The organism is Maribellus sediminis, assembly GCF_011799805.1.
GTDB lineage: Bacteria > Bacteroidota > Bacteroidia > Bacteroidales > Prolixibacteraceae > Draconibacterium > Draconibacterium sediminis_A.
This window is the reverse complement of record NZ_WXUB01000003.1, coordinates 288358-519043: the sequence shown is the minus strand read 5'-3', so window position 1 is coordinate 519043 and position 230686 is coordinate 288358. Positions and strand designations below refer to the sequence as shown.

185 protein-coding genes and 1 tRNA gene (2 of these 186 running past the window's edge) are annotated in these 230686 nt (G+C 42.5%); 106 read left to right on the top strand and 80 right to left on the bottom strand.

Annotated elements, in window-relative coordinates:
• The 4 genes from HFD85_RS14055 to HFD85_RS14040 all read right to left on the bottom strand — a co-directional run.
• Positions 1-1123, bottom strand: the 5' end (the start) of a protein-coding gene (locus HFD85_RS14055) for an alpha-amylase family glycosyl hydrolase (protein WP_167610980.1). Its footprint begins 1613 nt before the window's first position; the window shows 1123 of its 2736 coding nt (coding positions 1-1123); the start codon lies at positions 1121-1123; its stop codon lies off the left edge, out of view.
• Between the two features lie 73 nt (positions 1124-1196).
• On the bottom strand, positions 1197-2318 hold the full coding sequence (locus HFD85_RS14050; RefSeq protein ID WP_167610975.1) for a SusE domain-containing protein: 1122 nt from the start codon (positions 2316-2318) through the stop codon (positions 1197-1199).
• A 22-nt stretch (positions 2319-2340) separates the two neighbouring features.
• On the bottom strand, positions 2341-4557 hold the full coding sequence (locus tag HFD85_RS14045; protein WP_167610972.1) for a RagB/SusD family nutrient uptake outer membrane protein: 2217 nt from the start codon (positions 4555-4557) through the stop codon (positions 2341-2343).
• A 19-nt stretch (positions 4558-4576) separates the two neighbouring features.
• Positions 4577-7552, bottom strand: coding sequence for a SusC/RagA family TonB-linked outer membrane protein (locus HFD85_RS14040; protein WP_167610969.1), 2976 nt, complete (start codon positions 7550-7552; stop codon positions 4577-4579).
• A 350-nt stretch (positions 7553-7902) separates the two neighbouring features.
• Between HFD85_RS14040 and HFD85_RS14035 the strand changes: the two genes are divergently transcribed.
• The 8 genes from HFD85_RS14035 (at position 7903) to HFD85_RS14000 (ending at position 19843) form a co-directional block, all read left to right on the top strand.
• Entirely contained in the window at positions 7903-8916 is a 1014-nt protein-coding gene (locus tag HFD85_RS14035; protein ID WP_167610967.1) for a LacI family DNA-binding transcriptional regulator, read from the top strand.
• Between the two features lie 247 nt (positions 8917-9163).
• Positions 9164-10675, top strand: a complete 1512-nt coding sequence (locus HFD85_RS14030; RefSeq protein ID WP_167610964.1) for an MFS transporter — start codon at positions 9164-9166, stop codon at positions 10673-10675.
• A gap of 18 nt (positions 10676-10693) precedes the next feature.
• A complete protein-coding gene (locus HFD85_RS14025) occupies positions 10694-13021 on the top strand; it encodes a family 65 glycosyl hydrolase domain-containing protein (RefSeq protein WP_167610961.1) in 2328 nt (775 codons plus the stop codon).
• Between the two features lies 1 nt (position 13022).
• A complete protein-coding gene (locus HFD85_RS14020; protein ID WP_167610958.1) occupies positions 13023-14861 on the top strand; it encodes a glycoside hydrolase family 13 protein in 1839 nt (612 codons plus the stop codon).
• Positions 14862-14872: 11 nt separating this feature from the next.
• Entirely contained in the window at positions 14873-16234 is a 1362-nt protein-coding gene (locus HFD85_RS14015; protein ID WP_167610955.1) for an alpha-amylase family glycosyl hydrolase, read from the top strand.
• Positions 16235-16547: 313 nt separating this feature from the next.
• On the top strand, positions 16548-17885 hold the full coding sequence (locus tag HFD85_RS14010; RefSeq protein ID WP_167610952.1) for a Gfo/Idh/MocA family protein: 1338 nt from the start codon (positions 16548-16550) through the stop codon (positions 17883-17885).
• A 7-nt stretch (positions 17886-17892) separates the two neighbouring features.
• Complete coding sequence (locus HFD85_RS14005; RefSeq protein WP_167610949.1) at positions 17893-18954, top strand: DUF6807 domain-containing protein; 1062 nt, start codon at positions 17893-17895, stop codon at positions 18952-18954.
• Between the two features lie 16 nt (positions 18955-18970).
• On the top strand, positions 18971-19843 hold the full coding sequence (locus HFD85_RS14000; RefSeq protein WP_167610945.1) for a sugar phosphate isomerase/epimerase family protein: 873 nt from the start codon (positions 18971-18973) through the stop codon (positions 19841-19843).
• 15 nt (positions 19844-19858) lie between these two features.
• On the opposite strand, the gene HFD85_RS13995 is transcribed toward HFD85_RS14000, so the two are convergent.
• A complete protein-coding gene (locus HFD85_RS13995) occupies positions 19859-20428 on the bottom strand; it encodes a YdeI/OmpD-associated family protein (protein WP_167610942.1) in 570 nt (189 codons plus the stop codon).
• A gap of 304 nt (positions 20429-20732) precedes the next feature.
• On the opposite strand from HFD85_RS13995, the gene HFD85_RS13990 reads away from it, so the two are divergent.
• On the top strand, positions 20733-21188 hold the full coding sequence (locus tag HFD85_RS13990) for a hypothetical protein (protein WP_167610938.1): 456 nt from the start codon (positions 20733-20735) through the stop codon (positions 21186-21188).
• Positions 21189-21261: 73 nt separating this feature from the next.
• Here the strand turns inward: HFD85_RS13990 and HFD85_RS13985 are convergent, their stop codons facing one another.
• The 6 genes from HFD85_RS13985 to HFD85_RS13960 form a co-directional block, all read right to left on the bottom strand.
• Positions 21262-22920: a M56 family metallopeptidase gene (locus HFD85_RS13985; RefSeq protein WP_167610935.1), complete on the bottom strand. Its 1659-nt coding sequence runs from the start codon at positions 22918-22920 to the stop codon at positions 21262-21264.
• Positions 22905-23300 (bottom strand): BlaI/MecI/CopY family transcriptional regulator, encoded by a 396-nt coding sequence (locus HFD85_RS13980; protein WP_167610932.1) that lies wholly within the window; start codon positions 23298-23300, stop codon positions 22905-22907. Before HFD85_RS13980 ends, HFD85_RS13985 begins: the two co-directional genes overlap by 16 nt.
• A 183-nt stretch (positions 23301-23483) precedes the next feature.
• Positions 23484-24170, bottom strand: coding sequence for a hypothetical protein (locus tag HFD85_RS13975; RefSeq protein ID WP_167610929.1), 687 nt, complete (start codon positions 24168-24170; stop codon positions 23484-23486).
• Between the two features lie 222 nt (positions 24171-24392).
• Complete coding sequence (gene mfd, locus HFD85_RS13970; protein WP_167610926.1) at positions 24393-27734, bottom strand: transcription-repair coupling factor; 3342 nt, start codon at positions 27732-27734, stop codon at positions 24393-24395.
• Positions 27735-27850: 116 nt separating this feature from the next.
• On the bottom strand, positions 27851-28237 hold the full coding sequence (locus tag HFD85_RS13965; RefSeq protein ID WP_167610923.1) for a hypothetical protein: 387 nt from the start codon (positions 28235-28237) through the stop codon (positions 27851-27853).
• Between the two features lie 37 nt (positions 28238-28274).
• On the bottom strand, positions 28275-28835 hold the full coding sequence (locus HFD85_RS13960) for a peroxiredoxin (RefSeq protein ID WP_167610919.1): 561 nt from the start codon (positions 28833-28835) through the stop codon (positions 28275-28277).
• A gap of 145 nt (positions 28836-28980) precedes the next feature.
• Between HFD85_RS13960 and HFD85_RS13955 the strand changes: the two genes are divergently transcribed.
• Positions 28981-29397: a hypothetical protein gene (locus HFD85_RS13955; RefSeq protein ID WP_167610916.1), complete on the top strand. Its 417-nt coding sequence runs from the start codon at positions 28981-28983 to the stop codon at positions 29395-29397.
• Here HFD85_RS13955 and HFD85_RS13950 read toward each other — a convergent pair.
• The 8 genes from HFD85_RS13950 to HFD85_RS13915 form a co-directional block, all read right to left on the bottom strand.
• On the bottom strand, positions 29394-30131 hold the full coding sequence (locus HFD85_RS13950; RefSeq protein WP_167610913.1) for a hypothetical protein: 738 nt from the start codon (positions 30129-30131) through the stop codon (positions 29394-29396). The genes HFD85_RS13955 and HFD85_RS13950 overlap by 4 nt on opposite strands.
• Before the next feature lie 84 nt (positions 30132-30215).
• A complete protein-coding gene (locus tag HFD85_RS13945; RefSeq protein WP_167610910.1) occupies positions 30216-30941 on the bottom strand; it encodes a hypothetical protein in 726 nt (241 codons plus the stop codon).
• A 1-nt stretch (position 30942) separates the two neighbouring features.
• The gene (locus HFD85_RS13940) at positions 30943-31392 is read right to left on the bottom strand and encodes a GNAT family N-acetyltransferase (RefSeq protein WP_167610906.1); all 450 of its coding nucleotides are present in this window, start codon (positions 31390-31392) and stop codon (positions 30943-30945) included.
• Between the two features lie 147 nt (positions 31393-31539).
• The gene (locus tag HFD85_RS13935; protein ID WP_167610903.1) at positions 31540-31905 is read right to left on the bottom strand and encodes an endonuclease domain-containing protein; all 366 of its coding nucleotides are present in this window, start codon (positions 31903-31905) and stop codon (positions 31540-31542) included.
• Positions 31906-31988: 83 nt separating this feature from the next.
• Positions 31989-33347: a GntP family permease gene (locus tag HFD85_RS13930; RefSeq protein WP_167610900.1), complete on the bottom strand. Its 1359-nt coding sequence runs from the start codon at positions 33345-33347 to the stop codon at positions 31989-31991.
• Between the two features lie 31 nt (positions 33348-33378).
• A complete protein-coding gene (locus HFD85_RS13925; RefSeq protein WP_206081973.1) occupies positions 33379-34506 on the bottom strand; it encodes a Gfo/Idh/MocA family protein in 1128 nt (375 codons plus the stop codon).
• A gap of 58 nt (positions 34507-34564) precedes the next feature.
• The gene (locus HFD85_RS13920) at positions 34565-35596 is read right to left on the bottom strand and encodes a galactitol-1-phosphate 5-dehydrogenase (protein ID WP_167610897.1); all 1032 of its coding nucleotides are present in this window, start codon (positions 35594-35596) and stop codon (positions 34565-34567) included.
• An 84-nt stretch (positions 35597-35680) separates the two neighbouring features.
• Positions 35681-36565, bottom strand: a complete 885-nt coding sequence (locus HFD85_RS13915) for an AraC family transcriptional regulator (protein WP_167610894.1) — start codon at positions 36563-36565, stop codon at positions 35681-35683.
• A gap of 133 nt (positions 36566-36698) precedes the next feature.
• Here HFD85_RS13915 and HFD85_RS13910 point away from each other — a divergent pair, with 133 nt between their 5' ends.
• The 9 genes from HFD85_RS13910 to HFD85_RS13870 all read left to right on the top strand — a co-directional run bounded on the left by HFD85_RS13910 (position 36699) and on the right by HFD85_RS13870 (position 47355).
• Entirely contained in the window at positions 36699-37367 is a 669-nt protein-coding gene (locus HFD85_RS13910) for a cobalamin B12-binding domain-containing protein (RefSeq protein ID WP_167610891.1), read from the top strand.
• Between the two features lie 187 nt (positions 37368-37554).
• Positions 37555-39174 carry a uroporphyrinogen decarboxylase family protein gene (locus HFD85_RS13905; protein WP_167610888.1) on the top strand — a complete coding sequence of 540 codons (1620 nt, stop codon included), beginning with the start codon at positions 37555-37557 and terminating at the stop codon, positions 39172-39174.
• A 111-nt stretch (positions 39175-39285) separates the two neighbouring features.
• Positions 39286-40176 carry a homocysteine S-methyltransferase family protein gene (locus HFD85_RS13900; protein WP_167610885.1) on the top strand — a complete coding sequence of 297 codons (891 nt, stop codon included), beginning with the start codon at positions 39286-39288 and terminating at the stop codon, positions 40174-40176.
• A 129-nt stretch (positions 40177-40305) separates the two neighbouring features.
• The gene (locus HFD85_RS13895) at positions 40306-41706 is read left to right on the top strand and encodes a TlpA disulfide reductase family protein (RefSeq protein WP_167610882.1); all 1401 of its coding nucleotides are present in this window, start codon (positions 40306-40308) and stop codon (positions 41704-41706) included.
• An 82-nt stretch (positions 41707-41788) separates the two neighbouring features.
• Complete coding sequence (locus HFD85_RS13890; RefSeq protein WP_167610879.1) at positions 41789-42685, top strand: CobW family GTP-binding protein; 897 nt, start codon at positions 41789-41791, stop codon at positions 42683-42685.
• A gap of 249 nt (positions 42686-42934) precedes the next feature.
• Positions 42935-43603, top strand: coding sequence for a succinate dehydrogenase cytochrome b subunit (locus tag HFD85_RS13885; RefSeq protein WP_167610876.1), 669 nt, complete (start codon positions 42935-42937; stop codon positions 43601-43603).
• A 12-nt stretch (positions 43604-43615) separates the two neighbouring features.
• Entirely contained in the window at positions 43616-45556 is a 1941-nt protein-coding gene (locus HFD85_RS13880) for a fumarate reductase/succinate dehydrogenase flavoprotein subunit (RefSeq protein WP_167610873.1), read from the top strand.
• 42 nt (positions 45557-45598) lie between these two features.
• Positions 45599-46360: a succinate dehydrogenase/fumarate reductase iron-sulfur subunit gene (locus tag HFD85_RS13875; RefSeq protein ID WP_167610870.1), complete on the top strand. Its 762-nt coding sequence runs from the start codon at positions 45599-45601 to the stop codon at positions 46358-46360.
• Between the two features lie 152 nt (positions 46361-46512).
• Positions 46513-47355 (top strand): hypothetical protein, encoded by an 843-nt coding sequence (locus HFD85_RS13870; protein WP_167610867.1) that lies wholly within the window; start codon positions 46513-46515, stop codon positions 47353-47355.
• A 21-nt stretch (positions 47356-47376) separates the two neighbouring features.
• Here HFD85_RS13870 and HFD85_RS13865 read toward each other — a convergent pair whose 3' ends face one another.
• On the bottom strand, positions 47377-48327 hold the full coding sequence (locus HFD85_RS13865; protein ID WP_167610864.1) for a CPBP family intramembrane glutamic endopeptidase: 951 nt from the start codon (positions 48325-48327) through the stop codon (positions 47377-47379).
• A gap of 127 nt (positions 48328-48454) precedes the next feature.
• Entirely contained in the window at positions 48455-49171 is a 717-nt protein-coding gene (locus HFD85_RS13860; RefSeq protein ID WP_167610861.1) for a 3-keto-disaccharide hydrolase, read from the bottom strand.
• A 176-nt stretch (positions 49172-49347) separates the two neighbouring features.
• Here HFD85_RS13860 and HFD85_RS13855 point away from each other — a divergent pair, with 176 nt between their 5' ends.
• Together HFD85_RS13855 and HFD85_RS13850 are read left to right on the top strand one after the other, a co-directional pair.
• The gene (locus HFD85_RS13855; protein ID WP_167610857.1) at positions 49348-50151 is read left to right on the top strand and encodes a BtpA family protein; all 804 of its coding nucleotides are present in this window, start codon (positions 49348-49350) and stop codon (positions 50149-50151) included.
• 103 nt (positions 50152-50254) lie between these two features.
• Entirely contained in the window at positions 50255-51379 is a 1125-nt protein-coding gene (locus tag HFD85_RS13850; protein WP_167610854.1) for an aldose epimerase family protein, read from the top strand.
• Positions 51380-51739: 360 nt separating this feature from the next.
• Here HFD85_RS13850 and HFD85_RS13845 read toward each other — a convergent pair whose 3' ends face one another.
• The 3 genes from HFD85_RS13845 to HFD85_RS13835 form a co-directional block, all read right to left on the bottom strand.
• Entirely contained in the window at positions 51740-53278 is a 1539-nt protein-coding gene (locus tag HFD85_RS13845; RefSeq protein WP_167610851.1) for a T9SS type A sorting domain-containing protein, read from the bottom strand.
• A gap of 33 nt (positions 53279-53311) precedes the next feature.
• Entirely contained in the window at positions 53312-54499 is a 1188-nt protein-coding gene (locus HFD85_RS13840) for a FecR family protein (RefSeq protein ID WP_167610848.1), read from the bottom strand.
• 70 nt (positions 54500-54569) lie between these two features.
• Positions 54570-55124 carry an RNA polymerase sigma-70 factor gene (locus HFD85_RS13835; RefSeq protein WP_167610845.1) on the bottom strand — a complete coding sequence of 185 codons (555 nt, stop codon included), beginning with the start codon at positions 55122-55124 and terminating at the stop codon, positions 54570-54572.
• Between the two features lie 883 nt (positions 55125-56007).
• On the opposite strand from HFD85_RS13835, the gene HFD85_RS13830 reads away from it, so the two are divergent.
• The 6 genes from HFD85_RS13830 to HFD85_RS13805 all read left to right on the top strand — a co-directional run bounded on the left by HFD85_RS13830 (position 56008) and on the right by HFD85_RS13805 (position 65945).
• Positions 56008-59382 carry a SusC/RagA family TonB-linked outer membrane protein gene (locus HFD85_RS13830; protein ID WP_167610842.1) on the top strand — a complete coding sequence of 1125 codons (3375 nt, stop codon included), beginning with the start codon at positions 56008-56010 and terminating at the stop codon, positions 59380-59382.
• 18 nt (positions 59383-59400) lie between these two features.
• Entirely contained in the window at positions 59401-60789 is a 1389-nt protein-coding gene (locus HFD85_RS13825) for a RagB/SusD family nutrient uptake outer membrane protein (protein ID WP_167610839.1), read from the top strand.
• An 8-nt stretch (positions 60790-60797) separates the two neighbouring features.
• Entirely contained in the window at positions 60798-61625 is an 828-nt protein-coding gene (locus HFD85_RS13820) for a DUF4843 domain-containing protein (protein ID WP_167610836.1), read from the top strand.
• A 30-nt stretch (positions 61626-61655) separates the two neighbouring features.
• Positions 61656-63179, top strand: a complete 1524-nt coding sequence (locus tag HFD85_RS13815) for a PKD-like family lipoprotein (protein WP_167610833.1) — start codon at positions 61656-61658, stop codon at positions 63177-63179.
• 65 nt (positions 63180-63244) lie between these two features.
• Entirely contained in the window at positions 63245-64636 is a 1392-nt protein-coding gene (locus HFD85_RS13810) for a TlpA family protein disulfide reductase (RefSeq protein WP_167610830.1), read from the top strand.
• A gap of 55 nt (positions 64637-64691) precedes the next feature.
• Positions 64692-65945, top strand: a complete 1254-nt coding sequence (locus HFD85_RS13805; RefSeq protein WP_167610827.1) for a retropepsin-like aspartic protease — start codon at positions 64692-64694, stop codon at positions 65943-65945.
• Between the two features lie 65 nt (positions 65946-66010).
• On the opposite strand, the gene HFD85_RS13800 is transcribed toward HFD85_RS13805, so the two are convergent.
• The 3 genes from HFD85_RS13800 to HFD85_RS13790 all read right to left on the bottom strand — a co-directional run bounded on the left by HFD85_RS13800 (position 66011) and on the right by HFD85_RS13790 (position 69344).
• A complete protein-coding gene (locus HFD85_RS13800) occupies positions 66011-66517 on the bottom strand; it encodes a glycosyl-4,4'-diaponeurosporenoate acyltransferase CrtO family protein (protein ID WP_167610824.1) in 507 nt (168 codons plus the stop codon).
• Between the two features lie 274 nt (positions 66518-66791).
• Positions 66792-68015, bottom strand: coding sequence for a glycoside hydrolase family protein (locus tag HFD85_RS13795; RefSeq protein WP_167610821.1), 1224 nt, complete (start codon positions 68013-68015; stop codon positions 66792-66794).
• Between the two features lie 12 nt (positions 68016-68027).
• A complete protein-coding gene (locus HFD85_RS13790; RefSeq protein ID WP_167610818.1) occupies positions 68028-69344 on the bottom strand; it encodes a BNR-4 repeat-containing protein in 1317 nt (438 codons plus the stop codon).
• Between the two features lie 488 nt (positions 69345-69832).
• On the opposite strand from HFD85_RS13790, the gene ileS reads away from it, so the two are divergent.
• The 8 genes from ileS to folK all read left to right on the top strand — a co-directional run bounded on the left by ileS (position 69833) and on the right by folK (position 78345).
• A complete protein-coding gene (gene ileS / locus HFD85_RS13785) occupies positions 69833-73267 on the top strand; it encodes an isoleucine--tRNA ligase (RefSeq protein ID WP_167610815.1) in 3435 nt (1144 codons plus the stop codon).
• An 89-nt stretch (positions 73268-73356) separates the two neighbouring features.
• Positions 73357-73734, top strand: coding sequence for a TraR/DksA family transcriptional regulator (locus HFD85_RS13780; RefSeq protein ID WP_167610812.1), 378 nt, complete (start codon positions 73357-73359; stop codon positions 73732-73734).
• A gap of 82 nt (positions 73735-73816) precedes the next feature.
• Positions 73817-74488 (top strand): lipoprotein signal peptidase, encoded by a 672-nt coding sequence (locus tag HFD85_RS13775; RefSeq protein ID WP_167610809.1) that lies wholly within the window; start codon positions 73817-73819, stop codon positions 74486-74488.
• Between the two features lie 81 nt (positions 74489-74569).
• Positions 74570-76045, top strand: a complete 1476-nt coding sequence (cysS, locus tag HFD85_RS13770; RefSeq protein ID WP_167610806.1) for a cysteine--tRNA ligase — start codon at positions 74570-74572, stop codon at positions 76043-76045.
• Between the two features lie 116 nt (positions 76046-76161).
• On the top strand, positions 76162-76770 hold the full coding sequence (locus tag HFD85_RS13765) for a riboflavin synthase (protein ID WP_167610803.1): 609 nt from the start codon (positions 76162-76164) through the stop codon (positions 76768-76770).
• A gap of 106 nt (positions 76771-76876) precedes the next feature.
• Positions 76877-77605: an SDR family NAD(P)-dependent oxidoreductase gene (locus tag HFD85_RS13760; RefSeq protein WP_167610800.1), complete on the top strand. Its 729-nt coding sequence runs from the start codon at positions 76877-76879 to the stop codon at positions 77603-77605.
• A gap of 3 nt (positions 77606-77608) precedes the next feature.
• Complete coding sequence (locus tag HFD85_RS13755) at positions 77609-77962, top strand: dihydroneopterin aldolase (RefSeq protein WP_167610797.1); 354 nt, start codon at positions 77609-77611, stop codon at positions 77960-77962.
• Positions 77959-78345 carry a 2-amino-4-hydroxy-6-hydroxymethyldihydropteridine diphosphokinase gene (gene folK, locus HFD85_RS13750; RefSeq protein ID WP_167610794.1) on the top strand — a complete coding sequence of 129 codons (387 nt, stop codon included), beginning with the start codon at positions 77959-77961 and terminating at the stop codon, positions 78343-78345. The genes HFD85_RS13755 and folK overlap by 4 nt, the downstream gene beginning before the upstream one ends.
• On the opposite strand, the gene HFD85_RS13745 is transcribed toward folK, so the two are convergent.
• Together HFD85_RS13745 and HFD85_RS13740 are read right to left on the bottom strand one after the other, a co-directional pair.
• On the bottom strand, positions 78346-79116 hold the full coding sequence (locus HFD85_RS13745) for a beta-phosphoglucomutase family hydrolase (protein WP_167610792.1): 771 nt from the start codon (positions 79114-79116) through the stop codon (positions 78346-78348).
• A gap of 88 nt (positions 79117-79204) precedes the next feature.
• Positions 79205-81721, bottom strand: coding sequence for a LamG-like jellyroll fold domain-containing protein (locus HFD85_RS13740; protein WP_167610788.1), 2517 nt, complete (start codon positions 81719-81721; stop codon positions 79205-79207).
• A gap of 242 nt (positions 81722-81963) precedes the next feature.
• On the opposite strand from HFD85_RS13740, the gene HFD85_RS13735 reads away from it, so the two are divergent.
• From HFD85_RS13735 to HFD85_RS13715, 5 genes are read left to right on the top strand one after another with little or no spacing between them, the layout of a single operon-like run.
• On the top strand, positions 81964-83493 hold the full coding sequence (locus HFD85_RS13735) for an SUMF1/EgtB/PvdO family nonheme iron enzyme (RefSeq protein WP_167610785.1): 1530 nt from the start codon (positions 81964-81966) through the stop codon (positions 83491-83493).
• A 5-nt stretch (positions 83494-83498) separates the two neighbouring features.
• Entirely contained in the window at positions 83499-84839 is a 1341-nt protein-coding gene (locus tag HFD85_RS13730) for a Gfo/Idh/MocA family protein (RefSeq protein ID WP_167610782.1), read from the top strand.
• Between the two features lie 8 nt (positions 84840-84847).
• On the top strand, positions 84848-85795 hold the full coding sequence (locus HFD85_RS13725) for a glycosyltransferase family 2 protein (protein ID WP_167610779.1): 948 nt from the start codon (positions 84848-84850) through the stop codon (positions 85793-85795).
• On the top strand, positions 85792-87735 hold the full coding sequence (locus HFD85_RS13720; protein ID WP_167610776.1) for a tetratricopeptide repeat protein: 1944 nt from the start codon (positions 85792-85794) through the stop codon (positions 87733-87735). The genes HFD85_RS13725 and HFD85_RS13720 overlap by 4 nt, the downstream gene beginning before the upstream one ends.
• 19 nt (positions 87736-87754) lie before the next feature.
• Positions 87755-87994, top strand: coding sequence for an LPXTG cell wall anchor domain-containing protein (locus HFD85_RS13715; RefSeq protein WP_167610772.1), 240 nt, complete (start codon positions 87755-87757; stop codon positions 87992-87994).
• A 73-nt stretch (positions 87995-88067) separates the two neighbouring features.
• Here the strand turns inward: HFD85_RS13715 and gltX are convergent, their stop codons facing one another.
• A complete protein-coding gene (gene gltX / locus HFD85_RS13710) occupies positions 88068-89597 on the bottom strand; it encodes a glutamate--tRNA ligase (RefSeq protein WP_240925050.1) in 1530 nt (509 codons plus the stop codon).
• Between the two features lie 181 nt (positions 89598-89778).
• Here gltX and HFD85_RS13705 point away from each other — a divergent pair, with 181 nt between their 5' ends.
• The 3 genes from HFD85_RS13705 (at position 89779) to HFD85_RS13695 (ending at position 92233) form a co-directional block, all read left to right on the top strand.
• Positions 89779-90153: a four helix bundle protein gene (locus tag HFD85_RS13705; RefSeq protein WP_167610769.1), complete on the top strand. Its 375-nt coding sequence runs from the start codon at positions 89779-89781 to the stop codon at positions 90151-90153.
• 73 nt (positions 90154-90226) lie between these two features.
• A complete protein-coding gene (locus HFD85_RS13700; protein WP_167610766.1) occupies positions 90227-91414 on the top strand; it encodes a glycine C-acetyltransferase in 1188 nt (395 codons plus the stop codon).
• Between the two features lie 375 nt (positions 91415-91789).
• Positions 91790-92233: a hypothetical protein gene (locus HFD85_RS13695; protein ID WP_167610763.1), complete on the top strand. Its 444-nt coding sequence runs from the start codon at positions 91790-91792 to the stop codon at positions 92231-92233.
• On the opposite strand, the gene HFD85_RS13690 is transcribed toward HFD85_RS13695, so the two are convergent.
• Positions 92230-93147: a hydroxypyruvate isomerase family protein gene (locus HFD85_RS13690; protein ID WP_167610760.1), complete on the bottom strand. Its 918-nt coding sequence runs from the start codon at positions 93145-93147 to the stop codon at positions 92230-92232. The two genes, HFD85_RS13695 and HFD85_RS13690, sit on opposite strands and share 4 nt — an antisense overlap.
• A gap of 207 nt (positions 93148-93354) precedes the next feature.
• Here HFD85_RS13690 and HFD85_RS13685 point away from each other — a divergent pair, with 207 nt between their 5' ends.
• On the top strand, positions 93355-97227 hold the full coding sequence (locus HFD85_RS13685; RefSeq protein WP_167610757.1) for a cache domain-containing protein: 3873 nt from the start codon (positions 93355-93357) through the stop codon (positions 97225-97227).
• Between the two features lie 14 nt (positions 97228-97241).
• Here the strand turns inward: HFD85_RS13685 and HFD85_RS13680 are convergent, their stop codons facing one another.
• From HFD85_RS13680 to galB, 3 genes are read right to left on the bottom strand one after another with little or no spacing between them, the layout of a single operon-like run.
• Positions 97242-98825 (bottom strand): sulfatase, encoded by a 1584-nt coding sequence (locus HFD85_RS13680; RefSeq protein WP_167610754.1) that lies wholly within the window; start codon positions 98823-98825, stop codon positions 97242-97244.
• 26 nt (positions 98826-98851) lie between these two features.
• Positions 98852-100294: an arylsulfatase gene (locus HFD85_RS13675; protein WP_167610751.1), complete on the bottom strand. Its 1443-nt coding sequence runs from the start codon at positions 100292-100294 to the stop codon at positions 98852-98854.
• Between the two features lie 27 nt (positions 100295-100321).
• On the bottom strand, positions 100322-102754 hold the full coding sequence (gene galB / locus HFD85_RS13670; protein WP_167610748.1) for a beta-galactosidase GalB: 2433 nt from the start codon (positions 102752-102754) through the stop codon (positions 100322-100324).
• A gap of 275 nt (positions 102755-103029) precedes the next feature.
• Between galB and HFD85_RS13665 the strand changes: the two genes are divergently transcribed.
• Both HFD85_RS13665 and HFD85_RS13660 read left to right on the top strand, forming a co-directional pair.
• Positions 103030-104511, top strand: a complete 1482-nt coding sequence (locus HFD85_RS13665) for an MltF family protein (protein ID WP_167610745.1) — start codon at positions 103030-103032, stop codon at positions 104509-104511.
• Between the two features lie 36 nt (positions 104512-104547).
• Positions 104548-104967: a DUF1801 domain-containing protein gene (locus HFD85_RS13660; protein ID WP_167610742.1), complete on the top strand. Its 420-nt coding sequence runs from the start codon at positions 104548-104550 to the stop codon at positions 104965-104967.
• 82 nt (positions 104968-105049) lie between these two features.
• On the opposite strand, the gene fbaA is transcribed toward HFD85_RS13660, so the two are convergent.
• Entirely contained in the window at positions 105050-106129 is a 1080-nt protein-coding gene (fbaA, locus tag HFD85_RS13655; protein ID WP_167610739.1) for a class II fructose-bisphosphate aldolase, read from the bottom strand.
• 265 nt (positions 106130-106394) lie between these two features.
• On the opposite strand from fbaA, the gene HFD85_RS13650 reads away from it, so the two are divergent.
• Complete coding sequence (locus HFD85_RS13650; protein ID WP_167610736.1) at positions 106395-106763, top strand: BlaI/MecI/CopY family transcriptional regulator; 369 nt, start codon at positions 106395-106397, stop codon at positions 106761-106763.
• A 9-nt stretch (positions 106764-106772) separates the two neighbouring features.
• Positions 106773-108158, top strand: a complete 1386-nt coding sequence (locus HFD85_RS13645) for a M56 family metallopeptidase (protein ID WP_167610733.1) — start codon at positions 106773-106775, stop codon at positions 108156-108158.
• Between the two features lie 68 nt (positions 108159-108226).
• Here the strand turns inward: HFD85_RS13645 and hcp are convergent, their stop codons facing one another.
• A complete protein-coding gene (gene hcp / locus HFD85_RS13640; protein WP_167610730.1) occupies positions 108227-109894 on the bottom strand; it encodes a hydroxylamine reductase in 1668 nt (555 codons plus the stop codon).
• A 133-nt stretch (positions 109895-110027) separates the two neighbouring features.
• On the bottom strand, positions 110028-110909 hold the full coding sequence (locus HFD85_RS13635; protein ID WP_167610727.1) for an ATP-binding protein: 882 nt from the start codon (positions 110907-110909) through the stop codon (positions 110028-110030).
• Between the two features lie 85 nt (positions 110910-110994).
• Here HFD85_RS13635 and HFD85_RS13630 point away from each other — a divergent pair, with 85 nt between their 5' ends.
• From HFD85_RS13630 to HFD85_RS13580, 11 genes are all read left to right on the top strand, one after another.
• Complete coding sequence (locus HFD85_RS13630; protein WP_167610725.1) at positions 110995-111672, top strand: Crp/Fnr family transcriptional regulator; 678 nt, start codon at positions 110995-110997, stop codon at positions 111670-111672.
• On the top strand, positions 111665-112414 hold the full coding sequence (pgeF, locus tag HFD85_RS13625; protein WP_167610722.1) for a peptidoglycan editing factor PgeF: 750 nt from the start codon (positions 111665-111667) through the stop codon (positions 112412-112414). Before HFD85_RS13630 ends, pgeF begins: the two co-directional genes overlap by 8 nt.
• Positions 112415-112520: 106 nt before the next feature.
• The gene (locus HFD85_RS13620; RefSeq protein ID WP_167610719.1) at positions 112521-115607 is read left to right on the top strand and encodes a glycosyltransferase family 117 protein; all 3087 of its coding nucleotides are present in this window, start codon (positions 112521-112523) and stop codon (positions 115605-115607) included.
• A 24-nt stretch (positions 115608-115631) separates the two neighbouring features.
• Positions 115632-116900 (top strand): phosphoribosylamine--glycine ligase, encoded by a 1269-nt coding sequence (gene purD, locus HFD85_RS13615; protein WP_167610715.1) that lies wholly within the window; start codon positions 115632-115634, stop codon positions 116898-116900.
• A 3-nt stretch (positions 116901-116903) separates the two neighbouring features.
• Positions 116904-117890, top strand: a complete 987-nt coding sequence (locus HFD85_RS13610) for a DUF6427 family protein (RefSeq protein ID WP_167610712.1) — start codon at positions 116904-116906, stop codon at positions 117888-117890.
• Positions 117890-119539 carry a carbamoyltransferase C-terminal domain-containing protein gene (locus HFD85_RS13605; protein WP_167610710.1) on the top strand — a complete coding sequence of 550 codons (1650 nt, stop codon included), beginning with the start codon at positions 117890-117892 and terminating at the stop codon, positions 119537-119539. The genes HFD85_RS13610 and HFD85_RS13605 overlap by 1 nt, the downstream gene beginning before the upstream one ends.
• 32 nt (positions 119540-119571) lie before the next feature.
• A complete protein-coding gene (gene tsaB, locus HFD85_RS13600) occupies positions 119572-120282 on the top strand; it encodes a tRNA (adenosine(37)-N6)-threonylcarbamoyltransferase complex dimerization subunit type 1 TsaB (RefSeq protein ID WP_167610707.1) in 711 nt (236 codons plus the stop codon).
• Positions 120282-121016, top strand: coding sequence for a DUF3108 domain-containing protein (locus tag HFD85_RS13595; RefSeq protein WP_167610704.1), 735 nt, complete (start codon positions 120282-120284; stop codon positions 121014-121016). Before tsaB ends, HFD85_RS13595 begins: the two co-directional genes overlap by 1 nt.
• A 101-nt stretch (positions 121017-121117) precedes the next feature.
• Positions 121118-121687 (top strand): elongation factor P, encoded by a 570-nt coding sequence (gene efp, locus HFD85_RS13590; RefSeq protein WP_167610701.1) that lies wholly within the window; start codon positions 121118-121120, stop codon positions 121685-121687.
• 163 nt (positions 121688-121850) lie between these two features.
• Positions 121851-122474 carry a hypothetical protein gene (locus HFD85_RS13585; protein ID WP_167610698.1) on the top strand — a complete coding sequence of 208 codons (624 nt, stop codon included), beginning with the start codon at positions 121851-121853 and terminating at the stop codon, positions 122472-122474.
• A 19-nt stretch (positions 122475-122493) separates the two neighbouring features.
• A complete protein-coding gene (locus HFD85_RS13580) occupies positions 122494-123132 on the top strand; it encodes a hypothetical protein (RefSeq protein ID WP_167610695.1) in 639 nt (212 codons plus the stop codon).
• A 33-nt stretch (positions 123133-123165) separates the two neighbouring features.
• On the opposite strand, the gene HFD85_RS13575 is transcribed toward HFD85_RS13580, so the two are convergent.
• The 6 genes from HFD85_RS13575 to HFD85_RS13550 all read right to left on the bottom strand — a co-directional run bounded on the left by HFD85_RS13575 (position 123166) and on the right by HFD85_RS13550 (position 129709).
• Positions 123166-123873, bottom strand: a complete 708-nt coding sequence (locus HFD85_RS13575) for a porin family protein (RefSeq protein ID WP_167610692.1) — start codon at positions 123871-123873, stop codon at positions 123166-123168.
• Between the two features lie 92 nt (positions 123874-123965).
• Positions 123966-124586: a porin family protein gene (locus HFD85_RS13570; protein ID WP_167610689.1), complete on the bottom strand. Its 621-nt coding sequence runs from the start codon at positions 124584-124586 to the stop codon at positions 123966-123968.
• 75 nt (positions 124587-124661) lie between these two features.
• Positions 124662-125666, bottom strand: a complete 1005-nt coding sequence (locus tag HFD85_RS13565) for a glucosaminidase domain-containing protein (RefSeq protein WP_167610686.1) — start codon at positions 125664-125666, stop codon at positions 124662-124664.
• A 19-nt stretch (positions 125667-125685) separates the two neighbouring features.
• The gene (locus HFD85_RS13560; protein ID WP_167610683.1) at positions 125686-126333 is read right to left on the bottom strand and encodes a hypothetical protein; all 648 of its coding nucleotides are present in this window, start codon (positions 126331-126333) and stop codon (positions 125686-125688) included.
• A gap of 40 nt (positions 126334-126373) precedes the next feature.
• Positions 126374-126949, bottom strand: a complete 576-nt coding sequence (locus HFD85_RS13555; protein WP_167610680.1) for a porin family protein — start codon at positions 126947-126949, stop codon at positions 126374-126376.
• Positions 126950-127306: 357 nt separating this feature from the next.
• The gene (locus HFD85_RS13550; RefSeq protein ID WP_167610677.1) at positions 127307-129709 is read right to left on the bottom strand and encodes a sulfatase family protein; all 2403 of its coding nucleotides are present in this window, start codon (positions 129707-129709) and stop codon (positions 127307-127309) included.
• A gap of 356 nt (positions 129710-130065) precedes the next feature.
• On the opposite strand from HFD85_RS13550, the gene HFD85_RS13545 reads away from it, so the two are divergent.
• Complete coding sequence (locus HFD85_RS13545; RefSeq protein WP_167610674.1) at positions 130066-131661, top strand: hypothetical protein; 1596 nt, start codon at positions 130066-130068, stop codon at positions 131659-131661.
• A 5-nt stretch (positions 131662-131666) separates the two neighbouring features.
• On the top strand, positions 131667-132410 hold the full coding sequence (locus HFD85_RS13540; protein ID WP_167610671.1) for a porin family protein: 744 nt from the start codon (positions 131667-131669) through the stop codon (positions 132408-132410).
• A 91-nt stretch (positions 132411-132501) separates the two neighbouring features.
• Here the strand turns inward: HFD85_RS13540 and HFD85_RS13535 are convergent, their stop codons facing one another.
• The 5 genes from HFD85_RS13535 to HFD85_RS13515 all read right to left on the bottom strand — a co-directional run bounded on the left by HFD85_RS13535 (position 132502) and on the right by HFD85_RS13515 (position 137626).
• Positions 132502-135174: a WD40/YVTN/BNR-like repeat-containing protein gene (locus tag HFD85_RS13535; RefSeq protein ID WP_167610668.1), complete on the bottom strand. Its 2673-nt coding sequence runs from the start codon at positions 135172-135174 to the stop codon at positions 132502-132504.
• A gap of 95 nt (positions 135175-135269) precedes the next feature.
• A complete protein-coding gene (locus tag HFD85_RS13530; RefSeq protein WP_167610665.1) occupies positions 135270-135878 on the bottom strand; it encodes a hypothetical protein in 609 nt (202 codons plus the stop codon).
• A 93-nt stretch (positions 135879-135971) separates the two neighbouring features.
• Entirely contained in the window at positions 135972-136205 is a 234-nt protein-coding gene (locus HFD85_RS13525) for a GDCCVxC domain-containing (seleno)protein (protein WP_167610662.1), read from the bottom strand.
• A 117-nt stretch (positions 136206-136322) separates the two neighbouring features.
• Positions 136323-136395, bottom strand: a tRNA-Met gene (locus HFD85_RS13520).
• A gap of 121 nt (positions 136396-136516) precedes the next feature.
• Positions 136517-137626: a universal stress protein gene (locus HFD85_RS13515; protein ID WP_167610659.1), complete on the bottom strand. Its 1110-nt coding sequence runs from the start codon at positions 137624-137626 to the stop codon at positions 136517-136519.
• Between the two features lie 398 nt (positions 137627-138024).
• Here HFD85_RS13515 and HFD85_RS13510 point away from each other — a divergent pair, with 398 nt between their 5' ends.
• Complete coding sequence (locus HFD85_RS13510; protein WP_167610656.1) at positions 138025-138336, top strand: hypothetical protein; 312 nt, start codon at positions 138025-138027, stop codon at positions 138334-138336.
• Positions 138337-138351: 15 nt separating this feature from the next.
• On the opposite strand, the gene metK is transcribed toward HFD85_RS13510, so the two are convergent.
• The gene (gene metK / locus HFD85_RS13505; protein ID WP_167610653.1) at positions 138352-139605 is read right to left on the bottom strand and encodes a methionine adenosyltransferase; all 1254 of its coding nucleotides are present in this window, start codon (positions 139603-139605) and stop codon (positions 138352-138354) included.
• 359 nt (positions 139606-139964) lie between these two features.
• Here metK and HFD85_RS13500 point away from each other — a divergent pair, with 359 nt between their 5' ends.
• The gene (locus HFD85_RS13500; RefSeq protein ID WP_167610650.1) at positions 139965-140813 is read left to right on the top strand and encodes a hypothetical protein; all 849 of its coding nucleotides are present in this window, start codon (positions 139965-139967) and stop codon (positions 140811-140813) included.
• A 200-nt stretch (positions 140814-141013) separates the two neighbouring features.
• Here HFD85_RS13500 and HFD85_RS13495 read toward each other — a convergent pair whose 3' ends face one another.
• The 3 genes from HFD85_RS13495 to gldA all read right to left on the bottom strand — a co-directional run bounded on the left by HFD85_RS13495 (position 141014) and on the right by gldA (position 144652).
• Positions 141014-141784, bottom strand: coding sequence for a LytR/AlgR family response regulator transcription factor (locus HFD85_RS13495; protein WP_167610646.1), 771 nt, complete (start codon positions 141782-141784; stop codon positions 141014-141016).
• The gene (locus HFD85_RS13490) at positions 141784-143595 is read right to left on the bottom strand and encodes a sensor histidine kinase (protein ID WP_167610643.1); all 1812 of its coding nucleotides are present in this window, start codon (positions 143593-143595) and stop codon (positions 141784-141786) included. Before HFD85_RS13490 ends, HFD85_RS13495 begins: the two co-directional genes overlap by 1 nt.
• 142 nt (positions 143596-143737) lie before the next feature.
• Positions 143738-144652, bottom strand: a complete 915-nt coding sequence (gene gldA, locus HFD85_RS13485; RefSeq protein WP_167610640.1) for a gliding motility-associated ABC transporter ATP-binding subunit GldA — start codon at positions 144650-144652, stop codon at positions 143738-143740.
• A gap of 91 nt (positions 144653-144743) precedes the next feature.
• Between gldA and ispG the strand changes: the two genes are divergently transcribed.
• The 5 genes from ispG (at position 144744) to HFD85_RS13460 (ending at position 150846) form a co-directional block, all read left to right on the top strand.
• The gene (gene ispG, locus HFD85_RS13480) at positions 144744-146603 is read left to right on the top strand and encodes a (E)-4-hydroxy-3-methylbut-2-enyl-diphosphate synthase (RefSeq protein WP_167610637.1); all 1860 of its coding nucleotides are present in this window, start codon (positions 144744-144746) and stop codon (positions 146601-146603) included.
• 121 nt (positions 146604-146724) lie between these two features.
• Positions 146725-147303: a flavin reductase family protein gene (locus HFD85_RS13475; RefSeq protein ID WP_167610634.1), complete on the top strand. Its 579-nt coding sequence runs from the start codon at positions 146725-146727 to the stop codon at positions 147301-147303.
• Positions 147304-147425: 122 nt separating this feature from the next.
• The gene (locus HFD85_RS13470) at positions 147426-149468 is read left to right on the top strand and encodes a M3 family metallopeptidase (RefSeq protein ID WP_167610631.1); all 2043 of its coding nucleotides are present in this window, start codon (positions 147426-147428) and stop codon (positions 149466-149468) included.
• Between the two features lie 140 nt (positions 149469-149608).
• On the top strand, positions 149609-150301 hold the full coding sequence (locus tag HFD85_RS13465) for an aspartate/glutamate racemase family protein (RefSeq protein WP_167610628.1): 693 nt from the start codon (positions 149609-149611) through the stop codon (positions 150299-150301).
• Between the two features lie 26 nt (positions 150302-150327).
• The gene (locus HFD85_RS13460) at positions 150328-150846 is read left to right on the top strand and encodes a nitroreductase family protein (protein ID WP_167610625.1); all 519 of its coding nucleotides are present in this window, start codon (positions 150328-150330) and stop codon (positions 150844-150846) included.
• Positions 150847-150934: 88 nt separating this feature from the next.
• Here HFD85_RS13460 and HFD85_RS13455 read toward each other — a convergent pair whose 3' ends face one another.
• Positions 150935-153310, bottom strand: a complete 2376-nt coding sequence (locus tag HFD85_RS13455; protein WP_167610622.1) for a transglycosylase domain-containing protein — start codon at positions 153308-153310, stop codon at positions 150935-150937.
• 214 nt (positions 153311-153524) lie between these two features.
• Between HFD85_RS13455 and topA the strand changes: the two genes are divergently transcribed.
• The 8 genes from topA to porK (HFD85_RS13415) all read left to right on the top strand — a co-directional run bounded on the left by topA (position 153525) and on the right by porK (HFD85_RS13415) (position 164474).
• Positions 153525-155861, top strand: coding sequence for a type I DNA topoisomerase (topA, locus tag HFD85_RS13450; protein WP_167610619.1), 2337 nt, complete (start codon positions 153525-153527; stop codon positions 155859-155861).
• 51 nt (positions 155862-155912) lie between these two features.
• Complete coding sequence (locus HFD85_RS13445; protein WP_167610616.1) at positions 155913-157064, top strand: arginase family protein; 1152 nt, start codon at positions 155913-155915, stop codon at positions 157062-157064.
• 115 nt (positions 157065-157179) lie between these two features.
• On the top strand, positions 157180-158139 hold the full coding sequence (locus HFD85_RS13440; protein WP_277345456.1) for a PorP/SprF family type IX secretion system membrane protein: 960 nt from the start codon (positions 157180-157182) through the stop codon (positions 158137-158139).
• Between the two features lie 106 nt (positions 158140-158245).
• Positions 158246-159592, top strand: coding sequence for a T9SS ring complex lipoprotein PorK/GldK (porK, locus tag HFD85_RS13435; protein WP_167610610.1), 1347 nt, complete (start codon positions 158246-158248; stop codon positions 159590-159592).
• Between the two features lie 78 nt (positions 159593-159670).
• Positions 159671-160525: a type IX secretion system motor protein PorL/GldL gene (gene porL / locus HFD85_RS13430; RefSeq protein WP_167610605.1), complete on the top strand. Its 855-nt coding sequence runs from the start codon at positions 159671-159673 to the stop codon at positions 160523-160525.
• A gap of 19 nt (positions 160526-160544) precedes the next feature.
• Positions 160545-162155 (top strand): type IX secretion system motor protein PorM/GldM, encoded by a 1611-nt coding sequence (gene porM, locus HFD85_RS13425; RefSeq protein WP_277345455.1) that lies wholly within the window; start codon positions 160545-160547, stop codon positions 162153-162155.
• Positions 162156-162161: 6 nt separating this feature from the next.
• On the top strand, positions 162162-163010 hold the full coding sequence (porN, locus tag HFD85_RS13420) for a type IX secretion system ring subunit PorN/GldN (protein WP_167610600.1): 849 nt from the start codon (positions 162162-162164) through the stop codon (positions 163008-163010).
• A 108-nt stretch (positions 163011-163118) separates the two neighbouring features.
• Positions 163119-164474: a T9SS ring complex lipoprotein PorK/GldK gene (porK, locus tag HFD85_RS13415; protein WP_167610597.1), complete on the top strand. Its 1356-nt coding sequence runs from the start codon at positions 163119-163121 to the stop codon at positions 164472-164474.
• Positions 164475-164483: 9 nt separating this feature from the next.
• Here porK (HFD85_RS13415) and HFD85_RS13410 read toward each other — a convergent pair whose 3' ends face one another.
• Both HFD85_RS13410 and nikR read right to left on the bottom strand, forming a co-directional pair.
• Positions 164484-166331, bottom strand: coding sequence for a TonB-dependent receptor plug domain-containing protein (locus HFD85_RS13410; RefSeq protein ID WP_167610594.1), 1848 nt, complete (start codon positions 166329-166331; stop codon positions 164484-164486).
• Positions 166332-166384: 53 nt separating this feature from the next.
• Positions 166385-166786, bottom strand: a complete 402-nt coding sequence (gene nikR / locus HFD85_RS13405; RefSeq protein WP_167610591.1) for a nickel-responsive transcriptional regulator NikR — start codon at positions 166784-166786, stop codon at positions 166385-166387.
• A 161-nt stretch (positions 166787-166947) separates the two neighbouring features.
• On the opposite strand from nikR, the gene HFD85_RS13400 reads away from it, so the two are divergent.
• On the top strand, positions 166948-167352 hold the full coding sequence (locus HFD85_RS13400; RefSeq protein WP_167610588.1) for an OsmC family protein: 405 nt from the start codon (positions 166948-166950) through the stop codon (positions 167350-167352).
• Between the two features lies 1 nt (position 167353).
• On the opposite strand, the gene HFD85_RS13395 is transcribed toward HFD85_RS13400, so the two are convergent.
• The 3 genes from HFD85_RS13395 to HFD85_RS13385 form a co-directional block, all read right to left on the bottom strand.
• On the bottom strand, positions 167354-167773 hold the full coding sequence (locus tag HFD85_RS13395) for a T9SS type A sorting domain-containing protein (RefSeq protein WP_167610585.1): 420 nt from the start codon (positions 167771-167773) through the stop codon (positions 167354-167356).
• A gap of 50 nt (positions 167774-167823) precedes the next feature.
• On the bottom strand, positions 167824-169281 hold the full coding sequence (locus HFD85_RS13390) for a M1 family metallopeptidase (protein ID WP_167610582.1): 1458 nt from the start codon (positions 169279-169281) through the stop codon (positions 167824-167826).
• A 96-nt stretch (positions 169282-169377) separates the two neighbouring features.
• Positions 169378-170355 (bottom strand): ROK family protein, encoded by a 978-nt coding sequence (locus tag HFD85_RS13385; protein WP_167610579.1) that lies wholly within the window; start codon positions 170353-170355, stop codon positions 169378-169380.
• A gap of 206 nt (positions 170356-170561) precedes the next feature.
• On the opposite strand from HFD85_RS13385, the gene yidD reads away from it, so the two are divergent.
• From yidD to HFD85_RS13360, 5 genes are all read left to right on the top strand, one after another.
• On the top strand, positions 170562-170831 hold the full coding sequence (yidD, locus tag HFD85_RS13380; RefSeq protein ID WP_167610576.1) for a membrane protein insertion efficiency factor YidD: 270 nt from the start codon (positions 170562-170564) through the stop codon (positions 170829-170831).
• A gap of 81 nt (positions 170832-170912) precedes the next feature.
• Positions 170913-171788: a metal ABC transporter solute-binding protein, Zn/Mn family gene (locus tag HFD85_RS13375; RefSeq protein WP_167610573.1), complete on the top strand. Its 876-nt coding sequence runs from the start codon at positions 170913-170915 to the stop codon at positions 171786-171788.
• The gene (locus tag HFD85_RS13370) at positions 171788-172531 is read left to right on the top strand and encodes a metal ABC transporter ATP-binding protein (RefSeq protein ID WP_167610570.1); all 744 of its coding nucleotides are present in this window, start codon (positions 171788-171790) and stop codon (positions 172529-172531) included. Before HFD85_RS13375 ends, HFD85_RS13370 begins: the two co-directional genes overlap by 1 nt.
• A gap of 1 nt (position 172532) precedes the next feature.
• Positions 172533-173342 carry a metal ABC transporter permease gene (locus HFD85_RS13365; protein WP_167610567.1) on the top strand — a complete coding sequence of 270 codons (810 nt, stop codon included), beginning with the start codon at positions 172533-172535 and terminating at the stop codon, positions 173340-173342.
• Between the two features lie 8 nt (positions 173343-173350).
• Positions 173351-173539: a hypothetical protein gene (locus HFD85_RS13360; RefSeq protein ID WP_167610565.1), complete on the top strand. Its 189-nt coding sequence runs from the start codon at positions 173351-173353 to the stop codon at positions 173537-173539.
• A 186-nt stretch (positions 173540-173725) separates the two neighbouring features.
• Here HFD85_RS13360 and nagB read toward each other — a convergent pair whose 3' ends face one another.
• The 3 genes from nagB to HFD85_RS13345 all read right to left on the bottom strand — a co-directional run bounded on the left by nagB (position 173726) and on the right by HFD85_RS13345 (position 178129).
• The gene (nagB, locus tag HFD85_RS13355; RefSeq protein WP_167610562.1) at positions 173726-174505 is read right to left on the bottom strand and encodes a glucosamine-6-phosphate deaminase; all 780 of its coding nucleotides are present in this window, start codon (positions 174503-174505) and stop codon (positions 173726-173728) included.
• Positions 174506-174525: 20 nt separating this feature from the next.
• The gene (locus tag HFD85_RS13350) at positions 174526-176826 is read right to left on the bottom strand and encodes a glucosamine-6-phosphate isomerase (protein WP_240925049.1); all 2301 of its coding nucleotides are present in this window, start codon (positions 176824-176826) and stop codon (positions 174526-174528) included.
• A 79-nt stretch (positions 176827-176905) separates the two neighbouring features.
• A complete protein-coding gene (locus tag HFD85_RS13345; protein WP_167610559.1) occupies positions 176906-178129 on the bottom strand; it encodes an ROK family transcriptional regulator in 1224 nt (407 codons plus the stop codon).
• Positions 178130-178323: 194 nt separating this feature from the next.
• Here HFD85_RS13345 and HFD85_RS13340 point away from each other — a divergent pair, with 194 nt between their 5' ends.
• The 10 genes from HFD85_RS13340 (at position 178324) to HFD85_RS13295 (ending at position 191345) form a co-directional block, all read left to right on the top strand.
• Complete coding sequence (locus HFD85_RS13340) at positions 178324-179427, top strand: Sb-PDE family phosphodiesterase (RefSeq protein WP_167610556.1); 1104 nt, start codon at positions 178324-178326, stop codon at positions 179425-179427.
• Between the two features lie 52 nt (positions 179428-179479).
• Positions 179480-180148, top strand: a complete 669-nt coding sequence (locus HFD85_RS13335) for a ferredoxin--NADP reductase (protein WP_167610553.1) — start codon at positions 179480-179482, stop codon at positions 180146-180148.
• Positions 180149-180222: 74 nt separating this feature from the next.
• Positions 180223-180933 (top strand): LolA family protein, encoded by a 711-nt coding sequence (locus tag HFD85_RS13330; RefSeq protein ID WP_167610550.1) that lies wholly within the window; start codon positions 180223-180225, stop codon positions 180931-180933.
• Positions 180934-181373: 440 nt separating this feature from the next.
• Complete coding sequence (locus HFD85_RS13325) at positions 181374-184364, top strand: sensor histidine kinase (RefSeq protein WP_167610547.1); 2991 nt, start codon at positions 181374-181376, stop codon at positions 184362-184364.
• A gap of 171 nt (positions 184365-184535) precedes the next feature.
• Positions 184536-187586 carry a sensor histidine kinase gene (locus tag HFD85_RS13320; RefSeq protein ID WP_167610544.1) on the top strand — a complete coding sequence of 1017 codons (3051 nt, stop codon included), beginning with the start codon at positions 184536-184538 and terminating at the stop codon, positions 187584-187586.
• Positions 187587-187673: 87 nt separating this feature from the next.
• The gene (locus HFD85_RS13315; RefSeq protein ID WP_167610541.1) at positions 187674-188045 is read left to right on the top strand and encodes a BlaI/MecI/CopY family transcriptional regulator; all 372 of its coding nucleotides are present in this window, start codon (positions 187674-187676) and stop codon (positions 188043-188045) included.
• Positions 188042-189460 (top strand): M56 family metallopeptidase, encoded by a 1419-nt coding sequence (locus HFD85_RS13310; protein ID WP_167610538.1) that lies wholly within the window; start codon positions 188042-188044, stop codon positions 189458-189460. The genes HFD85_RS13315 and HFD85_RS13310 overlap by 4 nt, the downstream gene beginning before the upstream one ends.
• Positions 189461-189547: 87 nt before the next feature.
• A complete protein-coding gene (locus HFD85_RS13305) occupies positions 189548-190300 on the top strand; it encodes a LytR/AlgR family response regulator transcription factor (protein WP_167610535.1) in 753 nt (250 codons plus the stop codon).
• Between the two features lie 42 nt (positions 190301-190342).
• Positions 190343-190723, top strand: a complete 381-nt coding sequence (locus HFD85_RS13300) for a hypothetical protein (RefSeq protein ID WP_167610532.1) — start codon at positions 190343-190345, stop codon at positions 190721-190723.
• A 112-nt stretch (positions 190724-190835) separates the two neighbouring features.
• On the top strand, positions 190836-191345 hold the full coding sequence (locus HFD85_RS13295; protein ID WP_167610529.1) for an OmpH/Skp family outer membrane protein: 510 nt from the start codon (positions 190836-190838) through the stop codon (positions 191343-191345).
• A 393-nt stretch (positions 191346-191738) separates the two neighbouring features.
• Here the strand turns inward: HFD85_RS13295 and HFD85_RS13290 are convergent, their stop codons facing one another.
• Positions 191739-192179: a DUF4395 domain-containing protein gene (locus HFD85_RS13290; protein ID WP_167610527.1), complete on the bottom strand. Its 441-nt coding sequence runs from the start codon at positions 192177-192179 to the stop codon at positions 191739-191741.
• Positions 192180-192360: 181 nt separating this feature from the next.
• On the opposite strand from HFD85_RS13290, the gene HFD85_RS13285 reads away from it, so the two are divergent.
• From HFD85_RS13285 to pulA, 5 genes are all read left to right on the top strand, one after another.
• Entirely contained in the window at positions 192361-194205 is a 1845-nt protein-coding gene (locus tag HFD85_RS13285) for a Xaa-Pro dipeptidyl-peptidase (RefSeq protein WP_167610526.1), read from the top strand.
• 199 nt (positions 194206-194404) lie between these two features.
• A complete protein-coding gene (locus HFD85_RS13280; protein ID WP_167610524.1) occupies positions 194405-195076 on the top strand; it encodes a DUF4136 domain-containing protein in 672 nt (223 codons plus the stop codon).
• A gap of 18 nt (positions 195077-195094) precedes the next feature.
• Positions 195095-195679, top strand: a complete 585-nt coding sequence (locus tag HFD85_RS13275) for a hypothetical protein (protein ID WP_167610522.1) — start codon at positions 195095-195097, stop codon at positions 195677-195679.
• 197 nt (positions 195680-195876) lie between these two features.
• A complete protein-coding gene (locus HFD85_RS13270; RefSeq protein WP_167610520.1) occupies positions 195877-196434 on the top strand; it encodes a hypothetical protein in 558 nt (185 codons plus the stop codon).
• Positions 196434-198374, top strand: a complete 1941-nt coding sequence (pulA, locus tag HFD85_RS13265; protein ID WP_167610518.1) for a type I pullulanase — start codon at positions 196434-196436, stop codon at positions 198372-198374. The genes HFD85_RS13270 and pulA overlap by 1 nt, the downstream gene beginning before the upstream one ends.
• A 9-nt stretch (positions 198375-198383) precedes the next feature.
• On the opposite strand, the gene HFD85_RS13260 is transcribed toward pulA, so the two are convergent.
• From HFD85_RS13260 to tsaE, 4 genes are all read right to left on the bottom strand, one after another.
• Positions 198384-199865, bottom strand: a complete 1482-nt coding sequence (locus HFD85_RS13260; RefSeq protein ID WP_167610515.1) for a B12-binding domain-containing radical SAM protein — start codon at positions 199863-199865, stop codon at positions 198384-198386.
• Between the two features lie 221 nt (positions 199866-200086).
• Complete coding sequence (locus HFD85_RS13255; RefSeq protein WP_167610513.1) at positions 200087-200932, bottom strand: LytR/AlgR family response regulator transcription factor; 846 nt, start codon at positions 200930-200932, stop codon at positions 200087-200089.
• A gap of 21 nt (positions 200933-200953) precedes the next feature.
• A complete protein-coding gene (locus tag HFD85_RS13250) occupies positions 200954-202165 on the bottom strand; it encodes an alanine dehydrogenase (protein WP_167610510.1) in 1212 nt (403 codons plus the stop codon).
• A 132-nt stretch (positions 202166-202297) separates the two neighbouring features.
• Positions 202298-202723 (bottom strand): tRNA (adenosine(37)-N6)-threonylcarbamoyltransferase complex ATPase subunit type 1 TsaE, encoded by a 426-nt coding sequence (gene tsaE / locus HFD85_RS13245; RefSeq protein WP_167610507.1) that lies wholly within the window; start codon positions 202721-202723, stop codon positions 202298-202300.
• 239 nt (positions 202724-202962) lie between these two features.
• Between tsaE and gcvH the strand changes: the two genes are divergently transcribed.
• Complete coding sequence (gcvH, locus tag HFD85_RS13240; protein ID WP_167610494.1) at positions 202963-203343, top strand: glycine cleavage system protein GcvH; 381 nt, start codon at positions 202963-202965, stop codon at positions 203341-203343.
• 199 nt (positions 203344-203542) lie between these two features.
• Positions 203543-204079: a LytR/AlgR family response regulator transcription factor gene (locus tag HFD85_RS13235; protein WP_167610491.1), complete on the top strand. Its 537-nt coding sequence runs from the start codon at positions 203543-203545 to the stop codon at positions 204077-204079.
• Positions 204080-204212: 133 nt separating this feature from the next.
• On the opposite strand, the gene HFD85_RS13230 is transcribed toward HFD85_RS13235, so the two are convergent.
• The 3 genes from HFD85_RS13230 to HFD85_RS13220 form a co-directional block, all read right to left on the bottom strand.
• On the bottom strand, positions 204213-206765 hold the full coding sequence (locus tag HFD85_RS13230) for an adenosylcobalamin-dependent ribonucleoside-diphosphate reductase (protein ID WP_167610488.1): 2553 nt from the start codon (positions 206763-206765) through the stop codon (positions 204213-204215).
• A gap of 322 nt (positions 206766-207087) precedes the next feature.
• Positions 207088-208323 carry a 3-deoxy-D-manno-octulosonic acid transferase gene (locus HFD85_RS13225; RefSeq protein ID WP_167610485.1) on the bottom strand — a complete coding sequence of 412 codons (1236 nt, stop codon included), beginning with the start codon at positions 208321-208323 and terminating at the stop codon, positions 207088-207090.
• A gap of 10 nt (positions 208324-208333) precedes the next feature.
• Positions 208334-209023: a lycopene cyclase domain-containing protein gene (locus tag HFD85_RS13220; RefSeq protein ID WP_167610482.1), complete on the bottom strand. Its 690-nt coding sequence runs from the start codon at positions 209021-209023 to the stop codon at positions 208334-208336.
• Positions 209024-209154: 131 nt separating this feature from the next.
• On the opposite strand from HFD85_RS13220, the gene HFD85_RS13215 reads away from it, so the two are divergent.
• A complete protein-coding gene (locus tag HFD85_RS13215) occupies positions 209155-210501 on the top strand; it encodes a glycosyl hydrolase (RefSeq protein ID WP_167610479.1) in 1347 nt (448 codons plus the stop codon).
• A gap of 307 nt (positions 210502-210808) precedes the next feature.
• Positions 210809-212446: a T9SS type A sorting domain-containing protein gene (locus HFD85_RS13210; RefSeq protein WP_167610476.1), complete on the top strand. Its 1638-nt coding sequence runs from the start codon at positions 210809-210811 to the stop codon at positions 212444-212446.
• Positions 212447-212496: 50 nt separating this feature from the next.
• Here the strand turns inward: HFD85_RS13210 and HFD85_RS13205 are convergent, their stop codons facing one another.
• Positions 212497-213789 carry a cysteate synthase gene (locus HFD85_RS13205; RefSeq protein ID WP_206081971.1) on the bottom strand — a complete coding sequence of 431 codons (1293 nt, stop codon included), beginning with the start codon at positions 213787-213789 and terminating at the stop codon, positions 212497-212499.
• Positions 213790-214041: 252 nt separating this feature from the next.
• Here HFD85_RS13205 and HFD85_RS13200 point away from each other — a divergent pair, with 252 nt between their 5' ends.
• The gene (locus HFD85_RS13200; RefSeq protein WP_167610473.1) at positions 214042-215544 is read left to right on the top strand and encodes a DoxX family protein; all 1503 of its coding nucleotides are present in this window, start codon (positions 214042-214044) and stop codon (positions 215542-215544) included.
• On the opposite strand, the gene HFD85_RS13195 is transcribed toward HFD85_RS13200, so the two are convergent.
• The 7 genes from HFD85_RS13195 to HFD85_RS13165 all read right to left on the bottom strand — a co-directional run bounded on the left by HFD85_RS13195 (position 215541) and on the right by HFD85_RS13165 (position 222959).
• Positions 215541-217463, bottom strand: a complete 1923-nt coding sequence (locus HFD85_RS13195; protein ID WP_167610470.1) for a peptide-N-glycosidase F-related protein — start codon at positions 217461-217463, stop codon at positions 215541-215543. The two genes, HFD85_RS13200 and HFD85_RS13195, sit on opposite strands and share 4 nt — an antisense overlap.
• A 16-nt stretch (positions 217464-217479) precedes the next feature.
• Positions 217480-218763, bottom strand: a complete 1284-nt coding sequence (locus HFD85_RS13190; RefSeq protein ID WP_167610467.1) for a transglutaminase-like domain-containing protein — start codon at positions 218761-218763, stop codon at positions 217480-217482.
• A 106-nt stretch (positions 218764-218869) separates the two neighbouring features.
• Entirely contained in the window at positions 218870-219928 is a 1059-nt protein-coding gene (locus HFD85_RS13185; RefSeq protein WP_167610464.1) for an NAD-dependent epimerase/dehydratase family protein, read from the bottom strand.
• A 24-nt stretch (positions 219929-219952) separates the two neighbouring features.
• Positions 219953-220606, bottom strand: a complete 654-nt coding sequence (locus tag HFD85_RS13180) for a CPBP family intramembrane glutamic endopeptidase (RefSeq protein ID WP_167610461.1) — start codon at positions 220604-220606, stop codon at positions 219953-219955.
• Complete coding sequence (locus tag HFD85_RS13175; RefSeq protein ID WP_167610458.1) at positions 220603-221274, bottom strand: NAD-dependent epimerase/dehydratase family protein; 672 nt, start codon at positions 221272-221274, stop codon at positions 220603-220605. The genes HFD85_RS13180 and HFD85_RS13175 overlap by 4 nt, the downstream gene beginning before the upstream one ends.
• Entirely contained in the window at positions 221271-222383 is a 1113-nt protein-coding gene (locus tag HFD85_RS13170) for a metallophosphoesterase (protein ID WP_167610456.1), read from the bottom strand. Before HFD85_RS13170 ends, HFD85_RS13175 begins: the two co-directional genes overlap by 4 nt.
• Positions 222384-222437: 54 nt before the next feature.
• Positions 222438-222959, bottom strand: coding sequence for a TetR/AcrR family transcriptional regulator (locus HFD85_RS13165; RefSeq protein WP_167610453.1), 522 nt, complete (start codon positions 222957-222959; stop codon positions 222438-222440).
• 157 nt (positions 222960-223116) lie between these two features.
• Between HFD85_RS13165 and HFD85_RS13160 the strand changes: the two genes are divergently transcribed.
• Positions 223117-224529 (top strand): PQQ-dependent sugar dehydrogenase, encoded by a 1413-nt coding sequence (locus HFD85_RS13160; protein WP_167610449.1) that lies wholly within the window; start codon positions 223117-223119, stop codon positions 224527-224529.
• Here HFD85_RS13160 and HFD85_RS13155 read toward each other — a convergent pair.
• Complete coding sequence (locus tag HFD85_RS13155; protein WP_167610446.1) at positions 224512-225285, bottom strand: SOS response-associated peptidase; 774 nt, start codon at positions 225283-225285, stop codon at positions 224512-224514. The genes HFD85_RS13160 and HFD85_RS13155 overlap by 18 nt on opposite strands.
• Positions 225286-225464: 179 nt before the next feature.
• Between HFD85_RS13155 and HFD85_RS13150 the strand changes: the two genes are divergently transcribed.
• The 3 genes from HFD85_RS13150 to mtnP are packed head-to-tail and all read left to right on the top strand — an operon-like array spanning position 225465 to position 229702.
• Entirely contained in the window at positions 225465-227852 is a 2388-nt protein-coding gene (locus HFD85_RS13150; protein WP_167610443.1) for a glycoside hydrolase family 95 protein, read from the top strand.
• Complete coding sequence (gene mtnA / locus HFD85_RS13145) at positions 227853-228956, top strand: S-methyl-5-thioribose-1-phosphate isomerase (RefSeq protein WP_167610440.1); 1104 nt, start codon at positions 227853-227855, stop codon at positions 228954-228956.
• Entirely contained in the window at positions 228953-229702 is a 750-nt protein-coding gene (gene mtnP, locus HFD85_RS13140) for an S-methyl-5'-thioadenosine phosphorylase (RefSeq protein WP_167610437.1), read from the top strand. Before mtnA ends, mtnP begins: the two co-directional genes overlap by 4 nt.
• 212 nt (positions 229703-229914) lie before the next feature.
• Here mtnP and HFD85_RS13135 read toward each other — a convergent pair whose 3' ends face one another.
• Positions 229915-230124 carry a dodecin family protein gene (locus tag HFD85_RS13135; protein WP_167610434.1) on the bottom strand — a complete coding sequence of 70 codons (210 nt, stop codon included), beginning with the start codon at positions 230122-230124 and terminating at the stop codon, positions 229915-229917.
• 247 nt (positions 230125-230371) lie between these two features.
• Positions 230372-230686 carry the 3' portion of a DoxX family protein gene (locus tag HFD85_RS13130; RefSeq protein ID WP_167610431.1) on the bottom strand. It continues 51 nt past the right edge of the window, so the window shows 315 of its 366 coding nt (coding positions 52-366); the start codon falls outside the window, past its right edge — the gene reads right to left on this strand; its stop codon occupies positions 230372-230374.

Sequence of the window (230686 nt, the reverse complement as noted above, 5' to 3'; positions counted from 1 at the left end):
CCAGTAATTCGTAGATTATCAGTTTGTTTCTGTCGGGTGTTTCAAAATCGGTAACCTGCCAGTTGTAAGTTTCCTGTCCGGTTTGAAGAACAGCGGCAATGCCTTCGGTTTTTCCCGTTGGATAGGCAAGCAGTTCGGGATAAATTTCTTCTGAAATGAAGGGATCGTTCCAGGGATCGACAATCTTTTCGGTGTAAGGATCGGCAATTTTGATCTCCCCGTCAATTAAATACTGAAAAATGTATTCTTTTCCTTTTTCAAGATTTGGGATTTCGAGCCAGAAATAATCGCCATCCTTTTTCATTTGGAATTCATTCTGAACCTCCCAGTTGTTGAAATCGCCAATTACAAAAACATGTTCTTTTAAGGGGGCAAATAAAACCAGTGCAACCGTGTTATCGTCGAGGTAATTGATACCCTTTTTGTAAACAGACGGTTTTGGTTCGCTGGTAACTTCGTTACGAACAAATATTTCCATCGAATCAAAAACAGTCTTGCCATCAGCACTTGCTTCGGCTATTAACCAATAGTTACCGCCTTCAGAAAAAGTATAATTGATAGTGATTTCGTTGCCGGTAGTTTCGGCTAAAACGGTTTCATTTAAACTGAGTTTTAATGCGGCTTCAACCGACGAACGAGCAGAAAAGGTGAGTTCCTGGTTCTTTTCTAATATTGAAGAACCCGAGGGTGAAGTTATATCAACTACCAAACCTTCGTCGTAAATGGTAACAAACAAATCCTTGGTTTGCTTGCTGGCGTCGGCAGAGCGGATAACAAAACACAACTCGGTGATTTTGTCGCCAGCATCAACACTGTAAAACGAATAGACATTGGGCGAGATCAGCAATTCATAAATACCGCCTCCTTTGTTGGTGAGTTTGGGTTGAGTGCTGTTGTTTCCCCACGATTCAATCACATACTGCCAGCGGCCTTCGCCTTCGATGGTAACGCCGGTATGGGCATAGAGATCGCCTGTATAATAACCAAGCTGGCTCTCGGCCGAATTAAAAGTTAGTGTAACCGGGCCTGATGCTACCGGGATTTCCGGGCTGGTGGTAATTTGGGCAAAGCTACTTTGTAAAAGCCCCAGAATAAAAACGAAAGGTAGGAGTTGTTTGAACATCGTATTGTAAGTTGAAAGAATAAACAGGTAGCATCACTTTTGCAATGCTACCTGTCAACTAAAATATTGTCAATTATTGCTTGGTGATTTTATACGTGTATTCGCTAAAATCAACTTCAATTTTGTAAGTACCTGCAGAACTTGGCTCAGGAATTTCTGCCGGATCAGGATCGGCATCGCCGGCGCGATACGACAGTTTGCCAAGCAAGCTGTTTCCGTTACCATCAGAACCCCATTGTGGAGCCCAGGCACCACTGTTACCAGCCATAATTTTCATACCGCCGTTTCCGGTTGAAAGCGTGGTAACCAATGAGTATTTACCAACTCCGTCTTTTGTGAAAGCCAGTCCGTTGGCGGGATCCCAACCAATGGTTGTGGCTCCACCTACCAGGTAGATTACATCGGGTAATTTATATACCGAATAAGTAAGGTTGGTAATGTCCACATCAATGCGGTAATCTCCTTCAACTGATGGTGACGGGATGGAAGCAGGGTCAGTATCGTCTTCAGTAGGCCGGTAAGTAAGTTTACCACTGAAAGCATCACCTGTTCCGTCGGAGCCCCACATCGGAGCCCACTGTCCCTGTGTTTTAATGAATTTCAGCCATGCATTGGGTTTCAAATGTGCGGCAATACCGTATTTTCCGCTCGACATGTACGGAGCTTCCAAAGTTGTATTGTTGTCCCAGCCGGCATCGGTTGCATCGCCCAGTAAATAAATAGGAGGCAGTTTCACCGAGTACGTGATTACATTAAAACCAAAGGTTTCAGAATAAAGAGCATTGGCATATTCGCTTACCGAAGCTTTTACCCGAATCTCGAGCGGAGTTTCAGTTCCGGTTGGATATTCAAGCGAAGTAAGCAGCGAGTTCAATTCTCCGACGGTTATGTTATAACTAAAACCGGAAGATGATGCAATTTCGGAAGCACCGGCAAAGCTGTTTCCGGCGTCATCGATTTCAAGAGCATAAGTTATTGCTGCCGGGAAACCAAAGTCTGCTTGTGTCCAGCTAAACGAAAAGAGTTCATTATCCGCCTCTTCTTCAGTGAGAAGGAATGTCTCTCCACCGGCTTCTGAGCTGGTGAGAATCGGGCCGTCGCCATATTTTATTACCGGATCGTATGTTTCCTCTTCGCAGGAAACAGCCACCAGTAAAATGGCGAAAATGCTTAATAATGATTTTATTTTATTCATGTTCTTAAATTTTTACTAGTGGTTAGTATCCAGGATTTTGGGTGAGATTTTGATTGACGGTCAGATCTGTTTCCGGAATTGGATAAAGCCGGTACTTGTCGTCAACCGATTTACCTTCTTTAACAGCACCTTTCCAGGCCCACAAATAGCTCGATCCTGTAAATTTTCCAAAACGGATGAGGTCGGTTCTACGTTGACCTTCCCAGTACAATTCGCGGGCGCGCTCGTCCAAAATAAAATCGAGTGTGAGATCAGATGCGGTAATGTTTCCAAAGTCGTCGCCGTAAGCTCTTTCCCGAACCATATTTACGTAATCGACAGCAGTACTCATACTTCCACCTGAACCACCTCTTACAACGGCCTCGGCATACATTAGGTAAGCATCAGCTAAACGGAACATTGGGAAGTCGGTGTCAGGATGCGTTAAGTCTGATCCTGTTTCACCGGTTGATGTAACGTTTTTCCATTTGGTAATGGCATAACCATCAGTAAATTCGAAAAGATTTTCGATTTCGAGGTTCTGTCCGTCGGTGTAGAACAAGCCACGGCCATCAGAACTGTATTTCTCAACGGTATATGTGTAATCAGGATTCTCGAGCTTCATGGTGATTTTGTAACTACCACCTTCAGCAATTGCAATGTTTGCAGCACCTGCTTCAAGAACACCGTCAGCGCCGTCATCGCCATAGTTGATTCCCCAATCGTCGTTGGCGCGGAATTTAATTTCGCCTGCTGCAAGATCAATTTCGGCTACCCACGTTTTGCTTGCTGCGTCGAATTCCATGTTTTGGTCCGAATCCCAGCCACCAGCAGTTGCCGAACCAATAATTCCCCAATCAGTTTTAGTGATGGTATAAGTAAGGTCGGCAATATTTACGTTCATTTTGTAATAACCAGCTTCGGTAACCGAAAGGTTTGCACCACCAGGATCCAGGATGCCATCTCCACCATTATCGCCCCAGTTCACATCCCAGTTAGGGCCTGCAGTAAACTTGAATTCGGCAGCATCGGCAAAGTAAACATAACCTTCGTAGTTGTCGTCGGAATTTACAGCTCCCAGCATTGGCGCTACATCCGGCGACCAGTCACCGCCATAACCTGAAGCAGACTGGTATCCGCCTGGTACGTAAATCACCGGGTAATCGGCAGTGGCTTTGGCGCTTTTAATTTTTGGTGTAAGTGTTTCAAGATCGAGGAATTTACCCACGAATTCTTTGGTTACTCTCAAACCACTCCAACCGCCATCGATACCGAAATCTTCAGGTACCATTGATCCGCCAACAGGAGCATGTACCAGGAAAGTAGTTCCACCCCAGTTACGAATATTTACACCGTCCTGAATAACCGGGAAGATGATCTCGTTTGATTTATGGTTATCAGCCATAAATAAGTGGGTGTATTCAGGTTCGAGCGTATAGCCGGCATTAATTATTTTGTTGGTGTACGTTAAAGATTCAGTATATTTATCCTGTCCGATGTACACTTCAGCGTTCAGGTACAATTTGGCAAGAACCATCCACACTGATGCCTGATCGGCTCTTCCGTATTCAATGCTTCTTGGCGCAGCCAGTTCCGACTCGATGGCCAGCAATTCGCTTTCAACATAGTCGAAAAGGTCGGCACGCGAGATCTGTTCGGGAAAGAAGGAACCTACATTGTCTTCTTCAGTTACAAAAGGAACATTGCCAAACAGGTCGATGGCGTGCGAATAACTCAGTGCACGCAGGAAACGTGCTTCTGCACGGTACATGGCAATATCGGTACGAACAGCTCCTTCGATACCTCTGCTATTGAGTTTCTCTTCGGTTGTTTCGCGGATAAACTCATTACACAGCGAAACCTGGTAGAAAATACGCGAGTACAGGTTTCGAATGAAATTATCGTCGGCCGACCAGTCGATATCGTGAAAGTCGCGGATAGTAGCATCGTTCCATCCAATTACTGCTTCATCAGTTGGTAATTCTTCGGCATACCACAATGCACGCAGGTATTGTCCGAAACCTTCATCCAAACCGCTAAGGTCGTTGTTGCCACTTGGGCCTTCCTGACCGCTTACTGCCAGTCCGGCGTAAAGTTTAGCCAGAACGTGTATGTAATTTTCCGGCTTTTCGTATACTGTTTCAGAGGTAATTACATCTTTATCGATTGGCACGGTGTCCAGATCGTTTACACACGATGTAACCACAAGCAAGATCGCAAGTACTGCAATGCTTAAATATTTGAATTTCATTATATTCATGATCAAATGTTTTATCAGATTAATAATCAATGCTTAAGCCCATCATGAATATTCTTGGGCGTGGGTAGATGTTGTTGTCGATACCCCCACTAACTTCAGGATCGAGACCTTCGTAATCGGTAATGACAAACACGTTCTGAACAGTTCCGTACAAGCGGAGACTCATTTTGTCGGCATTCAGATTTTTGAATGTATGTCCCAAAGAAATGTTATCTAAACGCAGGAAAGAACCATTTTTAACGTAGTAGTCGCTCCAGTATTCAGGGTTCTGGAAGTTGGTTACAACTGCATTTTTGTTCACGTTTAGCAGGTAATTCGACGACCAGTAAAGGTTGTTCAACGAGCCATTTGATGACCACACGTTGTTGTAAACATAGTTGCCAAGGCTGATTCTTCCGGCAAAACCAAAGTCCCAGTTTTTCCAGTATAATCTTGAATTGAATCCCATAAACCAGTCGGCATCCGGAGTTTTGTAGTGGTATTTGTCTTCTCCTGTAATTTGGCCGTCACCATTCCGGTCGACGTAAACACCTTGTATAGGCGAGCCGTTTTCGTCGTACACCTGTTCGTATACATAGAATGAGCTTTTAGGATAACCTACGGTATGAATTTGGATGTTGTTTCCAACAGCACCCGAAATACCGCCGGTTTCCACACCCGGAGAGGTGTCCAGTTCCGGATCTACAGTATTCAGTTTTGTGATTTTATTTTCGTTGTAGGTAGCATTAAAGCCAACTTCCCACGAGAGGTTTTCTTTTGAAATAATCCGACCCAAAACGGAGAATTCGAAACCTTGTACTTCGAGGTTACCAACGTTGGTTAAAATTCGGTTGGTAAGGTTGGTACCTGCCGGCACATCAATATGGTTCAGCAGATCGTTGGTTTCGCGTTTGTAAACATCCAAAGTACCACTAAGTCTGTCGTCAAAAAAGCCATAGTCAAAACCGATATTGTAAGTAGTTGTTTCTTCCCACTTAATGTTTGCGTCATAACCCTCAGGACGGATAGTGGTATAATAAGTGTCACCGAACTGATATTGCGCATTCGTCCTACTCCAGGTATAGCGAGGAATGTAAGGATAGTCGCCGCTTCCAATGTTTTGCTGTCCGGTAATACCCCATCCCAGGCGAAGTTTCAAATCGGATAGTACGGTTGAATTTTGCAGAAATCCTTCTTCACTGATTCTCCAGGCAAAGGCTGCCGATGGGAAAGTACCCCAGCGTGTGTCGGGCGAAAAGCGCGATGTTCCGTCCTGGCGAACAGTAAATGTTAAAAGGTAACGGTTGGCCAGTGTGTAATTTAAACGTCCGAAAAACGATACCAGGTAATACTCGGTAGGATCTTCGTTGTATGGATTAAGAACTTCTCCTTTGCCGTCTTCTCCGGCCGCTGCAAAGTTGGTGTTTTCTCTCCAGAAATGTTGCCACGAGTAACCACCCATAACACTCAGATTACTGTTGATTGATTCCAGATCCTTATCGTAGGTCAGGTACAGATCGAGCAGATTATTTTTCTTTTTCTGAGTGTATTTGCTGTAATATCCACCACCATTACTAAAGGTCCAGGCGGCATCGTTATCATCGATAATAGTTCCTTCCGAATCGGAATATTCCATACCTAAATTTAAAGTGGCTTTTAATTCAGGCAGAAAATGAAATTTATAATCAATCTGGGCATTACCAATCAGTCGGTTTGCATCCGAAATATCTTCGTGTTGCATGATCAATGCCATAGGGTTATTGGGTGCCAGCGTGTTTGGGTCGCCGTTTTGTTGCGACCAGGTAAAGAATCCTCCATATGGGCTGCCTGAATCATAAATTGGCTTTGTGGGGTCGAAACTGGCTGCTGTACCAATTGCTCCCTGGTTCGAGAAGTTGTTGTTGATCAACATCCCTTTCATATTCAGGTTCATGGTAAGATGGTCTTCAAAAAAGCTAGGATTGAAACCTACTGTTCCGGTCCAGCGCTCCATCGAAGAGTTCATCAGAATACCGTTATTGTCGGAGTATCCAACCGATGCCCTGAACGGCATTTCCTTGATGTTTCCGGTAAGGCTCACATTGTGGTCGTGGCTTACTGATGAACGGAATATTGCATCCTGCCAATCGGTATTGGAGTTGCCCAGCAAGCTTGCGGCTGTTGAGTTTGCTCCTTTTTGATCGACAATTAACTGCCGGTATTCATCAGGTGAGAAAACGTCAACAAATTGAGTTGGAGTGCTATACGATGCAAAACCATTGTATGATAATTTCAGGCCTGCACCTTTTCTTCCTTTTTTGGTTGTAATAAGAATTACACCGTTTGATGCGCGCGATCCGTAAATGGCGGTTGCAGAGGCATCTTTAAGAACGGTGAACGTTTCTATATCGCTGGGGTGAATAGTGTTCAGCGGGTTACTCATACCCGAAACACCTTCGCTGTCCATTGGTACACCATCGATAACGATGAGTGGGTCGTTACTTGCAGAAAGCGACGAACCTCCGCGAATGCGGATAGTTGATCCTGCTCCCGGAGCACCGCCACTATTGGTAATTTGCACACCGGCAATTTTACCGCTTACCAGTTCCTGTGGCGAAGTAATTGCACCCTGGTTAAAATCATCAGAAGTTACCGCCGATACCGAACCGGTTGCATCTTCCTTTTTTACGGTACCATAACCAATTACAACAATTTCTTCCAGATTTTCAATGGATTGCTCAAGCTGCAGATTTAAAACATTGTTGGTCCCAACCAAGACTTCCTGCGGAGTGTATCCGATAAAGGAGAATGCCAGCGTTTGTCCCTCTTCTACATTGATTGTGAATTCACCATCGAAATTAGTAATAGTTCCATTTGTAGTTCCTTTTACCACAATGGTAACACCAGGTAAAGGCTCGCCGTTTTCGGCGTCTGTTATTTTACCTGTAACCGTTTTTACCTGCGCATAACTTAAGCTGTAACTTAGTATGGCAACTAAAAACAAGACTACTTTAAGGTTTTTACGAATAATCCTCATGTTAAATGTTATTAGTTTGTGATCTTTGAATTTTAGTTAAATAATCTTCAACTCATAAATGGCATCGAATCAAGGTTTTAAAGTCGTTTCATATTCAGCAAAATCAAATTCTCGAGGCGAATGTATAATAAATGTTAAGAAAAAATTACGCTTTTTAGCACTGCAACTTCCGCAAACGATTGCGGTGTCGTTTGCGCTCAATATGTTATAAAACAGGTAGTTACTGGTTGGATATAAATATGGATTAATAAGTCGTTGAAATTTGGCCGAAATGTGTATTTTTATTCCGATAAGAAACCAATGATCAGAATGATTTGAAAGGACGATCAAATTTGGACTAATCGATTGATATGAAAAGCGGACTCGTAACCATAAAGGACCTGGCTCGTGAGCTAAAAATATCAGCATCAACGGTTTCGCGTGCGCTGAAAAATCACCCTGACATTAGTGAGGCAACAAAAAAGGCCGTTCACGAACTGGCTGAAAAACTCAATTACCAGCCCAACGCTGTTGCACTTAGCCTGAAACAACGCAGAAGCAACACTATTGGTGTTATTATTCCCGAGATTGTTCACTACTTTTTTTCGTCGGTAATCAGCGGTATTGAAGACGTAGCCTACGATGCCGGTTACAACGTTATTATTTGCCAGTCGAACGAACGTTACGAGCGTGAAGTGGCCAACTCAAAAACACTTCTTGCCAGCCGTGTCGACGGAGTGCTGGTGTCCATTTCAAAAGAAACAGAAGATTTTTCCCACCTTTTTAACCTTCGGAATAACAATGTTCCAATGGTTTTTTACGACCGTATTGTGCCGGGTCTGGAGGCCGATCAGGTTATTATCGACGACTTTGATGCTGCCTACCGTGTTACCAAACATTTGGTAGATAGTGGCCGAAAACGCATAGCTCATTTTGCCGGCCCGCAAAAATTGCTGATTGGAAAACATCGAAAAGACGGGTACATTAAAGCAATACGGGAAGCCGGGCTGGAAGTAGATGAAAAGCTGATTATTGAAGCCGATTCGTTTGAAAAAGCCAGGTTGGCCGTGATGCGCCTGCTCAATGAAAAGCGGGATTTCGATGCGATTTTCGCGGTGAACGACCTCACTGCCATCGGTGCCATGCAAACCGTTCAGAAACGTGGCATAAAAATACCTGATGAAATAGCTATTGTTGGATTCTCCGACGGTCGCTTCTCGGGAATCACCGATCCTACCTTAACTTCGGTGGATCAGCACGGCTACGAAATGGGTTCAATTGCCACCCAAATGTTGTTGAAACGAATTTCGGCTGAAGACGACACATATCCTTTTGAAACTAGAGTGTTAAATGCCGACCTGATCGTTCGCGGATCTTCCATTTAGAGAACTATTTCTAAAATATGTTGTAGAATATGTTTTGATTTCTGCAAACGTTTGAAATGGGGTCTAATTTTCAAAACCTTAATATTTACAGGCGCTTAGATCAACTTTAAGTTTGGAATTCTGCCACATTCTGTTTTATATTTGTCACGGCACAATCAAGGTTTTCTTCCAATTTCATATCAACAGCAAGATTCATTGCTGTAATTTCTATTGTACATAATTGCAGCCAAACTTTAAAGCACCTGTCATGAGTAAAAAACCAAGGCTTAGCTTTTGGCAAATATGGAACATGAGTTTTGGATTTTTGGGTATCCAGTTTGGATTCGCCCTTCAAAATGCAAACGTGAGCCGTATTTTCGAAACGCTGGGAGCGAATGTTGAAGACATTCCGATTTTATGGATCGCTGCACCGGTAACGGGATTGATCGTTCAACCTATTATTGGTCACATGAGTGATAAAACCTGGAACCGCCTCGGACGCCGGCGTCCTTATTTTTTGTTCGGCGCTATTTTTGCTTCGGCGGCGCTGCTTTTTATGCCCAACTCACCGGCGCTGTGGATAGCTGCCGGAATGCTTTGGATAATGGATGCATCCATCAACATTTCGATGGAACCTTTCCGCGCTTTTGTTGGCGACATGCTTCCGAACGAGCAACGCACCCAGGGTTTTGCCATGCAGAGCTTTTTTATTGGTACCGGTGCTGTTGTGGGGTCCGTGCTGCCATATGTAATGACCAACTGGCTGAACATTTCAAATACAGCACCCGAGGGGATTATTCCGCCTTCGGTAAAATGGTCGTTCTACATTGGCGGATTCGTGTTTTTCCTGGCTATTCTCTGGACGATCTTTTCAACAAAAGAATATCCGCCGGAGAAATTAAAGGAATTCGAAGAAGCGGAACGGCAAGCAACGAACAAGCAGGAACAGATCAATGAAGAGGAAGTGCTTAGTGGCCGGTTTGTCCGTGTTGGCGGACTATTTGGTTTGATCGGTTTACTCATCGTTGTAGTTACATGGGCAATGCACCTCGAAAAGGAATTGTACATCATGGGCGGTATTCTTTTATTGTTTTTCCTGTTGATGATAATGGCTTCGGCCCTGAAATCGCAGAATAAAGATGAGAATGCGCTGGTGGAGATTTTTAGCGATTTGCTTCGAATGCCGCTAACGATGAAACAACTGGCACTGGTGCAGTTTTTTACCTGGGTAGGTTTGTTCTCGATGTGGATCTATACCACAGCCGGTGTTACCAGTCATATTTACGGGGCAACCGATCCTACCACAAAACTCTACAACGACGGAGCCGACTGGGTAAATGTACTTTTTGCGGTTTATAACGGCGTTGCCGCACTGGTGGCTTTTGCGTTGCCGGTTCTGGCTAAGTATACCAACCGGAAAATCACACACTTTATCAGTTTGGTGATCGGCGGTATTGGACTGGCTTCCATTTATCTTTTCAAAGACCCAACCTGGCTGATTCTGCCAATGGTGGGAGTTGGTGTTGCCTGGGCAAGCATTCTTTCCATGCCTTATGCCATTCTTACCGGCTCACTGCCGTCGAACAAAATGGGGATTTACATGGGCATCTTCAATTTCTTTATTGTGATTCCGCAAATTCTGGCGGCTACCATTCTTGGTTTTATGGTAAAAGACCTGTTTGATGGTGAGGCCATTTATGCGTTGTTATTTGGAGGAATTTCGATGGTAATAGCAGCTGTTTTGGTGTTGTTTGTAAAAGATGTTTCAGCAGAAAATTAAAAATTTAAAAGCATTAAGATGAAGGATTATATAATTCATCACAACTGGAAAATAATCGAAGAAGGATTTAACCCGGAGTACATGCGGATTTCCGAAAGCATTTTCAGTATCGGAAACGGAAAAATGGGACAACGGGCTAATTTCGAAGAAAAATATTCCGGCGATTCACTTAACGGTACTTATGTGGCCGGCATTTACTACCCCGATAAAACCCGGGTGGGCTGGTGGAAAAACGGGTACCCCGAGTATTTCGCCAAGATCATCAATTCAACCAACTGGATTGGTATTCGGGTGAAGATCAACGGACAGGAACTTGATCTGGCAAAAGTAAAAGTGCTGTCGTTCACCCGGGAATTGGATATGCAACACGGTTTGCTTTCGCGCCGTTTTGTAGCCGAACTTAAGAACGGCAACCAGGTTGAGGTGAGTTCGCATCGCTTTGTAAGCGTCACCGCTACCGAGATCGGTGCCATTCGCTACACGGTAAAAGCCATAAACTTTTCAGGCGAAATTCAGGTCACTCCTTATCTCGATGGCGATGTTGAGAACGAAGATTCGAACTACGATGAAAAATTTTGGGTTGAAGTTTCGCGCGCAGTTGGTGGTAACGAAGGTTATCTTACCGTTGAAACGCTAAAAACACAGTTTCAACTGTGCACTGGAATGTGGTTTCACGTGCTGAAAAACGGCGAAAAAGTAGATTCGAAGATCACCAACCGGAACAAGGAAAAATATGTGGAAGCTTCACAAATAGTTACGGTTGCCGAAGGCGACGAAATAACGGTAGAGAAATTCTCATCAACGGTTTCCTCCTTGTATTATAATAACGATGAATTGGTTGAGAAAGCGAAGGAAGCCATCGATCTGGCTGTGGAAGCAGGTTTCGACATACTTTTCGAAAGCCACAAAAACAAATGGCTCGATAAATGGGAAACCAGCGATATTAAAATTGAAGGTGATGTTGCAGCACAACAGGGCATTCGCTTTAATATTTTTCAGCTCAACCAGACTTATTCAGGCGAAGATGAACGCCTAAATATCGGGCCAAAAGGATTTACCGGCGAAAAGTACGGCGGTGTAACTTATTGGGATACTGAAGCCTACTGTTTGCCTTTTTACCTGAGTACAGCTCCGCAAAATGTCTCGCGTAACTTGCTGATATACCGTCATAAGCACCTTCAGAAAGCGATTGAAAATGCTGAAAAACTCGGTTTTACCAATGGTGCCGCACTGTATCCGATGGTGACCATAAACGGCGAAGAATGCCACAACGAGTGGGAGATCACGTTTGAAGAAGTTCACCGAAACGGAGCCATTGCTTATGCCATTTACGATTACATCAACTACACCGGCGATAAGGAGTATTTGGCGCCATATGGTTTCGAAGTTTTGCTGGGAATCAGCCGGTTCTGGTCTCAGCGTGTAAACTGGTCGGGCGATAAACAGAAATACGTGATGCTGGGCGTAACCGGACCAAACGAATACGAAAACAATGTCAATAATAATTTCCATACCAGCTACATGGCGGTGTGGACTTTGAAATACACGCTTGAAGCCATTGCGTACCTGAAAGCCGAATTTCCGTTTTTATATGAAGAACTGATTACCAAATGGAAGTTCAACGAAATTCAGGAGACGGAAAAGTGGCAGGACATCATTCAAAACATGTACTTCCCGCGCGACGAAAAACGCGGCATCTACCTGCAACAGGATGGCTTTCTGGATAAGGACCTGACTCCGGTTGCAGAATTGCCTGAATCGGATCGACCGATCAACCAAAAGTGGTCGTGGGACCGGATTTTGAGAGCTCCATATATCAAGCAGGCTGATACTTTGCAAAGTGTTTACCTGTTTCAGGAGAATTTCACAAAAGAAGAAATTAAAGCGCATTTCGATTTTTACGAACCTTTGACCGTTCACGAATCGTCGTTGTCGCCTTGCGTGCATTCCATTCTGGCTGCCAAAATTGGCTACCAGAAAAAATCGTACGAAATGTACCTGCGAACCGCAAGACTCGATCTCGACGATTACAACAACGACACCGAAGACGGACTGCACATTACCAGTATGGGGGGAACGTGGATGTCGTTTGTGATGGGACTTGGCGGAATGCGTGTGGTAAATGGCGAACTGACTTTTAATCCTTTCCTCCCTGATAAGTGGAAGTCGTATTCGTTCCGCATCGACTTTGGAGGAGCACACCTGAAAGTAACCAAAGAAGGCGACTTTTTTGTGCTTGAGAATCATTCAGCAAAAGAAGTAAAAGCGCTTGTTTGGGGAGAAAAAGTGACTATTAAAGGAAACGATACCCTTCGTTTAAGAAAGGTAGCTAAACATATTCTGTAAAATGAGAAAATTATTCGCATTAGTTATATTACTGATCACGCTTCAAGTTGGGGCACAAACTGTCGACAGGGTAGAGCCGCCCAACTGGTGGGCCGGAATGAAATCAACCGAGCTGCAGTTGATGGTACATGGAACTGATATTTCAAACCTTGATGTAAGTTTTGATTATCCCGGCGTAGAATTGGAGTCGGTGAGTAAAGTAGAAAATCCGAACTACCTTTTTATCGATTTGAAGCTGGCTAAGGATGTGAAACCTGGCGCCTTCGATATTCATTTTAAAACCAGAAAAAAGGAAGTGTTCAGCTATTCTTATGAACTCAGGGAACGAAAGCCAAACTCGGCAGAACGCGAAGGTTTTAATCCTTCGGATGTGATATGCCTGATAACGCCTGACCGCTTTGTAAACGGCGATCCTTCGAACGATGAGGTGGAAGGCATGAAAGAAGGACTCAACCGGGCCGATAAATGGGGGCGTCACGGTGGCGATATACAGGGAATTATTAACTCCCTGGATTATTTGCAAAAGCTGGGTTACACGGCAGTCTGGCTGAATCCTGTACTCGAAAACGACATGCCAGGTTCGTCGTATCACGGTTACGCCACTACCGATTTTTACAAAGTAGATGCGCGTTACGGAGGTAACGAAGCGTATCTGAGGTTAAAAGAGGAACTGGATAAACGCGGTATGAAACTGATCATGGATATGATTTTTAATCATTGCGGATCGGAACACTGGTGGATGCACGACATGCCCATGAAAGACTGGTTGAATAATTATCCGGAAATTAAAATTACCAATCATCGGAGAACAGTCAATCAGGATCCTTATGCTTCGGACGTTGATATCAGCGGGATGGTTGATGGTTGGTTTGTTACGGCAATGCCCGATATGAACCAGCAAAATCCGTTCCTCGCAAAATACCTGATCCAGAACAGTATTTGGTGGATTGAGTACGAAGGTTTGGAAGGAATTCGTCAGGATACCTGGCCGTACCCCGACAAAAATATGATGAGCGACTGGACGAAAGCGGTGCTGGAAGAGTATCCGAATTTTAACATTGTTGGAGAAGAGTGGAGCCTGAATCCGGCCATTGTTTCATACTGGCAGGAAGGGCAAAACAACCGCGACGGCTACAAAAACTATGCGCCAAGCATGATGGATTTTCCACTGCAAAGTGCCGTTTCCGAAGGGCTTAAAAACGAAGAGACCTGGGGGACAGGCTTGATTCAAATCTATGAAATGCTGGCCAACGACTTTTTGTATCCCGATCCTGAAATGCTTACCATTTTTCCGGATAACCACGATATGTCGCGCTTTTATGTGCAGGTTGGTGAAGATGTTGACCTGCTGAAGATGGGAGTGGCATTTTTCCTGACTACCCGCGGCATTCCTCAGATTTACTACGGAACCGAAATACTGATGCGACACGACGGAAGTGAACACGGCGATATTCGTGCCGATTTCCCGGGTGGCTGGGAAGGCGATAAGGTAAATGCCTTTACCGGAGAAGGACTTAGTGCAGAAGCCAAAGACATGCAAAAGTATGTTTCCACTATTCAGAACTGGCGGAAAACTGCCAGTGTGATTCACCGTGGAAAACTAAAACACTTTGCACCCGAAGAGGGCACATACGTGTATTTTCGATATACTGAAGATGCCGCTGTGATGGTCGTTCTGAATAAAAACCGGGAAGCCAAAACGTTAAAAACCGATCGTTTTAATGAGGTGATTTCAGCTTACACTTCCGGGAAAGAAATCATTTCAGGAAGCACTATTAGCGATATTTCATCCGTGACTGTTCCTGCCCGATCGGCTGTAATCATTGAACTCAAAAAGTAAAATCATAAGAAATGAAACAATATTATTCCATCTTAATTGTACTGGCTTTTGTAGTGGGAGCCTGTTCAAATTCAACCCAAAAAACAACGGCACCCGTTGTCGATGAAAATCCACTGGCCTGGAGCGACGATGCCGTAATGTACGAGGTTAACGTGCGGCAATTCACCCCCGAAGGAACGTTTAATGCATTCGCCACGCATCTTCCACGCCTGCAAGAACTGGGGGTTGAAATTCTTTGGTTTATGCCTATTCATCCTATTGGAAAAGAGAATCGTAAAGGAACGCTGGGTTCGTATTATTCCATTCAGGATTATAAAGCAGTGAATCCCGAATTCGGGACATTTGAAGATTTTAAATCGTTGGTAAAACAGGCGCACGAGATGGGATATAAAGTGCTGATCGATTGTGTGGCCAACCATACTTCGTGGGACAATGTTTGGATGAGCGAACACAAAGACTGGTACACCCTGGATTCGCTGGGCAATGTACTACCTCCAAATCCCGATTGGAGTGATGTGGCCGATTTGAATTACGACAATGAGGAAATGCGGGCTGCCATGATCGATGCCATGGAATATTGGGTAGCCGAAGCCGACATTGATGGTTACCGCTGCGACTATGCCGGTGGTGTTCCAACAGATTTCTGGGAAGAAGCACGTGCTTCACTCGACGAAATAAAACCGGTTTTTATGCAGGCCGAAGATCAGGATCACCTCGATTTGCTGAACATGGCTTTTGATTGCAACTACGGTTGGACCATGCACCACTATATGAACGAAATTTACAGTGGTGAAAAATCGGTGGATGATATTAAAACTTACTTTGCACAGGTTGATTCCACTTATCCGTTCGGAACGTATCCGCTGCAGTTTACCTCCAATCACGACGAAAACAGCTGGAACGGAACGGCCTACGAACGTTTGGGCGATGCTGTAAAAACTTTTGCGGTACTTTCGTTTACCATTCCCGGAATGCCGTTGGTTTACAGTGGTCAGGAAGCCGGTCTGGATAAAAGGCTTGAATTTTTTGAAAAAGACGAAATCGATTGGAACCGCGATCCTTCGATGACCGAACTTTATAAGCAACTCATCGATCTGAAGCAGGAAAATCCTGCACTCTGGAATGGTGAAGCCGGTGGCGAAATCGAATTCCTTGAAACTTCTGCTCCTGAAAAACTGCTTGCATTCACACGCGAAAAAGAAGGAAATTCGGTACTTGTTGTTATGAACCTTTCAGCAGAGCCATTAGCTGGTACAGTTGAAAGCGAAGCAGGTGTCTATTCCTCGTATTTTGCTGGTGGTGAAATTACGCTGGATGCCAATGCCAACTTCACTTTGGATCCATGGGATTACAAAATTCTGATAAAAAACTAAAATTTTTATAATCGGTCTAAACCTTTTTTAAAGAACATTTGTTTTACTATCACGAGAATACAATCTCGCCATCATAAGATGGTTTGGTTTTTGGTTTAGTTTAGGTTTAGGTTGATTTGAGAAAAGGTTGGTAGCTTTACCGACCTTTCTTTTTTTCTGAAAGTCAATAGAAATTCAACAGTAAATTACGGTCAAATTTTGCATCCCCAAATGCTTAATGACATATCCATTTCCAACAGAAATAAAGTAAATCTCATTATTTTTAGTTGTTCGTTAGCGTTAACGGCGTATTTATAACTTAAGCCAACTAAAAATGAAAGAATCAAGGAGATCATTTATTAAAAAAACCACTGTTGCAGGTTCGGCAGCTATTGTAGCTCCTACCTTAATTTCGGCCAATGTTTTTGGAGCAAACGACCGAATTAATGCGGCTGTACTTGGCCTTAACGGTCGCGGGAAAGCCCATGTTTCAGGACTGATGAATCAGGAAAATGTGCAGGTAACAACTTTGTGCGATCCTGACATGAATGTTCTGCAAGAGCGTCAAAAAGCTTTTAAAGAGAAATACAACAAAGATGTTAGTCTTGTACAGGATTTGCGTCGGGTTTTCGATGATAAAGATATAGATGTGGTAAGCATTGCCACACCAAATCACTGGCATGCTCTATCAGTTATTTGGGCTTGCCAGGCAGGTAAGGATTGTTATGTGGAAAAACCGGGTTCGCATAATATTTGGGAGGGCCGGAAAATGGTTGAGGCGGTGCATAAATACGACCGCATTGTGCAGCATGGTGTTCAGCTTAGAAGTTCGCCGGCTGTTAATCAGGCTATACAGTTATTGCGCGAAGGATATATTGGGAGGGTGTATATGTCACGCGGGCTGGTATTTCGCTGGAGGCCGGATATAGGCGACCAGGGATTTTCGCCCGTTCCTGATGGTTTGGATTACAACCTTTGGACCGGTCCGGCGCCAATGCGGCCGTTTACCAGAAATTTGGTACACTATAACTGGCATTGGCATTGGGACTATGGAAACGGTGATGTGGGCAACCAGGGAATTCACGAAACCGACCTTTGTATGTGGGGACTGGATGTTGGCCTGCCTACAAAGATCACATCGATGGGCGGTAAATTTTTATGGGACGATTGCAAAGAGGTACCTGAAGTTTTAACATCGGTTTATCATTATCCCGAAGAAAATAAAATTATTCAATTTGAAGTACGTCCGTGGTGTACGAATTCCGAAGAAGGTGCTGAAGTTGGAAACATTTTCTATGGCGATAAAGGTATATTGGTGGTTGATGGATACGATAAATTTAAAACCTATCTTGGTCAAAATCGCGAACCCGGTATTTCGGGAGACGATGGTGGTATAGCAGCCTCAGGAATTGACAGGGGAGCAGGTGGTACCGATGGCCACTTTGCAAACTTTATTCAAGCAGTAAGAGAACATGATGCCAGTATTTTAAATGCCCCTGTTGAAACCGCACATTTGTCATCAGGACTGGCACATCTTGGAAATATTGCCTATCGGATGGGTAAGGTGTTAACCTTTAATCCGCAGGCAGAGCATTTTGTTAACGATCCGGAAGCTGACGAAATGCTTAGCCGTAATTATCGTGAAGGATTCGAAGTTCCAAACATAGTATAGATAAATAATGAAGACTTACTTTAGAATAAAAATCCGACAAATACTGTTTTTGTTCGGAACAGCAGTTTTGTTCTTCCTTATAAGTAGTTGCAATAGTCAGCCAACCATTCAATTGAATGTTGACAATGCAGCTAAGAAGGTGGATGTGAATATTGATGGGACATTGTTTACTACATATATCTATCCGGATAACATTATGAAACCTGTTTTATGGCCGGTTATGTCGCCTGCAGGGAACATGCTTACCCGGAGTTATCCCTTAATAAATAAGGAAGGCGATCGTACGGATCATCCTCACCACGTAGGTGTTTGGCTGAATTATGGCAATGTTAACGGACTCGATTTCTGGAACAACTCGGAAGCTATTCCGGCTGAGAACAGAAGTAGTTACGGCCGAATTTTTCAAAAGGCAATAAAAAGTGCAAAAAGCGAAAAAGATAAAGCGATTTTGGAAACCGAAGCCGAATGGAAGTCTCCAGATAATCAGGTTTTACTCGATGATTATACAAGCTTTACATTTCGAGTGAAAGGCAATTTGCGTATTATCGATAGGACAACAACTTTAAAAGCACAGGTTGACGAGGTTAAATTCACCGACAATAAAGAGGGAATGTTTGCTATTCGTGTGGCGCGAGAACTGGAACTCCCAACCAATAGTCCGACAAAACTGCTTGATTCGCATGGAGTGGTAACCGAAGTCCAGAATATGGATAACACTGATATAACAGGGAATTATCGAAGTTCAGAAGGTGTTGAGGGTAAGGAAGTTTGGGGAACCCGAGGCCGTTGGATGAAGTTGTCGGGCACGATAAATGGAGAACCTGTTGCCCTGGTAATTATTGACCATCCCGAAAATGTAGGATACCCAACCTGTTGGCATGCCCGTGATTATGGCTTATTTGCTGCTAATCCACTCGGACAAAAAGTGTTTTCGAATGGTGAAAAGGAGCTTAATTTCAGCCTGAAAAAAGGAGAATCGGTTACCTTTAAGTACAGGCTGGTTGTTGCCGGCGAGGATTTAAACGACGATCAGATTAATGAGCTTGCCGATACCTTTGCAGGCATGTAACTTATAGAAAAGCCTTATGAATCAGTCAAGAAGAAAATTTATACAGAATAGTTTACTTGCAGGAACGGGATTAACTCTTGTTAATCCTGTTTCGGTACTTGCTGCCAGCAAAAAATCAAAAATGAAACTCGGTTTGGTAACCTACCAATGGGGAAAAGACTGGGATTTGCCAACCCTAATTGCAAATTGCGAAAAGACAGGTTTTATGGGGGTTGAACTTCGTACGGAACATGCCCACGGAGTTGAAACAGCGTTGAGCCAGAATGAGCGGCGTGAAGTTAAAAAACGGTTTGCCGACAGTCCGGTTACTTGTGTTGGCTACGGATCAAACTTCGATTATCACCACGTTGATCAGAACCTTGTAAAAAAGAATATTCAGGATACAATTGAATACCTGAAATTATGCGCCGATATTGGTGCCACCGGTGTAAAAGTGAAACCAAACGGTATTCCAACCGAAGTACCACGAGAAAAAACCATTTCACAAATTGCAGCCGCTTTAAACGAGTGCGGTAAAGCTGCGAAAGATTTGGGGCAGGTAATTCGCGTAGAAGTGCATGGTAATGTTTCGCAGGAGATACCAAACATGAAAGCCATTTTTGAACAGGTAACCGAGAAAAGTGTAAAAATGTGCTGGAATTGTAACGAGCAGGATTTACTGCCACCGGGTTTGGAAGCCAATTTTAATTCGGTGAAAAAGTACTTTGGCGATACTGTGCATATTCGTGAGCTAAATGTGGGCAACTATCCTTATCAGCAACTGATGAATTTGTTTGTTGAAATGAAGTACGATGGCTGGATTTTGCTGGAAGCCCGCACCTCACCGGCCGACCGCATTGCTGCCATGAAAGAGCAACTGGATATTTTTAATGAGATGATCTCCGGGTAAACTGTAGTAACCTGCTTATTTTAACCCTAGTTTTTGTCCTGATTCCAAAAGCCGGATCGCTTTCCGGGTTCTTTTTTGTTTGGTCTCGGTACGTTTTGCCATTTTTATCCACATCAGGTATTCTTTCTGATGTCGTTCGTTTAAACCCTGATAGTACGCTGATGCATTCGGATTGTTTTTCAGCGCTTCTTCAAATTCAGGCGGTAACGAAAGATCTATTTCAGGCCGGGCAATCACCTTGTCCCAGTTGCCGTTTAGTTTGGCGGCTTCCACCAGTTTTAGTCCTGCGGCTTGCATTCTGCCGGCTTTCGTCAGCTCGGCAATGCGCTTTTTGTTCGATTCCGACCATTGGCTTTTCGCATTTCGCGGCGTGAATTTACGGGCATAACATTCATCGTCGATGCGCTTTACCAAACCGTCGATCCATCCATAACAAAGCGCTGTTTTCACCGAGTCTTCATAAGCGATGCTTGGCTTGCCGGTGTGTTTCTTGTAATATACCAGCCATAGTTCGGTCTCTTTATCCTGGTTTTCCTGCAACCAGTTTTCCCATTCGCTATCGGTTTCAAAATATTTGGTATGCATACGTATGAAAATGATTGTTCAAATTAAGAAAAATATTCATGCATATCGGACTTTCACCGGTTGACTTCAGTTCACCCGGTGAATTATAAAATATTTAGTATGGGTTTTGTAAATTGCACTAAATCTGTTTTGTATGAATTTTGAATCCAATCACATTTACCATATTTATAATCGCGGAAACAATTCATAAAACATCTTTTTCAAGCGAGATAATTATCTTTTCTTCCTAAAAAAGATCAGAACCAGAATATTGCCATTCGCAGATATCCTAGCTTGGTGTCTGATGCCAAATCATTTTCATTTAATGATTTATGTAATACGTGCGGAATTGGAGTTCGATCCTGTTCCGGGAGAAAGTAAAGATAAATATGGAGTGAAATGGGGGACAAAAGGAAATACGAAAAATGATCTTAGCCACTCGATTGGAATAATGCTTCGCTCATACACACGCGCAATAAATAATCAGGAAAGCAGGACAGGATCGCTCTTTCAAATGTCTACAAAAGCCAAATGTTTGACGGATAATTCTCAGATTAGTCCGGCTTGGTTTTCTTCAAGTTTTGGAACACTTATAAATGTTGAGGATCCATTGAGAAGTTATCCAAAAGTATGTTTTGATTTTATTCATTCAAATCCGGTATACGGAAGATTGGTTAAGCAACCTGAAGATTGGGAATTTTCTTCATATCGTGATGTAATAGGATTAAGAAAAGGTAGTTTGTTAAATTTAAATTGTATTCAGGAATTTGGTTTGGTTTAAATGAAATTCACCCGGTGATCCGTCAGCTGACGGAAATCAACGGGTGAAATAGGTTATACGATAGTTTTCTGTTTTATTTAAATTCCACAGGTAGCAGGTATTTTACCGAAACAGCTTTGCCACGTTGTTTCCCCGGTGTCCATTCGGGCATACTGTTCGCGATGACATAAGCTCCTTTTGCGGCACCGTCGTTGTCTTGTTCAACCACTTTAATGTCGCTGACTTTCCCTTCAGCGTCTACTGTGAAGGCCACTTTTGCTTTCCCTTTTACTCCTTTTCCCTGGGCAATTTTCTGTTGCATTTTCGCGATATAATCCTGCATGGTCTCATAACCTCCGGGATATTTTGGCATATCCTCAACAATGTAGAACATTTCCTTTTCTCCGCTAACCGGTGGTGGCGGTGGTGGTGGAACGTCTCCATTTGTTGCATTTGCAGCTTTCTTTGCAGGAGGTGGTGGCGGCGGTGGTGGAACCAATTGTTCCCCCGAGTACGATTTATTGTAAAGCAACTGTACGGCATCTTCCATTTTGAAGGTATACTTTGTTTTGTCCACACCAGAACCTGATGCTGTAAGCGTATTCACAATGGTTTGCATGCCGACGAATGAAACTACAACTTCGGTACTTAAACTTCCATCAGTTTTTACTATAGGATTTTCATCAACCAGGGTAAATGTTCCATCCCGATCAGAAACGGTGCCGGTACTTGTACCTTTTATTACAATTGAGGCACCCGGAATTACTTCTCCCGTTTCTTTCGAAACAACTTTCCCGTGAATTGTCATTTTTTCATTTTTATCGGGCAAGTTCACTGCCGACTCCGCCACTGCGGAACTCGATTCTTTAAGCTGATATTCCGGTTCAGCAAAAGCATACAACAACAGCGCAAGTACGGGCAGTGCCCACATAAATTTCAGGCCCAGCAAGCGGGGCGTTTTCTTTTTCGTCATCATTTTTAATCGATTTGTGCTGAGTGCAAAATTCAGGTTGTTGGTAATTCCAATAATCTGCATGCCCATCAGCTGGTTTACTAATAAAGCCTGGTAGCGAGCCACAGTGTGTCCCTGCGCAAGAACACCTTTGTCGGCCAGGTACTCGTGGTTTTGTTTGATTGATCGTTCAAAGAGCCAAATAAATGGATTGAACCAAAAGATGACTGTTAACAGTTCTATTATAAGCAGGTCGAACCAGTGATTCTCACGAATGTGCACTTTTTCGTGAGCCAGAATTTCCGGCAGGTCGTCCTGTGTGTGAAATTTCGGATTGATAAATATGATATTAAAGAAGGAAAAGGGGAGGCCGTATTTTTCGTTCTCGATGATGCGAACACCGTTTAATGATTTAATGTGGTGTTTTATCATAAGGTGAATTAATACGAAGGTCTGAATAAGCAGCCGTAGCAGAAAGATGGCCGCACCGGTAACATATACCAGCAGGAGCGCTTGTTTCCATCCGATTGAAGATGTGGTTTCAGCAGTGTCTGTAAAAACGGGAATGTTTTTAAAGGAGTCTGAAATGGTTTTTAAGCCATTACTTGTTGAATTCGGTTCAACAAGAACGCTGTAATGCAGCGGAATGGCCGGTAACAGAATGGCCAAACCAAGTGAGCCAATCAGAAACCACCGATTGGCCGTATGAAAAGTTTCGTGCCTCAGGAAGAACCAGAACACCATGTAAAACAAGGCGATTCCTCCTGATGCATTTAACAGGTAAATTAAAAACGTTTCCATGGCTTTTGTTCTTTAGTCCGCTTCAGTTCTGCCTCGGTAATTTTCAGGATTTCCTCCAGCTCTTCTACACTCAGGTTGTTCTCGCGGGCAAAAAAGGTTGCCATTTTAGGGAACGAACCATTAAAATAGTTCTTCACCAGCGAGGTGAACTGGAAACCTGTATATTCCTTTTTACTTACAATTGGCGAAAAAAGATTTACATTTCCCACTTTTCGGCTTTTTACAAAATCTTTTTTCTCGAGTACCTTTAAAACAGTGGCAACGGTGGTGTACGCCGGACGAGGTTCGTCAAACTGATCCACTACATCTTTTGCAACGCCTTCATTCAGTTCCCAAAGAATTTGCATGATTTGCTCTTCAGCTTTAGTTAATTGTTTCATTATTTATTTTTCTTTACCGGTTTTTGAAAATTCTATTCTAAACTAACTACTACAAATGTAGTACGAATATTTTAGAATTCAATCTATTTTAATAAAATAAATACTATAAAAATAGTAAATGGTTTAATGGCATAAAAAAACCGCCTGAAAATAAGGCGGTTTGATGGTATGTATTTTATTTTTTTACCAAACTATTTCAGTTGAAGAAATGGATATTTCCTCAATATTACGCAATGGATCATCTGCGGAACCTGCTTCAAATGAAAATGCGAATACCTCAATCTTGTAAGTTTTGCCGGTCTCGGCCTGGGTTGGCAAAAATTCGTAAATCTTGTTGTTTTTGCCAAGTAAGTCGCCACTAAATATCTGGTCATAATTTTCATCCACCATTCTTACGCGATATGCACCTGCTTCGCTTATTAACTGCCATTCAATGTGCACTGTTCCGTTATTAACAGATACTGTATCGATGCTTACGAAATCGAGGTCGTTATAAGCTGCATTTTCGTTGAAAACATGTTCAATATCTTCGTTTACTACCGTAAAATCGAACAAGCCAAGTTCAGGTACCTGAACAGAAAAATCACCAATGGAAGGTTCTTGATAGTAGGTTTGTTTGTTCCCAAGTTCTGATTCCAGCGTTAAAGTACCTCCCTCCGGAAGTGAAACCACGGCCGAGGTCATTGGGTGGTTGGCATATGCAGCGTAACTCCGGGCATAACGCGTCTCATCCTGAAGCTTTCTCTTTATAACCATAACATCTCCAACGCCGGTAAAAGCTGCGGTTTCTGTATCGTCACCACATGATGCAAGTCCTGCTGCTACAACAAACAGGATAAATAATTTTCCAATTTTCTGAATTGTAATCATTTGATTGAGTTTAAATTCCGTTACTAAAATAAGTAAGATTTACATACTTTCTCTCTCTTTATAAACTATTGATGGCAAAAATTAGTATTGGTTGCGTGTGTATCCAAAATAAAATGAAGTTAAACACTTTTCCAAAGCGGTAACTTTTTTTTTGGCTAACTTAAGAGAAGGGAGAATCGAATTCAATCCGGGTGACAGACTTCGTTCTTAATCTCAGAAAGCTTATGCATTAACGTCTTCGATAATTTCTTTGAGGATATAATCGGCCGTTTCAATGTTTGGAACATTGGCGAAGGTCAAGGTGAGTTTCCCGTTTGATTCCTTCATTTTACCTTTGGTTTTGCCTTTTTGAATGTACTGAACAACTTTCAAAAACAATTCCGACTGGTAGAATGCCGATCGCTGGTCGGAAACAAAGTAGCAGATCATTTTCCGGTTTTTCAGAATGATCCGTTCCATGCTTAAATCGATGGCTTTCCAGCGAAGTGGCAGCACTTCAAGCAGTTCGCGGCTTTCGTTTGGTAAAGTTCCAAACCGGTCTTCCAACCCTTTCTGAAATGCGTCCAGTTCCTGCTGATTTTCAATGTTGTCCAGTTCGCGATACAACATCATGCGTTCCGAGTTGCCGGGAATGTAATCAGTAGGGAAAAGCAATTCCATGTCGGTGTCGATGGTGCAGTCGTTCACGTATTTAATGTTCAGGAAAGCCTGCGATTGCTGCTGGTCTTCTTCTTCGAACAGGTCCTTAAATTCATCCTGTTTCAACTCCTGGATGGCTTCATTCAAAATGCGATGATAGGTCTCGAAACCGATGTCGGCAATAAAACCACTCTGCTCTGCTCCAAGCATGTTTCCGGCACCTCGAATATCAAGGTCCTGCATGGCAATGTTAAAACCGCTGCCCAGTTCCGAAAATTGCTCGATGGCCTGTATCCGTCTTCTTGATTCGGCGCTAAGCGACGAAAGTGGTGGCGTGATGAGGTAACAAAAGGCTTTTTTATTAGAGCGGCCAACACGTCCGCGCAACTGGTGCAGGTCGCTCAGTCCGAAATTTTGAGCCTGGTTAATAATAATGGTATTGGCATTTGGTATGTCAAGTCCCGATTCAATGATGGTAGTGGCAATCAGTACATCGAACTTTCCGTTTATGAAATCGAGCATTACTTTTTCCAGTTTCGGGCCTTCCATTTGTCCGTGACCAACTACTGTTTTTACGCCCGGAACTATGCGTTTTATGGTGTCTTCAACCTCATATATATTTTGAATCCGGTTGTGGATAATGAAAACTTGCCCATTTCGGTCCATCTCGTAAAGGATGGCTTCTTTAATGATTTGTTCATTAAAACCGTGTGCTTCGGTAACAATCGGGTAACGGTTGGGCGGCGGAGTCTGAATAATCGACAGATCGCGGGCACCCATCAGCGAGAATTGCAGTGTTCGCGGTATTGGTGTAGCCGTTAGTGTCAGCGTATCCACATTTACCTTGAACTGTTTGAGTTTTTCCTTTACCGACACGCCAAATTTTTGTTCTTCGTCGATGATCAGCAGGCCGATATCTTTAAACTTTACGTCTTTGCTCACCAGTCGATGTGTACCGATGATTATGTCAACCTTGCCTTCAGCAACTTCACGAAGCGTTTGTTTTACTTCAGCAGTCGATTTCAGGCGGCTGACATATTCGATCCGAACCGGGAAATCGGCAAGTCGTTCAGAAAATGTTTTATAGTGTTGAAGTGCTAAAATGGTCGTCGGAACGAGAACAGCCACCTGTTTGCTGTCGGCTACAGCTTTAAATGCCGCCCTGATCGCAATCTCGGTTTTTCCAAAACCCACATCGCCGCACACCAGGCGGTCCATCGGCATAGTGCGTTCCATGTCGCTTTTTACCGCAATGGTTGCTTTTTCCTGGTCCGGTGTATCTTCGTAAATAAACGAGGCTTCCAGCTCGGTTTGCAGGTACGAATCGTGTGAAAAGGCATAACCTTTTTCGGCCCGGCGTTTGGCGTAAAGCGCAATCAGTTCTTTGGCAATGTCTTTTACCTTCGACTTGGTGCGGTTTTTCATTTTTTGCCAAGCACCGGTCCCCAGTTTATTGATGTTTGGTTCGCTGCCGTCTTTTCCCTTGTATTTCGAAATGCGGTGCAACGAGTGGATGCTTACCAGTAACGAGTCGTTATCGCGGTAAACCAGCCGAATGGCTTCCTGCATTTTCCCGTTGACTTCGGTTCTGGTCAAACCGGCAAATTTTCCAATTCCATGATCGATGTGCACCACGTAATCGCCCGGATGCAATTTGTTCAGCTCTTTTAACGAAATGGCCTCGCGTTGCGCTTTCCGGCTCTTTAATTTGAAGCGATGGTAGCGCTCAAAAATCTGATGGTCGGTATAAACACAAACTTTTGTTTCGTGGTCGATAAATCCCTCGTGCAAAATAAAGTTCACCGGAGTGAATTTCACATTTACGTTGGTATCTTTAAAAATCGACTGCAGGCGTTCGATCTGTTTTTCCTGGTTGGAAAGAATCAGAAGCTCGTAACCGTTTTTTTGATGTTCCTTCAGATTTTCGGCCAGCAAATCGAAATTCTTATTGAAAACCGGTTGCGGCGAACATGAAAATTCCAGGCGTTCGGTGGGCTCAAAAGCCAGGTCGAAGCCAAAATCAATAAAACTCGAGCCCTTAAATTGCTGCTGAAGTTCGGCGGCGGTTACCATCTGGTCAGCAATATTTTCTTCTTCGCGGGCAAGCAGGGTTTGCCGGTGAATTTCAGAAATCCGGTCGATAAACTGGTTCAGGTTGTTGCCGAACCAAATGCTGTTTTCGCCGATAAACTCAGCCAGTGAAATCCGTTGTCCTTCCACATTTTCGGCCTGAATATTTGGGATAATGGTAATGGTTTTCAGCTGTGATTTCGACAACTGGTTTTCGATGTCGAAACTGCGAATCGAGTCGATTTCATTCCCGAAGAAATCAATTCGATAAGGATCTTCATGTGAGAAGGAAAAAACATCGACAATGCTCCCTCTTACCGAAAACTGACCGGGTTCGTACACAAAATCTACACGTTCGAAACCGTATTCGTATAAAAATTCGTTGATGAATTCGATGGAAATTTTATCGCCGGTTTTTACCTGGAGTGTGTTACTTTCGAGGCTGTCGTTCGAAATTACTTTTTCAATCAACGCTTCGGGGTAGCTGACAATCAGGTAGGATTTATCCGCTTTCGAAAGCATGTTCAGCACTTCCGTGCGCTGTACCACATTTTCCTGCTCCGGTTGATCGTACTGGATCGAACGTTTATACGAAGCGGGGAAAAACAATGTATCCTCGTCAAATCCAAGGTTGTTCAGATCATCGTAAAAATAGGCTGCTTCCTCGCGGTCGTTCAGCAATACGACAAAGTTTTTGACTGTGTTTTTAAAAAGCTGTGCGAGTAAAATGGTTTTGGATGAGCCAATAAGCCCGTGCAGGTGAAGCTTTTCACCCGGGGGGGCAGTGAGTTTCTGCGCTACCTTATCGAATCCGGTGTGCCCCTCGAAATATTTCAGAAACGTAGTGGTTTCCAAATATCAGAATTTTGCGCAAAGATAGGTTTTTTGAAACATTGAAAACTCAGAAACAAAATAAACGCCTCACATATTAACTGTGAAGCGTTTATTTCTATCAAAAAAATGATAGTTAGTTATAGTGAATGATACACTAATTTTAAGTTTCCATTATTAGTCAGCACTGCATATTGTCCATCCAATGTCTCTGGCTCTCCATCACCATCAAAATCAAAAGTAACCGATTTTACAGTAAAACGAACACTTGGGTTCGCTAGAACCATAATATCATTGTCTGACAATCTGAATGTCACAGTGCGAAGTATTTTTCCGATATTATTAACTTTAATAAGTTCAACACCTATTAATTCGTAGTTGAAAATTTCACCTGTTGTTCGATTGGTAACTTTAACGTTGAATACATAGTTTTCTTCGATAATTTTCTCAACCTGGGCAAAACTTTTAGGAACGGACAAAATCATCATCAAAAGGACCAGCAGTCCAATAATTCTTATTTTTTTCATAATGAGTAATTTAACGGGTTTGTAAATCAACTGCAAATTAAGAATTGTTTTTGATAAATTCCAAAATTTGCTTGGTGTCCTTCGACACATCCACTTCGGTGTTCTTGTATACAATGTTCCCGTTCTTATCAATAATAAATGTCCAGCGACTTGTTGTAACGCCACGTGTCAGGTCGAAATTCTGCCCATCGATTTCTTTGGTAATGGTACCGCCATCGCGGGTGGGGACGCCAAATTTTTTGGCAATTTCGCCCTGTTCGTCCGAGAGTAAAGGGAAATTCAGGTTGTTGGCTTTTTTGAAAAGTTTCAAGCCTTCAACATTATCGCCACTCACTCCAACCACAACAGCGTCGGCACTATTTATCTCGCTTTTCATGTCGCGGTAAGCACAAGCTTGTGCGGTACAACCACCGGTCATTGCTGCCGGATAAAAATAAACAACAATGAATTTCTTGCCCAGGTAATCTTTTGCCTTCCAGGTTGAACCATCGTCGGATTTTGCAGAAAATGCCGGTGCCTTATCACCTACTTTAAGTTCCTGTGCGAAGCTGATATTGAATGTGGCGAATGCAATAATAAAAGCGAATAAAGTTTTCATATGAATTGTAATTAATTTCGTTTGCATAGGAGACAATCAAAGTTCGATTTTGTTTAATCCAAAGCACAATTCTGCTTATCTTCTTTTCAACATAAAACGTTTTAAATCAGAATGAAAATGACTAAATTTAGAGAAATCATTGAAAATGGGGCATGCCTACTCATACCGTTGTGATCATTGCGGATATTCTGAAAATTTTAACCAGGGACATGGTTTTCTTGTGCACTCGCAGTCGCTAAATGCCTACCTGAAACAACCGGTCAAGATTTTTCACTATAAAACACGCAATTTGTTGCAAGCGCTTGCAAATGAAAAAAACGATCTCTTTTTGAAAGCCGGATTTCAAATTTATAAATGCCCGAAGTGCAAAACGCTGCACGATAAAATTGAAGTGACGGTTTTTGATGGTGATAAAATTGTGCACAAAAGCGAGTTCAGGTGTCCGGCTTGCCGGTCGCGACTAAAACTCACCAACATACACCGACTGAAAAAGGCCATCTGTCCGAAGTGTAAAAAACGCACTTTTCACAGGGCTTATTCCAGTGCCTTATTGTGGGACTAGAATTTTCTTTCGCATTCTTTTTTATACGCGGCAAAGGTGCTGTTGCCCGGATATTTTTCCGTAAGAATTTTATAGTGTTTTAGCCCTGTTTCAGGGTGATTCTCAACTTTTTGATACATGCGTGCCAGAAAGAAACGCGCAATGGTGTTGAGCATTTCATTTTCGTCGTCGGCAAATTCTTCCATGCGATTTAACTGCTTTAGCCGTTCTTCCGAGTTGATCTGGTTCGACAAAAAATTTACCTCTTCAATGTATTGAAACATTGTGATGTAGGTTTCAAGTAACTTTTGTTCGTCGCCGGATTCTGTCAAAGTTTTGAGATCAACTTCAGCAATAAGTTGTCGCATTTCAGAACGCGTCGATAGCATTCCAACCAGGTTCAGTTTCTTTTTCTCGTAACGCAGTTGATACGATTTTGTAAGCAGGCGATTGATTTTTTGCCGATTGCTGGTAGTCGCTTCATTGTTCAATTTATTAAGCAAATCTTCAAGTTCCCGGGTATTTTGTTTTGAGTTTGTTGTCCGGTATTTCCACCAGTGCAGATCGAGGTTTAACAGGAGGTAGTAAAAATCATTCAGATCGTTTTTTTGAAGTTCAAGTTCCTGCTCGGCCTCCTGCAAATTTTCCTGGTAAATCAGAACAAAAACATTGTTTGCAACGCTGTCGGTTTTTCCTGCGAAACTTTGCAGTTGAAAGCTTAAAAACACAATTAAAAGTAAAACTGATTTTATCATTTCAGCCGGATTTCTGTACAAATTACATGCTTTCGCTGAAGTTTCCAAGAGCCTGGCGGCGTCATCGTTTTCAGAAACAGACTGCTAATCGCATTCCTGAAGGTATTCACTGAATTTATGGTTTGAAGGATAAGTTTTGACGAGCCATGCAAAATGTACCTTAGCTTTATCGGGGCTCTTTTCGTATTTCAAATGAATTTTCGCGACAAAGTAGCTACTAAGCGTTTGAACAATTATTTGGTTCGAATAGCTCAGTTTTTCCATAATTTGAATGGCCTCGTCCATATTCGCCTGTTTATCGTTCACCCAAAATGGTTTCAGGTAATTATCGAAATACACGATCAGCGCATTGTACAAACTGAAAAGTTCCTGTTGGTCGGGCGAAAGTGAGCCGGCTTTCGATTTTAGTTCATCAAAAAGTTCAACTGTTTTTTTTCGGGTTGAAATGGCGTTGATGAACTGAAATCGTTTGAGCTGGTAGCGTAAGCGGTATGAAAGAGTTATCAGTTGAATGATCTTTTCTTCATCGGAAGCCGCATTTTCAGGATTGTACTTTTCAAGCACAGATTCAAAATCCTCATAATTTGGTGTGTCGGGTCCGGTTACATTTTTCCAGTAACTGCCGTCGATATCCAGAACCGCAAAATAGATAAGGTTGATGTGAGACTGTTTCTGTTGTAAAAGTGTTTGTGCTGAATCGTATTTCTGATTGTAATTCAGCCTGAAAATAGTTTCTGCAATCGTATTTTGAGCACTGGAAATGCCGGATAAACGGGAAAGAAATAATAAGATGCTTAGGAGATGTCGCATGTTATTTTTTGTATTCAAGTATCATTCCAAAATGCGGAATTCCGTCTTCGAGGTATTCTTCGGTGATGACGACAAAACCAAGATCCTCGTAAAATTTCTGCAGGTACTTTTGGGCGCTGATTTTGATTTTATCAGCTTTCCATTCTTTCAAAATGTATGCTTTGGCTTCCTCCATCATCTGAATGCCCAGACCGGTTCCACGCTCCGACTCTTTTACAACAACCCGCCCAATGGAACAATCGTTAAATCGCGAGCCCGGTTTTAGAAGCCGTGAACAGGCAACCATAACGCCGTCTTTACGCAGAAACTGGTGAATCGCTTCTTTGTCGTGACTGTCCAGATCGTTGTAAACACAGTTTTGCTCCACTACAAAAACTTCAGAACGAAGCTGTAACAGGTCGTAAAGTTCATCGGCGGTCAGCTCAGAGAAATGTTTGAATTCGAATTTCATGTCTCGAAGTTAGAAATTTAGGTAATACTTGATTTATGAGAATTGAATCGGATTCAATTTTTATACAATTTGTGTCAATGCGCCGGCGTTACTTTATTCCGTTTTCCCTTGTAAGGGAAAATGTCGACAGACAAAAGGGTAGAGGGATTAATCATTAAAAACCGAACTAATTTGTTGGAGTACCTTTTCCATGTTATTCAGGTCCTCGTTTTTAAACCTCAGTATTTTTATGCCCATGCCTTTCAAAATTTCATCCCGTCTTTCATCTCTTTTTTTATTGAATTCGTGTATTTTTCCATCCAGTTCAATTGCCAGATTTTCCTTGAAACAATAAAAATCAGGAACATAGAAAAAATGTTCATCTCCTGCAGAATCGTAAATGATGGCATGTTGACGTAAAAATTTCCTCCCCTTTAATTGCTTTCTCCTTAAATATTTCCAAAGTTTTTGTTCTTCCGGAGTAGCCTCATGCCTTAATCGTTGTGTTGTTCTTTTAATGTGTTCGTAGCGCATTTTCGTAGTTTTGGTTTACCCCTCACCCTATCGGGAGCTCCCCTTAAAAAGGGAGCGCTTCCTGATCAGCTCTTTATATGGATTTAAACGAATAAACTTGCAAGCAAGGTAAAAGCCAGTCCGCAAACTGCGATAATCGATTCCATGACGGTCCACGATTGTAAAGTTTGTTTTTCGTTCATTCCAAAATATTTACCCACCAGCCAGAATCCGCTGTCGTTAACATGCGACAGCAAAGTAGCACCTGACGCAATAGAAAGAACCACCAACGCTCTTTGTGGATCGTTCAATCCTAATTCGTTAATCACCGGTGCGATAATTCCGGCGGCTGTGATCATTGCCACGGTTGCCGAGCCTTGTGTAACGCGAACTATTGCTGCAAGAATCCAGGCCAATGCGATAGGTGGCAAGGCGGAATTTGCCATCGATTCGGCCATCATTTTACCGATCCCCGAATCCACCAATATCTGTTTGAGAACTCCTCCAGCACCGGTAATTAAAATGATAATTCCTGCCGGACCGAGTGCTTTGGTGCTCAGATCGAGTATGGTTTGTTTGGGCATCCCTCTTTTTACACATAAAACATAAATGGCAATCAAAGTGGCAATGATTAACGCCGTAAACGGATGCCCGATAAATTCAACACCGTCCGTCAGCATCGATTTCTCGATCACTCCTTTTTCAACCAGAAGACCTGATAAGGTATTCAGTAAAATTAATACGAGTGGAATTGAAATAATCAGAGCCACAACCCGAAACGAAGGCAGATCTTTCTCTTTTTTTGTTTCGTCGAAGGAATTTAAAAATTCAGCCGGTGGCAAAATGTGAATTTTCTTTGAAATGTATTTACCCCAAAAGGGACCGGCAATGACGGCCGTCGGAAATCCCAGTATAACACCAAAGAATATGACCCAGCCCAACTGTGCGTTCAGAATATCAGAAACGGCAACCGGTCCGGGAGTGGGCGGAATAAAACTGTGGGTAACCGCAAGCCCGGCTAAAAGCGGGATGCCGTAATACAGCAGCGATTTTCCGGTGTCTTTGGATAAGGCATAAATAATAGGCACCAGAATGATAAAGCCAACATCAAGAAAAACCGGAATAGCGACGATAAAACCGGTAATCACCATGGCCCAGGTGGCTTTTTCTTTTCCAAACTTTTTCACGAGTGAATGAGCAAGTGACAAGGCTCCTCCCGAGCTTTCAAGCATTTGGCCAAAAATAGCACCAAGTCCAACAACTGTGGCGACAAAACCCAGCGTGCTTCCCATTCCGTCCTGAATGCTCTGAAGGATATTTTTCACTGGCATGCCGGTCAGAATTCCAACATAGATAGAGATGATTAGCAGGGTGATAAAAGCGCTTATTTTTAGTTTGAGCACCATGAAAAGTAACAGTGCAACCGCCGAAGTGACCAAAAAAAAGATAAAAAATGTTGACATCGTTTTTAGGTTTAGTCTGTGTATAAAATAGTTAGATCAGCCGGCCGTCCATATCATTTCTATCTGTTTCTGGCTGAAGCGGAAATTTTACTGGCTGATTGTCGCGTGTTGAGCGGTAAATAGCCGTAAACAACTCAACGGTTTTTCGCCCTTCTTCACCGGTTACCAAAGGATCTGTATTGTTCCTTAATGCCGCCAGGAAATCTTCAATTTGTTTTTGCATGTAATAAACCATTGGATCGACAGATTGGAAAAATGCGGCGTCTTCTTTTTTCCATTGTTCGAGGTATTGTTCTTCGCCGGGAACAGTCCAGATATCGTTTACCGGAGGCTCCAGAATTCCCGACATCCCGGCAATGAACATGGCTCCGCCATCGGTTTGAACACCTACTGAAGCGCCGTTATCTCCATGAATGTGTACTTTCCCGTAAATTCCGGGTTTAGTTGAATTGCTTACGATAATGTTGCCGATCCCGCCATTTTTGAATTTTATGATGGCCAATGCCGTGTCTTCCACCTCAATATACGGGTGATTCAGGTTTTTCCAGACGCCATAAACTTCATCGATTTCGCCCATGTACCAGAGCAGGATATCCAGCTGATGCGGCGCCTGGTTGACCAAAACTCCGCCACCTTCCATAAGCCAGGTGCCCCGCCAGGCGTCTGCGTCGTAATAAGCTTTGTCGCGCCAGCCAAGGATGTTAACGGTTCCAAAAACCGGTTTACCGATTTTGCCGTCTTCGATTGCATTTTTAATCCTTTTAACCGGTTCGTACCAACGTCGCTGACTAATAACTCCGAGTTTAACACCGTGCTTTTTGCATGCGCTTATCATTTCGTCGGAATCAGCAAGCGTTGAAGCAAGCGGTTTTTCAACCAAAACGTTTGCTCCGGCCTTGGCGGCTTCCAGCGTCGGGCCAAGATGAAAAGGATGAGGCGTACAAACGATAACCAGATCTATTTTCTTTTCGGAAACAAGTTTTGAGATGTCAGTAAAGGCTTCAACACCGTATTCTGAAGCGAAGTTTTTCGCCGTTTCAAGTGTTCGGCTCCAAACTCCTGACAACTGAGCGTTAGGTATATTCTGAATGGCTTTTGCGTGCAGGTGAGCAACTTTGCCGCAACCCAGAATGGCAATATTGTAGAGTTCGTTTTTCAAGTTGATTTGAGTTTTATGGTTTATTTTGATGAGGCATTTTCGAAAGGTTTATAAGCTTTTATGGAACAAGAATAACTTTCTTTAAACCGGGTTCTTTATTATACAACCTTTTGAACCAATAAGCACCCTCGGAAAGTGGAGCAACAGCTGAAATCATATCATGCACCTGAATTTTTCCGGCTGCAATCAGTTGAAGCACGGTTTCGTATTCTCCCCGGATGGCACAACTTCCCAACACTTTTATTTCGCGGGTAACCACACTTTGAAGCGGAAAATCGATGTTTGGCGAGAGGTTTCCAACCAATACCACTTTTCCTCCTTTTCTGACGATTTCGATTGCATTGTTTACTGTCAGTCCGATTCCAACAGCTTCAAAAACATGGTCTACTCCACGATTATTTGTGCGGGCTAAAACTTCCTTTATAAGTTCATCCTTATTTGAATTCAAAATCACTTCGGCACCAAATTTTCTCGCCATTTCCAGTTTTGAATCTTCAATGTCGATAGCAAAAAGTGGCGAGGGATTTGAAAGCGCCAAAAGTTGAACAAGAAACAAACCGATCATTCCGGTACCAATAACCGCAGCACTTTCTCCCAACTGTATTCCCGACTGATTAATGGCATGAAGTGCAACAGCAGCAGGTTCCACCATAGCCGCCTGTTCAAAACTGACATTGTCAGGTAGTTTGTACAGAATGTGTTCCGGAACTGTTACATATTCAGCAAAAGCACCGTGCTTTTTGTAAGTTCCGGGCGACACTCCAAGTACCTGCCGGTTCTCGCTTAAATTGTAATGGCCATTCAAGGTGAACCAGTCGTTTAGCGGGTAAATCGTTGAATCGAACGTTACCCTGTCGCCAATATTCCACCCCGAAACTTCGCTTCCAAGAGCCGTGATAATGCCGGAAGCTTCGTGCCCCATTATAATCGGAGGAATTCTTCTTCCGGTACTTCCGTCCATTCCGTGTACATCGGAGCCGCAAATTCCGCAAGCCTTTACTTTCACGAGTACTTCATTTTTTGCGGGAACAGGTTCCTCAACATCTTTGAAGACCAGCTCATTGTAGTTCTCCAATACCAGTGCTTTCATAGTTCAGTTTTGATAATTGGAATTAAATATAGATATATGCGTGGACGTTAGCAAGTTAATAAGAGAACTCGTTTTTTGAGCCGCTTAAACGGAGTATTTTTTACGCCCTTCAGGCACTCTGTTCCGGTATTGCCGTGGCGACATTCCCATTTTCTTTTTAAAATCCTTGGTGAAGTAATACGGATCGGTGTAGCCCAGGTTGAATGAAATTTCCTTCACTTTCATGTTGGTATAATCGAGAAATTCGCAGGCCTTTAAAATTTTCAGGTGCGAAAAATAAGAAATGGGCGAGTAGTTGGTTTCCTTGCGGAATAGCGTACTGAGGTAAGTGGGAGAATAGCCCACTTCTTCAGATAGTTTGTTAAGCGTTAGCTTTTTGTGGAGGTTTTTGCCGAGGTAGTTTATGGCCCGCCGAACAACCGGACTCGACTCTTCTTCAATATCTTCTACGGTGCGGTTGGCATAAATAAAGGTTGCCAGCAGATGTCCGAAACACAGGTTTACATACTCAAGGTTCTCGTCGTGAAAGCCTTTCGAAAGATTGTTGAAAATCTCATCGAACAGCATTTCGCGGTTGGCCACCATGTTATTCACCGACGGTATCAGGTTCCTGACCAGGGCAAATTCTTTTCCCAGTTGTTGCGCTTTTTTACCATCGAAAGCAGCCAGCAAAAATCGCGAATCCACATTGAGCACCGAATAAAACTTAAAAGCTTCTTTTTTGGGAATAATAAAGAACTGCTCGCCCGAAACCGGTGTTTGTTCTTTCCCGATCTGTACAATTCCGCTACCTTTTGTGCAATACGCAAGCAGGTAGGCGTTTGTCGTTATTTCTGAATTCCAGATGCTACCACTGCTCACCTCAATTTCGCCAATTTCAGTCAGGTAAAGATCGCCCGTAATCTTGTTTATTTTCTGATCTTCGACCAAAGCATGTGGCAAGCAGTAATATTTTAGTTCTCGAATCATGGACAAAATTGTGATTCAGAATCGAATAAAGTAATATTTTCCATCTTTATCAAAGAAAATACTATTTTTTCAGATTCAATTCGCCAATAATTTTGACGGCAGCATGTAACTGAATGATTTTCAAAAAAACACTATGAGCGAAATTTTAAAGCAGATTTCGGATTGTATCGAATTCGGAAAGATCAATAAGGCGGCACCGTTTCCGCCTCAAATGAAGGGTCAGGACGGAGCGGATGAACTTACTCGTCAAGCCCTCGATGAAGGCGTTCCGGCCCAGGATATTCTTTCAAAAGCATTAATGATTGGAATGGAAAAGGTGGGGATCAAATTCCGTGAGAACAAGGTTTTTGTACCACAGGTTTTAATGTCGGCCAAAGCTATGAGCACTGCGATGGTTCATCTCAAGCCTTTCTTCCTGTCAGGAGCTGTTAAGCAAAAAGGAACCTTCATTATCGGAACAGTTGAGGGCGACCTTCACGATATCGGCAAAAACCTGGTAACCATGATGGTGGAAGGAAATGGCTGGGAAGTGATCGACCTGGGAACCGATGTAAAAGCTGAAACTTTTGTAGCTGCCATGCGTGAGCATGAAAATGCTTTTGTTGGTCTTTCGGCCTTGCTGACGACTACCATGGCCAGTATGGAGAAAATCACAAAGGTGATTCGTGCAGAAATTCCAAATGCAAAAATAGCGGTTGGCGGTGCACCTGTTACACAGGAATTCTGCGATAAAATTGGTGCCGACGCGTATTCACCCGATCCGCAGGGTTTGGTAGAATACCTGAATTCGCAGGTGGCTTAGTTGGAAGTGAGACAAAAGTGCTGAGTAGTGTGATTTTTTTAGCCGCTACTTTGTGCTGACCTTATTCAGAGAATAAAACAATAATTTATTCAATTTGAGTTGATTGGAAAACCAGGTTTTCTGAAAAGGGAGAATTGCATGCTAAAAGATCTCAGTACTCAAATCGAAAAATCTCAATACCATTAAAATGAAAGGACTGGAACTCATAAAAAAAGCATTTCAACTTGAGGAAGTGGAACGGGTGCCGTGGGTGCCGTTTGTTGGCGTTCATGGAGGGTTTCTTACCGGAGTTGATGCGGAAACTTACCTGAAGTCGGCCGACGAAATTGTAAAAGGTGTTCGTAAAGCCATTGAAGAATACAATCCCGACGGTGTTCCTGTGGTTTTTGATTTGCAGGTAGAAGCCGAAATTCTGGGCTGTGAAGTGCAGTGGGCGGCACATAATCCGCCGGCAGTGGTTTCTCACCCGCTGGCGAATGGCACGGCTTTAACCGACTTGAAAGTTCCGGATAAAGCGGCCGGAAGAATCCCTGTGATTCTGGAAGCCACTGAAAAATTGCGTGCACAATATCCCGATCTCGCGTTGTACGGATTAATTACCGGACCCTTTACTTTGGCGCTTCACTTGCTTGGAACCGATGTATTTATGAAACTGTTCGAGGCACCCGATGAAGTGAACGAGGTGATGGATTTTTGTACGCAGGTAGGTATAAAAATGTCGGAATACCTGATCGATGCAGGTTGCGATATTATTGCTGTGGTCGATCCGATGACGAGCCAGATTGATCCAATGTCCTTCGAAATGTTTGTAACACCTTTCGCCACACGAATTTTCGACTATGTGCGCGAGCGCGATAAACTGAGTTCCTTTTTTGTTTGTGGCCATGCGCAGCAAAACATCGAAGCCATGTGCAATTGCAAACCTGACAATGTTTCGATCGACGAAAATATTCCACTCGACTTTGTAAAAGAAGTCGCTCTGAAAAAAGGTATCAGCTTTGGCGGAAACCTTAAACTGACGGTTGTGCTTTTGATGGGCGACGAAAACGACGTACGCGAACATGCCATTGAATGCCTCGACCAGGGCGGAAAGAGAGGATTTATCCTGGCGCCAGGGTGCGATCTGCCAATGGAAACACCACCGGAGAATCTGAAAGCTGTTACCGAATTGGTACACGACCAGTACAAGCAGGATGTGGTGCGTGCTATGGATAAAAAAGAAAGCTCGCTCGAAGTTTTCAATATGAAAGATTACGGGCAAGCCGATAAAGTGATCGTGGATGTGATCACCCTCGATTCCGAGTCGTGCGCACCCTGCCAGTACATGGTTGAAGCCGTTAAAAAAGTGGCCCCGCAATTCGAAGGCGTGGTGGAATGGCGCGAACATGCCATTAAAAAAATGGAGGCGGTAACGTTTATGTCGTCGCTGATGGTTAAGAATATTCCAACCATTTGTATTGACGGAAAAATTGCTTTTGTATCGCAAATTCCGCCAAAAGGTGAATTGATTGCAGCCATTCAAAAACGGATCAACGAAAAACTGAAGCTAAAGATCAAGCAAAAGAAAAGCGAAATTCTTTTGTTGTGCGATGAAAATGAAGACTGCAAAGGCATCAAGGAAAATATTCATAGGGCCATTACTGAACTGGGTAAAGATGTGGATGTAAAAGTCATTTCAGATAAAGCGCAAATGGCCAATTTTGGAGTGGCGCAGGGGCCGGCAATCGTAACCGTAAAATACAAAGTAAAATCGGAAGCCACAGAACCGTCGCTCGATGTGATTAAAGAATGGATCAAGGAATTATAATTGTATTCTTAACTTTGTGTGACTTTGCGTAAAACTTGGTCAGCTTTGTGGTTGATTTTAACCACGAAGTCACTCCAAGTTTTCTCGAAATTGCACTAAGAAAATTCAGGTATGGGAAAAATAATTGATCAAATAAAACAAGGAAAGACAATGGTTTCAGACGGTGCATGGGGAACCTTTTTACAGCAAAAAGGAATGCAGCCCGGCGAATGTCCTGAAGAATGGAATAGCTCGCATGCCGATGATGTATTCGACATTGCAAAAAGCTACATCGAAGCAGGTGCCGACATGATTGAAACCAACAGTTTTGGCGGAACGCGTTTCAAACTTAAAAAATACGGCTTGGCCGACAAGGTTTTTGAGTTGAACAAAGCTGCCGCCGAGATCAGTAGAAAAGCAGCCGGAGATAAGTTTGTGCTTGGCTCAGTTGGTCCAACAGGGAAAATTCTGATGATGGGCGATGTTACCGAAGAAGAACTGTACGATGCTTTTAAGGAACAGTGTCTGGGGCTGGAAGCCGGTGGTGCCGATGCGATCATGATCGAAACCATGACCGACCTGGATGAAGCGCGCCTGGCTATTAAAGCTGCAAAGGAAAATACCAAATGCGAGGTGTTTTGTACCATGACCTTTGAGAAAACGGTGGACGGTGAATTTCGCTCGATGATGGGAATTGCTCCTTCGGACATGATCCCGACACTGATTGATGCCGGTGCTGAATTAATCGGTGCCAACTGCGGAAACGGTATTGAAAACATGATCGGCATTGTGGAAGAAATCCGTAAAGTAAATTCTGATATTCCGGTGCTTGTCCATGCCAATGCCGGAATGCCGGTGTATAAAGATGGTGAAACTGTTTTCCCGGAAACGCCTGATGAAATGGCCGGCCTGATTCCAAAAATCATTAAAGCAGGTGCTAACATTGTGGGTGGCTGTTGCGGTACAACGCCTGATCATATTTGTCGTGTCAGGGAAGAAGTAAACAGAATGAATTACGAGTAATTTATCTAAGTTTCTGTTAACGTGACTTTAGTAAGAGTTAACACAACAAACATTTAACAATATTATTTTCGCATTCTGCTCAGGAAGCATTATTTTCATACCAACCAAAACGAAATAATACTGATTGTTATGAAAAAAATTGCCCTTCTGTTTCTAATTGCATTTACTGTTTTTGCATGTACTAAGAAAAGTCCGGTAACGATCACCGGAAAAATCACCAATCCCTTAAATGAGACGGTTGTAATTCAAAATGATTTTTTAGATCAAAAAGATACGATCACGTTGGGAGAGGATGGTACTTTTTCAGTGGAGATTAATCTCGATAAAGCCTACATGGGGTATTTATGGAACGGCAATCTTCGAATGGCCTTATATATGATTCCCGGAACTACAATTAATCTCGATTTTAATGCCGATGATTTCGAAAATGGTTCACCATCCGATACTATTTTTTCGGGAGATGGAAGCGCTCCAAGTGCACTACTTTTGTCGTTGCAGGATAAAGGTCTGAGATTAAGCGTGCTGCTTATGAAAATGTCGGTCGATAGTTTTGTTATGCAGGTTGATTCAGTAAAAACGTTGATAGATAAGACAGTTAATATGTTCTCGGCAGAAAATAAATTCTCTGAAGAGTTTACCGATGTTTTAACACTGATAGAAAAGATTAAAATAGCTGGTTATTACAAAAACTACATGAATTATCACCCTCGATTTGCACCTACTGATACTACTTCTATACCGGAATCATTTCAGGAATATGTTGATGGGATACCCTTGGACCAGGTTGACAAGTATATCGGAATTACAGATTACAAATCCTTCCTGACCATGCATTATCAGGGACAAATTCAGGAAGAATTGAAAGCTGATACCACCTTGAAAAGAGCTTCGGTGGATTATTTCAGCAAGAACATTGACCTAATACTCGCTTCGGAAGCACCGGTACGGGTAAAAGATGTTATGGGCCGCAGTCTGGTTTCGAGCTATTCTTATATGCCAGATTCTATTCAGCAGCTCATTAAAAGCCGTTATAAAGAAATGCTTACCGATCCTGAGAATATAAAAGAATTTGAAGGCGTAGTAGCTACTATTGAAAAAACAAAACCCGGAACTGTGGCACCATCTTTCAATTATATTGATATAAATGGAGACATGGTTTCTTCGGAATCGCTCCTGGGTAAGGTTGTGTACATTGATGTTTGGGCAACCTGGTGCGGCCCCTGTCGCGGAGAAATTCCTTCGCTAAAAAAAATGGAAGAAGAACTGGATGATAGACCGATTGCATTTGTGAGTATCTCGATTGACGATGACAAGGAAGCCTGGGAGAAGATGGTGAAAGAAGATGAACTGGGTGGTCTTCAGTTGTTCGCAGAAGGTGCCTGGCAGTCGGATATTACAAAAGCTTACGCTATTCGCGGAATTCCGAGGTTTATCATGATTGATAAAGAAGGTAAAATTGTGAATGCCAATGCTAGTCGTCCTTCAAATCCACAGACAAAGGAAAAGCTGCTCGAGCTGGCAGAAATGTAGACGTTCAAATAAATTGAGTTAAAATAAGGAGTAACGGGATGAAGCTGTTATTCCTTATTTTTTGTTTATAGCTTTGCAGGCGATGGTAAAAATTCCATTTCATATTATTTCCGGTTTTTTGGGAAGTGGCAAAACCACTTTTCTGAAACGAATTTTGGAGCAAACAGCTTCGAAACAGAAGGTAGGCATCATTCAGAATGAGTTTGCACCAGCTAATATCGATGGTGCTGAGTTGAGGAAAACAGGAGATGATTTCGAATTGCTTGAGATCAATAACGGTTCGGTGTTTTGTGTTTGTTTGCTGGGAAATTTTACCCGCTCGCTCGAAAAGTTTATCGACGAACACCAGCCCGATGTGGTAATTATTGAAGCTTCAGGCTTGTCGGATACAACATCGATTTCAGAAGTTATTTCTGCCGGATCTCTTTCCGAAAAAATAGTTCTGGCTTCGAACTGGTGCATTGTTGATGCACAGAATTTTGCCAAAGTTGGTCTGATGAAACAACGTGTATGCCATCAATTACGGATGGCCGACGTGGTGGTAATTAACAAAACCGACCTCATTGAAGGTGGTACTTTTGAAATGGAGCAGGAGATCAAAAAAATCAATCCATTCCCTGAGATCAAACATTCAAGTTATTGCAATATCGATTTCGAGTTAGGAAATCAGGCCATCGGGAAATTTTATTTTGGCGATGTTAAAGCTCTGCCACGTCCCGAAGTGAATTCCATGGTCATCAAATCGTCGAAAAAGGTTAGCCGCGAAAACCTGCTGGAATTTCTGAATGAGTGGGCAGCTAAAGCCTACCGAATAAAGGGCTATATTAATTTGAAAGGAGGAGAAACCGTTGCGGTTCAATGTACCTTCAACGATGTAAAACTTATCGGTGTGGACGACAGTTTTCATCCCACCGAGTTAATTGCGCTTACCGATCAGTTTACGCTGCGCGAATGGAATAAAGCATTTAAGGCACTTTAGTTTAAAGTTCAGTCTTACTTTTCCTGATATGTGACTAAAATATTTTATTAAAATATGTACATTCGTGCATATTTAACGCTTCAGTATAACTGCTTAAAACCGCTATTTAAACCCAAAATTAAATTGTTTGTAGAACGATTTTAAATTAGCTATTTTAGGAGGCCTTTTTTGGGTATAAATACACGTTCATCTACATTTGTGATGCTCTGAAAAAAGGAGCTAAACATTCAACTAAAATAAGATTAGATTATGAGCAAATTTTTAACTGCCTCGATTGGAAGGAAGTTTGTAATGAGTCTCTCAGGACTTTTCCTGATGGTATTTATTGCTGTCCACCTGGGCCTGAACTTATTGCTAATTTTTGACGACAGTGGATCTTTGTTTAATGAGGGTGCTCATTTTATGGCCACCAACCCATTAATTAAAATTATGGAGCCCATTTTAGGTTTGGGTTTTATGATTCACATCATTTGGTCGTTCTTTCTGGAATATCAGAACTGGAAAGCACGTCCTGTTAAGTATGCAAAAAAGAACATGAGCGGAGCAAGCTCGTGGGCTTCGAGGAACATGTTGATTCTGGGAGCCTTAGTATTAGTTTTCCTGGTTATTCACATTATCGATTTTTTCTGGGTCATTAAATTCAGTCCCGAAGAAATTGAACATCTTGCCAAAGGTGATTACGATTTGGTGGCTGGACTTTTTAAAGAAAGCATTTTCGCCTGTATTTTATACATTATTGGTGGAGTTCTGCTTGGTCTGCACCTTTCGCACGGCTTTTGGTCGTCGTTCCAGACTTTGGGTGTAAACAACAAGTTCTGGTTAAAAAGATGGCAGGTAATCGGACAGATCTATGCGGTAGTAGTGGCTGTAGGTTTTTCTATTATACCGCTTTATTTCATGTTGGGTCTATACAAATAAAAAGGAAAAATTATGAGCATATTAGATAGCAAGATTCCGGAAGGGCCATTAGCTGAAAAGTGGAACAAACACAAGGCAGCCATCAAAGTAGTGAGCCCGGCCAATAAACGCAAACTCGAAATTATTGTAGTAGGAACCGGTTTGGGAGGTGCTTCGGCAGCTGCTTCACTGGCCGAATTAGGATATAAAGTAAAAGCATTCTGTTACCAGGACAGCCCGCGCCGTGCACACTCAATTGCCGCACAGGGAGGTATTAACGCTGCCAAAAACTATCAGAACGACAACGACTCGGTGTTCCGCCTGTTTTACGATACCATTAAAGGTGGCGACTACCGTGCACGTGAAGCCAATGTCTACCGTTTGGCTGAAGTTTCACCAAATATTATCGACCAATGTGTGGCACAAGGTGTTCCCTTTGGTCGCGAATACGGTGGTTTGCTCGACAACCGTTCGTTTGGTGGTGTGTTAGTTAGCCGTACGTTTTATGCCCGTGGACAAACCGGTCAACAGTTGTTAATTGGTGCTTACCAGGCACTGAACCGCCAGATTGCCAAAGGCAATGTTGAAATGTATAGCCGTCACGAAATGCTTGACGTGGTTAAGATCGACGGTAAGGCCCGTGGTATTATTGCCCGCGATCTGGTTACCGGTGAAATTAAGCGTTACGGAGCACATGCAGTTGTTGTTGCTACCGGAGGTTACGGAAACGTTTTCTTCCTGTCGACCAACGCTATGGGAAGTAACGGATCGGCTGCATGGCAGTGTTACAAAAAAGGAGCGTTCATGTCGAATCCTTGTTTTGTGCAAATTCACCCGACCTGTATCCCGGTTCACGGCGATCAGCAGTCGAAACTGACCTTGATGTCGGAGTCGTTGCGTAACGACGGTCGTGTTTGGGTTCCGAAGAAAAAAGAAGACGCAGTTAAATTGCAGAAAGGCGAACTTCACCCGAATGACATTGCTGATGAAGATCGCGATTTCTACCTCGAAAGAAGATATCCGTCGTACGGAAACCTTGTGCCGCGTGACGTTGCGTCGCGTGCGGCAAAAGAACGTTGCGATGCTGGTTTTGGAGTAAATTCTGAAGGAAAAGCAGTTTTCCTCGATTTTAAATATGCCATCGAACGCCTTGGTAAAAGCGTAATCGAAGCACGTTATGGAAACCTTTTCCAGATGTATGAAAAGATTACCGATGTTGATCCGTACAAAGCACCAATGATGATCTATCCGGCTATCCACTATTCAATGGGTGGAACCTGGGTTGATTACAACCTTATGACTTCTGTTCCCGGTTTGTATTCAATTGGTGAGGCCAACTTCTCCGATCACGGTGCTAACCGACTAGGAGCTTCGGCTTTGATGCAAGGTCTGGCCGACGGTTATTTTATTCTGCCATACACCATTGGTGATTATCTGGCTGACGAAATCATGACTCCGAAAGTGGATGTAAGTGCGCCGGAGTTTGCGGAAGCTGAAAAAGAAGTGACCGCACGTATCGAGAAATTGTACAATATAAAAGGAACAAAATCGGTAGATTATTTCCACAAGAAATTAGGTCATGTAATGTGGGATTACGTGGGAATGTCGCGTAATGCTGAAGGACTGAAAAAGGCCATTGAAATGATTAAGGAGATCCGCGAGGAATTCTGGAAAGATGTTCGCATTCCGGGTGAATTGGACAACCTGAATCCGGAACTGGAGAAAGCAGGCCGCGTGGCCGATTTCTTCGATATTGGCGAACTGATGGCTCGCGACGCGCTCGACAGAAACGAATCGTGTGGTGGCCACTTCCGCGAAGAATCGGCTACCGAAGAAGGCGAAGCCAAACGTAACGACGAGAAGTTTACTTACGTTTCGTGCTGGGAGTACAAGGGAGAAGGAGCTGAGCCGGCATTACACAAAGAAGATTTGGTGTTTGAGAATGTGAAACTCACACAACGTAGTTACAAGTAAGAATCACATCTCAGATTTATTCATTTTAAAAAATGTAAGAAAATGGCTGATAAAATTTTGAAAGAACTCAAAATAAAAGTTTGGAGGCAAAAGAACGCCAAATCCAAAGGAAAATTCGAAACCTATATTATTAACGATATTTCTACCGGTTCGTCATTTCTTGAAATGATGGACATTCTGAACAATGACCTTATTGAAAAGGGAATTGATCCGATTGCTTTCGACCACGATTGTCGTGAAGGAATTTGCGGAACCTGCAGTTTGTATATCAATGGCCGCCCACATGGACCGGACACTGAAGTAACTACCTGCCAGTTGCACATGCGTAAATTCAAGGATGGAGAAACCATCATTATTGAACCTTGGCGTGCCCGTGCATTCCCGGTGATCAAGGACCTGGTGGTTGATCGTACTGCTTTCGATAAAATTCTGCAGGCAGGTGGATTTGTGTCGGTAAATACCGGCGGTGTGCCTGACGCAAATGCTATACCGGTGTCCCGTGATGATGCCGAAGAAGCGATGGATGCTGCAGCTTGTATTGGTTGTGGTGCCTGTGTTGCGGCCTGTAAAAACTCGTCGGCAATGTTGTTTGTTTCGGCAAAAGTTTCGCATTTGGCCAATTTACCGCAGGGTAAAGTTGAAGCTAAATCACGTGCACTGAACATGGTGTCGAAGATGGATGAATTGGGTTTTGGAGGTTGTACAAACACCCGCGCCTGCGAGGTAGAATGTCCGAAAAGTATCTCGATCATGAATATTGCCCGCCTGAACCGTGAGTACCTGAAGTCGAGATTGAGCAGATAAACCTGTTAATTAGAATATATAGAAAGGCCTTTTCACTGCGAAAAGGCCTTCTTTTTTTAAACTAATCCACAGCAGGCTGTGCATAAGTTGGCTGGCGAACGACTCTTTTTGAGGTGCCGATTCTTTAAATTCGCAATAAACAAAGAGGATTTATGCCATACAGAAGATTACCCACAACGGACAAAGCACGCTTGCGTGCACTGGAAACAGCCCTAAACAAAGTGAATGAAATAAGCGTAAAGAACATTCCTTTCGCCAAACATTCCATCGAGGAGCTGCAGAGTGTAAAGAACCAATTTGAGAATACCCTGAAACATTACGAACTGAACATCAATCAACAATCGGATAATAATAAGAAGTACAAGGAAGTATTTGAGACCGCCAGGCTGTACCTCTCGCATTTTATGCAGGTATTGCTTTTTGCATCAGAACGCGGTGAAATTAACGGGGGAATTAAATATTACGGCAACCTGAACGATTTTGGTGGCCGAATTCCGTCGCTAACAACTGAACGGGAGATTTTAGAATGGGGTAAAATTATGGTGGATGGCGAGCAAAAACGCGTTCGCGAAGGCGGTAGCGCCATTTACAGCCCATCGATTGCTTTGGTGAAATTCAAGTTGGAGGAATTCAACGACGCTGCCATTTTTCAGCAAAACCTAAAACGGAATACGCTGCGTACTTTCGAAAAGATGCAAACGCTTCGTAAAACCACCAATGAGTTTATTTCTCAGCTCTGGACTGAAATTGAAAACCACCTGGAACTGGAAGCCAAAACTGCTGAGCAGAAAAGAGAACTGGCAGAAGAATTTGGTATTGTTTACGTTCTGCGCCGAAAAGAAAGAAAATTGCTGCAGCAGCAAAAAACTGAAATCAAAACTGAAATTCAACAGGAAGAGAAGACCGAAAGTGTTGAAGAACCAGTGGCTGAAATCAGGGAGGAAGCACCTGCAAGGCCACAGTTTGTGCAGCGCGATCTGTTTCAGTTTAATTAATCAATTGGGATAAAATAATTTTCAACCCTCTTTTTCAATGGCTTCAATTGTCAATTGTTGTCCGCGGTTTTCTTTTTTAACCAGGTAAAGCAACAAGACAATCATTCCCAAACTGATAATCGCCGCATAGTAGCTGCCCGAGGTGGAACCAAACTCTTCAACATCGCGACTGATCGTTTCGTTGCTGATAAAAAACATGGCAATCACGGCGATGGCATTGTTCAGGAAATGCCCCAAAACAGGCAACCACATCGATCCACTCCAAACCAGCAGGTAGCCAAACATAGCGCCAAGTAACAGTCGGGGTACAAAACCAAAAAATTGAACGTGCATGGCGCTGAACAGGATTGCAGAGATCCAGATGCCCCAATGTGTGCTTTTGGTAATCCGGGTAAATATTTTTTGAATGACACCCCGGAACAACAGTTCTTCGCCAACGGCCGGTAAAAATGCCACCATAAAAATATTGAAAGCAAGTCCGGGCAAGGTTTTTACATTTAAAAAGGCCTCGGTAAGTTGCGCGGCATCTTCCTCTGTTTTTCGCATCCAGTCTTCAATTCCGCTCATCCATTCCGGAAGACTCATGTTGCTGTTCCACACGCCAAGGAAATTAACGAAAGGCGACATGGCAAACATCAGCACAAGAACAAGCAGAAAGGTGGTTCCACCGAAGGATTTATTTAAATAGAGGTACTTAAAGGTGTTGCCCAAAAACAAGTAACCTAAAATAAGCGGGGGTAAAATAAAAAGACCAATAGCCTGTACAGTTTGAAAAAACTTAAGAATTACAATACTTTCGGGATCATTCAGATCGGCAAGCGACGGCAGGTTTAGCATGGAATCGAGTCCAAATACAGGTAATGCAACCAGAAATGAAATGACCAGAAATGCCAGGAAACTGACCACAATAACAAAAGCCGAAAAAAGGAGCTGAGGGAACGGTTTCATGTCCCTGAATGCCAGAAATGCCATAGTTAAGATTTTGGGGTAAAGATAGTTTTTTTGGATAAGCTCAGAAAAGCGTCGGTCATTCCCGTGTAAACGGGAATCTGCTCATGTCTAAGATTCCCACTTTCGTGGGAATGACGATTGTGTTGAACTATATTTCCCTAATCTTAATATTCCTGAACATCGTTTGTCCGCCATGGTCCTGCAAACCGATGTGACCACTTTTCGACATGCCGTAATGCGGTGCATCGGCCCATTTGCTTTCGTTTTTAAGCTTGAGCCATTCCGGCGACCAGAGTTCGTATTCCACTACTTTTTTGCCATTCAGCCAGTGTTCAACATGCGGGCCGTTTACCAGTATTCTGGCAGTGTTCCATTCGCCAACGGGTTTTACTTCTGCGTCAATCGGCGCATTCATCGCGTAATTGGCACCTGAGTACTGATCCTTGTGGATTTCGGTTGGCCAGCCTTTTCCATCGATGAGCTGATATTCCGGTCCCGATTCGTAAATAGCATCAGTCAGTCCCTCCTGAACGTGATAAAAAATACCGGAGTTACTTTGCGAATCGACTTTCCACTCGAGGCTAAGTTCAAAATTGGTAAACTCTTTTTTGGTAACAATGTCGCCACCATGATCTGAGCCCACTCCTGAGTTATAAAGGATTCCGTCCTGAACTTTCCATCCGGTAACGGGGCCGGCATTAAATGTTTTCCACATCGAATCCAGACTTGTTGCTGTTCCGTCAAACAACAACGACCAGCCTTCGTCGACTTCTTTTTTCGAAAGACTGTTGATTTGTTCTTTCGGAGAACACGATGCGATCAGCAAAATAACAGCAAATACCAGAAGAGAAAGATTGCACTTCATGTTAATTGGTTTTAGGTATAAATCGGAGCAAAAATAGTAAAATCAATGCTCCATTGTGCTTTTAAGTTCATGAAATTGTGTGGTTTATAATTTGATTCATGAATGCTTGGTCATAATTCGAGAAAAATCGCTGATTTTTATTCGAATCAGGTTAATTTTATACATCAGAAGCTAAAATGATGAACGCAAAAAAAACGATAATAGCGATAGTACATGTGGCGGCTTTGCCCGGCACGCCAAAAAGCCGGTTTTCAATCGATCAAATTGTCTCAAAAGCTTTGGCCGATGCGAAATTACTGGAACAGGGTGGCGTTGATGCCATCATGATTGAAAACATGCACGACCGGCCTTACCTGAACCGAAAAGTTGGTGCCGAAGTGGTGTCGGCGATGACTGCAGTCGCGGTTGCCTTGCGTAGCGAGATCAATCTTCCCATCGGGATTCAGATACTGGCAGGTGCAAACCGTGAGGCTTTAGCTGTTGCATTGGCTGCAGGACTTAATTTTATCCGGGCCGAAGCTTTTGTTTTTGGCCACCTGGCCGACGAAGGTATGATGAACAGCGATGCCGGCGAGTTGCTGCGCTACCGGAAACAAATCGGCGCTGAACACATTAAAATTTATACCGATATCAAAAAGAAACATTCATCCCACTCCCTTTCGGCCGATGTTTCGATTGCTGAAACCGCCAAAGCCGCTGAATTTTTCTTAAGCGACGGCGTAATTGTAACCGGGAGCGCAACCGGCGAGAAAGCCGCTGTTTCCGATTTGCAGGAAGTGCGAAAAGCGGTAAAGATTCCGGTACTGATTGGTTCTGGAATAAATGCAGAAAACCTTGCAGAATACTGGGATCTGGCCGATGCATTTATTGTTGGATCTTCGTTAAAATTCGACGGAAACTGGGAAAATGATGTGGATGCGGCCAGGGTAAAGCAATTCATGGACATTGTTGTTAAGTTGAAAAACCGGTTTGTTGAATAATTGTACGGAAATCTATTGTGTCTAAATTTTTTTTGGCATAATAGAATAAAGTAAAAATAGAAGCGTTAAATTCACACTTTTAAATCAGTAAAAAAATCCTAAAATGAAGAACTCGATTGTAATTCTCCTTCTCCTCGTGTTGTTTTCGTGTGCACAGGAAGAAAAAACAATGCCTAAAGCCATTCCCGCCGATAATTTTAAAACCGAAATTGATGGGAAACCCGTGAGTCTGTACAGTTTGAAAAACAGCAACGGTTTGCTGGTTCAGATCACTAATTACGGTGGTAAAGTGGTAAATCTGTGGACACCTGACAAAAACGGCAACTTTGGCGACATTGTACTGGGCTTTGATAATATTAAAAGCTACGAAACCACCAGTGAAAAATATTTTGGTTCGCTGATTGGCCGCTACGGAAACCGTATTGCCAACGGAACGTTTACCATTGGTGAAGAAACATATCAATTGGCTCAAAATAACGGAGCCAATGCGCTGCACGGCGGTATTAAAGGATACAACAATGTGGTTTGGGACGCCACCCAACCCGATGATCAAACCCTGGTGCTTACTTATCTATCTCCCGATGGAGAAGAAGGTTACCCCGGAAATCTGAATGTTAAAGTTCAGTACCAGCTTACCGACAATAACGAACTTAAAATTGAATACTGGGCTACAACCGATAAGGCCACTCCGGTAAACCTCACGCACCATTCTTTCTTTAACCTGAAAGGTGCCGGACAAGGTACAGTGAACGATCATATCGTTCAGATTAATGCCGATAAATACACGCCGGTTGATGCCGGTTTGATACCTACCGGAGAACTGGCACCTGTTGAAGGAACGCCGATGGATTTCAGAACACCAACCGCAATTGGTGCACGTATCGATGCTGATTTCGAACAATTGAAATTAGGTAATGGCTACGACCATAACTGGGTTTTAAACCCTGCCTCTGAAGGATTAACCTTTGCTGGAAAGGTTGTTGAACCTGCTTCGGGCCGCACAATGGAAGTGCTGACCAACGAACCTGGCATGCAATTCTATGGTGGTAATTTCCTCGATGGAACCGTTAGCGGAAAAGAAGGAGTGCCTTATGTTTTCCGTGGTGCTTTCTGTCTGGAAACACAGCACTACCCCGACAGTCCTAATAAACCTGAATTCCCGTCAACAATTCTTGAACCGGGTGACGAGTACTACTCGATTTGTGTGTACAAATTTGGAGTTGAATAATTTCAAACTAAATAATGGATGAAGGCTCGGTATCTACCGGGCCTTTTTTGTTGCTTGAATACTCCTGAGACCCTCTGGTCAGATCCTGTCAAATACTTACTATTGAAAGGGCAACACTGAGAACTTATAATCCGGAATAGACAGCAACCTGCTTAGCACATATTCGCTTCGAATTTAGACCTTAAAATTGGGCAAAAGATATTAGAAAAGAGGAAATAGTGTTTCTGCTACGAGGAGCATTCCGGGCTGGTTCGGTTCTATGTTTTTATCAAAGAAAAGCCCGGGTAAACCCGGGCTACATTCAAACTGTGCTATAACTATCTCTATGAAAAATCGATTTTTGTGTAGATTTACGATTGCCTATCGTACCAGGAATTTTTGGCTTTTTACCGCATCAGTATCGTTGATCTGCAGGATGAAAGAACCCGGATTCAAATTGTAATCGATGCGGTTGAACTGAATGTTTCCGCTTTTTACAATGCTTCCGCTGATGCTGTAGATTGAATAAGCAGCGTTGGTATCGTTTATTCCTTTTACATATACATACCCGTTTGATGGATTCGGATATACTTCAAAAGCTCTTTTGTTGCTATCTGCCAAACTGCTAACAGAAGAAAGCAGTGGATCGAAAACAAATACTTCAGTACCTGTACTGCCATCAGCTTTCTCGCCCACGAAATACAATTTGTCTTTAAATACCACCGGAGTTTCATCGTCGGCGTAGATTGTGCTTGAAATCGGAGTACTTGTCACACCGTCGGTTTCAAACAAGTGGTAACTGTTTGTTCCGTTTCGGCCAACATAATACAAATGGTCGTTAAAAGAGGCAAAGCACTTTGGGTAATGTGCGAAAGCAGTTCCTTCTTCACCTTCTTTTTCAATTGAAGTTATTCGGGTTACTTCGCCTGCTGCCGGATCGTATACATATAACTGAACATCGTAAACAGTTTTGCTTCCTCCGTCCATCATGTCTTTTCCTGAAAAATACAGTTTATCTTTCCATGCAAACAGGTTGTCGTATACCTGGTTGGTGTCGTTCAAATAACTTCCCTCGGTAATAACCTGTTGAGTTCCGGCAGCGGTTCCGTTAGTTTCCCAGAGCTTTGAGTTTTGGATGAAGTAGCATTTATCTCCAAGAACTGCAATTTTAGCTGTTGAATAGGATGAGCCTTTGGAGCCTGCGGTAAGGTCTCCCAACGTGTCAATAGCCCCGGTTTTTATATCATAGGTAAGCAGTTCGTCGCCAGTAACAGATTTATTGGCATAAAGTGCTCCCCAAATGATTAATTTGTCACCTAAAACAACGAAAGTTCCGCGGCTGTCAATTGAATCCAACTGGTTTGGTAATACCTCGGGAGCATTCACACCATCCCACATGTATATTTCGCGGTCGCCGGTATTACTGCTGAACAATAATGTGTCGCCATAATTTGCATAAACATTGGGTGTCAGACCATCAAAAACTCTTACTGTATCCAATCTGTCAGCTGATAAACCATTGCTTTCATCAATTGTAAAAAAAGCTTCTCTTGAATCAGGAGCTCCAACTGCAGGCGCGTCAAAATAATATTTCAGGTTGAAATATGCTTTACCCTTGTATAAAACAGGATACCTCATTCCTGAAGACTTGTCGTAAGTTAAACCATTTAATGAATTTACGTAGGTTCCGGGTAATACATCGTAAAAATATGTGCCCGCTTCCGTTCCGTCCGAGACAACTATTTCCAAATTTTTGCCTGAATCTGCTCCCTTGTAAATCAAAACATTATCTGTGGCAACAAGGTTCGATGGAAATGCATCTGCTTCTCCTGCTGCAACATCCTTCAACAAAAAGGTCCCCTGAGCAAATGCTGTACCTGTAAAAAATAAAATAGTCAGAATTAAGTAAATTTTTTTCATAATTGTCTTTTTAGATATGTAATAATTAAACGTTTACGAATTATTTATATTCACCGTAACGGTGTTGTCTTCAATAGTAAATTTTACTTTTCCTGTGGCTTCGATGAGTTCAAGAATTGACGACAGGTTTTCATATTTCTCAACATTGATACTGTACTTGATATCCTTTAGCCGTTCACTTTCGAACTGGTAGTTGATACCGTACCAGCGGCTCAGGTTGCGCATTATTTTATCGAGCGATTCGGCATCAACCACTAAGCGGCCGTCTTTCCACGAAGCGTACATTCCCGGATCAACATCACTTACTTCAATATCATTTGTTGTTTTGTCAACACTGATCTGCTGACCGGGTTGGATCATTCTCTCCAGTCCGGTTTTGGTCACATAAATCACACTTCCTTCAGCCAGTGTGGTTACTACTTTCTCTTCGTTGCTATAGGCCTGCAGGTTGAACTGGGTTCCTGTAACTACTACCTTCCCGTAATGCGTATCGATTGACATTCTTTTACCCGACATTTTTTGTACCTCAATGTACATTTCGCCCTGAAGCGTCAGGTTTCTGGCAGAGTCGGCAAACGGAACATCATATTCCAGGCTTGAACCGGCATTCAGCCAAACTCTCGATCCGTCGGGTAAGGTGAAGTGGTACTCCGATTTCTCGGGAACCACAATTCGGTGATGCTGTTTCGGCAGCTGTTTTATGTCGCTCTCGTAATGCAGCGTTCCTTGATCGACACTGGCGATCAGTTGGTCGGCAACCACCACGCGGCTTGAATCGTTGGTCAACGAAATCTGGCTGTTCTCGTCAACAACCAGGTAGGCGTTGGTAACTCCCGGTTTCACATCATCGGCTATTATTCCGGCCAATGGATTTCTGTCGGTGTTTTTAATAAAATAGAAGGTGCTTCCGCTAAAAAGTGCAAGAACAAGAACAGCGGCAACTTTAATCCACATGGCAATGCGGCGTGGTTGTTGTTTTTCTTCTTTAACAATCGAAGCATCAAGACGTTGCCAGGCAGCTTCTTCATCAAAGGAGTCGAAACTGGTCAGGCTTTCACGAATGTAATCCGGACCTTCGAAGTCGGCCAGCCACATGGCATTTTCTTCCGACTTTTCGCTCCACGAGTTAAGCTCGCGAAGCTCTTCCGGCTCGATTGTACCTTCGATTTTCCTGCTGATCAGATAGGTCAAATAATCCTTATCAAATGTATTTTTTCCCATGTTCAATTAATTAGACGATTTGGTTGACAAATTAGGTGAAAGGTATTTTTACTTTTTTTGAATTTTGAGCTTAATCATCCAGACTCAGATGTTTCAGTTTTGCCTGGAGTGCCTTTTTTGCCCTCATTTTGTGTGTTTTAACGGTGTTTACCGATACGTTTAGCAATTCGGAAATTTCCTGTTCCTTTTTTTTGTGGAGGTAACTTAGTTTAAAAACTTCCCTGCTTTTTTCGGGTAAGGCATCAACGTGGAACATAATTTCACGAAAGATTTCGGCTTCGATCATCGCTTTGTCTTCGTAGGTTACAAATAGCTGGTTGTGTTGAATCCATTCAAGGTATTTCTCTTGCGATTTATTTTTGCGAATGAGGTTGATGCATTTATTTTTAACAGTTTGATACAGGTAAATGGGCAGCTTGTCCGATTCCCGAACCTCCGAGCGTTTTTCCCACAATTCGCGAAAAGCATCCTGAACAACATCTTCGGCTGCTTCCATCGATTGCAAATATTTCATCGCAAAAAAGCACAGGCTTTTAAAGTACTTTCCGAAAAGCACTTTAAAGCTTTCATAGCTTTTGCTATCGACGAAGCTTTGCTCTGAGGTATTTTTGCTTCTCTGGTTCAAGCTGAAACAAATGATTTTAGTATGTATCGATCTTTCCTGAAATTCGCGTCCAAGTTAGAAAAATGAAAGAAGACACGAATAATCTTTTACTTAATATCCATACAACGAATAATTGAGAGGGGAAGTTGTAAATGAATGAATTTATTTATGTAAACGGTATGTTGGGTTTGTTAATTAGCAGATATATAGCCACATATGCAGGTTATGCTGAGGCTAATAATTTTGAGATGTAATTGCTGTTTTCAGTTTGTCAAAAAAGCGAAGTGAGCATTTGTAAGACTCCTGTCGAGTGATTTCGTTCCTGTATCAGAAAAATACGATTTGGTCAAGCCCAAAAATAGGCTTATTTTCGCCGCCTGTTTTTAAAGCGCAGAATAACAATTAATTAGAAATACAAAATTGAAAACATGTTATAGCTGGAATATGAATCGAGTGAAATTGTACCGTTGAAGGATGGCTTTTGCGAAAAAATGGACAAAAAGGCGGATTAGCGAATTTGAAAAGTAAGCAAACCATCAGTTAATTTTATTCTCAAAGCAAAAATTATCAGGAATCTTATTTTGTGTATTTAGATTTCTATGCATCTGATATATAAGATTATAGGCAGAATAATTTTGTTCTTTTTGTAGGGTTTTTAGATAAGTCCTTAATTTTTTTTAATTCTCGTTTAACTCTTTTTTGCATCCGGCGTGTCTTCTAAATAGCTAAGTCGGAATTGTAAGGAGTATGATACAGAGAATGCGTAGAAATTGAGGTCAAAAGATAAAGACAAGATTCATTATTCTAAACGACTCTGTACCGATAAAATCAATCGGTGGTAACATCCAACTTATTTAGCAACAAAAAAATAGTAAGGTTTGAAATCAAATTATTGCATTATTATATGAATCAACATACTAAATCGATACATGCTCTTAGTAAAGCGTTAAGTGTCTTTCTCTTTTACAGGAAGAAAGGCGTATTGACACTGCTCTTATTTTTTAGTTTCCTTTTTACAGCAATAGCACAGCAAAGTTTTTCTCTTAGTTACGAGAATGCAACGGTGAAGGAAGTGTTGCAAGAGCTAAGAACTAAAGGCGAGATATCATTTGTTTATGAGGAGGACCTCGTCAGTAAGGCACCCAAAGTGAGCTTTACAGTTAAGAACGCTTCACTTACACAAGTGCTCGATAGTTGTTTCACAGGGACAAACATTGGATACGAGATTAAGGACGGGACAGTAGTTATAAAGATGAAGGAAACCCCCAGGCAAGTGCAACAAAAAAAAATACTTGGCCGTGTTCTCGATGAGAATGACCTTCCAATGCCGGGAGTAACCATTGGTTTTCAGAAAGAAGGCCAGGCAAGCTTTATGGTAGGAACAACAACGAATATCGATGGTAATTATTCCATCACTGTTCCCGATGTTCCCGGGAAACTGTTTTTCTCGTTTATTGGTTACAAAACACAGTCGGTAGATGTGCTTGGCAAAAACCTGTTGAATGTAACCATGGAAGTGGATGTAACCGATATTGAAGAGGTAGTGGTTACCGGGATTTTTACCCGCAAAACTGAATCGTATACAGGAGCATCAAACACGGTTAAAGGCGACGAATTGCAACAGTTTGGAAACCGAAGTGTACTTACCAGTCTTCAAAACCTGGAACCCTCTTTCAATATCCTCGAAAATAATAACTGGGGGTCGGATCCCAATAGGTTGCCTGATATTCAGATCCGTGGTTCTTCGAGTATTCCGAATGTGAATGAATTGTACGACGAAGCCAATGCCAACCTGAATACTCCGCTAGTTATCCTCGATGGATTCGAGTCGAACATGCGTGTTTTGCAGGATATGAACGAAAATGATATTGAATCAATCACCATTCTGAAAGATGCTTCTGCTACTGCAATTTACGGATCGAGAGGAGCCAACGGCGTAGTGGTGGTTACCAGTAAACAACCCGAGGCGGGCGATTTACGGGTTACCTGGCGAAGCGATTTAACCCTCGAGGTTCCCGACCTCACACAGTATGATGTATTGAATGCCCGGGAAAAGCTTGATCTCGAATACAAAGTTGGATTGTACGATAGCGAAAATGCCGGCAAGGATTTGATTCTTAAACGCTATTATAACCAGATTCTGTCGGAGGTGAACCGCGGTGTTGATACCTATTGGTTATCGAAACCTTTGCGCACCGGAGTTGGCCACAAGCATAACATCCGACTCGAAGGTGGCGACCAGCGATTCCGCTATGCCGGTTCGGTGCAATACAACAACATCGAAGGTGCCATGAAAGGATCTTCACGCGACATCATGAACGGAAGTATAAAGCTGGCTTACATTTACGAGAAGTTCCGCTTTTCGAATAACCTCATGATCGGAATCACCAAGGTAGAAAACAGTCCGTACGGCAATTTTTCTGATTATGTGAAAATGAATCCCTACTGGTCGGGGTACGATGAGGATGGCAACGTTTTAAAACAGTTGGGTTATTATGGCGACAAAGATTATTTCGAAAGATGGAATAAATTGCCCACCAATCCCTTGTACAATGCAACCTTGAATACTTTTGATACGAACGAGAATACCAGCATTACCAACAATACTTCGGTGGAGTGGAACCTTACACACGATCTGAAACTACGAGGAAGTCTGGGGATTACGAAACAAAACAGCTCTTCCGATGTATTTAAACCTGCCGATCACACCGATTTTGCAAACTACTCGGAGGCCGATGCATTTCGAAAGGGATCATATGCCTATGGTACAGGCGCCAGTTTAAGGTACGACGGCAGTTTGAACCTGAGTTACAACAGTGTAATCAACAATAAGCATTATATTTTTGGTGGTGCCGATTACAATGTTCGCGCCAGCAATACAACGAATTACGGATTTAAGGCAGAAGGATTCAGTAGCCAACGTATCGATTTTCTGGGAACTGCGCTTCAATACGCCGAAGGCGGTTCGCCCACAGGTTCCGAGAGCGTAAGCCGCTCAATCGGATTAACTGCAAATGCCAACTACATGTACGATGCAAAGTATATTATCGATGCATCGATTCGTTACGACGGCTCTTCACAATTCGGTTCCGACAAACGTTTTGCAACCTTTTGGGCAATTGGTCTTGGATGGAACATGCATGATGAAGCATTTATGGAAGGAAGCTTTATCGACCGTTTAAAACTCCGGGCTTCGATCGGAACCAACGGTTCGCAGAATTTCAATTCATACCAGGCACTTTCAACCTACAGGTACTACACCGACGACCGCTATTACAATTGGACAGGTGCCTACCTTGCTTCTCTTGGAAATACCGATCTGAAATGGCAGCAGAAATTGAATCATAACGTGGGATTCGAGTCTGCCTTTCTTGATTCGCGCCTGCTTTTTCAGCTCGATATGTACCTCGACAAAACAAACGACCTGATCTCTTCAGTCGACCTGCCTGCATCAAACGGTTTTAACAGCTACGTTGCCAACATTGGTAAGGTAGAAAACAGGGGATTCGAATTGTTGTTAAATACCTATATCATTAAAAATTATCAGGAGGGATTAACCTGGAATATTTCGGTTTCAAGTATTCACAACAAGAACACGATTCTCGAAATTTCGGAAGCATTAAAAGAAGCACAGGAGGACCTGGAAAGTGCTGCAACTACAAATCCTAATAAGTTATTCCGCGAGGGATATTCCATTAATACCATTTGGGTGGTACGTTCGCTGGGTATCGATCCCAGTACCGGTAAAGAAATTTATGTACGCAAAAACGGCGAAAAAACATTTATCTGGAGTGCAGCCGATTTGATCGACGGTGGTAACAGCGAGCCTAAGTACCGGGGGAACATCAATTCAACTCTTCGTTATAAAAAACTAACAGTGAATATGTCGTTTGGCTACCGACTGGGCGGGCAATCCTATAACAACACGCTTATTGACAAGGTTGAAAATGCCAACTTCAGGTACAATGTTGATTCGCGGGTTTACGACGACCGCTGGCAGGAACCAGGTGACGAAGCTGCATTTAAAGGCTTGATGGTTAACACAACAACGTTCAAATCGACCCGCTTCGTACAAAACGAGAATACGCTGACTTTTAATAACCTCAACCTGAGGTATGATTTTAGCTCTTCCGAATTTCTGAAAAGCAAAGGCATTCAGAATTTTATGCTTACCGCTAATACTTCGAACCTGTTCTACATTTCTACAGTAAAACAGGAGCGGGGAATCAATTACCCGTTTGCAAGGAATTTCTCGTTGGGGCTTTCGGTTATTTTCTAATCCACAAATTAATTACGAATGAAAAGAATAACAACATATATCAGCGGTTTAATTCTGGTTTTCGCCTTAAGTTCGTGTAACGATTGGCTGACAGTATATCCTGAAACGGAGGTGCCGCATAACGTACTGCTTGTTGACGAGGCCGGTTTTGTAGATGCCATGACCGGCGTTTACGTGCAAATGAAATCAACATCGGCTTACGGGTTGAATCTCACCATGACTTCGCTCGAATACCTGGTGTCGTCGTGGGATGTTACTTCGCAATCGGCGGAAAGCTACATCGGCACTTTCGATTACAAAAATGACAAGGTGAAACCCGTATTCACCGGCATTTATTCGCAGGAGTATAAAGTAATTGCAGGTATAAACTCCATTTTGGGGGCTATTGACGAGCAAAAGGAAAATTTTGTTACCAAAGGCATGTACGAGCAGATTAAAGGTGAATGTCTCGGACTGCGTGCGTATATCCATTTTGATGTATTGCGTCTTTTTGGCCCTGTTCCTACACAAGCCGGCAACGAAAATATTTTACCTTATGTAACCGTCTTAAGCAAAGATGTCAATCCGCATATTACGTTCAGCGAATTTAAAATCCTGCTTGAGAAAGATATGGAAGAAGCAGAAAATCTGCTTGCCGTTGCTGAAGAATATGGAAACTACGCCGGTTACGAAAGCATTCGAATGAGTCATCAGGCTTTAAAAGCCTTAAAAGCACGGGCACATCTTTGGTTTGGCGAAACATCGGAAGCGTATGAACTGGCTACAGAAATTATCGGATCAACCGACCTTGAGCTGGGAACATCTGCCAATATGAGTGAAGCTAATTACCCGCTTACCGTAGAACACATATTTGGTATGCACGAATACAACCTGCGTAATCGCTATAACAATAATTTTGGAAACCGAACACTTAAAAAAGGATCATCCTCATCGCAGGTGAACATTGAATTGTATGGCAATACAGGAACCGATATCCGCGAAGCCAATTTATGGGAGTTAAGCACCGGAGACAACGGAGCTCAGGGCTACATTCTAAAAAAATATAAAGTATCGGCATCGGCAACATCCAATGCATTTAGTTCAGATTACCGACGAATTCCACTGATCCGGTTAAGCGAAATGTACCTGATTGCAGCAGAAACAGCTCCGTCAGTAGCTGAAGCTAAGGTTTACTGGTCGACCTTTAAAACAAGCCGCAACCTGGCAAATGATGATGTTCCAGAAGATCACACCCAATTTGTTAAGGAAATAGTAAAAGAATACCGCCGCGAGTTTTTTGGCGAAGGACAAGCATTTTATGCCTATAAACGATTAAATGTAGGAAAAGAAGATTTTCTGTGGCTCCCTGCCAACACCTTAATCAACTACGTGGTACCATTACCCGATTCAGAAATCTCTTATAACTAATTGAAGAAATGAAACAGCTAAAAATAGTTCTGATGGTTCAGGTTTTTTGGAGGCAATATGCGCATGTTAGTCGAACTAATCTGATTGCTTTTATTGGCCTTTTTTCCTTATTAACGGCCTGCGAGGATGACTATCTTTTTTACGATCGCAGTAATACACTCATTCAGTTCGGCCCCGAACCCGGTCAAATTTATAATTCATCGTTTAACCTGGCAGATACAATTAAGACCTATTCTTTTGTGTACGAAGGCTCATCGGTGATGAGGGATACAGTTTATTTCGATTTATATGCTTTGGGCGGGCCGGTTGATGCAGACAGGACTTTTGCCATAAAGCAGGTAATGGTCAACAATGAACCGAACGCAGAAGCCGGGAAACATTACCTTGGTTTTGATGATCCTGAAGTTGCAGGTCTTTATACCATCAAAGCCGGTGAGGTTCACCTGAGTTTGCCACTTGTATTGTTGCGCGATGAGTCGCTCAGGAGTGGCACTTACGTTCTTAAAATTGAACTGGAAGACGACGAAAATTTCAGGATCGGCGATCCCGACCTTATATGGCGAAAGTTATATTTTTCCGATCAGTTGATTCGTCCTACACTTTGGAGCATATTCGAAGAGTACTCTTTTGGAAAGTACAGTGAGGTAAAACACCGGTTTATGATTGACGTAACCGGCGAGAAATGGGACGACGAGTTTTTCTCCGCGCTTTATTCTGATTATTCATACCTGTTGTATTGGAGAGCGACTATGGTGACTGAACTCTCGCAATATAACTCTGCACATCCGAATGATCCTCTGCGCGATGAGAATGGCGAATTAGTGACTTTCCCTTAATTCTATTTTCTGAAAACAAAAAAAGACTAAATGAAAAAGCTGATATATTTATTGCTGCCAATCCTGTTCCTTCTTCCTTCGTGCTACGAAGATCTGGGGAACTATGATTACGACGATGCAGAAGTAATCTCTGTGGAAGGAATTGCTTCATCCTACAGCAAAGTTTCAACCATCGACCGGCTGGTCATCGATCCGCAGGTTGGTTCTACTGATCCTGACGCGCGGTTCGAATATTTCTGGGGTATTTATGAAGCAAATACAAGCGGTTATTTTCCAACATTTGATACGCTCACTCATAATAAGGAACTGGATTATCTGGTTGTTCAGGACGCAGGTAACTGGGAACTGGTTTTTGGAGCAAAGAATTTGAACACCGGTTTAACCAAACTGATCAGTTCAGAACTAACAGTAACCACTGAGTTCACGAGGGGATGGTACGTGCTGAAAGACGATGGAGAAAATTCGGATATCGATCAGTTTCTCACTCCTGATACCATTATCCCGAGCCAGGTTGCAGAGAACGTTTTTAGTGCGATTAACGGACGTAAGCTGCAGGGAAAAGCCAAGCAGTTTGCATTCTTAAACAATTACAGAACATTTGTACATAATTCTTCTATTGCTACTTATACACGTACACTTTTTGCTTTAAGCGAAAACGACATGTCGGCCATTTATATCGACAACTTTAAACAGATCCGCGGTTTTAATGAAATCTTCTTTCAATCGCCTGCGGTTCGCGATTTGGGGGTATTAACCGTTGGAGCTTCTACCATTTCAGATTATATCATCAACGACGGTAAATTGCATTATTTGTATACCATGACAGCAAATTCGGGAATTTTTGGCGCAGGGGTTTTAAAAAATGAAAACGCTGAAGATTACCACCTGTCGCAATATACCGTAGGAACATTCTCTCAACTGCTGTTTTACGATGAGTTGTCTTGCACTTTTCTGACACATCCAACAGCAGGGACCACTATGTTGAAAGTGAAGATGAATGGTAATTCCCAAATGCCGGCTGAGAACATAAACAAAGAGCTGCTCTTTATGTCGGAACGTAACAGGAGTTCTTCGGTGGCATTATTTAGAGATCGTACTGACCCTAACCTGATGATCCTTTCGAGCATTTCGGGATCTGAGTCGAACCTGAATGTTCAAAATGATACCATTGCGTCCGGCGAGATGTTGCAGAAGGCAGGTATTGTAACAGCTAATAAGGACGAGGCAATGATCTATTTTTCGGTGAACAGCGAAGTGTGGTCACGGAACCTGGCTAACGGCAACGAACAAAAGCAGTTTTCGTTTCCGGCAGGTGAAGAAATCAGCTTTATTCGCCACTTGAAATATACGCCTTCAAGCGATCCGTCTTTCAACTTCAATTATGTGGTGGTTGCCACAACAACAGGCGATGGTTACAAGATCTACTGTTTCCAGAAGTCTTCAGGAAACCTCGCTGCCGAACCTGACTTTACAATGGAAGGCTCGGGAAAAGTTGGCGCTGTCCTTTATATTTCACCCAAAGTAGGTTACAATACATACAGTTACGGTTATTAAAAACACAAATCATAAATGCATGGAGTCATCGCCGGCAGGCGAACCTTCACAACAAAATAAATAATATGATGAAATCTAAATCAAGTTTGCTATTGGCCGTTTTTGCCGGTCTTGTTCTGTTTTTTTACTCAGCTTGTTCAGTACAAAACGACAGTAATATTGCTATAGTCCACGGCACATGGGAGGAAGCGAATGAAGAAAAAGTATCGCTTTTTAGTATTACTCACGGACGTCTTGAAGAAGTGGCCACATTTAATGTTGGTGAAGATCGCGAATTCTCACTCGCGGTTCCGGTTAAATCCGAAACTTTTTATGTGGTTGGAATCGGAAATGCAATGGCTCATCCGATAAAATTTGTTGTTTACCTCAAGCCGGGCGATCAGGTAAATATGGCGGTTAACAATTTCACGTATTCATTGGTGGGCGAGAATACGCCGGAAAACAAGGAGCTTGAAAAATGGCACAACTTCATGTCTCCACTTGAGCAAAAATCATTCTATTCGATATTTTCACGAGACATTAGTACGTATGTCGACTTTTTTCCTTTGCTGGATGAAAAAGTGGAAGAACTGGAAACCTTGAAATTTGGATCGTCGGGTAATCCGGTTTTTGAACAGGCTTTTGCCGAGTTCCGTAAAATTGATTTTATGGCCAATGCAGTTGGTTACAACTACATGCCTCGTACTGCGCATCCCGAAAGTGAAGATTATCCCGAATATTACCGAAATATAAATATGGACGAAATTACCAGCGACTGCCGTTTATTGGCTTATCCGTTTGGCAAGAGTTTGCTTTCGCAATTGTTCCATTTTTCTCAGGTTTTACAGGAAGGAAAACTGACCAGAGACTATGCTAAATGGATCAAAAACGACACCTTGATCGGAGAAATGAGTCTCAGCCAGTTGGGGCAGTTAAAATCATACGGAGCTTTAATAAAGTTTGAAGACGAATTTGGTAAATATATTTTAACCGATGACCAGAAAAAACGCCTTAATGAGGTACGAATAAAACTGGCTCAGGAAAATAAGGAAGGTCAACCGGCTGTTGACTTTACTTACCCCGACATCAACGGGAAACAAGTCTCGCTTTCCGACTTTAAAGGAAAGGTTGTGCTTATCGATGTATGGGCTACCTGGTGCGGGCCGTGTAAAGCACAGATTCCTGCACTAAAAAAGCTTGAAGCTGATTATCACAGCAACGATCTGGTGGTAATGAGTATTTCCATCGATGAGGAAAAAGACGAACAGAAGTGGAAAGACTTTGTAAAGACAGAAGATCTGAAAGGTGTTCAATTATACGCCGGAGGCTGGAAAAGCGAAATTGTAAAGTATTACAATATAAAAGGCATTCCGCGTTTTATGCTCATCGACAAAAAAGGTAACCTGGTATCGGTTGATGCGCCGCGGCCTTCAACTCCTGATTTGCGCAAACTTATTGACGCCGAATTAAAAAAATAATTGAAAGATAAGGCTGTCAGCATTTGGCAGCCTTTTTTATTTAAATATCGAAAATATGTACCGATCTTTTTCCATCCTTTCCCTTTTATTCTTTTCGCTGTTCATTTCTTGTGCGCAACAGGAAGCTCCGAAAGTTGATTCGCAGTTGATCTTAAGATTCGAATCGGCACTCATTCAGCGTGATACTTCGTTGATCAATGCTAACCTGTCTGCTGATTTTTCAATTTCCACATACAGTCAGCCTGGTGCTGGCCAAATGTTGCAGTCTATCGTTTCACGAGCTTCAGCTGTAAGCAGGATCGAACTTGCTGATGAGGAATTGGAAACGCTCGAAGATGGAAAAACGTTGGCGCGAATCAACTACTTTTTCGAAAAAGGAGATTCGGTTACCGGAAGTGCTTTAGTCTTCGATAAAGCAGGTAAAATCGCGTATGTCGATTATTTCGACAGTTTGTACCAAATGGATCGTTACCAGCCTTCAACGCTGGTTCAGGAGCTTCCTTTCGAGTTTATCGACGGAAAGATCATAGTGTCGCTTCGCCTGAATGAAAGTGACCGGCCGCTTCGCTTTTTATTCGATACAGGTTCCGACGGATTGGCCATTAACAATGAACTGGCCGACTCGCTTGGTTTGTCTGTAGCCCGCAGGCAATCGGCTATGATGGTGGGAGGAAATCTGAATATTGGCATTTCTTCGGGCAATACCATTCATTTAGGTGAAAATGCCATTCTTAAAAACCGGAATATTGCGCTTATGAACTACCGGAACCAGGAAACTGATGGAATTCTGGGAATGACACTTGGGCGCGATTATATTGTTATGGTTGATTTCGACAAACACGTGCTGAAACTCTATTCGCCGGGGAAATTTGAATACGATGAAAGCTGGATGCTCGTTCCGGTTCGTTCAACAGGAGTTGCGCTTGTCCCTTCAACTTTGGTTCTTACGGAAAAACAAACCGTTAGCGGAAACTTTATTTTTGATACCGGCGCTAATTTCAGCCTGGTGTGTTTCGAGAATTTTGTTCGGAAAAACCGCTTGCTGGTTGGTGGTTGGAAATATGAAAGTGTTGGAAACATGGCCGGTATAGGCCATAGCACGACGGTGTATCACGGCAAAGCGAAGTCTTTTGCTTTGGGCGACAATCTTATTCAGAAGGACGAAATGCCGGTTACTTTGCAGGCTTCAAACGGCAAAAGCAACTGGGATCCGGAAGAAGCAGGGTCACTCGGAATTGAATTTATTCAGAACTATAATTTGGTGATCAACCTGGTGGACAAGGTAATCGCTTTCGGTGATCGCAACTGATTCATTCAAAAATTTAAACGCATAAGAAGGCTCGGTGAATTCCCGGGCCTTTTTGTTTTACAAAATCAATCAGTTGCAAGTCTGCTTTGTACTTTGTCAATTCTTAGCCGATGATAACGCTGCAATATAACCGGATAGAAATTACCAATTACATTAATAAGAGTCAGAAAAGCTACCAATAAAAACATACCTTTTGCCAGAAGCAGAAACGATACCAAAGCAATGGAGACAAAACTGGCAAAATGCCCGAACTCTGATTGCTTTGATTGATGGATAAAATTTTGAAGTCCTTTTCGGGTGCCATCGAAATACTTTTTGCGGTTCTTTTTCCGACCCCAAAAGAAAATAAGCAAAGCTTTTCTGAATAGATCAACTCCAAGAATTCGGTAGGCTTTTTTTAGTATCCCCGGATTTTTCAATGTATAAAAGCTACGCGGAAATATTTGACTTGTTGGCCACGCAAATCCCACAATGGCAAAAACTCCGGTGATAAACATACTCAGTAAAAAGGCCAGCAAGAATTGCTCGCCGACTGTATACTCCGAACTTCCGGATACCACTAACGTTTTCACGAGTTCTACTGAACGGTACAGCAGAAAAAGCGAGAATAACGGAAACACTATTTTTTTCAGAGTTTTCAAAATGTTGTAAGAGTAACAGGAGAGGGCGCTAAAAAGTTGGGGACAAAGTTGAATCAGCACATTCCGGGGTTACTACAATATCTATTTCACGAAACGGGACGATGATTTGGAAATTGGTCGGAGAACTGATTTCTGCCTTAAAAACGAAACAAGCCGGCTCTGACAATTTGCAGAACCGGCTTGTTTCGTTCACTAGAAATATTGCTTAATTTTCGAGTTTCTTGTACCTCGCCAGTGCCTCTAAAAAGTAATAATCGGCGTAATTCAATGGCACATCAATTTCGGAATGCGAAGGAATATTTCCTACACTGTGATCCAATACGAAGAAAGGATTATTGACGGGATCGGCTTTGTAGGAATTGCCCAGGCTGAAAAGAATTTGTTCAGCAGCTTTGCTCCATTTTTCTCCGTTTGTTTTGCTCAGTTTGCTCAAATCGAACAAGGCCGAAGAAGTAATGGCGGCAGCCGATGCATCTCTCCACGGTTGTTCCAGTTTTGGCAGTTTATCCAGCCACGACGGAACATAAGCGGGATCATTCACATGGTAATCCCAAAGCGGCACCATGTCTTCGGGCAGGTTGGGGTGCTGCAGCATGTAATCCGCAATTGCTTCTGCCTGATTCAGGAAACGTTCGTCGCCGGTTTCGCGGTAACACAGCGTAAAACCGTATAATCCCCAGGCTTGTCCGCGGGCCCATGCCGATTCGTGCGAGTAGCCCTGGTGCGTATATTTGCCCCTTACTTCGCCTGTAATTGTGTCGTAATCCACCACGTGGTAACTGCTAAAATCATCCCTGAAATGGTTTTTCATGGTTGTTTCGGCGTGGGTAATGGCAATGTTACGGTACTGCTCGTTACCCGAAAGTTTGGAGGCTTCGAACAGTAAATCGAGGTTCATCATATTATCGATGATCACCGGGAACTGCCACCTGTTTCCATCTTTGGTTCCGCCGCCGTTCCACGATTTAATAGTCTTGGTAACTTCGCTGTAGCGGGTGCATAACGACTCGGCACCGTTAATAAGCACCTGTTTGTACGCAGCGTTATCGGTTAATCGTAAGCCATTGCCAAAACTGCAATTCAACATAAAACCCACATCGTGGTTGTCGGTGTAATATTGAATGGGTTCCAACCATACGGTTGTTCGTTCGGCCTCGTTGTGCCAGTGTTCATTACCACTTAATTCGTACAAATACCATAAACTACCGGAGAAAAAACCACTGGTCCAGTCGTAAATTCCTGTGGATCCCAGTTGTCCGTCTTTTTTTATCGATCGTGGCAAACGCCCGTCTTCAGGTATTGCTTTCAGTGCATTTTCGAGCTGAACTTCGGCAAAATCAACATTCGCAGTGATAAAATCCTGCTTCTTATCCGAACACCCGAACAGTGCTAAAACGAGAGCCAGTCCTGTTATAAACTTTAATTTCATGGTTGTTTGTATTTACTTTTTATCCACAAAATAATCAATCTTCGTATCGAAATTAGTATAGTGTATATACTTCTTGTTCACCATCCAAAGTACCACCGGCACATCTCCTTTCTTCATGTTTTTGGGAACTACGGGCCGTACATTGTCATATTCCGAATTTTGAGTAATGGGGGTCACTTTCCAGCTTTTTCCCATATTTTTTGTTTCACGTTTTTCAATTTCAAAGGTGCCGTTCACATTGCGCGACAGGTAAATGATTTCGGGATTTAACGGATTAAACGACATGCCGGCCGAATAATGTGGCTCCGGTTCCGTTTTTCCTTCCTGTGTTTGCGGAAACCATTTTCCGGAATTGCAAATTTCGTTGTCCACCCAGGTCTTTCCGTCGTAAATGGCGTAATGGTACAAATGCTGTGTTTCTTCCGGGTAGCGGGCGTACAATACCACGGGTCGTCCTTTTTTGTCTTGCGCGATATCGTAAATCCAGGCCCGTCCGTTTTCTTCTGTTGCCTGGTAAACAACCGAAGCATCTTTTGGCTCGAATGGAATATCCTTCATGTCGCATATTTTTGTTCCATCGGCTTTCCAAAATGCGCCCTTTTCGTAACAGGCATAATAAACCGAATTGAGCGGTTCGTTACGCGGGTGACCATCGGTAAAAAGGATGTGGATCTTTGATTTACCGTCAGAAAAATAGCAAACATACGGACGGTTATTGCCATCGTAAGGAATATTGGTGATAAAAACCTTACTTTTTAGAAACGACTCCCCGTTATCATCCGACCAGGTGATATTTGGTTTGTAGCCCGTCCAGCGCCCGAAGCAGTAAATGCGGTTATTTTCCTCTGAAAGCGCAACCGGATTGGCATAAGTTACCCGCTTGTACGGATAGTTTTTAAGTTCTTCCTCGTCGTAAATATCGTGCTCAACGGTTTCGCCAAATCCCTTTGAAACGGCTTCGGCTTCCAGGCGGTTGACACGTACTTTATGGTCGTAATGTTTGGCACAAAAAAGCAATACATCTTTGTTGGCCAGTTCAACAAAAGCCGGGTTGGCATGGTCGTCCTTCTCAAGTTCCGGAGTTATGGTTTGTGTTTGAATCTCCCCGGTTTTGTAGTTTAAAATACCTGACTGCAGAGAACCATTTTTTGTGATCCAGCCGGTGACAATTGCCGAATTACCGTTGTGTGTGTAAATGGCACGTGGTCCTGAAAACCAGCACCAGGCACCATCGTCGCTTAAGGTTTGTATGTTGTTTTGCGCACCGGCAGCACTAAAAAATAGTACCAGCACGATTATGGCGAATGCTTTTAGTTTTATAGTATTCATTTGTATTGAGATTTAATAATGGATTAATTCGAAATTTTCAGTACCCAGGCATTTTCGCATGGTGGATTTTTACATGGCAAAGCCATTGTAATTTTTCGTAATACAAAAATGATAACAATACCTCTGCGGTAATCTCGTCTTTTTGAGTTCATAGCTTTGTCTGTTACTTTTTAATAAAATTAATAACTGCACAAAAATAGAAGGATAGTTCAATTATCCTGTACTGTGCTGATATTATTTAATTAATTACTTAAAGTTTAATCCCATAAGTAGTATAAATCATTGCGAAACCATGCTCTAACGTTGCGGTTGAGTGCAAACAAACCGATTATCAATTCTGGTTTACATTTGCAATTCGGGGATATGTAAACTGAAGCGATTTGCTTAAAGACCATCAATTTTCATTAAACCTATTTTTGAGCGCTACCCCTAAAAAAATTTCTATATTTGCATATTTTTTAAAATCAGCAGATTAGGAAAGAAATCTTATGAGTAATAAGTTCAAGGAATACAAAGGATTAGATTTATCGCAGATCAATAAGGATGTGCTGGAGCGTTGGGAAAAAGATGACACTTTCCACAAGAGTATTTCTACCCGTGAAGGGCACGAAACATTTGTATTTTACGAAGGTCCGCCATCGGCCAACGGGATGCCCGGCATCCACCACGTAATGGCGCGCGCCATAAAAGATATATTCTGTCGCTACAAAACCATGCAGGGATTTCGTGTTCACCGTAAAGCCGGTTGGGACACACACGGTTTGCCCGTGGAACTCGGTGTGGAAAAGGCGCTTGGAATTACCAAAGACGATATTGGCAAGAAGATTTCGGTAGAAGAATACAGCCAGGCCTGTAAAACCGAGGTGATGAAATACACCCGCGAATGGGAGGAACTCACCCGAAAAATGGGCTACTGGGTAAACATGGACGATCCGTATATTACATACGATAACCGTTACATTGAAACTGTTTGGTGGTTGCTGAAGCAGATCTACAACAAGGGTTTGCTGTACAAAGGTTACACCATTCAGCCCTACTCGCCGGCTGCCGGAACCGGTTTGAGCTCGCACGAGCTGAACCAGCCGGGTTGCTACCGCGATGTTAAAGATACCACGGCCATTGCGCAGTTTAAAGCTATCCGCAACGAGCGTTCAGCGTTTTTATTCGATGGGTTGGATACTGATTTGTATTTCCTGGCCTGGACAACTACGCCCTGGACATTGCCATCGAACACCGCACTTTGTGTGGGCCCGAACATTCGTTATGTGAAGGTGCGTTCGTTTAATCCGTACACCGGCGATCCTGTTACGCTGATACTTGCAAAAGACCTGTTCCCGGTTTATTTCAGCGCAAAAAATGCTGAACTGGCACTGGAAGACTACAATCCGGGCGATAAAAATCTTCCTTACAAAGTTCTTGCTGAATATAGTGGCGAGGAACTGAAAGGTGTTCAGTACGAGCAGCTGATCGACTGGGTGAAACCCGAAGGAAAAGCTTTTGAAGTGATCACCGGCGATTTTGTGACCATCGAGGATGGTACCGGAATCGTTCACATTGCACCAACATTTGGCGCCGACGATGATCGTGTGGCCAAACAACACGGCATTTCTCCACTTATTGTAGTGGATACCGACGGTAAAAACCAGGCACTGGTTGATCGAAAAGGTCGTTTTTACCCGACCATCGATCTCGATCCAGCATTTGTTGAAAAATATGTGAATGTTGAAAGCTATCACGAATTTGCTGGTCGTTCGGTGAAAAACGAATACGACGACAAGCTCGATGATGATGCCTCAACCGTTGATATCGATATCTCGGTGATGCTGAAACAGCAAAACAAAGCATTCAAAATTGAAAAGCACGTGCACAGCTACCCGCACTGCTGGCGTACTGATAAACCTGTACTTTATTATCCGCTCGACTCGTGGTTTATTAAGTCGACCGCGGTAAAAGATAAAATGGTGGAGCTGAACAAAACCATCAACTGGAAACCGGTATCAACCGGAACCGGCCGTTTTGGTAACTGGCTCGAAAACCTGGTTGACTGGAACCTCAGCCGTTCGCGTTTCTGGGGAACTCCGCTGCCGATCTGGCGCACCGAAGATGCTTCTGAAGAGATTTGCATTGGTTCGGTAGAAGAACTGATGAACGAAATACAAAAATCGGTTGATGCCGGATTTATGGCTAAGAATCCGTTTGAAGGATTTGTTACCGGTGATAATTCAAGTGAGAATTACGATAAAATCGACCTGCACAAATCGCATGTCGATGGAATTGTACTGGTTTCGCCAAAAGGACAGAAGATGTTCCGCGAAACCGACCTGATCGACGTTTGGTTCGATTCGGGTGCCATGCCATTTGCACAGCGTCACTATCCGTTTGAATGGAAGGAAAACTTTAAGGATGTTTTCCCGGCCGACTTTATTGCGGAAGGCGTTGACCAAACGCGTGGCTGGTTCTTTACCTTGCATGCAATTGCTACAATGATCGGTGAATCGGTAGCATTCAAAAATATTATTTCGAACGGGCTGGTGCTCGACAAAAACGGCGTGAAAATGTCGAAACGTCTGGGCAATGCAGTCGATCCGTTCGAAACCATCGAAACATACGGTTCCGATCCGCTGCGCTGGTACATGATCACCAACGCACAGCCTTGGGACAACCTGAAATTCGATATTGCAGGTGTTGAGGAAGTAAAACGCAAGTTCTTCGGAACACTTTACAATACGTACAGTTTCTTCTCGCTTTATGCCAATGTCGACGGCTTTAAATATGCCGAAGAAGAAATCCCGGTTTCAGAACGTCCGGAAATGGACCGTTGGGTAATTTCGTTGTTGAACTCGCTGATAAAAGAAGTGGGCGAGAGCTACGAGAATTACGAGCCAACCCGCGCCGGTCGTGCTATCTCGGAGTTTGTTACCGAAAATCTGAGTAACTGGTTTGTGCGCTTGAGCCGTAAACGTTACTGGGGTGGCGAATACTCACAGGATAAAATTTCGGCCTACCAAACACTTTATACCTGTTTGGTAAATGTGGCCAAACTGATGGCGCCGATCGCGCCGTTTTATGCCGATCAGCTGTTCGACGACCTGAATAAAGTAACCGGAAAAGAAGACGATCAAAGTGTTCACCTGGTTGATTTCCCCGCTTTTAATGAGGCTTTGATTGACAAAGATCTGGAAGAGAAAATGGATATCGCTCAGCGTGCTTCATCCATGATCCTGGCACTGCGTCGTAAAGAAAAACTGAAAGTGCGTCAGCCGCTGGCCAAAATTATGGTGCCCGTGTTGAATCCGCATTTCAAAGAACAGTTCGAAGCGGTTTCAAACATCATTTTAGCGGAAGTAAACGTGAAAGAGGTTGAATTCCTCACCGATACTGCCGGTGTGATCAAGAAGAAGATCAAACCAAATTTCAAGACGCTGGGGCCGAAATACGGTAAAATGATGAAACAAATCGCTGCAGCGGTTAACCAGTTCGATCAGTCGGCAATTACAGCTTTTGAAAATGCAGGGGAATACGAAATTGCTGCAGGAGATGAAAAGATCGTGATTAGCCTGGAAGATGTAGAAATTCAAACTGAAGATATTCCAGGCTGGACAGTGGCTACTGAAGGTCATATGACGATTGCGCTGGATATAAATGTTACAGAGGATTTGAAGGAAGAAGGTATTGCACGCGAATTCATTAACAAGATTCAAAACCTCAGAAAAGAGAGCAATTTTGAAGTAACTGACCGTATCAGATTGAAGATTGAAAAACATGATGCTTTTAATACGGCGTTAGAGAACCACAAAGAATATATTTGCGTACAAACGCTTGCAGATGAGCTAACCCTTGTAGATATGGTTGATCCTGCTATAGCTAAGGAAGTAGAAATAGACAAGGATGTGGTGGCTAAGATTGAAATAGAAAAGATATAGTAAGAATTAAAAGAAGCCGAAGAAAATATGGTTTTTTTGATTACTTTAGGGGCTTCTTGAAAAACAGGAATGAACTAAAATCCTAGGCTATGGGAGATAAAAACAGATATTCGGATGAGGAGTTGATGGAATTTAAAGCGATCATCTTAAAGAAGCTTGAGAAAGCTCAGGAAGATTATGCGTTGTATAAAAATTCGATCACTCAGGGCGATGGAAATGATATTTCAGACACTTCGCCAACATTTAAGGTACTGGAAGAAGGAGCTGCCACGCTTTCGAAAGAAGAGGCCGGTAAATTGGCGCAACGTCAGCAAAAGTTTATTCAGCATTTGCAAGCCGCATTGGTTCGCATCGAGAATAAAACTTATGGCATTTGCCGAGAAACCGGAAAGTTAATTTCTAAAGAAAGACTGCGTGCTGTGCCACATGCCACCCTTTGTATCGATGCAAAAATGGGACAAAAATAGGTAGAAGAAAAACATTTGATTTGCTCTTCGAAACCTTCATAAAATGGATTTTCGGAGAGCATTTTTATTTTAAGAACTTGTTATGTCGCGTACTGTTAAATCGCTGTTAATCATCTTTCTCATATTGCTTGTCGACCAGGTATTAAAGATCTGGATTAAAACACATCTGTCTATTGGCGACGAAATTGTGGTTGCCAAAGACTGGTTCATCCTGCATTTTGTTGAAAACAACGGGATGGCTTTTGGCTTCGAATTCGCCGGAGAATACGGGAAAATGTTCCTGAGCGTCTTTCGTATTGCAGCCGTTATAGCCATTGGCTGGTACCTGTTCAAACTTACCCGCCAGAAACAGATTCCCTTTGGATTTATTGTTTGTATCTCGTTGATCTTTGCCGGTGCCATTGGCAACATTATCGACAGTTTATTTTACGGCATAATTTTTAATCACAGTTACGGGCAGGTAGCTACACTTTTCCCCGAAGGCGGCGGTTATTCCAGCTTTCTTCACGGACGGGTGGTCGATATGTTCTACTTCCCGCTAATCGAAGGCCGTTATCCCGAGTGGATACCTAAAGTCGGTGGAAATCCGTTTATTTTCTTCCGTCCGGTATTTAATATTGCCGACTCGGCTATCACTGTTGGTATATTCTCCATCCTGATTTTTTACCGGAAATACTTTAACAAGGCTGAAGAAAGTCAGGAAGAAGTTAGCGGAGAGGAAAAGCCTGCAGCCGAAAATGAAACACCGGCTTAATCGAATCGGGAATTTCAACAGATTTTATAAAAATCCCTCATTTATCTTACCTTTGCAGCATTATATCGAAGGAATAAAACGATGGAAAATCAGCTATTTATTTACAATACACTAAGTCGAAAAAAGGAGGCCTTTAAACCTTTGGTTCCCGGAAAAGTGGGATTGTATGTTTGCGGTCCTACCGTTTACAGTAATTCGCACCTGGGGCACGCCCGCCCGTTTATTACCTTCGATTTGTTATACCGTTACCTCACTTTCCTTGGCTATAAAGTACGCTACGTACGCAACATCACCGATGTTGGTCACCTTGAAGATGAGGTGGAAGGAACCGGCGAAGACCGGATCACAAAAAAGGCTCGCCTGGAACAAATCGAGCCGATGGAAGTGGTGCAGAAGTACATGAATACCTTTCACCGCAACATGGACGATCTGAATGTAACTCCGCCAAGCATTGAGCCGCGGGCTTCGGGTCACATCATCGAACAGATTCAGGTGATCAAGGATATTCAGAAAAATGGATATGCTTACGAGGCAAACGGTTCTATTTATTTCGATGTTGAGAAATACAATCAGAAATACAAATACGGAATTCTTTCGGGAAGAAATCTCGACGATATAAAAACCAACACCCGCCAGCTGGACGGACAGAGTGAGAAGAAAAATTCGTTCGACTTTGCTCTGTGGAAAAAAGCGGCACCGGAGCATATTATGCGCTGGCCATCACCCTGGAGTGACGGTTTTCCGGGCTGGCACCTGGAATGTTCGGCCATGAGCACCAAATATTTGGGTGAAAAATTCGATATTCACGGGGGCGGAATGGACCTTACTTTCCCGCATCATGAGTGCGAGATTGCGCAAAATACTGCCAGTCGTGGCGAAGAATCGGTGCAATACTGGATGCACAACAACATGATCACCATCAACGGGCAGAAAATGGCTCGTTCGCTGGGTAATTTCATTACACTCGATGAGTTGTTCACCGGGAAGCACGAAATCCTGGAGCAGGCTTATTCTCCAATGACCATTCGCTTTTTTATACTTCAGGCGCATTACCGCAGTACCATCGATTTCTCGAATGAAGCACTGCAGGCCTCTGAGAAAGGACTTGAGCGTTTAATGGCGGCTGTGAAAACGCTGGCAGAATTGAAAGCTTCGGAGCAATCGACCGTTGATTTAGCCGGACTGGAAGAAAAATGTTACGCCGCGCTGAGCGACGATTTGAACAGCCCGATTGCCATTGCCCATCTTTTCGATGGGGTTAAAATGATTAACTCGATTAAAGCCGGAACTGAAAGTATTTCGGCCACCGATTTGGAGGAGCTGCGTAAATTTTACCACACCATCGTTTTCGATGTGTTAGGCTTGAAAGAAGAGCAGGCTTCGGCAGGTGGCGACAACCATATTTTGGCAGAAACCTTAGAATTGCTGATCAACCTGCGACGAGATGCCAAAGCCAACAAAGACTGGGCAACAGCTGATAAAATCCGCGACGAACTCAACGAAATTGGTATCGAACTAAAAGATACCAAAGACGGGGTGGAGTGGAGCCTCAAGTGATTGTAGATTTAGAATGATGATTAACGATTGATGAAGTAAATCTGAAATCAAGAATCGTTAATCGACATTCATCATTCAAATACTTTAAACATTGAACATTAAACTTTAAACTCGCTATGTTTTCAGGAATTGTAGAAGAATACGGAACAGTAACCGCAATAGAAAAAGATCAGGAAAATGTGCATTTCACGCTTACCTGCACCTTTGCCGATGAATTAAAAGTAGATCAAAGTCTGGCGCACAACGGTGTGTGTTTAACTGTGGTTTGGGTTGATAAAGAGAAGAAATTGTACAAAGTTACAGCCATTAAGGAGACACTTATAAAGTCGAACCTTGGCTTGCTGGAAGTAGGTTCAAAGGTAAATCTCGAACGCAGTATGATGATGAATGGCCGCCTGGACGGACACATTGTGCAGGGACATGTTGACCAGACTGCAGTGTGTAAAAAAGTGGAAGAAGCCGACGGTAGCTGGTACTATACTTTTGAATACGATTTCGACATTGAGAAAGCCAAACAAGGTTACATGACCGTTGAAAAAGGATCGGTTACGGTTAACGGTGTAAGTTTAACCGTAGTGAATTCAAAAGACAATTCGTTCCAGGTAGCTATTATTCCGTTTACACACGAGGTGACCAACTTTCATACTTTTAAGGAAGGTTCGGTTATCAACATCGAGTTCGATATTATTGGGAAATACCTGAGCAAGCTGAATTCGTATAATTGATACTGTTTAAATGAAGATATTGAAAAGGTCCGTTTACCGGGCCTTTTTTTATGAACCAATGCCGGCGCTGCATGTTATTCTGAAAAATATTTGATATCTTTTAGAGATGAATAAAACGGCACTTATAACGGGCGGATCGAAGCGAATAGGCAGGGCCATAACAGAACATCTGGCAAAAAAAGGTTGGAATGTTATCATACATTTTAATCATTCTGCTGAAACAGCTATTGCATTGGTTCAGGATTTGATTGCGGAATATCCAAAACAGCTTTTTTCTTCGGTTACTGCTAATTTAGCCAACATTCACGAAGTGGTAAGTCTGATTCCGAATATTGTTGAGAAACGAGGACCTTTTGATTTGCTGGTCAATAATGCTTCGGTATTTAATAAAGGTGCTTTTCAGGAAACTTCGGAGGAACTATTCGACAGCCAGGTGAATGTGAACTTCAAAGCTCCGTTTTTTTTGATGCGCGATTTTGCCAATTACTGCAAGAAGGGCAACATTATTAACTTTGTGGATACAAGGATAACTGGCAATAAATCGGATTATGCAGCTTATTCACTTTCAAAAAAAGCACTGTGGGAAAGCACCAAAATGGCAGCGCTGGAATTGGCCCCTGAAATAAGGATAAATGCCATCGCACCGGGTGTTACTTTGGCTCCGGCCGATGAAGGTGAGGAATACCTGCAAAAATTGGCAGAGAATATTCCGATGAAAAAGCCGGGTGGTGTTGAGCCGATTCTAAGAAGTATCGATTATATTTTGGAGAACGATCACCTGGCAGGGCAACTTTTGTTTGCCGACGGTGGCGAAAACCTTGGAACTAACGGATAAAAAATGGCAATAATACGTGTAAAAAACCTGTTAATCAGAACCTACATCGGGTTCAATCCCGAAGAACTGATAAACAAGCAGGATGTAGTAATCAACATCGAAATTGAGACGGATATTCCGGAGGCAGCGCTTGAAGCTGATGAACCGGACGACATCTTCGACTACAAAACAGTTACAAAAAAAGTGATAAGCCTGGTTCAGGAAGGACAGTTTAAACTGCTGGAAGTTTTAACTAAAAAAATTCTTGATCTGGTGATGGAAGATGAACGTGTAACGTGGGCAAAAGTGGAGGTAGATAAACCGCATGCGCTGCGTTTCGCCGAGTCAGTATCGCTTCAAATGGAGGCACGTCGATGAACAGCTGTATCATTGGCATTGGTTCCAATATCGATGCCGATAAAAACATTTCCCAAATGCTTGAAATCCTGAAATCAAAAGTTAAGGTAATTAAGGTTTCGCCAATGATTCGTACCAAACCTGTCGGGATTAAAGAGCAACCGGACTATACCAACGGTGCGGTAAAAATTGAAACAGAGAAAGACAGAGCTTCACTGACTAAGCTGCTGAAAGAAATTGAAGATCAGTTGGGACGCGACCGCTGTGGTCCAAAATTTGGCCCGCGTACTATGGATCTGGATATCGTGGTCTGGAACGGCGAAATTGTTGATCAGGACTACTTTACCCGCGAGTTTATTCGTACCAGTGTCCGTGCGGTTGATGAAGGTCCTTTTCCGGACTAATTATTTCGATGAATTCTCAAGAAACAACTTGTTGAGCCCCTCAATACCTCCGACTTCTTCCAGGTCGGTCACAACGAAATCGGCCCCGTTTTCGGCAAGTTCCTTTTCGTTATTTTCTCGCGCGATACCAAGTGTTAGTCCGAACTTTCCTTTAGCTCCGGCCTGGACACCAGAAACAGCATCCTCCACCACAATCGATTTTGCAGGTGTCGATCCCAGTATTTCGCAGGCAGTGGTAAAAATATCAGGCTCCGGTTTTCCGTGTAAACCAAGTTCTGCTGAAACCACACCGTCAACGCGTGCTCCAAAGGTTTTTAGCAGATCGACCGCTTCCAGCACAGGTGCACAGTTTTTACTCGATGATGCTACACCCAGTTTAATTCCGGCTTTGGTAAGGTCTTCCAAAAGTTGTGCAGTCGACTCATATACTTCAACACCATCGCGGGCAATAACTTCGTTAAAGGCAATGTTTTTACGGTTTCCCAGTCCGCAAATGGTTTCCATGCCCGGTTCGTCAGCAGCGTCGCCAAATGGCAGTTCAATGTTCCGCGATTCCAGAAACGATGTCACTCCTTTGTATCGAGGTTTCCCGTCAACATATGCCAGGTAATCCTTTTGTGTGAATTCCTGAAATGCTTCACCGTGTTCAACCGCCCGCTTTTGCAGGTATTCATCAAACATTTTTTTCCAGGCGGCCGTGTGTGTAATTGCTGTTTTTGTAATTACGCCGTCCATATCAAAAATTACTGCTTCAAATGCCAGTTGTGCCATTGTTTTCTGCTTTTAATTGATGGCAAAAGTAGGCCTTTTTTAGTTGTCAGGCAAAACCAAAAAAATCGTATTAATAAGGAAACGTGGATCAGGTGTTTTCAGCAAAATGCCTCGAAAATTCGGTGAAGCTCATCTGGTATTTAGTTCCCATGCTTTTCTCGTACCTGGTGCAGAACGATTCGAAATGAAATTTTGCCAGGTGAGTATTTCCGGTTTTTTGTTGTGCCCAGATCTGCAAATAAACGGCTTCTTCGTTTAAATCATCATAATCAAGAATACGTTGGGCAACATGTTCAACGTCCTGTGTCCTTTTCTCTTTCTGATAATCAGCCGCCAGTTTCAACAGGTTGTCGATCACCTGGTTCCCTATATAACCACGGATTTCATCTAGCCAGGGCCAGTCGGTTCCTTTTAAAAGACTGCCGACTTTTACAAGGTGGAAAAAAGACTCCAGTTGATCGCGCGACATTCCTTCCCTGATCTGACAAAGCTGAAAAGCCTGGATATAATCACAGAAGAACGATCCTTCGGCTTTGAAAATGAGGTAACCCCGATTCGAAATCAAATCAATCTTGTCGAACTCAACAAGTAGCCTTCGGAGCTTATTTAGCGTAACCGCACGGTTGTTAGCTACTTTCCGTGCCGGAATGCCTTCCCAAAGTGTTTCATCTATATGGCTGATCGACGCTCCGGTGCTGTTGTTTCGGAGGTGATGTAAAATGCAGAAAATAAGCAATTCGCGCACTTTAGGTGTGAACGAGGCAGAAACGTCCTCACCTTTTGAATTAATGGCCTTAAATTCACCAAATAGCTGTATTTGATTTTTATTTGGAATGCTTGGCAACACTTTATTCACAGTTTGTTTATTGAACCTGATTAACCTGAAAACCAGAATGAACAGAAGAACGGCAATAAAAAGGGTGATCACAACTATGGCTACAATCAACAACTCGCGGGGCACCGGGAGTTTATCAGCTGCATCTTTTTGGAGGTTAATTTCTTCGTCGATTGAAAGCCGGTTGATCTCTTCGATTCCCAGCGGACGGTTCCAGATATTCAGATTATCGATATATCCTCGCAAACTGGCTCCCTGCGACAGTGCACTTCCAATATGCAAGTCGCTGGTTCCTGAATACGGCGGATGACCGTCAGATCCGCCAACATATTGTCCATTCAGAAAAATGGCTTGCTGACCTGTTTCGATGATGTAACGCCAGGTAAGATGGTACCAGGTGTTGTTGTCCAGTACTTCTTCCGAAATATAATCGTTCGACCACAATCCAAAATAAGGGTGTCCCGAACGAAGGATCAGGTGCATACCTCTACGGTATCCGGTTTCACTGTTTCCTAAAATAGCGTTATCGCCAAACTCCAGGATATCGGTAAATTTTACAAAACAACTCACTGTAAAACTGCTGTTTGGCAGGCCGTATTGTTCCGGATTACCGAGCAGAACGTTGGCATTTTCCGGGAGTTTTAAAACCGTTCCCCGGTCAATGTCTTCTGTGAAGGAGTACTTTTCACCCTGGTAAGTTGCAGTTGGGTGAAGCATGTTCGTAATTGATCCGTCGAACTGAAAGGAAGCGGTTAATCCCTCACTGAGATCCATAGGGGTAGCGAGAACGGCATAATTATCCTGCAGGATCATTTCGGCAGTAATAATCAGTTGAGCGGGAGACATTTCGTAGCCAGGGGCGAATGGCGACAAAATAACCTCTTCACCTCCCCTGACAGGAAAACTAAATTTGCCACCGGAAACAAGAATGTCGGGATTTTTCCAGTAAACCCGTTCCAGGTTTTTTCCGGTGGTTCTCACCTGGCCCTTGATCGAGTTAAAGGAATTTAACTGGTCGACAATAAAATTGAAACTGAGAATAGTATTCCCCACTCCTATAAAATTGGGTTTCTTACCATATTTTCTCCAGCTTTCGAGCAGAAAGTTCACATAGTCCTGAATCATATTTTTACCGAGTCGCTCGGAAACTGATCCGGTTGGTAGCCTCTGAAAATCGTTAATCTTGAAGAGCTCTTTATTGATTTTTGATTCATTACTAAGCATGACAGAGTTGGGGGTGAAACGGCTGGCAGAGATTTGAAGGGCATAATCATCAACGCGATGAAAAATCCGACTTTCATTTTCAATTTCACCTTCAACAAAAAAAATGATTCTTCGGTTAGCCTGAATCAGGTATTCGGTGGATGGCCAGGTTTCGCCCTGTGGTAAGTAAAATATTTTACTTGAAACTGGCGAAGCTGTAATAATCGAGTCGAGTAGGTGGATATCTCCTCTAAAATTGACGAAAACCGGAATAATTTTCGATTCATCAGCATCGGCCAGACTCGCTATTTTTTCAAGTACCTCAGTAAGCTGAATAGTGCTGTTTCGAATTACCGCATTATTTTCAGTACTGTCAAGAATAAATTCGAGTGCAACCCAGTTGTTTTCTCCAATGAATTCCCAAAGTTTTGTATTGTTATAGTCTGAAGGTGAAATACTGGCAACCAAAAAGGTGTTTTCTGAAAAATCATTGGCACGACAAATTATGCCTGATACCAGGATCAGAAGGGTTGAAACGATACATTTATACCAAAATTTACTACTCACTATACCCACAGATGAATTGAAATTAAGCCTTAATTTCTGCTTATTCTGACTCCAAATATATTAATTTGTTTTTGTGTAGAAAGATTTTTCAAAAAATATTTGATTTTCAAAATCAGTTTTTAGTCAATTACTTACAGAAAAAATTAAGAGTAAATTAAGACGATGATAAGATTGGGTTTGTAGGGCTGTTAATAGACAGCTAATGGCGCGCGCGTATACTTGCACTTCAAATTGATTCTGGGATGACCAATAGAACGATCAAAAGAACACATTACCTCCTTTTCATTACCGGAGGCCTCAGTGTGATTCTCTTTCTTTTACTTTTCAACAAAACGGTTGATTATACTTCAAGCAATGAATTTTGTGCTTCATGCCATGTACATCCACACGCAGAAGCTAGCTGGCGACTTTCACCGCATCACAATACACCGAGCGGAGTATCGGTGAAATGTGTTGACTGTCATCTGCCTCCCGAGGATCAAACAGCACATTTTCTCACCCGAAAAGCTTATCATGGTTTTCACGATTTGTATGCATACGTGACAATGGATATTGAAGAAATTGATTGGGCTGCCAAGCGTTCGACCGAGGCTGCGCAACGATTTGTTTATGAAGATGGCTGTATCAAATGTCACACAAATATGTTTCCGTCTACATTAAGTGCGAAAGGAAGTGAACAACACATAAAATATTTACGTGATCCGGAAGGTAATTCATGTATTCAATGCCACCATAATGTTGGGCACTGGCGCGGAGAGGAAAATACTTTCGCCAGTGAAGATGATCTTGTGGCATCCAAAGAAATTTACAATGAATTGACACAGGTTCAGTCTTTCGAAACCTTTGAAGAGAAGATTCCGGGAACTGCTGTGTCATTTAAAATGATAGCAATTCCGGGTGGAACTTTTAAAATGGGAAGTCCTGCTGACGAGCCATACCGAAGATCCGACGAAGGACCGGTTCGTGAGGTGAAAGTGGATAATTTCTGGATGGCGGAAATAGAAGTAAGCTGGGACGAATACCTGGCGTTTTTTACCGCCACTGGCTCGCAGGGTCGTAAAGAAGCCGTTGAAGTGGATGAGGAAACCGACGGAATAAGCGGCGCTACTCCTCCATGGGGCGCGCCTGATCAGGGTTGGGGAAAAGGCAATCGGCCTGCCATTACCATGAGTCATCATGCAGCGGAAACCTACTGTCGTTGGTTGAGCCAGGTTACCGGAAGAAATTATAGATTACCTACAGAAGCAGAGTGGGAGTATGCTGCCCGGGGAGGTACTGAAATGTCCTACTTTTTTGAAGGTTCGCCAAAAGATTTTGAAGCCGATGGCTTTATAAAAAAGATTTTTGGAACCAACACCGAGGTTTTTGATCAGTACGTGATCAGTAATGGGAACAGCCCGGATAAAACGCAGCAGCCCGATGCAGTTCTGCCCAATCCGTTTGGATTAAAAAATATGTTGGGAAACGTGGCCGAATTCTGTGCTGATTATTACGATCCACAGGTTTACGGGAAATATCCGAAAGGCACCGTCCTGAATCCCAGGGGACCTCGCAGCGGGATGGAACACGTAGTCCGCGGAGGTTCGTTCAGAAATACACCCAAAGACCTGAGGATAGCCCGGCGCGATTTTACCCGAACAACTGACTGGCTGGTAACCGATCCTCAAATTCCAAAGAGTATCTGGTGGTATTCTGATACTAAGAGTGTTGGATTCAGGGTAGTTTGTGAATACCATCCCGAAGATTTTAACAAAGACGAAAACAAAAATTAAGCACAATGGATAAGAATCAACTATCACGAAGGAATTTTCTCGAAAAATCGGCTTTGCTTGGAGCTGCCGGTGTTATTGGAGTGAGTGCACTTTCCTCCTGTTCGAAAAGTACGAAAGAAGTTGATTACGATTTTCCGCCGGTGCTGGATATAGCTCCTGACGGAAAAGCATTAAAAGCCGGACTGATCGGTTGTGGTAACCGTGGTACGGGTGCCGCGCTGAATTTTTTGGCAGCAGGTCACGATTTGCATTTGGTTGCACTGGCCGATGTTTTTGAAGACAAAGTTTGGGACTCTCGCGATAAGCTGCTAAAACAGCGCGTTGAAGTGCCCGAAAAGAATTGTTTCTGGGGATTCGATGCTTATAAAAAAGTGCTGGATATGGATGTTGATATCGTTATCCTGGCAACGCCTCCACATTTTCGTCCTGAGCACCTTGATGCTGCTGTTCAGGCTAAGAAACATGTTTTTATGGAAAAGCCGGCCTGTGTTGATCCTGTTGGAGCACGACGGATCATTGCCACTTCAAAAAAGGCCGAAAATATGGGGTTGACGATTATTACCGGAACTCAGCGTCGTCACCGTGCTGATTATCTGGAAACTTACAAGCAGGTAGCCGGCGGTGCCATTGGCGAACTAAAATCGGCCAAAGCATTCTGGATGCAGTCGCATGTGTGGTTCCGCACCCGCGAAGAGGGTTGGAGCGATATGGAATACATGCTTCGCAACTGGAACAATTTCTGCTGGTTGGGCGGCGACCACATTCTCGATACGCACGTTCACAACATTGATATAGTAAACTGGTTTATGGGGAAACACCCCGAGGAAGCAATTGGTTTTGGTGGCCGTGCACGCAGGCTGACCGGAGATCAGTACGATTTTTTCAGCATCGATTTTGATTTCGGAAATGGTGTTTCGTCACACAGTTTCTCGCGGCAAATTGATGGTTGTGCCAACCAAATGGGTGAAATGATAATGGGAACCGAAGGGTACACCAACTGTAAAAATACCGTTTACAATTTCGATGGTTCGGTGAAATGGACCTACGACTATCCAAAAGACGAGAACGGACGTTCAACCGGATCGCTGGAAGTTTCTCCGTACGTACAGGAACATATTCACCTTGTAACATCGATCAGAACAAATCAGCCGGTAGTTGAAGCAGAACGGACCGCGGTTTCTACACTTACTGCAATTATGGGAAGAACTGCGGCCTATACCGGGCAGAAAGTGACCTGGGAAGAAATGATGACTTCGACCGAACGACTGGGGCCGGATAAATACGAAATGGGACCGGTTGACATGGAATTTCCTGTTCCTGTTCCCGGCACAGCACATAAAGCTTAAGAAAGAGAATGAAATTATCCGTTATCATACCGCTTTTTAACGAAGGTTCGCTGGTCGCCCGTCTGATTGATGAAGTGATTAGTAATGTCAGAACCACTTGCATGCCTTTCGAAATCGTGTGTGTTGATGATGGAAGCACTGACAATACGCTGCAAAATCTCCTCAAAGCCAGGGAAGACAGAAAAAATGTAGGAGTGATTTCACTCTCACGAAATTTTGGATTGCAGGCCGCCATAACAGCGGGTTTAGATTTTGCAACAGGCGATTACGTGGTGATCATGGATGGCGATTTTCAGGATCCTCCTGAGCTGATTCCGGCGTTATTCAATAAAATTATAGAAACACAGGCCGATGTGGTTTCGGCAGTGCGCAGCAAACGCGGCGAGAAATTCAGCAAGCGTTTTTACATCCGGGTGTTTCACAAGGTGTTCAAAAATGTTTCAGAAGGCGATCAGGTGGAGCAGGCCGGCAATTTCAGCATATTAAATCGAAAAGCAGTAAATGCCATTTTGAAGTTTACTGAAAGCAGCCGCTACTTCCCCGGAATTCGGAATTTTATCGGATTCAAACACGAATTTGTGGAATACGAGCGGCCCGAACGTACCGAAGGCAGTGCAAAAATGAGTCGGAAGAAATTGTTTGCTTTGGCTGCCGACGCGGTTTACTCATTTTCAAAATGGCCGATAAAAGCCTGTTTGTACCTGGGACTGCTTGGTGTGGTGGTGTTTTTTCTGGCTATCATTTATACCCTGGTTTCAAAATTTACAGGGTTGGCACCCTTTGGCTGGTCATCTACTTTTCTGGCCATCAGCTTTTTCGGATCGGTACAACTGACCTTTTTAGGTTTGATCGGCGAATACATTTTTCGGATTTACAAAGAAGTACAAAAACGACCCATATACATAGTTAAAGACATATACGAAACAGAAGAAATTCAATCGGATAAGAAAGAATGAGTAGTTCAACGAACATATTAACAGCACGAAACACCTTCATTGCCAGTCTGTCGATTGCAGCCATGATCCTGTTGTTTCTGGCGCCGAAAGCCGCTGTGAATGTTGATGAACTTCTGCATTATCCGCATGCCCAAAAGGTGGTGAACTGGTATTTTACGGGAGGCGAAGATGCTTCGTGCCTGCACACGCCTGTTCATAATCTGAAATATTACGGCCAGTCGGTCGACAATTTAACAGCCTTGATCAACCGTGTTTTTTACATCGAAAATGAGTATCTGACAAGGCATTTTACAGGTGCATTCTTTTTTTGGCTTTTACTGTTTTTTACCGGAAGGCTCGCAAAAGAACTCGGCGGATCATACTGGATTTCTGCGTTGGTTGTAGTTGGATTGATGCTAACGCCGCGATTATTCGGGCAGTCATTTGGTAACCTGAAGGACATTCCTTTTGGAGCCGGATACATTGCCGGAATCTTGTTTATTGTTCGGTTTTTGAAGGAAATGCCTACTCCCAAATGGACGACAGTAGTTTATTTGGGATTGGCCATAGCATTTACCAATTCTGTTCGCATCGGTGGATTGATTCTTTTTGCCTACCTGGCAGCAGGACTTGCCGGGATACTGCTTTTGAAGCCTTTTTTACTTAAATATATCGTTACAACTAAATCTTGTTTTGTGAGGTTAACGGGCCAGTTTCTTGCAGTTGCAGCCATCGGCTACTTCATTGGACTATTATTCTGGCCCTATGCCTTGCAGAATGTTTTTCACAATCCGCTCGAAAGCCTTTCGGTTATGGAGCATTACAAAGTAAGTATTAAACAGATTTTTGAGGGTGAGGTAGTATGGAGTTCCCAGCTGCCCTGGAATTATCTGCCTAAATGGTTTTTGATATCTTCCCCGGAATTCCTTCTTCTGGGGTTTATATACTTTCTAGCCTTTTTAACCTATAAGTTTACTAAACCTGCAGGCGAACAACTCTTTTTTGAGTTGTTCGCTCTTTTTACAGCAGTATTTCCGGTGGTTTATGTTGTTGCAATCGGTTCGAACCTGTACAGCGGTATTCGTCAAATGTTGTTTGTTGTGCCGGTTTTAGTTGTTTTGGCTTCGTTGGGGGCGTACCAGGTTTTTAAGGCGAAAAAAATTCGCAGATTGGCGATGCCTGCCTTTGTAGTGTTTGTGGCTTTAATGTTGTTGCCATTGGTACATCAGGCCAAAACTTTTCCGGTTGACTATGTGTATTTCAATGCCGTTTCAGGAGGAAACAAAAAGGTCTGGAGCAATTATGAGTACGATTATTATTTCCATGGAATAAAAAATGCAGCCGACGATCTGATCGAAGAAATTGGCGATGAAGAAGCGCTTGTAGCGATGAATTGCCAGCTTACGAATTATTTTGAAAAAATTCAGAACATCGATTTTCAATACACCCGTTATCTCGAACGCAGTTCTGCAGACTGGGATTATGGAATTTTTGGCGTGAATTACATTCATCCGTGGATGCTGAAACATGAGAATTGGGCATCGGCAAAAATCCTTAAAACATACTACCACAAAGGGAATCCGCTGGTGGTACTAATAAAACGCGAGGATAAAAACGATTTTCAGGGGATTCAGGAATTGCAAAAACGAAACTGGGAGGAAGGAGAAAAACTGCTGTATAAAGCACTGGAAGTTGAACCAAATAATGTTTGGTTATTTGTAAATTTGGCCAATTCGAAATTAGCGCAGGGCGACTATGTTGCATTTGATGAATTGCTGGAAAAGGGAAGGGCAATTTATCCGCAATACGAGCCGTTTTATTTGCTCGAAGCTCAAAAATATTTCGATCAGCAAAATTACAGTGCGAGCTTAAATGTGCTGAATCAATTGATCGGGATAAATCCCCGCTACCAGAATGCGGCTCCTTTGTTGAAAAAAGTAAAAGAGAAATTAAATAAATAACGTAAAAAGTAAGATTAAAATGAAGAGAATTATTGCAATGATCGGACTGTTTCTTATGGGATTACCAACTTTGCTGATGGCACAGGATCAGGGAACTTACATCGATAATCTTGGTGCTCAGGACAGTTCGTACATGGATGAAGCAATGGCTCCTGTTGAGTCTGCTTCAGGAGGAAATTCAACCGTAATTATTATTGTTGTTGCTGTTGTTGTAATTGCAGCCGCAGCTTTTTTTCTGCTTAAGAAAAAGAAAAAATAATCACGGATAACAAGTGATTGAAATAAAAACCCGGCCTTTTGAGCCGGGTTTTTATTTTATGATTTTTGCTGAATTAGCCAATTTTTTCAATTGCCAGTTGAATGCGTTTTATGGTTTCTTCTTTACCGAGCAATTCGCAGATTACAAACAAATCTGGCCCCATATTGCCTCCAACCAGGCTCAGTCGCAAAGGATTCATCACCACGCCAAATCCCCATTCTTTTTCATTCATAAAGGCCGAAAAAGCTTCTTTTATTGCTTCTGCTTTCCAATCACTTACCGATTCAAACAAGACTGAGATTTCGCTGAGTTTGCCGGGCGTATCTTCTTTCCAGCGCTTACTAACCGTTTTTTCATCGTAGCTTTCAGGTGCTTCAAAGAAGTAATAACTTTGATCCCAAAGGTCGGATACAAATTCGCAGCGTTCTTTTATCTCTGCAACCACTTTCGCAATCTTTTCATCGCCGGCTTCAACACCTTTTTCTTTTAAAACAGGCTTAAACAACAAGGCAAGTTCATCAACTGTTTTTTCCTGAAAATAGTGTTTATTAAACCACTTTGCTTTTTCAGGATCGAAACGTGAACCTGATTTCACTACGCGTTCGAGACTGAATAATTCACCCAGTTCTTCCAACGAGAAGAATTCCTTATCGGTTCCGGGATTCCAGCCCAGCAAAGCCAGCAGGTTGATAAAGGCTTCCGGGAAATAGCCGTCCTCGCGGTATCCGCGCGAGATGTCGCCCGTTTGCGGATCGGTCCATTTCAATGGAAAAACAGGAAAGCCCATTTTATCTCCATCACGTTTGCTCAGTTTTCCTTTACCAACCGGTTTCAGAATAAGCGGTAAATGGGCAAAACGTGGTTTGGTAGCTTCCCAGCCCAGTGCCTTGTATAACAAAACATGCAATGGCATCGATGGCAGCCACTCTTCACCGCGGATCACATGCGAGATTTTCATCAGGTGATCGTCAACTACATTGGCGAGGTGATAAGTCGGCATGCCGTCTGACTTGAAAAGTACTTTATCATCGAGACTTTTTGTTGTATTGAATGTCACGCTTCCACGAATCAGGTCCTCTTCGGTAACGTCGGTGTCTTCAGGCATTTTAAAGCGAATAACATAAGCCTCTCCGCTGGTAAGTTTTTGCTGAACCTCTTCTTGTGAAAGTTTCAATGAGTTGTTCAGATTCTCGCGCGTTCCGATTCCATAAGAAAAAGTTTCCTTGTTGGCTTCAGCTTCTTTTCGAAGAGCATCGATTTCTTCAGGAGTATCGAATGCGTAGTAAGCCCATCCGCTTGAAATCAGCTGATCGGCGTATTTTTTGTACAGGTCTTTTCGCTCGCTCTGACGGTAAGGTCCGAATTCGCCACCAATACCAGGTCCTTCAACAGGTGTTAATCCGCACCAATTCAAACTTTCAATAATATATTCTTCGGCTCCCGGAACAAAACGTGTTTGGTCGGTATCTTCTATCCGAAGAATAAATTCGCCATTGTGTTTTTTGGCAAACAGGTAATTAAATAATGCGGTTCTTACGCCTCCCATGTGCAAAGGTCCGGTTGGACTTGGGGCAAAACGTACCCTTACTTTTTTGTCGCTCATCATCATATTTTTTAATCGCTGCAAAGATAGAAGAAAATTAAGGAATGAATATGGATTCCCGATAACTGTGATTTATCACCATTTATTTATTGCTTGTTTAGTTACTTTGTAAATTAAGAGTGTAAAAAGTAGGCAATTGGCAAATTCGCAGTTGGCAGTGTAGCCTGAAGAATTGGATACAATGGTAAGTGGATTTCGAAAATTAACTGTGTATAAGAAAGCGTTCGATCTTGCAATGGAGATTTTTGAAATAACAAAAGCATTTCCAGCCCAGGAGAAATACGAACTAACAGACCAAATCAGAAGATCATCACGAGCCGTATGCAGGGCTATTGGTGAAGGTTATAGGAAACGTCAGTATCCGAAACATTTTTCCAGTAAAATGAGTGATTCTGATATAGAAAATACAGAAACACAAGTGTCGCTCGATTTTGCTTTAAAGTGTGAGTATATTTCAAAGGTGGAATACAATTCTCTTATCGAAAAGTCTGAAGAGGTCGGGAGACTACTTAATCATATGATAGAGAATCCTGAGAAGTATTTGCCAAGAAGTTAATTTGCCTATTGTATGTTGCCTACTGCAAATTTTTCAATAATTGTATTAGAATTTAAAATTTATTAAATAGATCATGTACGGTAAAATTAAAGAAGACTTACAGCAAACGCTTGAAGAATTAAAAGAGCAGGGTTTGTATAAAACCGAACGGATTATAACCTCGTCTCAAAGTTCGGAGATCAGTGTTTCGGGTGGTAAATCGGTACTAAATTTTTGTGCCAACAATTACCTTGGACTGGCGAATAATCCGGAGGTGGTTAAGGCTGCTCAGGATATTATGAACGACTGGGGTTTTGGATTGTCATCGGTTCGCTTTATTTGCGGAACCCAGGAAATCCACAAAAACCTGGAAGATAAAGTTTCTGAGTTCCTGGGAACTGAAGATACCATTTTGTATGTAGCTGCCTTCGATGCAAACGGAGGTGTTTTTGAGCCACTGCTTGGCCCTGATTCTGCAATAATTTCCGACGAATTGAACCACGCTTCAATAATCGACGGTGTGAGACTCTGTAAGGCTCAACGTTTTCGGTATAAGCACTCAAACATGGAAGAACTGGAGCAATGTTTGAAAGATGCAGCTGACACAAAATACCGCTTGATTGTTACTGACGGCGTATTCTCGATGGACGGTGATATGGCAAAATTGCCTGAGATTGTTGAACTGGCCGATAAATACGATGCCATGGTTATGGTCGACGATTCGCATGCAACCGGATATATCGGAAAACATGGACGAGGAACTGCCGAGCATTTCGGACTTTTGGGTAAGATTGATATTATTACCACCACATTTGGAAAAGCAATGGGCGGTGGAAATGGTGGCTGTACTTCGGGCCGAAAAGAGATCATTGAGATGTTGCGCCAACGCTCACGTCCGTATTTGTTTTCGAATACTTTGGCACCTGCAACTGTTGGAGCCACGCTGAAAGTGATTGATATTTTATCGGCATCGGGCGAACTTCCCGCAAAAACAATGGCAAATGCTGTTCGGTTCAGAAGCAAAATGGAAGCTGCCGGGTTTGATATTGTAAAAGGCGACACGGCGATTGTTCCGGTAATGATTTACGACGAGCCACTGGCAATAAAATTCGCCGATGCTTTATTAAAAGAAGGTGTTTATGTGATCGGATTTGTGTTTCCGGTAGTGCCACGCGGAAAAGCCAGAATCAGAGTTCAGCTTTCAGCTGCACATACAACCGAACAAATTGATACAGCGGTTGATGCCTTTATTAAAGTTGGAAAAAATCTTGGTATAATATAAAATTTATATCGTTTAACTAACGTTGTGCATATCGTAAATCGTACCATTTTTGATATCAAATTTTACTATTTGTTGTATTATTTTACGATTTATAGCCTTAAAAAAATGGTTTTGTACTGACATTTGCACTTAGATTTTTTTGTGCTTTGTACCATGAAGCGAATAAAGATATTCCGAAGTTTATGAGCTTATTCTTCCCCGAGTAAGAGCATTAAATGACGACCCCAAGGAATGAAACTTAAATGCAAAAAGAAGGTGGTATCCGACAGGAGCCACCTTTTTTAATGTTCTACCTTCAACTTATTCTTTAAATTGGTATTTTGTTTCCTGAAAGGATACTTTCATCAACCTTCTCAATAATAAAATTGGTGAACATTGGGAGAACTTGAGAAATTCGTAATTGTCTACTTGGCCGGCGTAACTGGTATCTGGAAAGGAATTCCCGCGGGAATCGGACTAAAATTAGTTCCCATTTATACCGGTTTATATACAGCACTGGGATCAATTACTACCGTGCTTATCTTGTTTTTTGCCGGTGACTCATTCAAAAACTGGATAATGAAACTGTATGGAGAAAAAAGAATAGCAAGAAAAAAAGGAAAGTTTTCACGCTTTGCCAATCGTTACGGCCCCTGGGGATTGGGGCTCATAACATCTGGCTTATTGGGACCAATAACTTCTGTACTTCTCGGCCTGGTATTTTTCACCAACACGAAAAAATTTGTTGTAATACTTATGGCCGGAATCTTAATCTGGTCAGTGATTCTTGCTTATATTTTTTCTCCAATAGTAGAGTTGATTACCAACTCCGCATTTTAAAACGAATCAACTTCCCGATAGGCTGCAATTAATTTCTTTTCACCTTCTTCACCGGGCATTGAGTTTCCGTGTTCCATTCCCATTACTCCGGTATATCCTTTATCGTGAATGAATTTAAACACGTTTTTGTAATTGATTTCGCCGGTGGTAGGTTCTTTTCTTCCCGGATTATCGCCAATCTGGAAATAGGCAATCTCATCCCAGGTACGTTCGATGTTGGTGATCAGGTTACCCTCCGTTTTTTGCATGTGATAAACATCGTAAAGGATCTTACATGCCGGACTGTTAACTGCTTTACAAATCATATAAGTTTGCGTAGAAGTCTGCAGGTAAAGGTCCGGAGAATCGGAAAGTGGTTCCAGTACCATCGTCAATCCATGCGGTTCAAGGATTTCAGCACCCCGGCGTAATGCCTCTATCACATTGGCATCCTGTATACCGATCGGTAGCCTGCGTTCAAATCCACCGGGAACTACGGTCATCCACTTGGCGTTTACACGTTTGGCAACATCAACGGCACGTTTACATCCGTCGAGAAAGATGTCGATGTATTCCTGTTTTCCGGCCGCCAGTGTATTGGCCATGTTACCGCCTTTATCAACCACGAAAACGCCCATGGTCATATTCAGGCGTTCGAGCGTTTCACCAATCTTTTCCTGTGTTTGCACATCACGCCCCATCATTCCGTTATCTTCAAAAGCGGTAAATCCCTGGTCGGCCATAAATTTAATCTGGTCGATGAGATCGTTTCCCGAACTATTACGAAACATGCCAAAATGAGGAGCATATTTTAATTGGAATTTGGCCGATTCAGTGGCTACTGATTGGCTCACGGCTGCGCTGGCTAAGCCCGACAGGCCCGTAATGGCAACACCACTTGCCGCGGTGGTTTTAATAAAATTTCGTCGCTTCATGTTAATTGGTTTAAGTTTTAAAGCCTCTAAATTAAGGATAATTCTGCTTCCTTTTTAACCTTTTTTCAGCATGTTTTAATTTTATGCGATACCCTTGAAAGCTTTGTTCTTATATTCTAAATAGGCTTAAGATATTGACATTGATATGCTTATGTCATAACTTTGTTGATAGGAGCACCATTAAATCACATTCAACAAGGACGCTTCATGAACTTAAGACGAGCGAAATCGAGATTTAATTTCAGCTGGATCATCGTGATTGCACTCCTGATCCTGTTGTATTCATCCTACTTTCTGTTGTACATCCCAAAGCAGGAGATGCGGGTTACCGAACGTGGATTCCGGATATTAGAGGAATATGCGGAGAACATGCACAAGAAAAATGAGTACTACGTTACGCACATTAAAAATTACTATCCATTTTATGTTTTACGGCCCAGACTGGATTCCTTATCAACAGCATTCAATACTGGTCCAAATTTAGAAGATTCAAGCTCAATAGCTGATGTAATCGGTAACCTTGAAGCGGATTTGGAACTAAAAACGGAAAGTGTTTCGGTGGTGGCATACGTTAGAAACGACGAAGGAGCATATATTGGTTTTCCGGTAAATAAGAACAATAGTTTTGAAAATTCACTTCACATTAATGATAGTCTGATTCATAGTTATAAATCTGCGCTGGTTCCCATCGATCTATTAATGGAAAATCTGAAGTTCGATAAGTTGTTCGAAAATATCGCTTTACTCGATTCTGACGAAGTGATCAATAACTCGAATGGAAGTGTGGTCAACGACATTTCTGATTTCGAAGCTTTAAAAAAGGACACGCTTAAAAAAACTCAGGGAGGTGTTTTTACTGAGCTCGAAATCCAGGGGATGAAAACCCATGTGATGATACTGCCCATTAAGTTTTTGGATGAGACTTTTTACCTGGCCGGGATGATTCCTGACAGCAGCTTCAGAAAGAAGACCCGAACTATTAATAACCAACTTCTTACAATTGTATCCGGTATTCTGCTGCTGTTACTAATTTGTATGCCCATTCTGAAAATCGTTTTCATCAACCGAAAAGAGCGATTGAACGTAAAAGATGCCCACAATACTACAGTCTCTATTATTCTCGGAACAAGTTTGCTGGCCTTGCTTTTTATTGGTACCATGAAATATTATGTGGTTGACAGAAATGAGCAAAACACACGAATCGCGCAACTATCACAAAAACTGTCTTCGAATATCGAAAACGAACTGGGGCACGTATTTCAACTGGCAAGAACGATTGTTCACGATAAGGATAAATGCTACAGAACCGTTAATAAATATCTTTCTTCCGATAAAAAATATTCGGTTGATCAGAAGATTTACCGTGATTCCGTTCCTTTTAACGAGATCCTTTTTATGACTGAGGAAGGAAAAGCTATAAAAGCAGTTACGCGAACAGCATTTTCAAACCTCGTTTTGCTCGATCTCTCCCAGCGTAATTATTTCAAAAATGTAAAAGACCGCAAAAAGAGTTGGGCTTGCAACACTGATAATCACACCGAATTTGAATCTTTCTTTATCGAATCGATAAAATCTTACAACACGGGATCAAAAGAAACTGCGGTGTCGTTTCGTTTGGCAGATCCTGATAGTTTCCTGCATCAAAAGACTCCATACATGGCAATTACGACACACTTGCCATCACTTTACGACCAGATTTTACCAAAAGATGTGGCCTTTATTGTTATCGATAAAAAAGGAGAAGTTATGTATCACTCTAACCAGAACAAAATATTACACGAGAATTTTCTGGTAGAAAGCAATCATAACCCGCGCATAGCAGGAAGCATTAATTACCGAACTGTTGAACGTGCCAGAATCACCTATAACGAAAGGCAGTGGCTGGCTCAAATTGTGCCCTTGAAAGATTTGCCGCTTTACCACATTACGCTCATCGATCTGCAGTACCTCGACAATAAAAACACACGGCTGTACCTGTTTACCTTCTATTTTATCCTGATCACTTTTATCAGTGTTATTATCGGGATGCAGATCATTCAGCACCTCGGCACACCAAAAACCTTTATGCGATCGAAAAACTGGTCGTTTGAATGGCTGATTTATCAAAACGCAAAAAGAGAAAAATACATTTGGATGTTATTGATACAGCTGGTTTTATTGCTGTTACAAATAAGCCTTTCAGTTCTTGTTCACAGGCCAATGGGGAATTTGATCGTTCAGCTCATCCTCATCGCTGTCGGAGGAGTTTTTGCCTATACCTTGTTTAAAAAAGATGGTTTCGATAGTGCATTTTGGACATCATCCGGTATTATCGCATTGCTGATGCTGGTACTTGCACTTTCAAGTTTGGCGGGATTAATTGCTGTAGCTGTTATAGTGCTCGTCTTTACTTCGATTGCTTTTGTCGCATTTTTTCACGGTCAAATTAAAAGACCGGACTGGCCACTTTTAAAACGTTTTGCAAAGTTCTCAGCCCGAAAGGCCTATCGTACTTATATGTTTTTCTGGCTCACAGGTTTATCTGTAATTCCGGTGGTAACTTATTATTACAGCATCAAAAACCAGGAGCATATTTTGAGTAAAAGGGAGGCCATGATTCATTTGGCTCAATCGAATCTTGAGTTGTTGAAAAATCACAACGAGCACGAATTAAGTAAATGGGCACAGGCTTCGAATGGAAGCGATATTGATGGCTATTTTGTAAATCATATCGGGGATACTACGCTTTATTCCCCGGAGTACAGCAAAGCCGGATTTGTGAATATTTTGCTGGATAAAGCCTACAACTATCTTACAAACAAGAATTTCGATCGCTGGTATCGCGAACTAAAAAGTCCGCTAACCAGAGACGATTATCTGATGGCATTGATCCAGAACCGAAACAACAGGAACACATGGGAATTCAAGGATACACTTACCTATACCTCACCCGGATTTGAAGGTGCGGTTCAGGTTCATGCCAAGCGGAGTTTTGGTAAAGTCTTTCTGAAAGTGTTCAAACTCATTGTTTTAATTGCAATTCCGGCATTGTTGTGGATACTTTTTACCTGGATTGTTTTTTATTATCTGGCCGAATTGGTGTTGGGAACCGTCATTGCAAAATGGAAATATCCTGCAAGCCCTAAATGGACTGATATTACCGATCATGATGATATCTCGCGTATTTTACTGGTGGCATTCAATGGCCGGAAATATGCTGGAATGCTGGAAGAATTTTCGATTTTAAAGCTGTCAATTCAGGAGTTGTTGGAAATGGATTTAAATGAACTTAACTACCTGCCTCAACATAAAAAGACAATATGGATAAGCGGTCTTGATGAATACCTGTTGAAGTATAAACTGGCAGCTACAATTCTTCCAAAACTAAAAGATCTGATTCGGACTGAGACACGGAAGATTATTATCGAGATGCCTTATGATCTTGATTTTATTGAAGAGTATTTTAATGATCTTCTCTCGGATAAAAAGGTTAAGCAGGAAGAAGAAATGCATATCGATAATTATTTAGCCGACTTGAAATACCTGTTCAGTAAATTCTATCGTTTTACCGGATCGATTGATGAACATGCACTATTAAAGGACCTGCACGAGAGAAGTGAATTTGCCGCTGATTCGGAAGAACAACTGCTTGCCGATGTTCACCTGTTAAAACTGCAGTACAGCTACATTTGGAACAACTTAAGCCAAATGGAAAAACTGATTTTATTCGACCTGGCCGACGATGGAATGATGAACCTGAAAAACCGGTTCCTGATCAACCGGCTGCGAATGAAAGGTTTGATTTACATTGAACCTTCACCGGGGATTTTTACGCCAAGTTTCAGGTATTTTCTGAAATATTCGGTCAATCAGGAAGAAACCAACATGCTGGAACAACGATTGAGCAAAGAAGGCAAATGGAAAAATACCCGTTACCTGATTTTGCTGGTGTTGGTCCCATTGGTAGCCTTTATGTTTATATCGCAGGGAACGTCCGTTGAGCGTGTGGTCGGCATACTCACCGGTGTAGTTGCACTGTTTTCAGGTGCTGCCAAATTAATGGACACCAACTGGCTAACAGCTGCTTCCAAACAAAGCTGATTTACAGTTGAAATTTAGTCCCTTGTTACCTTGCTGCCCCACCAATTGTTTTCCGGGTCGAAGTCAGGAGACAAAAACTGCAGACGTTGCTTTTCCAATTGAGGCCAGCGTTTTTCTATCACATTTTTCATGTGGGCATCCTCTTTTTCCTGTGTCCATTCCGGGTCGCGTTCCGGGTATCTGGCTCCCATTTCATCGAGCATAGCAAAAAGTTTTTTGCTCAGTGCCTCTTTTTTATCCTGAAATTCAGCTGCCAGATCACTGGTTTCGCTGATATCGTTTTTCAGGTTATATAATTCTTCGTGACCGTCTTCGTAATAGTGGATCAGTTTCCAGTCGCCTTCGCGAATAATCGAAGACGGTTCGCCTCCCTGGTTTCCGTAGTGCGGATAATGCCAGATAAGCGGACGTTCGGCAATGTTTTCACCTTTTAACAAGGGCAGAAGACTAACGCCGTCATTATGTTCTTCAGGTTTTAGCTGAGCTCCAACCAAATCGAGTATGGTAGGGTAGAAATCGGTTCCGCTTACCGGAGTAACGCATTTTTGTCCGTTACCCATTCCCGGAACTTTTATGAAATAAGGTTCTCGAATTCCACCTTCAAACTGATAACCTTTACCACCACGAAGCGGGAGGTTGGATGTTGCAAATGCATCGCCGGCAGATACACCGCCGTTATCCGATGTAAAAATTACAATGGTGTTTTCGGCCAGTCCCATTTCGTCGAGCGCTTTGAGAACCACGCCAACTGCATCGTCCATGGTTTCTACCAGCCCACCGTAAATCGGGTTGTCCTGCACCTGGCGAATGGGTAGGAAATGCCCCATTTTAAATCCGGTTTCAGGAATGCCCTGCTCTTCTGCTTTTTGCCGGTATTTTGCCCACTTCTCCTGCGTGGTTTGAATCGGTCCGTGAACCGCATAAAATGAGAGGTAGGCGAAAAATGCCGTGTCTTTATTTGCTTTTATGAAGTCAACAGTTTCCCGGGCAAGTCGCATACTCAGGTTTTCGCCATCGGGGCCGCTCTCCAGGTTTGGATTTTCCCAGGGTGCAAAATAGCCTCCCATGGGGCTGCCAACATCCCAACCGCCTTTATTGATGTCGAATCCGTGATCTTCGGGCCACGAACCTTTTTCTCCAAGGTGCCATTTCCCGGCAAAGAAAGTGCGATAGCCGGCTTCCTTCATCGCTTCCGGCAAGGTAATGTAATCTTTATTTAATGCATGGTTGTATTCCGGAGGAAGTAACTGGTTTGAACGTCCGGCATTTCTCCACTTCTCTCCGGTGGCTGCACCAATCCAGTCCGTAATTCCGTGTCGCGCCGCAAACTTACCTGTCATGATACTTGCCCTGGAAGGACTGCAAACCTGGCAGGCGGCATATCCGTCGGTAAAGATCATCCCTTCGGTTGCAATTCTGTCGATATTTGGAGTTTCATAGTATTTACTTCCCATTACGCTCATATCGTGGTAGCCAAAATCATCGGCCAAAATGAAAAGCACGTTGGGCTTTGCTTTTTCCTCTTCAGTGCTTTTGCACGACTGAAATACAAGGAAAAGTGCAACAAAAGGAAGAATATTGTGGATTTTTAAACTCATGATAAACAGATCGTTTAAGCGGTGTTTTAATTTGACGTTTGTTGAAATGGAAAGACTTCCGATTCAGTATGCGATGAATCCATAATTTGTTGCAGCTCGTTTACCAGTTCCGGATGTTCGGCTGCAACGTTGTTTTCTTCACCAATATCGGTACTCAAATCATACAATTCCACACTTGTTTTTTCCGGATTTCTCACATTATATTTCACCAGTTTCCAATTGCCTTTTCGTACAGCCTGGCGGCCTCCCATTTCATGAAATTCCCAGTACATGTATTCGTGCTCGGGCTGTTCCTTTCCGAGCAAGGTAGGCAGGAATGAGATTCCATCGATATTTTCAGGCGCAGGATTACCGCTCAGTTCAGCTACAGTCGGAAATACGTCCCAAAAAGCTGAAATGTGATCGCTGGTAGATCCGGCAACAATCTTTCCATTCCAAACAGCAATCATCGGAACGCGAATTCCACCTTCGTATAAATCACGCTTGTAGCCTTTTAGCGGCCCGTTGCTGTTGAAATAATCGGGATCGGCTCCACCTTCAAGATGTGGCCCGTTATCCGAAGTAAATATGATCAAGGTGTTGTCGTAGATTCCTTCTTCTTTGAGTTTGGCAATGATTTCACCAACCTGAACATCGAGGTAATCAACCATCGCGGCAAAAGCTGCATGCGATTCAGGCTGTGAACCATAACGTCCCAACCGGAAATTATTGTCACCCGGTTCAGCTCCCTTATACACTTTTTCAGGTTCATATTTACCCCTGTATTTTGCCAGATTTTCTTCAGGAAGTAACAATTCTGCATGAGGAATTGTGGTTGGATAATACAAGAAGAAAGGCTTGTCTTTATTTTCTTCAATAAACTGAAGTGCCTCGGCATGAATCAGGTCAGGTGCGTAGGTCCCGAATTTATCCTCAGAGTTTTCATTCAGTATTATTTTTTCGTGGTTATCCCATAAATGACCCGGGTAGTAATTATGTGCCAAACTCTGACAGTTATAGCCATAAAACTTATCGAAACCCTGTTTGTTTGGATCTCCCTCGGTATCGATATAGCCCAATCCCCATTTACCAAAAGCTCCGGTTGCATAACCTGCATTTTTTAACATTTCTGCCATCGTAAATGCATCCTCTGAAATGGGCCACTGACCTTCCGGTTCCCAACCTTTGTTGCCTCGAATTGGTGTGTGCCCGGTATGCTGGCCGGTCATCAGCGCTGAGCGTGAAGGTGCACAAACAGTTGTTCCTGCGTAATGCTGTGTGAACAACATTCCTTCGCTGGCCAGTTTGTCGATATTTGGTGTACTGAAATGTGTTTGCCCGTAACAACTTAAATCGCCGTAGCCAAGATCGTCGGCAAGAATGTAGACAATGTTTGGTTTTTGCGTTTCAGCCTTCTCCTGCTTGCTTGATGAATTACAGGAAATCAATAAAAAGGAGAGGAGGTAAATGAGAAGAATTGATTTTTTCATTTTTAAAATATTTAAAAACAATTACAATTATATGCAATTTATTTCAATTTGACCGGTTTCCAAATCCTCACTTTTTACACGGAGAGTAATTTTTCCAGCTTCTTCCTGAGATTGTACAGTAACCACCAGTTTACCTCCAAATGCTTTCATAGTAGGCAAATGGAACATTTCGAGCGAAGTGGCGTCGCCGTTGCAGACAGCTTTGAAATCTCCGGCACCTTCAACTTCAAAGTTTAACTGGTTTTCTGCATTCGGACAAAGGTTGCCATCTTTATCAACTACCGAAACCGTTATGTAACTGAGGTCGTTTCCATCCGCGTCAATTTCTGTCCGATCAGCATTTAAAACAAAATGATGAGGTGCACCGGCAGTATGGATTTCCTTTTCAGTAGCCGGATTTCCTTTGTCGTCAAAGGCTACTATTTTTATAGTTCCTGGTTCATATTTTACATCAGTCCACATCAGCCTGTTGCGGGAAAGTAATGTTTCCTTACTCTTTTTCTGAATGCCCTGGCTTTTGCCGTTTACAAATAATTCGGCGCTGTTGTAATTGGTGTAAGCAAATACCGGTGTAACTTCTCCTTCGCGACCTTCCCAATTCCAGTGAGGGAGAATATGCAGGGTTTCATCTTCTGTGTTCCATCTGCTACGGTATAAATAGTAGCGATCTTTCGGAAGCCCTGCCAAATCGCAGATTCCGAAATATGAACTACGCGATGGCCAGTACTCATCGTAAGGAGTTGGCTCACCTAAATAATCAAAGCCTGTCCACACAAATTCTCCGATTACCCAGTCGTAATCGTCCTGCCATGCAAAGTCGGCATCGGGGATGTTCGACCACCAGCACGCTTCCAAATCGTAGGACGAACATTGTCCGTCGGGATACTTTTTCTGCTTGAATTCTTCGACCGGAAACTTATAAATTCCCCTCGAACTAACTGTTGAGGCTGTTTCGGAACCCATAATAAAACCTTGCGGAAATCGTTCGTAAGCTTCATCGTAAAGTGGCAGGCGGTAGTTCAATCCGGGAACATCCCAAATGGCACCAAAACCGTTTTTCAAGGTGTTTGCAACCTGATCCATTCCCATTGTTACAGGTCGTGTTGGATCTTCGCGATGGAAGAGATCCTGCAACCATTTTGCGATTTTAATTCCCTGGTTTCCCCATTGATCGGGGACTTCGTTTCCGGCACTCCACATAACAATACTCGGATGATTGCGTGTGGCACGCACCAGGTTCACCACATCTTTTTCGGCCCAGTCGTTAAAAAAGCGGTTGTATCCGTTTTTTACTTTTGGGCGGGCCCACTCATCAAAACTTTCAGCAAGCATGAGAAAACCCATTTCATCGCACAGTTCAAGTTGCTCCATCGACGGCATGTTGTGTGACGAACGAATGGCATTACAGCCCATATCTTTTAGAATGGTGAGTTGGCGTTTTAAGGCGGCACGGTTAACCGCGGCTCCCAGGGGACCAAGATCGTGATGCAGGCAAACGCCTTTAAACTTGGTAACTTCACCGTTAAGGATCAATCCCTTGCCTCGCTCGTATTCAACACTGCGGATACCAAAGCGAATGTTTTGTTCATCAACCAATTGATTTCCACGGAACAATTTCATGTTAGCCGTGTACAGGTTAGGTGTTTCAATTCCCCAGCGCTGAGGTTGGTTAACTGCAATATTTTGCACCATACGATCGCCGAATTTTCGCTCGGTGGTTCCTGTAGCAACCACTTTGCCATTGGCATCTTTTATATCGGTAACCAGTTTAAGATCATCGCCCGAAATATCGGTTTTAATGTTTACCTGTGCCAACTCATCAGAAATAAATGGCGTAGTAATAAACGTTCCCCATTGATCAAAACCAACATCATTTTTCACAATAAGCTGAACCTTTCGGTAAATACCGGCACCCGGATACCAGCGCGATGACTCACCTTTATTTTCAAGCCGGACGGCCAGCAGATTTTCTTCGCCTTGCTTCAAATAGTCTGAGATATCAAAATAGAAATAGGCGTAACCGTATTTCCATTCGCCTACTTTTTGGCCATTTATAAAAACCTGAGGTTCACTCATGGCACCGTCGAAAACCAGCAGTGCTTTTTTGCCGGCTTCGAATGCGGGTACTTCAAAAGTTTTGCGGTACCAACCGACTCCGATGTAGGGCAAAGAGCCCGTTCTTCCGGTCTTTTCGGTAGCAACTTTCTCCTGGTTTTGAGTAATCATTACGGTTTGTTTGTCAATTTCTTTATCGAACGGACCTTTTATGGCCCAGTCGTGAGGAACAGAGACTGTTTCCCAGGCATCGGCATTAAAATCAGGCTTTTCAGCGTTTGAAACTTCACCTCGGGTGAACTTCCAATTGTTGCTTAAAGTGTATACTTTTCGAACTTCTTTTTCAGAAGTTGAGCAGGCTGAAAACAGCACAAGCAGGAGTAAGACAGGAATGATAGTTTTCATTTGATCTATTTTTAACTGGTAGGTACTGGTTGGTTATTCTGCAAATATGGAAAGAATTTAGAACAATTTTATTTGAAAAATACATTTCGTGCAACACAAAATCATACGATTTTCAACTAAATAAGATTGTTTTTATCGTTTAATGTTCGGTTTAAACAATAAGTAAAATGCTTTAAAAATGAAGCGATTCGCTGATAACTGATGGGGAGTTAAAGGCATCCGTTTTTATAACGTCAGAACTTTTTTTATCTTGTTATTAGATAATCCGGTAAGTTATGGCGCGTATCAGGCACAAACATCTTTTCCTAATTACATCAATTCTGGCAACTTTGCTATGTTCTTCCTGTAGTTTTTCCGGAGATAAAAATGCGAAAAAAGACAGGAAGGAGCATGTTAAACGCGATCTGGCCAATATAAAAGAAGAAGGTGTATTGCGTGTAATAACTTCGTACAGCAGTACAAGTTATTTTTTATACCGGGGGCAGGCTATGGGCTATGAATACGACCTGTTAAAGCGATTTGCCAAGCATTTGGATGTAAAACTTGAAATCAGTGTCTCAAACGATATTGATGTCATGTTTCAGCAATTAAATGAAGGTAAGGTTGATATGATTGCCCATGCAATAACCATTACCAATTCGCGTAAGGAGATTGTAGCTTTCTCTGATTACCTTTACCTCACGCATCAGGTGTTGGTGCAACGAAAACCGGAAAACTGGCGCAAATTGAGTTGGAGTGCATTACAGGCTTCGCTAATACACGACCCGATTGAATTAATTGGCGACACTGTTTCCGTTACCGCCACCTCTTCATATATGGCAAGGTTGGCTAACCTGAGTGAGGAAATTGGAGGCGTTATCCACATTGATACGCTAACCGGAGAACTATCTACAGATCGGATTATTGAAATGGTTGCCAACGGAGAAATAAAGTATACCGTTGCCGACGATAATATTGCAAATATAAGTGCCTCGTACTACCCCGAACTTGATGTACGTGTTCCGATCAGTTTTTCGCAGCGTGTTGCCTGGGCGCTTCGCCCTCAGTCTGCAGAATTGCAGCAGGAACTTAATAGCTGGCTTAAAACCATGAAAGATGGCGTGGCTTATTACGCGATTTACAATAAATATTTTAAAAATACCCGCGATTTCAGGCGGCGCGAAAACAGTGAACTTTATAGTTTGAATCACAACAACATCAGCCCGTACGACGATTTGATAAAAGCGGGTGCCGATTCTTTGGCCTGGGACTGGCGTTTAATGGCAGCCATGGTTTTTCAGGAATCGAAATTTAATCCCGATCTCGAGTCGTGGGCCGGTGCAAAAGGAATAATGCAGTTAATGCCTCGCACAGCCGAGCGTTTTGGCGTTACCGATCGCTCCGATCCGAAACAAAGTATACGGGCAGGTACCGAAATTCTTAAGCTGCTGTGGAATCGCTTCGAAGAAATCCCTGATTCGATACAACGAATAAAATTTACGATGGCAGCCTATAATTGCGGTTACGGACATGTGGCTGATGCACGGAATCTGGCTCACGAAGAAGGTCTGGACATGTACCGCTGGGATGAGAATGTCGAGGAGTCGATCCTGAAATTGAGTTACCCGGAATTCTACAACAAATCAAACATACAATACGGCTATGTTCGTGGAGTGGAACCCTATACCTATGTACGACAGGTTTTCGACCGCTTTGCCAACTATTCGCATTTTATTGAAAAAGAGGTTAGTGAGGAAGAAGCATTTGTTAAAAAGTAAATTTTTGGACTGACAATTTTGGCACAAACGATAGGCATGCAAATAAACACAAGTTCTGAATTTGAAAAGGTTTTCATTAATTATCCTGATTTGGTTCGAAATAATATGTTATTTCTCAGAGAATTAATTGAAGAAACCGCAAATGAAATGCATGAAATAACACAGTTAGAAGAGACCCTAAAGTGGGGTGAACCAGGTTTTCTGACAAAAAATGGAAGTACAATTCGAATTGATTGGAAACCCAAGACTCCACAGAGTTATGCCATGTATTTTCAATGCACAAGCAGATTGGTGGAGACGTTTAAAATAATTTTCAAAAACACCTTTCAATTTGAAGGAAAAAGAGCAATCGTTTTCCAATTAAATGACAAGGTTCCAGTTGCCGAGCTAAAATTTTGTATCAAGGCAGCGTTAACTTATCACAAAGTAAAACATCTCCCTACTCTGGGTATTTAATTAGTTGAAGAATATTCATCAACATAAAAAAACCGCCCCACAAAAGTGAGACGGTTCCTGTATTTTTATTTCGAATCTATTCTTAGATCGAGTTGATAGCATTCAAGTCGTCGTAAGCAACTTGCAAACGAGCAATCATTGATTCTTCGCCTTTTCTAATCCAAACACGTGGATCGTAGAATTTCTTGTTTGGTTTTTCGTCACCTTCTGGGTTACCAATCTGGCCCTGCAGGTAATCGTGGTTGGCAGCTTCGAAAGCACGAATGCCATCCCAATATGCCCACTGTGTATCAGTATCGATGTTCATTTTAACAACACCGTATCCGATAGCTTCGCGAATTTCTTCGTGTGTTGAACCCGAACCTCCGTGGAATACGAAGTCAACAGGTAATTTTTCTTCCAATCCCAGTTTCTCAACAATATATTTTTGTGAGTTGTCAAGGATTTTTGGAGTCAATTTTACGTTACCTGGTTTGTAAACACCGTGAACGTTACCAAAAGAAGCAGCGATAGTGAAGTTTGGAGAAACTTTTGAAAGTTCTTCGTAAGCGTAGCAAACTTCTTCAGGCTGGGTGTACAGTTTAGAAGCATCAACGTCGCTGTTATCAACGCCATCTTCTTCACCACCTGTAATACCCAATTCAATTTCAAGGGTCATACCCATTTTGCTCATTCTTTCGAGGTATTTTTTGCTGATCTCGATGTTTTCTTCAAGCGGTTCTTCACTTAAATCCAACATGTGCGAGCTGAACAATGGTTTACCTGTTTCTTCGAAATGTTTTTCGCTGGCATCGAGCAGTCCGTCGATCCATGGAAGTAATTTCTTGGCAGCATGGTCAGTATGCAGAATAACATGAACACCGTAAGCCTCAGCTAAAGTGTGGATGTGTTTTGCACCTGCAACAGCACCTAAAATGGCAGCTTCCTGTCCTTCCATTTTCAAGCCTTTACCGGCATTGAAAACAGCACCTCCGTTTGAGAACTGAATGATAATAGGAGCTTTAGCTATTTTAGCAGCTTCCATAACGGCGTTTACTGACGAAGAACCAACAACGTTTACTGCCGGAATGGCGAAGTTGTTTTCCTGAGCTACACGGAAAATGTATTGAACGTCGGCACCGGTTACTACACCTGGCTTAACGTTTTCTGCTATTTTACCCATAATTATTTGTTTATTTGATATTTAATATTTGTAAGCTGTCTTTTTAGAGCAGAACAAAATTATAATTTCCGAACGTGCTTTACAACAATGCCCGGTTAATGAAGTTTAAATTCTTTATTATTTAATATTTACGGGATTCATTGGATAACAAATTGTTTTAATAAAAATGACTATAAAAATAGTTAAAATGTCTAAAAATGACTTGTTAACTATTTTTATAGTCATATATTTGTTTCGAAGGATTGACAAATAAAATTATACCGATATGCAACTTACAAAGGCAGAAGAGCAAATAATGCAGCATTTATGGGAAATGGGCGAAGGAATTGTTCGCGATATCCGCGATCGTTTCGATGAGCCAAAGCCCGCCCGAAATACTGTTTCAACCGTGTTACGTGTTTTGGAGAAGAAAGAGTTTGTGGCGCACAAAAGTTACGGTAACCTGCATGTTTACTATCCTTTAATTGCCAAGGAAGAGTATTCGAAATCGCAGCTTTTTGGGCTTATGAAAGATTACTTCAACAACTCGTTTCCGGCGCTTGCTACTTTTTTTGCCAAAGAAAAGGATTTGAGTATCCAGGACCTGGAAAAGTTGATGGAAGAAACCAAACAACAATTATCGAAAGATAAATAACCCTCAACTATGGAAACATTCGCCCTTTATTTGCTGAAGTCAGCGCTTTGGATAGCCGGTTTTGCTCTGGTTTACGTGTTGTTTTTGCAGAACGAGCGCTACTTTGTCCTCAACCGGATTTTTCTGGTTGGAGGATTATTGGCGGCCATTTTTTTGCCATTTTATACCTGGCATTATGTGGTCGAACTCAATACTGAATCAATCGTAACGATTGCCGGAGATCCGCAACAACCTGTGAAAGATGCTGCTGTTACAACAAATTCGTTTTCAGTACAAAAGGCTTTGTTGTTTCTGTATTTGGCGGGAGTTTTATTTATGGTCTTCCGGACGTTAAAATCCACCATTCCGGTTCTTCGCGTCATTTTCAAAGCAAAAGTATATCGGTACGGAAGTATCAAGTTGGTCCGTGATGCCAAATTTCCGGCTTCGTTTTCACTGGTTTCGTATGTATTTGTCCATCCTTCAATCGACGAACCTGAATTAAGCGAAATACTGAAACACGAGCAGGAACACATCCGGCAAAAACACTGGATCGATTTATTGCTTTTCGGGATCCTGCGCACCATTCAGTGGTTTAACCCGATCGTTTGGTTTTACGGCCGGCTGATCAGGCAAAATCACGAATACCTGGCCGATAAACATGCACTGCAGAGCAGTTCAAATCCGGGTGTTTACCGCGCGGCTTTACTCAACCAAATAGTTGGTGGGTCAATTATTCCATTGACCAGTTCTTTTAACTTTTCATTTAATAAAAAACGATTTAACATGATGAATCATACAATTCAATCACCATTACGAAAACTGAAACTCTTATTGATAGTACCTGTTTTTGCAGGCATTTTGTATGCCTTTGCTGTGCCGGAATACAAGAACGTTTCAGCTACTGAAGTGCAAAACGATAGCATTCAGGAAACAAAAATTTTAGTTGGAAATATTACATGGGAGGGCAATTCGGTTTATACAACGGCCGAATTGAATCAGGCCCTGGGGCTGAAAGAGGGAGATGTTATTGTGCAGAGACAACTTGATAAGTTGCTTCATGAAGGAATTCTAAATGATCTTTATCTTGATAAAGGTTATTTGTTTTATAATCTTGAATCCGTTCCAATGAACAACACAGATGGAACTACAGACTTCACTTTTAAGATCTTCGAAGGAAATCTGTATAAGTTTGGCAAGATTGAAATCGAGGGAAATAAACAAGCTTCTAGTGAAGATATTCTCGAATCCCTACCAATTCAAACCGGTGATATATTCAGTAAAGAGAAGTTAGTTTTATCTCATCATAAAATAGCATCATCAGGAATATTTGTTCCTGAAGATGTTGCAATGGGGATTCATCCTGAGCCAAGTCTTAATGAAGTGAATATTGTATTTACTGTTGTTGAGAAATAAGAACAAAAAGGCACCCACCTTTCGGTGGATGCCTTTTAAAATCTGTCCCCTCTTGTCCCCCAAATATATTATCTGTCTGTTTCGCTTAATTCAAGAAACATTTCCAAATCCTGGTCAACACTGGTAATTCCGCCAATTCCAAAGTTTTCCACCAACACATTGGCTACGTTGGGTGAAAGGAATGCCGGTAATGTTGGCCCGAGGTGAATGTTTTTCACACCCAGGTAAAGCAGCGCGAGTAATACAATTACCGCTTTCTGTTCGTACCAGGCAATGTTGTACGCAATCGGCAATTCGTTGATATCGTTCAATTCAAAAACTTCTTTCAGTTTAAGAGCAATCACTGCGAGCGAGTAAGAGTCGTTACACTGTCCGGCATCAATTACACGCGGAATTCCGCCGATATCGCCCAGCGGCAGTTTGTTGTAGCGGTATTTCGCACATCCGGCTGTCAGGATCACCGTATCCTGCGGAAGCTGTTCTGCAAACTGGGTGTAGTAATCGCGGCTTTTCATACGGCCATCGCAACCTGCCATTACAAAGAATTTTTTGATGGCGCCGGTTTTTACTGCATCCACAATTTTATCGGCCAGTGCAAAAACCTGTGCGTGTGCAAATCCACCGATAATCTCGCCACTTTCAATTTCCTGCGGAGCTGCGCATTTTTTAGCGTGTTCAATAATTGCACTGAAGTCTTTCATTTCACCGTCTTTGCGATCCGGTATGTGGATAGCACCTTCCAGACCTGAAGCACCGGTGGTATAAATCCTGTTCGTGTAAGTTGCTGATTCTTTTGGCGGTACGATGCAGTTGGTGGTGAACAGGATTGGGCCGTTAAAGCTTTCGAATTCGGTGTTTTGTTTCCACCATGCATTTCCGTAATTACCTGCCAGGTGTTTGTATTTCTTGAAAGCCGGGTAGTAATGCGCCGGAAGCATTTCGCTGTGGGTGTATACATCCACACCGGTTCCTTCGGTTTGTTTCAGCAGCTCTTCCATGTCTTTCAGGTCGTGACCCGAGATCAGGATTGCCGGATTGTTGCGCACCCCGATGTTTACTTTGGTCATTTCCGGGTTTCCGTATGCCGAAGTGTTGGCAGCATCGAGCAGTGCCATCACATCTACGCCGTATTTTCCAGTCTCTAGTGTAAGCGCTACCAGTTCATCCACCGAAAGATCTTCGGTTGTGGCCACCAGTGCACGTTGCATGAACGCAAAAATCTCGTCTTTTTTATTGCCCAGGTTCCAGGCATGTTCGGCATAAGCAGCTAAACCTTTCACTCCGTAAATAATGAGTTCTCGCAGGGAGCGGATGTCTTCATTTTCGGTGCTCAAAATACCAACTTCTTCTGCTTTGGTTTCAAACTCTTCCAACGACGAACCCGACCAGGTTGCACATTCAGGCAGTTCGTTTGGCAATACAACTCCGGTACTCTTGCACAGCACCAGCAATTCATTTTTTATTTGAAGCGCTTTAATGATGCGACGTTCAAAGGCTTTTTTATCAAAATTGGCGTTAGTGATGGTACTGAAAAGCCCGTCGAAAACAAACTTGTCGACTTTGGATGGGTTGGCGCCAATTGCGCGTAGTTTTTCGTTGTACCAGCTAATTCCTTTTAAAACATATAGTAAAGTGTCCTGCAGGTTCGCTACATCACTTGTTTTTCCACAAACTCCTGCTATGGTGCAGCCGGTTCCTTTGGCTGCTTCCTGACACTGAAAACAAAACATACTCATATCTTTCCAATATTTAAATTGATTAATAAATTCTCTGATAGTGGTGTGTTGTGTGAGGATTATGTCAGGTACCGGACCGGTCTCTGGTCATTTAAAAAAATATCCGGGTTCCCTGACTATCCCGATCAAACAATTAAATCCATTCTTCGGAAAGAACCTCTCCCCGAATGCTTATCACAACTTCTTTTACGGGTACCTTCCGCGAGGCCATTTGGGTAGACATTTCTACCATTTGCGACAAACCGCCGCAACACGGTACTTCCATGATTACCACTGTAATGGTATTGACCTTTGAATCGTCAATAAGACGGGTCAGTTTTTGAATATAAATATCTCTTCCCTGGTCAAGTTTCGGACAGGCAATCACCATTTTCCTGCCCTTGATAAAATCTGAATGGAAATTTCCGTAGGCAAAACCAGCACAATCGGCAGCTACTAAAAGGTCGGCTCCATGAAAGTATGAAGCTGCCGGATTGATCAGATGCATTTGCACCGGCCACTGGGTAAGTGCCGATGGAACTTCGTCGGCAGGAGCTGCCATTTTCAGGCTTCCGGCATCAAAAGCTACCGGAGCAGAACCGGGGCAGCCTCCTGTTGCGCAACCACCCGACGCTGAACTTTCCTTTTTCTCGCTGTGAAGCAATTCGTGCACCTCGCTGATTTCGAATGGCATTGCCTCGCGGTTGGCTTTGATAAAACCCAGCGCCTGTTGCAGATATCCGGTTTCATTGTGGTCCTGCAAATGTTTCAGATGTGCAAAAACGGTGTTTTTCCCACTTTTTATCATTTGCGAAATAGTGGCCACCTCGTCGTAAGCATCCGCTTCGCGTTCCTCAATAGTAATTGCACCTTCCGGACAGTGACCGATACACGCTCCCAGTCCGTCGCACATTAATTCGCTAACCAAACGGGCTTTGCCATCAATAATCTGCAAAGCACCTTCGTGGCAGTTAGGCACGCATTGTCCGCAACCGTTGCACAACTCTTCATCTATTTTTACAATCTCGCGTATCATATCTGTTTATTTTTTTCTTTTGTAAGAGATTTACGCAACAAAAGTAGGGCGGTGGCGTTCCCAATTTTGTATCAAATGTTACAAAATGATAGATTATTCATTATTGAATCAATGTCCGGTTTTCAGGGGCATTTCTGAGGATGAAACCAGAAATTTACTGGGGCAGATTCATTACCAGGTCAGGAAATTTCAAAAAGATGAGGTAGTGGTTTTTGCCGGCGATACCGTGCAGGATCTGCTGATTGTAATGGCAGGAAGCGTGCGGGGCGAAATGATCGATTATTCGGGAAAAACAGTGAAAATTGAAGATATTGAAGCACCCAAACCGTTGGCGGCAGCCTTTCTGTTTGGTAAAGAAAATCGCTACCCGGTTACGGTTACTGCCAATAAAAAGGCAAGTGTACTTGCTATTCCTGTCCCCGAGTTTCTAAAAATATTGCAGCTAAATACGCTGTTGTTGCGCAATTACCTGAACAGCATTTCTTCGAGGGCGCAGTTTCTTTCTCAGAAGTTGAATTTTCTGAGTTTTAAAACGATCAGGGAAAAAGTGGCGCATTTTCTTTTACAACAGGTAGGTGACCGCTATCACTCGTTCGAGCTTAAAAATACACAGCAACAACTGGCCGATTTGTTTGGGGTAACACGCCCGTCGCTGGCACGGGTGCTAGGCGGCATGCAGGCCGAGGGTTTTATTAAAATTGAAAAGAAAACAGTTACCCTCCTCGATAAAAATGCACTCAACGAATTACTTAGAAATGGCTAATAACAATTTTATCCGATACCGGATTTTTGAAGCTCATCCCGAAATTGAAGCATTTACCACAAGCAAACAAAGTTTAACGAGCGCGAAAGCACGATTTACTGGTGATGAGGAGAATGGCTACCAATCAAACCGCGAAGAGCTGAGCCGGCATTTGGGTATCGAAACCGATAAGCTGGTATTTCCGCGGCAAACGCATACTTCCACGGTTTGCTGTATTGACGACATTCCTGAAACCGAAATATCGGAAACCGATGCTTTGGTAAGCGATAAAAAAGGGCTGTGTTTATGTGTTCAAACTGCCGACTGTGTGCCGGTACTGTTGTTCGATCCGGTAAAAAAAGTGGTTGCGGCTGTTCATGCCGGCTGGCGCGGAACAGTTGGTAAAATTGTAGCCAACGCCATATCAAAAATGACAGCTGATTATGCTTCAAATCCCGCGGATATCCTGGCAGCAATTGGCCCGTCGATTGGTCCGGAAGTTTACGAAGTAGGAAATGAGGTGGTAACAGCAGCGCAAAATGCAATTCCCAACGCCGCTCAAACGCTTCACCTGAACAGTTTGGGGAACTATCACTTCAATCTTTGGGAAGCCAACCGTCTGATTTTGCTTGAATGTGGTTTACAAAACAGCAATATTGAAGTGCTTGCAGAATGTTCGTTTGAATATGAACAGAAATATTATTCAGCCCGTCGTGATGGAGCAGATACCGGCAGAATGGTTTCCGGAATTATGTTGCTGTGAATTAAGTTTAAAATAAAACCAAGGCTTAGCTCTTTTCATCAAAAGCCTTATCTTCGCAACTGTTAAATATTTAGCATTTCTTTACGCTTTCTGAAAACATTAAAAAATGAAGCAATACAAACTGTTTAACAACGTATTTGGCTGGGTTAGTTTTGCCATTGCCGCTGTTGTTTATCTGATGACCATTGAGCCAACTGTAAGTTTCTGGGACTGTGGCGAGTTTATCACAACTGCATTCAAATTTGAAGTAGGACATCCTCCGGGTGCACCTATTTTTATGATTGTTGGCCGGATGTTTACCTTATTCGGTGGCCCTGAAAATGCAGCTAAATTGGTGAATATTATGTCGGCGCTCGCCAGTGCGTTCACCATCATGTTCCTGTTTTGGACAGTAACTCACCTCGCAAGAAAAGTGCTCACTCAAAATGGCGAAGAAATGACTCAGGGTCAGAGTATTGCAGTGATTACCAGTGGTTTGGCAGGTGCACTTGCCTACACTTTCTCCGACACCTTTTGGTTCTCGGCTGTTGAAGGCGAAGTGTACGCCAGTTCGTCGCTGTTGACGGCACTGGTTTTCTGGGCCATTTTAAAATGGGAAGATGTTGCTGATGAACCTTATGCCAATCGCTGGCTAATTTTTATCGCCTACATCGTCGGGCTGTCAATTGGTGTTCACTTGTTGAACCTGCTTGCGATCCCGGCCATTGTTTTTGTGTATTATTTCAGAAAATACGAAGTTACACGAAAGGGAATTATCTGGGCCTTGATTATTTCTGTTGGCGTTCTCGGAAGCATTATGTACGGTATTATTCCGGGAGTGGTAACCGTTGCGTCGTGGTTTGAACTGGTATTTGTAAATACCTTCGGACTACCCTTTGATTCGGGAATGTATTTCTACATTGTTTTGGTAGTTGCCGCGCTGACTTACGGAATTTACTGGACTTACAAAAAACAGAAAGTGGTGCTGAATACCGTGATTCTTGCGGTATCAGCTATTCTTATAGGTTATTCGTCGTTTGCCATTATTATGATTCGGTCGCAGGCTCAACCGCCAATGGATCAAAACAGTCCTAACAACGCATTTTCCCTTTTGAGTTATTTGAACCGCGAGCAATACGGAGAACGTCCATTGTTCAGTGGTCAGTATTATAATTCACCGCTTCAAGTTGGTAACCGTTTTTCAGAAGGTAAGGCGATCTATTCGCAAATCGATGGTAAATACGTGGTGACCTACAACCGTTACAAAGCCAATTACGACGAGCGTTTTACCACGGTTTTTCCGCGTATGTGGAGCTCGATGGATCCTCAGCATGAACAGGATTATCAACAGTGGGCGGGTATCGAAGGAACCCGAATTCAGTACCGTAACGAACGCGGCGAAACGGAAACAATCATCAAGCCAACCTTTGGCGAAAACTTGAAATTCTTTTTCCGCTACCAGGTGAACTGGATGTACTGGCGCTATTTTATGTGGAACTTTGTTGGGCGTCAGAACGATATTCAGGGACACGGCGATGTGCTGCATGGCAACTGGATAAGCGGAGTGAAATTTATTGACAACGCACTTTTAGGCAACCAGGATGCTTTGCCACCAAGTCTGGCCAATAATAAAGCACACAACACCTATTATTTCCTGCCATTCCTGCTCGGATTGCTTGGAATTTTCTTCCAGTACAACCGTGGTAAAGAAGGCAAAAAAGGATTGTGGGTGGTTTTCCTGCTTTTTGTACTTACCGGGTTGGCCATTGTTATTTACCTGAACCAGTATCCGCACCAGCCACGCGAGCGCGATTATGCCTATGCCGGCTCGTTCTATGCATTTGCCATCTGGATTGGTCTGGGAGTAATGGCGATTTCCGAATTCCTGAAAAAATTCATTCCCGATACCCTGTCTGCAGGCATTGCTGGAGTTGTTACACTGGTGTTGGTTCCCGGAATTATGGCAGCCCAAAACTGGGACGACCACGACCGATCGGGACGATATACCGCACGCGATTTTGGTGCGAATTATCTGAAAACATGTGCGCCAAACGGTATTATTTTCACCAATGGCGATAACGACACTTTCCCGCTGTGGTACAACCAGGAAGTGGAAGGTGTGCGAACCGATGTACGCGTGTGTAACCTCAGTTACCTGCAAACCGACTGGTACATCGACCAAATGAAACGTCAGTCTTACGAATCGGAACCGGTACCGTTTTCAATGTCAACCGACCAGTACCGACTGGGAACGCGCGATGCGGTATATGTGATGGATAATCCAAGAATAAGACGCGATTATGTGGGTCTGAAAGAAGCTGTTGATTTTATCTCGGATGATAATCCGGCTACCAAGTTGCAGCAGGCCGGCGACGCAGCTTATATTCCCAAGAAGAAGATTCACTTTAAAGTAGATAAAGAAGCGGTGATCCGCAATAAAGTTGTTCCGCCTGAAGATTACGATAAAATTGTTGATGAGATTGTGATCGACCTGTCAGGAAAAAGTGCGCTTTCGAAAGACGAAATGATGATCCTCGATCTGTTGGCCAACAACAACTGGGAACGTCCGATTTACTGGGCAATCACCGTGGGCAGCAGTAAGTACCTTAACCTGACCGATTATTTCCAGGTTGAAGGTTTTGCTTACCGTCTTGTTCCGATAAAATCTGATAGTAATCCGCAACAACTGAAGTTTGGCCGTGTGGCCACCGGCATCATGTACGATAACCTGATGAACAAATTCGATTGGGGACGCATGAATGAGCCTGATGTATATATCGACGAAAACAACGCGAGGATGATGACCAACATTCGCAACACCTTCAATCGTTTGGCCGCTGCTTTAATCGAAGAAAACAAGAAGGATTCAGCTGTTGCTGTTCTCGATCGTTGTGTCGAACTCATCCCTAGCGAGGTGGTTCCTTACGAATATTTCGCACTTCAACTCGCAGATAATTATGTTGGAGCCGGTGCAAACGACAAGGCCGTTGCCATGATAGAAACAGCGTATTCGAATTTCGACGACGAATTGAATTATTACTTCTCGCTCGATGCACGTGTATTTAATTCTGCAGGTGTTAACGAAGAAATTCAACGAAATATGTTTTATATGCAAAGGCTTCAGCAAATTGCTCAGAAAGCAGGCGATGCTGAGCTTTCAGAAAAAATCGGGCAAACATTGCAGTCCTATTTCGAACGCTTCAGAAACAGCTAATTTATAATTGAAAAGAAGATTAACATGAATATTTTGATCATTGGCTCGGGAGGTAGAGAGCACGCACTGGGATGGAAAATCAAACAAAGCAATAAGGTTGAAAAGTTGTTTTTTGCACCGGGAAATGCGGGAACTGCAAGTCTTGGCACTAATCTTTCGGCAGGAGTTTCCGATTTCGAAAAAATAAAATCACTGGTTCTGGAGAACGAAATCGATCTGATGCTGGTTGGTCCTGAAGTACCCCTGGTAGAAGGATTACACGATAAATTTGCTGCCGATCCCGAGTTGAAGGATGTGAAAGTGGTTGGCCCGAAAAAAGCCGGAGCCGAGCTCGAAGGTAGTAAGGACTTTGCCAAAGCTTTTATGGCGCGTCACAACATTCCAACGGCAAAATATTTTACCGTAACTTCTGACAACCTGGAAGAAGGTTTGGCATTTTTGCAAACCATGCAGGCTCCTTATGTTTTGAAGGCGGATGGTCTTGCAGCCGGAAAAGGAGTGCTGATCATTTCATCGCTCGAAGAGGCACAGGCATCGTTAAAAGAAATGCTGGGAGGACAATTTGGTGCAGCGAGTAGTAAAGTTGTTATCGAAGAATTCCTGAGCGGAGTTGAGGTTTCGGTGTTTGTGATTACCGATGGTAAAGATTATAAAATATTGCCCGAAGCCAAAGACTACAAACGAATTGGAGAAGGAGATACCGGCCTGAATACGGGCGGGATGGGAGCAATTACCCCGGTTCCGTTTGCCGACAAGGTGTTTATGGAGAAAGTTGAAAAGCAGATCATTCAACCTACTATCACAGGTCTTCAAAAAGACAACATCGAATACAATGGATTTGTGTTTTTTGGTCTGATCAATGTAAACAACGATCCTTACGTTATCGAGTATAATGTTCGCATGGGCGATCCGGAAACCGAAGCAGTAATGTTGCGTGTTAAATCTGATTTTGTTGATTTACTTGAAGGCGCTGCCGATGGTACGCTCGGAGAAAAATCACTTGAAATTGATGAGCGAACTGCAGTTACCGTTATGCTGGTTTCGGGTGGTTATCCGGGAGATTACGAGAAAGGAAAAGTAATTTCCGGAACCGAAAATGTGGACGGCAGTATTGTATTCCATGCCGGAACCGACACCAGTAACGGAGAAGTTGTTACTGCAGGCGGTCGTGTAATTTCGGTAAGCTCGTATGGCGAAAATATGAAACAAGCCCTGGCAACATCCTATAAAAATGCGGAACTGATAAATTTCGACGGCAAATACTACAGGAAAGATCTGGGCTTCGATTTATAATGCATGATTTTAAGAATATTAAAGTCGAACAACCTTAGTAACTTATTTTTTATTCCCATAGCCGTACTGGCATTCTGGGCCGGGAAAATATTTGCCCCGTTTACCTATTCTTATTCACCCGGCGAGGCGAAAAATGTTTTGTATGCCGCCATCAACCGATGGATTGGCGACTTGCCTTTGCTCAGTGTGATCTTGTCGGCTGTGTTTGTGGTGATCCTGGCTGTGCTGATAGAAATGATCATTGTGCGCTACCAGTTTATTCGCATTCGCACACGCCTTCCGGCCATTTTATTTGTTTTGATTGTTGGCGGACTAACGAGTATGCACAGCCTGCACCCGGTGTATTTTGCCGCCATATTTTTATTGCTGGCCATCTTTCGTTTATTCGGAATTTTCGATATCGCAAAAGCCTACACTGTGGTTTTCGATGTGGGATTTCTGCTGGGAGTTGGTGCACTGTTTTACCTGAATTTGTTTGCGGTTGTTCCGGCTTTTATCGTTGGAGTATTTGTATTGGGACGAGCTACCGGCTGGCGCGAATTTGTAATTCTCATTATTGCGTTTCTGCTACCCTTTGCTTTTGCGTACAGTTATTATTTTTATACCGATCAGATTGATCTGATCAACGAGGTTATCGTTCAGACCATAACCGGTTCGGTAAGCACACTCAAAGGGAATTTGTTTTTGCAGATCTACCTCGGAATCCTGGTTTTGTTTACAGTATTGGCCAGTATTGATATTGTGGCTCATTACGACAGTAAAAAAGTGAGCTCCAGAAAATATTTTACGGTGTTTTTCTACATCTTTATTTTTTCGATAATCAGTTATATTTTCATCCCTGCAACATCGCAGGAAATGCTGATCATTGCTGCCATCCCTGTTACCTTTTTGCTTTCTAACTTCTTTGTTTTTCTTAAAAGCAAGTGGTTAGGCGAATTGTTTTTTGCACTCTTGCTTACTGTTGTCATCGTTATGCAATTTCTGGGCTAATGGATAAAAACCGGGCAACGTTGGCTATCTACGGAATCCAGGATCGTTTTGATTACGAGCACCCCTTTTATGTGCACGATCACAACCTGGCCATTATGCAAAACGGCAAAGTGCAGCATTTTCTGCAACAGGAACGCATCTCGCGGAGGAAACGCGATAATACACTTCACCGGCATTTAAAGGAAATTTTAAAGGAAGGCAGACAACTAAGTTACGATTACGACCTGGTTTTTGTTGATAACGTGGTTGGGCGCACTTTTCTCTCTTCAACCGGAGTAGTTCGGTTTGAAGCACCGCTAAATGAAAAACTGGCAACAGGCCTCGAAAAAGGAAGGTGCTGGTGGTTTGGCAAGGAAAAGGAAGCCTGGGTTTTGAACCACGAACTGGCGCATATGTTTTCGTGCCTGCCGTTTTTTGGCAATTTCAAAGAAAACAGTTTGCTGGTGCATTTCGATGGGGGAGCGAGCTTAAGCAATTTCTCGGCAGCCCGTTTTAGCGACAATAAAATTGAATGGCTGGAGCACCACTGGGATCTAAAACCGTACTCTACGTTATACAATGCCAATGCCCTGGTTTTTGCTATTATCGGAGCAAAACTAAAGGATCAGAATGCTGTTCCCGGAAAATTCATGGGTTTTGCCGGTTGGGGAAAGTATCGCCCTGAACTGGAAGAGTGGTTGCGTAAACATAATTTCTTTCAGGATATCTGGGGCCAGACTGCTACATTTTTTCACCGGGCAAAACAGGATTTTGGCGTTGAGCTGCAATCGTTTAATCAGAAAGATCGTTTTATCCAGGATATTGCAGCCACCTTGCAACACGTTTTTGTACAGGCAATACTTGAAAAACTGAAGAACCTGCAGGATAAAACCGGGGCCAAAACACTTTATTATACCGGAGGTTCGGCACTAAACATTGTAGCCAATACCGAAATCATCAACAGTACTATTTTCGATGAGGTTTTTATTCCGCCCTGTACCGAAGATTCCGGGCTGGCGCTTGGCGCAGCTGCATTTGCCGAGTGGAAAAAACATGGTGTAATTGAACCACATTCGACGTACCTTAACAACTGGGGAATTGAGAACTATGAGGTAGAATACGATCAGGAAGTTATTCGCGAAACCGCTGAATTACTGGTTCACAAAAAGGTAATTGGTGTTTGCAACGGATACGGAGAAGCCGGTCCGCGTGCACTCGGTAACCGAAGTATTCTGGCGCTGGCCAATTCAAAAGCCCTTGCCAAAGAAATCAGCATGGAGAAAAAAGACCGTGAGTGGTATCGGCCGCTGGCGCCAGTTGCGCTCGAAAAGAACACCTGTTATTTTACCGGAGAGGCAACTGTTCATCCGCTTTCGAAATTTATGCTGCTCGATTTTAAGGTGCTTCCTGAACACCAACAGGAACTGGCCGGTGTGCTTCATGCCGATGGAACGGCACGCTTTCAAACCATATTTGAGCGCGAAGAAAATCCTTTTCTATTCGACCTGCTGACTTACCTCGATGAAAAGTACCGGGTGAGAGCACTGATCAACACTTCTTTCAATGCAGGTGGTGAGCCTGTTGTCCACACAGAAGAGGATGCACAGCGCTCTGCCGAGAAAATGCAACTTGATGCTTTGATCGTTAACGGAAAAATTGTGCAGCTTTAACTATTTTTGCAGAACTTTGTTTAAAGAGAATTATGGCAGTTATATTAAATATTGAAACTTCAACCGAGGTATGCTCGGTAACACTGGCAAAAGACGGTAAAACCGTATTTGAGAAAGAAAGTACCGAGGGTTTAAATCATTCACAATTACTCACGGTATTTATCGAAGACCTGTTCAAATCGAATAATTTCAGTTTTAAAGATCTGGATGCTGTTGCTGTAAGCAAGGGGCCGGGCTCGTATACCGGGCTGCGCATTGGCGTATCAGTGGCCAAAGGTTTGTGTTACGGACTGAACATTCCGCTTATCAGTGTGGGATCGATTGATTCCATGGGGCATCATGTTGCATTGCATGCAGAGGAGTTTTATCCGGTGTCGGCCAATGGTGGCCTGTTGTTTTGCCCTATGATTGATGCACGACGGATGGAAGTTTACACTGCGCTTTTCGATACAAACGGTGATGCAATATCTCCTGTGACGGCTGAAATTATTGATGAAAATTCGTTTGCTGATCAACTCGGAAATAATAAAATATTGTTTTTTGGAAACGGAGCTGAGAAATGTCGATCGAAGATTAGCCACGCTAATGCTTTATTTGAGGGGCCTTCGAGGACATCGGCACGGTTTATGCAACTACTTGCTGAAAACAAATACAATAAGCGGGAATTTGAGAACGTTGCTTATTTCGAACCTTTTTACTTAAAAGACTTTGTAGCAACCATCCCAAAAAATAAAGTACTGTGATGAAACAAAAACTCCTGATAGCATTTCTAATCTTCTTTCTTGCGCAAGGCGTTTCGGCCAAAGAAGAGCGCATTCGTTTTAATTTGAAATTTGGCTTATTTAAAGGAGGCGAGGCAGAGCTAACAGTTACCGATACGGTTTATGAAGGCCGCCCGGCCATACATTACCATGTATTGGGGCGTACCACCGGATTGGCTGAAAAACTTTACGGGGTATACGACATTTACGAAACAACCGTGGATGCAGAAACACACCTTCCGCTAAAAACCATTAGAAGCGTGAAAGAAGGAAACTACCGCCGTTATAATGAAACTTTCTTTTTCCACGACAACGATTCGATTTTTAGCCAGCGAAGCGGTGGCCGCAAGGTTCCCGAAAACCTGGTGGATATTATTTCGGTGTTTTTCTATTTTGTTCACAGTCAGGATGTCGGCAAGATGGTATCGGGCGACGGAGTAACCTATCCAACCATCAACGCTGATAAAATTTCGGATGTATCGGTTCGCTACCTGCGTGAGGAAGTTGTTGAAACCGACATCGGTAAAGTTGATTGTTATGTGCTGAATCCGGCAGTTGAAAAGGGCAAGGTGCTGGAACGTTCCGACGGTATAAGGTTTTACATGTCGAAAGAAAAAAAACTACCCGTATACATCACTTTCGAGATGAAGGTAGGAGCGCTCAAAGCAGTAATCCGAAGTTATGAGATTGATGGCGTTGAACAGATTACTGATTAGCAGCTGCATAAAATATCGGTAAAATTCGTAGAAGCGATTGATTTTTAACTGATTTGATTATTTTTGCAGCGTTCTAAAAAAAACACAAATAAAAATATAAGATGGCTAGTACGGCAGATTTTAAAAATGGAATGTGCTTCATGTTTAAGGGTGAGATATACTCTATTGTATCATTCTTACATGTAAAACCGGGAAAAGGACCGGCTTTTGTTCGCACAAAACTTAAAAACGTTAAAACCGGAAGGGTAATTGAAAATACATTTAACTCGGGTGTAAAAGTCGATGATGTTCGCGTGGAACGACGTCCTTATCAATTTTTGTACCGCGATGAAATGGGGCTGAATGTGATGAATAATGAAACATTTGAGCAGATTTCAATTCCGGCTGAGATGGTCGAAAATAACGACCTGATGAAGGAAGGACAGATTATTGAAATTCAGTTTCACGCAGAAGAGGAGATTCCTTTGACCGCTGAAATGCCGGATAAAGTAGAATTGACTGTTACCAGCACCATCGAAGGTGAAAAAGGAAACACCGCCAGCTCTACTGCACTGAAACCTGCAACCCTTGAAACCGGTGCCGAAGTTATGGTTCCGATGTTTATTAACGAAGGCGACGTAATTAAAGTAAGCACAAGCGACCGTTCATACAGCGAACGTGTGAAACAATAGCATATTACTTTATCAAAATATTACTGATCGGCTCCGGATATTCCGGGGCCGATTTTTTTTGCCTCTTTTCTAAGGACATTCGTTCAAAATTTTCAGAAAATCTCTTGGCTTATTAAGCGAAAAGTCAGAAATTTAAACATAATAATTTACTAAGATCTTGAAAATGAAAACGAATTTGTTTGTTTTACTCGTAGTTGCAGTAATTCTCGGAGGATGTGCTACAACCATGTCGTCGACCTGGAAAAAAAGCGATTACGAAGGAAGATCATTTAATAAAATTCTGGTAGTTGCCGAATCCAGCAGCAAGCAGGGCCGGGTTAATTCCGAGAATACGATCGTAGAGCGTTTGCAAAAAGAAGGAATAAACGCTACGAATAGTTTAAGTGTTTTTCCGCTGAATGAGAATGTTTATGCACTTTCGCCTGAAGAAATCGAAGACCGCATCCTGAAAGGCGGCTACGACGGTGTGTTGATCTCGTCGCTGGCTGATGCCAATTCACGCGAAGTTCGCGAAGGCGGTGGCACCTACGCACAGCCGGTTACATACCGATACGGAAGAATGATCCGCACGGGTTATGTTCATGTTCAGGAACCGGAATATTACCGCCGTGAAGTAACGTATGTACTGCAGACCCAGCTCTACGACGCGAAAGATTCTGCCAATAAGGAATCGGTAGTTTGGGCCGGACAGGCAGAAATCACTGATCCGTCGTCGCTGGAATCTGGCGTAAAAGATTACGCCAAAGCGCTGGTGAAATCATTACTCGATTCAGGAGTTATCAAATAACACAATATATTAATCTGTTATGAAAGCAAGAATAATAATCAGTTTGTTGGCCATGACCTTGTTATGGTCGTGTGCAACTACCATGGAACACACCTGGAAAAAGGAAAGTTTTGAAGGTAAAAAGTTTGAAAAGATACTGGTTCTGGCAATAAGTAAGAACCTGAAATCGAGAACCCTGTATGAAAATACAATGGTTGATATGCTGAAGCAGGAAGGAATAAATGCGACAAACGCGTTGAACGTTTTTACGCCGGTCGAAAATTTAAAGGATATTACTGAGGCTGATATTGAAAAACGGATAAAAGACGGCGGTTACGATGGTGTACTGGTTACTACACTTATTGATACCCGCACCCGTGATGTGCAGGTGAATAATAATTCGTATTATCCGTATATGTATGGTGGATATTATGGTTATGGCTACCGTAGTTTTATTTATTCCAACTACAATTACATGTATTCCGACCAGTATCGCGAAGAAAAAACCTACGTACTTGAAACACGGCTTTACGATGTAAACATCAGCGATCCTAAACAAGCTGTAGTTTGGGCCGGACAATCCGAACTGGTTGATCCATCGAGTTCGGAAAGTTCTTCGAAAACGTATTCCAAACAATTGGTAAAAGCGCTGCTCGATTCGGGCGCAATAATTAAATAATAAAAAGATTTCTTATGGGAAAGGCCAGGCGGACTAATTCGTTTGGCCTTTTTCATTTTTCTTGGCTGCGCCAATCGGTATTTTACAAATCAGGTAAATCGAATTGCTTCTCGATCCCGATACATCTTTGAACACGTTTGTAAATCCCTGGTAATAGCGGGCGCCTATGCTCCAACCTTCTCCTTTTAACAGTTTATAGCCGGCTCCAACTGCAATTCCGCCATCGAACCAGTTGGTGAGGGAATTGTTGTAATCCTTAATAATGACGTCACGATCATTGTAATCTGATTTGAATTGCACATAACTGCTGTACATCCAACCCAGTTGAGGGCCTGCTTCAACATAGGTGTAATTTTTAAAGCGGTACTGCGCCAGCATGGGCAAATAAAATACAAAAATATTCTGGCTGTACTTCCCCGGATATTCCAGTTTTGTGGCATCAAGAAATTCGATGTCCTTATCCGAGAGTTTCGACATTCCCATGTTAAAAAGACATTGCAGGCCGATGTGAAAATACAGAGAATTCTTCATCCGAATATCGAAGTAATAGCCTAAGTTGAATTTTGCGAGTCCGGCATCGTTTTCGAAACCGTTGATATTGCTGTAGTTAAAGCCACCTTCCAGTCCAAATTCGATACCATCAGTATTGAGTTTATCCCCAAATAAAACCGAGATAAGAATCTGCGAACGGGCGCCGACAGAAAACAGGATAAGTGCGATGATTAACAGTAATTTTTGCATTCAGTGTTTTTAACGGAAGATAAGTAAATTACAATAAAATTACCTCAAGAAGCGAATGTGAAATTGTTTTTCGATTTCATTTCGCAGGAATTTTATTTGCCGGTAATGTTAAACCGGAGCACGGCTGCGATTAAAAAGTTCTGGTGATTGCTGTTGGCCGGTGGTATTTTAGCACCGTTTCCGCTCATATCTGTTAATCCGTAAACGGCCCGTGCCCCGATACTAAAGCGGCGGTTAACCCAGTATCCAATTCCTGCCGGAATACTAATGTCAACCGTTTTTACAGCTTCCTTGTAATCTGCTTTATCGCCATTATCAGGATGATCTTTTCCGCTTACTAAAAACCCGGTTTGTAAACCGGCTTCCCAAAAGAATCCACCCGCTGATCGATGCCTGTACAGAATCGGCACACCAATGTATCCAAGCGTTATTTTTCCCGATTGGGTGCCATCATTTTCAATGATTATTTCACTGTATTCAGCGCCTTGCACGCTATAAACAATCCCCATGTTCAGGAATGATTTTTCGCCGAACTGTACAACATTTTTTTCAATTCCGAAGAAATAGGCAAAGGACGGATCAAGTTTGTCTCCTCCAAAAACATGCGACAGACCGGCTCCGGCAACGATGCTGAAATCTTCCGGCACCTTGTTCTCCTGGCTCCACACCGTTAAAGCAGAACAAATTAATAATGCAGCGCTGAGTTTTTTCATTTAACGAAGTTTGAAGTGTCACGCTGTCAAGGTACAAAATTTTACATAAAAATACGAAGTGTAATTTATACTGTTTTAATCGGCTGCCGGTATCAAGAAAATTGGTGGCTCATCCGATAAATAGGCATCGTCTGCCGGGTAAAGCCGATTGTAATCCATCATCGCTTTTAGCGACTCAACATAACTAGCTCCATGTTCCGAGTATCTTGTAAGTCCGTCTGCCAGGGCGTTCCCGGTTATCTTTTGTCCTTTCTTGCGAAGATTGGCCCGGATTTCCCGAAGTTCGGCATAGGCATAATGTGTATTCAGATTAAGCATATAGGCCGAAACCGATTCCTGCAGTGAACTGAAGGCGGCAACACCATAATTTCCCAAATGCGTTCTCTGATTTTCCGGTTTCATGGCGTTCTCTCCCCATGCCCATTGACCGTACATGGCGTTACCTTGTGCTGCGAAGCGTGAGGTTCCCCAACCGCTCTCGGTTGCACTTTGCCCCAAAGCCAGCGAAGGAGGTATAATATCCACCCTTTTCCACAGTTCGTCAAACATGGCCGCTGTTAACTGACTATCGTCGGTGTTGACCTTGTACAATTTGGCCAGTTTCAGTATCCAGATTTTATCCATTTCAGGCAGAGCGTTACCTTTTTGAAACGATGTCTTAATTTTCTCGAGCCTGTTTCGGTCTTGCAAAATCAACTCATTTGCGTGTAGAATAAGCGGTGCAAGTCCGCGAAAAAATAGCTGTTTCTTATTTAAAGTGGTTATTTCCTTTGTTGTGGTAGTACCCCATCTATCGCCAACTGCAACCAGGTAGGCGCGGGGGACCTCACGAATTCCTGCCTGCCAGGCTTCAGGCGTATAGTTCAGTTTTTCAAAAAGATCCAGCATATCCTTGTACGATCCGCCTACATATTTCTGGGAAGCGTCAAGCTTATCGATTGTTTCTAGATAGTTCAGCGGAATTGTTGAAGGAATTGTGTCCACCTTTTCTGCCTCAAAAGAGCTTTGATCTTTTTTATTCGCGCATCCGGCCAGAATTAAGAGAATACAAATTGAAATGATCAGCTTTCTTACTCGCATATGTTTTTTTCGTAATTTATTAGAATCCTACGGCAATACCAACATTAAAAAATGGTTCCACTGTTTTATAGGGAGAGTCATCATTCTGTAGCACATCCCATAAAACTTCGGCATTCAATGAAACGCCTTTTGCAACCGGTAGATTGTAGCCTCCGCCAACATACAGGAATGAAATCCACTGCCGATTGCTTTGATCAACAGTCTGATAAATTTTATAGTTCATTTCCGAGAACTCGGCATGACCATAAATTCTTTGAGTAATAAAAAGTCGTGAAAATGCGCCGATTCCGTAGTTCGAACCTTCCTTCTTAGGAGTATAATTTTTGTTTTTAAAATACTCATACGAGAGTTTTGCTCCTACCGAGAAACGTGGCAGCAGTTTATAGCCGATCAAAGGCTCAAAACCGATTGAGGTGTATTTTCCGATCGAGAAATTACCATAACCACCAAAATATACTTTTTCATTTTGCTTATTTTCCTGTTGCTGGCCCTCATTAGTTTTCTGAGCCTGGGGCTGAGCGTTTTCCTGGGGAACATATACAGTGTCCACTCTCACCTGTTGAATTTTAACTGTATCTACTCTTATTACCTGGCCGCGGATCGTATCCTGAGCAAGACCAGCGTTAACAATAAGTGCAAATACAGCCAGTAAACAGAAATTTTTCATGATTTTTGATTTTAAGATTTGATCTTTTTAGTCTCTTCAGTTAAAAGGAAACGGCTGCACCAACCTGTAAATACTGGCTTTTAAGGCCGTTTCTAACTTCAATTAATCCCCAGTGGTAGCGTGCTTCTACTGATACAAAAGCAATCTTTACGCCTGCTCCCAGGAAAACGGGTGCATCGAACCATTTTGATTTGTCACTATCCTTCGGACTGGCTTCGTAATCGCCGGCAGAAAATTTTTCGCTGACTTTAAAATTACCGGCTATCCCACCAAGTCCGTAAACCGGTCCTACCTTAAGTTTCAGGTACAAGGGAACGCTAATGGTATGCAAAATCCGTTCGCCACCTCCGGTGTACGACAAGCCATTTTGAAAATACTCCAATCCTTTACCAAAATTGAAAAGGGGAGCTACTTTATTCTCGTTAAAGAATCCTACGTAAAAACTGTTTAATGGATCGGCACTGTAAGGTTCAGCGCCATCCTTAACCAGTGTAGCCGAGTGCCACCCGGCACGCATACCGGAAACCATATTCTTTTCACTTTCTTTGTTTTGAGCCGGCGTTGCAGAATAAAGAACAACTGCCAGAATCAATGTAAATAATACTTTCTTTTTCATAGTTGTAATTTTTTAGTTTCAATCAAATTGAAGGTGGTTTCTATAGTTTTTCTGTCGCCTGTGTTATCCATTTTACCATTTTTACCAGATCGGTGACATAGACTCTCATGATCGGGTCGATATCTTCATCCTTCCGGTGGTGGTGAAACCAGTTTTAAACTGTTGGGTAGTTCCTGTTCAGTTAAGTATCCCATCAGAATTCCTTTGCTTATCTTGGGAATATCCTTGGATATTGGTTTGTCAGTTGTTGATTGTTAAACACAATCGAAAATCAGTAACCCAAAAATAAAACTGAACAAAAGCTATTTCATCGTTTATCTATTAAGAGATAAATTCTCTAATTTCATCCTGAAAATCTTATTCAATATCAAATACAACCCTATGCAATTGTCCGGTGGTAAACATAAATTTACCTTTTGCTTCGTATTCCAGGTTTACGGGCATTCCCTCATCTCGGCCAATGTCAAAAGTTTCATGCCCGGTATAGGCTCCGTAAACAGTTGCCTGGATATCCAATTCACCGACCTTCTCATCGTTAATAAAAAACTCAACCAGCGATGGCCCGTTTAACCTGGCTTCTTTCATGGTATGCTTCAGCGTAATTTTTAACTCTCCGTTAGGAATTTGTACCCCTGCAAAGTCGTGCCAGAGTACTCCTAGGGTAGAGAAACTGTAACGCAGTTTGCCATCCTTGATAAATAATGTTTGTCCGCCCATATGGTCACCAACGGCATAAATAACACCCTCTGTAGTTTTATCAGCGGTGATATACGCGTTGACCTGGTAATTGTTTGATTTAATGTATGGTCCGGCCGCTTCAGGAACCCGGTAAACATTGGTGGTCAGTTCCCAGTGCTTTTTAGCCACTGCCGCCGGATTTGCTTCAGGTTGAAGCATCCTTGCCAGTCCTCCTCCAACGGGCTCAACATCATATTTTTTTGCTTCTTCCCAGAAGATTTCTTCCAGTTCTTTTACCTTCTCGGGATATTGATCTGCAACGTTAACCGTTTGCCCGGGATCTTCATCGATATTGTATAATTCCCAGGTTGTATTCAGCGGATCAAAATTCGCCAGTGCCTGGGGATCAACTGACCATGGAATCCGGTAAGGTTTACCTGCCAGGGTCCAACCGTCATGATAAATACCCATGAAACCTGTAAATTCAAAGTATTGGGTGGGGTGGTTTGTTTTTGCTTCAGGATTGTCCCAGGCATAAACCAGTGATTTTCCGGGACGTTCTTTAACTTTTTGCCCGTTTACAAAATCGGGTTGTGGCACACCGGTAACTTCAAGTATTGTCGGAACAATATCGGTTACATTCTGAAACTGTCTTCTCCATTCTCCTTTAGCCTGAATCATTTTCGGATACCGGATTGCAGTAGCTGAAACCGTGCCTCCAAAGTGTGAAGCAACCTGCTTGGTCCATTGGAACGGCGTGGAAGTTGACCAGGCCCAGGCTACAGAAAAGTGGTTGTTCATGTTGGGTCCACCCCATTCTTCAAGCCCTCCGTATTTTTCAAGAAGTTCGAGTTGCTGATCCATCGTAAGCGGTGGAAAACCGTTTTGCATTAAAAGTTCGGAAACAGCTCCGGTAGTAGTTCCTTCGGCAGTGGCCCCATTGTCGGCAGTAAGGTAAATTACCAGCGTATTATCCAGTTCACCCATTTCATCGAGGTGTTTAATTATCCTACCAACATTATAATCCACATGTTCCATAAATGCAGCATTGATTTCCATCTGGCGCCTTAAAAATGCTTTTCCTTCTTCGCTGAATGAATCGAAAGCAGGAATGGATTCCGGGCGAGGTACCAGTTTGGTATTTTCGGGAACAAGGCCTAATTTTTTTTGACGGGCGAGTACTTCTTCGCGGTAAACATCCCATCCCTGGTCGAATTGACCCTTGTATTTATCGTGCCAGTCTTTCGGCACATGCAAAGGCGCATGAATGGCACCCGGAGCAAAATAGACAAAGAAAGGAGCGTTTCTCAGCCCTTTCCAGTTATCAATCCAACGGATAGTCTGATCGGCCAGATCCTGCGACAAATGGTAAGGTGAGCCATCGGCATTTGTTTTGGGTGTTTCAATGGCGGTATTGTTTTCATATAAAAGCGGATGAAACTGGTTGGTTTCGCCTCCCAAAAAGCCATAAAAATATTCAAACCCCCACATTCCTGTCGGCCAGGCCTGGAAAGGCCCCACCGGAGACGCTTCTTCCATCGGGGTGTTGTGCCATTTACCAAAAGCGGCAGTGGCATATCCATTGTCGGTCAGAATTTTTGCTATTGAAGGTGTAGAATAATCCATCTGTGCGTTGTACCCGGGATAACCTACCGCAAATTCGGTAATATTACCCAGCCCAATAGTATGGTTGTTATAACCTGTGAGAAGGGCACCTCTCGTTGGAGAACAAACTGCACACACCGAAAAGTGTGTGTATCTTATTCCTTCGTCTCCAATTTTATCGAATGTTGGTGTTTTAATAGCACCACCAAATGAACCGGCGTTGGAATATCCGGCATCGTCGAGCATAATAACCAAAACGTTGGGCGAGTCTTTTTTGGGTTTGTGCGGACCTACAAAATCAGGCTTCGAATCAGCAAGGACTTTTTCCTGCACACCTTTCCATTCATTTAAAGGGTATGGGATAGAATTTTCGTCTGTTGTTTTTACTTCCTGTGTTGTACACGAAAATAAAAAGCTTCCGATAACAATAAGGATACAGAAAATCCGGGTTGATCTTTTTTGGAATTGAAGAGTCATAATTTTTATGTTTTAAGTTTGTTCAAGTCGTGCAAGTAATTCTTCTTTTAAATCCTGAATTGTTTGAGCATATTTTGTTGTTATACTGCCAGATTTTGTCGTGGATAACTTTTTAAGCTCCTGTTTGCAAAACAGGTAATCTTCCACTATTTCCTGAAAGGTTTCATCGAAACGAAGCAGCCATTCTATCTTTTTTTTAGAATCAGGGAATTCGGTTATAAGCTCAATATAGGAGTCTGGCAACATAAAATTAAGTTGATCCTATTGGTTTTTAGAAAAAGTTAAGGTAAATTACTCGCAATTAGAAGTTTATAACCGTATTATACAGTTAAACGGAAGGCCGCCAAAAGATTGAAATGAAAAGTCTTAAAACTAACCTGATTGATGAAAGTTTAATCATAAAGCAGATCGAGAAGATCTGCTTAAGCGATGATTTTCGAACCAAGGATCTGTTGTGCAAATTTCTTTCATATGTTGTTTCAGAGTATCTGGCCGGACGGGCCGAAAAACTCAAGGGCTATTCCATAGGAGTAGATGTGTTTGGGCGAAATGAAGATTTTGATCCGAGCCAGGATGCGCTGGTTCGAATACATGCAGGGCGCTTGCGTAGAATGCTGGATCTATTTTATTTGAAGGAAGGAAAGGATGATCAAATAATAATTGAGATTCCGAAGGGCGGATATACGCCTTTTATATCATTAAAAAAGGCTATTAAAAAGGAACTGGTACAAACCACAGAATTTCGAAGAAAATACAGCGGCGAACCTAAATTAGCCGTGTTCCCATTTACCGATCTTACAGAAGATGGTTCTATGCACTATTTTTCCAGGGGAATAACAGAAGAGTTATCGGTGGTTTTAACCAAGTACGAAGATATTTCGGTGTACAACTTCTCTGCATTTTCAAAAGAAAATATGACGAAGAACCATCTTAAAAAACTGGTTGAAAAAAGTGGTGTAAGGTTTATTCTTGAAGGTGCATTGAATAAGGCCGGAGATCAGATAAAAATTCTCGCACGGCTAACTGATCTGTCCGTTGGGAAACAGATCTGGGCCGAAAGTTATAGCCGAAAGCTAAATAGTAGCAATACATTTGTCATCCAGGAATCGGTTGCAAAGGAAATTGCGAATGTACTTTGCAGCGAATATGGTATCATTCTTCACCAGCTGACTGTTGATTCTTATAATCATAATTTCAAGGATTTTGAAACGTATGATGCTGTACTGAAATTTTATGATTTTCAGCTTCGGCTCACCCAAAGTTCTGCAGAACAGGCTTTTGAAGCAATAACCCATGTTTATGAGAAAAATCCTGAATCCGGTTTAATTAATGCACTTCTTGCTGCATTGCACGGAACAGTCTACACCCTCGACTATCCGAATTCAACTGAATCCTATAAGCTTTTTGTTGCGTTGGCTGAAAAAGCAAAGTATATTGAGCCTGAAAGCTTTATTGTGAGCGCTATTCTGGCTACCAAGTGTTTTGTGTGTAACGAAAAAGAACGATTTCTTGATTTGGCCGAGAAGTGTCTTGCCATTGACCCGATTGGTGCCCTAAGGGCAGGGACACTCGCATTCTATTTGTGTTTATACGGGGAGTGGGAAAAAGGGAAGCAGATGCTGGATAACATTATGCACCGAAATATGAGCTATCCGCTTTATTTTCATGGCTGCACCATGTTGTATTACTACCGAACCGGAACTTATGATGAAGCTTTGTTGGAAGCCAATAAATATAATATTCCTTCAGTATTCTGGGGACCAATGTTACGTGCTGCTGTTAACGGACAACTGAGTAATTTCGAGGAAGCATCAAAACAGGTAAAAGATTTACTTGAATTAAAGCCTGATTTTGAGAAAAAAGCAGAATATCTTATCAGCCGGTATGTAAAAGAAGAATCACTTGTAAATCATATCCTCGAAGGCTTGCGTTTGGCAGGATTGAAACTATAATAAAAATGAAAAAGCAATTTTTTTTGGCCTTGTTTTTATGTTCAACCACTATTTTATTACCTACACGACAGGTTAAAGGTCAGGCCGCCATTGTGGCTTTGCTTTTTGGCGATCAGGTGGCTTCCGAAAAGTTTAATATCAGCATGGAAGCAGGTGGTTTTTTTTCTCATTATTCAGATATACCTGATACAAAGCGTTCCCGAATGGGGATAAATTTTGGAATTGGTGCAAATCTTCAACTAGCAGAAAACTGGTATTTCAGCCCCCAGATTTATTTTGTAAGTATTCGAAATGTACGGTTCAAAACCTATTCTCTGGCTACGGGCAGCCCCGGTCTTGATGCTGAATTCATGAATGTGCCTGCAACGTTGTACCTTGGATACAATGAAATTCCCATCTTGTTTTCTTATCAAACCAATAACAGAAAATGGAGATACAGCCTGGGACCGCAAGTCTCTTTTTTACGAAATGCAAGTGCAACATTTAGAGGAGAAGAAGGTGAATTTAAACAAGATTTTGAGTCATATGTAAACAAAGTAGATTACGGACCGGTTGCCGATGTTTGTTATTTGCTTGGAAAAGCACTTAAAGGCAGAGGAATATTTGTGCATGCCCGGTATTATTATGGCTTAGCCGACCTTTTCAACGACAAATTAAGTGCTGACGTTAATCGCATGGGCTATTTCTCATTGCATTTGAGTTTACCATTTATTACCGACGAACTGGCTGCTAAAAACCTGGAAAACTAAATACTAATGTGAAAGAAGAACCGCTTGTTAATCACCTTCTTGATGGCTTGCAACTTACAGGATTAAATGTGTAATTCAAGATAAAATCTTTTTATTTTTTTCCCGAATAATTTAACACCGGCCAGATCCATCTTTCCAGCACTGTGCCTTTTTTGCTTTCCGAAAAGCTGCTGTTTTTTATGATAATGGTATAGTCTCCCGGTTCGGCGCGACGTGTGTTCCAGTATATTTTATTTATTCCGGCTTTCCCGGGCAGAACTTCGTCGTAAATAACTTCTCCGTTATTGTTTTCAATACCGATACGTGTTTCACCTTTTAATTGCTTGCCCAGCAGATACCATATTTCCAGCCCGTTAGGCTCATTGGGTGAGTTGAGATGGTTACTTCCCATCATGTGGTAATTTCCCCAGTTGGCTTGTTGCGAATAATTCAACTGAGGTTTGGGTGCTATTTCAAACAGGTGTAAATCTTTCGACTCAATTTCCGGGGTGAGTTGTTGCAGTGGAGTGATGTCGGTTATCCAGGCCGCACGACCGTAGGTTCCCACAATTAAATCGTTCTCACGCGGATGGATCAGTAAATCGCGAACTACCACATTGGGCATGTTCGCCTGAAACGGCAGCCAGTTTTCACCCGAATCGGTTGAGACATAAACTCCCAGATCGTTTCCGGCAAAAAGAAGCGCCGGATTTTTGCGGTCCTCAATGATGACATTCACCGGAGAAGCTGGCAACCCCTTTGTAATTTTCTTCCAGGTAAGGCCAAAATCGTGCGTCACATAAATGTGGGCATCCATTACATCATCGGTAAATCCACATTTCGAGATGTAGGCCGTAGCCGCGTCATAATTCGAAGGAAATACTTTGCTTACCCACATGGAATCGGGCGCTCCGGCTTTGGCAAGATTTAGTGTGAGATCAGTCCAGTTGTGACCAAAATCGGTAGTGAGCTGAACGTTTCCGTCATCGGTGCCTACCCAAATCACTCCGGCTTTCAACGGCGATTCGTCCAGTGTAGTGATGGTGCAGTACTGGATGTGTCCCTTTCCATGTATTTTTCCGGGATCGTTCTTCGTAAGATCAGGGCTGATCTCTTCCCATTTTTCTCCACGGTTAAGTGAGCGCAGAACTTTTTGAGCTCCGGTGTAAATAATCGCGCTGTTGTGGGGCGAAATGGACAGCGGAGTTGTCCAGGTATAGCGGTAATGTTCTGTTGAATCTTCGGGTACCGGAACAATTGACTGGCGCTCGCCAACCGACTGATCGATTCGGAGGTGAGAACCAAACTGCGTGGTGGCGTAGATGTTTTTATTGTCGTCCGGATCTACTTTGGTGAACATGCCATCCCACATTCCGGTAATTACCCAGTCGGCAGGAGTGATCTGTCCCGACCATCCGTTCGATGGTGCTTTCCAGGCTTCGTGGTCCTGTAATCCGATGTAAATGTTATACGGCGTTTCCATATCGACCTCAACATTGTAGACTTCGCCAAGCGGAAGCTGGTAATAGTGATTCATACTCAGGCCGCCATCAAAGGAAGAATACACGCCACCGTCGGATCCCAGCATCATGTGGCGCGGATCTTTCGAATCGATCCAGAAAACGCGGTTATCGCCAAAATTCGTTTGAAACAGTTGCTGCTCGCGCCTTCCGGGCCACGTTTTTCCACCATCGAGGGTGTAATGCATGGCATCGCCGATAATGTATATTTTATCGGCATCAAAGGGATCAATTGCAATGCGGTTAAAGCTGTAAGCCGCTTTTCCGCTAACATCGTTGGTTTCCGGATCATTGATGCGTTTCCAGCTTTTGCCCGCATTTTTGCTGATGTACACTTCGCCACCCACCAGGTTATCGAAAGAGTGATCGGTAAATTCATCAAAAGCAGTTTGTGCGTTGGGATCGACTCCGGGTTTTACGTTCAGGTTTTGAACAACAGCTACCAAAACATCCGGATTCGACCGCTGGATGTCCAGGCCAATTCTTCCGAACGGTCCTTCAGGAAGTCCGCCTTTAACTACATTCCAGCTCGTTCCGCCGTCAGTCGATTTGTAAATGCGGCTCTTTTCACCTCCCGGATCAAAAGTCCAGGCGGTGCGTGTTTTTTCGTAAGTGGCTGCATACAAAATACCCGGATCAGTAGGATGAATGACCAGATCAGTTACACCGGTTGCAGCATCAATATAGAGAACTTTTTCCCAGGTTTTGCCTCCGTTGATGGTTTTAAATACACCGCGTTCTTCATTTTTCGAAAACAGGTGTCCCATCGAAGCCACCCAAACTATGTCGGGATTAGTTGGGTGAATTACCACTTTGGCAATGTGATGCGAATCGTGCAGTCCCATATTTTGCCAGGTTTTTCCGGCATCGGTCGATTTCCAGATTCCGTTTCCGTAATACGACGAACGGGCATTGAAAGCCTCGCCTGTCCCGGCCCAGATGATTTCCGGGTTTGACGGAGCAACTGCCATATCGCCGATTGATGAGGTGCCAAAGGTATCGGAAATACATTCGAAAGTAGTTCCGTTGTTTACTGTTTTCCAGATTCCTCCGGCACGGGCTCCAACATACCAGGTGTATTTATGTTTTTCTCCCGGATTTTCGGGAACTGCCAGCGAACCTACCCAGGCACCGGCGCGGTAAGCACCAAGATTGCGGTAATTGAAAGCCGCATATTTGTCTGTTTGATTTTTCTGACCCGAAGCTGTTATAAAAAACAGGGAAATGAAAATGACAGTGCCTGCGGTGCTGAGTAATCGTTTCATTTTGTTTGATTGTAGTTACGTACCTGCAAAAATGGGAAAATTTGCCAACTCAGCAGTTTGGAGAGAAAATTTAAAAAGATGAGAACCAACTTTCTTTAATCCGGCAGGCTGATAATTATTCCACCTGATAAATCCCAGTGGGCGATCGGGACACCAAAAGTTAAATTGGCACTGCTTCCTCCTCCAATGCCCCAGTAAATTCCACCACCGTCGAAATCCCAGGGAGTGGTGACCGAAGCCTGAAAACGAAATCCCAGATAGTCGGTTATAAATATTTTTGTACCGATAGCAAACTCGGTTGAAAAGAACCATTTTCTGAAATCGGAGTCGCCTTTATCCCAGTAACGGGTTAATCCGAGGTTAATAACTCCGTATGGCCGAAAAGTGCCGTTGTTTAATTCTCGCAACACACCGGCCATGTAATGCGCAGTCCCGGTATTTGCTTCCTTGTAATCGAGCGAACTTGTGATGTATTCCAATGTTGGATCGTTTCTCCGGTAGCTCAGCTCGAAGTATGTTAAATCGATAAATTCAACATCCAGTTTGGCTCCGTAAAGCATGGCATTTTGCACGTCATACGTTCCGTAGTAACCTTTTACCGTACCACTAAAAGTGTAGCCAAATGTTGGGGTTACTTCAACGCGTTGTGCAGAAACTAAATTGGTGAGAATGGAGGCAATTGCCAGGAGGATAAATTTCTTCATTGTGCAGGTGTAAGTTCAGCTATTAAATATAGGCAGGTTTTTGCAGAATGCAACACCTGGGTTGAACGAAAACCGTAAACTTCAGGAATTGTATCAGCAACAGTTTTTTCCCTGCTGAATTGGCGGACAGGGAACTGTTCCGTAAGAGCAATACACACAACAATCGCCTGCTTTTGGTTTCAAAACGGCGTGGCACTTGGTGCATTCATAAAAAAAGCTGCAGGCGTCTTCCGGCATCGTTTCTTCTTTCTGAAATCCACATTCCGGGCATGTTATTACCGATTTGAGCAGGATGGGTTTCAGCTCTTGAAAATCGAAGGAGTTCATCTTTATTGCTTTTAGTTAGAGTAATAACTCTTAAGAGTTGCGGGATTAAAAGTACAGAAATATGTAGTGATATGGGGGTATGAAAATAAAAAAGCCGGTTAAAAACCGGCTTCTGAGTAGCGGGAGCAGGACTTGAACCTACGACCTTTGGGTTATGAGCCCAACGAGCTACCAACTGCTCCATCCCGCAATATATTTTTAATTCAAATGAATTTCTCTGTGAACGCGGGTGCAAATATAATAGCTTTTTTATAATCTGCAAAACTTCACACTTTTTCTACCGATATTTTATTATTCCTTCTTCAATAAGTTCAGGCATGAAATACCAAAAGTGGTGTGTTACTGTGAAATACCATTTTCCGGGCAAAGCTCGGATTAAATAACCTGGCAATCATATTTCTTTTGTGCGTAGTTAAAGAAAGCATATCGATGCCGGCATTTTTAATGTACGACTCAATGGTTTCCAATACTTCGTTGCCTTCGAGCAGCATGCAGGTAAAGTTCTTTTTCTCATATTTTTTCTGCAAAAGTTCTTTCATTCCTTCCAGGCGGGCAAGGTCCCAGCTGTTGCGACGTGGCTCGCCAACGTGTGCACAGGTGAGTTTTATGTCGAAAGGCTCAAGCAGGTTTAACAGTTTATCGATGGCCACAAAATCTTTTTCATCAAAATTGGTGGCATACATCACGTTGTTGATTTCCGTTACCTTTTTGTCAGGGGTATCTTTTGGAATAACCAGCACCGGAACATTGGCATTGTACATGATATCGGCAGTAACACTTCCTACAATACCCTGCGGATAATTATCACCGCCGCTACCCACTACAATCAAACGCGGATGATTTTTTCTTGCGTAAGCCAGGATGTCTTCCTCGGCATAACCCGACTTAATAATGTAGTCGGTTTGAATCGAATTCCACACTTCCTCGCCAACTTCCTTGTTCAGTTTTTTTATGAACTTTTTAAAGTCTTTATTGGCATTCTCTTCGGCGTGTTCAATTTTAAAAAGTGCTGAAGAATCAAAAGCGTAAATATCGCTGTAAGGAATACTGTGAATGATCGGATTGATAAAGCTGTGCATAAAAAGTACTTCTGATTTTACATGTGCAGCAATATCAACGGCTGTTTTGGCGGCCTTTAACGAAGCTTCCGAGAAATCGATTGGAACCAGAATTTGTTTTGGCAGGTCGGCTTTTGATTCCGGTTCGGTTTCAGTTTTGGTACCCAAAAACAGTTCCAGTTCATGAACAGCTTTCTGGATATCTTTTTCCAGAATTTTGAATCGCACAGTGGCTGTTGTATCGCCCTGAATCAGGTTGACATATTCCAGCTCACAATCAATGCCTTTTTCTTCGAGCAGTACTTTAAATATGTGTGCTTTTGAATAAGGCAGGACAACTAGAGTGATAAGTTTTTCTTCCATGACTTTTAGCTTTTTGTAACGTAGTTTTGTTTTTAGTTATTCGAATTCCGGCAGATTTATGTTACATAAAAACACAAAAAACAATCGTGATTTTGAGGAATTGTCAAAAGTTGGTAAGGTAAGTTACTTTAGTTGAATAACCCTCTAACCTGTACCCGAATGACGGCTCCGGACGGATCTCCCTTCAAAAAACTACCTTTTTATACAAATACAAGGAATGAGCGATTTTGATCAGCAGCAGAAATTCGGCGCATTATAGTGTACCTTTTCAATGTATTGTTGCAGTTGCGCCGATTTTGTGGGATCGTTAACCCCGGGCGACATTCTCCCGACGTCTCGGGATCATTCTGCCCGGGGCTGAATGACTAAGGACTTTCAGCCCTTTAAAAGGGCAAAACTTGCCTTCGGAAATTCTTTATAAACGAAAAAAAGCGCTGAAAGTGCGTTATATTTTGGCCCAGGCCAAAGTATTTCAACGAATTACGGCGGCCTGGGTAAAAGAGCATGTTGTACCTCGTCCGGCGAAAAGGGCTGATCGAAGCTTAATGATTGTTCCGGACGAAAAGGGAGCAGAACCTCACACAGAGGTGTATAAAGGTAGTTGCTTGCAGGGAGCGATAAGAGGAAGGTTAAAAAGCTCATTCCTGAATGAATCTTTCACAAAAAAGGGCGGTCTGTCAACGACAAACCGCCCCGAAGCGTATTATTAATGCTTACCCTCGGAATTAGATTCCGAAAGTTTCTTTAATCTGATCGACAAAATTAAGTTTTTCCCATGTAAATAACTCAACTTCGGTCTCAACTTTTCCCCAATATTGCGATTCAAAAGTTTTCACAACCGTTCTTGGTGTTCTGCCCATATGGCCATAGGCAGCCGATTCGAGGTAAATTGGATTGCGAAGCGACAGGCGTTTTTCGATGGCTGAAGGACGCAGGTCGAAAATACTTTTTACTTTTTCGGCAATTTCGGCATCCGACAAGGCTACATTCGAGCGGCCATAGCTATTTACAAAAACACCAACCGGCTCGGCAACACCAATTGCGTAGGCCAACTGAACAAGAATTTCGTCGGCAACTCCGGCTGCTACCAGGTTTTTGGCAATATGACGGGCAGCGTAAGCAGCCGAGCGGTCAACTTTCGATGGATCTTTTCCTGAAAAAGCGCCACCACCATGCGCACCACGGCCTCCGTAGGTATCAACAATGATTTTTCGTCCGGTTAAGCCGGTATCGCCGTGAGGGCCACCGATTACAAATTTACCCGTTGGATTAACGTGATAAATAATGTCGTCGCCAAACAAAGCCTGAACACGTTCGGGCAATTTTGCTTTTACACGCGGAATCAAAATGTTGATGACATCTTCCTTGATTTTAGCCAGCATGGGCTCGTCGGCGTCAAACTCGTCGTGTTGGGTAGAAACAACGATCGTATGAACTTTTACGGGTTCATTATCCTCGTTGTACTCAATGGTAACCTGCGATTTTGAGTCCGGACGCAGGTAAGTCATAACTTCCTGTTCGCGACGGATAACCGCCAGTTCCTGCAAAATAACATGCGACAGTTCGAGCGACAAAGGCATGTAATTGTCGGTGTCTTTGCAGGCATAACCAAACATCATTCCCTGGTCGCCTGCACCCTGGTTGTCTTTGTCTTCCTTGTCGACACCGCGGTTGATGTCGTCACTTTGTTCATGAATGGCAGTCAGCACACCGCACGAATCACCATCGAAACGGTAAGCAGCTTTGGTGTAGCCAATATCGTTGATCACTTTACGGGCTACTTCCTGTACATCAACATAGGTTTGCGATTTAACTTCGCCGGCAACAATTACCTGTCCGGTAGTTACCAGTGTTTCAATGGCCACTTTCGAGTTGGCATCAAAAGCCAGAAACTGATCCAGCAGGGCATCTGAAATCTGATCGGCAACCTTGTCAGGATGGCCTTCAGAAACCGATTCACTTGTAAATAAATAATGCATTTCCCTAAATTTTATTGAGCTTTCCGGTGTCGCCGTCATTCGGTCCGTCAATTGACGGATTCAGAATCTGAGAACCTGAAACAAGTTCAGGTTGACAAACCGTAAAAACTCTAATTCAACACTAAATTTAAACTGCGGGAATAATAGGATTGCAAAATGAAAATAAAGCACGATTGCTTTAGCATTTTTTTCTGTGGTTGCAATCAATCTCAAATCCTTCCACGTAGCGGGGACAAATGTAATAGCTTTATTTTGAATAAAAAAGAGGTAATTTGGAATTATTTTAAGTTCCATTTGGTTCGGCAACAAATAACGTTGCTGGCATTAAATTTGCAGCCATGCAGTAAATCTTTATTCTTATGAAAACTAATATAACCTCATTTCTTTCCGTTTTTCTTTTTTTGTTTATTATTTCCTGTCAGGAAGAAAATGAAGAAAATGATCTCGTAGTCGAACCCGGTTATCCAACCGTTTATGAAGCTTTATCGCAGATCGAGCGGCAGACTAAAAACACAGAGTTTCAAAGAACAAATCCGTATGAGGGATTGACGATCACACAGTTTGGATTTGTTGAAGGTGGAATTTCAATAGATACAAGTGAAACGGTGGATGCAGCCTATGTGTTCGCAACAATTGACAGTCTGATCAATATTAACGCTGAATTTTTTGGAATTCCTTCTTCGGTGAATCTGGACCTGAATAATGAGTTAAGTGTTTATGGATTCGACGATTTGACTCAAAGCAATAAAATAATGAGTGTAGTTGAATACTTCAACACTGAGGGAGCGGAAAAAGCAGCTAGTTATCATATCGTTCTGAAACAGAACTCGTTAAATGGGCAATCTTTCGCCTGGGGTAGTGACGTTCTGCAAATAGATTTTGTTTTTAACCTAACCGAAAGTTTGGTTCAGGTTGAAGGACACTGGCTTCCGATTGCCATATTACCACAGCATTTAAATTATGACTTGAAGGCTGCCTTAAAGGTGGCTGCCAAACATTTTTCGGAACAGGTAGATGAGGATTTATGGAGAAATAATCAGCCTGCTCTGATTTACAAAAGATCCTTTTATGTGAGTTCTTATCCCGAAAAAATAATTGTTAGTGATTGTTGGGATTTAATGCTGTGGGTGGTATCACAGGAAAAAACATATTTTATAAAAATTGATACACAAACCGGGAGAATATTGGGAGATACGTATGTTCTTTGAGTTTTACCCTAGCAAAATAAAATCCTTTCTTTTCCAATGATTTCGTATAGCAAGAAATTTCCTGATTTTCTCGCCTGCTCCAGCATTCGTTACCATCGAAACAATAAACAGTTTTCCGGACGCAGGAATATCTTTGTAAATGTTTGAATTTATTCTGAATAGTATTTGCTGAACTGGTTTTGGTTGCGCCTGTAAGTATTTTAGAATTCAAACATCGCTTTAATCTCCGTATAGTAACTTCTCCCGCTGGTTATTTTGCTTTGATTGTAATCATCGAAGATCAATACAAAACGGTTGTTGAAATGCTTTCTGATTTCCTTTAGCAGGTTTTTGTTGATGAGGTACGACTTGTGTACCCGAATAAAATAATCAGGGAGCTTTTCTTCCAGTTTTTTTAAGCTCGAATCCAGGATGTACGATTTTGAATGTTTGGTAACAACGGTTACATATTTTTCATCAGACTGGATGTAGGAAACTTCGTCGAGCCGCACGAAAATCACCCGGTCTCCAACTTTTACGGGAATCGAAGTGGCCTCATTTTTCCGGTGTTCCTGGTTAAACTGCTCAATGAGTTTGTTCAGGTTAATTTCCTGACTGCTGTCATTCAGCTGATCCAGTTTGGCGATGGTTTTGGCAAACCGTTCTTTTGTTAGGGGTTTCACCAGGTAGTCGATACAATGGGTGTCGAAAGCCTGCAAGGCAAATTCGTCGAAAGCGGTGCAAAAAATAACTTTTGGCAGGTAGTCAAGTTTTTTTAGCACTTCAAATCCGCTGATTTCGGGCATCTGGATGTCCAGGAAAATATACTCAGGGCGAAGCCGGTTGATTTTTTCAATGGCTTCTTCGCCGTTTTCGGCCTCAGCAACTATTTCAAATTTATCCGGATAATCATCGGCCAGTTTTTTCAGTCGTAACCGCGCAAGGGGTTCGTCGTCAACAATTATGGTTTTCCAGGGTTGCTTGAGTTTCATTACTTAAACTGATTTTTCAGGATTATTCGAACGTGTTTGTTATCTCCGTTTTCCCAGTTAATACCGGCATCGTTTCCATAAATTATGTCCAGCTTGTCGTGCAGGTTTTGAAGCCCGTAACCGCTGACCGGTTCCGCCGGGAAATCGGGGCCGTTGTCAAAAATCGAAATTGAAAGATCTTTTTCAAGCTGTTTTACTTCCACCGTAATTTTCCCCATGGCTTTTATTTTCGACAGCCCATGTTTTACCGCATTTTCAACCAGTGGCTGGATCAGGAATTTTGGGATTTGTTTATCACGTGTGCTTTCGTCGGCATCGATCGTGTACACCAGTTTATCGTCAAAACGCGTTTTTTCAATTTCGAGGTATTTTGTTACCATTTCCAGCTCCTCGGTAACAGTTACAAAGGTTTTGTCTTCCTTGTTGATCGAGTATCGGAAAAGTTCGGAAAGTCCGGTGGCCATGTTTTCAGTTTTATCGGCGTCAATGTGCGCCAGGCTGGCAATTGAATTCAGCGAATTGTAAAGGAAATGCGGGTTTATACGCGAATGCAGCGCATTTAGCTCGGCCTGATTTTTCAGCTCTTTCATTTTGGCAATTTCCACATCTTTTTGGTTGACCATGCTTTGGATGCGATAATTGATAAAATTGTAGAAAAAACGAAGCGCAACAACAAGGAAAATCAAGAATAGCAAAGTTGCATTCTGAAAAGTTGAAAAATAATTTAAGCCAATTGCAGCCATATCAAACAGCATTCCTACCATATTAATTATTGGAATTAATACAAGTGGAACTATAAAAGCAGAAGTAATGGTGGTTAAAATTACGACGGACTGCTGACCAATAAAACTGTGTACCTTTTTCATCAATAAACGCTCCGAATAATAGATAAATATCAAAAAGAATATTCCGAAAAGAAATGCTATAAAATAGTTTACAATAAATATTGTAGAACGTGTGATTGCAAGGATTAACAGATTGCCAGAAGGTTGAATAAAAGAATAGAAAAAGGGAAAAATTACTAGAATAATCCAACGTTGTTTCAGGTAAGAGAATAGACCAGGATTGTTGATTTTTTTTGATTCCCTCAAAAGAAAATACATAAATCCAACTATTGCCAAAAGCACCTTAAGCGCAAGAAAAAGATTGTACAATAACTTCTCGAAACGCATTACAATGTAATATTCAAAACCTTCGCTTCGAACGATATTCGTTTTAAGGTTTTTATAGAAATTTTTAGAGTACAGTTCTCTAAGAATTTCTTTGTCAATTTTGTTAAAATGTAATTCTGAAGCTTGAAAATCATTCTCTGCATCTAAAATGCCATTATAGTGCGTACTTCCGTGACGAGGTGGAAATAATTTCACCAAATTCCGAACTGTTAAGAAATAAATGCAATTAATCGTCTGCTGATCGGTAAGGTTTCCGTTAAAACTTAATCCAATATATACTTTTTTAATTTCTGATCCCGAATGAATCTGACTATAGTATCTAGAAAAACCGCCTTCTTTCTCTTCAATTGTCACTCTAAAGTTAGGATCTTGATCCACCATTTTTATTTGAACAGTTCCAAGAAGTCCGTTTAATTGATTTATCATCTGTGTAAATACCACAGAATCTTGATGCGTCTTTGCTCCAATTACCTGAAATCGGATGTCTTCTTCAAACCGATATGCTTTGGGATTCTCACCGCTAAAAAGTCTTTCCCGGATTACATTCCAGGTAGTTTCTTCTAAAGGATTTTCTTGTTGAGCATAGGATGAATTAAGCGACGTTAAGACAACAAGCAAAATAAATAGCAACTGTTTCATAAGGAAAGGATTTTAGTTTTGGGTCAAATAAACAGTGTTATCATTTGGTAATTCAGCTTTTTCCGACGAAGTGTTGAATTTAGGGAATATTCTGCATTTTTATTCGACTTCTTTTCTTCCACTACTACTCATTACTCAAATCTCAGTTCTGTTGCTGGGTGAGTTGGTGGAATACACTTTCCAGGTTTTGTTGTTTCTGCATCAGGGTAAGCAGGGTAAGTTTATTGGCAACGGCAAAGGCATAAACGGCGGGTCTGATTTCCGTTTCAGGGCCGGCCTCCAGTTCCCAGGTATTTCCCAGAATCGCAACGTCCTCAATCCCTTCAATTGCCAGCAACTGTTCTTTCGATACGCTTTCTTTGAATTCGGCAATTACAATTTGTTTTTGCCCCAGGTTGCCCGATTTTACTTCAGCAATGCCGCCGTCGGCTACAATTTTACCACGGTTTATAATGATCACCCGGTTACACACGGCTTCCACTTCCTGCATAATGTGCGACGACAGGATCACCGTTTTTTCACGGCTGATCTCACGAATCAATTTCCTGATCTCTTCCAGTTGGTTTGGATCAAGCCCGGTTGTGGGTTCATCCAGTATCAAAATCGAAGGATCATGGATAAGTGCCTGCGCAAGTCCTACACGCTGGCGGTAACCTTTCGAGAGCGCCCGTATTTTTTTATGTTGTTCGATGCCCAAACCGGTAAGTTCAATCATTTCGGTAACACGCTTTTTTACGTTCTTCAAGCCATAAAAACCGGCGCTTATTTCAAGGTATTCTTTGATATACAGGTCGGGATAAAGCGGATTATGTTCGGGCAGGTAGCCAATATCTTTTTTGTAGTCGAGATTACCGGAAATAATTTTATCGCCGTTGATAAAAAATTCCCCCTCATCTGCAGGCAAATAACCCGTAATGATTTTCATCAAAGTTGATTTTCCGGCTCCGTTAGGTCCCAGAAATCCAATAAGTTCGCCCTTGTTTACGGAAATGCTGACTTTGTCTAAAGCCCGCTGTTTTCCAAACAATTTGCTGATATCGCTTGTTTGTATACTCATGCCTGTAATGCGTATCAAACAAAAATAGACGAATCTTTTTATTTTAGAAGCATTACGCTAAATTTGCAGTGCAGTTAAACAGACTAAGTTAATGAAGGATCGCCATTTCAACTACATAAAAGACTTAACGAAATACCAACGGCAAAAAACGTCGGAGGTAATGATCGGAAGCGTGCCGGTGGGAGGAGACAATCCTATTCGTATTCAAACGATGACGGATACCGACACCACGGATACTGATGCAACGGTGGAGCAGGTTATCAGGGTGGTAAAAGCAGGAGCCGATTACGTACGCGTTACCGTGAAAGGTATGAGCGATGCTGAAAGCCTGAAGGTGATTAAGAGGGAATTGGTGGAACGCGGTTACAATACCCCGCTGATTGCTGATATTCATTTTAATCCGAAACTGGCTGAAGTGGCTGCGCAATACGTATCGAAAGTGCGTATCAACCCGGGTAATTTCTACGACAAACGTGCCCAGTTCAAAAATAAAATTTACACCGACGAGGAATACAAAAACGAACTCGATAACATCGAGAAACAGTTTGTTCCTTTCCTGAGGTTGTTAAAAGAAACCAAAACAGCATTGCGAATCGGTGCCAATCATGGTTCGTTATCCGACAGGGTGATGAGTCGTTTTGGCGATACTCCGGCCGGAATTGCGGAATCGGTACTCGAATTTTTGCGCATTTGTAAGAAGGAGAATTTCACCAATGTGGTGGTTTCCATAAAATCGAGCAATACACGTGTGATGGTTTATACCGTTCGCTTGCTCAATTTTAAAATGCGTTTGGAAGACATGCAGTTCCCGATTCACCTGGGAGTTACCGAAGCCGGTGAAGGTGAAGACGGACGTTTAAAATCTGCAGTTGGTGTTGGTGCTTTGCTTGCCGATGGAATTGGCGATACGGTTAGGATTTCATTGACCGAAAAACCAATCAATGAGATTCCGGTGGCGCTAAAACTGGTGAATCATTTTAAAAAGTACCAGAATCATGCACCGATTACCGCGCCGATGATCGCACAAACCAATCCGTTTGAGTACGAACGACGCAGTACGCGTCCGGTGCTGAATATGGGAGGCAAACAGTTGCCGGTTGTAATTGCCGATCTGGGCGATCGCAGTCTGCGCGAAATGATCCCGATCCGCGGAAAACTGGTTCCCGAATACTTCCTGTCAGGAAATAAGATTCTGGACATTGAAGGCGAGGAATACCCGGTAATCACGTTGGAGGAATACCTGTTTGAAAGTACGCGCTGGGGAAGGATGAAATTTATCCGTACAAACAAGGCCGAATTCGACCGTTTTATGGATATGCATCCTGAAATAATTATGAAATTGAAACAGACCCGGAAAACGGTATTGATCCTGGAAAGTTACAATGCCAACCCGATGGCCGAACTTCGCGCCTTTTTTATGGCACTGGAGACGCACATCTGGAAAGTTCCGGTAATTCTGTACCGAAAATATAACGAGGGAAATCTCGAAGACCTGCGCATTAAATCGTCGGCTGATTTGGGCGGTTTGCTGATTGACGGTTACGGCGATGGAATTTGCCTGTCGAATGAAGGAGAAAACATTACGTTTACCGAATTAAAAGACCTGAGTTTTGGTATCCTGCAGGCCAGCCGTATGCGGGTATCAAAAACGGAATTCATATCGTGCCCGGGATGCGGACGTACGCTTTTCGATCTGCACGAAACCACGCGCAACATTAAAGAGCATTTTAAACATCTCGATCACCTGAAAATTGGTGTTATGGGTTGTGTGGTGAACGGACCCGGCGAAATGGGCGATGTGGATTATGGTTTTGTTGGTGCCGGCAATCAGAAAGTAAATCTGTACAAAGGATTGAAACCGGTAAAACGCCACATTCCATACGAAAATGCGGTGGAAGAACTCGAGCAGCTGATTCGCGAAAATGGCGACTGGCAGGATCCGGTTGATTAAGAAGAATACGACATTTTAAAGAGGATAGCAGCAGGGAAGTTTCTGATAAGGATACTTCCTTGTTTTCTTTAGTTGAACCCGAATCAGGCTCTGTGAGACTGGAATTCAAAATCAAAATAATATGGCACGAACATACTGGAAACCCGGAACAATAATTTATCCGCTGCCTGCAGTAATGGTCAGCTGTGGAGAAACGCCCGAAGAACAGAATATTATTACCATTGCCTGGACAGGCACCATCAACAGCGATCCGCCCATGTGCTATATTTCAGTCAGGCCGGGGCGTCATTCCTACGAAATCATAAAACGTACCGGAGAATTTGTGATTAACCTGACCACTGAAAAGCTGGCTAAAGCTACTGATTGGTGTGGTTGCCGCTCGGGTAGGAAATTCAATAAATGGAAGGAAATGAACCTGACTCCGGCGCCTGCAAAATTTGTAAAAGCGCCCATTATCGAGGAATCGCCGGTGAATATCGAGTGCCGGGTAAAGGATATTGTTGAGTTGGGGAGCCATCACATGTTTATTTCCGAAGTGCTCGGTGTTTCCATCGACGACGCCTACATCAACGAGCAGGACGCCTTTAGTTTTTCAAAGGCAAATCCGTTGGTTTACAGTCACGGGCACTATTTCGGCATAGGAAAGAAGATCGGCAAGTTTGGCTGGTCGGTTGAAAAGAAGAAAAAACGAAAAAAATAAGGACCAACTGTAATGTTGATACAACTTTTAATACTTGTTTCATCATTACAAAGAATTAATTTAATCGGAACACTATGAAGACAGTTTATGTTATAGTTTTAATTTTTTTAATGAATTTAGGAATGTCACACGCACAAAATAACCCGTTGCTGGGCGATTTTAACACCCCGCACAATGTTGCACCCTTCGATAAAATAAAGACCGAGCATTATTTGCCGGCGCTTGAAGAAGGTATCAAGCAAGGCGAACAGGACGTTGCAGTCATAAAGAACAATACGTCTGCGCCAACTTTCGAGAATACGATTGTTGCGCTCGATCATGTTGGTCGTTTATTATCGAGAAATGCAGGAATATTTTTTAACCTGCTGAGTTCGGAAACCAACGACGATCTGCAAAAAATTGCACAGGAGTTCTCTCCGATGTTTACCAAATTTCAGAACGACATTTCGCTCGATCCCGTTCTTTTTGAGCGCGTAAAAGCGGTTTATGCTCAAAAGGATAAACTGGATCTGACGCTTGAACAGCAAATGTTGCTGCAAAATAGTTACGACGGATTTGTTCGTCGCGGAGCCAATCTTTCGGAAGCCGACAAAGAAAAATTCAGAGCGATAAGCACTGAGCTTTCAAAATTATCACTTGATTTTGGCGAAAATGTATTAAAAGAAACCAACGCTTACGAGAAGCTCATTACCGATGAAAGCCTTCTGGCAGGTTTGCCTGAAAGTGCTTTGGAAGCAGCTGCCGGTAAAGCAAAAGCGAAGGACAAGGAAGGGTGGTTGTTCGATATCTCGATGCCAAGTTACCTGGCTGTTCTGAAATATGCCGATAACCGCGATTTGCGCAAAGAGATTTACATGGCATACGGTTCGAAATCGTTTAAAGGAGATGAATTCGACAACTCAGAAAATGTAAAACGAATTGTAGAACTCCGTCTCGAAATGGCCAAACTACTGGGTTACGATAATTATGCCGATTATGTGCTGGAGCAAAGAATGGCAATGAATCCGGCAGGCGTTTACGGCTTGCTCGATGACCTTTACGAAGCATCGTACAAAGTGGCCATGCAGGAAAAACAGGAGGTTCAGGAATATGCTGAAACACTGGGTTTCGACGGTGAAATTATGCCCTGGGACTGGAGCTACTACAGCGAAAAACTGAAGGTCGAGAAATTCGACCTGAACGATGAAATGCTGAAACCCTACTTCGAACTGAGCAATGTGGTTGACGGTGTTTTTGGTTTAGCTACCGATCTGTACGGAATCACGTTCAAAGAAAATAAAGACATACCCGTTTATAACGATGAGGTAACTGCCTACGAAGTTTTCGATGCCGATGGTAAATTCCTTTCGGTATTTTACACCGATTTTCACCCGCGCCCCGGAAAACGTGGCGGTGCCTGGATGAACGACTTTAAAGGCCAGTGGAAAGACAATGGCGTTGATTCGCGTCCGCATGTTACCATCGTAATGAATTTTACCCGCCCAACCGAGACCAAGCCGGCCTTGCTGACTTTTGACGAAGTGCAGACTTTTATGCACGAATTTGGGCACGCACTGCACGGAATGTTGGCAAATTCAACCTATTCGAGTTTGTCGGGAACCAATGTTTACCGCGATTTTGTGGAGCTGCCTTCACAGATCATGGAAAACTGGGCCACCGAAAAGGAATTCCTCGATCGTTTTGCCAAACATTACCAGACTGGTGAAACCATTCCCGCTGAGTTGGTTCAAAAAATTGTTGATTCGCAAAACTACCTGGCCGGTTACCTTTCGATTCGCCAGTTGAGCTTTGGGTATCTCGATATGACCTGGCATACACTGGAAAAACCATTCACCGGCAATGTGAAAGATTTCGAAGAGAAAGCCTGGAAGAAAATGCAGATTTTTAAACCGGTTGATGGTGTTTGCATGAGCACACAATTCGGGCACCTTTTTGCTGGTGGTTATGCTGCAGGTTACTACGGCTATAAATGGGCTGAGGTGCTTGACGCCGATGCCTTCAGTGTATTCAAGGAAAAAGGCCTGTTCAACAAAGAAGTGGCTGCTTCGTTCCGTACCAACATTCTTGAAAAAGGTGGTACCGAACACCCAATGGAATTGTACAAACGTTTCCGTGGCCAGGAGCCAACAGTTGATGCTTTGCTCGAACGCAGCGGTCTGCAATAGATATTCAAATGTTCACCGGGTGACTCTGAGACGATTCAAATAGTCACCCGGTGAATTCTGAAATATTGAAGGATTCCATCTCTTTTAAAAGCTGGAATCCTTTTTTTATCTCCTAACTTTACACGCTAAAAGCCAAATCGATGAAGAAAATCGGACTGATCGGTGGAATGAGCTGGGAATCGACCCAGGTGTATTATCGGATAATTAACAGGAAAGTGAATGAAAAGCTGGGTGGTTATCATTCGGCTAAGTGTGTTCTCGAGTCGGTTGACTTTGCTGAGATCGAAGAATTTCAGCACAGGGACGACTGGAATTCACTAACAGAAGCAATGGTGGAAGCTGCGCGAAATCTTGAAAAAGCAGGTGCTGAATTTATTGTATTATGCACCAACACCATGCATTTATGTAGCCGGGAGATCACGCAAAATACCAACATCCCGTTTCTTCATATCGCCGCAGCTGCCGGACGGGCGATTCAGCAACAGAACATTAAAAAGGTATTATTGCTTGGTACCCGTTTCACCATGGAAATGGATTTCTACAAGCGTATTCTCGATCAGAATTTCGGGATTGAAACGTTGATTCCTGATAAACAGGACCGGGAAACCGTGCACCGGATTATTTATGATGAGCTTGTAAAAGGAAACATAAAAACAGAATCAAAACAGGCGTACCGGGCAATTATTGACAAAGCGGTAAAAGCAGGAGCGGAGGGAGTGATTCTCGGATGCACCGAGATACCGCTGTTAATTCAAAGTGGTGATGTGAATGTTCCTGTATTTGATACTACGCGGATTCATGCCGAAATGGCCGTTGAATTTGCGCTGAAGTAAGTTTTACTAATTATGAATCAACTATTATGATCGAACTTTTACGCCAACGCAGAAGTATCCGGAAATATACTTCGCAGAAGATTGAAGTTGAAAAACTGGAAATTCTGAAGGAAGCTGCTTTACGTTCTCCCTCTTCAAAGAACATAAATCCATGGGAATTTTTATTTGTGGATGATCCGGAACTGATTGCTGACCTGAAAAAGTGTAAGCCGCACGGTGTAATGCCACTTTCAACTTCACCCCTGGCAATAGTTGTTTGTGCCGATGAAACTAAAAACGATGTGTGGGTGGAAGACTGTTCCATTGCAACTATTCTTTTACAATTAACCGCTCAGTCTTTAGGACTAGGAAGCTGTTGGATACAAATCAGAAAGCGCATGCATTCGGAAGAAATTTCAGCCGAAAAATACATTCAGGATTTACTTGATATTCCTGAAAATTTCAGGATTTTGAGTATTGTAACGGTTGGTTATCCCGAACAGACAAGAACCGGAAAACCTTTCGAAGAATTGCAACTCGAAAAGATACGCGAGAATAAGTTTTAGAATTGGCTTAAACCCGGAATCTTTTCCAAAGTTCCGAACTTTGGAAAAGTTAAAAGCTCACTACTCAAGGCTCGTAGCCCAAAGCTCACTAGAAAAACTCATCAAATTCAGCCGGACTTTTTGTTTTGTTTGAATCGTCGCAATCGAGGTTGATATTGAAATTAGCGGGTTTTTTAAACTGCATATCCTCTTCCTTTATTCCCAATGATTCATCGGCCAGAACTTTCTTGTAAAAATAACCCCAGATGGGTAATGCCATGTTAGCTCCCTGTCCGGCTCCAATGGATTTAAAGTGGATGCTTCGGAGGTCGGCTCCTGTCCATACTCCGGCAGTTAATTTTGGTGTGATACCGATAAACCAACCATCGGAATGGTTTTGCGTAGTTCCTGTTTTTCCGGCAATTGGCATCGAGAAATCTCCATATTCCTTCGTTACCCTTTCGCGCCACAGATTCGTGGAACGCAAACGAATACCGGTGCCTTCATCAATAACTCCCTGAAGCAAATTCAGCATTAGGTAGGCGGTTTGTGCATCGATGGCCTCGTGGCGTTCAGGATAAAAGCGGGCAATTACATTACCAAAACGGTCTTCAATGCGTGTAACAAAATAGGGTTTGGTATAAACGCCAAGGTTGGCATAGGTATTAAATGCCCCAACCATTTCGTACAAGGTTACATCCGAAACCCCGAGGAACATCGAATTCACCGGATCAATCGGACTAACAATGCCCAAACGTTTCATCACTTCAACCACCGCTGCCGGATTGTATTGTTTTAGTACCCAGGCTGAAATTCGGTTTTTTGAGTTGGCCAGTCCCCATTTCAGGGTCACCATTTGCCCGTCCTTTTCCTCGTCAACGTCCGAATCTTTTGGTTCGTAAATCGAACCATCGGGCTGAATAAATTGCTGACTGACATAAGGCACTTTTGTACAAGGAGTAAGTCCGTTTTGCATAGCCAGCGTGTAAAGAAATGGTTTCACAGTAGAACCCACCTGACGTTTACCGTCTTTTACCATATCGTACATAAAGTACTGGTAGTTGGGACCACCCACATAGGCTTTTACCTTGCCGCTTTCGGTATCAACCGCCATAAACGACGAACGGAAATAACGCAGGTAGTATTTTATCGAATCCATCGGAGTCATGGTGGTATCAACCTCTCCTTTCCAGGAGAACACGGTCATTTCGGCCGGTTCGTTAAAACGCTGCTTTATCTGCTCAAAACTTTTACCCGACTGGCGCATTACTCGATAGCGTTCACTTTTGCGGATCTCGCGGTCGAGTAAATCATCCACTTCTGTTGCACTCATGTTATTGGCAAAAGGCGGATTATTCAGGTTGCTAATATTATCATCGAACAGTGGCTGCAGATCGTAGCGCAGGTGTTGTTCAACTGCTTCAACCGCGTACTTTTGCATGCGCGAATCAAGTGTGGTATAAATTTTAAGCCCGTCGGTGTAAATGTTGTAATTCTCACCGTTTGGTTTTTTGTTTTTGTTGCACCAGCCAAACAAGGGATTGCTTTCCCATTCCGCCAGGTCCTCAATGTATTTCTGACCTTGCCACGACGCATAATTTTCACGTTCAGGTTTTTCTGCCGACAAAGTTAGTCGCAGGTACTCCCTGAAATAAGGAGCCGGGCCAAGTTTGTAATCTACTTTATTGTAATCTAAGTCGAGTGGCAGCTGTTTTGCTGAATCGCTTTCGGCTTTAGTGATATAGCCGTATTTCTGCATCTGCGAAAGCACCACGTTGCGGCGTTTTAGAACCAGTTCGGGGCGTCGCACCGGGTTATACAGCGACGAGTTTTTGGCCATACCCACCAACATGGCAGCCTGGTGAAGTTTTAACGAATCAGGAGGAATACTAAAATAAACGTTGGCTGCCGATTTAATACCAACTGCGTTGTTCAGGTAGTCGTATTTATTCAAATACATCAAAACGATTTCTTCCTTGGTGTAACTGCGTTCGAGTTTAACGGCAATCACCCACTCTTTGAATTTTCGCAGCACCAGGTCGAATTTGCTTTCTACCCCGGTTCTCGGGAAAAGCATTTTTGCCAGCTGCTGACTCAGGGTACTTCCTCCTCCCGAACTCGAATCTCCGGTTACGATACCTTTGGCAACTCGCACCAATCCACGTAAATCGATTCCCGAATGTTTGTAGAAACGCACATCTTCGGTTGCAACCAGTGCATCAATCAAATGAGGTGGCAAATTATCATAGTCGACAAAGGTGCGGTTTTCGCTCACGAAATATTTGTCGATGATTTTTCCATCTTCAAAATAAATCTCTGAAGCCAGTATGTTTTTAGGGTTTTCGAGCTCCTCGAAGCTTGGCATAAATCCCAGTTTCCCGTTGGCAATCAGAATGAAAAGCAAAGTAATGCCACCGGCAAACAAAACAAATAACGACCAAAATGCGAGCAGGTAAATTTTAAAATTCGAACTTTTTTCCCCCATGGATTTCGCTGATTATAATAGGACAACAAATATATACGATATTACTTTTGCAGCACTGTTTTAACGTCCTGAACGGCAATAATATTTTAGATTTTTAAAAATAAAATCATCATTTTCAAAGAAATAGAAATATAAAAATAGCTGTGCAAATTTTGAACTTAGCGATTGAAATGCTTTAATTTGCAGAAATTTTTTTGAACGGATTAGAAAAAGTATGCAGAAAAACCTGGTAATAGTCGAGTCTCCCGCAAAGGCCAAAACCATCGAAAGATTTCTTGGAGATGGATATTTGGTAACCTCAAGCATGGGCCATGTGAGAGACCTGGAGAAGAAGGATTTCGGAATTGACATTGAAAAGAATTTTAAGCCCAAATACATTGTTACCCCGGATAAGCGAAAAATAGTTACTGAACTGAAGAAACTGGCAAAGGACGCCGAAATGGTCTGGCTCGCTTCCGATGAAGACCGCGAGGGAGAAGCCATTGCCTGGCACCTGAAAGAGGTGTTAAAGTTGAATCCGGAGAAGACAAAACGCATTGTCTTTCACGAGATCACCAAGGATGCTATTACCAACGCCATAAAAAATCCGCGAAGTATCGACGATCATTTGGTTGATGCACAACAAGCTCGTCGTGTACTCGACCGTATTGTGGGTTTCGAAGTTTCACCGGTGTTGTGGAAAAAGGTAAAACCATCACTCTCGGCCGGAAGGGTGCAGTCGGTAGCTGTGCGTTTAATTGTTGAACGCGAACGTGAAATCCGCGATTTTACCAGCGAATCGGCTTTTCGGGTGATTGCTGTGTTCCTGGTGCCTGATGAAAATGGTAATCAGGTTGAATTAAAAGCTGAACTTTCGAAACGTTTTAAAACCCGCGACGAAGCCAACGCTTTTCTTGAAAAATGCAAAACAGCAGGATACACGGTTAGCGATGTGGCGAAAAAGCCGGGAAAACGCACGCCTGCTCAACCATTTACAACATCTACGCTTCAGCAGGAAGCCAGCCGTAAACTGGGTTTCTCGGTTTCACAGACGATGGCTGTTGCTCAGCGTTTGTACGAAAGTGGAAAGATCACGTACATGCGTACCGACTCGGTGAACCTTTCGAACCTGGCCATTAATACTTCAAAACAGAAAATTGAAGAATTGCACGGCGAGAATTATGTGAAAGTTCGTCGATTCAAAACCAAGTCGAAAGGAGCTCAGGAGGCACACGAAGCCATTCGTCCTACTTATATGGAGAACGAAACGGTTGATGGTTCGGCGCAGGAACAGCGTTTGTACGAATTGATCTGGAAACGTACCATCGCATCGCAAATGGCTGATGCCATTATGGAAAAAACTACGGTTACTATCGATATTTCAAATACCAGTGAAAAATTTATCGCCAGCGGAGAAGTAATCGTTTTTGATGGATTCCTGCGTGTTTATATTGAATCGACCGATGATGATAACTCTGCAAACGGAAACGGACAAAGTATCATTCCGCCATTACGCGCGAAAGATGAACTCCGCTTATCATCCATTTTGGCAACTGAGCGTTTTACGCAGCGACCGGCGCGTTACACAGAAGCTTCGTTGGTAAAACGACTCGAAGAACTGGGAATCGGACGTCCGTCAACTTATGCACCAACCATTACTACGGTTCAAAACCGAAATTATGTGGTAAAAGAAGATCGCCCCGGAGTGGAACGCGATTACCAGGTGCTGGAGTTGAAAAAAGGAGAAATTAAGGAAGAAGTTAAAACTGAAATAACCGGAGCAGAAAAAAACAAGCTGTTCCCAACCGATATCGGCATTGTGGTAAATGATTTCCTGATCGACAATTTTGAGCAGATCATGGATTACAACTTTACTGCCGATGTTGAAAAGCAATTTGACCAGATAGCTGACGGCAAGAAGGTGTGGAACGAAGTGATCGACAAGTTCTACCAGCCGTTCCACAAACGTGTGGAAGATGCTACTCAGAATGCAGAGCGCTCGAAAGGTGAGCGTATTTTAGGTGTCGATCCGAAAACTGGAAAACAGGTTTCGGTGAAGATCGGTCGTTTTGGGCCATTAGCTCAACTTGGCGAGGCTTCAACTGAAGAAGATGCCGAAAAACCTACGTTTTCAAGTTTGCGTTCTGGTCAGCATCTGGAAACTATTACACTGGAGGAAGCTTTGGATCTGTTCAAACTTCCACGTGAATTAGGTGAATACGAAAGCAAAAAAGTTACCGTTGCCATTGGTCGTTTCGGGCCATATGTGAGGCACGATAACAAGTTTGTTTCGCTTGGTAAAGAAGATGATCCTTATTCGGTAGAACTCGACCGCGCCATTGAATTGATTGAAGCCAAGCGCGAGAAAGACCGAAATTCCATAGTGAAGGTGTTTAAAGAAGATGCTGATCTACAGGTATTAAACGGAAGATGGGGGCCATACATCAAATATAAAAAGAAGAACTTTAAGATTCCGAAGTCATCTAAAGCTGAGGAACTTAGTTTCGAGGATTGTATGAAGATCATAGAAAGCGGTCCCGCTCCAAAAGCGAAAAGAACAAGAAAAAAATAAATTATAAGGGCAGATGATTCCATCATTTGCCCTTATTTTTAGGCAAAAAATATGGACCTGACTGAATACTTTGATGCGGTTGATTTTGAGGTGCTGAATAAAAACACGCGTTTAAGCCCGAACCATTCTTTTGGTACTGTCCTTGAAAAAAATACACTGGCTTGTTCAGGATCGAATCTGGGTAAGGCCGATATTGCAATTGTTGGAGTACCATTCGAAACGAAAGATAACGAGCTTGTGGCTAGTTCTGTTCCTGATGCTATCAGAAAGGAATTGTATCAACTGGCCGCACCGGGTAAAATAAAAGTAATCGACCTGGGAAACCTGAAACAGGCACAAACTCTCAAAGGCAATTACTACGCTTTACGCGATATCACCGATTATTTAGCCGAGTTGAATGTGACCGTCCTGGTGCTGGGTGGTAGCGAGGATTTTGCCTACGGAATCTGTCAGGCCTTTCGGGGAAATCAGTTTTTTACCTTTTCGGCAGTAGATGCGTTTCTGGATGTTCGGAAAGGAAAAGAAGCTTATGATAATCAAAACTACCTGTCGCGAATTTTTACCAAACAGCCCGATATTTTTCAGTTTAGTCTTGTGGGTTACCAGCGTCATCATGTCCCGGCTGCATTGTTTGAAAAAACAAAGGGAGTTGGCGAACATCTTAGTTTAGGAGCTTTAAAAGACAGCATCGTTCTGGCAGAACCGATCTTTCGAAACAGCGATTTTGTTGCCGTTGATTTCGGAACACTGAAGCATTCGGAAGTAAAAGGAAAGCGAAAATTGCCTAACGGGCTGGGAGGAGAAGAGATCTGCCAGCTGGCCAAATATGCCGGATTAAGCCGCCGCCTAAAAACTTTTGCCTTATTCGAGGTGAATGATGATAAAGCCGCTGACGGATTGAATGTGGCGCTGGCAGCGGAAAGCGCCTGGTACTTTATCGAAGGTGTTTTACAGCGGAGTCACGCTGACCCTCAAGTTGAGGAACACTTTGTTGTTCATAAAGTTGAAATCTGGCAGGTGGAAACACCGCTGGTTTTTTATGAAGATAATACAACCGGGCAATGGTGGCTTCGGTTGCAAACAATGGGAAACAGCTTTGTTTTTCTGGCTTGTTCCGAACAGGATTATCTGGAGGCATCGCACAACGAAATCCCGGAAATTTATCTCAAATATGTTCAAAAAATCGACGAATTATTAAAATAATACCCAGTAATAAGCGTTCTTTGCATACCTTGTTAACAGAAGGTTGTTACAAACAACATTTTTTTTATTTCTTTATCAGGGTTAGAATTGGCTAAATTGCACATGAAAGAATAGTATGAGGAAAAGTGTTTCTTTTCTATATTTTTTAATGTTCGTTAATATCGCGGTACTTGGTCAGCAAGACCCTCAATATACCAACAATATGTTTTATAAGTTGGGGGTGAATCCGGGTTATGCCGGCGCAGAGGATGCAATTAACGGACTGCTTTTAAATCGTTACCAGTGGGTTGGATATGGAGGAGGAGAACCAAAGACATTGGTTTTTAGCGTTGATGCCGCTATAAATGCATTTGGAGCACCTGGTGGATTAGGAATTAATATTGTGAGCGACCAGTACGGATATTACGACAACATGTGGATCAACCTTGATTATTCATATAAGGTTGAAACCCGTTTCGGAACACTCGGAATCGGAGTCTCTCCCGGTGTTTATAATTTCAATATTAATCCTGATAAAGGCTGGACTTCACCTGATGATGTGTTGAATAATTCAGAAGGAGGAACAGGTGACAACCTCATCCCGCAGCAGGAATCGAGTCAGCTAACCTTTGATGTAGGATTGGGAGCCTACCTGTACACCAATAAATACTATTTAGGTGTTTCAGGAACTCACCTTAATCAGGGGGAAGTGAAGTATGATGATCTGGCAGTTGATTTTTTGGTAAGGCACGTTTATTTAATGGGAGGTTACAATATATCGCTGACAGATCCGTTATTTGAGTTGCGGCCCTCTTTTCTGTTGAAGTCTGATCTGGCCTCGTGGCAGATCGATTTGAACACAAATGTGGTGTATAACGATAAATTCTGGGCAGGTTTGAGTTACCGTGTTCAGGATGCCGTTTCCCTGTTAATGGGAGTTGAATTGATAAATGGATTACGAATTGGCTATTCTTTCGACCTGGTTACATCGGCGCTCGGAAATAATGGCCGGACCTCACAGGAGTTTTTTGTGAGTTATTCCATTGATTTGGAGCGAAGTCGTAATCAAAAGTATAAGAGTATTAGGTTTTTGTAAAAACAATGAAATAAACCTGGCGTTTGGATTAAACATTAATATTTTATTATTTTATTGGCATAATGTTTTTTACAAAAGCAGACCCACGATCGTAAAAAGAAGAACTATGAAAAAACTACTATTAATTGCAGTTGTATTCACTCTGGTAATCAGTCTATCCGGATGTTTTGGAGGAGGACAAGGAGGAAACGGAGAGCTGGTTGGAGTACAAAAAAGGCAGCGATTCAGAGAAACGCAACCTTACGGAATGGTCTACATCCGCAGGGGGAGTTTTAATATCGGGCCGAGCGATCAGGACGCAAGTAGAGCTGGAATTCCTACCAAAACAGTATCACAGGAGCCTTTCTGGATGGATGATACTGAAATCACCAATAACGAATACCGCCAGTTTGTGCACTGGGTGCGCGAGAAAATGGCTCGTGAAATGTTAGGAGAACAATATCCGGAATTTTTGATTACCGAAGATCGTGATGGAAATCCGATCGATCCTCCGCAAATTAACTGGAAAGAAAAAATCGATTGGGAAGATCCGGATTATCAAATGGCCATGGAAGATCTTTATATTCCGGAAAACGAAAGATTTTTTGGCAAAAAAGAATTTGATGCCCGTAAACTGGTTTACGAATATTGGTGGGTCGACCTGAACCAGGCAGCAAAACGCAGCAATTCATACAATTACGAAACACAACGTTACGAAGGTAATGTTTACAATATTGACGGTAATCTCGTACCGATCGAGAACCGTTCTTCTTTTGTGATGCGCGACCAGGTGCATGTTTATCCCGATACACTATGTTGGATCAGGGATTTTACGTATTCATACAACGAGCCTCTCGCTATGAAGTATTTCTCTCATCCGGGATTCGATGAATACCCGGTTGTTGGAGTAACCTGGAAACAGGTGAATGCTTTCTGTAACTGGCGTACCAAATTTCAAACCGATTTTCTTGAAGAAAGAGGAGAGCCAACTCTGATGGAATACCGTTTGCCTACCGAAGTTGAGTGGGAGTATGCTGCCAGAGGTGGAAAAGAATTCTCGATGTATCCGTGGGGAGGTTACTACCCACGCGATGACAAAGGAGTATTCCTGGCCAACTTTAAACCACTTCGTGGTAATTATGTAGAAGATGGTGCTATTGCAACCATGAAAGTTGGTAGTTACGATCCGAATGAATACGGTCTTTACGATATGTCGGGTAACGTAGCTGAGTGGACCAGTACTGCTTACGATGAAGCCGGTTACAACTACTTCAGCGACCTGAACCCAACATTTACTTACAATGCAAGAAAAGACGACCCTCCGGTAATGAAACGTAAAGTGATCAGAGGAGGTTCGTGGAAAGATATTTCGCAATTTACACAGGTTTCAACCCGTACTTACGAATATCAGGATACCACCAAGTCGTACATCGGTTTCCGTTGTGTGCGTTCAACCTTTGGTGAAGAATTTTAGAACAAAAATGTAATAACTTTATACCATTCCATTATGAACCTCGGAGAACTCTTTAAAACTAAACGCTGGAAAACTTTCATGGGTTACGTATATGGCTGGGGAGCCTCAGTCGTACTTATCGGAGCCTTGTTTAAACTCGAACACTGGCAGTATTCCGGCCTGTTGCTTACCATTGGTTTATCCACGGAAGCACTGATCTTCTTTCTCTCTGCTTTTGAACCATCGGTTGATATACCGGATTGGGGAAAAGTATACCCTGAACTAAGGGAAGATTACGAACTGGCAGAACTGGAAGATCTCAAGCCTAAAAAAGGACTCGACCAGTTGCTGGGAGGATCTGAACTTACACCTGAACTTCTCGATAAAGTTGGTAAAGGTTTAAACGAGTTGAGTAATACTGCGCGTGGAATCAGTGATATTTCATCGGCCACACTCGCCACCGATATGTATGTTAAAAACCTGGGATCGGCTTCTGAATCGATGAGTACTTTTGCTCAAATAAATTCGAAAGCAAACGAATCGATCGACAAGTCGGTTTCTGTATTGCTCAATTCCTATTCCGATGCTGCTACGCATCTTACACAGACCGGTTCGAAACTATCGGAAACATACAATAAGTCGAACGAAATAATTTCTGAGGGACTAAATAACATTGGAAATAGTTCGAAGGCGTATGCCATGAATATCGAAAAGCTCAATAAGAGTATGGATTCGCTGAATTCGACTTTCGAGAGCCAGCTGGCGGATACCAAAGCACAGTTTAGTGCCAGTCAAAAGTTCAATAAGGACATGTCTGAGATGAATTCGATATTGACATCATCGGTTGAAGAGTTGAAGAAATATAAGGAAAACGCAGAGCAACTGAATAAGAATCTCGAAGCCCTAAATACCATTTATGGTAATATGTTGGGTGCTATGAGTTATAAAAAATAAAATCCTGAAGAATTAGCATATGGGTTCAAAGAATTGCCCGGAAACCCCGAGGCAAAAAATGATAAACATGATGTACATCGTCCTCACGGCGTTGTTGGCGTTAAACGTTGCTGCTGAGGTGCTGGAGTCATTCAGGGTTGTTAATTCAAGCCTTCTGCAGACCCTCGATGCTGTAGAAATGCAAAATGCTCAGATGTACTTGTCTTTCGATCAGGCGTATGCCGAAAATCCAACCAAGGTAAAAGACTGGAAGGAAAAGGCGGATGCAGTGAAACAACAATCGAAAGAAATGGTTGACTATGTTTCAACTTTGAAAGATGAGTTAGTAAAGTATTCAGGAAGTAAACCTGTTAACGGCGATAATGAACTAACTGCTGAAGATTATTCGCACGTTACCATTGAAGGTGATACGCTTGAAATTGGTAAGGTTGATGACCTGAATGGTCCCTCCGAATTTCTGATCACACAAGCTCGGGCAAGTGAACTGAAGCAAAAGATTGAAGCATACAGAGCATTCTTGATTGAGACGCTCGGTGATGACAATGAAGAATTAAAAAGCACGATTCTGAGTGAGTTAAAAACTGCTGATCCAAAAGGTAACCTGAAATCCGGCAAAGAAAAAATGTCCTGGGAATCCGAGCATTTCGAAAATAAACCTTTGATAGCGGTATTAACACTTCTATCAAAAATTCAGATTGATGTTAAAAACTCGGAATCGAACGTGGTAAAATATCTTTATGCCGAAATCGATGCCGGCTCATTCAAATTCAACCGTTTAGGGGCTATGGTTTTGCCAAACTCCAATGTTGTACTGATGGGCGATGAATACAAAGCTGATGTAATTCTGGCAGCTGAAGATACTACACAGGCTCCTGAAATTATTATCAACGGTCGTTCGGCAGAAGTTAAAGACGGAAAAGCAACCTACCTTGGAGCTACTGATAAAGCCGGAACCTTTAAATGGAGCGGTTTGATCAAATACAAAACTCCGGGAGGAATTATTAAGAGCTATCCTTTTGAAGAAGAATACCAGGTTGTTCAACCTAACGTTACCATGTCGGCCACTAAAATGAATGTGTTCTACAAAGGTTTAAAGAATCCATTCGAAGTAAGTGGTGGTGCGATTCCTAGTGAAAATCTTTCTGTTACCATGACAAATGGTAAAATAACAAGAAGTGGTACCGATTATCTGATTGAGCCTGAAGAACTGGACGAACAAGGACGAAAAACCAAGGTAACGGTTTATGCCGACATTAATGGCGAACGCCGATTGATTGGTACAACAAACTGGCGTGTTAAAAAGGTGCCGGATCCTGTAGCTCAAGTAGCTCAATCATCAGGTGGAAATATTCGTAAAGAAGTATTGGCTATTCAGGATGGGGTAGCAGCAGTGCTTAAAGATTTCGACTTTGAATTTAAGTACACCGTTACCGAATTTACACTTGAAACTCCGGGAGCAGGCGGTTTTACCAACCGTTATCCTGCAAGAGGAAACCGCTTTACGCAAGAACAGAAAACTGCATTAAGCAGGGTGAATGTCAATACCCGTATATATATTGGCGATATAAAAGCTGTTGGAGATGACGGGACCACAAGAGATCTCGACCCTATCACGTTTATGATAAAATAAGAAGTTATGAAGAAGTTACTTATTTATATTGGAGTTGTTGCACTTGTATTTAGTATGGGAAATAAGGCCGATGCTCAAATCGTTAACGGTGCATACAAGCAAAACGACATTTACGAGAAAAAACCAATGCCGCTGGTTTCGGTGCGGGAGGCAGATGTGTTCTGGTCGAAAAAGATCTGGCGCATTATTGATTTGCGCGAGAAAATGAATATTCCCTTGTATTATCCTACTCATGAGATGGAAGGTCGTATTAACCTGATTAATCTACTGTTGCAAGGTATCGAAAATGGACAGCTGACACCTTGGGATGCACAGGCTGATGACGACTTTAAAATTCCGATGAGCTATGCGCAGGTAAAAGAGCGTTTTGGAGCACAAGCTAGACCTCAGGAAAAAATCAATTTCGATACCGGTGAGCGTGAAATAGTTACCGTTCAGGGCGAAATTCGACCTAATGAAATTAAGCAGTACATGTTAAAAGAAGAATGGTATTTCGACAAACAAACCTCTGCACTACATGTACGCATTCTTGGTATTTGTCCTATCCGCGAATACATGCGCGAAGGAGATACTTCAGGGCAAGTACAACGTCAGAAGTTGTTTTGGGTATATTTCCCTGAAGCCCGACCTATTTTGGCTACCAACCTGGCTCTGAATCCATACAACGATGCACGGCAACAAAGTTTTGATGATATTTTCATCAAAAGAATGTTTAACAGCTATATCATTAAGGAATCTAACATGTACAACAATCGTGATATAAGTGCCTATCTGATTGGGAAAAATGCCATGCTCGAATCGAAACAAATTGAAGACAAGATCTTCAACTTCGAACAAGATCTTTGGGAATATTAAACTACAATATGATAGTGTTAAGCCTTATGGGAACATAAGGCTTTTTTTTGAAACAATTTAAGTTATACCACTACGTTTTAATTACCGGAGTTTAGCCCGATTATTTGCATGAAAAGATGGATAACATACGTAATTGTAATTACAACATCGCTGTTGTTATCGTCGTGTGCAAAGGATACCCAAAACCAATACCTCACTCTGGGTAAGGGAACCGGGAAAAAGTACTTCGAACCAACTCCGTATGGCATGGTCTACATCGACCGGGGCTCGTTTAATATTGGAGCCAACGACGACGAATTGAAAGGTTATGCTCCAAATAAACGTGTTTCAACAGAAGCATTCTGGATTGATGATACGGAAATAACCAACAACGAGTACCGTCAGTTTGTATACTGGGTTCGCGACAAGAAAGCCCGGGAATTGCTGGGACAAACTTACACTGACTTTCTAATCACCGAAGACAATTATGGCAATCCGATCGATCCGCCGGAAATAAACTGGGACGAACGCATTGAATGGGGTGATCCTGAATACCAAAATGCCATGGAAGAACTTTATCTTCCTGAGCAGGATCGTTTCAATTTTAAAAAGTCGATTGATACGCGTAAACTGGTTTATGAATATTACTGGGTCGACTATCAGCAGGCTGCCAAACGAAGTAATGCCTACAATTATGAAACGCAACGCTACGAAGGAAATGTTGTAAATGAAAAAGGGGAACTTGTTCCTATTCAAAACCGCAGCTCTTTTTTAATGCGTGAGTCGGTACCTGTGTATCCGGATACTTTATGCTGGATCCGCGATTTTGCATATACATACAACGAACCGTTTACCATCAAATATTTTTCTCATCCTGCATTCGATGACTATCCCGTAGTGGGAGTTACCTGGAAACAAGCTAAGGCTTTCTGTGACTGGCGTACTGATCTGAAAGGTTTTGAAGTTGAACGTTTTAAAGAGGAACCACCACACGATTTCCGCTTGCCCACCGAAACGGAATGGGAAGTAGCTGCCCGAGGTGGGATGATGAACAACAAATACCCCTGGGGAAGTTATTATGCCCGAAATGTTAATGGTTGTTTTGTAGCCAACTTTAAGCCCAACCGTGGTAATTACGTGGCCGATAGTGAAACATCAACAACAACCATGAAAGTAGGTACCTTCGATCCGAATCCATACGGTGTTTACGATATGGCCGGTAATGTGGCCGAGTGGACTTCAACAGCATATTTTGAAGCCGGTTACGAAACTGTTCACGATATGAATCCTGAGATTCAATACAACGCTCGTCCTGATGATCCCGCAGTGATGAAAAGAAAGGTGATCAGAGGTGGCTCATGGAAAGATATCGCTTATTTTATTCAAACTTCTACCCGTACTTACGAATACCAGGATACTTCGAAATCGTATGTTGGTTTCCGTTGTGTTCGTACCTCATTCAGAAATGACCTTCAAGGGAAATAATTTTCAGTTTTAAAATGCAAGATTTAGCCCGGCAAATACCGTTGTTCCGGGCATGGTGTAATACCGGTTTACTTCGTAGCTCATATCAAGCAGATTTTCGCCGCTTACATACACTTTCAGGTTTTTAGTGAGCTGATACATTGCTTTTGCATTAAGCAGTGTATAACTCTCTTTATTCACAACCGGTGAAGGATCATTATCCAGGTTGGTAATTTGCTGGATATTGGCTGCCAACTGTAATTTCTTCAATCTATAAGTTGCATTCAGGTAGAAGTGATGCTCCGGTGTTGCAAACACAGGAGTCTTCATATCAATGTAACTGTATGTGGCTTCCAGCGACAAGCGTTTTGTAGGTTCAGCTTGTAAAGCAAGCTCAACACCTTTATTCGAAACTTCACCTGTATTTAAATAACCATTTGGTGGTCCCACATTCATAATCAAATTATCTCCATCAACATAAAATAGTGTTAGTTCTGCCTGAAGCAGCTGGTCAAAAAAAGTTTTGGAAATACCTATTTCGTAATTCCAGATGCTTTCAGGATCGAGGTTTGGATTTGGTCCCCACATAAACAGTTCACGCATGGTTGGACTCCTGAATCCTTTTGAAACATTTCCTTTCCACGTTGTTTGTTTGTTAAAGCCATAAGCAAAACCAAACGATGGTATCCAAATATCACCATAAGTACTGTGGCGCTGATAGCGCAATCCTGCGTTCAGTATCAATTTGCCTAATTCCTGTTGGGTAAAAGCATAAAGTCCTGTTTCGTTGAGTGTGGTATCGGCAAACTGAATTCCGTTTCCTTGCATGGCGAGGGTATTTTCTGCCAGCCCGCCATAATTCATAAAATCGAAACCGGTTGTTAAAGTATTTCCTTTAAACAGTTTGAAAGCTTCGTAAAGGTTTATTCCGTAGTTGTGATCTGTAGAATGGAAGCCATCGGTAATTTCATGTTCCCCAAAGTTGTAAAATAGCTTTAGAGCTCCTGATGCTTTTTCATATTCGTTTAGCAAGGTAAAAGCCCAGTAACCACGGGTGATGTCGATTTCCTGACCTGGCGTTGCATTCAAAGTGTCAGGGCCGGGATCGGCTGCGTCGAACACTGCCAGGCTGAAATCGGTTGATGCCGAAAGATGTTCGTTGAAATTGTAGCCCACCTTTAAATAACCATTGGTGATTTTAAAATCGGAATGTGGCCGGTGACCATCAGTTTGGTCGTGATTGACCGATGTAAAAACACTGAATTTATCCTTTTTAAATCCAACAGAGCCCATGTATTTTTGGGTGTTGTACGAACCATATGAAAGTCGTGCATTGCCATGCAAACCGTCCTTATTTTGTTTTCTGGTGATGATATTGATCACACCAGCCATGGCATTCGAACCGTACAAAATGGATGCTGGTCCGCGGATGACTTCAACGCGTTCAACATCCGAGGCAACGTACGAATCGGGCAGGGGGTGTCCCATAATTCCCATAAACTGCGGATGCCCGTCAATCAACATCAAAACTCCGGTAGTTGGATTTCCTCCAATACCGCGAATACTGATTTGTCCGGCAGAACCGGCTGCCACTCCAAATCCTGTTACACCACGTTCGGTTACAAATAATCCGGGTACACGTCCGTTCAGAATCGGTAAAATAGCTGATTCATCGGATGCCTCAATTTGAGCCCGGTTAACCACGGAAACCGCCATAGGAACGCTATTCCGGGTTACTCTTACCGGTGTTCCTGTCACTACAATTTCATCAATTTGAACGGTATCAGTGCTGATTGAAAATGTTTGTGCATCCAGTTTTTTGGCTCCAAAGATTAGCAGTAAAACTGCCAGTAGATGTGGGTAGATTTTATTTGTCATCGAGTTTTCGTGTTACTTTTTTAAGATTTAGTGTTACTTGTTAAGTAAAAAAATTAGCCGGCTTTACTCATTACCAGTTTTCCGTGTTGAATTCCTTTTATACTGATCAGTTTGTCAGAGATTTCAGTAAGGATCCTCGAAGGGCCTTTCACGGCTATAATTTCCATGTAATTAATCTCGTTTAGGTAAAACCCCTGAGAAGAGAGAACATACTCTTTGTAAGCAGAACTTATTTCGGAGGATCTTTTAAGTATTTCAGTTTTAGATTGCTCGAAAACCAGTACTACCGCACCGGCCACAATGTTGTCGCATTTCCATTTTTCTTCCACCATGTTTTTTTCAATCAGGTGACGAATGGCTTGCGAGCGGTTCGAAAAGCCGTTGTCGGAAACATAGTTATCCAGGGCTTTCAGCAACTCTTCATCTAAGGATACTCCAAAACGCGAAACCGACATGGTGTTACATTTTTCTAAGTTGGTAACACGAATATAGGAAAAACGGCATAGCTTTTTCTATTAATTAGTGGTTGAGCGCTAATTTAGAATTGCGATTTAAGTGTGAGCAGGTTATTTGTATGTTCCGGATTATTGTATATTTAGTTGAAAAAAGTAGAACTATGGCCACAATTGAAACCATTTATCTGGGTGACTTACGCACCGAAAATGAGCACCTGCAATCGGGTAACAAAGTAATTACCGATGCACCTGTCGACAACCGTGGGAAAGGCGAATTCTTTTCACCTACCGATCTGCTGGCTACCGCTTTGGGAAGTTGCATTATGACGATCATGGGAATAAAAGCACGCGATAATGACATTGATATTGAAGGCACAAAGGTAGAGGTGACTAAAATCATGGCATCCGATCCGCGACGTGTTGCTGAGGTAATCGTAGAGTTTCATTTCCCGAAGAAAAATTACTCCGAAGAAGAAAAGCAAATTGTTGAAAGTGTTGCCGGAACCAGCCCGGTTCCACTGAGCCTGCATCCTGATTTGATACAGACCATCAAGTTTAATTGGTAGCTCAATATTTAACCAATTTCTCCCGGTAAGTAGTTTTGTCGGTTTCCACTTTTATGAAGTACGTGCCGGAACTGAGATCGGTGATATCCAGTTTTTTACTGGAGCCGTCAAAAATCTTCATCAATCCACCGTCTGTCGAATAAATGGAACATCGTTGAATTTGTTCGAAATTGGACAGCGAGAGGTTCAATTCGCCTGTACCAGGATTGGGATAAATATGGAGTTCCCTTTTTTGTGTTTTTTCCGGAGCAGAAACAATCTGAGCTGTTTTGGAGATCAACCAGTAATCGGGATCCAATTCAATTTCAGCCACTTCAAATCCCGGGTTAACAGTAAATAACTGGTTGTCTTCCACGTGGTTTAATCTGAAATCGGCCGAAAGCGTACGATCTGAGTTGTACAAACGCACGGGCACCGGCATCTCAAAAAAATCTACCGATGAATGGGAAGGAGTTTGCGACAGGAGTATTTCTACATTGTTATTTTCTTTTTTCCAAAAGGTAAGGGCGTATGTCGGGTAGCCCTGGCCGTAGTACCAATCATCGAAGAATTCCTGTAATGTAGTGTCTCCGGCCTGTTCAAGATGTGCAACCAGTTGGTCGTTAGTGGCAAACCATTGGCAATTTCAGGATCTGAAAAATAGCTTCGCAATCCCTTAAAAAAGTCTTCATCGCCGAGTACCCACCGCAACATGTGCAGCAAATAGCCTCCTTTTTGATAAGACAACCGGTAATTAAAAATGCGGCTGACTGAAGTTGTATCATCAACAAATACTGAACCTCCGGTATTGCTGGTTATGCTTGTCACACTCGATTGTTTCCAAATCGGCCATTCTTCAGGAGCTAAATTTTCGTAAGCCAGCGCATGTAAATAAGTAGCGAAGCCTTCGTTTAGCCAGATATCCTGCCAGGTTCCAAGCGTGATGTAGTCGCCAAACCATTGATGCGCCAACTCGTGAGCGATCAATCTGAGATTAAAAGCGCCCATAAAACTCATGGTTTGGTGCTCCATTCCACCTCCCCATCCAAACTGGGCGTGCCCATACTTTTCATCAGCAAATGGATATTCTCCAATCAACTCATTGTACAATTGCATGATGGAAGCCGTTCTTGCCGTTTGTGGTTTTGCCGTTTCCACATTTTCAGGATAAATATAATTGAGGATATCAATGCTGCGGCCATCATCTAAATGAAGCGTATCGGAGTAAGTGACGTAATCGGTCACGGCAATTGCAACCAAATACGTAGCTATCGGGTAACGGTGTCTCCAGTGCATAATGCGCTTACTATCTTTAATTTCATCGGAAATTACGATACCATTACTTGCAGTTCGGTAGGCTTCAGGCGTGGTAACAATAATATCGATCGAATCGATTTTATCGGCCAGCGATTGTTTGCAGGGCCACCATTCCATGGCTCCGTATGGTTCCGATAGTGTCCACAAAACGGGAGTTTGATCGGGGCCATGCGTACTGTTTTCAAATGATCCAAAACCCGAACTTGTTGGAACACCGTGGTAATACACCTTAAATGAATCGATTTCTCCTACTGCAAGAGAATCAGGAAGAGCTAATCTTAATTTGTTGCCTGAATGGATGAAAGGTTGATTTTGTTGCTGATAAACCACGGAATCGACCACAAGGTTCTGGTGCATATCGAGCCGGATGGAATCGAGCGATTCAGTTTTGTTGATGAAGTACGACGTTACCGATCCTGAAATAAACCGAATGGCCGGATCAATTTCCCATTCCATACGTTGATAAATAAAATCGGTTTCGTTGTAGGCGCCACTCTCCGCAAATATTTGCCTGTTCAAGAACGCTTTCTTTTCCTGATTGACAAGGTCGTCGTTTCCAAGAAAAATATCCTGACTTTTGGCAGACAGGATCAACCCAAAAATAAAGAAAGCTATGCTTAGAATCCGACTCATTGGCTAAAGGTACAAAACAGAATTGAGCCTTAAAATACAGGCATGAAAAAGGCGGATTTCCGAAGAAACCCGCCCTGTCAGTACACTATTTTACTGCTATTTTTCCAGTTCTTTCCAAACCAATGCACTTGCACCAACAATGGCTGCATCGCCCATTTTCAATTTCGAAGGAAGAATTTTGATCTTGTTTTGAAAGATCGGAAGCAGGTGTTTCTCCATGCTTTTCTTGGTTGGCGTAAAAATGTAATCGCCTGCGGCAGTCGGGCCGCCAAACAGGAATACTGCTTCAGGACTCAGGTGGTGAACAGTATCTGCCAGACCTTGTCCGAGCCATTCGCCCGTTTTTTCGAAAACTTCGAGTGCAATTTTATCGCCTTTTTCAGCTGCTTCATAAATCATTTTCGAATCGAGTTCCTTAAACGATTTATCGGCCAGTAAACTGTCGGTAGCATTGTAATGCGCCATTAATTCAAATGCAGTACGTTTCATCCCCGGTGCCGAACAATAAGCTTCCAGGTGACCCAATGCAGTACATCCGCAAAGTCTTCCTCCCGGAATCAGTGTGGTGTGTCCGCACTCTCCTGCAAAACCGTCGTGACCATATACCAAATCGCCGTTAACAACAACGCCGCTGCCAACTCCTGTTCCCAGAGTGTACATTACAAAATTCTTCATGCCTTTGGCACCGCCGTAAATCATTTCACCAAGGGCAGCAGCATTGGCATCGTTGGTTAAAGCAATGGCTTCCATATCCGGAAAATGCTTGCGCAACAATTTAACAAAAGGTAGCATACCTTTGAACGAAAGGTTTGGAGCATATTCAATGGTTCCACTATAGTAATTACCATTTGGAGCACCAATTCCAACACCCATAATTTCGATGTCTTCGTTCAGGAGTTTTACTGATTTTATGAGTTCTTTTATAGCTGTGGCAAGGTCGGATATGTACAGATCAATATCTCCGTGCGAGGGAGTTGAAATATTGTCTTTAACCATTACGTTTCCTTCGGCATCAACTACGCCAATGGCCGTATTTGTTCCACCGATATCAACACCAATTGTAACTTTTTTCATCGTGTAACTATTATTTTAATTTTTCAGAGTGAGCTTTTAACTGTACTTGAGCAAAATTAAAAATATTATAGAATTCTCTATGGAAATAAAGGGCTATTCAGGTAATTTATATTTAATAAAAGGGGCTCTTAACTTTTTTTAAGATAGATTGTTGTTAATTTTCCTGAATTAATAAAATCAGGCAAAGTTTTTGGTTGGCAACACGAATGAAAAAACTAAAGGAAAAACTGTTTTTAATCCTGGGGTGGATACTTTTAGTACCGGTTTATATTTATAAATACGGGATCTCGCCGTATACTCCGGCATCGTGCAGGCATGTGCCAACTTGTTCGGAATATGCAGTGCAGGCCATCAAAATTCACGGACCGTTTAAAGGATTTCTGCTGGCTGCCAAAAGGATATCGCGCTGCCATCCCTGGGGGACCGAAGGATACGATCCGGTGCCGCCAAAAGCAGAGCGAAATAAAAAGTCGTGAGCATTTAAAACCGCATTTCAGAAACATAAAACTAAATTTGCACACTGTTGTTCTAAGAGGAACAATTAAATTTACAGATTCATGAAACAGATACTGATTGTATTAGTAGCCGCATTATTTTTTGTGTCGTGTGGAAACCAAAAGGGGAAGCAGGCCGAAACAGAGAGCAAAGTAATTACTGTTAGCATTTTGCCACAGCGAACATTTGTCGAAAAAATCGTTGGCGACGATTTCGCAGTGAACGTACTTATTCCTCCGGGTTCAAGTCCTGCCGCCTACACCCTTTTGCCATCGCAGTTGAAAGACATTTCAAAGTCTGCAGTTTGGTTCCGCATAGGTTACATCGGGTTTGAACACTCTTGGAAAGACAAGGTGTCCGAAGCCAATCCAAAGATGAAGGTGATCAATATTTCGGAAGGACTCGATTTAATTGCTGACAAAATGGAGCAACATGGCGATCATATGCATATCGACGGTGTTGATCCGCACGTTTGGCTGGCGCCGCTAATGGTAAAAAAAATGTCGAAAACCATTTTGGATGAAGTGGTCGCTTTAAATCCTGAAAAGAAAGAAGAATATACGGCGAATTATAAGAAATTTGCAGAAGAGTGCGATCAGCTCGACGCGGAGTTAAGGGCAAAACTTGAACCATACAAGGGCAGGAAGTTTATCGTATTTCATCCGAGTCTTTCTTATTATGCCCGCGAATTCGGATTGGATCAGTACTCGCTGGAAACAGGAGGTAAAGAACCAACTCCGCAACATATGAAATCGGTGGTTGATATGGCCAACAAGGAAAACATCAGGGTGATTTATATTCAGAGTGAATTCGACCGCGAACACGCACGTGTTTTTGCTGACGAGATTAAAGGAAAAATCGTTCAGGTATGGCCGTTGAATCCTGAGTGGGAGAAAAATCTGCGCGATATGACAGACACGTTGATAGCTAATTTTTAATGGAGCAACTTTTAAAAATAGAGAACCTGACCTTTGGTTACGACAAACAACCGGTATTGGAAAATGTCAACCTTGAAGTACATGAGAAAGACTTTTTGGGGGTTATAGGTCCTAACGGTGGTGGAAAAACAACGCTGCTTAAAGTGATTCTGGGCCTGGTAAAACCTGATAAAGGTAAAGTTACGTTTAGTGAAGACCTGCACAAAAGGAAACAACCGATAGGTTATTTGCCGCAGGTGCGTTACATCGACAGGAAGTTTCCGATCACGGTACTGGATGTCGTGCTTTCAGGGGCGATCATGCAGAATAAACGTCGTTCGAAAGCGGAAATAAAGGCCACGGCCGAGAAACTTTTAGATGATATGGGCCTGTTGAGTATTAGCCGAAAAGCAATTGGTGAGCTCTCAGGAGGTCAGATGCAACGTGTGTTTTTATGCCGGGCACTGATAAGCGATCCCAAACTGCTGATTCTTGACGAACCGGATACCTTTGTTGATAACCGTTTTGAAGGCGAGTTGTACGAGAAATTATTGCAGTTGAATAAGGAAATCGCCATCATTCTGGTGTCGCATGATGTGGGAACGATTTCGAGCCATGTAAAAACCATCGCCTGCGTTAACAAACACCTGCATTATCACCCAAGTAACCAGATTTCTGAAGAACAGCTGGAGTCCTATAATTGTCCGATTCAGGTTATCTCGCACGGACAAATACCACACACTGTACTAAAGCACCACCATTGATATGAGCGCACTTGTTGAACTTTTTAATTACGATTTTTTTCAGAAAGCATTTCTGGCTGCCGTATTCGCCAGTATTTCGTGTGGAATAATCGGTGGCTACATTGTATCACGACGGATTGTTTTCATCAGCGGTGGAATTACACATGCTTCTTTCGGAGGAATTGGCCTTGCCTTTTTACTCGGATTTAATCCTTTGCTGGGGGCTGTCCTTTTTGCAGTAGCCGCAGCCATGGGTATTCAGTTTTTTACCAAGGTTGCCGAAATTCGTGAAGATTCCTCGATTGCTATCTGGTGGTCGCTGGGAATGGCGCTGGGTATTATTTTCGTTTTTATGACACCCGGCTACACACCCAACCTGATGAGTTATCTTTTCGGAAATATACTTACGGTAACCAACTCCGAGCTCTGGTGGATGTTAAGCTTGAATGTCGTGATCATCGGATTCTTTGTATTGTTTTTCAGCAAAATTCTGTACATCGCTTTCGATGAGGAGTTTGCACGAACCGCCGGTTTACCGGTAAACCTGTTCAACTACCTCATTATTATTTTAATCGCTTTAACGGTGGTATTGAATATCCGTGTGGTTGGTATAATTCTGATTCTTTCACTATTAACCATTCCGCAGGCCTCGGCCAACCTGTTCACCAAAGACTTTAAGAAACTGTTGATTCTGTCATCGGTATTTGCCTTTATCGGCACCATCTCCGGATTGTTTATATCCTACTTTCTGGATATTCCTTCGGGAGCAGCAATCATATTTACGCTGGTTATTATGTTTGGGATTTTGAGGATCGGCAAATCGTTTGTTTAATACTTGTCATGGCACTTGGACAGAAGAAAGCAAAATATTACCGCTGCGAAAACTGTGGTTTTGAATTTTCGAACCTGGATGTAACACGAGTATGTAGCAATTGCTTTGCGTGTACCGGTTGCGAAATTTACAATTGCCCCTCGTGTGAAAAAGAGGTTGTGGTAAAACCCATGCAACAAAATTTACCTTCGAAATAAGCCCTGAAACCCTTTCCTGTTGCGGCTAAAAAAACAATAAATATTGCTCATAAAACATGTTGTTTGTGAACAAAGAAAAATGTATTTTCGATTCGTGTTTCAACACATCAATTCGGGATTACTTGTAATCAAAACAGCCCTGACGTTCAGTCAGGGCTGTTTCTTTTTATAAAAAGTATAACTGGTTTAAACAGTTTCTTTAAAGTATTTTACTGTTCCTACTTTTAGTTCCATAGTAGCATCTTCGTCGCAAACAATAATGCCATTCGGGTGAACCTGCAGTGCCGAAACGGTCCACATGTGATTCATGCCGTTCTCCACTACATTTTGCAGGGCACGTGCTTTTTTATAACCATTTACCAGAATCAGCACTTCGCGTGAATCTGTTACGGTTTGAACACCCACAGTCAGCGCCTGTTTCGGAACCTGTGCGAGGTCGTTATCGAAAAAGCGCGAGTTAGCTACAATGGTATCGTAGTTAAGGTTTACCAAACGGGTGCGTGATTGCAACGACGATCCCGGAACATTAAATGCTATGTGGCCGTCGGCGCCCATACCACCCAGGAAAAGTTCGATGCCGCCGAAGCTTGCAATCTTGGCTTCATATTCTTCACATTCTTTATCGAGGTCGCTTGCGTTTCCATCCAGAATGTGGATGTTCTCTTGTTGAATGTCGATATGGTTGAAAAAGTTCCCGAACATAAAACTATGGTAGCTCTCCGGGTGATCTTTGGCAATGCCAACGTATTCATCCATATTGAAAGTTACTACGTTTTTAAACGAAACTTTACCGGCTTTATTCAGTTCAATCAAAGCTTTGTAGGTACCAATCGGAGTCGATCCGGTTGGCAGGCCAAGTACGAATGGCTTTTCGGCTGTTGGCTGAAAATTGTTGATTCGTTCGGCAATATGGTTTGCAGCCCACTGGCTGAGTTCGTCGTAGTTTTTATGAATTACTAATTGCATTTTATGAATTGTTTAGATGCCTAATTTTCCATTGCTTTACCCAGTTTCTGCGATTCTGCGAGGAACTGTTCTACAGTCAATTCACGGTGATAGATCATCCCGTGAGTGGCGCGAAGCAGTGGTGAATCGTTCTGGTAAAAATAGTTTTTACCCAAGAGTAACTGGATTTGTTTGTGTTGTTCTACCCAAACCCGCTGCGTTACATCGCTGAATGCGCCGTCGAGCTGATAACTTGGGAAAGATGCATTAACCTGGGTGATGTAACACTCTTTAAATGACTTTTCAAGCGTTGCCAGCGAGTTCAGCGAAACAGGAACCAGCACTTCAACATCCCAGGGATTGTAACGGAACCAAACATTCCGGTAACCCACAATACGTAGTTTGCTCAGGTCTTCTTCCTCGTTCCAGGCTTCAACTGCTTTGGCAATGTTCTGCAATACTTTGTAGTGCGTGTCCGGTCCACTTCCCTGTGGGTCCATCGCCAGACTGATCACTGTAGGTTTATATTTTCTGAAATCTTCGAGAATCGGAAGAACGTTCTTCTCGAAGCTGGTATCGCCACGGTAAAAACCAAGGTGCAGGTGATGTACATTTTTCACCATAATTCCGTAATGCGCCCAAACCAGTTCTTCCTCGAATTCGCGGATCATTCCTTTCAGTTGCTGAACTTTTGGCGGATTAATGCCACCATCGTAACTATTTTTCAAAATGGTCAGTACTTCGTAGATCGCCTCACGCAATTCTTCCACGTTTTTAACCTTCCAAATGGTAACCAGCGCTCTAACAGTCCGGTGACAAACACCACGACGTTTTTCTTCGTCGTTCTGTTCGGCAATACTGTCGAGGTAGTGGTAAATGTCTTTGTCCCACTTGTATTTGTACCCGTCTTTAAAGAAATCGGGGAAGTTCACCATTTCAATTTTGCCCTGGTTGAGTAATTCTTTTGTTTCAACCAGCAGATCGTAAACGAAAGAATTGGTTACTGCATTTGAGCCCGATGTAAGTACCGAAAAATGTAATTCGTTGCTGGCATCGCGCGACTGACGGTTGGTCGAAGGCATAATTCCCAGCATAATATCGTCGTGGTGCGGACCGGTGTGGTAATACACCTGGTTTTGTTCCCGCTCCATGCCTTTTTTCAGTTTGGCCTGAATAGAATCGATTACCGATTGAACCGTATTTTCATTCAGGTCGGGAATCATGCTGCAATACTTGTCGGCTTTCAAATCCGAGAGCTCCAGTTTCGAGCCGAATTTGTTTATCTTTTTACACAGTTCAATAACTGCGCGTTCCGTTTTTTGATGGTTCCAGGGCGAGCATTTGTAGTAGCAATCAACAGCGTCTTCCAATTTTACTGCCGCGCCTTCGGTTAAGTAAAAACGCGCGTTTTTCAGCCATTGAATAGAAGTAGCCGGGTAATAAACGCTTGGCTTGTCTTCAACCGAATGTTTGATTACATCGGCAATAGCTTCACCTGCTGCAAATACAATTGCTTTATTCTCGGGGTTTGCACGCAGCGTTCCCAAACCAATGGTGATCACCAGGCGGTTTCTCGAAACTTCAATTCCACCTAAATCCACAGCGGTTACTGCCTGGGTTTCGAAATTGGTCTCGGTAAGTCGGGTCGACGAAAAATGTGCCGCTCCGCGCGTATTGAATGCAATGTGTCCGTCGGGGCCAATTCCGCTTAAAAAGAATCCGATTCCACCTTTCTCCCTGATTTTATTTTCGTAAGACGTACACCAGTCGTCAATTTTAAAGATCGATGCTTTCTGAAGCTGTTCCTGTGCAGTTTTAGCCTCGCGGTAACGCAGCGAAAGATCAATACTATTATCGGGAAAAACTTCCGAGAAATGTTTTCCCTCCGGCAGTTCAATTTCTTCAGAATTAATCAGCAACGAATTGTCTTTATCAAATCCGAATCCTTTGATGTAATGCTCAACAGCGTAGTTATACAAACTGTTGTGTTGTTTTGGATCGATGGGGAAGAACTCACCCATTTGAACAAACGAAAGCCCGCTTAAGCTAGGTTTTTTAACTCCCGAAAGTCCGTATTTATCAAGCAGTTCTTTACCTTTTTTATTGTCCCAGTTATCGAGTAAAAAATGGGTGTAATGCTGAAAATATGATGCTGTCTTTCCGGTTGGAAGACTTACCACACCCTGCGGATTCTTACATACCCACTCCAGGAAACTTAGTGCAGACAACAGGCCCAGTTTTGGGAAACTGTCGGTTGCAATGTAAGGTGTCTTTGTTGAGATTTCCTGTAAAGGCGTTTCTTTTAAGAATGCTTCTTCAACTGCTGTTAAATTGTGTTTCATGAGTATTTAATTTCTATATTTTTCTGAACTTTATTCAAATACGAAACAGCTGGAAGCCCATTCAAAGCTACGCTTAGCTTTATTTTTTCTGCTTCGAAATTTGCTCCAAGGCATAAGCTGCAGCACCCATCGTTCCGGCTTTCGAACCCAGTTCAGAGAATTTAATTTCAGAATCGTTGCTGATATCTCTGTTGCTGTATGTATTTATTGCCTGCTGGATTGGTGCCAGTATAAACTGATTGGCGACAGCTACCTGCCCGCTAATTATAATTAATTCGGGATTAAATATTTGTATTAAAAAAGCGATGCCGCGGCCCAGCCATTTTCCTACTTCCGAGAACAGCGAAATAGCGAACTGGTCGCCCGCATTGGCAGCTTTAATTACCACGGTTATATCAATTTTATCCAGGTCGTTCTGAACGAGTTCTTTAATCAGCGAAGATTTGCCTTCCTGAATGGCTTCGCGTGCCTGGCGAGCAATGGCTTTTGCCGAAACCACGGTTTCCAGACAGCCCTGTTTTCCGCAAACACAAAGCGGGCCATTGTCAACCAGCGGAATGTGCCCAAATTCACCCGAAAAACCCGACTTGCCCGAATACAGTTTGCCGTTCATTATAATGCCAAGACCAAGACCCCAGTCGGCTTGCAGCATCAGCACATTTTTCTTGTCTTTTGCCAGGCCAAAATGTTGCTCAGCAAGTGCGCGTACTTTGGTGTCGTGGTTAAAAAATACCGGGATTCCGAAAATCTTTTTCAGTTCTTCGAATAAATTATCAACTCCGGGGAAATAGGTAAGGTTGGTTCCTGCTTCCAGGTTAATCAGCCCCGGAATTTCGATACCGGCCACCAGAATTTTATCGGCCGGAATGTTGCTTGCCTTAACTACTTCATCGAGCTTTTCATTCACCTGCTTGAAAATATCAAAGTCCGACTCCATTTTTATCGGGAAATAGTGTGGCCCACTAACTTCCTGGTTACAACTGTTAAAAATGGAAATAATGGTGCGGGTGATGTTGATGGTAATACCAACTACGAAGAAACCGTCTTCAACCAGTCCGTAAATATTTGGCCGGCGGCCGCCACTTGAATCGCCCCTGCCCAGTTCCTTAACCAAACCTTCGTCGATCAGTTCGAGTAAAAGACTGTTGATTTTCGGGGTGCTCAGTTTAATGCGCTTGGCTAGCTCAGAGTTTGAAAGCGGCCCGTTAAAGTAAATCGCTCTAAGGATGTACTTTTTGTTGGCGATTTTTTTTTGTTCAACCGCCTGGCTTTGGTTCACCGCATTTTTAAATAGTTTCTCCATAATAATTTGGTGTAAAAATCTGAATTAAATTCAAAACAGACAAGTATCTTTTTAAAAAAATTATAAAACAATCTAGAAATCTCCTAAAATTAACCATTGATTTACAAATCATAAAAAAATAATGCAATAATCTTTTCATCTTGTTTATTTTAAAAGATATTTGAGGTGATATTTTACCTATAAAGGATTCTGTTATGTACTTCAGAAAATTATGTTTATTGTTCGTTGTTTTGTTTGCTGTTCAAGTAGCCAATGCGCAATCGCGAAGGATTATTGCAGTGCCCGACATCAGCGGTTACAAAACACTAAAATGCGATTTTCATATGCACACTGTTTTTTCGGATGGAACCGTGTGGCCGACTGTCAGGGTTGAGGAAGCCTGGAATGAAGGACTCGACGCAATTGCAATTACCGACCACATTGAATATCGGCCACATTCAAAAGATGTGGTGGCCGATCACAACCGTTCGTTCGAAATTGCCAGCCCATTAGCGAAACAGCTCGATATTTTGCTGGTACGTGCCGCCGAAATTACCAGGAGCATGCCACCGGGGCATTTAAATGCTTTGTTTATTACCAATGCTAATCTGCTCGATCGCGAAGACGTGAACGACGCCATAAAAGAAGCCCGCGACCAGGGTGCTTTTATTCTATGGAACCACCCGGGATGGAAGGCTCAACAACCCGATACAACAAATTGGTTCGATGAACATACAAACCTGCTCCGGAATAAAATGCTGCATGGAATAGAGGTTTACAACAGCAAAGAATATTACCCGGAAGCACTCGACTGGGCCAACGAAAAGAAGCTGACCATGTTTGCCAATTCTGATGTACACGGGCCAATGGACGTTGACCGAGGACACCGGCCATTAACCCTGGTTTTTGCAAAGAGCCGCACTGAAGGCGGAATTAAGGAAGCTTTGTTTAGCGGCAGAACGGCCGTTTATTTCGATAATACTTTAATGGGAAAATCGTCGCTGCTTGAGCCCTTGTTTTTTGCATCGTTAAAGTTTCCGCAAGCACCCTTACGGCTGACAAACGGCACCAACAAAGTGGTAAATATTACGAATAATTCCGACATCGATTACGAACTGGAACTGTTGCAGCCGGGCGTTGGGCTCGACGCTCCTGAAAAAATTACACTAAAAGCGCATCACGTAACACCGCTGAACCTGGTTGGTAATTCCGACGAAATTACCACAACCGGCGAGATCAACCTGTATTACACAGTAAGCAATATGTATACGACTTCGGATGAAAACCTGGTAATAACCCTCAGTTTCACGAATCAGTAGCGGTAAACAAAAGCTGTTATTAGGGGTTTATTGCAAAAATAACTTCTTGAAGATGGCAAAGCAACAACGTAAAGAAACCCCGCTTTTTGAACGGGTGATCACCAATAACGAAGAAATATCACCGGGCGTTCATGTCATTTCATTTAAGCGCACTTCCGATTTTATTCCGGGACAGGTTGTAAAAATTGCGATCGATACTGTGCAAGCACCACGTATTTACAGTATTTGCAGCGGTAACCAGGAAGAAGAGATCAGGGTTCTTTTCAACATAAAGGAAGATGGATACTTAACGCCAAAACTTTCTGCAGTAATTCCGGGAGATACAATTTTAGTTTCGGAGCCTTACGGTGGATTTTTGGGGACAAACGAAGCAGCCTGGTGGATTGCCACGGGAACCGGAATAGCCCCTTTTTACAGCATGTTTCGCTCGGGATTGGGCGAAAATAAAAAACTGATTCACGGCGTAGCTTACCTCAACCAGTTTTATTTTGAAGACGATCTGGAATGGGCCTTGGGCGAGAATTATATCAGGTGTTGCTCGCGCGAATCGTCGTGCGATGTGGTTCCCGGGCGGGTAAGCGATTACCTGGCGGGGATTGAAAAGCTACCCGATGTTAAATATTACCTGTGTGGTAAAGCATTGATGGTAGTGGAGGTACGTGATCTGCTGATTGAAAAAGGCGTTCCTTACGAAAATATCCTTGGAGAGATATATTTTTAAATCCATTCTTGCCCCAAAACATATAATGCGTAAATTAGACGAAATAAATTTCAATTCAATTTAAACTCAAAATGATGAAACGGACCTTCTTATTAACCGCCCTTGTGCTTTTTGCATTTGTTGCAGCGCAGGCACAAACACTCGACGAAGTACTCGAAAAAAATTACAAAGCTACGGGCCTGGAAAAACTGGCCGACGTTAAAACCTTTTATATTAAGGCTAAAATGAGCATGATGGGAATGGAAATGCCCATGACCATGCAAATGAAAAAACCCAACAAATTTAAGATTGAAACAGAAGCCATGGGCCAGAAAATCGTTCAGGGATTCGACGGCGAAAACGGTTGGATGATCAATCCGATGGTTGGCGGCGGAGTTACCGATCTGAAAGGCGCCGATTTGAAACAGGCAATGAGCCAGGCCGATCTGGAAGGCGAATTGTACAATTACGCCAAGAAAGGAAGCACTGCTGAATTGATCGGAAAAGTGAATCTGGATGGAAAAGAAGCCTACCGCATTAAACTCACCAATGCCGATGGTATGGTAAAAGATTATTATATCGATGGAGAAACTTACCTGGTTTCGATGGTGAAAACGAAAGTAGAAGCCATGGGCCAAACCATGAATGTAGATACCAAAATTGTTGAATACAAAGAGATCAACGGTATAAAAATGGGCTGCAAAATGGAGCAGGTAATGCCGATGGGTACCAGCACAATTACCCTGGATGAAATAAAACTGGATGAAAAAATTGATGATTCAGTTTTTACACGTCCTTCAGAATAGAAAGAATACTATACAAGATAAACGAAAGGCGATCTGTTTTGCAGGTCGCCTTTTTTTGAAAGTCTATCCTTCTTAGTTTATTTGTACCCATCTTCTTATCCTTCCCTGCAAGCAAGGAAGCCTGCCTGTCCGGCAGGCAGGGACGATTGGACAGTGGAACTTTGTTTTATCAGATCAATGATCAGCTTGACCTTTGTTGTGTTTGGAGGCTAATCGTCTCTCCATTCCTGAAGGGAGAGACAGGAGAGAGGGTAAATAAGATACAATTAAAATTCACTTTCATCTCCGTTGTTGATTCCTGAAGATCATGATTGTTTGATTAGGACCTGAAACAATTCAACATTGACAACCGCTAAATAAACCAAAGCTACCGTTTAATAAGTCCTCCTTTTTATTTCGAATTTTTTCGGCCAAATTTGAACTACCAATAATCAATCGCTATGAAACTTTCAACCGTACTTTTTCTCGTTTTGTACTTAAGTAGTTTCGTTTCGTTCTCTCAGGAGGCTGATTTCAAAATGTTTCCATCAATTGGCAAAGAATATGTTTATGAATTCAGCGATCTGAACTATCTGCAAGACAATGAGGGTAAAAAGACAGAAATGCTTCTGAAAAAACAGACACTAAAGCTAAAATACGAGAAGTCTTCTGCGGATAATCAGAATTACCTAAGTGTTGAATTTATTGGTAACAGCGTTGAAGAACCGCTTTCGGATGTTACCTCTTTAAAAGATTACAGGTACCCCGAACTGGTAGATGGTTTTTACGACAGGCGATATCCTGATTTTTACGAAGGACTTTTGTGCCGGATTCAGTTCAAATACAACTTTGATTTCGACAGTAGCAAAGTTACGTTGGTTAATCGCGCCGGGTTGCTCGAAGAATTATACAGCATCCTGAAGGAACAGGGATTTGGTCAGCAACAAATAACCGAAAGGGTTGATATCATAAACAAAAAGGTGCTGAAGGAAGTAACAACCTTGGTCGAGTCAATTTATCGCATTCCTGATGAAATGTTCGATCCCGAAAAATTCGAGACAAAACTTGAATATCCAAAACCAACCATGATCCTTTCTCAGAAAAAGTGGGATAAAACACCCGGTTTGCTGTCACGTGAAATTATCATCGATAAGGAAATGAATTCCCTGAAAAAATTTAGGACAGTTTCATTTGACACCATCCCCAGAGCAAGGAGATACGGGGATAAATATTTTGAAAAGAGTATTGTATTGAAATCAATTCGTGACATTGCTCCGGCCCGATTTATTCTTTCGGGTAAGATTGAAAATCCTAAAACCAATACAGTCACACTGGCTTTTCTTGACCGGCCCTTTGGCAACGAACTACGCCAGGAAATGGTTTTTCTTGACGAAAACAATTCCTTCCAAATTGATATTTCACTTAAACACCCGGAAATGGTTTTCCTCGAAATCGGGAGATTCAATTACATCGATAACTCCCGCGTACTGGCTTTTTATGCCGAACCCGGTAGTGAATCAACTTTTTCTGCCAGTGGTGAAGAATTTCCATGGGATATTGATTACGGCGGCGATTTCAGCAGTGAAAATAAGATGTTGAATGATTTCAGGCAAACCTTTAAAATCTTTAACGAACGTTTGAGTTTCAATACCCTGCAATCATACAATACGAAAAACAGCTACAAAGACTTTATTGCCGCTCTGGATCAAGTTGATTCTTTCACTGAAAAGTATAAATCGGATACTGATACAACTATAGTTCAATTTATTGGTAGAGAATTAAAAGCGTTTTTATATAATTCAATATTTCGAAATCTCTCTCAGTTGCGCTATTACCTTCGTTCCGATTTAACATCCATGTATGGCTCCGACGAGGATGAAACGGACCTGAAAAAAATGGAAGCTATCATCGAATCTGTAAAATTTAATGATTGCTATAATGACTACGGAATTTATTCAAGATTTTTTGCCGGCTATTATCTCATGTACTATTTCGGGATAGCGCAAAAAGTTAAAGAGTTGGCAATTAGAGATTATAAAATTGCAGGCGTAAATCTGAAATTCTATTATTTCAGCGATATTGAAATGCGAACCCAGCTTGCTCGTGCAATTTTGGCCGGACATGGATTCTACAGCCAGGTGGTTCAAATGTGTCAGGGCGATTTAAGCAGGCGGGAAGAAATGCTGTATCAGGATCGGTCTTATATATACAAAAAAGTGGACGAAACGTTGGATCTGATACTCAGAACCTGCAACGATACTGAGTTTCTGGAGGCTGTAAAACAACTTCGTCAAAACAGTTTGCAGTGGCAAAACGATAATTACTGTCCGGAGCAAAAGTTTTTTAATCAGGATGGGGGAGCCCTTTATTTTAAAGATTTTTTTGGTGAAAAGCCTACAATTTTCTACATCACTTCTGATCGTGCAATTGAAAGGTATTATTGGGATAAGGTAGCCGAAGACAATCCCGATTTAAATGTGGTGCTGGTAACTGAAGGTAACAATTTTAAGGAATGGGCAGATTATACCAAACGTGCAGAACCGATAGCAGCTCAGCTTTTACTGATCAACAACGAACAAACACTAAACGATGTTTTCCTTCAAAATTCCAGGTATTACATTGCCTACGACAGGAACGGGAAACTTCTCGGCACCTCTTCCCAGCCTGACACGATCATAGGATTAGCCAAAGAAAGCTTACAGCCCGAAAAAAAACAACTCAATAAATCGCAGCTTCAATTTATCGTCCTTTTACTGGTGATAACCTTAATCCTATTAGTGTTAATTCTGATTGTTTGGAAATGGCGCGTCAGGCAGCGTTTCCGAAAAGAGCAGCAGCGAACACGGTTGCGAGAATTGGAGCTCACCGCCATCCGCTCGCAAATGAATCCACACTTTCTTTTTAACAGTTTGAACTCGGTGCAAAACCTCGTTCAGCAAAACAAGGGCCGCGAGGCCCATTTGTATTTAAGCGATTTTGCCGGGTTGATTCGGAAAGTATTAAACAATTCGGAGAAGGAAGAGGTGTCGCTGGCTGAGGAACTGGAAATGATTCAGCAATATCTGAGCCTCGAAAAATTACGCTTCGAGTTTGACTATTCGCTGCTTGTTGATGAACAGGTAGATGTACACAATACGATGGTACCGTCGATGATTTTACAACCATTTGTGGAGAATGCCATCATTCATGGTTTGCAAAACAAAGCCAACGACCGGCAGTTAAAAATTGAATTTGAGCAAAATGGTACAGAACTTAAAATTTCGATTGAAGATAACGGCATCGGGCGGGGAGCAGCCCGGGATATTTCAAAATCAAAAAACGGGAAAGGCTCGAAGCTGGTTCAGGAACGTATGAAAATACTTCAGGAGAAGAACAGAGAAAAGTATGATTTGAAGATTATTGATTTAAAAGAAGGGACAAAAGTTGAGATTATTATTCCTGATGAAAAATAATTGGGTCCCTACAACTTGCATTTTAATAAAAAATGTCGATTGATTAATTACATTATTTCTCAATGACGGAATGCTTCTTGCCGCTAAATAAACCAAAGCTACCGTTTAATAAGTCCTCCTTTTTATTTCGATTTTTTTCGGCCAAATTTGAGAAAAACTGATATCAACGAAATGAAAACTCAACACATCCTTTTTATTCTTTGCACATTGTTAAGTCTGGGCTCGCTTGCTCAGGAACAGACTATTCTGTTAAAGCTTGAAGAAGGACATGAATATGTCTTTGAAATAACGGATCAAGATTATGGAATTCTGAAGGATAATTCCAAAGATATTTTCTCGGTTCAGGAGAAAGTATTCCGACTTTTTGTCGAAAAGTTTGTAGCCAACCAGGAAGCAATTGTTTCGGTTTCCTTTCTTGAAAATACGCTTGAACAACCTTTGAAATCAAATAAAATTAATAAAAAAGATTTCTTCTATCCCGATTTTAGTGCTGTGGGTAATGTATATGGAAGTACAGATTTATTTAGTATGTATTTATGCCGATCAGATATCAAATTCTTGATCAATCTAAACACTCGTAATGCGGAAATGCTTAACCGGGTGGAGTTGCTTGAAGGCTTTTTCCAATTTTTAAAACTGCAAGGTATCGACGGAAAAGAGAGGGAGGCAATAGCAAAGAACGTGAATAGTAAACTTCTTAATAAACAAAAATATCTGATTGAGCATCTTCTTTGGTTTCATAATTCTGCTATTAATGCTGACAGTACCTTAAATAAAAGTTTATTAGAAGACAGACTGAAAATAAACAGGAAAGGAAATCAGTTTTTAGCCTTTAGTGATATGGATTTTGATAATCTCATTCCGGCCAAAACATATAAGAAATATTGGGTTAACACTGAAAATGGAATAGTCTCAGAATATACCACTATTCGTCGAGATTCAATGCGCCAGAGTTTTTATGGAGCTGACAAATTGAAATGGCAGGTAAACGAGACTCATTTCAGATTGCTTTATTCCAAGCCTGTTGCAGAGAAAAAACTTGTTATTTCCGGAAGTATAGAAAGTCCCCTCAGTAATATTATTCATTTAAAAACGCTTAGCAGTGCTTTTGGTACAGAAATGAAAGACAGAATTTTCATGTTGGATGAAAAGGGATACTTTGAAACCGAAATCGATTTTTCAGAAGGTGGATTTGTGTATGTCGAGAATGAAAATAAAAATAAACATGAGGGATCCAAAATGTTTGTGTTTTATGCGGAACCCGGAGATACGATTGGCTTCGTTGCAAAAGGAGCAGAACAGCCCTGGTACCTTAGTTTTAGTGGTACGAGGGTGGCTGAATCTGAATTGTTGGAAAAAATCAGCAATCAGATTAATTTTAAACAAGACTTGAGATTTATTTTTAACTACCTGTACGGCGATTTAACCGGAAAGGATAAAGTGTTGGCATTTTATGATAGTCTTGAGACAATGGAAAGCTTGATCTCTTCATACAAAACAACGATCGATGAACGAACGCTCAGATTTATCATAAACGAAACTAAGAGTTATGTCTACACCGGATTTTATAATTTTTTTACCAATGCGCGTAGAAGTGAGGTAAGATTAACGATGCAAGGCCAAAATGGTAAGTTGATTGCCATCTCTAATGATGCAACCATTGAAGATTCGGAACTAAATGAACTGGAGAACCATATTGATAAGTTTAATATTCAGGATATTTATAACGACTATGGTTTGTTCTCGCGAAAGATGGTAGAAAGTTATTGTGCCTATCAGTTTTTTAAGATTAGGAAAGTTACTGCTGACGGTCGGTCAGGTTTTGGTGTGGATTACACCAGGGATTTGGATAGCCGGATACAATTTATGCGACTAATGCTGTCGGGTTCGGCTTTGTACCGCGAAATTGCGAGTGTGTTGGAAAGTGTACTAATTGCTGAACGAAGAATGAATTTGAGAAACGATGTTGAAGATTACTGGATTAATTATGCAATTGAGAATACAGAGTTGTTAAGTAAACGATGTAATGATTTGAACCTGGTTTCCAGCATGACAAGTATTGTTCGACAGCATCAAAAACTTCAGTCTGACAGTTTTCTTCCCCAAATCTCCTTCTTAGATTTAGATGGCAATAAGGTAACTTTGAATGATCTTTCGGAAGACAAACCAACGGTAGTTTGCATTTCTGAGGGATTTGGACATAACAGGTATCTCTTTGATGAGTTTGCTCAAAAAAATCAGGATATCAATTTTGTTTTGGTGTGCGAAAACAACAGTTATGATTGGTGGAAAGAATATACGTCAAGGGCAGAGCCGGTTGCTAAACAATTACTCTTTGTTAACGACAGCAATTCAATTCGAGACATATTCCAAAAACGATTTGTATATGTCGTTTTGGACAAAAAAGGTGAAATGACAGGTTATGCTGATGAGACGGAGGCTGCTATTAAAAAGGCACGGGCAACTTTAGAGCCTCAAAAGAAACAACTCGACAAATCTCAGCTTCAGTTTATCGTCCTTTTACTGGTGATTACTCTTGTCCTCCTGCTTTTGGTGCTGTTTATCTGGAAGTGGCGAGTAAGGCAGCGTTTCCGAAAAGAGCAGCAACGAACGCGCTTGCGAGAATTGGAGCTCACCGCCATCCGCTCGCAAATGAATCCACACTTTCTTTTTAACAGTTTGAACTCGGTGCAAAACCTGGTTCAGCAAAACAAGGGCCGCGAGGCCCATTTGTATTTAAGCGATTTTGCCGGATTGATCCGGAAAGTGTTGAATAACTCGGAAAAGGAAGAAGTGTCGTTGGCCGAGGAACTGGAAATGATTCAGCAATACCTGAGTCTTGAAAAATTACGCTTCGACTTTGACTATTCGCTGCTTGTAGATGAACAGGTAGATGTGCACAATACGATGGTTCCGTCAATGATATTACAACCTTTTGTGGAAAATGCCATCATTCATGGTTTGCAAAACAAAGCCAGCGACCGGCAACTAAAAATTGAGGTTGAGCAAAATGGCACGGAACTTAAAATTTCGATTGAGGACAATGGCATCGGGCGGGAAGCAGCGCAGGAAATTTCAAAATCAAAAAACGGAAAAGGCTCTAAGCTGGTTCAGGAACGCCTGAAAATTCTTCAGGAGAAAAACAAAGAGAAATTTTTGTTAGAGATTATTGATCAACCCAAAGGAACAAGGGTTGTGATTACTCTGCCGGAAGAAAGTTGAAAGTGACCAAAACAAAAAAAATGAAAGAAAGTTGGATAATTAATTTTATATTCTACATTTGTAGAATAAAGTATCAAAATGTAGAATATGGCACTTTCTAAAACTGAGGAACAATTAATGGAAATTATATGGAAGCTTGACAAAGCTTTTATGAAAGAAATAGTTGATTTGTATCCCGAACCAAAACCTGCTCCATCAACTATCGCAACACTATTAAAAAGAATGCAAGACAAAGGCTTTGTTGCATATAAATTGTACGGAAATTCGAGGCAATATTTTGCTCTTGTTAATAAAGAAGAGCATTTCTCGAAACATATGAATAAAATTGTTAAGAATTATTTTAATGATTCCGCCTTACAATTTGCTTCTTTTTTCACCAGATCAAGTAATCTTTCTGCATCAGAACTGGAAGAACTAAAAAGAATAGTAGAAGACGAACTTCAAAACAAAAAGCAATGATTCCTTATTTTATCAAATTTGTTTTATCATCCTCAATTCTATTTTTGATATATCGCTTGTTTTTGGAAAATGAAAAGATGCATCAATTTAATCGGTTTTACCTATTATTCAGTATTTTATTTTCCTTGATAATTCCTATTCTCCCAATTATCGTAATAACTAGCGAAGTTGCTCAATCGCCTGTTATTTTCAATGGAGAATATTTTCAGGATACAGCCATTAGCGACGTTGGACAATCAACGAATAATGTAAATATCCTGAGGCTAATACTTTTTATATTGTATATATTGTTAACTACGTATTTTTTTTACAGATTTTTAAAGAATATTTTCATTCTTTGGAGTAAGGCAAAAAACACAGAAGCGGTTTTGTACAAAAATGCGAAAGTAGTTTTAACCTCTGAAAATCATTATCCTTTTAGTTTTCTCAACTATATATTTATTAACCGCAACGACTTTAAATATAATAGTATTGAAGAAGAAATTTATCAACACGAATTGGCACATGTTTCTCAATTACATTCTTTCGATATTTTGTTTGTAGAATTGATTTTAACATTTGCCTGGCTAAATCCGGTTTTACTTCTATATAAAAATGCGATTCAACTTAACCATGAGTTCCTTGCTGATGACGCAGTAGTTTCAAGTACTGGAAGAACAAAAGAATATCAGTACATATTGATTAATAAATCAGGTACCAGTTCCAGTTTTTATCTTTCAAGCGCATTTAATTTTTTACCAATAAAAAAACGAATTATCATGATGAATAAAAATGTTTCCCTTAAAGCTGTCAGAATCAAGAAAATGGTATTAATCCCGTCGGTAATTTTAGTCTCGATGGTTTTTACTTTTAAGATTGAAGCCCGAAATTCTGAAATATTTGTACAAGTGCAGCAAAGTTTGCGAAATGAAGAGGGCGTGTCAAAAGAGCTGCTAGATGAATATAAGGCCATAGCGGAAAAACACAAGAAATTATTGAAAAATGGTAAATACTCAATTTACATGAATGAATTCTCCACTGAAGAAAAGAGCCGGATGCAATATATTTTTGAGAATATGAGCCGGGAGCAAAAATTAGAGCAGGAATTGGGATTTGTCCCGGCAAACACACTATATCTTAAAGAAAATGTGCCAAGCGAAGATCAGTTCGAATCATTTAAGGACTCTAAAATGTATGGTGTTTGGATTGATAATAAGAGAGTTGATAACGAAGTCTTAAATAAATATAGGAATACGGATTTTGGGCAAATGAGCATTAGTAAGCTAATGAAAAATGCAAAAAATTATGGAAAGCATTATTATCAGGTTGATCTGATGACAACGGATTACTTCCGGAAGTATAAAGATGATGTTATGGATAGAAAAGGTGCTAGCTTGGTACCAATAAAAATGTATGAAAAAAGTACACAGGAATAATTGTGCTCACTTGATCGTTTGTATGAAATACGATTCAGCTAAGGTTTGTCAAGAGAAATACCTGTATTAATTGGAACATAATTGGATATGAATATTACATCCATTATTGTCGATGACGAGAAACATGGACGCGAGAACCTGTCAGGGATACTGCAGCAAAATTGCCCAGAGGTTGTGATTCTTGGTCAGGCTGCTTCGGTTGAAACCGCGATCGAACGGATTAATACACTGAAACCAGATCTGGTGTTTCTCGATATTGAAATGCCCGGCGCCAATGGGTTTCAACTGCTGGAGCGTTTACCCAGGGTAACCTTCGAAGTGATTTTTGTAACGGCTTATGACAATTATGCGATTAAAGCCATCCGTTTTTCTGCGGTCGATTATATTTTAAAACCAATCAACCTAAATGATTTAAAAGCGGCAGTAGACAAAGTTGCCAATCGCCTGCAACGTAAAGAGGAGAACAAAAGAATACAGGAGCTGTACAGAAACCTGAACCAACCCGAAAATCCACGGATTGGTTTGCCAACAGGCGACCGGATCGAGTTTATCGAGGTTTCCAATATCATTCACTGCAGGGGAGAAGGGAATTACACGCATATTTTTCTTGAGAATAGTGAGCGCCTGCTGGTGGCGAAAACGCTTATCGAGTTTGAAGATTTATTAAGGGAGTACCAGTTTATAAGAACACACAAATCGCATTTGGTAAACCTGAAGCATGTTACGGCATTTATAAAAACCGACGGAGGCGCTCTAAAATTATCAAACGGTGAAAGTGTTGCTATTTCCCGCCGAAGAAGAGAAACTGTTGTGGAAAAGTTAAAAGCTTTTATCGCTTAGGTTAAACTTATGATTCTTTGTAAATTCCCAAAAAAATAAGAAATGCTTAGAATACTATTAACCCTTGCCTTTGCCATCGGCGTTTTAAGCGCCTTGAGCCAGCAAAGTCTGGATCTGTTGAAACTTCAGAAAATAGAGCCGATCAAGCGCACTGAGTTTACCAAAACAAATCAATATCAATATTTATCGTTTAAGCCGGTAACTCCACAACTTCGGATTTTTAATCAGCAGAAAACGATAGAACCTGCAAATAACACATCAAAATCGGTTTCCAAATCTCCACTGGACAACATGCCGATTCTTGGTTTTGGAGCTTCAACTCCACAATGGAACATGCCGGTTGCCGTTCCCGATTCAACCATGGACTATTACATCAAAAATCCCATGCTTCCCGGTGCTGCAAATTTGGTTTTCAGGAAATAGTAAACTTCTACGTGTTTTAGCTTTGTTAACTTCTGCTTTGTGGTTTTTAACGTTTGTTGCGTAGCAGCTGTTTGCGCTTACTTTACTTTTGGTGAAAATTAAATCGAAAAATATGAGAATAAAAATTTTACTTATTGCAGTGCTGTTTATTGCAGCTTCCCCGCTATTTGCCCAAACCACATTAAAGATCGGCCATGTGAATGTGCAGGAACTGGTGCAAAAACACCCCGATACAGATAGCATCCACACAGTGATTGAACAAGAAGCAAAAGACATGGAAGATATTTATGCCGAAATGCTGCAGCAACAACAGGATAAAATGGAAGCCTTTGAGGCGGAAAGTGAAGGCTACTCCGACTTTATGCGGAAAACAAAGCAGGAGGAATTGCTGACACTGTCGCAAAAAATTCAGACCTTCAATCAAACTGCACAGCAACAAATTCGTCAGCATAATATTGAATTGCTGCAACCGGTTTACAACGAAGTGAATGAAACCATTAAAAAGGTCGCCAAAGAAAATAAGTTCACCTACATTCTCGATGTCAGTGGCGGAACACTTGCCTATATTTCACCCGATAGCGAAGATATTACAGCCCGGGTTCTTGAAGAATTGAATAAATAATTAACTGAGAACACCAGGCCGTCGTAATTCTTTGAATTACTTTGGCCTTGGCTATCATATGACGCACTTTCAGTGCTAATTTTTGCTTATAAAGAAATCTCAAATACAAGTGTTGCCGTTTTGTAGGGCTGAAAGTCCTTAATCATTCTGCCCGGGGTTAAAAACCACACAAAATTGGCGCAACTAGAGCAAAACATTGAAAAGGTACACTATAATGCGCCGAATTTCAGGAGGTGATCAAAATGTATCATTCCTTGTATTTGTGCATAAAGGGTAGATGCAGGGAAGGACAGGTGGATGGGTATTTAAGAAAGTTAATCGTAAAATATTTGCACAAAAAAAGCATCTGAAAGTTGAGAACAAGCAGATGCCTTGAGTGAGTAATTATAATAATTATTTGTAGAAGGGCAGAACCAGGTAGGTGAATATGATACATCCTACACATACAGCCAACGCAAACTCAAGCATGGCGAAAAAAACAAAAATACCTCCAACAACAAGTGCTGCTGTATGTGCTCCTGTCAGGAAAAGTATGTTAACAAGTAGCAGCATTACAAATCCGAGGCGGGCAGCAAATATTTTTGGTGCTTTGTCAATCCGCTTTTCACCCAGTTTCAGCGTATTAGTCAACCAGTGACTGATAAAACTGACAGGGCTTAGCTTTACTGATGTAAATGCCCGGATAAAGAAATCGGCCATTAAAAAAAGCATGAAAAAGGCAGAATCAAACGCAAAACCTGCCGTAAGTAGCAGCACTCCAATAATTGCATTTAATCGAACGATCTGCTCGTTGATCATATCTTTCGATACCGGACAAACTATCTGTTTCAACATACTATTTCTTTTAAGCCTTCTCAAATTAAATACAAATAACTCTTAATATACGATTTGTGACCCAGATCACATACATTCGTTACAATTAATTAATAAAAAGCCGCTTAAATCATAAAATCATTATCTGCACTTAAGTATATTTGGGCTTCTTGAGGGAATTATAAATAGGTAATGTATCGATATGAAAAATTACGTGAAAAAACTGGAAACCATTTTATTGCTGTCGTTCGTAGTATTTTTGGTAAATGCGCAGGACGAACAGCACGCAAAACCGTTCTTCGAGAACGGTGAAGCGCAGATTGTAAAAGCTTTTGAAGATCCGGCGTACTGGATACGCGAAGATCTGTGGGTTGAAACCGAATTCGACAGTGATGGCGATGGCCGGCTCGACCGCATGCACGTCGACGTAACTCGCCCGCGTGAAACCGAAACTGAAGGTCTGAAACTTCCGGTTATTTACAATTCGAGCCCGTATTTTGCAGGAACAGCGGGTAACGATCCGGCCTATTTTCACGACGTTAAACACGAACTGGGCGAACCGGGAAAACCGATCACTCATCCCACCGAAATTCAGCGAAGGGGAAAACGTCCAATCATTTCAACAGGTCACGTGAATACCTGGGTGCCCCGAGGATACATTGTTGTGCATTCTTCATCGCCCGGAACAGGTTTGTCTGACGGTGTACCAACCGTTGGTGGCGATAACGAATCTTTGGCGCCAAAAGCTGTAATCGACTGGCTTTGTGGTCGGGCAAAAGGCTATACTACACGTACCGGAAACGAAGAGGTTAAAGCGTACTGGAGTACCGGGAAAGTTGGAATGACCGGAACATCTTACAACGGCACTTTGCCACTGGCAGCAGCAACAACAGGGGTTGAAGGACTGGAAGCTATAATTCCGATTGCGCCCAATACCGCGTATTACAATTATTACCGCTCAAACGGGCTGGTGCGTTCTCCCGGCGGTTATCTTGGTGAGGACGTTGATGTTTTGTTCGATTTTATTCACAGCGGCGATGAATCGAAACGGGCTTATGCACGCGAAAAGATCCGCGATGGTGAAATGAAAGAAGGTATGGACCGAATTACAGGCGATTACAACGATTTTTGGGCCGGTCGCGATTACCTGAACAAAATGGATAAAATGAAAGCGGCACTTTTTATGTCGCACGGTTTTAACGACTGGAACGTGATGCCCGAGCACAGTTACCGGATTTATGAAGCGGCGAAAGAAAAAGGTATTCCGGCCATGATCTACTACCACCAGATGGGCCACGGCGGTCCGCCGCCACTTTCGATGATGAACCGCTGGTTTACCCGTTATCTTTTTGGTGTTGAAAACGGGGTGGAAGATGAGCCACGTGCATGGATCGTTCGCGAAGACGATGACCCGGGTAGTCCAACTTCGTATAAAGATTACCCAAATCCGGATGCATCGATGGTGGAATTGCACCTGAAGGCAGGAGCCCCGGCAAAAGGTGAACTCGCCATACAACAACCTTCGAAACAAGGGAAAGAAACTTTGGTTGACAATTACTCATTTTCGGCAGAAGCACTAGCTAAAGCTGATATTACCGAACATCGATTGATCTATGTTTCGCCGGTGTTAAAAGAGGATGTACACATTTCAGGAAAACCGGTGATCACTATTTCGGCAGCCAGCAGCAAGCCGGCAGTTAACCTTTCTGTTTACCTGGTTTCGTTGCCCTGGAACGAAGGACGCCGCATTAAAATTACAGATAACATAATTACACGTGGTTGGGCCGACCTTCAAAACTATAAGTCGTTGCGCGAAAGCGAACCACTTAAGCCGGGCAAGTTCTACGAAATGACTTTTGAATTCCAACCCGATGATCAGGTGATCAAGGCCGGTCAGCAAATTGGTCTAATGATCTTCTCGAGTGACAGTGAATTTACACTGCTCCCGAAACCCGGCACTGAGCTAACCGTTGATCTGGACAAAACAACAATAAAAATTCCTGTAGTTGGTGGCAGCGAAGCATTTCTTAATGCCATCCAGAATTAACATATTGTAGACATTCTTATCCCCATCATCTATTGCATGGTCATTCAAAAAGCCCTAATTTTGAGTGACCATGCTTTTTTTATAAAACAAAATGTTAGCAGTCGAGTTATAGATCAGAACCTATGATATGAATACTGAAGGTTCGGGATGAATTCACCCGAATGTGAGAAATTACCTTAATAACAAACAATAAATACACATGAATGCACTAATCAAAAAGTATGTATGGCTGATACCGCTACTGGCAGTAATTGCCGCATGTTCGCCTGAGTTTGATGCAAGCATCGAAGAACAGGACCTGGCCATAACAAGGGTTGATGACAACCAGAATTTTTCGGGATACAACACGTTCTACCTCGAAGACACCGTGATTTATATCGTTGAAGACGAAGAAGATTTGGAAGATGTGGATCGTACACACGATGCCCAGATCATATCGCAGGTAAGGCAGAATTTTTTGGATATGGGATGGCAGGAAATTACTGATCCTGATAAGATTGAATCGGATGCCGATGTATCCATCCTGCTTTCGGCTCTTGCGGTTGATATGTATTTCTATTATACCTACTGGTGGGACTACTGGGATTGGTGGTACTGGGGTAGTTGGTATTATCCGGGATACCCGTGGTATCCGGTCTGGCCGGGTTACGGCTATCCAAGTTATGGCTATTCGGTTGGAACAGTAATGATTGACATGGTAGATATTAAGAACATGGAATTGCCAGCAAATCAGGATGAAAATCCTAAGATCGATATTTTATGGACCGGTGCTGTGAACGGTATTCTGGTTGGTTCGGATGCTTCCATTTCAAACCGTCTGACGAAACAGATCGATCAGGTTTTTACACAAAGTCCGTACCTCGAAAAATAACCTCAAAAAGCAGACATCATGAAGAAATATATATTGATAGTCCTATTAAGTTTTGCATTAAACAGTGCAAAGGCGCAAAGTTACACCGAGGTGTATGTGAATTATCTTCCTTCGATTCCTTTTGGCAAAACAGCCGATTTTACAAGCGGTATTAGTCCGCGTGGAGTTGATTTTGAAGCCAACCGCTTTATTGGCGACGACCTGTCGGTTGGAATAAACGTTGCATGGCTTATATTCAGAGAGAAAGTGGGTCCGGAATTGTTTGAACTCAATGATCTGGATATTTACGGTACGCAATTTCATTATCAGAACATGGTGCCGATTGATGTCGTGTTCAAGAAATACTTTATTACCGGAACTTATACGCCGTACCTGGGTATCGGTGCCGGTATTCAGTATGTACAACAGCGAAACGACATTGGCGTATTTTCGCTTACCGACGACAAATGGTTGTTCCACACTGCTCCTGAACTTGGTGTGTTACTCGACCTGAATCCGTCGGCTACCTTGTCGTTGAAGGCCAAATACAATTATTCGCCCAAAGGCGGCGATTTCCCTTCAACGTCTTACCTGAGTTTCGGGATTGGTCTGGGATTAAATTAGAAGAATTTAAGCAAAAGAAAAGGTCCGGTAAAACCGGACCTTTTTAGTTGAATTCACCTTGCTCATCAACTTTTGTATAACAGTTGTTGAATTGAAAATTTGTAATTTCGCTGGTTATTATATCCTTTGATCTAAGTATTAATTACAGTGACCATTGCATGGTTTTCAACTCAAAAAAAGACTTACATTTGCCCGGAATGAGGTACTATAAAAAAGCGATACTACTTGTTTTTAGTTTGTTGGGTTCAAAGCTAATTTGGGCACAGAATGAAATTGGTCCGGAAGGCCATAAATTGTTATGGGTGGTGGTTTTTATTGTAGTGGTTTTTGCTGCAATAATTATTGGTCGCAAGCGTTTTCCAAAGTCAGCAACAAAGTCAGACAACAAGTTGTTTAAAAGACAAAAGGTACGAATAGAGCTGGCAAAAGACAGCAAATATTATCCCGATCGATTAATGCTGAAAGTTGAAAATACAGGCGACGTTGATGTTGATCTGGATCAGCCTTTGCTGGTGTTCGATAATTTTTGGCTCAAACGGAAATTCAAACTGAAAGGAATGGCTAACCGGACGTTTTATCCGCTGTACCTGGAACGTGGAAAAATTCACGAACTGGAAATCGACCTTACCCGGTTTTACGGTCACGACAAGCGCTTAAAGAAATTTCCGAAGGTAAAAGTGCAGGTTCAAAATGTAAAAGGGAAAAAGCTGGCAAGCAGCTCGGTTTATTTACGCAAAACACTAGTTAAGTTCTGATGCGAAACTGGAAGTTCAACCATATCGATTTCTCAACCTACCCGGATTACAAACCCAACGATCTGGGCGTATTCTGGGCGCCGGAAAAGACCAGCATAAAAATTTGGGCACCAACTGCCCAGATGGTTGAATTGCGCCTGTATAAGGACGGCAATAAAAGTGAAGCCTTTCATAAAACCAACCTTCAAAAAGTTGGTGACGGAGTTTGGTCGACTGTTTTGAACGGCGATTACGAAGGAAAATATTACACATTCAGGGTAAACGACGGTGAGTGGCTCGATGAGGTTCCGGGAATTTATGCCCGCTGTGTGGGGGTGAATGGTTTACGCGGACAGATTTATAATCCGAATACTACAAATCCCGACGGCTGGGTGGAGGATAACGGCCCGCGCCTGAAGAGTTTTACTGATGCCATCATTTACGAAACGCATGTACGCGATTTCTCCATCGATCCAAATTCAGGAATTACAAATAAAGGCAAGTACCTGGGTTTTACCGAAGAAGGAACCACGGCACCAACAGGCGTTAAAACGGGTATCGATCATTTGGTTGAGCTAGGAATTACTCACTTGCATTTACTTCCGGTAAACGATTTTGTGACCATCGACGAAGAAAAACCGCTGGATAAATACAACTGGGGCTACGATCCGCAGCATTATTGCGCACTCGAAGGTTCGTATTCATCCGATCCTTACGATGGGACGAAACGGATTTTTGAATTCAAAAGCCTTGTAAAAGCACTTCACGACAAAGGCATCGGGGTGATCCTGGATGTTGTTTTCAATCATACGTTTTACGCAAAGGAATCGGTTTTTAACCAGATGGTACCGGGCTATTTCTACCGGCAAAAACCAGATGGTACTTTTTCAAATGCATCCGGTTGTGGTAACGAGTTGGCGAGCGAACGCTCCATGGTGCGCCGCTATATTATCAACAGCCTGAAATATTGGGTGGAGGAATTTCATATCGATGGATTTCGTTTTGATTTAATGGGTGTTCTCGATGTTAATACCATGAAGAAGATCCGGAAGGAAATGGATAAAATCGATCCCGGATTAATACTTTATGGCGAAGGCTGGGCTGCTGATCAAAGTCCGATGCCCGAAGATTTGCGGGCCGTAAAACAAAATACACCTCAGTTAAAAGGCATTGCCAGTTTTAACGACGATTTCAGGGATGCGTTAAAGGGAAACCACGGCGATAAAAAATCGAAAGGATTTGTGAGTGGGCTGGTATTGCGCGAAGAGGCCATAAAATTTGGGATTACTGCAGCGGTTCAGCATCCGCAAGTGAATTACGGATACATCGAAACCGTTCATTCGCCCTGGGCAGCGGAGCCTGATCAATGCATCAACTACGTATCGTGTCACGATAATTATACGCTTTGGGATAAGCTAAACCAAAGTTTGCCGAAAGCTCCGACAGCCGAATTGATAAAACGTGTGAAACTGGCTGGAGCGCTTGTACTTACCTCGCAGGGAGTGCCGTTTTTGCATGCCGGTGTCGATTTTTGCCGAAGTAAAAACGGTAACGGCAACTCGTATAAATCACCCGATTCAGTAAATCAGATCGATTGGAATCGCAAGAATGAATTTATCGATGTATTCCATTATTTTCAGAAACTGATTCAGTTACGAAAAAATCATCCTGCCTTCAGAATTACGACTTCGGAAGGAATTCGGCAACATTTAAATTTTTGTGCCAAATATCAGATCGGGCTTGTGTCGTATTGTATCGATACCGAAGGTTTGGAAGATGACTGGAAACGGATCTTCCTGATATTTAACGGCACCAACGAAGATGTTGCTTTTCCGCTTCCCGAGGGGGAATTCAGAGTTATTGCCACTTCCGATTTCATCGACGAGCAGGGCATCGGCGACACGATTTCAAACGAACTGCTTATTGATCCTATTTCGATGACCATTCTGGTTCAGCAGTAAACTCCCCAACTAGAAAATTTTTGCATACGATTTCCGGTAATGATAACCGTAAATGGCATAGGTAATGGCCATTGGGAAAAGATCGCGACGGTTGAAGATGCTCCAAAAGAACAGGCGCCAGTAGTACTTCCGGTTGCTGTCGAATATCCCGATTATAAAAATGGAGCGGATAAATGCCATTATTTTCCGCAGACTTACCTTGTTTTTGTTCTTCATGCCAGGATTAAAATCAATCAGAAAACTTTTAACACGCTCATAAAAAGCTTTGCCACCATAAACTCCCCTGATGACTTCCTGATACCCTTTATCGAGTAGTTTTTTATCCATTTTCGGTACAAAATTCATGGCATTGCTGGTGTTGTCGCCACTCCATTTTTCCAGGATACGACCTTCTGCATTTAAGCGTTTGTACAATTGCGATTTTGTGGGCGCATTCAATAGGCCAATCATTGCTGAAATGATGCCACTTTTCTGGATAAAATCGATCTGTTGCCTGAAAATTCCCGGCGTGTCGCTGTCGAAACCAATAATAAATCCGCCAAGGACTTCCATCCCTGCGGTCTGAATCGTTTTAACTGAGCTGATTAGGTCGCGGTTTTTGTTTTGAACTTTGTTGCATTCTTCCAGCGAAACTTCCTCGGGCGTTTCAATCCCGACAAAGACACTCAGAAAGCCGGCGTCGATCATCAATTGCATCAGTTCCGGATCATCGGAAAGGTTGATCGATGCTTCAGTGGTAAAATGGAAAGGATACTTGTGTTCTTTCATCCAAAGCTGAAGCGCCGGCAGCATCGCCTCTTTCAGTATCTTTTTGTTGCCGATAAAATTGTCGTCAACAAAAAAGATCTCGCCACGCCACCCCAAATCATATAAATTCTGAATTTCAAAGATGATCTGGTCGCTGGTTTTTATACGGCATTTATGCCCCAGCAGGGCAGTAATATCGCAAAACTCGCAGTTAAACGGGCAACCTCTCGAAAACTGGATACATTTTGAGCTGTATTGATTCAGTTTTACCAGTGAATAGTCGGGTGCGGGAGATTGTTCTACGTTGGCAAATTCATTGGTGGAGTACACGTGTTTTGCATGTCCGTTTTCCAAATCTTTTAAAAACGGTGGTAAAGTTATTTCGGCTTCATTCAGCACAAGATGATCAACACGATCGAACTTTTCGGGATCGGCAGTAAACAGCGGACCTCCGGCAACTACCGGCGTTAAAAGTGCCTTACAGCGATCGATTACGTGCAAAGCCGATTGAATTTGCGTGCTCATCGCGCTCAGAAATACGTAATCGGCCCAAAGAATATCTTCCATCTTTAGTTTTTCGATGTTCATGTCCACCAGTTTTGTTTCCCAATAGGGTGGTAACATGGAAGCCACTGTTATCAAGCCAAGTGGCGGATAGGCAGCTTTTTTCGAGATAAATTTCAGTGCGTATTTAAAACTCCAGAAGGTGTCGGGGTATTCCGGATATACTAATAATATTTTCATTTTCGAATTATTTATCGATTAAATCAAACCAAAGTAAAAGCGAAATTCAGGCTTTTAAAAGTATTAGGGATTGGGGCGGAAAATTTGTGTTGAACACCCTCGTTTCGGGCTAAATGCCGCTTATTTGGGATAAACGACTTTAATCCCTGTGATTTTTGGGATGTAAATTGAGGCTTGAAAAATCGGGATGTTGGAAAAAATTGAAACGAAAAAATAGCGTTCTAGGTAACTTTTACCGCCTGTTTAACATTCAAAGCATATTGCCTCGAAACATGAATTTCGGAAGGATAATGATGCAGGCTAAGAACAAGTCCGTCGGCATCGCGTTTCAAACTTTTGATGTGGTATTTGTTAACGATAAACGAACGGTGGCAACGTATCATCTCAGGAAAAGCCGACAGCGTTTCTTCGGTTGATTTTAGCGTGTTCCTGATCAGTTTTTTGTGAAGCACTTCAGCTTCCAGGTAGTGGACTTCAATATAATTACTTGCCGAACGGATTACAACAATTTGTTCGGGAAGCAGCTTGAAATAATCCGTTTTATTCTCCGATTCAAATTCTATTTCCGGTGTGGCAGAAGATTGGACTTCTGCAGTATCCTGAATATTCGGTTTTAAGTTTTCTACCTGAAGTTTGAGTAAATAGATGCGGTTGATGACCACCAACACCGATGCTGCGGTTATGGAAATAATTACCAGAATTATAACAATGTGAAACGTTATGGGAATCCGGCCGACATAACGTGCAAAAAAACTAAAGGCCACCGAATTAAAGACCACAAAAAGAAAGTCGATGAGGACTTCTTTACCAATGGTCCAGCGTTCTTCTGAAAATGCCTTCGAAAAAACAGATGGAATTACGAGGCGGAAAATACTGAGTAAAACCAAAGTGATGGCGCCAAAAGTTGCCAGAATGATCAGTTGGTTATTAAAGTCGGGATTCTGAATGTTAAAAGGCTGAAAGAATAGCAGGAAGAGAAAAATGCCTAAACTCACTGAAATTATCGACCGAACATTGATTTTGAGGTTGTCGTTGAACGGGTATTTCTTATTAAGTGATTTTAGCATTTTGCGACTCTGGTTACTGGCTTAAAATACAGCAAGCAATAAATTAATGTCTTTTGCCGGTATGCTGAACAGACGCCCGATATCGGTACTGGTGAGGATTCCGTGATAAATGTAAACGCCTTTTCTGAATCCGCGCGATACTTTAATGTAGTTATCAACTCCACCGTTATCGCCAATGGCTAAAAGTATAGGAATGAGAATATTGCTGAGCGAAATGGAAGCTGTTCGGGAAACCATGGCCGGACTATTGGGTACACAATAATGTACCACACCGTGTTTTACATAGGTGGGGTTGTTAAAGTCGGTGCATTTCGAAGTTTCGAAACAACCTCCCTGGCTAACGTTCAGGTCAATAATCACCGAACCCTCTTTCATTTGCTTTACAAGGTCTTCCGAAACCTTGAACTTTGGAGGCTTGTTAAATGCCGTTGCACCAATTACGGCGTCGGCCGAAACCAGGGCTTTGCGCAACACTTTCGGATAAAAGACTGAGGTAAATATTTTACGTGCAAATTTTTCTTCCAGCTTACTCAATTCATACACCGAAGTATCGAAAACTTTTACAAAAATGCCCAGGCCAAGAGCGGCTCGGGCAGCGTATTCGGCAGCGGTGCTGGTACCAATAATCACCAGTTCGGCAGGAGTTACTCCGGTAACTTCGCCAAACAAAACGCCCTTGCCGTTTCTCGAATTACTCAAGTATTCGCTGGCAATGGTAATGGAAGTTACACCGGCAATCTGGCTCATCTGGTGAACGAAAGGAAGGAATCCATCCTCGTTTTCCAATTGCTCGAATGCTATACAAGTAACCTTTTTCTTTAATAATTTCTGAATGGTTTCCTGTTTGTAGGCGTACAACTGTAAACTTGAAATGATCACCTGGTTGCCTCGAAGTGCATCAATTTCATCCATGTTGAAAGGGGCAATACGCAGAACAATGTCGCATTGAAAGGTTTCTTCCTTTGTTTCCACGATTGTACCGCCGGCCTTTTGGTAATCTTCGTTGGAATAGCTGGCGTGTTTGCCTGCATTCTTTTCAATTAAAATTTCGTGCCCGTAAGAAACAAGCAGATCAACAGCTTGCGGGGTCAGCGGAACGCGGTATTCAACTTTGGAGTAATCGGAAGGTATACCAATTTTTATCTTCTGCCCTTTTTTTCGAACCTCCAGCATTTCTTCCTGGGGAAGTAACATCGACTTTGGTATGGATACCTTTTCCTTCGCTTTTTCCATTGCTGAATTCCGGATTTTTGTTTCGTATAATTAAGTACAGCAATTTACAAGCAAAAGGGGATTTTTCAAAATGCAGTTGCGAAATAGTTCTCCTGAGAATTAGAGTCTTGCAGGAGCTTGGGTTGTAGATGTTTAATGCTTTTTTTCTGCAGTAATGATGCGTGATTCATCCTCCTGCACTTCAATTTTTACTTCAACGATCGTATCAGGAAGCAACGGATCGATCATTTCGGGCCATTCAATTAAGCAATAACTTCCGCTGTAAATGTAGTCTTCGTAACCCAGGTCGAAGGCTTCTTCGAGTTCTTTAATGCGGTAAAAATCGAAGTGAAAGATCGATTCCATATCGGCGGTATTGTACTCGTTTATGAGTGCAAAGGTCGGACTGGTAACATTGTCACCGGAACCTAAAGCACGGCACACCGATTGTATAAAAGTTGTTTTTCCGGCGCCCATTTTTCCGTAAAATGCGAAAACACGTTCTTCCTGAAATTCGCTAATCAGTTCTTTTGCAACGCCTTGCAATTCGCTTAATGAAGTTACTTTTCTTGAAAACATCTTCCTCTTTAAATTTTTGCAATAATACAAAAAGCCGTTCAACTACAACACTGCTCAACTCAAAATACGATAAAAATCAGCTAAATGGATCTTTTTGAGGACTTCATTATTCATTATTTTGTTTTAATTTTAAGCCATCGTTTTAGAACCGATTTTACAAGTAAAACATTTATAAAAGAGGCATTTCCTGTGGAAACAGGCAATCGGGACAAACTTGAAATAATTTAAAACTTAATAATATGAATATTCCTGCAGATTTAAAATACACGGAAGACCACGAATGGGTACGTGTTGAAGGTGATGTTGCAGTTGTTGGAATTACCGATTTTGCACAAGGCGAATTAGGCGACATAGTTTTTGTTGAAATTGAAACTGAAGGTGAAGAGCTGGATAAAGGCGAAACTTTTGGTACCGTTGAAGCTGTGAAAACCGTTTCTGATTTGTTTATGCCTGTTGGTGGCGAAGTTGCTGAATTTAACGAAGCACTTGCCGACGATCCTGAACTGGTAAACAAAGATCCTTACGGAGAAGGCTGGATGATTAAGATTAAAGTAGCCGATGCAGCCGAATTGGGCGAACTAATGGACGCCGATGCTTACAAAGCTATGATTGAAGCTTAATCGCAGAGACTCAAGATATTTTAAGGCATAACTATTTAGTTATGCCTTTTTTTGTGTTTGCTTTCTCAGCGTGGATGATTCGTCTAGGCGGCTTAGGGAAAAAATCACGTCTTTTGACCTGTATTTCCGGCGTCTTGGAAAAAAGGGTTTTGTTAAGACACAGATATTATGTTAGTTTGGTGAAAAATCAAAACGACATATGAATCTACTAATTGCATCTTTTATCGGTCCGCAGGAAATTCTTATTCTCTTTATTTTTTTATTTCTAATCTGTCTTCCTGTTTTTATCATTTATCGGGTAATAAAGAAAGCAACGAGTAGAAATAACACTAATTGGTCGGGAGATGAGGTCGAAAAACAACTTCAGAAATATCAGGAAGCTAATTTTACGAAGAAACACATCAAAGAATATTTTCCGGTTAAGGAAGGGAACAAAATTACCTTGATTCAATTTAGTGAGGTTGTTGATTTTTCAATAACTAATAATTATGTGTTTTTAACTGACATAAACGGGAAGGAATATTTGGTAGATTTAAGTTTGAGCGCTTTGGAGGAAAAATTGCCTGATGAATTTATCCGGGTGCACAAATCCACGATCATCAACAGCAAATTAATTAACGAAGTAAAAAAGCTTGATAACGGAAGATATGATTTACTGATGAAATGCGAAAAGGAACGGGTGATTTCGTGTAGCAAAAATTACAATGAAAAAATAAAGTCGATAATTGATTTTTAGTGGAATGGCAATGCGAATCTCATATATAGAAAGCAAAATGCCCCGCCAATTGGCGGGGCATTTTTGTTTGCAAAATTATATTGCGTCTCAATGGTTAACGGATATACCTCGGGTTATATGGCATTGATTGATTTTATCCGCATTTTGAATTACCACACGATAAGCATGTGAGGCATCCTTCCTGGTAAACCACATCGTCAGAACCACATTCGCCACATTTGGCATCTTCGGCGATAGTTCCGTCAGGAATGTACTTCTTCAGGGCACGTGCCACACCCGATTTCCACGAGTTAATTGTTTCGTTGTCCAACTGCAGGCTGGTAACCAGTTCTACTATTTTGTGAATTGGCATTCCATGCCGCAGCGTTCCCGAAATGAGTTTCGCGTAGTTCCAATACACAGGGTTAAATTTGTGCGACAGCCCTTCGATGGTGGTTTTGTAACCACGCTTGTTAATGTACTGGAAGTCGTAACGTGAATTTTCTTCGTCTTCGTAGCTCTTAATAATGTAACCTTTTGTTATTGAGCGCGGCAGTAATATTCCGTCTTCGTCGTCGTGTAAACCGGTGAAGATCTCGTAAGGTTTGCCATCCATCAAACCGATAAAAGCAATCCATTTGTCTTTGTTGTTCTGGAAACGAACTACATCAGCTTCCAGTTTTTCCGGACGTTTTGTCGGGAATGCACCTTCAGTTTTTTTCTCTTTCTCAGAGTTCGAGATGAGTACTCCCGAACGCGACCCGTCGCGGTAAACAGTAACACCTTTACATCCGCTTTTCCAGGCTTCGAAATACAACTGGCCTACCAGTTCTTCTTTTACATCGGCCGGAAGGTTGATGGTAACTGAGATGGAGTGGTCTACCCATTTCTGGATTCGGCCCTGCATACGCACTTTGTTCAACCAGTCAACATCGTTTGATGTAGCTTTATAATAAGGCGATTTGGCTACCAATTCATCCAGTTCTTCCTGGGAGTAACCTTTACTTAAGTCGTATCCCTGAGTGGTCATCCAGGTTTTAAAATGGTGGTGGAATACAATGTATTCTTCCCAGTGATCGCCTACCTCGTCAATAAAGTCGACACGTACATCCTTATCGTTTGGATTTACTTTACGTCGGCGTTTGTAAACCGGGAGGAAAACCGGTTCAATACCCGATGTTGTTTGTGTCATCAAACTGGTGGTTCCGGTAGGAGCAATGGTCAGCAATGCTATGTTACGACGGCCATATTTGGTCATTTTTTCATACAATGCTGAATCAGCTTCTTTAATACGATTGATAAGCGGATTGTTTTTTTCGCGCTCGGCATCATAAATGGTAAAAGCACCACGGTCTTTGGCCAGGTGAACCGACGAACGATAAGCCTCAAGAGCTACTGTTTTGTGGATCTCTTCAGAGAAGTCAATGGCATTTTCGCTTCCGTAACGCAGACCAAGTGCAGCAAGCATGTCGCCTTCAGCTGTGATACCGATTCCGGTACGGCGGCCTTCATTGGCTTTGCGTTTGATGTTATTCCACAAGTTACGTTCGGTATATTTAATTTCTTCCCCTTCAGGGTCGGCATCTATTTTTTCGATGATGGCATCAATCTTTTCCAGTTCAAGATCAATGATGTCGTCCATAATTCGTTGTGCGTAATGCACGTGCTCCATGAATAATTCGAAGTTGAATTTCGCTTCCGGAGTAAAAGGATTTTCAACATACGAATACAGGTTGATAGCCAACAGGCGACAGCTGTCGTATGGACACAGAGGAATTTCTCCGCAAGGATTGGTTGAAACAGTGCGGTAACCTAAGTCGGCATAACAATCCGGAACCGATTCATTAATGATGGTATCCCAGAATAAAATGCCCGGTTCGGCCGACTGCCAGGCGTTTTTAACAATTTTCTGCCACAAACGGGTTGCGTCAATTTCTTTGGTGTATTGTGCTTTTCCGTTTATTGGATATTGCTGAACGTAGGTCTGTTCAGCTTCTACAGCCTTCATGAAATCGTCCTGTATCTTTACAGATACGTTGGCACCGGTAACTTTTCCCTGTTCCAGTTTAGCATCGATAAAGCTTTCTGAATCGGGGTGTTTAATTGAAACCGACAGCATAAGTGCACCACGGCGTCCATCCTGTGCAACTTCGCGAGTCGAGTTCGAATACCTTTCCATAAAAGGAACAATACCTGTTGATGTAAGGGCCGAGTTTTTAACCGGCGATCCTTTTGGGCGGATGTGCGAAAGATCGTGTCCCACGCCACCACGTCGCTTCATCAACTGTACCTGTTCCTGGTCAATTTTCATGATTCCTCCGTACGAATCGGAGTCACCATCGTTACCAACTACGAAACAGTTCGATAATGATGCGATCTGGTACTGGTTTCCAATCCCAGTCATCGGGCCACCTTGTGGTACGATGTACTTAAAGTCTTTTAGTACGGTGTAGATTTCTTCTTCGGTAAGGGGATTTGGATAGCGTGCCTCAACCCTGGCAATTTCGCCGGCCAGTCTTTTGTGCATGTCGTCGGGGGTTAATTCGAAAATATTCCCGAAAGAATCTTTCAGGGCATATTTGTTCACCCAAACTCTTGCTGCCAAATCATCTCCTTTGAAGTACTTTAGCGAGGCATTTATCGCTTCGTCTTGCGAATAAATTTTCTTGCCCGCCGGGGCTTTTACTGATACTTCGTTTAATGCCATATTTCTCCTAAATAACTGAGTTAAATATTATAAAGATTGTAATCCTGATTGCTCTAGTTTCCTGCTTGTGAAATTGTGTACTGCAAGATAAAACACAAAACAAGATTTTGGAATTTTTTCTCAGGTAAAATAATTAAAAGTTATCAACTTTGATTTGTTATGTGACTGTAAGGCAGGCTATTAAATGTTTGATAGCCGGAAAAAGTTTACCAAAACTGTCAATTTGAGCTTCAACTTTCAACAATTTTTATATGGAATATTCGGGAGTAAAATTCAAATTTTTGAGGAGTAAAAATGCTAACAAAAAGCGTGCTAAAATTCGCTATATGTTAAAAACTTTATTTATGATAAGTTTTGTTGAGCCAACATTTTTTTCTACGTAGTTTTTGCAAATTTCGGAGGCATTATTAAGGGCATTTTTGTCGGTTAAGAGCTGGTTTAACGCCGCGTTCAGGTCGTTGGCGTTTTCGATCGGGAAGGCTCCTTTTTGCCCGACCAGGTCGACTGCTTCCTTGAATTTTTTATAATTCGGACCAAAAATAATTGGCAGCTTAAAAGTTGCTGCTTCAAGAATATTGTGAATGCCAACACCAAAGCCACCGCCTATGTACGCTACGTTTCCGTACTGATAAAGCGACGATAAAATGCCGATAGAATCAATTATTAACACATCGTGGTCGCCAATGTCGGTATTTTGCACCTTGCTAAACGAAATAGCCGGTTTTTTCAACAATTGGTGTATTCTGTTAATATTGGCCTGATTTACTTCGTGTGGCGCAATAATGAATTTGATGTTCTTACTGTTGTTAATAAACGCTGCAAGCAGCTCCTCATCGGGTTTCCAGGTACTTCCGGCAATTACGGTGAGTGAACCGGCTGTGAATTTTTCAACATTTTCGAACTTTTTTGCACTGCCTGCAATGGCTGCAACACGGTCGAAACGGGTATCGCCCGCAATGGTAAAATTTTTAATACCGATGCTTTGCAGTAGTTCAGCCGATTTTTCATTCTGAATAAAAATGTGATCGAAGCCCGAAAGCAGCTTTCTGTACCATTTGCCCGATGGAGTGTTCTTAAAGAATTGCTGGTTTTCGCGGAATATGGCTGAAACAATATACAGCGGAATGCTTTTTCGTTTCAACTCCGAAATGTAAAAGTACCAGTATTCGTACTTTACAAAAAACACCTTTTCGGGATTAAGTATGTTGATAAACTGCCGCGCATTCTTTTTGGTGTCGAGCGGAAGGTACATTACGATGTCTGCCTGGTCGTAGTTTTTCCGGATCTCGTATCCTGAAGGCGAGAAGAAAGTGAGCGCGATCTTGTATTCCGGCAAACGTTGTTTTATTTCCTCAATAATTGGTCGCCCTTGCTCAAACTCTCCCAGTGAAGCACAGTGAATCCAAATGTAGCGGGCATTTGAGTCGACCTTATTTTTTAGCGCTTCTTCCCAGTTTTTACGGCCGGCTACGAATTGTTTGGCCTTGGTATTGAATAAGGCAGAAACACGAATGATCAATCCGTAGAAAAAAATACCCAGTTTGTAAATTGCTGTCATTGGTAGTGGCTTAAAAGAAACGTCTGATTTTTAAATATTCAAATATCGTAATGTTCATCAGGTGCAGCAGAAAGAAGTAGGCCAAATCTTCCACCGGAACAGTAAAAATATGAATATTGATGATGTGTTCGCTGTTAAACGAAATTACCGGAAGTGCGGTTAATATGCCTCTCAGAATTAAAAATGGAACAAGTGCCGCAACGTAGGAGAGGTAAAACTTCGGAAAGTTCTTTTTAAAGTTATTTCTGAAAGTGGTGTAGCCAAAATAAATGGTCAGCAAAAAGAAGGTGAAAAAAGTATACAGGTTTTTCCGGTAGAAATAGGCGATAAGCGCAAAAACAACCAATAAAACCAGTGTTAATGCCACAAAAATATTGGGTTGATTAAAGCGTATAAGCTTTTGTTGCAAAATTTCGTAGATGTACAAACTAAAGAACGGGACCACAAAAAAGAAAAGCCATTCTTCAATGGGGAGACCGTTTAATGTTTCACCCAAAATATATTTAGGATTGAAGGTCCATATCCCGATTTCGGTAAATCGCATGTCCCAGATAATAAAAATGACCGCGGGAAAAATCATCGCCGGCAAAATGTATTTTAATTGGCCGATGTAGCCGTCGCGCCGCCAAATGCTGATTCCTGCAGTAGCCAGTGTGACAGCGGCGAGTAAAATCACGTAAATAAAGTTCCCAATCCCCATAAAATCGAATTTGTGTCAAAGGTAAAAACTAAAACTTTTCCGCATTATTTTTTAAGGTATTTAATGGAATCGATATTTTTAGGTTTTGGTGTCTGAAATCTGAGTAACAAACTGATATTATGAGTCATTTAATGTCCTTAGTTCTAGCCATACTTTTTATAACATCATTTGCGGCATCTTTGCAGGATGAGATGCAGGCGCATCATTTTGAAAAGGTAAAGGCAAAAAGTAACTCTGAATTTTTAAACAGTTTGGGAGTTGTTTCCTCGGTATCGAGACGTGGAGAAACATTGAGCGGCACCATTGAATGTATTGAATATACTGCTTTGCGATGGATTCGTGCAGGTTACGAAAGTGATATTCCGGTAGACGATTTGCTTGAATTAAACCGGGTAACCGGAGTGAAATTCAGTTATGGTTTGTTAAGTGGAGGATCTGATATTGAACGGCTTATTAACGGGGCCAAACCACTGGCCGAACAAGAGGCTTTGATCGCCATTGAAGGTGCTAACGAACCCAATAATTGGGAGGTTAATTATAAAGGAGAAAATGGAGGCGGGTCAAAATCATGGATTCCCGTCGCCAGACTTCAGCAAGATCTTTACAAAAGGGTGAAAAGCGAGCCGGTTTTGCAGGAAATCCCGGTATGGTCGATTTCAGAGAACGGCGCCCAGACCGACAATACGGGATTGCAGTTTCTTTCAATTCCTTTGAACGCCGGAACTTTGATGCCCGCCGGCACGAAATATGCCGATTTTGCCAATTGCCATAACTACATCACTCATCCTTCGTGGCCGGGCTTGCACGATAATCAGACCTGGCGAAGTTCGGGCTCGGGGAACGACGTTCCGGTTGACGGACTATATGGCAACTATGGCAAAACCTGGCGTAATAAGTTTAAGGGCTATTCTGAAGCTGAACTGGATAGTTTACCCCGGGTAACAACCGAAACAGGGATTGCTGTTGGGCAGGATGATGTTGTTACGGAAGAGCTGCAGGCGAGATTGTATCTCGATTTATACCTGTCGCAATTTAAACGGGGATGGAAGTACACCGCCATTTATTTATTAAAAGGCCGTGCCGATGAACCCGCACATGAGGCTTTTGCTTTTTATAAACTTGATTATACGCCTAAGAAAGCGGCAGATTACCTGCATAATTTTACCCGAATTTTAGCTGACGACAAAGAGACTGAGGAGCCCGGCTGGCTGGAGTACAAGCTTTCAAATCATTCCGAAAATATTCACGATTTACTTTTGCAAAGAAGCGACGGTGTTTATCAGCTGGTTATCTGGGGCGAAAACTTTGTAAGTCCGGCCGAGCGAATAAAGGTTACTTTTGGTACGAAGCCACAAGGCATAAAAGTTTACAATCCAATTTCAGGAACAGCACCGATCGGACTTCTTACAGATGTTAACGAGGTTAAGCTGGAGCTTAGCAATCACCCTTATATTTTAGAACTGGAAGAATTGGAATAGCCAGAAAAGTTTGGCTACGCCTAATGTTATGCTATCATAGATTGGGAATAAGTTGAATTAAGCAGGATTTCGTATTAGCATTTGATTTTGTCATTACAATCTGCAAGAATTAAAAGTATTTTATTGGTACTATTAATTTAATTATATTTATGGTTGTTTATTAAACCATTGTCACTAATAAATTTAAACCACCATGAAATACGCGTTAACCTTACTATGCACGTCCTTTTTTGTGATAACTACTATTGCACAATCCAATGTAAATGTACAGCCATTGATTAAGAACGGAATAGCCCCAAAAATTAAGATGGATAGCACTATTTATAGCTATTACTCTAATAGCAAAGAAGAAATGGTTTCTGAAGGCAAGCAAGAATATTATTATGACGAACAAGGTAATGAGCTTGTCCGCTTTGTTTATGCATTCGATGGTGAAAATAACATCTGGAAGAAAAATAAGAAGTGGGAGAGTGAATATGATGCAACTAATAAATTAACAGTTGTGTTGCAGTATAAATGGAATAGCGATAGTGCCGACTGGATAAATGAATTCAAACAAGAATTCGGATACGACACGAACTTGAATTTGATTTCTATTAAAAGTTATTCCTGGAGAACTAATCCCTACAATGGCACGGAACTTTACAACTGGATTGGATTAGAAAAGTTTGAATACGAATATGATTCAAACGGGAATAAGTTACTTGATTCAGAATATGAATGGAACCTGGCAAATAATGATTGGGAAGGTGTGTCAAAACTGACTTTTTCTTTTGATTCGGCCGGAAATCAAACTTTAAGGACAAAATTTTCCTGGGGAGGGATTAGCTTTGAGGAAGGCCAATGGATATATGGTTGGCGCGAAGATCGTCAATACGAGAATAAATACAATTCATTGAATTTGATAATGGAGGCCGTGGAGCGTTATTGGGCGACAGAATGGACCAATCAGTATAAAGATGAATTTGCTTATAATTCCAAAGGAGAGATAAAACAACATACACGATATAGCTGGAATTATAATTCAATAAGCTGGAGAGCGATAGAAAAGTATGAACTTGTATCGGATACCATTAATCGTAAAGCTGTAGCAACAAGTGCTCAGTGGTATGAAAGCGACAGCACCTGGCACATACTTATTAAAAGTGAAATAGAGCTGGATGAAGAAGGAAATACTATTAAGCAGGTAGACTGGAATTTCGATTCTTCGCTTGACAGTTTAGTTTTTCAGAAAAAAATGGTTTCAGAATATGATTCAAATGGAAACCGAACCTCTTATATTGAATCTGGTTGGGACAAAACTATTAATGACTGGAAATTTGTGTTTCAGGAAGAGACCTCATACGATTTTGAAAGCAGAGTTACTTCTCTTGCTCGATGGCATTGGAAAGCAGATTCGGGGATGTGGATAGGTTGGGAGAAGTTTGAAACTATATATGATGATTCCGGAAATATAGTTAGGAGCTTAAAGTATTTATGGAATTCAGATGCAGGTGATTGGATTAGTGATTGGAGAACCGATTTTGAATTCGATACCTCTGTTTCATTCTCCAATCTGGTTTTGCCAAATTATTGGAAGGTGGAAAGAAAAATGGAATATGAACTAGATTTTGAAACAGCATATTCCTATGATAGTGTTTCAGCAAGTTGGAAGGTTAAAAATGAGACGAAACATTATTATTCAGGTTTTGTTGCAAATGGTCTGAATGAAGAAGTTTTGGGTCAGTTGTTAATTTATCCCAATCCGACGGATGATTTCATTTATATTTCGAATGTTTCTGGTCCGGTGCAGATTGACTTGTTCGCCATTAGTGGTGAAATGTTAATGAGTACGGAAATCAACAGTGAAAAAGCCGTTTCTGTAAAACAGTTTAAGCCGGGCTTATACATTTACAGAATAAGTAGTAACAATACTTTAAAGTCCGGAAAAGTTATCATTCAATAAATTGCCCGCAATCTGGTAGTAAATTTATCCGATTCGAAACCGGCTAAATATTAGAAAAGTTTGGCTACCCGCTCAATTACTTCGTCTTCACCTGGATTGATGTCGAATACAATTTCAGGTTTCAGGTAGAACAATTCATTTTCGGTTTTGAATTTTTCTTCGCCGCCGCCTGTAATATTCAGCATAATCAGGTCGTCCTTTTTAACCAGGCCCGATTTGGCAGCATCAATTAAAGTGGCCGTTGCAATTGCCGAAGCAGGATGAATGTCGTTGCCTTCAAGTTCGAGGAACATTCGGGCCGCTTCGTGGGCGTGTTCGTTGGAGGCCAGCAATACGTCGCCGCCGGCATCTTTTAAGGCATCGTACAAACCTCCGGCAATCGGGTATGGCGGCTTCCGGTTCGAAAGCACTTTGGCAATGATTTCTTCCACTTGTTTGCGTGCCAGGTCATCATCCAATGGCAGCATGTGGCGCGAGTCGGCTTTCCATGCATCGTGGATGGGTTTGAACGGCAGGTTTTGCGAAATCATCAGTTTCATTTTATTCGAACCAAAACGTCCGTCTTCAATCAGGCGGAGGTTGGCTTCCCACGCAGCAATAGCGCCGGTTCCGCTGCCAATAGCCTGGAAATAGTAGTCAGGAATTCGTCCGATTGTAGTTACGGCAGACAAAGTTGTGGTGGCCATCCCGTCGCGGCGGGCTACGTTTTTGGCACCGCCCTCGGCAACAAAACCTTCCATTCCGGCAACAATGTTCGAGAGGTGAATGGCATCGAAATAGTCGCTTCCCGATTTGCTGCAAATCAGTTTAACGCAGTCGTTAATTGGCTCCTCGAACCAAAGAGCGCCAATATTGTCTTCGGGAACGCAAATCAAAAGTGGTATATTATTTTCGGAACAAACCTTGGCAAAAGCACGCGACGTATTGCCGGCTGATGCCACAACAAGCACTTTATCCATTTCGGGAGTCATTCTTCCGCAAACCGAATAGGCTTCGGTTTCTTTGAAGGAGCAGGTACTCATGTTCGTGCCTTTTTCAGGCCAGTAGCCGCTAAAAGTGATCCAAAGATTTTCGAGCCCAAGTTCCTTCGCCAGTCCTTCGCTTTTGTATGTTACCGGAGCCGACGAACCTTCCAAAACACGTCCTATTGGCAACCAGTCGGCAAACTTGTAAAGCCCCCACGAGTCATCTTTTACATCAATCTGCTTTTTATCGTAGATGGCACGGATGAGGCTCGGTTCCATTTCGCCTGGAGCATCAAGTGTCCAACCTTCGTCCTTAAACTCTTTTCCGGACTTAAACGATTTCAGAATGTATTTCGTGGGCGAAAAACCTTTCATCATTGTTGTCAGTTTTTGTGAACCACAAAAGTAGAAAATGCAAGCAGATTACAAGGGAAAATTTTTAAATCTGCTATCTAACAGCATTTTTCTGCACCCTGTTTCAGCAAAAAGAGCGTGTTCTGAAATTGGGCATTCAGCTTATTTGGATTAATTATTTATTGCGGTCTATGCTTTTAAATATGAGGAAGATAGATTTTCTTTAATGAAGAAATTCGGCAAGTAGAAAAGCCGGGATTCGAAAACCTATAAACCATGAACTGGAAAAAACTTGTTATCACGGTCTTCAGAATGGCCATTGGCTGGCATTTTTTTTACGAAGGCATTTCAAAATTATTTATTGCAGACTGGAGTGCTACATCATACCTGAGTCATTCAACCGGACCGTTTGCCGGATTTTATCATTGGATGGGAAGTTCGGAGGCCTTGCTGAACGTGATCGATCCGGTGAATATTGCTGCTTTAATTCTGATCGGGCTGGCTTTGTTCCTTGGCGTTTTTGTCCGTTTATCGGCCGTTGGAGGCGTGGTTTTATTGCTGCTTTATTATTTTGCTTATCCGCCTTTTGGTGGTATACTGGCGAGCGGTACAGAAGGTAATCTGTACATCGTGAACCGAAATTTACTGGAAGCACTTGCGCTCTTGTATTTTGTTTTTGTGACCGAAAAAGGATGGGGAGTTTACGCTTTGTTTCATTCAAAAAAAGAAAATACAGAGGGAGCTATAAATGTTGAAACTTCGAATTCGAGAAGGGAGGCGCTTAAAAACCTGGCTGCTATTCCCGCACTTGGAGTTTTAGGAATCGGAGCTTTTCGAGATCAGAAATCATTTGGCGTTGACACACTTTCGGGGGCAACCATACAGGTTGGCGGTGTAGATATTAAGGAACTGAAGAAGCCTGTTCCGATGGGAAAGATTGGACCTCATGAGATCAGCAGATTAATTGCCGGCGGTAACCTGATTGGTGGCTGGGCACATTCGCGCGATCTACATTATGTGCCTTCCCTGTTCAGGGCTTACAACACCGAACGCAAGATTTTTGAGACGCTGATGCTACTCGAAAAAACAGGGGTGAATACTATCAATATAGGGTTCCCGACCAACGAATTGATGGCGAAATACAAAAAGGTCACGGGCAGCAAGATCAAGGTGATTTCGCAGGTGCACCCCGACATGGAAAAGAAAGATTACTTTGTAAACATCGACAAAGCAATCGATCTTGGTGTCGATATTGTGCAGGTGCAGGGGAACTGGTGCGACTGGCTGGTTCGTGATAACCGCCTCGATGTAATCGAAAAAATGCTGGACCGAATCCGTACGCAGGGTTACACCGCTGGATTGGCTTCCCACACCGTTGATTCGTTGATTGTTTGTGAAGAGAATGGCATTGTTCCGGATTATTACATGAAGACCATGCACCACGACAATTACTGGTCGGCTCACCCACGCGAAAACCGCGTTCCTTTTGAAGTGGACGGGAAAAAGTTTGCCGATCACAATAAATTCCACGACAACTGCTTTTGCCTGTTCCCCGACAAAACGGTGGAGTTTGTGCAACGAGCCACTGTTCCTGTTATGGGATTTAAAGTACTGGCCGCCGGTGCCATTCAACCCGAAGACGGTTTCGAATGGGCTTTCCGCAACGGCGCCGACTTTATTTGTGTGGGCATGTTCGATTTTCAGGTGGTGCAGAATGCCAACATCACCAACGATGTATTGGACAAACTGCAGGGCCGCACCCGTAAATGGTTTGGTTAGTACCTGAATCCGCCTTCCGGCACCTTATTAAACCTGCGGTTCATTTGGTGCTTCCTGTTTAAATAAATTTCCATTACATAACGCCCTTCTTCCAAATGTCGGAGATCGATTCCGGTTTGGGCATCCTTCAGGTTGGTGTATTCATGGCTTTCAATATATTCGCCATCTTTTGTTATGCGAATTGAAATCGTAGAAGGCTTATTCGTCGATGTATACAAAGTCGCGTAATCCTTTATCATTCGTGGATAAAGGTTTGCTGAGAAGTACGGAATCGTTGTGTCTACTTTGGCTTCGCTATCGGCTTTAAACGCATAAAACTGACCATTGCCGCAATCGCTTTCAAAAAGGTGGATGATGTTGCCATCGGTATCTTTCAGGCGCAGTCTTCCGTATCCGGCCTCTGCCATAAACCAGAATTCCAGGCCGTCGCCGGCAGTGTCAACCAGTTGCAGAAAATAACTGCCGTCCTCTAAATGTAAGGTGTCAATGTAAGTTGTTGCTGAGTCAAGTGTTTCGGGAGTTTTGGCATAAAGCGTATCGTACGAACTGTTTACAAGGTGCAGCCAGTTGTCTTTTGGCCGGTTGTTGGTCATGAGTTCAACAACAATATCAGTAGGAATTGTAGGAATACCGTCGAACTCAACTTCCATATTGTTGTCGCCATCCCACTCGTCTTCAACGCCATTTGGATTGTTTAGCGTTACCGAAAAGGCATTGACTCCGTTGTTAGAATCAATTTCGCCCGGTAAGGTGATGACGGCAGCTTCATAGAAACCTAAGCTGCCTTCCCATTTATAATGCTTTTCCGCAAAACCAACAGTTTTATACACAATATCCAGACTGGTCAGTTCTTCTTTGCCAAGGTTCCGAACCTGAATGATCGGGCTAAAACCTCTTGGATTAAAGCGGTTGAAATTGTCCTTGTTATTCGGAGCAATAATTTCCTCGATACGAACATCGTTGGTGTTATTTGGCTCAGCAAACTCGAAGAAATACGAGGTGATCTGTTCTTTTGGTTGCTGGATATTGTTTGCGGTGAATGGCTCCATGTCCAGATCGATGGTGTGTTTCTTTTTGGTAAGCGGAACATCAATCACATCGGCAATTTGCAGATCGCCGGGGCACCAGTAGCCACGGTCGAAGATCCACGTTCCTCCCTGAGGATAAAGCGGATTATCGCCACATTCTTTCCACATGTCACGATGATCAACAACCTCGCCATCAAAAACGAGTTCGCGCCAGCGGCTGCAAAATTCGCTACAGCCACTCGGGCGGTCCATTCCGTGGCCGGTATGTTGAATACGAAAGCGTCCGAATGCCGCTCCGTCCGATTTTTTTACAGTAATAGCTGCCAGTTGTTTTTCAATCGGATTTTCCGGGTTTCCGTACTGAAAGTTGCCGTTCCACATTTCTTTTACCGAAATGTAATCGGCTACCTGTGGCCCGTAAGTTATATCGAAATCGATGGTGAGGTCCCAGCCCAGATCCGGAGATTCGTAGCCCGAATGGATGTACTCAATTTCAACACTATCGCGTAAAAATGCCTGGAAATCTGTCACATCAACACTCCAGGTATAACTCCAACCTTCTTTGAAATTACTGCCATAAGGTGTAAGCATTCTTCCAATTTCGAAGTTGATGTTTTTACCGTTTACACCACCCTGACGGAGTATTTTAACCCGGTCCATATAATCCCAGTGTGCAATTTTGCGGTCTTTCGGATAGGCCAAAGTAAGGTTCATAACCACGCGGCGAACTTCTTTGTCGGGTGAAGGAAAAACACCCCACTCGACAAAGCTTTTTACGCCTTGCGAAGGATCGGTATTGATCAGTAATTCGTTGTGTGTTACAACCTTGTTTTGGGCAATTGCCGCCTGGATGGCAAACACGGAAATGATGAGTAGTGCAATATTTTTCATCTTATTATTATGCGTATTATTTTAAAATCAATTGAATGTCCTGTGCGCTGTCGTTGTTGGTTTGAATGGTGAACGACTGGTTGATGCCTTGTTCCGGGTGGGTAACAACAAAGCTGTATTCCATGTTCTTTTTTAATTTGAATTGAAGGAATTGGTTCATGTCGTCGGTTTTTCGAGGCGAGTAACCGAAGTTAACAGCTTTATCCCCGTTCATAACATCTACGCGACAATTGAGTCGCGATTCGCTTTTTGAAGTATCCGGATTGTCAAAAACAACAACGTTAGCCAGGCACTCGTCGTCGGCTAGTTTGCTGCCCTTTATCGATTCTTCGTAAAGATCGATGTAGCGTTTAGTAACGTTGACACCATATGCAAAGCGTTCCGGTTTATTATCTCCACCTCTTTCTTGCATGCGTTCGAAACGAGATTTCACATCCTCGGGTAATTTGTTCAGATCAACCACTTCGTTAACACTGCCATCGGGTGCAGCATAGTAAGGCATTCCGGTTGGTTTGTACGAAGCGGCATAAATCCAGTGCAGCATATTTTCAGGATCGGCTTTGCCGGCATCGGCAACAAACCACGATTTATCAAGTGTGTCGGGATAATATTCAATAAAATGCCAGTGTCCGTCAATCCATACTTCGCTCCAGGTATGGTTGCCTTTGTAGTTGGTCCACATCGCAGTTCCTGCCAGTCGCGACGGAATTCCAACAGCACGGTAGGCATCGGTCAGTAAAATGGAGAGGCCGGTGCAGGTTGCCATGTGTTCTTTCATGGCCTGGAAAGGGCTGATATCGACGCGCGAACGTTTGGTGTTGTATGCCACATCCACCTCTTTTTCAATGTTCCGGGCCACAGCCATCAAAGCATCTACCATGTTGTCCTTATCATCGACATACTTGGCGAAACGTTCGTAAAAATCCGGGCGCCAGTTGTCACGAACCTCCGAAATATTAGCATAAGGAAGCACTTCATTCAAGAAAATTGAATCGGGGAGTGCAGCACACCACGAATATTTTTCACGCGCTTTGTAAGCGTATTCCACATTTTCGAGTAAGAAATCGGCTTTTAAACTGCTTAAGTCGCTCTCGGGCATGTAACTGATCAAAAAGGCCATTCCTTCCTTTTGTTCTTCAGGGCTTTCTGCCAGTGCCTTCTGAAGTTCCGGGGCATTATCTCCTGCTTTTACAAATGCTGAATCCAGCAAGGTGTGGTATTCTGTGGGAACTCCTTGGTATTTTGATTGGCAACTCATCAGTGCCATTACCAAAAATGCGAATGTGAAAAATCTGTTCATGTCGAGTTATTAAAAAATTTTAATAATGCACAAATCTACTACAAAAAAATTAATTTGTCAGTAATGAACAGATCTTTGAGAAGAAGATAAAGGTGTTCTCAAAAAATTAAAAGGCCTTGTTGTCAATCATTTGCTGAAACATTTCGTTCAGCGAATCTTGTAACGGACGGTATTCAATTTTCAACTCCCTTTTGCTTTTTGAATTGTCAGCTTTCCAGGGCAAACCGATATTTTGTGTAACGTATTTACGTGTGATGCCTTTATTGATTGCTGGTCCTACTAACCAGATCACCCATTTAAGCATGGCTTTTTTCGGGATCGGATAATCGCTGCCATATTTTGGCCTGAGTTGGGCTGCCATTTCAGTAAAGGAAGAATTGTGACCGGAAACAATGTGTCGTCCGGAAGCTTCCGGAATAAAACCGGCATTGAAGTGAGCCAGTGCAACGTCGCGGACATCAACAACACCCATCCCTATTTCCGGGGCTCCTGCTTTCATGGAACCGTTGCCAAACTGTCGGATAATGTTGAAGCTTTCTGAGGTAACAGCATCGGGATTTATGGCAGGTCCTACCACCAAACTTGGATTAATCACCACCAGATCCCAGCGGTTTTGTTCTTTGCTGATACGCCAGGCTTCCTGCTCGGCAATTGTTTTCGAATACGAGTATGGCTGATGTTTCAATGAAGAACTGGTATTCCATATTTCCTCGGTGAAAACGCCATTTGGCGTGTTTTTTAAGTCGGCATTGTCGCCATAAATTGCTGCGCAACTACTGGTGAGTACCACGCGCTTTACCGATGGAGTGCGGTTGGCTTGTTCAAGTACATTTCGCGTACCAAGTTTTGCAGGGTCGATCAGTTCTTTTTGTGGATCTTTCACTTCCATCGTAAATGGCGAAGCAGTGTGAAAAACAAGTTCACAACCTTTCATGGCTTCTGCATATGAACCTTCTTCCAGCAAATTGCTTTTAAAGTATTTAATGGTGCCCTTTGTTTTTGCCGCTATTTCATCAAGGTATTTTAGTTTTTTCGTGTTGTTGGGATTACGAACTGCAGCGTGTACAGTCAAACCTTCTTCTAAAAGTTTTTTTACTAACCAACCGGCAACATAGCCTGTTGCACCGGTTACCAAAACCGGCTTTGTTCTGTCAATTGTTTTCATGATTTTAAAAATATTTGGTGTTAATTATTGTATCCATTTCATCATATCGAGCCAAAAATGTTGACCAAGGCCAACTGTGAAAATAAAAAAGCCCAGTGCGCCATGTAAAATGCTAACAAACAGTACACTTTTTGTTTTCTGATAAACCAGTGCTAAATAAATTCCGGCAAAAAATGTGAGCACCAGCGACAGCACACTGAAATAGACAATGTGCGCAAAACTAAAACTGACAGCGCTAGCCAAAACCATTGCCGTTGTTGTTTTAAAAAGCGGTTTGTAGCGCATAAACAGAAATTGCCTGAATACAACTTCCTGGGCATAGGCCGAAAATGTGGGATAGAAGAAAAACATGGCGATCCAGATTTTCCAGTTACCACGCGGTAGATTAAACAAATTCCCGGGTTCAAATATCCACACAAAAATGGTAAGCAAAATACCTATGCCCAAAACGATAAATCCCTGGGTGATCCACATTTTTTTAGAGATATTGAGCCTGATCAGATCGCGTATCCGAAATTCCTTTTGTTTCAGGAAATACAGTGTTAAGCCCACCAGTACAGGAAGCAGCACCGCACTGGGATGAACGATGTTGCTGTCGAAAAACAGTAGTAAGGGAATGCCGAAGAACAACAGTATGAACTCGGCCGCATATACTATTTTTCGTGTACCCGTTTTCATTGGACATTGGATAAAGCGATGATGTCTTTTGGTCGTAAAATAGTGGTGCTGTAACCGTGCTGCACCGAATTGATCATAGCCAGTCCCACTTGTGTTGTGTTAACAACACTGTTTGGAGCCAGGGCCTTTATCAGTTTCACCAGCCACATAAAGTAGTCGTACATAAACTGATAGCCTTTTGTTCTCGATTTTATTCCCCTTAAAGGAATTATGGCACCAGGCCGAAACATAAATGCCTGTTTAAAACCCATATTTATCAGGTCGTTCTCCGTTTTGCCTTTTACTCTTGCCCACATCGACCGGCCTTTTTCAGTTGAGTCGGTTCCTTCGCCCGAAACATAGGTAAAAGTCAAATCGGGGTTATTTTTGTACAACACTTTGGCCAGGGCAATGGTATAATCGTAAGTAACTTTTTTGTATTCCGCTTCCTTCATTCCAACCGAACTCACTCCCATGCAAAAGAAACAGGCATCGTATCCATTCAATTCTTCTGAAAGATTTGAAAAATCAGAAAAGTCCTTGTGAATGATTTCCTTTAATTTTGGATGCTGCATTTCAAGCGGATTTCGTCCGATTACCAAAGCCTCTTCAACATCCTGGTGATCCAGGCATTCGAGCAGAACTCCTTTGCCAACCATTCCGGTGGCACCTGTAATAATTACCTTCATGATTCAACGGGTTTTAGTTTTAATAGTACAATTTCGCTTTTTGTGCCCACACGCATCGGTGGTCCGAAAGTGCCAACTCCCTGCGAGGTGTAAATTCGCGTTCCTTTATAAGCGTGCAATCCTTTGTTGTATTTATAAACCATTCCTACAACAAAGTTGAACGGGAAGAGTTGTCCGTTGTGGGTATGACCAGCCAGATAGAGGTCGACGCCGTGCTGATTCGCGTATTCAATACCATCGGGACTGTGATGCAGCAATACAGTTGGTTGTTCAGGAAAAATATTTAGTTGATCGAGTACCGAACGCATACTTGGCTTTTTGCCGGTTCCGTGCATTCCGGGATCTCCGTCATCGGCGCGCATGTGGTTGAGCCCGATGATCTGAATCTGGTTAAAATGAGTGACTTCATTCTCGAGAACCGTAACCCCAATTTCACGAAGATTTTGTTTTACTTCCTCAGCTCCCGAGTAACCATCGTGGTTTCCTTCCACAAAATAAACCGGAGCTTTCAGTTGTTTCAATGGTTCCAGGCTTTTGCTGTTCAGCCTGATCCTCCCATCGAAAAGATCGCCGGTAATAAACACCACATCAGGATTTTGAGCATTGGTTTTATCCACTATTTTTTGCAGTGTTTTCGGTCCCCAAAAATGCCCGATATGAATGTCGGAAAGATGAGCAGCTACAAGTTCGTTTTTTAGTCCTTTTATCGGGATTTCTACTTCGCTAATGCGACGGTATTGTGCATTTATAATTCCTCCGGCAGTAATAAGAACCGCCAGTGAAAGTGCCGAAATACCCAACAAACGTGGTACCGATTTTACGAAGACACTTATCAGATCGACTATGGCTACTGATATCAGAAGGTACAGCAAGAATCCCATTACAATGGAGGCCAGTATGTAAATCCAATTGGCAAATGTTCCCTGCGCATTGGTTGTGCTTATTATTCCCGCAATCATAAAAACGGTAAGCGAACCAAAGGCAACGTACAGGTAGCGGGTGCTGGTTAAATCAAAATAGAATGAGAAACGACGTGCCAGATAGATATTGGCACCTGACAGGATTCCCAGAAAGATAATTAGGAATATAATTGGAAGAAATTGTTTCATGGTAAATTTGTTTGTTATTAAACGTGAGTACTTACTTAATTGTTTGCTAAAAAATTAGAGATCGTACTTTTTCAATAGGAAAGGGATTAGTTTATCGGCATCGAGCTGCGAACCTTTTAACATAGCCGAAGCAATTCCATCGATAAAAACCAGTAAAAGATCGGCCTCCTGCTCGGGCGATTCGTAAGCTAATTTGCTGAATGCATGAACGAGTGCCATTTTTAACGGCTCCATTTTTTTGTCGCCGTTAATTTCCAGTTCCCATTTTAACTTGAACTGAAGTTTCCAGAAATCGTATTCCGAAACATCGACTTTATGCAGTATAGTAATGGTTTTTCGAATCACTTCCTTTGGTTCAGTTTCAAGTACGATGTCGGCAAACAGCGATTTGAACCTGCTTTCGCCTTCGTCGAGAATGGCTTGCATCAAGCCTTCCTTGTTTTTAAAATGCCTGAAAATTAGTCCTTCGGAAACGCCGGCAGCCCTGGCTACTTTACTGGTTGATGTGGCATGATATCCTTCCTGTGCAAAAAGTTGCAGGGCGGCCATCAAAATTTTCTCTTGTTTTTCTGTCATATTAAAAGTAAGTAATCGCTCACAAAGCTATGCAAATGAATTTGCTTTTCAAAATATATTTTGTCGATACCAAATAGTTTTCGACGACTAAATTCAACTCTAGTGAACAAAAGAGCATGAAAATCATTATCTTTTAGATACATCTAAATCGACAAAAATGAATTCTACGCAACAAAAAATTAAGCAACTTTTTATACTCGTTTTATTTTTCGTGTTTGCCGTTCAGGTGAAGGCACAGGATGGTGCAGCGCTCTATCAGCAAAATTGTGCTTCGTGTCATGGTGCTGATCTGAATGGTGGAAATGCCGCCAGTTTGATCGATGGAGTTTGGCAGTTTGGTGCCGAGAACAGTTATATCTATCGCAACATCAAATTTGGGATTACGCATTTGGGAATGCCTTCTTATGAGGCTACTTTGAACGATGGTGAAATTGGGGCCATTCTGAGTTACATCCGTGAGTCGGAAAAGCATGTTGGTGCTGTAAAACCGCCAATCGTTCACCAATCGGAAACCATGGATTACGACCTGAATGTTGAAATGTTTGCCGAGGGGCTGGAAATTCCCTGGGCGATCGATTTCTTGGATAAAAACACGGCTTTAATTACTGAACGGCCAGGAAGTCTGCGTGTGGTAAAAAACGGAAAACTACTGGCGGAAGCCGTGAAAAATACACCGGAGGTATTGCACGAAGGACAGGGTGGACTGCTTGATGTAGCTGTTGATCCGAATTACGACAAGAACGGTTGGATTTACCTGGCCTTTAGTCATGTACTGAAAAACAACGGAGAAGGACGTCCCGGTGCAATGACCAAACTGGTGCGTGGTAAAATTAAGGACAACACCTGGACCGACGAGCAGGTAATTTTTGAAGCGCCGCATGAAACTTACCGTACCACACGTCATCACTATGGTTGCCGCATTGTTTTCGATCCGGAAGGCTATTTGTACTTTGCAATCGGCGAGCGCGGTTACCAGGATATGGCACAGGATTTTACATTGCCAAACGGTAAGGTACATCGCATATATCCCGATGGCCGAATTCCTACCGACAATCCCTGGTATAATGAGCCGGGATCGATCAAATCGTTGTATTCACTTGGAAACAGAAATATTCAGGGGATGGCCGTTCATCCTGTTACCGGAGAAGTTTGGGCTACCGAGCATGGTCCGATGGGTGGCGATGAACTGAACCTGATTCAGGCCGGAAAGAATTACGGTTGGCCGGTGATTACTTATGGTTTGAATTACAACGGAACCATTGTTTCGGATCTGACTCGAAAAGAAGGTTATGAACAACCGATTTTTTACTGGAAACCATCAACGGCCTTGTGTGGACTTGATTTTTACAGCGGAGATCTGTTTCCGAAATGGAAGAACAAACTACTGGTGGGTGCACTTAAATATGAACAGGTGAGTTTACTCGATATTGAGAATGACCGCGTGATGCACGAAGAAGTCATTCTAAAAAACCAGGGGCGTGTTCGTGATGTAAGCACAGGCCCTGATGGTGCCATTTACGTGGTGTTGAATAACCCGGGTACGGTTCTTCGGCTAACTCCCAAACAATGATGACGAACGCATTTCGAGCTCAGGATAAATAAACTCTTTTATAGCCTCGGGACTGTTGCCAACGGCGTTTTTACCCCGGAGTTTTCTGACGGTGTGTGCTTTTAGAATGCCATCTTTCGCCGGCACAATCATTTTTTTGATTTCGGTGTCGCTTCCGTTCAACCAGTCATCCGCCGTTGCCTCATCAAGAATAAGTGGCATTCGGGCTTCCTTTAGTTTGGGATTGTTATGGATTGTGCGCATCAACTGGTTAGCTTTGGTGGTAACGATGGTAAACGAATTTACGATCTCGCCGGTTTCGCGGTTGGTCCATTCGTCCCACAAACCACCCAAAACAATAGGCTCGCCATCAACACGCTGAATGTAGTACGGGTAGGTATTTCCTTTAAAATGATGGTGTTCGAAAAATCCATCGATATAAATGATGCAACGTTTCGATTTAGCAGAAGTTTTAAACGAAGGTTTTTCAAAGATACTTTCGCCACGCGCATTTATGGTTTTGTTCCAAATGTCGAGCTGTTGTTCGGTGTTTTTTACCCAAAAAGGAATTAATCCCCAACTGGCTACAACCGGTATTTCAGAGCTTTCGCTGGTATAAATCAGCAATTTGGGATGGTCGAATCCTGAAACATGGAAAAACTCATCTTCCAGAAAAGGGCGGAATTGTTCGATGAGCATTTGAATGGCTTCTTCATTTCCATAATGCCTGGCCCGTTTCAGGGCCGCCTCAACTTTTGCTTTTATATCGTAACACATATTTTTTGAACAGGTATTGTACGAATTTCGAGAATATTCCCCGAATCACAAAATTGAAGGATGCTGAGCGTTAATTCCTTGATTTCTGAGCGTAACAGCAAGGATTCGGTTTCAGAAAATCCCCTGAAAAAATTATTATTCGTAAGTTTGGACCAGCAGAAAAATCAAATCTTTCGATTATGAAACCAAGGCTGTCATTTCTACTTTTTATACCCATTTTATTTCTGTCGTGCACGCAACACCTGGAACCGGAAAAGGAACTTGATCCGTCGTTGATGTTGTGGTACGATAAACCCGCTGAAAGCTGGATAGAAGCCTTGCCGGTTGGAAACGGAAGACTCGGGGCGATGGTTTTCGGAGGAACGGCAAATGAAACGATTCAGTTTAACGAAGAAACATTGTGGACTGGTCAGCCCCACGATTATTCCCATGAAGGTGCTTCAGAAGTTTTGAATAAAATGCGGCAACTGCTTTGGGCCGGTAAACAGGGCGAAGCCCAGAAATTGGGTAACGAGCGTTTTATGTCGCAACCACTGGGACAATTGTCGTACCAGCCGTTTGGAGATATTTTGCTGAGTTTCCCGGGGCATGAGAGTGCGACAAATTACAAGCGGGAGCTGGATCTGGAAGATGCCATAGCAACAGTTTCATACGATGTAGACGATGTAAAATTCAAACGCGAAATTTTCTCATCCTGTCCTGATCAGTCGCTGGTGATTCGTTTGAAAAGTTCAAAAACAAACGCACTTAATTTTTCACTTGGGATGAATTCTCCGCAATATGTTTTTGACGTGATTGTGGATGGAGATCAACTAATTTTAAAGGGAAAAGCGAATAATTACCCGGAAGATAAAGTACGGGCAGGAGGTGGTTATCCTCCCAGCTTACTCAGTTTTGAAGCCCGCATAAAAGTGGTGAACGAAGGTGGTGGACTTGTTGAAGAAGAAGACAAAATCAGAATAACAAATGCAAATGCTGTAACGCTTTACCTGGTGGCAGCTACCAGTTTTGTGAATTACAACGACATTAGCGCTGATCCTGCAGAACGCTGCGAACACTATCTCGACCATCTGCAAGGGAAATCTTATGAACAGGTTAAAGCTGATCAAAATGCGGATTATCACAAGCTTTTCAACCGAGTAAATATTGATCTTCCACAATCTGAAATTTCAAAGCGACCAACAAACGAACGACTTGCTACTTTCAAGGAAGATGAAGATCCAAGTTTGGTTGCCTTACTTTATCAATACGGGCGCTACCTGTTGATTTCTTCTTCGCGGCCGGGTACTCAGCCAGCAAATTTGCAGGGAATCTGGAACTACCAGCTCTCTCCTTCGTGGGACAGTAAATACACCATCAACATAAATACAGAAATGAATTACTGGCCGGCTGAGATTACCAACCTGCCCGAGCTGACTGAGCCGCTTATTGAAATGGTGAAAGATTTGTCGCTTACCGGTCAGGAAGTGGCTAAAGAGCATTACGACATGGATGGTTGGGTTGCGCATCACAACACCGATATCTGGCGCGGAGCTGCTCCAATCAACAACGCCAATCACGGAATCTGGCCAAGCGGTGGTGCCTGGTTAAGTCAGCATTTGTGGTGGCATTACCAGTTTAACGGCGATAAAGAATTTTTGAAAGAAACTGTATACTCGATATTAAAAGAAGCTTCCCGTTTTTTTGCTGAATACCTGGTATCCGATCCAACTCATCCCGATTGGTTGGTTAGTGGACCGAGTAACAGTCCTGAAAATGGCGGTTTGGTAATGGCGCCGACGATGGATCACCAGATCATCAGAGAACTTTTTGCAAACACTATTGAAGCTGCGGAAATGGTGGGTGATGATGATGAACTGATAGCTGATTTGAAAGCGAAACGAGCAAGGATTGCTCCAAACCAAATCGGGCGTTACGGACAGTTGCAGGAATGGCTTCAGGATGTTGATGATCCGGAAAACGAGCACCGCCACGTTTCGCATTTATGGGGCCTGCACCCTGGGAGCGAAATTCACCCTTTAACCACACCTGAGTTGGCGGAAGCCTGCAAAGTTGTGTTGGCCCACCGCGGTGATGGTGGCACCGGCTGGTCGCGCGCCTGGAAAATCAATTTTTGGGCGCGGCTGCTCGACGGCGATCATTCTTTCCTTATTCTGAAAAACCTGATGGTTCCATCAATAAATCCTGAAACCGGGCGCGATGAAGGCGGTTTGTACACGAACCTTTTTGATGCTCATCCGCCTTTTCAGATCGACGGTAATTTCGGAGCAACCTCAGGAATAACTGAAATGTTGCTGCAATCGCATTTACGCGACGAAAACGGCGCTTTTTATCAGGATATTTTACCTGCATTGCCAGGTGCGTTTGCAAACGGTAAAATTTCAGGAATAAAAGGCCGCGGTGGTTTTGAATTTGAAATTGCCTGGGAGAATGGCGAACTAACATCTGTAACAGTTAAATCACTGCTAGGAAATCACTTGAATTTGAGATACGATGGAAAGCTCATCTCGCAGGAAACTTCAAAAGGCGGGAGTTATACTTTTAATTCTGATCAATTCAGCAAATAAATGAAAATAGGCGCGAAACATTATCACACCATTTGGTTAAAAGAAGATGATCAGCAGATAGTTCAAGTGATTGATCAGCGAAAGCTTCCTTTTCAGTTCGAAATTTATGATATGAAAACGGTGGAAGACGCTTATTTTGTGATTCGCGAGATGGTGGTTCGCGGAGCGCCATTAATAGGTGTAACTGCTGCATACGGCATGTACCTGGCTTTGCTGGGATTTTCGGAAGGCGACCTTGAACACTACCTGAAAAGTAAAGCCGATTACCTGAAATCGTCGCGACCAACCGCAGTAAACCTGGCTTTCGCGGTCGATGAGATGTTCGATTTCATCATCAATAACCTGGGAAGTCCTGAATTAATCCAGTTAACGTTAAGCAAAGCTCATGAGTTAAAACAACAGGAGATTGAGTTTGGAGAAAAGATCGGGGAAGCCGGCCTGGAAATTATCGAAGCAATCTACCAACGAAAAGGCGAAACCGTTAATATCCTCACACATTGCAATGCCGGTTGGCTGGCCTGCATCGACTGGGGAACTGCTACTGCACCCATTTATAAAGCGCATTTAAAAGGTATTCCGGTTCATGTTTGGGTCGACGAAACGCGTCCAAGAAACCAGGGAGCGCGTTTAACGGCTTACGAACTGGGCGAAGAAGGTGTGCCGCATACCGTAATTCCCGACAATACCGGAGGGCATTTGATGCAACACGGCATGGTGGACATGGTGATCGTTGGCAGCGACCGCACCACTGTTCGCGGCGATGTTGCCAATAAAATAGGAACCTACCTGAAAGCGCTGGCTGCAAAAGATAATGCGGTTCCGTTTTATGCTGCACTTCCATCTTCAACTTTCGACTGGGAGCTGGAAGATGGAGTCAGTGAAATCCCAATTGAACAGCGAAATGCTGAAGAAGTCTCACGGATTGAAGGCTGGGACGGAACACAAATTCAGTCGGTACAGCTTATCCCTGAAAAAAGTACGGTGGCCAACTTCGGGTTCGATGTAACTCCCGCGCGACTGGTAACCGGGTTGATCACCGAAAGGGGAGTGTGCCGGGCCGATAAACAAAGTATTTTAAAACTATTTCCTGAAAAACAGAAATGACAAAAATTGCGATAATTGGTGGTTCAGGTCTCGAAGATCCGGCCATATTGAAGGAACCAAAAGATGTGGTTGTGGAAACGCCTTATGGCGCGCCATCCTCAAGTTTTAAATGTGGAAAAATCGGTGGTGTGGAAGTGGCCATTTTGTCCCGTCACGATCGCGATCATTCTATTCCGCCAACGCAGGTAAATAACCGCGCCAATATTTGGGCGTTAAAAGAACTGGGATGTACCCACATTATTGTGACTACAGCCTGTGGTAGCCTGCGCGAAGAAATCGATCGCGGGCACATTGTAATCCTCGACCAGTTTATCGATTTTACCCGCCACCGCGATGTTACTTTCCATAGTAAATTTGAGAACGGCGATCTGAATCATACGCCAATGGCCGATCCTTTTAATGCCGATTTACGAAAAGTGCTGATTGAAAAAGCCGGTGAACTCCAACTTCCTTTTCATGAAAAAGGGACCGTAGTTACCATTGAAGGCCCACGGTTTTCAACTCGCGCAGAATCGAAAATGTTCCGCATTTTAGGAGCCGATGTAATTAATATGTCCACCGCACCGGAGTGTATCCTTGCCAACGAAATCGGAATTCCATACGCAGCAATAGCTCTAAGTACCGATTACGATTGCTGGAAAACCGATGAGGAGCCTGTTACCTGGGAGGAAGTACTTAAGGTGTTTAACCGAAATGTGGAGAATGTAATTCAGCTTTTGGTGGAGACGATCAAAAGAATTCAATAAAAGTGCTCCTGAACATTAAAACCATGTGAATTTTGGCACAGCGTTTGTTTTTACAACATTACTGCTTCAAAGCCATAAAGCAAGGTTATCATAACCGTTCAGTTAGTACTATTATAAAACCATCCAACCTAAGGTTGGTGAACAGTTTCCGGCGGCGTCTCACAAGGTGCCGCTTTTTTTTACTTTAATTTGAATGGTGTTTCTAACCGATTTTATCCCTGGTATTTAAACGATACTTTGAGTTTTACACGGTAGGCTTCAATCTTGCCGTCGTTCAAATGCATATCCATTTGACAAACTTCGGCAATTCTTAGGTCGCGTAAGGATTTTGAGGCCAGTTCAATGGCACTTTCTGCGGCTTTTTCCCATGATACAGGGCTGCTTCCCACAAGTTCAATGATTTTGTAAACGCTGTCTGGCATAACTTTTCATTTTTGGTTAATAAATCTGTAGCTGAATAAGTGTATGCGTTTACGTGTTCAATGCCGAAATGTTGTGGATTTTCGGGGAATTTGCTTTTGTCGAAGATAATTCGAAAATCAATACTTTCTGCGGGATTTTACTCAGATTCCTCTCTTCGATCGGAATGACAGGTCTTTTAGAAATGTAGGTTGTAAAACAGTGTAATTCTGAACGAAATGAAGTAAAAGAATCTTTTTAAAAACTGATCTATCCCAACGCCAGTCTTCCAATAACGACAAAAGAGGTCAAAACAAAAAGTACAATGTTTGTGATCATTTCCTGTTTCTCGCCCCGGTTAAAATTCGAGATAGCAGCAAATACCATAATGATTGCCAGTCCGGCGGCCGATAACGGAATTACAAGTTCGTGAATAGGGTACAGCCCGGGAAAGAACAATCCAAATCCACCGAGCGTTTCCAGAATTCCGATGGCTCTGACTTTTTTAGGTTCGTAATCGTTCACCCAATCCATGGCTTTTTGGAGCCGGTCCATACGTACCACAGCCTTTGCCAGTCCAACCGT

Coding starts and splice junctions, on each gene's coding strand:
- HFD85_RS14050 (WP_167610975.1), bottom strand. CDS start 2,318: ATGAATAAAATAAAATCATTATTAAGCATTTTCGCCATTTTACTGGTG.
- HFD85_RS14045 (WP_167610972.1), bottom strand. CDS start 4,557: ATGAATATAATGAAATTCAAATATTTAAGCATTGCAGTACTTGCGATC.
- HFD85_RS14040 (WP_167610969.1), bottom strand. CDS start 7,552: ATGAGGATTATTCGTAAAAACCTTAAAGTAGTCTTGTTTTTAGTTGCC.
- HFD85_RS14035 (WP_167610967.1), top strand. CDS start 7,903: ATGAAAAGCGGACTCGTAACCATAAAGGACCTGGCTCGTGAGCTAAAA.
- HFD85_RS14030 (WP_167610964.1), top strand. CDS start 9,164: ATGAGTAAAAAACCAAGGCTTAGCTTTTGGCAAATATGGAACATGAGT.
- HFD85_RS14025 (WP_167610961.1), top strand. CDS start 10,694: ATGAAGGATTATATAATTCATCACAACTGGAAAATAATCGAAGAAGGA.
- HFD85_RS14020 (WP_167610958.1), top strand. CDS start 13,023: ATGAGAAAATTATTCGCATTAGTTATATTACTGATCACGCTTCAAGTT.
- HFD85_RS14015 (WP_167610955.1), top strand. CDS start 14,873: ATGAAACAATATTATTCCATCTTAATTGTACTGGCTTTTGTAGTGGGA.
- HFD85_RS14010 (WP_167610952.1), top strand. CDS start 16,548: ATGAAAGAATCAAGGAGATCATTTATTAAAAAAACCACTGTTGCAGGT.
- HFD85_RS14005 (WP_167610949.1), top strand. CDS start 17,893: ATGAAGACTTACTTTAGAATAAAAATCCGACAAATACTGTTTTTGTTC.
- HFD85_RS14000 (WP_167610945.1), top strand. CDS start 18,971: ATGAATCAGTCAAGAAGAAAATTTATACAGAATAGTTTACTTGCAGGA.
- HFD85_RS13995 (WP_167610942.1), bottom strand. CDS start 20,428: ATGCATACCAAATATTTTGAAACCGATAGCGAATGGGAAAACTGGTTG.
- HFD85_RS13990 (WP_167610938.1), top strand. CDS start 20,733: ATGATTTATGTAATACGTGCGGAATTGGAGTTCGATCCTGTTCCGGGA.
- HFD85_RS13985 (WP_167610935.1), bottom strand. CDS start 22,920: ATGGAAACGTTTTTAATTTACCTGTTAAATGCATCAGGAGGAATCGCC.
- HFD85_RS13980 (WP_167610932.1), bottom strand. CDS start 23,300: ATGAAACAATTAACTAAAGCTGAAGAGCAAATCATGCAAATTCTTTGG.
- HFD85_RS13975 (WP_167610929.1), bottom strand. CDS start 24,170: ATGATTACAATTCAGAAAATTGGAAAATTATTTATCCTGTTTGTTGTA.
- HFD85_RS13965 (WP_167610923.1), bottom strand. CDS start 28,237: ATGAAAAAAATAAGAATTATTGGACTGCTGGTCCTTTTGATGATGATT.
- HFD85_RS13960 (WP_167610919.1), bottom strand. CDS start 28,835: ATGAAAACTTTATTCGCTTTTATTATTGCATTCGCCACATTCAATATC.
- HFD85_RS13955 (WP_167610916.1), top strand. CDS start 28,981: ATGGGGCATGCCTACTCATACCGTTGTGATCATTGCGGATATTCTGAA.
- HFD85_RS13950 (WP_167610913.1), bottom strand. CDS start 30,131: ATGATAAAATCAGTTTTACTTTTAATTGTGTTTTTAAGCTTTCAACTG.
- HFD85_RS13945 (WP_167610910.1), bottom strand. CDS start 30,941: ATGCGACATCTCCTAAGCATCTTATTATTTCTTTCCCGTTTATCCGGC.
- HFD85_RS13940 (WP_167610906.1), bottom strand. CDS start 31,392: ATGAAATTCGAATTCAAACATTTCTCTGAGCTGACCGCCGATGAACTT.
- HFD85_RS13935 (WP_167610903.1), bottom strand. CDS start 31,905: ATGCGCTACGAACACATTAAAAGAACAACACAACGATTAAGGCATGAG.
- HFD85_RS13930 (WP_167610900.1), bottom strand. CDS start 33,347: ATGTCAACATTTTTTATCTTTTTTTTGGTCACTTCGGCGGTTGCACTG.
- HFD85_RS13920 (WP_167610897.1), bottom strand. CDS start 35,596: ATGAAAGCACTGGTATTGGAGAACTACAATGAGCTGGTCTTCAAAGAT.
- HFD85_RS13915 (WP_167610894.1), bottom strand. CDS start 36,565: ATGATTCGAGAACTAAAATATTACTGCTTGCCACATGCTTTGGTCGAA.
- HFD85_RS13910 (WP_167610891.1), top strand. CDS start 36,699: ATGAGCGAAATTTTAAAGCAGATTTCGGATTGTATCGAATTCGGAAAG.
- HFD85_RS13905 (WP_167610888.1), top strand. CDS start 37,555: ATGAAAGGACTGGAACTCATAAAAAAAGCATTTCAACTTGAGGAAGTG.
- HFD85_RS13900 (WP_167610885.1), top strand. CDS start 39,286: ATGGGAAAAATAATTGATCAAATAAAACAAGGAAAGACAATGGTTTCA.
- HFD85_RS13895 (WP_167610882.1), top strand. CDS start 40,306: ATGAAAAAAATTGCCCTTCTGTTTCTAATTGCATTTACTGTTTTTGCA.
- HFD85_RS13890 (WP_167610879.1), top strand. CDS start 41,789: ATGGTAAAAATTCCATTTCATATTATTTCCGGTTTTTTGGGAAGTGGC.
- HFD85_RS13885 (WP_167610876.1), top strand. CDS start 42,935: ATGAGCAAATTTTTAACTGCCTCGATTGGAAGGAAGTTTGTAATGAGT.
- HFD85_RS13880 (WP_167610873.1), top strand. CDS start 43,616: ATGAGCATATTAGATAGCAAGATTCCGGAAGGGCCATTAGCTGAAAAG.
- HFD85_RS13875 (WP_167610870.1), top strand. CDS start 45,599: ATGGCTGATAAAATTTTGAAAGAACTCAAAATAAAAGTTTGGAGGCAA.
- HFD85_RS13870 (WP_167610867.1), top strand. CDS start 46,513: ATGCCATACAGAAGATTACCCACAACGGACAAAGCACGCTTGCGTGCA.
- HFD85_RS13865 (WP_167610864.1), bottom strand. CDS start 48,327: ATGGCATTTCTGGCATTCAGGGACATGAAACCGTTCCCTCAGCTCCTT.
- HFD85_RS13860 (WP_167610861.1), bottom strand. CDS start 49,171: ATGAAGTGCAATCTTTCTCTTCTGGTATTTGCTGTTATTTTGCTGATC.
- HFD85_RS13855 (WP_167610857.1), top strand. CDS start 49,348: ATGATGAACGCAAAAAAAACGATAATAGCGATAGTACATGTGGCGGCT.
- HFD85_RS13850 (WP_167610854.1), top strand. CDS start 50,255: ATGAAGAACTCGATTGTAATTCTCCTTCTCCTCGTGTTGTTTTCGTGT.
- HFD85_RS13845 (WP_167610851.1), bottom strand. CDS start 53,278: ATGAAAAAAATTTACTTAATTCTGACTATTTTATTTTTTACAGGTACA.
- HFD85_RS13840 (WP_167610848.1), bottom strand. CDS start 54,499: ATGGGAAAAAATACATTTGATAAGGATTATTTGACCTATCTGATCAGC.
- HFD85_RS13830 (WP_167610842.1), top strand. CDS start 56,008: ATGAATCAACATACTAAATCGATACATGCTCTTAGTAAAGCGTTAAGT.
- HFD85_RS13825 (WP_167610839.1), top strand. CDS start 59,401: ATGAAAAGAATAACAACATATATCAGCGGTTTAATTCTGGTTTTCGCC.
- HFD85_RS13820 (WP_167610836.1), top strand. CDS start 60,798: ATGAAACAGCTAAAAATAGTTCTGATGGTTCAGGTTTTTTGGAGGCAA.
- HFD85_RS13815 (WP_167610833.1), top strand. CDS start 61,656: ATGAAAAAGCTGATATATTTATTGCTGCCAATCCTGTTCCTTCTTCCT.
- HFD85_RS13810 (WP_167610830.1), top strand. CDS start 63,245: ATGATGAAATCTAAATCAAGTTTGCTATTGGCCGTTTTTGCCGGTCTT.
- HFD85_RS13805 (WP_167610827.1), top strand. CDS start 64,692: ATGTACCGATCTTTTTCCATCCTTTCCCTTTTATTCTTTTCGCTGTTC.
- HFD85_RS13795 (WP_167610821.1), bottom strand. CDS start 68,015: ATGAAATTAAAGTTTATAACAGGACTGGCTCTCGTTTTAGCACTGTTC.
- HFD85_RS13790 (WP_167610818.1), bottom strand. CDS start 69,344: ATGAATACTATAAAACTAAAAGCATTCGCCATAATCGTGCTGGTACTA.
- ileS (WP_167610815.1), top strand. CDS start 69,833: ATGAGTAATAAGTTCAAGGAATACAAAGGATTAGATTTATCGCAGATC.
- HFD85_RS13780 (WP_167610812.1), top strand. CDS start 73,357: ATGGGAGATAAAAACAGATATTCGGATGAGGAGTTGATGGAATTTAAA.
- HFD85_RS13775 (WP_167610809.1), top strand. CDS start 73,817: ATGTCGCGTACTGTTAAATCGCTGTTAATCATCTTTCTCATATTGCTT.
- cysS (WP_167610806.1), top strand. CDS start 74,570: ATGGAAAATCAGCTATTTATTTACAATACACTAAGTCGAAAAAAGGAG.
- HFD85_RS13765 (WP_167610803.1), top strand. CDS start 76,162: ATGTTTTCAGGAATTGTAGAAGAATACGGAACAGTAACCGCAATAGAA.
- HFD85_RS13760 (WP_167610800.1), top strand. CDS start 76,877: ATGAATAAAACGGCACTTATAACGGGCGGATCGAAGCGAATAGGCAGG.
- HFD85_RS13755 (WP_167610797.1), top strand. CDS start 77,609: ATGGCAATAATACGTGTAAAAAACCTGTTAATCAGAACCTACATCGGG.
- folK (WP_167610794.1), top strand. CDS start 77,959: ATGAACAGCTGTATCATTGGCATTGGTTCCAATATCGATGCCGATAAA.
- HFD85_RS13745 (WP_167610792.1), bottom strand. CDS start 79,116: ATGGCACAACTGGCATTTGAAGCAGTAATTTTTGATATGGACGGCGTA.
- HFD85_RS13735 (WP_167610785.1), top strand. CDS start 81,964: ATGACCAATAGAACGATCAAAAGAACACATTACCTCCTTTTCATTACC.
- HFD85_RS13730 (WP_167610782.1), top strand. CDS start 83,499: ATGGATAAGAATCAACTATCACGAAGGAATTTTCTCGAAAAATCGGCT.
- HFD85_RS13725 (WP_167610779.1), top strand. CDS start 84,848: ATGAAATTATCCGTTATCATACCGCTTTTTAACGAAGGTTCGCTGGTC.
- HFD85_RS13720 (WP_167610776.1), top strand. CDS start 85,792: ATGAGTAGTTCAACGAACATATTAACAGCACGAAACACCTTCATTGCC.
- HFD85_RS13715 (WP_167610772.1), top strand. CDS start 87,755: ATGAAGAGAATTATTGCAATGATCGGACTGTTTCTTATGGGATTACCA.
- gltX (WP_240925050.1), bottom strand. CDS start 89,597: ATGAGCGACAAAAAAGTAAGGGTACGTTTTGCCCCAAGTCCAACCGGA.
- HFD85_RS13705 (WP_167610769.1), top strand. CDS start 89,779: ATGGTAAGTGGATTTCGAAAATTAACTGTGTATAAGAAAGCGTTCGAT.
- HFD85_RS13700 (WP_167610766.1), top strand. CDS start 90,227: ATGTACGGTAAAATTAAAGAAGACTTACAGCAAACGCTTGAAGAATTA.
- HFD85_RS13690 (WP_167610760.1), bottom strand. CDS start 93,147: ATGAAGCGACGAAATTTTATTAAAACCACCGCGGCAAGTGGTGTTGCC.
- HFD85_RS13685 (WP_167610757.1), top strand. CDS start 93,355: ATGAACTTAAGACGAGCGAAATCGAGATTTAATTTCAGCTGGATCATC.
- HFD85_RS13680 (WP_167610754.1), bottom strand. CDS start 98,825: ATGAGTTTAAAAATCCACAATATTCTTCCTTTTGTTGCACTTTTCCTT.
- HFD85_RS13675 (WP_167610751.1), bottom strand. CDS start 100,294: ATGAAAAAATCAATTCTTCTCATTTACCTCCTCTCCTTTTTATTGATT.
- galB (WP_167610748.1), bottom strand. CDS start 102,754: ATGAAAACTATCATTCCTGTCTTACTCCTGCTTGTGCTGTTTTCAGCC.
- HFD85_RS13665 (WP_167610745.1), top strand. CDS start 103,030: ATGGCGCGTATCAGGCACAAACATCTTTTCCTAATTACATCAATTCTG.
- HFD85_RS13660 (WP_167610742.1), top strand. CDS start 104,548: ATGCAAATAAACACAAGTTCTGAATTTGAAAAGGTTTTCATTAATTAT.
- fbaA (WP_167610739.1), bottom strand. CDS start 106,129: ATGGGTAAAATAGCAGAAAACGTTAAGCCAGGTGTAGTAACCGGTGCC.
- HFD85_RS13650 (WP_167610736.1), top strand. CDS start 106,395: ATGCAACTTACAAAGGCAGAAGAGCAAATAATGCAGCATTTATGGGAA.
- HFD85_RS13645 (WP_167610733.1), top strand. CDS start 106,773: ATGGAAACATTCGCCCTTTATTTGCTGAAGTCAGCGCTTTGGATAGCC.
- hcp (WP_167610730.1), bottom strand. CDS start 109,894: ATGAGTATGTTTTGTTTTCAGTGTCAGGAAGCAGCCAAAGGAACCGGC.
- HFD85_RS13635 (WP_167610727.1), bottom strand. CDS start 110,909: ATGATACGCGAGATTGTAAAAATAGATGAAGAGTTGTGCAACGGTTGC.
- HFD85_RS13630 (WP_167610725.1), top strand. CDS start 110,995: ATGATAGATTATTCATTATTGAATCAATGTCCGGTTTTCAGGGGCATT.
- pgeF (WP_167610722.1), top strand. CDS start 111,665: ATGGCTAATAACAATTTTATCCGATACCGGATTTTTGAAGCTCATCCC.
- HFD85_RS13620 (WP_167610719.1), top strand. CDS start 112,521: ATGAAGCAATACAAACTGTTTAACAACGTATTTGGCTGGGTTAGTTTT.
- purD (WP_167610715.1), top strand. CDS start 115,632: ATGAATATTTTGATCATTGGCTCGGGAGGTAGAGAGCACGCACTGGGA.
- HFD85_RS13610 (WP_167610712.1), top strand. CDS start 116,904: ATGATTTTAAGAATATTAAAGTCGAACAACCTTAGTAACTTATTTTTT.
- HFD85_RS13605 (WP_167610710.1), top strand. CDS start 117,890: ATGGATAAAAACCGGGCAACGTTGGCTATCTACGGAATCCAGGATCGT.
- tsaB (WP_167610707.1), top strand. CDS start 119,572: ATGGCAGTTATATTAAATATTGAAACTTCAACCGAGGTATGCTCGGTA.
- HFD85_RS13595 (WP_167610704.1), top strand. CDS start 120,282: ATGAAACAAAAACTCCTGATAGCATTTCTAATCTTCTTTCTTGCGCAA.
- efp (WP_167610701.1), top strand. CDS start 121,118: ATGGCTAGTACGGCAGATTTTAAAAATGGAATGTGCTTCATGTTTAAG.
- HFD85_RS13585 (WP_167610698.1), top strand. CDS start 121,851: ATGAAAACGAATTTGTTTGTTTTACTCGTAGTTGCAGTAATTCTCGGA.
- HFD85_RS13580 (WP_167610695.1), top strand. CDS start 122,494: ATGAAAGCAAGAATAATAATCAGTTTGTTGGCCATGACCTTGTTATGG.
- HFD85_RS13575 (WP_167610692.1), bottom strand. CDS start 123,873: ATGCAAAAATTACTGTTAATCATCGCACTTATCCTGTTTTCTGTCGGC.
- HFD85_RS13570 (WP_167610689.1), bottom strand. CDS start 124,586: ATGAAAAAACTCAGCGCTGCATTATTAATTTGTTCTGCTTTAACGGTG.
- HFD85_RS13565 (WP_167610686.1), bottom strand. CDS start 125,666: ATGCGAGTAAGAAAGCTGATCATTTCAATTTGTATTCTCTTAATTCTG.
- HFD85_RS13560 (WP_167610683.1), bottom strand. CDS start 126,333: ATGAAAAATTTCTGTTTACTGGCTGTATTTGCACTTATTGTTAACGCT.
- HFD85_RS13555 (WP_167610680.1), bottom strand. CDS start 126,949: ATGAAAAAGAAAGTATTATTTACATTGATTCTGGCAGTTGTTCTTTAT.
- HFD85_RS13550 (WP_167610677.1), bottom strand. CDS start 129,709: ATGACTCTTCAATTCCAAAAAAGATCAACCCGGATTTTCTGTATCCTT.
- HFD85_RS13545 (WP_167610674.1), top strand. CDS start 130,066: ATGAAAAGTCTTAAAACTAACCTGATTGATGAAAGTTTAATCATAAAG.
- HFD85_RS13540 (WP_167610671.1), top strand. CDS start 131,667: ATGAAAAAGCAATTTTTTTTGGCCTTGTTTTTATGTTCAACCACTATT.
- HFD85_RS13535 (WP_167610668.1), bottom strand. CDS start 135,174: ATGAAACGATTACTCAGCACCGCAGGCACTGTCATTTTCATTTCCCTG.
- HFD85_RS13530 (WP_167610665.1), bottom strand. CDS start 135,878: ATGAAGAAATTTATCCTCCTGGCAATTGCCTCCATTCTCACCAATTTA.
- HFD85_RS13525 (WP_167610662.1), bottom strand. CDS start 136,205: ATGAACTCCTTCGATTTTCAAGAGCTGAAACCCATCCTGCTCAAATCG.
- HFD85_RS13515 (WP_167610659.1), bottom strand. CDS start 137,626: ATGGAAGAAAAACTTATCACTCTAGTTGTCCTGCCTTATTCAAAAGCA.
- metK (WP_167610653.1), bottom strand. CDS start 139,605: ATGCATTATTTATTTACAAGTGAATCGGTTTCTGAAGGCCATCCTGAC.
- HFD85_RS13500 (WP_167610650.1), top strand. CDS start 139,965: ATGAAAACTAATATAACCTCATTTCTTTCCGTTTTTCTTTTTTTGTTT.
- HFD85_RS13495 (WP_167610646.1), bottom strand. CDS start 141,784: ATGAAACTCAAGCAACCCTGGAAAACCATAATTGTTGACGACGAACCC.
- HFD85_RS13490 (WP_167610643.1), bottom strand. CDS start 143,595: ATGAAACAGTTGCTATTTATTTTGCTTGTTGTCTTAACGTCGCTTAAT.
- gldA (WP_167610640.1), bottom strand. CDS start 144,652: ATGAGTATACAAACAAGCGATATCAGCAAATTGTTTGGAAAACAGCGG.
- ispG (WP_167610637.1), top strand. CDS start 144,744: ATGAAGGATCGCCATTTCAACTACATAAAAGACTTAACGAAATACCAA.
- HFD85_RS13475 (WP_167610634.1), top strand. CDS start 146,725: ATGGCACGAACATACTGGAAACCCGGAACAATAATTTATCCGCTGCCT.
- HFD85_RS13470 (WP_167610631.1), top strand. CDS start 147,426: ATGTCACACGCACAAAATAACCCGTTGCTGGGCGATTTTAACACCCCG.
- HFD85_RS13465 (WP_167610628.1), top strand. CDS start 149,609: ATGAAGAAAATCGGACTGATCGGTGGAATGAGCTGGGAATCGACCCAG.
- HFD85_RS13460 (WP_167610625.1), top strand. CDS start 150,328: ATGATCGAACTTTTACGCCAACGCAGAAGTATCCGGAAATATACTTCG.
- HFD85_RS13455 (WP_167610622.1), bottom strand. CDS start 153,310: ATGGGGGAAAAAAGTTCGAATTTTAAAATTTACCTGCTCGCATTTTGG.
- topA (WP_167610619.1), top strand. CDS start 153,525: ATGCAGAAAAACCTGGTAATAGTCGAGTCTCCCGCAAAGGCCAAAACC.
- HFD85_RS13445 (WP_167610616.1), top strand. CDS start 155,913: ATGGACCTGACTGAATACTTTGATGCGGTTGATTTTGAGGTGCTGAAT.
- HFD85_RS13440 (WP_277345456.1), top strand. CDS start 157,180: ATGAGGAAAAGTGTTTCTTTTCTATATTTTTTAATGTTCGTTAATATC.
- porK (WP_167610610.1), top strand. CDS start 158,246: ATGAAAAAACTACTATTAATTGCAGTTGTATTCACTCTGGTAATCAGT.
- porL (WP_167610605.1), top strand. CDS start 159,671: ATGGGTTACGTATATGGCTGGGGAGCCTCAGTCGTACTTATCGGAGCC.
- porM (WP_277345455.1), top strand. CDS start 160,545: ATGGGTTCAAAGAATTGCCCGGAAACCCCGAGGCAAAAAATGATAAAC.
- porN (WP_167610600.1), top strand. CDS start 162,162: ATGAAGAAGTTACTTATTTATATTGGAGTTGTTGCACTTGTATTTAGT.
- porK (WP_167610597.1), top strand. CDS start 163,119: ATGAAAAGATGGATAACATACGTAATTGTAATTACAACATCGCTGTTG.
- HFD85_RS13410 (WP_167610594.1), bottom strand. CDS start 166,331: ATGACAAATAAAATCTACCCACATCTACTGGCAGTTTTACTGCTAATC.
- nikR (WP_167610591.1), bottom strand. CDS start 166,786: ATGTCGGTTTCGCGTTTTGGAGTATCCTTAGATGAAGAGTTGCTGAAA.
- HFD85_RS13400 (WP_167610588.1), top strand. CDS start 166,948: ATGGCCACAATTGAAACCATTTATCTGGGTGACTTACGCACCGAAAAT.
- HFD85_RS13395 (WP_167610585.1), bottom strand. CDS start 167,773: ATGCCGGTGCCCGTGCGTTTGTACAACTCAGATCGTACGCTTTCGGCC.
- HFD85_RS13390 (WP_167610582.1), bottom strand. CDS start 169,281: ATGAGTCGGATTCTAAGCATAGCTTTCTTTATTTTTGGGTTGATCCTG.
- HFD85_RS13385 (WP_167610579.1), bottom strand. CDS start 170,355: ATGAAAAAAGTTACAATTGGTGTTGATATCGGTGGAACAAATACGGCC.
- yidD (WP_167610576.1), top strand. CDS start 170,562: ATGAAAAAACTAAAGGAAAAACTGTTTTTAATCCTGGGGTGGATACTT.
- HFD85_RS13375 (WP_167610573.1), top strand. CDS start 170,913: ATGAAACAGATACTGATTGTATTAGTAGCCGCATTATTTTTTGTGTCG.
- HFD85_RS13370 (WP_167610570.1), top strand. CDS start 171,788: ATGGAGCAACTTTTAAAAATAGAGAACCTGACCTTTGGTTACGACAAA.
- HFD85_RS13365 (WP_167610567.1), top strand. CDS start 172,533: ATGAGCGCACTTGTTGAACTTTTTAATTACGATTTTTTTCAGAAAGCA.
- HFD85_RS13360 (WP_167610565.1), top strand. CDS start 173,351: ATGGCACTTGGACAGAAGAAAGCAAAATATTACCGCTGCGAAAACTGT.
- nagB (WP_167610562.1), bottom strand. CDS start 174,505: ATGCAATTAGTAATTCATAAAAACTACGACGAACTCAGCCAGTGGGCT.
- HFD85_RS13350 (WP_240925049.1), bottom strand. CDS start 176,826: ATGAAACACAATTTAACAGCAGTTGAAGAAGCATTCTTAAAAGAAACG.
- HFD85_RS13345 (WP_167610559.1), bottom strand. CDS start 178,129: ATGGAGAAACTATTTAAAAATGCGGTGAACCAAAGCCAGGCGGTTGAA.
- HFD85_RS13340 (WP_167610556.1), top strand. CDS start 178,324: ATGTACTTCAGAAAATTATGTTTATTGTTCGTTGTTTTGTTTGCTGTT.
- HFD85_RS13335 (WP_167610553.1), top strand. CDS start 179,480: ATGGCAAAGCAACAACGTAAAGAAACCCCGCTTTTTGAACGGGTGATC.
- HFD85_RS13330 (WP_167610550.1), top strand. CDS start 180,223: ATGAAACGGACCTTCTTATTAACCGCCCTTGTGCTTTTTGCATTTGTT.
- HFD85_RS13325 (WP_167610547.1), top strand. CDS start 181,374: ATGAAACTTTCAACCGTACTTTTTCTCGTTTTGTACTTAAGTAGTTTC.
- HFD85_RS13320 (WP_167610544.1), top strand. CDS start 184,536: ATGAAAACTCAACACATCCTTTTTATTCTTTGCACATTGTTAAGTCTG.
- HFD85_RS13315 (WP_167610541.1), top strand. CDS start 187,674: ATGGCACTTTCTAAAACTGAGGAACAATTAATGGAAATTATATGGAAG.
- HFD85_RS13310 (WP_167610538.1), top strand. CDS start 188,042: ATGATTCCTTATTTTATCAAATTTGTTTTATCATCCTCAATTCTATTT.
- HFD85_RS13305 (WP_167610535.1), top strand. CDS start 189,548: ATGAATATTACATCCATTATTGTCGATGACGAGAAACATGGACGCGAG.
- HFD85_RS13300 (WP_167610532.1), top strand. CDS start 190,343: ATGCTTAGAATACTATTAACCCTTGCCTTTGCCATCGGCGTTTTAAGC.
- HFD85_RS13295 (WP_167610529.1), top strand. CDS start 190,836: ATGAGAATAAAAATTTTACTTATTGCAGTGCTGTTTATTGCAGCTTCC.
- HFD85_RS13290 (WP_167610527.1), bottom strand. CDS start 192,179: ATGTTGAAACAGATAGTTTGTCCGGTATCGAAAGATATGATCAACGAG.
- HFD85_RS13285 (WP_167610526.1), top strand. CDS start 192,361: ATGAAAAATTACGTGAAAAAACTGGAAACCATTTTATTGCTGTCGTTC.
- HFD85_RS13280 (WP_167610524.1), top strand. CDS start 194,405: ATGAATGCACTAATCAAAAAGTATGTATGGCTGATACCGCTACTGGCA.
- HFD85_RS13275 (WP_167610522.1), top strand. CDS start 195,095: ATGAAGAAATATATATTGATAGTCCTATTAAGTTTTGCATTAAACAGT.
- HFD85_RS13270 (WP_167610520.1), top strand. CDS start 195,877: ATGAGGTACTATAAAAAAGCGATACTACTTGTTTTTAGTTTGTTGGGT.
- pulA (WP_167610518.1), top strand. CDS start 196,434: ATGCGAAACTGGAAGTTCAACCATATCGATTTCTCAACCTACCCGGAT.
- HFD85_RS13260 (WP_167610515.1), bottom strand. CDS start 199,865: ATGAAAATATTATTAGTATATCCGGAATACCCCGACACCTTCTGGAGT.
- HFD85_RS13255 (WP_167610513.1), bottom strand. CDS start 200,932: ATGCTAAAATCACTTAATAAGAAATACCCGTTCAACGACAACCTCAAA.
- HFD85_RS13250 (WP_167610510.1), bottom strand. CDS start 202,165: ATGGAAAAAGCGAAGGAAAAGGTATCCATACCAAAGTCGATGTTACTT.
- tsaE (WP_167610507.1), bottom strand. CDS start 202,723: ATGTTTTCAAGAAAAGTAACTTCATTAAGCGAATTGCAAGGCGTTGCA.
- gcvH (WP_167610494.1), top strand. CDS start 202,963: ATGAATATTCCTGCAGATTTAAAATACACGGAAGACCACGAATGGGTA.
- HFD85_RS13235 (WP_167610491.1), top strand. CDS start 203,543: ATGAATCTACTAATTGCATCTTTTATCGGTCCGCAGGAAATTCTTATT.
- HFD85_RS13230 (WP_167610488.1), bottom strand. CDS start 206,765: ATGGCATTAAACGAAGTATCAGTAAAAGCCCCGGCGGGCAAGAAAATT.
- HFD85_RS13225 (WP_167610485.1), bottom strand. CDS start 208,323: ATGACAGCAATTTACAAACTGGGTATTTTTTTCTACGGATTGATCATT.
- HFD85_RS13220 (WP_167610482.1), bottom strand. CDS start 209,023: ATGGGGATTGGGAACTTTATTTACGTGATTTTACTCGCCGCTGTCACA.
- HFD85_RS13215 (WP_167610479.1), top strand. CDS start 209,155: ATGTCCTTAGTTCTAGCCATACTTTTTATAACATCATTTGCGGCATCT.
- HFD85_RS13210 (WP_167610476.1), top strand. CDS start 210,809: ATGGATAGCACTATTTATAGCTATTACTCTAATAGCAAAGAAGAAATG.
- HFD85_RS13205 (WP_206081971.1), bottom strand. CDS start 213,789: ATGATGAAAGGTTTTTCGCCCACGAAATACATTCTGAAATCGTTTAAG.
- HFD85_RS13200 (WP_167610473.1), top strand. CDS start 214,042: ATGAACTGGAAAAAACTTGTTATCACGGTCTTCAGAATGGCCATTGGC.
- HFD85_RS13195 (WP_167610470.1), bottom strand. CDS start 217,463: ATGAAAAATATTGCACTACTCATCATTTCCGTGTTTGCCATCCAGGCG.
- HFD85_RS13190 (WP_167610467.1), bottom strand. CDS start 218,763: ATGAACAGATTTTTCACATTCGCATTTTTGGTAATGGCACTGATGAGT.
- HFD85_RS13185 (WP_167610464.1), bottom strand. CDS start 219,928: ATGAAAACAATTGACAGAACAAAGCCGGTTTTGGTAACCGGTGCAACA.
- HFD85_RS13180 (WP_167610461.1), bottom strand. CDS start 220,606: ATGAAAACGGGTACACGAAAAATAGTATATGCGGCCGAGTTCATACTG.
- HFD85_RS13175 (WP_167610458.1), bottom strand. CDS start 221,274: ATGAAGGTAATTATTACAGGTGCCACCGGAATGGTTGGCAAAGGAGTT.
- HFD85_RS13170 (WP_167610456.1), bottom strand. CDS start 222,383: ATGAAACAATTTCTTCCAATTATATTCCTAATTATCTTTCTGGGAATC.
- HFD85_RS13165 (WP_167610453.1), bottom strand. CDS start 222,959: ATGACAGAAAAACAAGAGAAAATTTTGATGGCCGCCCTGCAACTTTTT.
- HFD85_RS13160 (WP_167610449.1), top strand. CDS start 223,117: ATGAATTCTACGCAACAAAAAATTAAGCAACTTTTTATACTCGTTTTA.
- HFD85_RS13155 (WP_167610446.1), bottom strand. CDS start 225,285: ATGTGTTACGATATAAAAGCAAAAGTTGAGGCGGCCCTGAAACGGGCC.
- HFD85_RS13150 (WP_167610443.1), top strand. CDS start 225,465: ATGAAACCAAGGCTGTCATTTCTACTTTTTATACCCATTTTATTTCTG.
- mtnA (WP_167610440.1), top strand. CDS start 227,853: ATGAAAATAGGCGCGAAACATTATCACACCATTTGGTTAAAAGAAGAT.
- mtnP (WP_167610437.1), top strand. CDS start 228,953: ATGACAAAAATTGCGATAATTGGTGGTTCAGGTCTCGAAGATCCGGCC.
- HFD85_RS13135 (WP_167610434.1), bottom strand. CDS start 230,124: ATGCCAGACAGCGTTTACAAAATCATTGAACTTGTGGGAAGCAGCCCT.